General features: G+C 61.7%; 198 protein-coding genes, 5 tRNA genes and 1 pseudogene (2 of these 204 cut by a window edge). 119 read left to right on the top strand and 85 right to left on the bottom strand.

Translation table 11 applies throughout. The features are described from left to right. On the bottom strand, positions 1-1,796 hold the 5' portion of the coding sequence (locus ACZ6WW_RS02300) for an ABC transporter permease (RefSeq protein WP_465272788.1). The gene continues 691 nt to the left of window position 1, outside the view; 1,796 of the gene's 2,487 nt are visible here — the first part of the coding sequence; it begins with the start codon at positions 1,794-1,796; its stop codon lies beyond the left edge, outside the window. A 202-nt stretch (positions 1,797-1,998) separates the two neighbouring features. Next, positions 1,999-2,709: an ABC transporter ATP-binding protein gene (locus ACZ6WW_RS02295; RefSeq protein ID WP_281852254.1), complete on the bottom strand. Its 711-nt coding sequence runs from the start codon at positions 2,707-2,709 to the stop codon at positions 1,999-2,001. Between ACZ6WW_RS02295 and ACZ6WW_RS02290 the strand changes: the two genes are divergently transcribed. From ACZ6WW_RS02290 to ACZ6WW_RS02280, 3 genes are all read left to right on the top strand, one after another. Next, entirely contained in the window at positions 2,708-3,319 is a 612-nt protein-coding gene (locus ACZ6WW_RS02290) for an arylesterase (RefSeq protein ID WP_465272787.1), read from the top strand. The genes ACZ6WW_RS02295 and ACZ6WW_RS02290 overlap by 2 nt on opposite strands. Before the next feature lie 109 nt (positions 3,320-3,428). Beyond that, the gene (locus tag ACZ6WW_RS02285) at positions 3,429-4,151 is read left to right on the top strand and encodes a response regulator transcription factor (protein WP_281852256.1); all 723 of its coding nucleotides are present in this window, start codon (positions 3,429-3,431) and stop codon (positions 4,149-4,151) included. Between the two features lie 24 nt (positions 4,152-4,175). Continuing rightward, positions 4,176-5,159, top strand: a complete 984-nt coding sequence (locus ACZ6WW_RS02280) for a sensor histidine kinase (RefSeq protein ID WP_465272786.1) — start codon at positions 4,176-4,178, stop codon at positions 5,157-5,159. Positions 5,160-5,309: 150 nt separating this feature from the next. Here the strand turns inward: ACZ6WW_RS02280 and ACZ6WW_RS02275 are convergent, their stop codons facing one another. Then, entirely contained in the window at positions 5,310-5,933 is a 624-nt protein-coding gene (locus tag ACZ6WW_RS02275; protein ID WP_465273005.1) for a 3-oxoacid CoA-transferase subunit B, read from the bottom strand. A gap of 93 nt (positions 5,934-6,026) precedes the next feature. Beyond that, positions 6,027-6,662: pseudogene (locus ACZ6WW_RS02270) on the bottom strand (CoA transferase subunit A); the annotation flags it as partial. Positions 6,663-6,825: 163 nt separating this feature from the next. Between ACZ6WW_RS02270 and ACZ6WW_RS02265 the strand changes: the two are divergent. From ACZ6WW_RS02265 to ACZ6WW_RS02250, 4 genes are all read left to right on the top strand, one after another. Next, entirely contained in the window at positions 6,826-7,197 is a 372-nt protein-coding gene (locus tag ACZ6WW_RS02265; protein ID WP_465272785.1) for a BlaI/MecI/CopY family transcriptional regulator, read from the top strand. Beyond that, positions 7,184-8,476, top strand: coding sequence for a M56 family metallopeptidase (locus tag ACZ6WW_RS02260; protein ID WP_465272784.1), 1,293 nt, complete (start codon positions 7,184-7,186; stop codon positions 8,474-8,476). Before ACZ6WW_RS02265 ends, ACZ6WW_RS02260 begins: the two co-directional genes overlap by 14 nt. A gap of 18 nt (positions 8,477-8,494) precedes the next feature. Continuing rightward, the gene (locus ACZ6WW_RS02255) at positions 8,495-9,790 is read left to right on the top strand and encodes a M56 family metallopeptidase (protein WP_465272783.1); all 1,296 of its coding nucleotides are present in this window, start codon (positions 8,495-8,497) and stop codon (positions 9,788-9,790) included. A 98-nt stretch (positions 9,791-9,888) separates the two neighbouring features. Continuing rightward, complete coding sequence (locus ACZ6WW_RS02250; RefSeq protein WP_465273004.1) at positions 9,889-10,911, top strand: isoaspartyl peptidase/L-asparaginase family protein; 1,023 nt, start codon at positions 9,889-9,891, stop codon at positions 10,909-10,911. A gap of 181 nt (positions 10,912-11,092) precedes the next feature. Here the strand turns inward: ACZ6WW_RS02250 and ACZ6WW_RS02245 are convergent, their stop codons facing one another. Genes ACZ6WW_RS02245 through ACZ6WW_RS02235 form a run of 3 tightly spaced genes read right to left on the bottom strand, consistent with a single transcriptional unit; the run spans position 11,093 to position 14,568 of the window. Further along, a complete protein-coding gene (locus ACZ6WW_RS02245) occupies positions 11,093-11,677 on the bottom strand; it encodes a response regulator transcription factor (protein ID WP_281852261.1) in 585 nt (194 codons plus the stop codon). Further along, positions 11,674-12,984, bottom strand: a complete 1,311-nt coding sequence (locus tag ACZ6WW_RS02240) for an ATP-binding protein (RefSeq protein ID WP_465272782.1) — start codon at positions 12,982-12,984, stop codon at positions 11,674-11,676. The genes ACZ6WW_RS02245 and ACZ6WW_RS02240 overlap by 4 nt, the downstream gene beginning before the upstream one ends. A 51-nt stretch (positions 12,985-13,035) precedes the next feature. Further along, complete coding sequence (locus tag ACZ6WW_RS02235) at positions 13,036-14,568, bottom strand: peptide MFS transporter (RefSeq protein ID WP_465272781.1); 1,533 nt, start codon at positions 14,566-14,568, stop codon at positions 13,036-13,038. A 293-nt stretch (positions 14,569-14,861) separates the two neighbouring features. On the opposite strand from ACZ6WW_RS02235, the gene ACZ6WW_RS02230 reads away from it, so the two are divergent. Beyond that, positions 14,862-15,233: a diacylglycerol kinase gene (locus tag ACZ6WW_RS02230; protein ID WP_281852264.1), complete on the top strand. Its 372-nt coding sequence runs from the start codon at positions 14,862-14,864 to the stop codon at positions 15,231-15,233. A 37-nt stretch (positions 15,234-15,270) separates the two neighbouring features. Here ACZ6WW_RS02230 and ACZ6WW_RS02225 read toward each other — a convergent pair whose 3' ends face one another. Continuing rightward, positions 15,271-16,041, bottom strand: coding sequence for a tetratricopeptide repeat protein (locus ACZ6WW_RS02225; protein WP_465272780.1), 771 nt, complete (start codon positions 16,039-16,041; stop codon positions 15,271-15,273). A 181-nt stretch (positions 16,042-16,222) separates the two neighbouring features. On the opposite strand from ACZ6WW_RS02225, the gene ACZ6WW_RS02220 reads away from it, so the two are divergent. The 3 genes from ACZ6WW_RS02220 (at position 16,223) to ACZ6WW_RS02210 (ending at position 18,343) form a co-directional block, all read left to right on the top strand. Continuing rightward, entirely contained in the window at positions 16,223-16,840 is a 618-nt protein-coding gene (locus ACZ6WW_RS02220; protein ID WP_465272779.1) for a LemA family protein, read from the top strand. A 71-nt stretch (positions 16,841-16,911) separates the two neighbouring features. Next, positions 16,912-17,838, top strand: a complete 927-nt coding sequence (locus ACZ6WW_RS02215; protein WP_465272778.1) for a TPM domain-containing protein — start codon at positions 16,912-16,914, stop codon at positions 17,836-17,838. Positions 17,839-17,851: 13 nt separating this feature from the next. Further along, positions 17,852-18,343, top strand: coding sequence for a TPM domain-containing protein (locus tag ACZ6WW_RS02210; protein WP_465272777.1), 492 nt, complete (start codon positions 17,852-17,854; stop codon positions 18,341-18,343). Between the two features lie 100 nt (positions 18,344-18,443). Here the strand turns inward: ACZ6WW_RS02210 and ACZ6WW_RS02205 are convergent, their stop codons facing one another. The 3 genes from ACZ6WW_RS02205 to ACZ6WW_RS02195 all read right to left on the bottom strand — a co-directional run bounded on the left by ACZ6WW_RS02205 (position 18,444) and on the right by ACZ6WW_RS02195 (position 26,930). After that, complete coding sequence (locus ACZ6WW_RS02205; protein ID WP_465272776.1) at positions 18,444-21,305, bottom strand: TonB-dependent receptor plug domain-containing protein; 2,862 nt, start codon at positions 21,303-21,305, stop codon at positions 18,444-18,446. A 518-nt stretch (positions 21,306-21,823) separates the two neighbouring features. Next, positions 21,824-24,676, bottom strand: coding sequence for a TonB-dependent receptor plug domain-containing protein (locus ACZ6WW_RS02200; protein WP_465272775.1), 2,853 nt, complete (start codon positions 24,674-24,676; stop codon positions 21,824-21,826). A gap of 289 nt (positions 24,677-24,965) precedes the next feature. Continuing rightward, on the bottom strand, positions 24,966-26,930 hold the full coding sequence (locus ACZ6WW_RS02195; protein WP_465272774.1) for an alpha/beta hydrolase family protein: 1,965 nt from the start codon (positions 26,928-26,930) through the stop codon (positions 24,966-24,968). A 195-nt stretch (positions 26,931-27,125) separates the two neighbouring features. On the opposite strand from ACZ6WW_RS02195, the gene lgt reads away from it, so the two are divergent. The 4 genes from lgt to ACZ6WW_RS02175 all read left to right on the top strand — a co-directional run bounded on the left by lgt (position 27,126) and on the right by ACZ6WW_RS02175 (position 30,373). Next, positions 27,126-28,010 carry a prolipoprotein diacylglyceryl transferase gene (gene lgt, locus ACZ6WW_RS02190; RefSeq protein ID WP_465272773.1) on the top strand — a complete coding sequence of 295 codons (885 nt, stop codon included), beginning with the start codon at positions 27,126-27,128 and terminating at the stop codon, positions 28,008-28,010. Positions 28,011-28,014: 4 nt separating this feature from the next. Then, a complete protein-coding gene (locus ACZ6WW_RS02185; RefSeq protein WP_465272772.1) occupies positions 28,015-28,809 on the top strand; it encodes a thymidylate synthase in 795 nt (264 codons plus the stop codon). Positions 28,810-28,931: 122 nt separating this feature from the next. Then, positions 28,932-29,420, top strand: a complete 489-nt coding sequence (locus tag ACZ6WW_RS02180) for a dihydrofolate reductase (RefSeq protein WP_281852276.1) — start codon at positions 28,932-28,934, stop codon at positions 29,418-29,420. Positions 29,421-29,446: 26 nt separating this feature from the next. Next, on the top strand, positions 29,447-30,373 hold the full coding sequence (locus tag ACZ6WW_RS02175) for a Nudix family hydrolase (RefSeq protein WP_465272771.1): 927 nt from the start codon (positions 29,447-29,449) through the stop codon (positions 30,371-30,373). A gap of 105 nt (positions 30,374-30,478) precedes the next feature. Here the strand turns inward: ACZ6WW_RS02175 and coaE are convergent, their stop codons facing one another. The 4 genes from coaE to pilB form a co-directional block, all read right to left on the bottom strand. Next, the gene (coaE, locus tag ACZ6WW_RS02170; RefSeq protein WP_465272770.1) at positions 30,479-31,117 is read right to left on the bottom strand and encodes a dephospho-CoA kinase; all 639 of its coding nucleotides are present in this window, start codon (positions 31,115-31,117) and stop codon (positions 30,479-30,481) included. Further along, positions 31,114-31,971, bottom strand: a complete 858-nt coding sequence (locus ACZ6WW_RS02165; protein WP_465272769.1) for a prepilin peptidase — start codon at positions 31,969-31,971, stop codon at positions 31,114-31,116. The genes coaE and ACZ6WW_RS02165 overlap by 4 nt, the downstream gene beginning before the upstream one ends. Before the next feature lie 70 nt (positions 31,972-32,041). Next, positions 32,042-33,310: a type II secretion system F family protein gene (locus tag ACZ6WW_RS02160; RefSeq protein WP_465272768.1), complete on the bottom strand. Its 1,269-nt coding sequence runs from the start codon at positions 33,308-33,310 to the stop codon at positions 32,042-32,044. A gap of 146 nt (positions 33,311-33,456) precedes the next feature. Then, positions 33,457-35,178 carry a type IV-A pilus assembly ATPase PilB gene (pilB, locus tag ACZ6WW_RS02155; protein WP_465272767.1) on the bottom strand — a complete coding sequence of 574 codons (1,722 nt, stop codon included), beginning with the start codon at positions 35,176-35,178 and terminating at the stop codon, positions 33,457-33,459. Between the two features lie 203 nt (positions 35,179-35,381). Between pilB and ACZ6WW_RS02150 the strand changes: the two genes are divergently transcribed. The 3 genes from ACZ6WW_RS02150 (at position 35,382) to ACZ6WW_RS02140 (ending at position 38,794) form a co-directional block, all read left to right on the top strand. Then, entirely contained in the window at positions 35,382-36,551 is a 1,170-nt protein-coding gene (locus ACZ6WW_RS02150; protein WP_465272766.1) for a DegT/DnrJ/EryC1/StrS family aminotransferase, read from the top strand. Positions 36,552-36,658: 107 nt separating this feature from the next. Beyond that, the gene (locus ACZ6WW_RS02145) at positions 36,659-37,513 is read left to right on the top strand and encodes a glycosyltransferase family 2 protein (RefSeq protein ID WP_465272765.1); all 855 of its coding nucleotides are present in this window, start codon (positions 36,659-36,661) and stop codon (positions 37,511-37,513) included. A 27-nt stretch (positions 37,514-37,540) separates the two neighbouring features. Continuing rightward, positions 37,541-38,794 (top strand): glycosyltransferase, encoded by a 1,254-nt coding sequence (locus tag ACZ6WW_RS02140; RefSeq protein ID WP_465272764.1) that lies wholly within the window; start codon positions 37,541-37,543, stop codon positions 38,792-38,794. A 23-nt stretch (positions 38,795-38,817) separates the two neighbouring features. On the opposite strand, the gene ACZ6WW_RS02135 is transcribed toward ACZ6WW_RS02140, so the two are convergent. The 12 genes from ACZ6WW_RS02135 to ACZ6WW_RS02080 all read right to left on the bottom strand — a co-directional run bounded on the left by ACZ6WW_RS02135 (position 38,818) and on the right by ACZ6WW_RS02080 (position 51,448). Beyond that, positions 38,818-39,903 carry a glycosyltransferase family 4 protein gene (locus ACZ6WW_RS02135; protein ID WP_465272763.1) on the bottom strand — a complete coding sequence of 362 codons (1,086 nt, stop codon included), beginning with the start codon at positions 39,901-39,903 and terminating at the stop codon, positions 38,818-38,820. A 38-nt stretch (positions 39,904-39,941) separates the two neighbouring features. After that, positions 39,942-41,045, bottom strand: coding sequence for a UDP-galactopyranose mutase (glf, locus tag ACZ6WW_RS02130; protein WP_465272762.1), 1,104 nt, complete (start codon positions 41,043-41,045; stop codon positions 39,942-39,944). A gap of 27 nt (positions 41,046-41,072) precedes the next feature. Continuing rightward, positions 41,073-41,993, bottom strand: a complete 921-nt coding sequence (locus tag ACZ6WW_RS02125; RefSeq protein WP_465272761.1) for a glycosyltransferase family 2 protein — start codon at positions 41,991-41,993, stop codon at positions 41,073-41,075. Then, positions 41,990-43,012 (bottom strand): hypothetical protein, encoded by a 1,023-nt coding sequence (locus ACZ6WW_RS02120; protein ID WP_465272760.1) that lies wholly within the window; start codon positions 43,010-43,012, stop codon positions 41,990-41,992. Before ACZ6WW_RS02120 ends, ACZ6WW_RS02125 begins: the two co-directional genes overlap by 4 nt. Positions 43,013-43,020: 8 nt before the next feature. Beyond that, positions 43,021-43,713 carry a class I SAM-dependent methyltransferase gene (locus ACZ6WW_RS02115; RefSeq protein WP_465272759.1) on the bottom strand — a complete coding sequence of 231 codons (693 nt, stop codon included), beginning with the start codon at positions 43,711-43,713 and terminating at the stop codon, positions 43,021-43,023. Beyond that, positions 43,703-44,941, bottom strand: a complete 1,239-nt coding sequence (locus ACZ6WW_RS02110) for an oligosaccharide flippase family protein (RefSeq protein WP_465272758.1) — start codon at positions 44,939-44,941, stop codon at positions 43,703-43,705. Before ACZ6WW_RS02110 ends, ACZ6WW_RS02115 begins: the two co-directional genes overlap by 11 nt. After that, positions 44,938-46,887, bottom strand: a complete 1,950-nt coding sequence (locus tag ACZ6WW_RS02105; RefSeq protein ID WP_465272757.1) for a hypothetical protein — start codon at positions 46,885-46,887, stop codon at positions 44,938-44,940. The genes ACZ6WW_RS02110 and ACZ6WW_RS02105 overlap by 4 nt, the downstream gene beginning before the upstream one ends. Positions 46,888-46,965: 78 nt before the next feature. Next, the gene (locus ACZ6WW_RS02100; RefSeq protein WP_465272756.1) at positions 46,966-47,478 is read right to left on the bottom strand and encodes a pilin; all 513 of its coding nucleotides are present in this window, start codon (positions 47,476-47,478) and stop codon (positions 46,966-46,968) included. Between the two features lie 117 nt (positions 47,479-47,595). After that, positions 47,596-48,084: a pilin gene (locus ACZ6WW_RS02095; RefSeq protein WP_465272755.1), complete on the bottom strand. Its 489-nt coding sequence runs from the start codon at positions 48,082-48,084 to the stop codon at positions 47,596-47,598. Between the two features lie 81 nt (positions 48,085-48,165). Continuing rightward, positions 48,166-50,124, bottom strand: a complete 1,959-nt coding sequence (locus ACZ6WW_RS02090) for a tetratricopeptide repeat protein (protein WP_465272754.1) — start codon at positions 50,122-50,124, stop codon at positions 48,166-48,168. A 97-nt stretch (positions 50,125-50,221) separates the two neighbouring features. Next, positions 50,222-50,671: a pilin gene (locus ACZ6WW_RS02085; protein WP_465272753.1), complete on the bottom strand. Its 450-nt coding sequence runs from the start codon at positions 50,669-50,671 to the stop codon at positions 50,222-50,224. A gap of 348 nt (positions 50,672-51,019) precedes the next feature. Further along, positions 51,020-51,448, bottom strand: coding sequence for a pilin (locus tag ACZ6WW_RS02080; RefSeq protein ID WP_465272752.1), 429 nt, complete (start codon positions 51,446-51,448; stop codon positions 51,020-51,022). Between the two features lie 490 nt (positions 51,449-51,938). Here ACZ6WW_RS02080 and ACZ6WW_RS02075 point away from each other — a divergent pair, with 490 nt between their 5' ends. Further along, positions 51,939-54,020, top strand: a complete 2,082-nt coding sequence (locus ACZ6WW_RS02075) for a S9 family peptidase (protein ID WP_465272751.1) — start codon at positions 51,939-51,941, stop codon at positions 54,018-54,020. A gap of 88 nt (positions 54,021-54,108) precedes the next feature. Here the strand turns inward: ACZ6WW_RS02075 and galE are convergent, their stop codons facing one another. The 8 genes from galE to miaB form a co-directional block, all read right to left on the bottom strand. Beyond that, positions 54,109-55,083 (bottom strand): UDP-glucose 4-epimerase GalE, encoded by a 975-nt coding sequence (galE, locus tag ACZ6WW_RS02070; RefSeq protein ID WP_465272750.1) that lies wholly within the window; start codon positions 55,081-55,083, stop codon positions 54,109-54,111. Between the two features lie 165 nt (positions 55,084-55,248). Next, positions 55,249-56,217, bottom strand: coding sequence for a magnesium and cobalt transport protein CorA (locus tag ACZ6WW_RS02065; protein WP_465272749.1), 969 nt, complete (start codon positions 56,215-56,217; stop codon positions 55,249-55,251). Positions 56,218-56,310: 93 nt separating this feature from the next. Then, the gene (locus ACZ6WW_RS02060) at positions 56,311-57,513 is read right to left on the bottom strand and encodes a lipoprotein N-acyltransferase Lnb domain-containing protein (RefSeq protein ID WP_465272748.1); all 1,203 of its coding nucleotides are present in this window, start codon (positions 57,511-57,513) and stop codon (positions 56,311-56,313) included. Between the two features lie 99 nt (positions 57,514-57,612). Continuing rightward, the gene (locus ACZ6WW_RS02055; protein ID WP_465272747.1) at positions 57,613-58,464 is read right to left on the bottom strand and encodes an HlyC/CorC family transporter; all 852 of its coding nucleotides are present in this window, start codon (positions 58,462-58,464) and stop codon (positions 57,613-57,615) included. Between the two features lie 226 nt (positions 58,465-58,690). Continuing rightward, positions 58,691-59,152 carry an rRNA maturation RNase YbeY gene (gene ybeY, locus ACZ6WW_RS02050; RefSeq protein WP_465272746.1) on the bottom strand — a complete coding sequence of 154 codons (462 nt, stop codon included), beginning with the start codon at positions 59,150-59,152 and terminating at the stop codon, positions 58,691-58,693. Further along, the gene (locus tag ACZ6WW_RS02045; protein ID WP_465272745.1) at positions 59,139-60,143 is read right to left on the bottom strand and encodes a PhoH family protein; all 1,005 of its coding nucleotides are present in this window, start codon (positions 60,141-60,143) and stop codon (positions 59,139-59,141) included. The genes ybeY and ACZ6WW_RS02045 overlap by 14 nt, the downstream gene beginning before the upstream one ends. After that, on the bottom strand, positions 60,140-60,634 hold the full coding sequence (locus ACZ6WW_RS02040; protein ID WP_465272744.1) for a GNAT family N-acetyltransferase: 495 nt from the start codon (positions 60,632-60,634) through the stop codon (positions 60,140-60,142). The genes ACZ6WW_RS02045 and ACZ6WW_RS02040 overlap by 4 nt, the downstream gene beginning before the upstream one ends. Continuing rightward, positions 60,631-61,995 (bottom strand): tRNA (N6-isopentenyl adenosine(37)-C2)-methylthiotransferase MiaB, encoded by a 1,365-nt coding sequence (gene miaB / locus ACZ6WW_RS02035; protein ID WP_465272743.1) that lies wholly within the window; start codon positions 61,993-61,995, stop codon positions 60,631-60,633. The genes ACZ6WW_RS02040 and miaB overlap by 4 nt, the downstream gene beginning before the upstream one ends. A 335-nt stretch (positions 61,996-62,330) precedes the next feature. Here miaB and ACZ6WW_RS02030 point away from each other — a divergent pair, with 335 nt between their 5' ends. Continuing rightward, complete coding sequence (locus ACZ6WW_RS02030) at positions 62,331-63,398, top strand: lytic transglycosylase domain-containing protein (protein ID WP_465272742.1); 1,068 nt, start codon at positions 62,331-62,333, stop codon at positions 63,396-63,398. A 6-nt stretch (positions 63,399-63,404) separates the two neighbouring features. On the opposite strand, the gene ACZ6WW_RS02025 is transcribed toward ACZ6WW_RS02030, so the two are convergent. Next, positions 63,405-64,604 (bottom strand): S1C family serine protease, encoded by a 1,200-nt coding sequence (locus ACZ6WW_RS02025; protein WP_465272741.1) that lies wholly within the window; start codon positions 64,602-64,604, stop codon positions 63,405-63,407. A 190-nt stretch (positions 64,605-64,794) separates the two neighbouring features. Here ACZ6WW_RS02025 and petA point away from each other — a divergent pair, with 190 nt between their 5' ends. The 5 genes from petA (at position 64,795) to ACZ6WW_RS02000 (ending at position 68,771) form a co-directional block, all read left to right on the top strand. Continuing rightward, positions 64,795-65,400: a ubiquinol-cytochrome c reductase iron-sulfur subunit gene (gene petA / locus ACZ6WW_RS02020; protein ID WP_281852304.1), complete on the top strand. Its 606-nt coding sequence runs from the start codon at positions 64,795-64,797 to the stop codon at positions 65,398-65,400. Beyond that, entirely contained in the window at positions 65,400-66,701 is a 1,302-nt protein-coding gene (locus tag ACZ6WW_RS02015) for a cytochrome b (protein ID WP_465272740.1), read from the top strand. The genes petA and ACZ6WW_RS02015 overlap by 1 nt, the downstream gene beginning before the upstream one ends. Beyond that, positions 66,694-67,425, top strand: coding sequence for a cytochrome c1 (locus ACZ6WW_RS02010; protein ID WP_281852306.1), 732 nt, complete (start codon positions 66,694-66,696; stop codon positions 67,423-67,425). The genes ACZ6WW_RS02015 and ACZ6WW_RS02010 overlap by 8 nt, the downstream gene beginning before the upstream one ends. A 67-nt stretch (positions 67,426-67,492) precedes the next feature. Beyond that, positions 67,493-68,119, top strand: a complete 627-nt coding sequence (locus ACZ6WW_RS02005; protein ID WP_465272739.1) for a glutathione S-transferase N-terminal domain-containing protein — start codon at positions 67,493-67,495, stop codon at positions 68,117-68,119. Between the two features lie 220 nt (positions 68,120-68,339). After that, complete coding sequence (locus ACZ6WW_RS02000; protein WP_465273003.1) at positions 68,340-68,771, top strand: ClpXP protease specificity-enhancing factor; 432 nt, start codon at positions 68,340-68,342, stop codon at positions 68,769-68,771. A 163-nt stretch (positions 68,772-68,934) separates the two neighbouring features. On the opposite strand, the gene ACZ6WW_RS01995 is transcribed toward ACZ6WW_RS02000, so the two are convergent. The 4 genes from ACZ6WW_RS01995 to ACZ6WW_RS01980 form a co-directional block, all read right to left on the bottom strand. Next, the gene (locus tag ACZ6WW_RS01995) at positions 68,935-69,333 is read right to left on the bottom strand and encodes a DUF3301 domain-containing protein (protein WP_465272738.1); all 399 of its coding nucleotides are present in this window, start codon (positions 69,331-69,333) and stop codon (positions 68,935-68,937) included. A gap of 235 nt (positions 69,334-69,568) precedes the next feature. Beyond that, a complete protein-coding gene (nadC, locus tag ACZ6WW_RS01990; RefSeq protein WP_465272737.1) occupies positions 69,569-70,426 on the bottom strand; it encodes a carboxylating nicotinate-nucleotide diphosphorylase in 858 nt (285 codons plus the stop codon). After that, positions 70,423-72,720, bottom strand: a complete 2,298-nt coding sequence (locus ACZ6WW_RS01985; RefSeq protein WP_465272736.1) for a DUF1631 domain-containing protein — start codon at positions 72,718-72,720, stop codon at positions 70,423-70,425. Before ACZ6WW_RS01985 ends, nadC begins: the two co-directional genes overlap by 4 nt. 153 nt (positions 72,721-72,873) lie before the next feature. Continuing rightward, positions 72,874-73,146 carry a Trm112 family protein gene (locus tag ACZ6WW_RS01980; protein WP_281852312.1) on the bottom strand — a complete coding sequence of 91 codons (273 nt, stop codon included), beginning with the start codon at positions 73,144-73,146 and terminating at the stop codon, positions 72,874-72,876. A 72-nt stretch (positions 73,147-73,218) separates the two neighbouring features. Here ACZ6WW_RS01980 and purE point away from each other — a divergent pair, with 72 nt between their 5' ends. Together purE and ACZ6WW_RS01970 are read left to right on the top strand one after the other, a co-directional pair. Next, positions 73,219-73,722 carry a 5-(carboxyamino)imidazole ribonucleotide mutase gene (purE, locus tag ACZ6WW_RS01975; RefSeq protein WP_281852313.1) on the top strand — a complete coding sequence of 168 codons (504 nt, stop codon included), beginning with the start codon at positions 73,219-73,221 and terminating at the stop codon, positions 73,720-73,722. Then, the gene (locus ACZ6WW_RS01970) at positions 73,719-74,879 is read left to right on the top strand and encodes a 5-(carboxyamino)imidazole ribonucleotide synthase (protein WP_465272735.1); all 1,161 of its coding nucleotides are present in this window, start codon (positions 73,719-73,721) and stop codon (positions 74,877-74,879) included. The genes purE and ACZ6WW_RS01970 overlap by 4 nt, the downstream gene beginning before the upstream one ends. A gap of 183 nt (positions 74,880-75,062) precedes the next feature. On the opposite strand, the gene sodB is transcribed toward ACZ6WW_RS01970, so the two are convergent. After that, positions 75,063-75,641 (bottom strand): superoxide dismutase [Fe], encoded by a 579-nt coding sequence (sodB, locus tag ACZ6WW_RS01965; protein ID WP_281852314.1) that lies wholly within the window; start codon positions 75,639-75,641, stop codon positions 75,063-75,065. A gap of 120 nt (positions 75,642-75,761) precedes the next feature. On the opposite strand from sodB, the gene grxD reads away from it, so the two are divergent. The 9 genes from grxD (at position 75,762) to ACZ6WW_RS01920 (ending at position 88,110) form a co-directional block, all read left to right on the top strand. Then, positions 75,762-76,088 carry a Grx4 family monothiol glutaredoxin gene (gene grxD, locus ACZ6WW_RS01960; RefSeq protein WP_281852315.1) on the top strand — a complete coding sequence of 109 codons (327 nt, stop codon included), beginning with the start codon at positions 75,762-75,764 and terminating at the stop codon, positions 76,086-76,088. Beyond that, positions 76,085-76,864: an SDR family NAD(P)-dependent oxidoreductase gene (locus ACZ6WW_RS01955; protein WP_465272734.1), complete on the top strand. Its 780-nt coding sequence runs from the start codon at positions 76,085-76,087 to the stop codon at positions 76,862-76,864. Before grxD ends, ACZ6WW_RS01955 begins: the two co-directional genes overlap by 4 nt. A gap of 37 nt (positions 76,865-76,901) precedes the next feature. Continuing rightward, complete coding sequence (locus ACZ6WW_RS01950) at positions 76,902-77,501, top strand: YhgN family NAAT transporter (protein WP_281852317.1); 600 nt, start codon at positions 76,902-76,904, stop codon at positions 77,499-77,501. Between the two features lie 131 nt (positions 77,502-77,632). Next, complete coding sequence (gene olsF / locus ACZ6WW_RS01945) at positions 77,633-79,351, top strand: bifunctional ornithine lipid synthase OlsF (RefSeq protein WP_281852318.1); 1,719 nt, start codon at positions 77,633-77,635, stop codon at positions 79,349-79,351. Between the two features lie 458 nt (positions 79,352-79,809). Further along, positions 79,810-82,236: a TonB-dependent receptor gene (locus ACZ6WW_RS01940; protein WP_465272733.1), complete on the top strand. Its 2,427-nt coding sequence runs from the start codon at positions 79,810-79,812 to the stop codon at positions 82,234-82,236. A gap of 323 nt (positions 82,237-82,559) precedes the next feature. Further along, positions 82,560-85,844: a TonB-dependent receptor gene (locus tag ACZ6WW_RS01935; protein WP_465272732.1), complete on the top strand. Its 3,285-nt coding sequence runs from the start codon at positions 82,560-82,562 to the stop codon at positions 85,842-85,844. Between the two features lie 161 nt (positions 85,845-86,005). Next, positions 86,006-87,406: a nucleotide 5'-monophosphate nucleosidase PpnN gene (gene ppnN, locus ACZ6WW_RS01930; protein WP_281852321.1), complete on the top strand. Its 1,401-nt coding sequence runs from the start codon at positions 86,006-86,008 to the stop codon at positions 87,404-87,406. 61 nt (positions 87,407-87,467) lie between these two features. Then, positions 87,468-87,544, top strand: a tRNA-Asn gene (locus ACZ6WW_RS01925). A gap of 113 nt (positions 87,545-87,657) precedes the next feature. After that, positions 87,658-88,110 carry a cupin domain-containing protein gene (locus tag ACZ6WW_RS01920; RefSeq protein ID WP_465272731.1) on the top strand — a complete coding sequence of 151 codons (453 nt, stop codon included), beginning with the start codon at positions 87,658-87,660 and terminating at the stop codon, positions 88,108-88,110. 25 nt (positions 88,111-88,135) lie between these two features. Here ACZ6WW_RS01920 and ACZ6WW_RS01915 read toward each other — a convergent pair whose 3' ends face one another. Further along, the gene (locus tag ACZ6WW_RS01915) at positions 88,136-88,696 is read right to left on the bottom strand and encodes a GspH/FimT family pseudopilin (protein ID WP_465272730.1); all 561 of its coding nucleotides are present in this window, start codon (positions 88,694-88,696) and stop codon (positions 88,136-88,138) included. Positions 88,697-88,828: 132 nt separating this feature from the next. Here ACZ6WW_RS01915 and uvrB point away from each other — a divergent pair, with 132 nt between their 5' ends. The 12 genes from uvrB to ACZ6WW_RS01855 all read left to right on the top strand — a co-directional run bounded on the left by uvrB (position 88,829) and on the right by ACZ6WW_RS01855 (position 99,702). Beyond that, on the top strand, positions 88,829-90,859 hold the full coding sequence (gene uvrB / locus ACZ6WW_RS01910) for an excinuclease ABC subunit UvrB (protein WP_465272729.1): 2,031 nt from the start codon (positions 88,829-88,831) through the stop codon (positions 90,857-90,859). Positions 90,860-91,172: 313 nt separating this feature from the next. Beyond that, positions 91,173-91,247, top strand: a tRNA-Val gene (locus ACZ6WW_RS01905). 61 nt (positions 91,248-91,308) lie between these two features. Beyond that, positions 91,309-91,731: a CopD family protein gene (locus ACZ6WW_RS01900; protein WP_465273002.1), complete on the top strand. Its 423-nt coding sequence runs from the start codon at positions 91,309-91,311 to the stop codon at positions 91,729-91,731. A gap of 283 nt (positions 91,732-92,014) precedes the next feature. Next, entirely contained in the window at positions 92,015-93,916 is a 1,902-nt protein-coding gene (gene thrS / locus ACZ6WW_RS01895) for a threonine--tRNA ligase (RefSeq protein WP_465272728.1), read from the top strand. A gap of 45 nt (positions 93,917-93,961) precedes the next feature. Then, on the top strand, positions 93,962-94,486 hold the full coding sequence (infC, locus tag ACZ6WW_RS01890; protein WP_345781800.1) for a translation initiation factor IF-3: 525 nt from the start codon (positions 93,962-93,964) through the stop codon (positions 94,484-94,486). Positions 94,487-94,758: 272 nt separating this feature from the next. Then, entirely contained in the window at positions 94,759-94,956 is a 198-nt protein-coding gene (rpmI, locus tag ACZ6WW_RS01885) for a 50S ribosomal protein L35 (protein WP_019467379.1), read from the top strand. A 15-nt stretch (positions 94,957-94,971) separates the two neighbouring features. Further along, a complete protein-coding gene (gene rplT, locus ACZ6WW_RS01880) occupies positions 94,972-95,331 on the top strand; it encodes a 50S ribosomal protein L20 (RefSeq protein WP_017463630.1) in 360 nt (119 codons plus the stop codon). A 105-nt stretch (positions 95,332-95,436) separates the two neighbouring features. Further along, positions 95,437-96,432 carry a phenylalanine--tRNA ligase subunit alpha gene (gene pheS, locus ACZ6WW_RS01875; protein WP_465272727.1) on the top strand — a complete coding sequence of 332 codons (996 nt, stop codon included), beginning with the start codon at positions 95,437-95,439 and terminating at the stop codon, positions 96,430-96,432. 25 nt (positions 96,433-96,457) lie between these two features. Next, entirely contained in the window at positions 96,458-98,836 is a 2,379-nt protein-coding gene (gene pheT / locus ACZ6WW_RS01870) for a phenylalanine--tRNA ligase subunit beta (protein ID WP_465272726.1), read from the top strand. A 1-nt stretch (position 98,837) separates the two neighbouring features. After that, positions 98,838-99,137 carry an integration host factor subunit alpha gene (ihfA, locus tag ACZ6WW_RS01865; RefSeq protein ID WP_281852333.1) on the top strand — a complete coding sequence of 100 codons (300 nt, stop codon included), beginning with the start codon at positions 98,838-98,840 and terminating at the stop codon, positions 99,135-99,137. Further along, the gene (locus ACZ6WW_RS01860) at positions 99,118-99,474 is read left to right on the top strand and encodes a MerR family transcriptional regulator (RefSeq protein ID WP_281852334.1); all 357 of its coding nucleotides are present in this window, start codon (positions 99,118-99,120) and stop codon (positions 99,472-99,474) included. The genes ihfA and ACZ6WW_RS01860 overlap by 20 nt, the downstream gene beginning before the upstream one ends. Before the next feature lie 151 nt (positions 99,475-99,625). Continuing rightward, positions 99,626-99,702, top strand: a tRNA-Pro gene (locus tag ACZ6WW_RS01855). Positions 99,703-99,763: 61 nt separating this feature from the next. On the opposite strand, the gene serA is transcribed toward ACZ6WW_RS01855, so the two are convergent. Next, on the bottom strand, positions 99,764-100,996 hold the full coding sequence (serA, locus tag ACZ6WW_RS01850; RefSeq protein WP_465272725.1) for a phosphoglycerate dehydrogenase: 1,233 nt from the start codon (positions 100,994-100,996) through the stop codon (positions 99,764-99,766). A 104-nt stretch (positions 100,997-101,100) separates the two neighbouring features. Here serA and ACZ6WW_RS01845 point away from each other — a divergent pair, with 104 nt between their 5' ends. After that, complete coding sequence (locus ACZ6WW_RS01845) at positions 101,101-102,507, top strand: FAD-binding oxidoreductase (RefSeq protein WP_465272724.1); 1,407 nt, start codon at positions 101,101-101,103, stop codon at positions 102,505-102,507. Positions 102,508-102,509: 2 nt separating this feature from the next. Here ACZ6WW_RS01845 and ACZ6WW_RS01840 read toward each other — a convergent pair whose 3' ends face one another. Further along, a complete protein-coding gene (locus tag ACZ6WW_RS01840; protein ID WP_465272723.1) occupies positions 102,510-103,922 on the bottom strand; it encodes a sugar porter family MFS transporter in 1,413 nt (470 codons plus the stop codon). A 161-nt stretch (positions 103,923-104,083) separates the two neighbouring features. On the opposite strand from ACZ6WW_RS01840, the gene pip reads away from it, so the two are divergent. Further along, on the top strand, positions 104,084-105,040 hold the full coding sequence (gene pip, locus ACZ6WW_RS01835; protein ID WP_465272722.1) for a prolyl aminopeptidase: 957 nt from the start codon (positions 104,084-104,086) through the stop codon (positions 105,038-105,040). 92 nt (positions 105,041-105,132) lie between these two features. Here the strand turns inward: pip and ACZ6WW_RS01830 are convergent, their stop codons facing one another. The 4 genes from ACZ6WW_RS01830 to ACZ6WW_RS01815 form a co-directional block, all read right to left on the bottom strand. Continuing rightward, complete coding sequence (locus ACZ6WW_RS01830; RefSeq protein ID WP_465272721.1) at positions 105,133-108,003, bottom strand: lamin tail domain-containing protein; 2,871 nt, start codon at positions 108,001-108,003, stop codon at positions 105,133-105,135. A gap of 380 nt (positions 108,004-108,383) precedes the next feature. Beyond that, on the bottom strand, positions 108,384-109,025 hold the full coding sequence (gene upp / locus ACZ6WW_RS01825; RefSeq protein ID WP_465272720.1) for a uracil phosphoribosyltransferase: 642 nt from the start codon (positions 109,023-109,025) through the stop codon (positions 108,384-108,386). A gap of 112 nt (positions 109,026-109,137) precedes the next feature. Further along, entirely contained in the window at positions 109,138-109,470 is a 333-nt protein-coding gene (locus ACZ6WW_RS01820) for a PsiF family protein (protein WP_465272719.1), read from the bottom strand. Positions 109,471-109,719: 249 nt separating this feature from the next. Beyond that, the gene (locus tag ACZ6WW_RS01815) at positions 109,720-111,219 is read right to left on the bottom strand and encodes an aminotransferase class III-fold pyridoxal phosphate-dependent enzyme (RefSeq protein WP_465272718.1); all 1,500 of its coding nucleotides are present in this window, start codon (positions 111,217-111,219) and stop codon (positions 109,720-109,722) included. Between the two features lie 302 nt (positions 111,220-111,521). Between ACZ6WW_RS01815 and ACZ6WW_RS01810 the strand changes: the two genes are divergently transcribed. The 12 genes from ACZ6WW_RS01810 (at position 111,522) to tgt (ending at position 124,753) form a co-directional block, all read left to right on the top strand. Then, a complete protein-coding gene (locus ACZ6WW_RS01810; protein WP_465272717.1) occupies positions 111,522-112,448 on the top strand; it encodes an ABC transporter ATP-binding protein in 927 nt (308 codons plus the stop codon). Continuing rightward, entirely contained in the window at positions 112,448-113,242 is a 795-nt protein-coding gene (locus ACZ6WW_RS01805; protein ID WP_465272716.1) for an ABC transporter permease, read from the top strand. Before ACZ6WW_RS01810 ends, ACZ6WW_RS01805 begins: the two co-directional genes overlap by 1 nt. Before the next feature lie 29 nt (positions 113,243-113,271). Further along, positions 113,272-114,486 (top strand): sensor histidine kinase, encoded by a 1,215-nt coding sequence (locus ACZ6WW_RS01800; protein ID WP_465272715.1) that lies wholly within the window; start codon positions 113,272-113,274, stop codon positions 114,484-114,486. Further along, entirely contained in the window at positions 114,483-115,085 is a 603-nt protein-coding gene (locus tag ACZ6WW_RS01795) for a response regulator transcription factor (protein ID WP_281852346.1), read from the top strand. Before ACZ6WW_RS01800 ends, ACZ6WW_RS01795 begins: the two co-directional genes overlap by 4 nt. 625 nt (positions 115,086-115,710) lie before the next feature. Next, a tRNA-OTHER gene (locus ACZ6WW_RS01790) sits at positions 115,711-115,776 on the top strand. A 7-nt stretch (positions 115,777-115,783) separates the two neighbouring features. Then, positions 115,784-115,850, top strand: a tRNA-Ile gene (locus ACZ6WW_RS01785). Positions 115,851-116,243: 393 nt separating this feature from the next. Continuing rightward, a complete protein-coding gene (locus tag ACZ6WW_RS01780) occupies positions 116,244-117,362 on the top strand; it encodes a slipin family protein (protein WP_465272714.1) in 1,119 nt (372 codons plus the stop codon). Positions 117,363-117,416: 54 nt separating this feature from the next. Then, positions 117,417-118,637 (top strand): RtcB family protein, encoded by a 1,221-nt coding sequence (locus tag ACZ6WW_RS01775; protein ID WP_465272713.1) that lies wholly within the window; start codon positions 117,417-117,419, stop codon positions 118,635-118,637. 91 nt (positions 118,638-118,728) lie between these two features. Then, positions 118,729-119,919: a DUF3142 domain-containing protein gene (locus tag ACZ6WW_RS01770; RefSeq protein ID WP_465272712.1), complete on the top strand. Its 1,191-nt coding sequence runs from the start codon at positions 118,729-118,731 to the stop codon at positions 119,917-119,919. Between the two features lie 37 nt (positions 119,920-119,956). After that, positions 119,957-122,437, top strand: coding sequence for a hypothetical protein (locus ACZ6WW_RS01765; protein ID WP_465272711.1), 2,481 nt, complete (start codon positions 119,957-119,959; stop codon positions 122,435-122,437). A 101-nt stretch (positions 122,438-122,538) separates the two neighbouring features. Then, positions 122,539-123,561, top strand: coding sequence for a tRNA preQ1(34) S-adenosylmethionine ribosyltransferase-isomerase QueA (gene queA, locus ACZ6WW_RS01760; RefSeq protein ID WP_465272710.1), 1,023 nt, complete (start codon positions 122,539-122,541; stop codon positions 123,559-123,561). 58 nt (positions 123,562-123,619) lie between these two features. Continuing rightward, the gene (gene tgt / locus ACZ6WW_RS01755) at positions 123,620-124,753 is read left to right on the top strand and encodes a tRNA guanosine(34) transglycosylase Tgt (RefSeq protein ID WP_465272709.1); all 1,134 of its coding nucleotides are present in this window, start codon (positions 123,620-123,622) and stop codon (positions 124,751-124,753) included. A 156-nt stretch (positions 124,754-124,909) separates the two neighbouring features. On the opposite strand, the gene ACZ6WW_RS01750 is transcribed toward tgt, so the two are convergent. After that, a complete protein-coding gene (locus tag ACZ6WW_RS01750; protein ID WP_465272708.1) occupies positions 124,910-126,349 on the bottom strand; it encodes a porin in 1,440 nt (479 codons plus the stop codon). A gap of 276 nt (positions 126,350-126,625) precedes the next feature. Between ACZ6WW_RS01750 and yajC the strand changes: the two genes are divergently transcribed. The 4 genes from yajC (at position 126,626) to ACZ6WW_RS01730 (ending at position 130,552) form a co-directional block, all read left to right on the top strand. Further along, positions 126,626-126,970 carry a preprotein translocase subunit YajC gene (gene yajC / locus ACZ6WW_RS01745; RefSeq protein WP_281852353.1) on the top strand — a complete coding sequence of 115 codons (345 nt, stop codon included), beginning with the start codon at positions 126,626-126,628 and terminating at the stop codon, positions 126,968-126,970. Between the two features lie 86 nt (positions 126,971-127,056). Next, complete coding sequence (secD, locus tag ACZ6WW_RS01740) at positions 127,057-128,937, top strand: protein translocase subunit SecD (RefSeq protein ID WP_465272707.1); 1,881 nt, start codon at positions 127,057-127,059, stop codon at positions 128,935-128,937. A gap of 15 nt (positions 128,938-128,952) precedes the next feature. After that, positions 128,953-129,909, top strand: a complete 957-nt coding sequence (secF, locus tag ACZ6WW_RS01735; protein ID WP_281852355.1) for a protein translocase subunit SecF — start codon at positions 128,953-128,955, stop codon at positions 129,907-129,909. 73 nt (positions 129,910-129,982) lie between these two features. Then, positions 129,983-130,552: a DUF4339 domain-containing protein gene (locus ACZ6WW_RS01730; RefSeq protein WP_465272706.1), complete on the top strand. Its 570-nt coding sequence runs from the start codon at positions 129,983-129,985 to the stop codon at positions 130,550-130,552. 149 nt (positions 130,553-130,701) lie between these two features. Here the strand turns inward: ACZ6WW_RS01730 and ACZ6WW_RS01725 are convergent, their stop codons facing one another. From ACZ6WW_RS01725 to ACZ6WW_RS01710, 4 genes are all read right to left on the bottom strand, one after another. Further along, on the bottom strand, positions 130,702-131,817 hold the full coding sequence (locus ACZ6WW_RS01725; RefSeq protein ID WP_465272705.1) for a sterol desaturase family protein: 1,116 nt from the start codon (positions 131,815-131,817) through the stop codon (positions 130,702-130,704). Positions 131,818-131,883: 66 nt separating this feature from the next. Then, positions 131,884-132,600 (bottom strand): N-acetylmuramate alpha-1-phosphate uridylyltransferase MurU, encoded by a 717-nt coding sequence (gene murU / locus ACZ6WW_RS01720; RefSeq protein WP_465272704.1) that lies wholly within the window; start codon positions 132,598-132,600, stop codon positions 131,884-131,886. Continuing rightward, positions 132,597-133,610 (bottom strand): aminoglycoside phosphotransferase family protein, encoded by a 1,014-nt coding sequence (locus ACZ6WW_RS01715; protein WP_465272703.1) that lies wholly within the window; start codon positions 133,608-133,610, stop codon positions 132,597-132,599. Before ACZ6WW_RS01715 ends, murU begins: the two co-directional genes overlap by 4 nt. Before the next feature lie 64 nt (positions 133,611-133,674). Then, entirely contained in the window at positions 133,675-134,025 is a 351-nt protein-coding gene (locus tag ACZ6WW_RS01710) for a DUF3147 family protein (RefSeq protein WP_465272702.1), read from the bottom strand. A gap of 111 nt (positions 134,026-134,136) precedes the next feature. On the opposite strand from ACZ6WW_RS01710, the gene ACZ6WW_RS01705 reads away from it, so the two are divergent. From ACZ6WW_RS01705 to ACZ6WW_RS01690, 4 genes are all read left to right on the top strand, one after another. After that, complete coding sequence (locus tag ACZ6WW_RS01705; protein ID WP_465272701.1) at positions 134,137-134,526, top strand: hypothetical protein; 390 nt, start codon at positions 134,137-134,139, stop codon at positions 134,524-134,526. Between the two features lie 67 nt (positions 134,527-134,593). Continuing rightward, entirely contained in the window at positions 134,594-135,835 is a 1,242-nt protein-coding gene (locus tag ACZ6WW_RS01700; RefSeq protein WP_465272700.1) for a TolC family protein, read from the top strand. Next, on the top strand, positions 135,828-136,919 hold the full coding sequence (locus tag ACZ6WW_RS01695; RefSeq protein WP_465272699.1) for an efflux RND transporter periplasmic adaptor subunit: 1,092 nt from the start codon (positions 135,828-135,830) through the stop codon (positions 136,917-136,919). Before ACZ6WW_RS01700 ends, ACZ6WW_RS01695 begins: the two co-directional genes overlap by 8 nt. Beyond that, a complete protein-coding gene (locus ACZ6WW_RS01690; RefSeq protein ID WP_465272698.1) occupies positions 136,919-140,017 on the top strand; it encodes an efflux RND transporter permease subunit in 3,099 nt (1,032 codons plus the stop codon). Before ACZ6WW_RS01695 ends, ACZ6WW_RS01690 begins: the two co-directional genes overlap by 1 nt. A 202-nt stretch (positions 140,018-140,219) precedes the next feature. On the opposite strand, the gene ACZ6WW_RS01685 is transcribed toward ACZ6WW_RS01690, so the two are convergent. Together ACZ6WW_RS01685 and ACZ6WW_RS01680 are read right to left on the bottom strand one after the other, a co-directional pair. Further along, the gene (locus ACZ6WW_RS01685; protein ID WP_465272697.1) at positions 140,220-141,515 is read right to left on the bottom strand and encodes an ammonium transporter; all 1,296 of its coding nucleotides are present in this window, start codon (positions 141,513-141,515) and stop codon (positions 140,220-140,222) included. A gap of 43 nt (positions 141,516-141,558) precedes the next feature. Further along, positions 141,559-141,897, bottom strand: coding sequence for a P-II family nitrogen regulator (locus ACZ6WW_RS01680; protein ID WP_281852364.1), 339 nt, complete (start codon positions 141,895-141,897; stop codon positions 141,559-141,561). A gap of 235 nt (positions 141,898-142,132) precedes the next feature. Between ACZ6WW_RS01680 and ACZ6WW_RS01675 the strand changes: the two genes are divergently transcribed. The 6 genes from ACZ6WW_RS01675 to ACZ6WW_RS01650 all read left to right on the top strand — a co-directional run bounded on the left by ACZ6WW_RS01675 (position 142,133) and on the right by ACZ6WW_RS01650 (position 148,729). Further along, positions 142,133-142,609: an SUF system Fe-S cluster assembly regulator gene (locus tag ACZ6WW_RS01675; protein WP_281852365.1), complete on the top strand. Its 477-nt coding sequence runs from the start codon at positions 142,133-142,135 to the stop codon at positions 142,607-142,609. After that, positions 142,606-144,072: a Fe-S cluster assembly protein SufB gene (gene sufB, locus ACZ6WW_RS01670; protein WP_465272696.1), complete on the top strand. Its 1,467-nt coding sequence runs from the start codon at positions 142,606-142,608 to the stop codon at positions 144,070-144,072. Before ACZ6WW_RS01675 ends, sufB begins: the two co-directional genes overlap by 4 nt. Positions 144,073-144,114: 42 nt before the next feature. Further along, complete coding sequence (gene sufC / locus ACZ6WW_RS01665; RefSeq protein WP_465272695.1) at positions 144,115-144,879, top strand: Fe-S cluster assembly ATPase SufC; 765 nt, start codon at positions 144,115-144,117, stop codon at positions 144,877-144,879. 26 nt (positions 144,880-144,905) lie between these two features. Then, complete coding sequence (sufD, locus tag ACZ6WW_RS01660) at positions 144,906-146,189, top strand: Fe-S cluster assembly protein SufD (RefSeq protein ID WP_465273001.1); 1,284 nt, start codon at positions 144,906-144,908, stop codon at positions 146,187-146,189. A gap of 19 nt (positions 146,190-146,208) precedes the next feature. Next, positions 146,209-147,453 carry a cysteine desulfurase gene (locus ACZ6WW_RS01655; protein ID WP_465272694.1) on the top strand — a complete coding sequence of 415 codons (1,245 nt, stop codon included), beginning with the start codon at positions 146,209-146,211 and terminating at the stop codon, positions 147,451-147,453. 265 nt (positions 147,454-147,718) lie between these two features. Then, positions 147,719-148,729, top strand: a complete 1,011-nt coding sequence (locus tag ACZ6WW_RS01650) for a TPM domain-containing protein (RefSeq protein WP_465272693.1) — start codon at positions 147,719-147,721, stop codon at positions 148,727-148,729. Positions 148,730-148,764: 35 nt separating this feature from the next. Here ACZ6WW_RS01650 and ACZ6WW_RS01645 read toward each other — a convergent pair whose 3' ends face one another. Further along, entirely contained in the window at positions 148,765-150,798 is a 2,034-nt protein-coding gene (locus ACZ6WW_RS01645) for a M13 family metallopeptidase (RefSeq protein ID WP_465272692.1), read from the bottom strand. Between the two features lie 139 nt (positions 150,799-150,937). Between ACZ6WW_RS01645 and ACZ6WW_RS01640 the strand changes: the two genes are divergently transcribed. Together ACZ6WW_RS01640 and ACZ6WW_RS01635 are read left to right on the top strand one after the other, a co-directional pair. Next, a complete protein-coding gene (locus ACZ6WW_RS01640) occupies positions 150,938-151,483 on the top strand; it encodes a GNAT family N-acetyltransferase (RefSeq protein WP_465272691.1) in 546 nt (181 codons plus the stop codon). After that, a complete protein-coding gene (locus ACZ6WW_RS01635; protein ID WP_281852373.1) occupies positions 151,480-151,797 on the top strand; it encodes a non-heme iron oxygenase ferredoxin subunit in 318 nt (105 codons plus the stop codon). Before ACZ6WW_RS01640 ends, ACZ6WW_RS01635 begins: the two co-directional genes overlap by 4 nt. 176 nt (positions 151,798-151,973) lie before the next feature. Here the strand turns inward: ACZ6WW_RS01635 and ACZ6WW_RS01630 are convergent, their stop codons facing one another. The 6 genes from ACZ6WW_RS01630 to ACZ6WW_RS01605 are packed head-to-tail and all read right to left on the bottom strand — an operon-like array spanning position 151,974 to position 158,116. Next, positions 151,974-153,083, bottom strand: a complete 1,110-nt coding sequence (locus tag ACZ6WW_RS01630) for an acyltransferase family protein (RefSeq protein WP_465272690.1) — start codon at positions 153,081-153,083, stop codon at positions 151,974-151,976. Positions 153,084-153,130: 47 nt separating this feature from the next. Further along, entirely contained in the window at positions 153,131-153,928 is a 798-nt protein-coding gene (locus ACZ6WW_RS01625; protein WP_465272689.1) for a MipA/OmpV family protein, read from the bottom strand. Continuing rightward, the gene (locus ACZ6WW_RS01620) at positions 153,925-154,854 is read right to left on the bottom strand and encodes an efflux RND transporter periplasmic adaptor subunit (protein WP_465272688.1); all 930 of its coding nucleotides are present in this window, start codon (positions 154,852-154,854) and stop codon (positions 153,925-153,927) included. The genes ACZ6WW_RS01625 and ACZ6WW_RS01620 overlap by 4 nt, the downstream gene beginning before the upstream one ends. Next, positions 154,851-155,606, bottom strand: a complete 756-nt coding sequence (locus ACZ6WW_RS01615) for an ABC transporter ATP-binding protein (protein ID WP_465272687.1) — start codon at positions 155,604-155,606, stop codon at positions 154,851-154,853. Before ACZ6WW_RS01615 ends, ACZ6WW_RS01620 begins: the two co-directional genes overlap by 4 nt. 3 nt (positions 155,607-155,609) lie before the next feature. Next, a complete protein-coding gene (locus ACZ6WW_RS01610) occupies positions 155,610-156,743 on the bottom strand; it encodes an ABC transporter permease (protein ID WP_281852378.1) in 1,134 nt (377 codons plus the stop codon). After that, the gene (locus ACZ6WW_RS01605; protein ID WP_465272686.1) at positions 156,743-158,116 is read right to left on the bottom strand and encodes a TolC family protein; all 1,374 of its coding nucleotides are present in this window, start codon (positions 158,114-158,116) and stop codon (positions 156,743-156,745) included. Before ACZ6WW_RS01605 ends, ACZ6WW_RS01610 begins: the two co-directional genes overlap by 1 nt. Before the next feature lie 381 nt (positions 158,117-158,497). On the opposite strand from ACZ6WW_RS01605, the gene ACZ6WW_RS01600 reads away from it, so the two are divergent. The 7 genes from ACZ6WW_RS01600 (at position 158,498) to ACZ6WW_RS01570 (ending at position 168,526) form a co-directional block, all read left to right on the top strand. After that, on the top strand, positions 158,498-159,196 hold the full coding sequence (locus ACZ6WW_RS01600) for an MtnX-like HAD-IB family phosphatase (RefSeq protein WP_465272685.1): 699 nt from the start codon (positions 158,498-158,500) through the stop codon (positions 159,194-159,196). Between the two features lie 42 nt (positions 159,197-159,238). Further along, positions 159,239-160,645 (top strand): aspartate aminotransferase family protein, encoded by a 1,407-nt coding sequence (locus ACZ6WW_RS01595; RefSeq protein ID WP_281852382.1) that lies wholly within the window; start codon positions 159,239-159,241, stop codon positions 160,643-160,645. Positions 160,646-160,841: 196 nt separating this feature from the next. Continuing rightward, a complete protein-coding gene (locus ACZ6WW_RS01590; protein WP_281852383.1) occupies positions 160,842-161,507 on the top strand; it encodes a response regulator in 666 nt (221 codons plus the stop codon). Continuing rightward, complete coding sequence (locus ACZ6WW_RS01585; RefSeq protein ID WP_465272684.1) at positions 161,504-162,916, top strand: sensor histidine kinase; 1,413 nt, start codon at positions 161,504-161,506, stop codon at positions 162,914-162,916. Before ACZ6WW_RS01590 ends, ACZ6WW_RS01585 begins: the two co-directional genes overlap by 4 nt. Before the next feature lie 197 nt (positions 162,917-163,113). Further along, the gene (locus tag ACZ6WW_RS01580) at positions 163,114-164,454 is read left to right on the top strand and encodes a TolC family protein (protein WP_465272683.1); all 1,341 of its coding nucleotides are present in this window, start codon (positions 163,114-163,116) and stop codon (positions 164,452-164,454) included. After that, positions 164,451-165,491 (top strand): efflux RND transporter periplasmic adaptor subunit, encoded by a 1,041-nt coding sequence (locus ACZ6WW_RS01575; RefSeq protein WP_465272682.1) that lies wholly within the window; start codon positions 164,451-164,453, stop codon positions 165,489-165,491. The genes ACZ6WW_RS01580 and ACZ6WW_RS01575 overlap by 4 nt, the downstream gene beginning before the upstream one ends. Beyond that, entirely contained in the window at positions 165,488-168,526 is a 3,039-nt protein-coding gene (locus ACZ6WW_RS01570; protein ID WP_465272681.1) for an efflux RND transporter permease subunit, read from the top strand. Before ACZ6WW_RS01575 ends, ACZ6WW_RS01570 begins: the two co-directional genes overlap by 4 nt. Positions 168,527-168,820: 294 nt before the next feature. On the opposite strand, the gene ACZ6WW_RS01565 is transcribed toward ACZ6WW_RS01570, so the two are convergent. Then, positions 168,821-170,263: a sensor histidine kinase N-terminal domain-containing protein gene (locus ACZ6WW_RS01565; RefSeq protein ID WP_465272680.1), complete on the bottom strand. Its 1,443-nt coding sequence runs from the start codon at positions 170,261-170,263 to the stop codon at positions 168,821-168,823. After that, positions 170,260-170,952, bottom strand: a complete 693-nt coding sequence (locus tag ACZ6WW_RS01560; RefSeq protein ID WP_465272679.1) for a response regulator — start codon at positions 170,950-170,952, stop codon at positions 170,260-170,262. Before ACZ6WW_RS01560 ends, ACZ6WW_RS01565 begins: the two co-directional genes overlap by 4 nt. Before the next feature lie 241 nt (positions 170,953-171,193). Here ACZ6WW_RS01560 and ACZ6WW_RS01555 point away from each other — a divergent pair, with 241 nt between their 5' ends. The 9 genes from ACZ6WW_RS01555 to ACZ6WW_RS01515 all read left to right on the top strand — a co-directional run bounded on the left by ACZ6WW_RS01555 (position 171,194) and on the right by ACZ6WW_RS01515 (position 180,816). Further along, entirely contained in the window at positions 171,194-171,826 is a 633-nt protein-coding gene (locus tag ACZ6WW_RS01555; protein WP_465272678.1) for a PepSY-associated TM helix domain-containing protein, read from the top strand. A gap of 11 nt (positions 171,827-171,837) precedes the next feature. Next, positions 171,838-172,353 carry a DUF2271 domain-containing protein gene (locus ACZ6WW_RS01550; RefSeq protein ID WP_465272677.1) on the top strand — a complete coding sequence of 172 codons (516 nt, stop codon included), beginning with the start codon at positions 171,838-171,840 and terminating at the stop codon, positions 172,351-172,353. 26 nt (positions 172,354-172,379) lie between these two features. Then, the gene (locus ACZ6WW_RS01545) at positions 172,380-173,189 is read left to right on the top strand and encodes a DUF4198 domain-containing protein (RefSeq protein WP_465273000.1); all 810 of its coding nucleotides are present in this window, start codon (positions 172,380-172,382) and stop codon (positions 173,187-173,189) included. Positions 173,190-173,199: 10 nt separating this feature from the next. Further along, on the top strand, positions 173,200-174,162 hold the full coding sequence (locus tag ACZ6WW_RS01540; protein WP_465272676.1) for an FAD:protein FMN transferase: 963 nt from the start codon (positions 173,200-173,202) through the stop codon (positions 174,160-174,162). Then, positions 174,159-175,793, top strand: coding sequence for a sulfite reductase subunit alpha (locus ACZ6WW_RS01535; protein ID WP_465272675.1), 1,635 nt, complete (start codon positions 174,159-174,161; stop codon positions 175,791-175,793). Before ACZ6WW_RS01540 ends, ACZ6WW_RS01535 begins: the two co-directional genes overlap by 4 nt. Positions 175,794-175,885: 92 nt before the next feature. Next, a complete protein-coding gene (locus ACZ6WW_RS01530; RefSeq protein ID WP_465272674.1) occupies positions 175,886-178,123 on the top strand; it encodes a M1 family metallopeptidase in 2,238 nt (745 codons plus the stop codon). Next, the gene (locus ACZ6WW_RS01525) at positions 178,123-179,016 is read left to right on the top strand and encodes a hypothetical protein (protein WP_465272673.1); all 894 of its coding nucleotides are present in this window, start codon (positions 178,123-178,125) and stop codon (positions 179,014-179,016) included. Before ACZ6WW_RS01530 ends, ACZ6WW_RS01525 begins: the two co-directional genes overlap by 1 nt. Before the next feature lie 11 nt (positions 179,017-179,027). After that, complete coding sequence (locus ACZ6WW_RS01520) at positions 179,028-179,555, top strand: DUF6985 domain-containing protein (RefSeq protein ID WP_465272672.1); 528 nt, start codon at positions 179,028-179,030, stop codon at positions 179,553-179,555. A gap of 100 nt (positions 179,556-179,655) precedes the next feature. Continuing rightward, positions 179,656-180,816 carry a M23 family metallopeptidase gene (locus tag ACZ6WW_RS01515; protein ID WP_465272999.1) on the top strand — a complete coding sequence of 387 codons (1,161 nt, stop codon included), beginning with the start codon at positions 179,656-179,658 and terminating at the stop codon, positions 180,814-180,816. Between the two features lie 30 nt (positions 180,817-180,846). On the opposite strand, the gene ACZ6WW_RS01510 is transcribed toward ACZ6WW_RS01515, so the two are convergent. From ACZ6WW_RS01510 to ACZ6WW_RS01495, 4 genes are all read right to left on the bottom strand, one after another. After that, complete coding sequence (locus ACZ6WW_RS01510; RefSeq protein WP_465272671.1) at positions 180,847-181,410, bottom strand: HutD/Ves family protein; 564 nt, start codon at positions 181,408-181,410, stop codon at positions 180,847-180,849. Beyond that, the gene (locus ACZ6WW_RS01505) at positions 181,407-181,946 is read right to left on the bottom strand and encodes a GNAT family N-acetyltransferase (RefSeq protein WP_281852399.1); all 540 of its coding nucleotides are present in this window, start codon (positions 181,944-181,946) and stop codon (positions 181,407-181,409) included. The genes ACZ6WW_RS01510 and ACZ6WW_RS01505 overlap by 4 nt, the downstream gene beginning before the upstream one ends. A gap of 6 nt (positions 181,947-181,952) precedes the next feature. After that, positions 181,953-182,429 (bottom strand): SET domain-containing protein-lysine N-methyltransferase, encoded by a 477-nt coding sequence (locus ACZ6WW_RS01500; protein ID WP_465272670.1) that lies wholly within the window; start codon positions 182,427-182,429, stop codon positions 181,953-181,955. 115 nt (positions 182,430-182,544) lie between these two features. Continuing rightward, positions 182,545-182,877, bottom strand: a complete 333-nt coding sequence (locus ACZ6WW_RS01495; protein WP_465272669.1) for a ComEA family DNA-binding protein — start codon at positions 182,875-182,877, stop codon at positions 182,545-182,547. A gap of 184 nt (positions 182,878-183,061) precedes the next feature. Here ACZ6WW_RS01495 and ACZ6WW_RS01490 point away from each other — a divergent pair, with 184 nt between their 5' ends. The 3 genes from ACZ6WW_RS01490 to ACZ6WW_RS01480 all read left to right on the top strand — a co-directional run bounded on the left by ACZ6WW_RS01490 (position 183,062) and on the right by ACZ6WW_RS01480 (position 186,212). Continuing rightward, positions 183,062-184,483: a M20 family metallopeptidase gene (locus ACZ6WW_RS01490; protein WP_465272668.1), complete on the top strand. Its 1,422-nt coding sequence runs from the start codon at positions 183,062-183,064 to the stop codon at positions 184,481-184,483. A 52-nt stretch (positions 184,484-184,535) separates the two neighbouring features. Continuing rightward, positions 184,536-185,243, top strand: coding sequence for a YggS family pyridoxal phosphate-dependent enzyme (locus tag ACZ6WW_RS01485; RefSeq protein ID WP_465272667.1), 708 nt, complete (start codon positions 184,536-184,538; stop codon positions 185,241-185,243). A gap of 258 nt (positions 185,244-185,501) precedes the next feature. Next, positions 185,502-186,212 carry a C40 family peptidase gene (locus tag ACZ6WW_RS01480; RefSeq protein ID WP_465272666.1) on the top strand — a complete coding sequence of 237 codons (711 nt, stop codon included), beginning with the start codon at positions 185,502-185,504 and terminating at the stop codon, positions 186,210-186,212. Positions 186,213-186,432: 220 nt separating this feature from the next. On the opposite strand, the gene ACZ6WW_RS01475 is transcribed toward ACZ6WW_RS01480, so the two are convergent. Continuing rightward, positions 186,433-188,007, bottom strand: a complete 1,575-nt coding sequence (locus ACZ6WW_RS01475) for a M28 family peptidase (RefSeq protein WP_465272665.1) — start codon at positions 188,005-188,007, stop codon at positions 186,433-186,435. Positions 188,008-188,152: 145 nt separating this feature from the next. After that, entirely contained in the window at positions 188,153-188,869 is a 717-nt protein-coding gene (locus ACZ6WW_RS01470) for a response regulator transcription factor (RefSeq protein WP_465272664.1), read from the bottom strand. A 171-nt stretch (positions 188,870-189,040) separates the two neighbouring features. On the opposite strand from ACZ6WW_RS01470, the gene ACZ6WW_RS01465 reads away from it, so the two are divergent. Next, positions 189,041-189,679: a rhomboid family intramembrane serine protease gene (locus tag ACZ6WW_RS01465; protein WP_465272663.1), complete on the top strand. Its 639-nt coding sequence runs from the start codon at positions 189,041-189,043 to the stop codon at positions 189,677-189,679. A gap of 17 nt (positions 189,680-189,696) precedes the next feature. Continuing rightward, positions 189,697-191,043, top strand: coding sequence for an amino acid permease (locus ACZ6WW_RS01460; protein WP_465272662.1), 1,347 nt, complete (start codon positions 189,697-189,699; stop codon positions 191,041-191,043). A 162-nt stretch (positions 191,044-191,205) separates the two neighbouring features. Here the strand turns inward: ACZ6WW_RS01460 and rapA are convergent, their stop codons facing one another. From rapA to ACZ6WW_RS01430, 6 genes are all read right to left on the bottom strand, one after another. Further along, positions 191,206-194,046: an RNA polymerase-associated protein RapA gene (gene rapA, locus ACZ6WW_RS01455; protein WP_465272998.1), complete on the bottom strand. Its 2,841-nt coding sequence runs from the start codon at positions 194,044-194,046 to the stop codon at positions 191,206-191,208. An 86-nt stretch (positions 194,047-194,132) separates the two neighbouring features. Continuing rightward, positions 194,133-194,810 carry a Fe2+-dependent dioxygenase gene (locus ACZ6WW_RS01450; RefSeq protein ID WP_465272661.1) on the bottom strand — a complete coding sequence of 226 codons (678 nt, stop codon included), beginning with the start codon at positions 194,808-194,810 and terminating at the stop codon, positions 194,133-194,135. Between the two features lie 97 nt (positions 194,811-194,907). After that, entirely contained in the window at positions 194,908-197,247 is a 2,340-nt protein-coding gene (locus ACZ6WW_RS01445) for a catecholate siderophore receptor Fiu (protein WP_465272660.1), read from the bottom strand. A 215-nt stretch (positions 197,248-197,462) separates the two neighbouring features. Further along, a complete protein-coding gene (locus ACZ6WW_RS01440) occupies positions 197,463-197,717 on the bottom strand; it encodes a hypothetical protein (protein ID WP_465272659.1) in 255 nt (84 codons plus the stop codon). 146 nt (positions 197,718-197,863) lie between these two features. Further along, the gene (locus ACZ6WW_RS01435) at positions 197,864-199,999 is read right to left on the bottom strand and encodes a M13 family metallopeptidase (RefSeq protein WP_465272658.1); all 2,136 of its coding nucleotides are present in this window, start codon (positions 199,997-199,999) and stop codon (positions 197,864-197,866) included. Positions 200,000-200,198: 199 nt separating this feature from the next. Beyond that, positions 200,199-202,340 (bottom strand): M13 family metallopeptidase, encoded by a 2,142-nt coding sequence (locus tag ACZ6WW_RS01430; RefSeq protein ID WP_465272657.1) that lies wholly within the window; start codon positions 202,338-202,340, stop codon positions 200,199-200,201. Positions 202,341-202,607: 267 nt separating this feature from the next. Here ACZ6WW_RS01430 and ACZ6WW_RS01425 point away from each other — a divergent pair, with 267 nt between their 5' ends. Beyond that, entirely contained in the window at positions 202,608-204,314 is a 1,707-nt protein-coding gene (locus ACZ6WW_RS01425; RefSeq protein ID WP_465272656.1) for a phospholipase C, read from the top strand. Between the two features lie 50 nt (positions 204,315-204,364). After that, the gene (locus ACZ6WW_RS01420; protein WP_465272655.1) at positions 204,365-205,984 is read left to right on the top strand and encodes a multicopper oxidase family protein; all 1,620 of its coding nucleotides are present in this window, start codon (positions 204,365-204,367) and stop codon (positions 205,982-205,984) included. Between the two features lie 637 nt (positions 205,985-206,621). Here ACZ6WW_RS01420 and ACZ6WW_RS01415 read toward each other — a convergent pair. From ACZ6WW_RS01415 to ACZ6WW_RS01400, 4 genes are all read right to left on the bottom strand, one after another. Then, positions 206,622-207,221, bottom strand: a complete 600-nt coding sequence (locus tag ACZ6WW_RS01415) for a histidine phosphatase family protein (RefSeq protein WP_465272654.1) — start codon at positions 207,219-207,221, stop codon at positions 206,622-206,624. A 7-nt stretch (positions 207,222-207,228) separates the two neighbouring features. Further along, on the bottom strand, positions 207,229-209,025 hold the full coding sequence (locus tag ACZ6WW_RS01410) for a M14 family metallopeptidase (protein ID WP_465272653.1): 1,797 nt from the start codon (positions 209,023-209,025) through the stop codon (positions 207,229-207,231). Next, positions 209,022-209,684 (bottom strand): DUF502 domain-containing protein, encoded by a 663-nt coding sequence (locus tag ACZ6WW_RS01405; RefSeq protein WP_465272652.1) that lies wholly within the window; start codon positions 209,682-209,684, stop codon positions 209,022-209,024. The genes ACZ6WW_RS01410 and ACZ6WW_RS01405 overlap by 4 nt, the downstream gene beginning before the upstream one ends. Positions 209,685-209,760: 76 nt before the next feature. Beyond that, a complete protein-coding gene (locus ACZ6WW_RS01400; RefSeq protein ID WP_465272651.1) occupies positions 209,761-211,002 on the bottom strand; it encodes a Dol-P-Glc:Glc(2)Man(9)GlcNAc(2)-PP-Dol alpha-1,2-glucosyltransferase in 1,242 nt (413 codons plus the stop codon). A 153-nt stretch (positions 211,003-211,155) separates the two neighbouring features. On the opposite strand from ACZ6WW_RS01400, the gene ACZ6WW_RS01395 reads away from it, so the two are divergent. Together ACZ6WW_RS01395 and ACZ6WW_RS01390 are read left to right on the top strand one after the other, a co-directional pair. Then, complete coding sequence (locus ACZ6WW_RS01395) at positions 211,156-211,671, top strand: RNA polymerase sigma factor (protein WP_465272650.1); 516 nt, start codon at positions 211,156-211,158, stop codon at positions 211,669-211,671. A 2-nt stretch (positions 211,672-211,673) separates the two neighbouring features. Next, positions 211,674-212,351, top strand: coding sequence for a hypothetical protein (locus tag ACZ6WW_RS01390; protein ID WP_465272649.1), 678 nt, complete (start codon positions 211,674-211,676; stop codon positions 212,349-212,351). Here ACZ6WW_RS01390 and ACZ6WW_RS01385 read toward each other — a convergent pair whose 3' ends face one another. Together ACZ6WW_RS01385 and trxA are read right to left on the bottom strand one after the other, a co-directional pair. Continuing rightward, entirely contained in the window at positions 212,352-212,804 is a 453-nt protein-coding gene (locus tag ACZ6WW_RS01385) for a DUF4442 domain-containing protein (RefSeq protein ID WP_465272648.1), read from the bottom strand. A gap of 212 nt (positions 212,805-213,016) precedes the next feature. Continuing rightward, the gene (gene trxA / locus ACZ6WW_RS01380; protein WP_465272647.1) at positions 213,017-213,883 is read right to left on the bottom strand and encodes a thioredoxin; all 867 of its coding nucleotides are present in this window, start codon (positions 213,881-213,883) and stop codon (positions 213,017-213,019) included. 106 nt (positions 213,884-213,989) lie between these two features. Here trxA and ACZ6WW_RS01375 point away from each other — a divergent pair, with 106 nt between their 5' ends. From ACZ6WW_RS01375 to nadD, 8 genes are all read left to right on the top strand, one after another. Further along, positions 213,990-214,628 (top strand): paraquat-inducible protein A, encoded by a 639-nt coding sequence (locus tag ACZ6WW_RS01375; protein ID WP_465272646.1) that lies wholly within the window; start codon positions 213,990-213,992, stop codon positions 214,626-214,628. Beyond that, entirely contained in the window at positions 214,625-215,251 is a 627-nt protein-coding gene (locus tag ACZ6WW_RS01370) for a paraquat-inducible protein A (RefSeq protein ID WP_465272645.1), read from the top strand. Before ACZ6WW_RS01375 ends, ACZ6WW_RS01370 begins: the two co-directional genes overlap by 4 nt. Then, a complete protein-coding gene (locus ACZ6WW_RS01365; protein ID WP_465272644.1) occupies positions 215,244-216,950 on the top strand; it encodes a PqiB family protein in 1,707 nt (568 codons plus the stop codon). Before ACZ6WW_RS01370 ends, ACZ6WW_RS01365 begins: the two co-directional genes overlap by 8 nt. Further along, the gene (locus tag ACZ6WW_RS01360; protein ID WP_465272643.1) at positions 216,947-217,576 is read left to right on the top strand and encodes a PqiC family protein; all 630 of its coding nucleotides are present in this window, start codon (positions 216,947-216,949) and stop codon (positions 217,574-217,576) included. The genes ACZ6WW_RS01365 and ACZ6WW_RS01360 overlap by 4 nt, the downstream gene beginning before the upstream one ends. Before the next feature lie 244 nt (positions 217,577-217,820). Next, a complete protein-coding gene (leuS, locus tag ACZ6WW_RS01355; protein ID WP_465272642.1) occupies positions 217,821-220,469 on the top strand; it encodes a leucine--tRNA ligase in 2,649 nt (882 codons plus the stop codon). A gap of 14 nt (positions 220,470-220,483) precedes the next feature. Beyond that, a complete protein-coding gene (locus ACZ6WW_RS01350; protein ID WP_465272641.1) occupies positions 220,484-221,014 on the top strand; it encodes an LPS-assembly lipoprotein LptE in 531 nt (176 codons plus the stop codon). A gap of 22 nt (positions 221,015-221,036) precedes the next feature. Further along, complete coding sequence (gene holA / locus ACZ6WW_RS01345) at positions 221,037-222,050, top strand: DNA polymerase III subunit delta (RefSeq protein WP_465272640.1); 1,014 nt, start codon at positions 221,037-221,039, stop codon at positions 222,048-222,050. Positions 222,051-222,054: 4 nt separating this feature from the next. After that, a complete protein-coding gene (nadD, locus tag ACZ6WW_RS01340) occupies positions 222,055-222,687 on the top strand; it encodes a nicotinate-nucleotide adenylyltransferase (protein WP_465272639.1) in 633 nt (210 codons plus the stop codon). A 66-nt stretch (positions 222,688-222,753) separates the two neighbouring features. Here the strand turns inward: nadD and msrB are convergent, their stop codons facing one another. The 3 genes from msrB to ACZ6WW_RS01325 are packed head-to-tail and all read right to left on the bottom strand — an operon-like array spanning position 222,754 to position 225,626. Next, positions 222,754-223,371 carry a peptide-methionine (R)-S-oxide reductase MsrB gene (gene msrB, locus ACZ6WW_RS01335; RefSeq protein ID WP_465272638.1) on the bottom strand — a complete coding sequence of 206 codons (618 nt, stop codon included), beginning with the start codon at positions 223,369-223,371 and terminating at the stop codon, positions 222,754-222,756. 14 nt (positions 223,372-223,385) lie between these two features. Beyond that, on the bottom strand, positions 223,386-223,874 hold the full coding sequence (locus ACZ6WW_RS01330) for a DUF417 family protein (RefSeq protein ID WP_465272637.1): 489 nt from the start codon (positions 223,872-223,874) through the stop codon (positions 223,386-223,388). Positions 223,875-223,910: 36 nt separating this feature from the next. Next, the gene (locus ACZ6WW_RS01325) at positions 223,911-225,626 is read right to left on the bottom strand and encodes a cytochrome c biogenesis protein DipZ (RefSeq protein ID WP_465272636.1); all 1,716 of its coding nucleotides are present in this window, start codon (positions 225,624-225,626) and stop codon (positions 223,911-223,913) included. A 279-nt stretch (positions 225,627-225,905) separates the two neighbouring features. On the opposite strand from ACZ6WW_RS01325, the gene ACZ6WW_RS01320 reads away from it, so the two are divergent. The 8 genes from ACZ6WW_RS01320 to ACZ6WW_RS01285 form a co-directional block, all read left to right on the top strand. Beyond that, positions 225,906-226,487 (top strand): RNA polymerase sigma factor, encoded by a 582-nt coding sequence (locus tag ACZ6WW_RS01320; protein WP_465272635.1) that lies wholly within the window; start codon positions 225,906-225,908, stop codon positions 226,485-226,487. Between the two features lie 5 nt (positions 226,488-226,492). Continuing rightward, positions 226,493-227,146: an NrsF family protein gene (locus ACZ6WW_RS01315; protein WP_465272634.1), complete on the top strand. Its 654-nt coding sequence runs from the start codon at positions 226,493-226,495 to the stop codon at positions 227,144-227,146. A gap of 319 nt (positions 227,147-227,465) precedes the next feature. Then, complete coding sequence (locus ACZ6WW_RS01310; RefSeq protein WP_281852433.1) at positions 227,466-227,684, top strand: hypothetical protein; 219 nt, start codon at positions 227,466-227,468, stop codon at positions 227,682-227,684. Positions 227,685-227,909: 225 nt separating this feature from the next. After that, positions 227,910-228,980, top strand: a complete 1,071-nt coding sequence (locus ACZ6WW_RS01305) for an NAD(P)H-dependent flavin oxidoreductase (protein ID WP_465272633.1) — start codon at positions 227,910-227,912, stop codon at positions 228,978-228,980. A gap of 117 nt (positions 228,981-229,097) precedes the next feature. Then, complete coding sequence (gene rsfS / locus ACZ6WW_RS01300) at positions 229,098-229,466, top strand: ribosome silencing factor (RefSeq protein ID WP_281852435.1); 369 nt, start codon at positions 229,098-229,100, stop codon at positions 229,464-229,466. Positions 229,467-229,535: 69 nt separating this feature from the next. Continuing rightward, a complete protein-coding gene (rlmH, locus tag ACZ6WW_RS01295) occupies positions 229,536-230,006 on the top strand; it encodes a 23S rRNA (pseudouridine(1915)-N(3))-methyltransferase RlmH (protein ID WP_465272632.1) in 471 nt (156 codons plus the stop codon). 63 nt (positions 230,007-230,069) lie between these two features. Further along, entirely contained in the window at positions 230,070-230,525 is a 456-nt protein-coding gene (locus ACZ6WW_RS01290) for a GNAT family N-acetyltransferase (RefSeq protein ID WP_465272631.1), read from the top strand. Continuing rightward, positions 230,526-230,686, top strand: the 5' portion of a protein-coding gene (locus tag ACZ6WW_RS01285) for a Maf family protein (RefSeq protein ID WP_465272630.1). Its footprint extends 406 nt past the window's final position; 161 of the gene's 567 nt are visible here — the first part of the coding sequence; the start codon lies at positions 230,526-230,528; its stop codon lies off the right edge, out of view. It abuts the gene before it with no gap.

Raw genomic sequence — 230,686 nt, 5'->3', positions numbered from 1 at the left:
GTATCGATCGACACCTCGGCCTGCGCAGGGCTGGCTCCGGACCATTGGCCGGCAATTACCTGATTGCTCGGTGGCAACTCGCTGGACCAGGACAGGCGCAACTGGCGGTCGGCCCAATCTTTCGCGCGTTCGTCCTGGAAGTGGAGGCTATCGATCGGCTTGCCGTTGATCTTGGTGAGCTTGCCCACGGCAAGCGGCAACATGTTGAGTTTTTGACCGCCGATGGACGTGAGCGTTTGCTCGAAACTCGCGCGCTGGTCGTCCTGCAGATTGAGTACGAACCAATTGGGTGTGTCGACAGGGAGTTCGCGACGCCAGCCTTCAAGCAGCGCGGGCGCGACAATGGCAAGCAGCAGCAAGGCGACCAACCCCAGGCTGAGCGCGGTGGCCTGGATCAGGCTCATGCCGCGCCTGCGCGCCAACGCCGCCAGCCCTAGCCGCAACGCCGGGTGCGCGCCCGGCGCAACGCGGCGTGCCGTCCACAGCAAGGCGGCCGCCAACAACGCTGCGACGATGGCTACACCGATCAGGCTGGCCGCCAGGATGCCGGCGAGCTTGGCCGAGCCGCTTTGCGTCCAGATCAGCAGCAACGCGACGACAGCAGGCACCAGATACAGCGCGTCGAAACGGCGTACTTGCCGCGTTACGCTCTCGCGAAACACCGCGACGGGCGGCACATCGGCAAGACGTGCCAGCGGCGGCAGCGCGAAGCCCGCCAGCACCGCAATACCCATCGCGGCGGAGGCGAACACCGGACCGAGCGGCAGTTGCGTCGGCACGGCGGAAAACAACTGGCTCGCGAAGGCCCACGCACCCTGGGCAAGGGCAAGCGCGATGACGATGCCCAACGCCGCGGCGGGAATCGCCAATGCGGTGAGCGTGCCGATCAGCAGGCCAAGTACGCGTCGGCGCGGTGTGCCGATAGCTCGCAGCAGCGCGACCTCGTGGGTCTTGCGGCGCGCATAACGCTGCGCCGCAAGCGCGATGGCCACACCGGCCAGCAAGGCCGACAGCAGGGCCGTCAGTCGCAGGAACGATCCGGCGCGGTCGAATGCGCTGCGCATCCGTTCCTGGGTCTGCTCCGGCGTCATCAATTCCGCGCCCTGCGGCAGCTTGCTGTCCTGCGCATAGCTGCGCCACTGGCGCACCGGTGCGGGGTCGCCCGCGATCAGCAGGCGGTGGCGTGCGCGGCTGCCGGTGCCGAGCAGGCCGGCCTGGGTGGCGTCGTCCAGGCTCATCAGCGCGCGTGGCGCGAGCGCAAACAGTTCGCCGCCATCGGGCTGGCGTACCAGTTCGGCGGCAATGCGCAAATTGCGCCCGCCCAACTGCAGCGGGTCGCCCACCTTCAGGCCGAGTGCGACCAGCGCACGGTGATCGAGGTAGACGTCGCCGCTTGTCGGTGCGTGGGCATCCGTACGGTCACGGCCCTGCGTATCGATGACTTCCAGCGTGCCGCGCAGCGGATAGGCCGTGTCGCTGGCCTGTACGTCGAGCAGTTGGCTGTGTCCGTTGGCGAAGGCAACGCTGGGGAAGCTGGCGCCCCGGCTGGTTTTCAGGCCGAGCTTTGCGGCCTGGTCCGCATAATCGGCCGGCAACGATTGCGGTGCCGTCATGCCGAGATCGCCGCCGATCAACTCGGCGGCGCTGGCGAGCATGCCGCGCTCGATACGTGCGGTCAGCGTGGCAACGACACCGAGAGCGACCACGGCCAACACCAGCGATGCGGCCAGCGTGCGCAGCTCGGGCAGGTGCCATTCGCGGCGCAGGCTGCGCAGGGCGAGGCGGAAGAGTTTCATGCGCGCGCTCCGCTGCAGGTCTTTGTAAGGGCGACCTCACAGCCTCGGTTTTTCAGCGTCATCCCGGCGCAGGCCGGGATCCAGTGGCTTCTGTTGTCGATTTTCGCGAACGGCTTCAGGCTCTTCCGCGACAACCGAGCAATAACGCCACTGGGTCCCGGCCTGCGCCGGGATGACGAGCTGATGGCGGTGTGCGTGCCGCTCATGAAGCCACCTTGGCGGCAGGCTCGGTGCTGGTAACCACCCGCCCGTTATCCAGCTCGACATGACGCGAACAACGCGCGGCAAGCTTGGGATCATGGGTGACCAGCACCAGAGTGGTGTGGTGATCCTGGTTCAAGGCAAACAGCAGGTCGGTGACATGGTGGCCGGTACGCTGGTCGAGGTTGCCGGTGGGCTCGTCGGCAAACAGCAGGCGCGGGCTGTGCACGAAAGCGCGGGCAATCGCCACGCGCTGTTGCTCGCCGCCGGAAAGCTGTGCGGGATAGTGCTTGCGTCGCGGCGTCAGCCCGACCGCTTCGAGTGCTTCGCGGGCGCGGCTGCGCGCTTCGTTGCTGCCTTCCAGCTCCAGCGGCAGCATCACATTTTCTTCGGCGGTCAGCGCGGGCAGCAGGTGAAACGACTGAAAGACGAAGCCGACCAGCCGGCGGCGCAGGTCCGCGCGCTTTTCCTCATCGAGTTTTTCCAGCGCGTTGCCATCGAGCAAAATGCTGCCGCTGGTGGGCGTGTCTAGGCCAGCCAACAGGCCGAGCAAGGTGGTCTTGCCGGAGCCAGAGGCACCGACGATGGCGAAGCTCTCCCCTGAATGCACCTGAAGGCTTACACCCCGAAGAATGTCCAGCTGCCCCTCGGGACCTCGTACCGACTTGCTAACATCGCGGGCATCGAGAAGAACACGGGATGTACCACTCATGCTTCGTTTCCTTTCAGTGCTACTGCTGTCGTTGTGTATCGGCGTGGCCCAGGCGGCAACGCCTCGGACCGTGCTGGTCCTTGGAGATTCCCTGTCCGCGGCGCACAACATCCCGGTGGAGGCGGGCTGGGTGCATTTGCTGGGCGACCGTCTCTCGAACATGGAGACGGGTTGGTCCGTGGTCAATGCCAGCATCAGCGGCGAAACCTCATTGAGCGGCCGCAACCGCCTGCCGGCCTTGCTGGCCAAGTACAAGCCCTCGGTCGTGGTGCTGGAGCTGGGGGCCAACGACGGCCTGCGCGGCCTGCCGCTGGACGCCCTGCGCGCGAATCTGGCCGTCATGATCGATCAGTCCGCAGCGGCCAAGGCCAAGGTGCTGTTGCTGGGGATCGAGCTGCCGGTCAACTACGGGCCACAGTATCGCGACGGGCTGCGCGCCATCTATAGCGACCTATCGACTCAGAAGCACACGGCGCTAGTGCCGTTCCTGCTCGATGGCGTGGCGCTCGATCCGAAGCTGATGCAGGACGACGGCCTGCATCCGGTGGCTGCGGGCGAGCCGAAAGTGCTCGATACCGTCTGGAAGGGGCTGCAACCGTTACTTAAGTAATGCAACGGTATCTGAATCGTTGCCGCGCGCTTTCACGCATCTGTCACCGGCCGAATCGTTAGCTGTTCACCTTTGTGAAATTCCAAACGTCCGCGGATGGGAGGCAAGCATGAGTTCACGTGACGAGCAAGCAGGTCTGGTGCTGTTGGTAGAAGATAATCGGCAAATTGCCGAGATGGTCGGCGAATTTCTGGAACGCCGGGGTTACTCGGTCGACTATGCCGCCGATGGTGTCAGTGGCCTGCATCTGGCCGTTTCCAACAGTTACGACGTAGTGGTACTCGACCTGATGCTGCCAGGCATGGATGGCCTGGATGTATGTCGCAAGCTGCGTAAGGACGCCAAGAAATCCACGCCGGTACTGATGCTGACGGCTCGCGACACGCTGGAAGACAAGCTGGTGGGCCTCGAGGCCGGTGCCGACGATTACCTGGTCAAGCCGTTCGAAGTGCGCGAGCTGGAAGCACGTCTGCGCGCCCTGATCCGTCGCGATCGCCGCCAGGTATCGACCGAGGTGCTCACCGTCGGCGACATGACGCTGGATACGGCGACGCTGCGCCTTACGCGTGGCGGTCAGGAACTGACCGTGTCGCCGATCGGCCTGAAGCTGCTGGCGATCCTGATGCGCGAATCGCCCCGTGTGGTCAGCCGTCGCGATATCGAGCGCGAAATCTGGGGCGACACCTTGCCCGATTCGGACACCTTGCGTTCGCACCTCTACAACCTGCGTCGGGTGATCGACAAACCGTTCGAGCGCCCGCTGCTGCATACCATCCACTCGGCCGGCTATCGACTTGCCGATCTCGAGTCGGAGGTCGCATCGGCCATGTAACCGGCTCGCGGCCGGCGGCTTCTTATGGAGACCAGGGGTAGTTCGCAAACATCGAAGGGTTCGCAGGGCGGAACGTACTATCGGCGTATTGCGCTGATATTCGGTTTGCAGCTGCTTGCACTGATCATCGTCTCGCTCATGGGCGCGTTCAACGTGGCTCCCTTGGGAGCCGTGTTGGCGCTTGTCGTGATCATCAGCGTGCTTGGCTGGTTGGCCGCGCGACGCGAATGGTCGCCGGTCGATCATCTGGTCAGCGTCCTGCGCGGATGGGACGAGCGCAAGCCGGATCTTGGGAGCTGGGAGCAGGACAAGATGCCGCGTCGTTCGACGTCGGATATGCGCGAACTGGCCAAGGGCATGGGCCAGTTCGCCACGCGCATCGCCGGTTACAACCAGCGCGAGCGCGAGTTCACGCGTGATGCCAGCCACGAACTGCGCAGCCCGTTGACGGTGATCAAGATGTCGGCGGACATGCTGTCGGACGAGCAGGCGCTCGGTGAATTCGGGCAACGTTCGGTCCAGCGCATCAAGCGAGCCAGTCGCGAAATGGGCGCGCTGGTGGAGGCCTTGCTGATTCTTGCGCGCGAGTCGGATAACGGCCTGAGCATGGAAGAATTCGTGGTCAACGAAGTCATCCGCCGCGAGCTGGAAGACGCACGCGATCTGCTGCACGGGCGGCCGATCGAACTGCAGCTGGAAGAACCTGCGCGCTTTGCTCTGCATGGCTCGCCACAGGTGTTTTCGGTGCTTTGCTGGCAGTTGATCCGCAATGCATGCCAGCAGGCGGAGCAGGGCACGATCGTGGTGACAGTGTTGCCTGGTGCCGTATCCGTGCTGAGCCGGTCATCGATCGATCAAGCCCATGCGGTCGACCGGCATGGCTTTGAATTGGCAATCGCCCGGCGCATCAGCGAGCGCTTTGCGTGGGAGCTGGAGCTGCAGACGCGCGAGGGCAGGCAGCATATTGCGCGGGTGAAGTTTCCGCAGACGTTGCCGGTTCGTTCTTGAGCTGGAGCGAAGAGCGCCCCCTCACCCTAACCCTCTCCCCCGGCGAAGCCAGGGGAGAGGGGACTGACTGAGGCAAGTTTTCGAAGTTACGTGCTTTTGCTCTCTCTCCCCTGGCTTTGCGGGGGGAGAGGGCTGGGGTGAGGGGGGCTCTTAAAGCCCCGCAGCCACCTTGAACTCACACCCCGTCTTAGCCTTCACCTCATCCACCGTCACCCCTTCCTGCAGTTCGATCAGCGTCAGGCCCTGGCCCTTCGCCACTTCGAACACGCAAAGATCGGTGATGATCAGGTCGACGACTTCCTTGCCGGTCAGCGGCAGGTCGCATTCGTTCTTGATCTTCGGCGAGCCGTCTTTGGCGGTGTGCTCCATCAGCACGACGACGCGCTTGACGCCGCTGACCAGGTCCATCGCGCCGCCCGGACCCTTGACCATCTTGCCCGGCACCATCCAGTTGGCCAGGTCGCCGTTGCAGGAGACTTCGAGGCCGCCGAGGATCGACAGGTCGATGTGTCCGCCGCGGATCATCGCGAATGACTCGGCGCTGGAGAAATAGCTCGAACCGGGCAGGCTGGTGATGGTCTGCTTGCCGGCGTTGATCAGATCCGGATCGACATGTGCGTCATCCGGGAACGGACCGATACCGAGCAAGCCGTTCTCGGACTGCAGGGTGACGTCGATGTTTTCCGGGATGTAGTTGGCCACCAGGGTCGGAATGCCGATGCCAAGGTTGACGTAGAAACCGTCGCGCAATTCCTTGGCGGCGCGCTGTGCCATCGCGATACGAATCGGGCTTTCCTTGCCGGTGTTGGCGCCGGCAACCGTGCGGAATTCGATGCGCTTTTCGTACTTCTCGCCTTGGATGATGCGGTCGACGTAGATACCCGGTACATGGATTTCATCGGCCGCCAGTTCACCCACGTCGACCAGTTGCTCCACTTCGGCGACGCAGATCTTGCCGCAGGTGGCGATCATCGGGTTGAAATTGCGCGCGGTCTTGCGGAAGACCAGGTTGCCCAGCTTGTCGCCCTTCCACGCCTTGACGATGGAAAGGTCGGCATGGATGGCCTCTTCGAGCACGTATTCCTTGTCGCCGAAGGTCTTGGTTTCCTTGCCCTCGGCCAGCTTGGTGCCGAACGCGGTGCGAGTGTAGAAACCTGGAATGCCCGCGCCGCCGGCCCGCAGTTTTTCGGCCAGGGTGCCTTGCGGCACGAGATGGAGTTCGAGCTCGCCGGCCAGTACCTGGCGCTCGAATTCCTTGTTCTCGCCCACGTAGGACGCGTATACACGCTTGACCTGGCGGGTCTTCAGCAGCGGACCCATGCCGAAATCATCCACGCCGGCGTTGTTACCGACGATGGTCAGTCCCTTGGTGCCCGCGGCGAGCAGGGCGCCGATCAGGTTCTCCGGGATGCCACACAGGCCGAAGCCGCCGGCGGCGATGGTCATGTCGTCGATCAGCAACCCGTCCAGGGCCTGCTTCGCGTTTGCGAAAACCTTATCCATAGCGATGCCTTCTACCTAACTGGGGGAGAGTCAGCTGCCTAGGATACGACGGATTGGTGTCAGCCCATGCTGTACGAAGGTCCAAGTGAGGCCGGCAGGCTATTGACGGCCAGCGTTTACGTGTGTAATTGTTCGTCACGCTTACACATGTAAACGGTGACTCATGTCGATCAGCGAAGCCGAATCGGTAGTCATGGAGGTGTTGTGGCGGCAGGCGCCGCGCAGCGCCGAGGAGATCCTGGCCGAGGTCGGTCCGCAGCAGGGCTGGCAGGAAGGCACGGTCAAATCGCTGCTCAACCGCCTGTTGAAGAAAAAGGCGGTCCGCGCCGAACGGGACGGGCGCCGTTATCTCTACTCGCCCAAGCTGACGCGGGAGCAGTACGTATCCCAGGAAAGCAAAGGCCTGCTCGACCGCCTGTTCGATGGACGTATCGCACCACTGGTGGCGCACTTCTCCGAGCAGCGCAAGCTGAGCCGCAAGGACGTCGCCGAGCTGAAAAAGCTGCTCGAGGAGCTCGATGATGAGCAGCCTTGAGCCCTGGCTCCCTTCGTTGTGGCTGGCGGTTCTTGCGTCGACTTTGTCGCTGCTACTGGTCTTTCTGATGCGTCGTCCCATGCGCCGCTGGCTTGGCGCGGAAACGGCGTTTTTATTATGGGCATTGCCGCCGGTTGCCGTTGTGGTGACGCAGCTGCCACACCCGACAGGTGTTGCCTTGCCGCCGTTGCCGCCATTGATTGTCAACGTGACGCAGGCGTCGGCGATACCCGCGGCGCATGGTGTGTCCGGCGCACTTCATGCGAGCAGTTTGCTCGTGCTGACATGGTTGATTGGCGTGGCGATTTGCGCGGTCACCGCTGTTGCGCGGCAGCGCCGCTATGAGCGCCATTTGCACACTGCGGTTCGTTGGACTGCGGCCGAACTGGTGTGGCCCGTATGGCAGGCGCGGGACACTCGCACCGGGCCGGCCATGGTGGGCGCATGGTGTCCACGTATCGTATTGCCCGGGGATTTCGAACAACGTTACGACGCAACCGAGCAGGCGCTGATTCTTGCGCATGAAGCCAGTCATGCGCGCCGTCGCGACGGCTGGTGGTGCCTCGTGGCGCAAGCGATGGCATGCCTGTTCTGGTTTCACCCGCTGGTCTGGTGGGCGCTGCCTGCGTTCCGTCACGACCAGGAGCTCGCCTGCGATGCCGCCGTCATGCGAAAGCAACCGGGACAGCGTCGCCGTTATGCCCTTGCCATGCTCAAGACCCAGGGGGCGACCGATGCCTTGCCCGTGGGGTGTGCATGGTCCCCTCGTCATCCCGTTATGGAGCGTGTTGCCATGTTGAAGCGTTCGCAGGTCGGTCGTGTTCGTCGCTGGGTCGGAAAGGTGACTGTAGTCAGTCTCGTATGCGCTTTGAGCGGTGTCGTGTATGCGAGCGCTGCGGATATGCCGCGCTCCACATCGCCTGCCGCGGAGCGCTTTACCTTGAAACTGGAAGTCGCCACCAAAGGGCAACCGGCGCATCTGCATTCGACGAGCTGCCTAGCTCCTGGGCGTGAGCATTACGAGCTGACCGATACAAGCATGGAGGGCTTGCCGCCTTGGCATGCTCTCATCAGCGTATCGCCGGCTGAGAAGGGTCAACTCATGGTCAACGTGGAAATGTCCGGTGGGACGCTCGACAAGACTATTTATCCCAGGGTTCTGGTGCTGGCGGGACAGCAGGGCACGATCCAGGTCGGTCAAAAAATCGAGGGCGGCGCAGGCAAGCCGCAGGAAGATCGCACCATCTCGATCAAGGCGACGCCAAGCGTGGGTTGCTGACTTTTCGGAGCGCGGCTGATGAGCAGTTTTGAACCCTGGTTGATTTCGTTCTGGCCGGCCCTGCTGGCGCTGTCGTGTTCGCTGCTGCTGGTGTTGTCGTTGCGATGGCCGACGCGGCGTTGGCTAGGCGCGGAATCGGCGTTCTACGTGTGGTTGCTTCCGCCATTGGCCTTGCTGGTGAGCGCGCTGCCTCATCCTGTGATGGGGCCGTTACCGTCGCCGCCGCAGTTGATCGTTCAGATAACCGGTGCGGTTGCCCCGTCCCCCGGATACGTCGCCGCGCCGGCAGTGGCGTGGAAGAACCTGCTGTCACTGGCATGGATCACGGGCTTCATCGTGGTCGCATCGACCTTGATCGAGCGGCAGCGTGGTTACCGGCGTCGCTTGCGCACGGCGACGCGATGGCCGGGCGCTGCCGGCGCATGGCCGGTCGTGCAGGCGGGAGACAACGACACGGGACCGGCCATGATGGGAGCGATCCGTCCGCGCATCGTGCTTCCCCGGGATTTTGCCGGGCGCTACGACGCCGATGAGCGCGCGTTGATCCTGGCGCATGAAATCATGCATGCGCGTCGTGGCGATGGCTGGTGGTGCCTGCTTGCCAGCGTGTGCCTGTGTCTGTTCTGGTTTCATCCCCTGGCCTGGTGGGCGTGGCTTGCCATGCGACACGACCAGGAACTCGCCTGCGATGCTGCCGTGATGCGCGAGCACGCGGGGCAGCGTCGGCGTTATGCCCTGGCGATGCTCAAGACTCAGCATGCAACGGCGGTGTTGCCGGTGGGCTGCGCATGGTCATCCCGTCACCCGGTGGTGGAGCGTATTGCGATGTTGAAGCAGCCTGTTGTTTCCCGCCGCCTCGGCAAGGCCGGTGTCGTGGCGATAGCTGTTGTCCTGACTGGCGCGGTCTACGCCGGTGAGCAGCCTGGACCGCTCAGTGCCGACGCAAGGGCCATTGCCGAGGCCACGCATTTCAGCGTGGATCTCACCATTCGTCGGGACCATGAGCCGGTTCCCATGCATCAGACAGTCTGTCTTGCCCGTGGCGAGCACTACACCCTGGATATACCCGCCATCGGCGACAAGCCGGCATGGCATGGCTCGTTCGTGGTGGAACCGGTCGAGCAAACGTACCTGGCCTTCCGCGGCACGCTGTCGGGAGGGCCATGGCTTGGGACATTTACACCCAAGCTTCAGGGGGCGCCGGGGCAGTCCTCGACCGTACTGATCGAGAATCACCGGCCACCGAGTCCATCACATGGACCGGGCTTCGATCACAGCTTTGGCATGGGAGTAATCATGAAGCTGGGATGTTGAGTCCGTACGGCTGAGCACGGCGTCGGCGCTGGCTATACTCGGCTCACGCCGCCAGTCCGGGAGAACGTCGCGTGAAGTTGCAGTACCTGTTCGCCGCCATGACCGCCCTTGGCATGGCCAGCCTCGTGCATGCCACGACACCCGTGCTGGTGATTCATGGCGGTTCGGGGGTGATCAAGCGCGACATGAACCCGGCGAAGGAAAAAGCCGTGCGGGCCGCGCTGACCCAGGCATTGCAGGTGGGCTACGCTCAGCTGAAGAACGGCAAGGCGGCGATGGATGCGGTGACCGCCGCCATCACCGTGCTCGAGGACGATCCGAACTTCAACGCCGGCAAGGGATCGGTATTCACCCACGACGGCAAGAACGAACTCGATGCCGCGGTGATGGACGGCTATTCGCTCAAGGCCGGCTCGATTGCTGCCGTGCATCGCGTGAAGAATCCGATCCTGCTGGCGCGGGCGGTGATGGATAAATCACCGCATGTCATGCTGATCGGCGATGGTGCCGAACAGTTCGCCAAGGAGGCCGGTATCACGCTGGTCGATCCGAGTTACTTTCGCACTGAAGAGCGCTGGCAGCAGTTGCAAAGAGCGCTCAAGGAAGACAAGGCGGCCAAGCCGCATGCCGATGAAGAAACCGCCAAGCATTTCGGCACGGTGGGCGCTGTTGCGCTCGATACGTTCGGTCACCTTGCCGCAGGCACGTCGACGGGCGGCATGAACGACAAGCGTTACGGCCGCGTCGGCGATTCACCGCTGATCGGCGCCGGCACGTATGCCAATTCCGGTTGTGCGGTATCGGGCACGGGATGGGGCGAGTTTTATATCCGCACCGTTGCTGCGCACGAGATCTGCATGCGCGTTACGCAGATGCGCGTGCCGCTGCGTCGCGCCGCGGCCGAGGTGATCAATCAGGAAATCCCGTCGATGGGCGGCAACGGCGGTGCCATTGCGCTCGATGCGGACGGAAATGTAGCGATGCCGTTCAATACAGATGGGATGTATCGCGGTTGGATTGGCGCTGACGGTACGCCACATGTGGCGATCTATGGGGATGAGGATGATGGGGCGGGCGATCCGTTGCCGGCGGTGGGTAGTAGCTCGTCAGAAGAGCCGTAAGCTTTTCGGGCCATCCAAAAACCATCCCTACTCGTCATCCCGGCGCAGGCCGGGATCCAGTGGCTTTGTGAGCGGTTGTCGCGAGAGCCGTCAATAATTGCTCTATCGCGAAAATCGGAAACCGAAGCCACTGGATCCCGGCCTGCGCCGGGATGACGAGTTGGGGATGCTTTTTTAGACGTCAGCCCTCACCCTCCGGCCGCTCCCGCACCGGATGCTTGCTCAACTTCCGCTGCAACGTCCGCCGATGCATCCCCAGGCGCCGTGCCGTCTCCGAAATATTGCCATCGCATTCGGTCAACACGCGCTGGATGTGTTCCCACTCTAGCCGGCGTAGCGCCAGCGGCGCTTCCGGCGCATCGACAACATCGTCTTCGCCTGCCGACGAATCGCCATCGAGCAGCGCACGCACCACGGCGTCGGCATCGACCGGCTTGGAAAGATAATCGTGCGCGCCGCGCTTGATCGCCTCGACCGCTGTGGCAATCGACGCGTATCCGGTCAACAGCAGGACACGGATCTCCGGCACCAGGGCCTTGAGCTCCGGAATCAATCGCAACCCGTTTTCGTCGCCGAGTTTCAGGTCGAGCACGCAATAACGCGGATGATGGCGGCGCGCCAGCGCGCGCGCCTCGTCGGCGTTGCCGGCGGTGATGACTTCGAAACCGCGAGAGCTCAGCGCACGCGCCAGCACGCGAGCGAAGGTCGGGTCGTCGTCGATGATCAGCAGCGGTTGTGCCGGTGTCGGGCGAGGCGAGTCAGTCATCGAAAGGCTCCAGGTGTCACGGTATCGCGGGCCTCCACAACGGCCAGCGGGAGGCGCAGGCACATCTGCGCGCCATCGTCGTAATTATCCGCTATCAGCTCGCCGTCCAGGCGTTCGGCGGTCGCTTCGGCCAACGCCAGGCCGATCCCCAGGCCGGTCAGCTTTTGTGACAGACCCAGCGCGATGTCGGCGTCTTCGTCAAAGCCGGGGCCGTGATCGCGCACGACCAGCTCCAGCCAGCCGGCTTGCTGGCGCACGGTCAGGCTGACCGCGTTGGACTGTTTCAGCGACGAGGCATCGACGGCGTTGTTGAGCAGGTTGATCAGCGCATGGCGCAAGCCCGGCGGTGTGCGCAGCACGATCAGGCTGGTGTCCTCATGGATATCCAGCGTCAGTTCGGCCTCGGGCCGGAGCAGCTGAAAGCGCTCCAGGCAGCCGTGGATAAACCGCAGCACGGTAAAGCGCTCGGGCTCCTGCGACAGCTGGGCTTTGCCGAACGCCACCATCTCGCGCAGGATGGTGCGGCAACGATCGACCTGGTCCTGCAACAGGGTCAGGTCTTCGCCGAGTGCCTGATCCTGCGCATGATCGCGGCGCAGTTCCGGCAGCAGGGTACGCATGGTCGACAAGGGCGTATTGAGTTCATGCGCGGCGCCGGCGGCCTGGGTCGCAATGGCGAGGATGCCCTCGTCGCGCAACGCGCGCTCACGAATACGCTGCACTTCCATCTGTTGAACGCGCAAAGTGCGCGCAAGCGTATTGATAAAGAAGCCGAGCAGCAGGGCGCTGATAACGAAGTTGACGCCCATGCCGGCGATATACAGTGCAATGCCGCCGATAAACGCGTCCTGCGGCGGCTCCGGCAGCGGCACGTACCAGACCAGCAAAGTCAGATATGCCACGCCCGCCAGGGTGGCGATCGTAAGCACGGCCGTTACGGACAATGCCGCCGCACTTAGTGCGATCGGCACCAGCAGCAACATGATGAAGGGATTGCTGGCGCCGCCGGTGAAATACAGCAGGTACCCGAGCACCAGCGTGTCGGCTGCCACGTGCACGATGGTTTCCCACTCGCGCATCGGTGCAGGTTGGGTCAGCCGCCATGCGGCAAAGACGGAGAAGATTGCCAATGCGCCGATGCCGATCAGCAGCGGCAGCAAGGGGATGGCCAGGTGCATCCACAGCGCGCAGAAAAACACTGCAAGGCTCTGGCCGGAGATGGCGCAGAGCCGCAGCCAGGCCAGTGTCCGGGCAAGAGCGGCCGGGCCGGTGCGTTGCAGTTGCGCTTGGCGCGAGCGGTATTCCATACGGTTCAAACGCAGGCCGGCAGCTGATCGCTACCGGCCTATGGTGCTTGATCAGGCCAGCTCTTCGCTATGCACGGCGGGCAGTGGCGTGTGTTCGGCGTGCGTATTGGAAAGCTTCTTCATCACCGGCAGCACCGCCAGCGCAACCACGGTGCAGGCAATACCGACCAGGCCGAGCTTGTTGAACAGGCTGATATAGATCGGCAGGGACTGCACCGGGTCGCTGACATCCTGCGGAATGCTGGCGTAGTTGGCGACGATGCTGCCCAGGTACTGCGAGATGCCGACGGCGACGTAGTACGCGCCCATCATGAAGCCGCCCATGCGTGCCGGCACGTAGCGGGCGATCATGGCCAGCCCCAAGCCGCTGACCAGCAGCTCGCCGAGCGAATACAGGCCGTAGCCCCAGACCATGGTCCAGGAAGACACCTGGCCGGCGACGGCGCTCATTGCGCCGATGCCGTACATGAAGAAACCCACCGCAACGGCGGCAAAGCCCAAGGCGAACTTGGCGGCGACGGACGGATCCTTGCCGATGCGACCGAGCGAGTTATAGAAAAACACCAGCACCGGACTCAGGATCACGATCCAGATCGCGTTGAGGTTCTGGTACTGCTCGGGGATCCAGGTGAACAGATGGAAGCCGAACACGTTGAAGGCGAGGTCGACGTTCTTCTGTGCGAACAGGTTCAGCGACGTTGCCATCTGCGCGTAGAAGATGAAGAAGAAAATCGTCTGCACGGTCAGCACCAGCGCCACGATCAGGCCAGAACGCTCGCTTTTCTGACTGTTCGAAATCAGGTAGGCAAAGATGCACAGAATAATGATGCCGGCCAGGATTACCGCGCCTTTGGCGATCAGCAGGCTCTGCAGGATGCTGGCGGCGACGAACACCATCACCAGCGAGGCGGCAACCAGGGCGAGAATGCGCTTGATGCCCACGGGTCTTTCGTCGGCCGGCGAACCGACGTGCGACAACGTGCGAAACATCAGCGTGTAGTTGCCCAGGCCGAGGATCAGGCCAACGGCGCAAGCACCGAACGCGGTATGCCAGCCCAGCGAATCGCCGTAGTTTTCGCCGACGTAGTTGCGAATCCACGGCGTGGCGGTCATCGAAATCATCGAGCCGACATTCACCGCCATGTAGTAGATGGTGAACGCGCTATCGATGCGCGTGTCGTCGCCTTCGTAGATCTTGCGCACCAGGTTGCCGGCATTGGGCTTGAAGAAACCGTTGCCGACCACGATGACGCCGAGCGCGGTGTAGAGCAGCGTCGGGTTGCTGGAAGGGATCCACAGCATGGCGTAGCCGAGCATCAAGACGACGGCGCCGGTCAGCATGGTGCGGCGGGTACCGATCAGCTTGTCGCCGACCCAGCCGCCGATCGCCGGCGTGGCGTAGATCAACGCCGCCGCCGCGCCCCAGACGAGGTTGGCCTTGGTATCGACGAAGCCGAGCTTCTTCATCATGTAGGTGACCATCAACACCTGCATGCCGTAGAAGCCAAAACGCTCCCACATCTCGATCAGAAAAACGGTGGTGAACGATCGAGTCTGCGAGACCGGTAGGTTCTGAGTTGCCATAGTTGTTCCGTACACGATTCATACAACGGCCGCATGGCGACCGGCGGATGGCCCCTGAGTGGCGGCCATAATCGGTCAAGGTTACCCGATTCGTTCGGCCGGTCGCGCTGCGGCGCGTCAGACAAGACCTTGCGCCAGCTTGGCCGGAGTGTGGCCCGGAGCGGCCAGCAAAGGAGCGCTTGTGGCATCATGCCGCGCTTATCGCCTGAGAATTCCGTCAGATCATGCCGATTTTCCCGCTTTACAGCCTGTCGACGCCTACCCGCCTTCGGGCCGGAAAGGGCGGCTGATCGATGGCCGCGCAGGGTTTTCGTGGCCCCCGGCAGGTCTGGGCAGCCTTCAAATGGTCGATGAAGGGCCTGCGCGCAGGCTGGGATTTCGAGGCCTCGTTCCGACTCGAGGTGGTGCTGGCCGTCATATTGGTGCCGGCAGGCCTGTGGCTGGGCCAGGGCGGCCTGGAAAAGATGGCGCTGATCACCCCGATCATCCTGGTGCTCAGCGCCGAGCTGTTGAATTCCGCGGTCGAGGCGGTGGTGGACAAGGTCAGCCCGGAGTTTCACGAGCTGGCCGGCCGCGCCAAGGACATGGGCTCGGCGGCGGTGTTTCTGCTGCTATTGCTGACCTTCCTGAGCTGGGCGCTGATCCTGGGGCCGCGCTGGTTCTAGACACGGCCTGAGATAAGCATATCCAGACGCGGGGCGGCTATTTGCCTGCCGAAGTCTCTGCAGGTGTGGTTTTCGTATTGTTTTGCACCTCGCCGACGGTGACGGTCCCGGTCCATGTTCCGTCGCGCAGCTTCATGTATTCCTTCGGATCCCAGCGCGATTTGTCCTGGAGATTCTCGCCGCAGCCGCTGACAGGCGCACCGTTGATGGTCGTGTCGGTGCATCGTTTCTTGTACAGGTCCGGCACGATCATTACGACATCGTTCCCGGTGGCATAGCTCAAGCCCGTGCCGGTCATATCGGCCAATGACTGATGCATGGCATGTTCAAGTCGTGGCTTGGCGACCAAATCGCCGTATTGCCCGTACAACTGTTCCACCAATGCCTTGCCTTGTTCGCGCTGTTGCGCATCGAGGCCCGCCCAGATGCGGTCGCGCGTGTCCAGGAAACGGGGATATTTGCGTTCGGCGGCGATGGCTACCCAGGCAAACGCGGTCACCGGATCTTTATCGACACCTTGGCCGTTGAGATACATGAGTCCAATGCTCAATTGCGAGAGCTTGTCGCCGTATCGAGCGCCTTGTTCGAAACCCTTGAGCGCGGCGGCGAAATCGCCGCGGGCGAAAGCCTGCATGCCGGAAAATTCACCGGCAAGGTCGGGGTGTCCGGTGGTAGAGGTGCGGCTCATGGCGGCGAGCACTTCCTTCGTTCCACTGTCGTCCGCTCCCGCTGGCGGTACATTCTGTGCGGAGGCCGCCAGCGGCAGGAAGAAAAACAGGGCCGAGAGGGGCGAGGGTATCGATTTCATCGCAGTCTCCTTGGCGTCTGATCGTCGACCCAGGGTCTGAGGCCCTGCGTTTCGTTTCACGAGATGAGCATAGCGTTAGGCCAAAAGGTGGAGGTGTGCCGAAAGGCAGGCCATTGCGATTGCGCCCAGGCGCCCCGAGGTGCTGCAATGGGGCGTATCCATCGGAGCGGAGATCGACCTTATGAAACTTTTACGCATCATTGCACTGTTGGTGATGATCGTCGGTCTTTCCGGCTGCGGCTATAACGCCATGCAGCGGCAGGACGAAGCGGTGAAGGCAGCCTGGTCCGAAGTGATCAACCAATACCAGCGGCGCGCCGATCTGGTACCGAACCTGGTCAATACCGTCAAAGGCTACGCCCAGCACGAGGAAAGCGTGCTGACCCAGGTGACCAATGCCCGCGCAAAGGTCGGCACCATGCAGCTTTCGCCGGAGGCCTTGAACGATCCGCAGAAGCTGCAGCAGTTCCAGCAGGCGCAGGGTGAGCTTTCCAGTGCGCTGTCGCGCTTGATGGTGGTCACCGAAAATTATCCGCAACTCAAGGCGGATGGTTTGTTCCAGAACCTGCAGGCGCAGCTGGAAGGCACGGAAAACCGTATTACCGTGGCACGCAACCGCTACGTCAAATCGGTCGAGGAATATAACTCGATGGTCCGCACCTTCCCGAACAACCTCACCGCGAAGATCTTCGGCTATCAGATCAAGCCGAATTTCACGGTCGACAACGAAAAGGCGATCTCCACGGCGCCGACGGTGGACTTCGGTACGCATCCGGCGCCAGCCGCCAGCGCGCACTGAGCATGTTTCACCTGGCTACGAAGCGTTGCGCGGCATGCTCGCCCGCAACGCTTCGGGCAACGCGAGGTCATATGCCGACACATGATGGGGCAGGGCATCCAATAGCGGCCGCGGCGCGCTGGCTTGTCAGCCTCGCGCTGGCATGGGCGCTGGCCGCTGGTGTGGCATATGCCGATGATGCGGCCATTCCGCATCTGACCCGGCACGCCACCGACCTCACCGGTACGCTCACGCCGCAGCAGGTCGATCAACTCGACGCACGTCTGGTCGAGCTGGAAAAGCGCAAGGGTGCGCAACTGGTCGTGCTGATGGTCGGGACGACCTCGCCGGAGGACCTGGAAAGCTATTCGCTGAGCGTGGCCGAGACGAACAAGATCGGCCGCAAAGGCAGCGATGATGGCTTGTTGCTGTTAGTGGCCAAGAACGATCGCCGTGTTCGCATGGAAGTCGGCTACGGTCTGGAAGGCGCCATACCGGACGCGGCAACGGCACGCATCACGCGCGAGTACATCGCGCCCAAATTCCGCAATAACGACTACTACGGCGGCATCAGCGATGCGGTCGGTGCCTTGACCCAGTTGATCGATGGCGAGGCATTGCCGCCACCGGTCGAGCCGGTGGTGCGACAGCATCGCGGCGTCGATTTGCAGTCCGGGTTGATGATCGGCTTGTTTGCCGCGTTTTTTATTCGCGGCATTTTCGGACGTGTGCCTGCCGGTCTGCGTTTCGTGCTGGGCGGCGTGTTGGTCGGCGGCCTTCTGTGGTTAGTAGTTTCGATGTTCGCCGGCATCGCCGGCGCCGTACTTGGTGGCCTGTTCATGCTGTTGCCCTCAGGCGGCGGCCGCTCGATCGGTGGCGGTGGCTGGGGTGGTTGGGGTGGTGGCCTTGGCGGCGGTGGCGGCTGGGGCGGAGGCGGTGGTTTGGGTGGCGGCGGTGGTGGTGGTTTCAGCGGCGGCGGCGGCAGTTTCGGCGGCGGCGGTTCGTCGGGGAGTTGGTGAGATGGCGCTGACCATGCGACTGCTGCAAAACGCCTTCGACGGCTGGTTCCAGCTCTCCAAGCGCTTTCCGGCGCCATTGCTCGACGAAGTTGCCAAGCTGGTCGGGCAAGGCGAACAGACGCACGATGGCGAAGTGCGTGTGGCGATCGAGGCGCGTCTGCCGCTATCGGCCGTGCTGAGCGGCGTGACCGCAAACCGGCGCGCGCATGAAGTGTTCGCGCATTTGCGGGTATGGGACACCGAACGCAATAGCGGCGTGTTGCTTTACGTGTTGCTGGCCGAGCATCGGATTGAAATCGTTGCCGACCGGGGTATTGCCCGGCGCGTCGCGGCTGAGGAATGGAAGGCCATTTGCGAGCAGATGCGCGAAGGATTTGCGCGCGAGGATTGGCGCGGTGGTTTGTTGCGTGGCGTCGAGCAGGCCAATGCGTTGCTGCGGGAGCATTTTCCGAGCGATGGTTCGCATCGTGGCGGTGAACTGCCGGATCATCCGATTATTCTTTAAGAAGGTTGCGGCAAGTCTGGTTCTTGCTTCTGACAGCCTCAAATAAAAAAAGGCGAGCCCGAAGGCTCGCCTTTCCCAAAAAAGTCCGGCTCGTTCGAGCTTAGAACTTCTGGTTGTAACGCAGGAAGAAGAAGCGACCGATGTCGTACGACGGGTTCGCCACAAAGCCACTGTTGCCGATCGAGTTGCTCGAAGCGGTGTAGAACAGCGGGGTCTTGCGGTTGAACACGTTGTTGGCACCGACCGAGAACGTACCGTTCCACGGAGCCGTCCAGCGCAGCGACAGATCGTTGAACGCGATCGCACCGACCTGGCGCTTCGGCGTAATGCCGACGCCCGGGGTGAAGTAGTTCGGCAGGTTGCACTCCGGACCGCCGGTCAGATCGAACGAGCAATCTTCCTTCAGGCTCGAGTAGTAACGAATGCCCCAGGTCGCGCCGAAGTCACCGTAGCTCCAATCCAGGTTGGCATTGGAACGCACGCGCCACGTCGAGTACTGACCGACGCTGTACACGGTCGGCTTGTCGCCGCCCAGCTCCTGGTTGTACTTGCTGACGTAGTTCGTATCGAGGTTGATACGGAACTCGCCGAACGAGAACTTCGGCAGGCGGTAGGTTACGTTGAAATCGTAGCCTTCCGTTTCCAGGCGACCGCGATTGGTCAGCGTATGGACCAGATTGACGACCTGGCCAGTGGCCGGATCACGACTGAACGCACCGCAAGCCGAGCTGATGCTGCGCAGGTAGCAGTCGTCCAGCACGTCGTTGGAGCTCACCGCGCTGATCACGTTGCTGATACGGATGTTGTACCAATCCAACGACACGTTCAGGCCATCGACGTAGCTCGGGCTGTAGACCAGGCCCAGCGTCTTGCTGAGCGAGGTTTCCGGCTTCAGCTGGTCGTTCGAGCCGGACAGGAACGGCGTGATCGATGCACCCGAGCCGCCGTCGATGGGCTTGCCCGCCGCGTCGGTCTGGCGGAAGGTCGGCGCCAGGCCTGCCGCACGGCAGTTGGCGATCGCGTTGGGGTTGCCGGTACCGACAGCACCCACGGCCGAGTCGCACGGATCGGTGTAGACGTCGAACGTCTGCGCCTGGCCACCGTACAGATCGCTGATGGTCGGCGAACGGAAGCCCTCGGAGATGCTGCCGCGAACGAGCAGGTCGTCGAATGGCTTCCACTGCAGGCCGAACTTGCTGTTGGTGGTGCTGCCGAAGGTGTTGTACTTCGAGTAGCGGCTGGCCAGATCGACCGACACCAGCTTGGCGAACGGCAGGTCGGCCAACACCGGGATATTCAACTCGGCGTAGGCTTCCTTGGTGTTGTACTTGCCCGAGGTCGACTCTGACGACGGGTTCGTCGAGAAGCCGGTCTGCGAGAAAGTGTCGGGGTGGTTGAAGCCCGCATTGCGGCGATATTCCAGGCCACCGGCGAATTGCATCATGCCGGCCGGCAGCTGCACGACGTCACCGGAGATATTGGCGGAAAGGCCAGTCTCCTGCGTGCCGTAGGTGCCGTTGGTCGGCGCGCCGATGTAGTTCAGCATCTGCGAGGTCAAACCGCCCTGCGCGCTGAGAATATTGACCGGCGTGCAACCGGCAATCACTGCACCCGGACGGCCGCACTTGATCGTGCCGTCGGTGTCCTTGAAGGACGGGCCGAGCGCGTTCTGCAGGTTGATCAGGTTGTAGTTGCCGGTACCGAAGACGTCGCCGTGGTTCTTGTTGAAGTAACCGCTGACATCCCAGTTGAAGTTACGCTCGCCGACCTGGAACGCACCTTCGAAACCTGCGCCGACGCGGTAGGTCTTCAGCGTGTTCTTGGTGATGCGCGGATCTTCAACGCCGCGACGCAGGAAGTTGACGTCCTGCGGATCCGCGTAGCCCTGCTGGCTGCCCAGCGGGTTGTAGTAGCTGTCCTTGTCGAGCAGCACGCCGGTGTTGCTGGTGCCCAGCGGGTAGCCAGCCACCTGGATGATCGAAGTGCGCTCGCTATAAGCGGCGTCAGCGCGGAAGCTGACGTTATCGGTGATGGCGTAGGTGGCCTTACCGAAGAGCGATTTACGCTTGGTTTCGGGCTCCAGCATCATCTGCTGGTCCGCGTTGTAGTTGTCGGCCGCACCGCGATAGCCGTGGTAATCGGCCAGATTGGTCGGATCGCCGCCCGGGTTCAGCTTGAGCGCGCCACCGGGAGCGTTGAGGATCAGGCCGCTCGGGCCGAAGCTCGACAGGCCGCTGTTCGGATGCAGCGGACCCTGCGGGTAGCGCGAGAAGTCGCGGTCGCGTGCCCAGACCGGATCTTCCTTGTTATAGGTGCCGCTGAACACGTAGGACAGCTTGCCGATCTTGTTGCCCCAGGTGAAGTCGTACTGCTGCTGGGTACCGTCAGTCTGGCCGTACTTGCCGTAGTAGACGTTGGCTTCGCCACCCTGGATATCCGAGCGGGTGATGATGTTGATCACGCCGGCGATCGCATCGGAGCCGTATACAGCCGAGGCGCCGTCCTTGAGGACGTCGATGCGCTCGATGATCGAGGACGGAATGGTGTCCAGATCGGTATAGCCGTCGGCGGTGGTGCCCCAGCGACGACCGTCGACCAGCACCAGCGTGCGCGAGAAGCCCAGGCCGCGCAGTTCGACATACGAACCGCCTGCATAGGTGTTGGAGGTCAGGACCGCCGACTTGCTGTAACCGGGCGCACCGGCTGCGGTGATGTGCGACAGGATGTCGCCGACGTTCACGTAGCCCTGCTTCTGGATTTCCTGGCGGGTCATCGTGAAGACCGGCTGCGCGGTCTCGACGTCCACGCTGCGGATGCGCGAGCCGGTGACCGTGATGGTCTCCAGGTTCTGCGTCTTGGCCTGGTCAGGGGCGGTGGGGGCGGCGTCTTGTGCCGAGGCAGCCCAAACGGGCATCACGAGAGCCGCTGCAATGGCAGCGGCCAACAAGGTCTTTTGCTTCATTAGTTATGCAACTCCGAAAAATCCCCAGACGCCCGCACTCCTTGCCGGCTGGTCTGGTTCCCTAGATTTGCACGCTGCCCTCGGGGTTGAGATCGCGTGCCTCGGCATCGCTGATGCTGTGGGGCATGCGATGTGAGCCCGACGTTAAGGCAAGAAGATGCGTTAACGCAATATGTAGCGCGCAAAAAGAAGCGAAAGTCGCGATAAATTGTTGTAACACAAGAAATTTTATGTCGGCGAACGCCGTTTGGCGTGTCAATTTCGATGATAAATACTTTTGATTCAAGTATTTATAATGATTCTGTCATGTTGGTTTGGTATGCAGAGGCATGATTTCCTTCATGGAACTGACACCCGTACCATTTACGTTTTCTTGCGCATAAATTTGCGCTTTTGTCTAGTTTTGGTGAAGACGGTCGGTGATTTTGGGTGCCGTGGTCGCGGCCGGCCACCACGTAACCTCACAAAAAAGCGGACCCGAAGGCCCGCCTTTTCCAGAAAGTGCAGCTCGGACGAGCTTAGAACTTCTGGTTGTAGCGCAGATAGAAGAAGCGGCCGTAGTCGTACGACGGGTTGTAGACGAACCCGCTGTTGCCGATCACGTTGCTCGATGCGGTATAGAAGAACGGCCCCTTGCGGTTGAACACGTTGTTTGCGCCTACCGAGAACGTACCGTTCCACGGTGCCGTCCAGCGCAGCGACAGATCGTTGAACGCGATCGCACCGACCTGACGCTTCGGCGTCACGCCGATACCCGGCGTCACATAGTTCGGCAGGTTGCATTCCGAACCGCCGGTGAAGTCGAACACGCAGTCTTCCTTCAGGCCGGAGAAGTAACGGATGCCCCAGGTCGCGCCGAAGTTGCCGTACGTCCAATCCAGGTTGGCGTTGGAGCGCACACGCCAGGTGGCGTACTGGCCCACGTTGTACGACGTCGGCGTGTCGCCACCGAAGATCTGGTTGTACTTGCTGACGTAGTTGGTATCGAGGCTGACCCGGAAGCTGCCGAACGAGAACTTCGGCAGACGATAAGTGATGTTGAAGTCGTAGCCTTCCGTTTCCAGCCGGCCACGGTTTTCAAGCGTGTACGACAGTTTGGTTACCTGGCCATTGTCGTCGCGCTTGAACTGGCCGCACGCCGATTGCACGCCACGCAGGTAGCAATCGTTGAGCACGTCGTTGGGCGAGACCGCGCTGATGATGTTGTTGATGCGGATGTTGTACCAGTCCAGCGACATGTTCAGGCCGTCGACGTAGCTGGGGCTGTAGACCAGGCCCAGCGTCTTGCTGAGCGAGGTTTCCGGGCGCAGTTTGTCGTTCGAGCCGGAGGTGAACGCTGTGGTCGATTGGGCCGGCACGGAGCCGACATCCTTGCCCGCGCCGTCCTTCTGACGGAAGGTCGGCGACACACCAGCGGCGGCACAATTGGCGATCGCATTGGCATTGCCGGTTCCCACGGCGCCGAACGCGGAGTCACACGGGTCCGTATAGACGTCGAAGGTCTGCGTCTGGCCGCCGTACAGATCGTTGATGGTCGGCGAACGGAAGCCCTGCGAGATGCTGCCGCGAACGAGCAGATCGTCGAACGGCTTCCACTGCAGGCCGAACTTGCTGTTGGTGGTGCTGCCGAAGGTGCTGTATTTCGAATAGCGGCTGGCCAGATCGACCGACAGCAGCTTGGCGCCGGGCAGGTCGGCCAATACCGGAATGTTCAACTCGGCGTAGGCTTCCTTGGTGTTGTACTTGCCCGAGGTGGCCTGCGACGAAGGATCCGTCGAGTTGCCGGTGGCGGAGAAGGCGTCCGGACGGTTGTAGCCTGCTTCGCGGCGGTATTCCACACCCGCGGCAAACTGCATCATGCCGGCCGGCAATTGCACGACGTCGCCGGTGATGTTGGCGGCGAGACCTGTGGTCTGAGTGCCGTAGGTGCCGTTGGTGTTGACACCGATGTAATCGAGCATCTCGGGCGTCAAGCCGCCCTGACCCGACAGAATGTTTACTGGCGTGCAGCCGGCAATCACGGCGCCCGGACGGCCGCAGCGAATGACACCGTCGCCATCGCGGAAAGATGGGCCGAGTCCGTTCTGCAGGTTGATCAGGTTGTAGTTGCCGGTACCGAACACGCTGCCGTGGTTCTTGTTGAAGAACCCGCTGACGTCCCAGTTGAAGTTGCGATCGGCCGCCTGGAACGCACCTTCGAAACCCGCGCCGACGCGATAGGTCTTGACGGTGTTCTTGGTGACGCGCGGCACTTCCACGGCGCGACGCAGGAATTGGACGTCCTGCGGGTTGGCGTAGCCCTGCTGGCTCCCCAGCGGGTTGTAGTAGCTGTCCTTGTCCAACACCACGCCCGTATTGCCCGAACCGAGCGGATAGCCGGCGATCTGGATGTTGGCGGTGCGCTCGGTATAGGCGCCATCCAGGCGGAAGCTGACGTCGTCGTTGATGGCGTAGTTGAGCTTGCCGAAGAGCGACTTACGCTCCGAACCGCTCAGCAGCATCATCTGCTGATCGGCGTTGTAGTTATCGGCGGTGGTCTGGGGATGGTAGTCACCGATCTTGGTCGGATCGCCGCCGGGATTGAGCACCAGGCTGCCGCCCGGAGCGTTGTTGATCCAGCCGTTGGGGCCATAAGGCGACAGATTGCCATTCGGATGCAGCGGGCCTTGCGGGTAACGCGAGAAGTCGCGATCGCGCGCCCACACCGGGCTTTCCTTGGTGTACGTGCCATTGAACACGTACGACAACTTGCCGATCTTGTTACCCCAGGTGAAATCGTACTGCTGCTGAGTGCCGTCGCCCTGGCCGTACTTGCCGTAGTACACGTTGGCTTCGCCACCCTGGATGTCCGAACGGGTGATGATGTTGATCACGCCGGCGATTGCGTCGGAGCCGTAGATGGCCGACGCACCGTCTTTCAACACGTCGACGCGCTCGATGATCGATGAAGGAATCGAGTCGAGATCGGTAAAGCCGTCGGCATTGGTGCCCCAGCGACGGCCATCGACCAGCACCAGCGTGCGCGCAAAGCCCAGGCCGCGCAGCGCGACATACGAACCGCCGGCATAGTTGTTGGACGTCAAGACGGCCGACTTGCTATAGCTGGGTGCGCCACTTGCCGTGAGGTTGGACAGAATGTCGCCGACATTCACGAAGCCCTGCTTCTGAATGTCCTGACGGCTCAGCGAGAACACCGGCTGCGCGGTCTCGACGTCGACGCTGCGAATGCGCGAGCCGGTGACAGTGATGGTTTCGAGGTTCTGCGTCTTGGCCTGGTCGGCGCTTGCAGAGGAGGCATCCTGCGCGAATGCAGTGAAGGGCAGCACGAGAGCCGCTGCAATGGCCGTAGCCAGCAGTGTCTTTTGCTTCATGTTGTAAAAGCTCCAGTTTTGACTTTGAACAACCAGCAGCCCTCCGCCAGCATTTCCTCGCCGGTCGTAAGGGGTTCCTTGGTTGGCGTGCCGTACCCGGGGTTGGGTCGGCATACCGCGGCATCGCTGGCCGTGGGGGGCAGACGATGTAAGGCGGACGTTAAGCCAAAACGGCGCGCAGGCGCAACTTCTTACGGGCCAAAGGGTGGCCCGATGACTTGCAAGCCATTGTTATTTATGAGCTATAAAATTCGTGGCCGGCAGGCGCCGCCGGCCACGAGGTCCCCGCTTAGTGGCTTGCCGCTGCGTCCGGGCCGATATTCTTGGCCAGGAAAGCTGCCAGGCGGTTGTAGAACTCGACGTTGTTTTTCTCGTCGTAGAAACCGTGGCCCTCACCCGATTTGGTGAGCGACTCGTAAGGCTTGTGGGCGGCGTCGAGCGCTGCACGCATCGCCTTGAACTGGGCGAACGGAGCAACCTGATCGTCTTCGCCGTGAACCAGGAACACGGGGATGTCGATCTTGTCGGCGAGCTTGTCGGGCGAGTTGGCGGCGAGTTCGGCCGGGTCCTTGCCGAGCGTCTTGTCAAAGAAGCTGCGATCGAATTTGCTTGAGCTGACGTCGTGGTCGTACATCATCTTCAGATCGTAGACGCCCGCGTAACCGACGGCGCATTTGAACAGGCCCGGTGCGCGAAGGGGGGCCATCATGGCCGAGTAGCCACCGAAGCTGGCGCCGAACACGCAGATGCGCTTGGGATCGGCGTAGTTCTCGCTGATCGCCCACTTCACGCCATCGATCAGATCCTGCTGGATACGGCCGCCCCATTGCTTGTAGCCGGCATGTTCGAAGTTGACGCCACGCCCGCCGGAACCGCGAAAGTTGACTTGCAGCACGAGGTAGCCGCGGCTGGCGACGAACTGTGCGAGATCGTCATAAAACCAATCATCCTTGATGCCGAAGGGGCCGCCATGGGGTAGCAGTACCATCGGCAGGTTGGCTTCGTTGACATCGCGCGGGATGGTCAGGATCGCTTCAAGCTCCTTGCCGTCATTGGCCTTGAAGTGCACCGGGCGGCGCGACGCCATCTTGTTCGGATCGATCCACGGTGCTGACGCGAAAAGCTTGCGCACTTTGTAAGTGGTGGTATCGATCAGCATATAGCTGCCCGGATCGCGGTCACTGGAGACCGAGAACAACAGCTGTTTTCCGTCCTGGCTGTAATTGATGAAGTTAACCAGTTCGCCCGGAAATTTCTGGCTCAGCGCCATGTGAAGCTTGGCGGCGGGCAGATCCGGGTTGGTATAGACCGGTTTTGGAATGCCCGTGCCGTAGGTCACCGCAAAAGGCTCGTAAGGATGCGGCGTATATTGAACGTCGTCGACTTCACCGAACGCGTCTTGCGCCAATACACGTCGATCGCCGCCGCTTTCGTCCTGCACGATCAGGCTGGTGGGGCCGCCGTCGGCGCTGTAGAACGCATAGACATGCTTGTGATCGGGCGTCAGTGCCTTGGGTTCGAAATAACTGCCGACCAGTTTGCTGTCGAGGTTGGCCCAGCCGCTGGCTTCGCGATGGTAGACCACGTAATTGAAGTCGTTGTTGTTGCCGAATGCGTAGTGGGCGACACCGTCATCACCGACGAAAAACTGCATGTTGCCAACGCTGATATCGCCGGCCAGCCTGCGTGATCCCTTGATCCCGTCGATCTCGTAAACCGAGCTGACGTTGTCGTTATCCCAGAGGTTCTCGCTTGCATAAAAATGGCCGTCGTTCTTTTCCGGGATGGCAGTTACAAAAGCGGAGCCACGGTCCCGGCCACGCGTGCTGCCGCGCTTGCTGGCGCCCACGTCGTAACCGTAAAGATAGTCCTGGTTTTTGCCGTCGAGATCGGTCGCGATAATTTCGCCGGTACGCTTGGGTACGTCGATGGAGCCGAATACGCGCCCTTTTTCGACGACCAGGCGCGTGGGGCTTACCCAGTAGATATCGGCGGGTAGCTCGTATTTAGGCATCCGCAGCACGCTGACCGGCTGGGTCATGTCGTCGACGCGAAACACCATAAGCGAATGACTGCCGGCGGAGTTGTCGTCCATGCGCAGTGCCAGATATTGCCCGTCCGGCGACAGGCGCGGGGTGGACAGCTCGGCGTGGCGGGCGAAATCTTCGACCGGAATCAGGTCTGCTGCGAGCGCAGCGACAGGCAATGACAGGCACAACGCGGACAGCGCAGTCCGCGCAACTCGAAACAGCATACGTTTTCCCCCATTCGCTCCTTCGACAATGCCTTGGACGCCAAGGAGCCTGGCGGCCGGCACCCGGAGGTCTCAAGTCCCGTACTCCCCAGTAGCCGGGCCTGACTTCCGTCCTGCGAGTATAGCGACGGCTCGGCGACAGTCGAGCGTGCCTCCGGCGCGTTACACTTGGCCTTTGCCATTGCTCCGAGTCCCATGAGCCAGCCTTATACCGTCGCCATCGATCCTGTCGCCTTTCACCTGGGGCCGGTCCAGATTCACTGGTATGGCCTGATGTATCTGTTGAGCTTTCTGGGTGCATGGATGCTGGGCGAGCACCGCCGCAAGCAGGGCCGCTTGCCGGTAAGCCGCGATGCGCTGGGCGACCTGGCCTTTTACGCGATGATGGGCGTGATCGTCGGCGGCCGCGTCGGCTACATGTTGTTCTATACCAATATCCACTGGATATGGACCGACCCGCTGGCCCTGTTCAAGGTGTGGGACGGCGGGATGAGCTTCCACGGCGGCCTGCTCGGCGTGCTAGTGGCGGGCTTGTGGTGGTCGCGCGGGCACAAGCTGCATTTCATGGACACGGTGGACTTTGTCGCGCCGCTGGTGCCGATCGGCCTGGGGCTGGGCCGCCTGGGCAATTTCATCAATGGCGAGCTTTGGGGCAAGCCCAGCAACCTGCCGTGGGCGATGATCTTCCCGAACGCAGGCGAGCAGGATACCCAGCTGGCGGCCGGCGACCCCGCCTTGGCCAAGATCTTCGAGCAGTTCCACGGCTTGCCGCGCCAGCCCTCGCAGCTGTACGAAATGCTGCTGGAGGGTGTGGTGATGTTTTGCGTGCTGTGGGTGGTGTCGATGAAGCCACGCCCGCGCTATCTCGTATCCGGCCTGTTCGCCCTGATGTACGGCTGTTTCCGCTTCCTGGTGGAGTTTGTCCGGCTGCCTGACGTGCAGCTGGGCTACCTTGCCTTCGGTTGGCTGACCATGGGCCAGATTTTGTCTCTGCCGCTGATTGCCATCGGGCTTATATTGCTGGCCATGTCGCGGCGGGCGCCCATCCTGTCGCCAGCGACCGAATCGGCCAAGGTCTAGTCTTATGCGCGCCTATCTTGATCTCCTGCAGCACGTACTCGACCACGGGGCCGAGAAGTCCGATCGCACCGGCACCGGCACGCGCAGCGTATTTGGCTGGCAGATGCGCTTCGATCTGGCCAAGGGCTTTCCGCTGGTCACGACCAAGAAGCTGCACCTGAAATCGATCATCCACGAGCTGATCTGGTTTCTGCGCGGCGACACCAATATTGCCTACCTCAAGGAAAACGGCGTCAGCATCTGGGACGAATGGGCCGATGCCGACGGCGAGCTGGGCCCGGTCTATGGCAAGCAGTGGCGTGCGTGGCCCAAGGCCGATGGCGGCGCTGTCGACCAGATCAGCTGGGTGGTGGACGAGATCCGCCGTAACCCGGATTCGCGCCGCCTGATCGTCAATGCGTGGAACGTGGGCGAGCTGCCGAAGATGGCGCTGATGCCGTGCCATGCATTGTTTCAGTTCTATGTGGCGAACGGTCGTTTGAGTTGCCAGCTGTATCAGCGCTCGGGCGATATTTTTCTGGGTGTGCCGTTCAATATCGCCAGTTACGCGCTGCTTACGCACATGATCGCGCAGGTCTGCGGCCTGCAGCCGGGCGATTTCGTCTACACGCTGGGCGATGCGCATCTGTACAACAATCACGTCGAGCAGGCTCGGCAGCAGCTTGCGCGCGAGCCCAAGCCATTGCCCAGGCTGGTGCTCAATCCGGACGTGCACTCGGTGTTCGATTTCCGCTTCGAAGACATCGCCGTGCAGGACTACGCGCCGCATCCGGCCATCAAGGCGCCGGTCGCCGTCTGAGGGCAAGAGTTTGCGCCACGCCTGTCGAGCCCCCTTGGCGCGATCCTGCTAATATTCGATGCGCTGGGCCGGGCGATTTGTTCGGCGCAGGGTGTTCTTTAGGCTGCTGAACTAGGATTTCCATGGCTATTTCGTTGATCGCCGCGCTGGATGAAAACTCTGCCATTGGCCGCAAAGGCCAGCTTCCTTGGCATTTGCCGGACGATCTGCGCTGGTTCAAGCAGCTCACCCTCGGCAAGCATGTGCTGATGGGTTACAACACGGCCATCTCGGTGGGACGTGCGTTGCCCGATCGCGTCAACCTGGTTCTGAGCCGCAAGCACGAAGCCCCGTTTCCGGGGCAGATCACCGTTCGCACGGTGCAGGAAGCGCAGGCCCGCTGCGGCGATACCGGCCTGATGGTCATCGGTGGCGCGCAGGTATACGCCGAAGCCTTGCCGATGGTGCGCCGCATGTACCTGACCTGGGTCAATGCAGCGACCGAAGGCGCGGACACGTTCTTCCCCGGTGTCCATTTCAGCGACTGGACCGAAGTCTCGCGCGTGCATCACAAGAAGGATGCCGAGCATAAGTACGACTTCGACATGGTCGAATACATCCGCAGCGCCTGAGTTTTCCCGCCCATCCCATGCATGTAATGGCCGGCATCCTTCGCGATACCGCCGGCCGTGTATTGCTCGCGCAAAGGCCGCCCGGCAAGCATCTGGCGGGGCTATGGGAATTTCCTGGTGGCAAGATCGAGCCAGGCGAAAGCCCGTGGCATGCCCTGGTGCGTGAGCTGCGCGAAGAACTCGGGATCGATGTCGAGGACGGCACCCCGCTGATTCGCATTCCCTGGCGTTACGACAAGGGCGAGCTATGCCTCGACGCATGGCTGGTCGAGCGTTGGGATGGTGAGCCGGCATCGCTGGAAGGGCAGGCCTTGCAATGGGCTTTGCCGGAGGCGGTGGATCTTTCCATGCTCGCGCCTGCCGATCGTCCTATTCTCCAGGCGCTTCGACTGCCTTCTGTCTATGCGATTACGCCAGCGGATGCGCAGCAGGCGGATGGGGACGTGTGGCGGGAGCGTGTCGCTGACGCGATCGAGCAAGGTGCCCGATTGATCCAGTTGCGGCTGCCCTTGTGGAGCCGGAAGGCCGTGCGCGAGCTGGCTGCTGCGCTGCTTCCGTCGGCGCGATTGCATGGTGCCTGGCTGATGCTCAACGAGGATATCGAGGGTGCGCGGCAGTTGGGTGATGGGGTAGGGGTGCAGCTCAAGAGTGCGCAACTAAGTACGTGTGCCGAGCGACCCTTACCGTTGCATCAGCTGGTGGGCGCCAGCTGCCATGATGCAGCGGAGCTGGCCATCGCGGCATCTCTATCCGTCGACTTTGCGACCTTGTCGCCGGTGATGCCTACCGCGTCGCATCCGGGTGCTTTGGCGCTTGGATGGGAGCGTTTTGAGACTTTGGTTGAGGCGGCTTCGTTGCCGGTTTTTGCGCTCGGCGGAATGTCGCCTGCCGATCTTGATCAAGCGCGTCGTTGTGGCGGTCAGGGTGTGGCCGGGATTCGCGGGTTTTGGTGAAGGGGCTGCCGTGACGGAGGGGAGCCTTGAACAACCTCAGTTTGTCCTATCGTCATCCCGGCGCAGGCCGGGATGACGAGTAGGAAGGGTTTTTAGAGGCGCGTTTCAGTCGCGACGAGCCTGCTTCTCAATCAGAGCAAGCCCCAGATACTTCTCATGCAACCGCGCAACAGCCGGCCCGAGCGCAGCCTCATCCCCGCTGTTATCAATCACATCATCAGCAATCGCCAGCCGCTGCTCCCGACTCGCCTGTCGATCCAGCATGCGCTGCGCCAGCTCGGCATCGATACGGTCGCGCTGCATCAGCCGACCTAGCCGCACATCGTCCGGCGCATCAACGACCAGCACACGATCGACCCAGCGATAGTGATCGATATTCTCCGCCAGCAGCGGAATGGCCAGCAGGCAATAAGGGTCGCGATCGGCCAACGCGTGCTCACGCAGCCACTGACGTACGCGCGGATGGGTGATGCTCTCAAGAGTCAGCCTGGCTCGATCATCCGCAAAGACCCGACGGCGCATGGCGGCGCGGTCCAGCCTGCCTTCGGCATCCAAGGCCTCAGGCCCGAACGCGGACACGATCGCCTGCAGCCCCTCGCTTCCCGGCGCAACGACCTCGCGCGCAGCGATATCGGCGTCATACACCGCAACACCCAGGGACTCAAAGCATCGCGTCACCGCGCTCTTGCCGGAGGCAATGCCACCGGTCAGCGCGATGACGTAGGGGTGTTGCGCAGAGCTCATCGCATGCCGCTAAGGTTCAAATAGGCCTGCAGCAGTGTATCGCCCGCCATAAACCAGACCCACCCGGCTGCTGCGATAAACGGCCCAAACGGCATCGGCACCTCGCGCCCGAGCTTGCGGGTTGCGATCAGTACTACGCCGAACAAGGCGCCGATCAGCGAAGACAGCAGGATGATCGGGAGCAGGGCGGATGGCCCCATCCAGGCGCCCATCGCGGCCAGCAGCTTGAAGTCGCCATAGCCCATGCCTTCCTTGCCGGTCAGCAGCTTGAACAGCCAGTACACGCTCCAAAGGCTGAGGTAGCCGACGACGGCGCCAATGATCGACAGGTTCGGCGTAGTGAACATCGTCCACAGGCTGAGCAACAAGCCCAGCCACAGCAGCGGGTAGTTCAACGAATCGGGTAGCAACTGGGTACGGAAATCGATGCCGGAGAGGGCGATCAGCAGCCAGGTAAAAGCGAGCCCAGCCAGGGTGGCCCAGCTAACGCCGAGCTTCCACACGATCAGCGCGCTCAGCACCCCCGTCAGCAGTTCCACCAGCGGGTACTGGATCGAAATGGGTGCCTTGCAGTACCGGCAGCGACCGCCCAGGAACAGCCAGCCGAACAACGGAATATTGTCGCGAATCGCCAGCTTGTGCTTGCAGTGCGGGCAGTGCGACGACTCCACCACGATGCCAGGCGGCAGTGGGCTTTCGTCGGCCGGTAGCTCCAGGATCTCGCGTGCCTCATTGCGCCACATCGCATCGATGCGCGCCGGCAGCCGCAGGATCACCACATTGAGAAAACTGCCCACCAGCAAGCCGAAGACGGCAGCGATGACGATCCAGATCCAAAGGTCGAGCTCGGGCATACGGGCGTTTCCGAAACGTAGATAAGACAAAGCCCCCCTCCCGACGGGAGAGGGGCTTCACGCAGCAAGCTTACACGGTGCCGGCGATTTTGAAGATGGGCAGGTACAGCGCGATCACCATGCCGCCGACCAAGCCACCGAGGATGACCATGATCATCGGTTCGAGCAGGGTGGACAGCGTGTCGACAGCGTTGTTGACCTCTTCCTCGTAGAACTCGGCCACTTTGAACAGCATATTGTCCAGGGCGCCCGATTCCTCACCGATGGCCGTCATCTGTACCACCATGTTCGGGAACAGGCCGGTCTGACGCATCGACAATTGCAGCTGGTGGCCGACGGCTATGTCATCGCGCATCTGCAGGATGGCTTCGCCGTAGACGATGCTGCCAGTGGCGCCAGCGACTGCTTCCAGGGCTTCGACTAAGGGGACACCGGCGCGGAACGTTACGCCCAGTGTGCGCGCGAAGCGGGCAATGGCCGATTGGCGCAAGATATTGCCGATAACCGGAATCTTTAGTGAGAGGCGATCAAGAAAGTGCGCAAACTTGACTGAGCGCTTCTTGGCAAAAATGAGTGCCGCAATGCTTCCTATGATGCCTATCAATAAAGCCCACCAGTAGGACTGCATGAACTTAGATGCCGCAACCACAACCAGGGTGGGTACAGGCAATTCGGCACCGGCATCTTTGAAGGTCTGCTCGAACACCGGTACCACGAAGAGGAGCATGATGACGCAGACCAACAACGCGACCGCCAGCACCATGACAGGATAGAACAAGGCTTTCTTGATCTTTGCCTTGATTCCTTCCATGCGCTCTTTATAGGTCGCGACAGTATCGAGCACCGTATCAAGCACACCTGCCGATTCGCCTGCATGCACCAGGTTGCGATATAGCTCGTCGAACTGAACCGGATACCGCGCCAGCGCTTCGTGCAGCGCCTGACCGCCCTCGATGCCCTGTTTGACGTCGGTGAGGATGTTTTTGAAGCGAATGTTCTTCTGACCATCGGCAATGATGTCGAAGGACTGCACCATCGGCACGCCCGAGGCCATCATGGTGGCGATCTGGCGGCTGAAAATCGCCACATCGCGCGGCTTGACCGTGCTACCCGTGGAACCAAATAAAGGTTTGGGCCGCTCGCGCACTGTCTGAGGGTTCATGCCCTGACGCCGTAGCTCCGCCTTGACCAGCGAGGCGTTCTTGGCGGGCATGTCGCCCTTCATGCGCTTGCCGCGCTTGTCCAGCGCGACCCACTCGTAAGTGGTTAGCGCACTTACTGCGGCTCGTTGGGCGCCAACTGAGCGTGCCTTGTTTGCGGTTGCGGTAGCCGTCGCCATGCGCTTGATTCCCCCGATGATTCGTTCCGGCCCGAAATTCCCATCCTACGGGCACGATTTTTCAGAGCTTATGTCATTTCTACCGGTCAATCCGTGGTGCCGAACGCAAGTTAAGCGTTACGGGCATCGCAAAATCGCCGGTCGGATCAGTCCTTGGTAACGCGATCGATCTCGGCAAGACTGGTAACCCCTTGTTTTACCTTCTCCAGGGCCGAGGCACGCAGGTCGTTCACCCCGGCTTTGCGCGAGGCCTCCGCAATCAGCAGGGCGTTGCCGCCTTGCAGGATGATTTTCTGGATGTCTTCGAGCATCGGCATGACCTGATAGATACCCACGCGGCCTTTATAACCCTCGTTGCAGGCATCGCAGCCGACCGCCTCATACACCTTCAGGCCAGCGTCGATATCGGCCTGGCTGAAACCCGCGGCGAGCAGCAGCTGCGGCGAGATGTCCATCTCTTTCTTGCAGTCATGCAGGCGGCGAGCCAGGCGCTGGGCAATGACCAGGGTGACTGACGAAGTGATGTTATAGGGTGCGATACCCATGTTCATCAGACGCGCGATGGTCTGCGGGGCATCGTTGGTATGCAGGGTGGACAGGACCATATGGCCCGTCTGCGCCGCCTTGATGGCAATCTCGGCAGTTTCCAGGTCGCGAATTTCGCCGACCATGATCACATCCGGATCCTGGCGCAGGAACGAGCGCAGTGCGGCAGCGAAGGTCATGCCGCGCTTGACGTTCTGCTGGACCTGATTGATGCCTTCGACGCGGATTTCGACCGGGTCTTCGACGGTGGAGATATTGCGCTCGGCCGTGTTCAGGATATTGAGCGCCGTGTACAACGACACCGTCTTGCCCGAGCCGGTCGGGCCGGTGACTAGCACCATGCCATAGGGCTTGTGGATGGCGTCGACGTATAGGTCTTTCTGAGCCTGGTCGTAACCGAGTTTGTCGATACCCAGCTTGGCCGAGGAGCCGTCCAGAATACGCAACACGATCTTTTCGCCAAACAGTGTCGGCAACGTGCTGACACGGAAGTCGACCGCACGGCTCTTGGACAGGTTCAACTTTATGCGGCCGTCTTGCGGCACGCGGCGCTCGGCAATGTCCAGGCCGGACATCACCTTCAGGCGCGAGGAGATACGTGCCGCCAGTTTCATCGGCGGGCTGGCCACGGCGCGCAGCATGCCGTCCATGCGCAGGCGCACACGGTACTGCGTCTCGAAGGGTTCGAAGTGGATATCCGAGGCGCCGCGGCGGATGGCGTCCACCAGGATCTTGTTGACGAACTTCACCACCGGCGCGTCGTCGTTAGCGTTGGCGTCGATACCGGTCTGCTCGGCATCTTCGTCGCCGCCCTCCAGCGCCAGCTCGTCCAGATCACCGCCGCCCATATCGGGAACGGCGTTACTCATCGTGTTGAGCAGGTTCTCAATGACCCGGATCAACTGGCCACGCTCGACCAGAATCGGCTCGACCATGCAATTGGAGTTGAACTTGATTTCGTCCAGTGCATGCGACTGCATAGGGTCGGCGATACCGACGAACAAGCGCTTGCCACGCTTGAACAATGGCAGCGCCTGATGCTTGTTGATCAGCGCCTCGCTGATCATGTTGTGCGGCATGGTGGCGGGGTTCAACGCCGAGACGTCCATCATCGGCATGCCGAATTCGGCAGACGCCACTTGGGTCAGCTTGGCGCTGTCGACCAGGCCTTTATCGAGTAGCCATGCGGCCAGGCTGGCCTTTTGCTGGGTGGAGTCCGCCATTGCCTTGCGCACGTCGGCCTCAGGCAGGACGCCTTCCGAGACCAGCCGCCGAGCCATGCCCGAGAGGCCAGCCAACGATGGTTGCAATTGCGATGACATGAGTTTGGTCCAGCCCCCTGATTGGAGAGGAATTTACAGTAGTTGAGGCGGCGGGTCATCTATTGCTCGAAGCGGTGTCCCTGACAGTGATTGAGCGCACATCGGCGATGCCCGGTCGTAGATTTTTGCCCTCCCAGGGACGGGCCCGGCATGGACGAGGCCCCGGCTTTCGGATAGAACGGCGGTCTTTGCATGAAGTTCCCATGTCCGAAGCCTCTCTAGCCCCCTTCCTGGTCTTTGGTGCGCCCCTGATCGGCGAGGAGGAGATCGCCGAGGTCGAGGCCGTTCTTCGTTCAGGTTGGCTGGGAACCGGTCCTCGGGTGGCGCGTTTCGAGCAGGATTTCGCTGCCTGGCGCGGCGTGGCCCCCGCCCAGGTCGCGGCCGTAAACTCCTGTACCGCCGCCTTGCATGTGAGCATGGTCGCGGCCAGCCTGGAGCCGGGCAGCGAGGTCATCACCACGCCGCTGACCTTCTGCGCCACGGTGAACGCGATCCTGCATGCGGGGCTGAAGCCGGTACTGGCCGACGTCGATCCGATCACCCAGAACATCGACCCAGAGGCGATCGAGGCGGCGATCACGCCACGTACGCGAGCCATCCTGCCGGTGCATTTTGCAGGGCGGCCATGTGCGATGGACCGCATCATGGCGATTGCCCGCAAGCACGACCTAGTCGTCATCGAAGATTGCGCACATGCTGTCGAGAGCGAGTTCCAGGGCCAGGCGGTCGGCACCTTTGGCGATTTTGGCTGTTATAGCTTCTATGCCACCAAGAACGTCGTCACCGGCGAAGGCGGCATGATTGTCGGCCGCGACGAGGAGCATATCGCCCGGGCCCGCATGCTCGCCCTGCATGGCATGAGTCGCGACGCCTGGCACCGCTTCAGCGACAAGGGCTACAAGCACTATCAAGTGGTGGAGTGCGGTTTCAAGTACAACATGATGGATTTGCAGGCAGCGATCGGGATCCATCAACTGGCGCGGGTCGAGGCCAATTGGAAGCGTCGCAAGGATTTATGGGCCCGCTATGACGCCGCCTTCGCTGATTTGCCGATCGGGTTGCCAGCCGCGCCAGAAGCAGATATCCGACACGGGTACCATCTTTATACGATCATGCTCGACGAGGCCGAGTCGGGGATCGATCGCGACGGCTTTCTCGAGGCGATGAATCGCCTGCGTATCGGTACCGGCGTGCATTACCTGTCGATTCCCGAGCATCCCTATTACCAGCAAACTCTGGGGTGGCAGCCGGAGCAATGGCCGGTGGCGCAGCGCATCGGGCGTCGCACCGTTAGCTTGCCGCTATCGCCGGCGTTGACCGATGGCGACGCGTTGCGCGTCATCGACGCCGTAAGGGGCATCGTCGCCGGTTAGCTCAACGTTCTGAATACCCGCATCCGCGTTTCCGCGGGTGCGGGGCCGGGAACTGCTGTCGTCCGGCTCCCGAGTTATGATGCATCGCCAACATGTGGGGAGCTGTCTTGAATCGCTTAAGCATCATTTTGCCCGCCAAGAATGAGGGGCCGGCACTGAAAGAGCTATTGCCTCGCCTTCGAGGCATACAAGCGGGCGCCGAAATCATCGTGGTGGATGATGGTTCCACCGACGATACGCCTGCCATCTGCCAAGCCAATGATGTTCTTTGCCTGTCGTCGCCTTACTCCATGGGTAACGGCGCGGCAATCAAGCGCGGTGCGCGTGCGGCCAGCGGCGATGTTCTCGTGTTTATGGATGGCGATGGGCAGCATGATCCGGACGATATTGCGCGATTGTTGGAGATGCTCGATCGGGGCTACGACATGGTCGTAGGCGCACGCGACTGGGAGAGTCAGGCTGGGGTCGGTCGCGGCATCGCAAATACGGTTTACAACTGGTTGGCTACCCGAATGACGGGACACCGCATAGCGGACCTGACTTCAGGATTTCGTGCAGTAAGAGCCGCCAAGTTTCGTGAGTTCCTTTATCTGCTCCCGAATGGATTTTCCTATCCGACCACAAGCACCATGGCGTTCTTTCGCAGCGCCTACCCGGTGGCGTATGTTCCTATCAAGGCGGCGCAGCGTGTCGGTAAGAGTCATATCAAGCCCATACGCGATGGCATACGTTTCTTGTTGATCATTTTCAAGATCGCGACGTTGTACTCGCCGCTGAAACTGTTTGTCCCAGCCAGCGTGCTTTTTTTTATTCTGGGCTGTATCAATTATGCGGTGACCTTCATTCGCGAAGGGCGGCTCACCAATATGAGTACGCTCATGTGGAGTGCGGCTGTTATCGTTTTCCTGATCGGTTTGGTTTCCGAGCAGATTACCTCGTTGACTTACCGCCGGAACGACTGATACGTGCCAACTGCGCGGATATCGCCCTTGACGAATCTCGAGCATAACGAGCCGGTTGCGGGCATGCCGCATGCGAAACCCAGGCTGTTGGTACTGGCGTCCACCTATCCTCGGTGGCGCGGGGACCACGAGCCTGGCTTCATTCATGAGTTGTGCCGCCGAATGCTTCGGGATTTCTCCGTGACGGTGTTGACCTCGCATGTCGATGGAGCCGCGAGTGAGGAGAACATGGATGGTATTGAGGTTGTTAGATACCGCTACGCACCGAGATTTCTTGAGACGCTGGTTTATGGCGGCGGCATTGCTGCCAACCTGCGTCGTTCGAAATGGAAGTACCTGCTTGTACCGACCTTCGTCCTGATGCAATACCTTCGTGCCAGAAGAATTGCGAGAAAGCAGGGCATTGATATCCTTCATGCACACTGGCTGATCCCTCAGGGCGTTGTCGCTAGCCGATTGCGGAGTTCGCTCGGTATTCCATTTGTAGTGACTTCGCATGGCGGCGATCTATTTGGATTGCGTGGCCGATGGTTGGCCAAGCTCAAGCGCGCGGTGGCAACCGACGCGGCGGCGGTAACGGTTGTCAGTGGGGCTATGCTTGAAGAGATCGAGCGACTGGGATTGTCTGCCGAGTCAGTCCAGGTCATACCCATGGGCGTGGATATCAAAGAGAGATTCACCCCGGCGTTGGAGCAGCCCCGGATGCCTGACGAGCTGCTCTTTGTTGGACGCTTGGTTCCGAAAAAAGGTCTGGTGTATTTGATCGACGCGTTAGCACTGGTCATACGCGAGCGGCCTCATTGTCGCCTTACCATTGCCGGTTTTGGGCCGGAGGACGGGGCCATTCGGCAGAAGGTTGCCGAACGCGGTTTGACCGAAAAGGTAGCTTTTCTTGGCCCAGTGATACAGCAGGACTTGCCAGAGCTATATCGGCGTGCGGCCGTCCTGGTGGCGCCGTTCGTTCGTGATACAAGCGGAAATCAGGAGGGGTTGCCAGTCGTGTTGATGGAGGCTATTGCATGCGGGTGTCCCGTGGTGGTCGGACGAGTCGCGGGTATTGCCGATCTATTAGGTGCTGAAGACTCGCTCTATTGCGTAGATCCAAGAAATATTCGCCAGTTGGCTGATGCCATCATTCAGGTACTGGACAATCCGGATGAGGCGCAGGCATGGGTGCAAAGCGTTCGCGCAAAAATGCTCGACCAGTTGGACTGGGATGTCGTTGCTGCTCGCTACAGCGGTTTGTTGGCGGGTGTTTGCAAATCAGGTGTTGGCACTTAAGTTTTCGCTAGCCAGAATTGTCATCAGTTTCGTGATGCCGCCAAGGCGATCAATTCCGGCTCAAGGCGTTTGATGATGGTCGCCCAATCGTCGATATTTGTGTCGACCTTTTGAGGCAAGGCGCACTGTGCATTCACGGCGCGGACGAGATCGGCAACATCGTCTGCCCGATAAAGGCTGTCTGGATTGCTATGGAGTAGCGCCTTCATCGCGCCAACAGATGCCGATACCAAAGGGAGCCCGCAGGCAATCATCTCGTAGGCCTTTTGCGGGAAGCAGTAGCGACCAAATAGCGTGTCGCGCATGTACACAACGCCCAGATCGAGGGCCGAAAAAAGTTCTGCTGTGCGGGCATGCGCGAGTTGTCCGAGATAGTGAACACGCGGGCCTTTCGGTGGAGCTGCGCCATCTTTGTAAGGGCCAGCAAGGACAAGATGCAATGCCGGGTGGCTGGCGGCAAGGATGGGCCAGGCCGTATAAAGAGCGTCTAGACCCTTGTCCAGGTGTAAACCTCCAGCCGTTCCGATCAGAAAGGCATCCTCCGGCAATCCCAAGCTTCGCCGACTTTCCAGCTTGTCGCGAACTCGAAACAAGGACAGGTCTACCGTGCTGGGCATCGCGATAACCTTTCCGCGAGCACGATAAGTATCGACAACCAGCTCACGTAGTGGTTCGCTCGTTGTCGTGACAATGCCCGCTCCACGTGTGGCGCGACGCAGCCAAGTCTTCATGCCTGGAAAGCGTGCTTGTCCGAAGCTCTCAAAGTTATCGTACAAGTCGACTGCATAAGGCACTCCGAGTTTCCGCGACAACCAAGCTGTCAAACCAACCTGCGGAATATCCGACGCGCCGATCAATAAGTCAGGCTCAAGATTTCGAAGGCTGTGCAACAACTGGCGTGGATATAGCAGCGACCGCAGGGGATGCCTTGGCGAAAATGGGTATGCCTCCCATCGCAGCGTGCCGGGCGCCGCGGAATGTTCAACCTGGGTTTCTGCCTGGCCTTGGTAGCCAAGGCAGTACCCGTGAACGTGATGGCCAAGCCGTGCCAGTTGATACGGGTACTCGTACAGTCGTGCGTAGCGGTCATCGATGACGTCCTTGCCCATGTACCGGCGTTTACATAGAAAGGCGATTCGCACGAGTATCAGCCCAACAGTCGCTTTGCAGCGGTCAATGCGGCGCCGACTACTTGGTCCATGTTGTAGTAACGATATTGCGCAAGGCGACCGACGAACGTCGTGTTTGCTTCCTGCTTGGCAAGCTCTTCGTATCGTTTGAATAGTGCTTCGTTTTCCGTGCGCGGAATGGGGTAATAAGGGTCGCCGTCGTCTTGCGGATATTCGCGCACGATGGATGTTCCGGAGCGTTCTTGCCCGGTTAGATGCTTGAACTCGGTAATGCGAGTGTAGGCATGGTCGTTCGGATAGTTCACCGTTCCTGTTTCCTGAAACTGAGGAGTGTCGGGAAGGTGCTCGTGTTCGAACCGAAGCGATCGATAGGGCAGATGCCCGTAGCAAAATGAGAAATAAGCGTCTATCGGGCCGGTGTAAACAATATGCGCGGCCGGTTGATTGCCTTTTATGGAGTCGAAATCGACTCCTAACTCAATCGTGATATTTTCATGATCGAGCATGGCTTCGAACATCTTCGTGTAGCCATGAGCGGGCATGGCCTGAAAGGTGTCCGTGAAGTATCGGTCGTCGGTATTGGTACGTACGGGAATCCGCGCCGCTACACCGGCTTTGAGTTGTGAAGGATCTAACCCCCATTGCTTACGCGTATAGTGCAAGAAGAACTTCTCGTACAAATCGCGGCCGACGGAGTTAAGGACGACATCCTCGCTGGTCGCAATCGTGTCGCGCGGCTCTCGAACTTTTTCGAAGAATGCCTCTGCTCCGACCTCGTCGAGGTCGATATGATACAGCCTGTTAAGCGTGTCGCGGTTGATGGGGAATGGGTAGGACTCGCCGTCGACGATACTGCGGACTCGATGTTCGTACGGGCGCCATTCCGTGAAGCGCGAAAGGTACTCGAAGATTCTCTCGCCATTGGTATGAAAGATATGCGGGCCGTAACGATGCACAAGAATGCCGTGCTCGTCATATTCATCATAGGCGTTGCCGCCGATATGCGGCCGCTTGTCGATAAGCAGTACCTTGCGCCCAGCGTCGGCGAGTTCGCGTGCTATGACACTGCCTGCAAATCCGGCACCCACGACCAGGTAGTCGAAGTTGGATGAAGTTTTCATATCAGTATGAGTTCAATATGGGTCACGTTATTGACCTATGCCCCAGTTGCGATGTCGATTGCCCTTTCGACCCCGGAGCCCGTCAATAAAGCCCGCAAGAAAGGCCCACGTCTGGCGCCCTCGATTTTTTTCATGACCAAGGCAGGCGAAGAGGCGCATGAATGAGCCGGGTATGGTTTGAGTGAACAATCGCGCACCGTAGTATTTCCGCGCAATAAGCAATCTGTTGCGGGTGTCGTAGTACCTTTTCCACGGTGGCAGGCGCAGACAGACGAGGTCCCGCCCCGGGATGTGGGCAAGGTACCGATCTGATTTGGGATGATCGATCAGGCTTTTTCCCGCGATGAAGATGTTCGCGCCGGCGCGTTCCGCGCGGAGGCAATATTCGACGTCATCGGCAGCTATGAAGTAGCCTGCGTCTGGTAGGCCGATCCGCGCGACGAGGTCGCGGTGAATCAGAAAGCCTAAAAAGGGCAATGACATGACCTGCGCCTTTGCGGGAACTTCTGAGCGCAGATTGGCGACGCGCGACTCAGGCGATAGCAGAGTGGTAGGCCAGGACGTATCTTCGCCACGCACGGCTAGCGAGCCATAGATGTGCGTGTGTTCTTCGGCGACGCGCATGAGTTCATCGAGAGCGTCGGGAAAAGGCATGGCATCGTCGTCCATCAGCCAAGCCCAGTCGCAGCCATGTTCACAGGCGATTTTCAGCCCTTCGGCGAAGCCGCCGGCACCGCCCACGTTGATCGGTAGCCGTCTATATTCGATTAATCCAGCATGCTGTTCCGCGAACTGCGGCATGAACGCGCCGGTATCGTCAGTGGACGCGTTGTCGATGACCCAGATTTTATCCGGGCGCTCGCTTTGAGTCGCAAGTGCCTGAAGGCAGCGTTCCAGTAAGCCGCGACGGTTGTAAGTGACGACGACGGCGTGAACTGATCGATTCATGGTGTGTCACCCGCTGCGGAAAATGTTGCCGGATCCGCGGCGGCAAGCTCGGGAAGTGCCTCGATCATGGCACGCTCCTGTGGATAAAAAGAGAAATGCCCAGCAAGCACATTATCTAGATAGAACATGGGTCTCGAACTTTCGATACACGCATAGCAAAGTTCGGATTCATCTACGCCTAGTATTCCCTGTCGCCAGGTTGAGCGAAAACCGCCAATCTGGTCCAGGAAATCGCGTCGTAAAAGAATGGCTCCAATGCTGAATCGCGTTCCAATCAGATGTGCGTTGGTGCCGACAGCTGCGGTGTTTTCTGAGAACATCTTCGCAGTCTTGTCAAACGGCAGGCTGTGGCGCCACAGCCACAATGCGGCTTGCGGGTCATAGTGCGCATGTACCCCGCTGCAAGCGGCCCTTTCTTCCTGGAAGGCGTCGTGATAGCCCGATCTCAGGCCGAGCCGCTCTACAAAGGTGAGGTAGCTGATGCCGTTAACGTTGAGCGTTGGTGAACAAAATCCTGGGTTGTAGGTGCCTTGCTGGGCTATTTTTAGATAGCCGGCCTGGAGATCCTCAAAAAAACTCTCCGACACAAAGATGTCTTCATCTATCTTGAAGACCCATTCTGCGGATGGATGCGCTGAAATAACCTTGTTGAGCGCCAGGCCGGTTTTGTTCAGGGTGGTGCTCGCGTAGCTCCAGCCGAACTGCTGGCAGAGTGTGGCTAGCGAGGTGACGTGCTTGCCAGCCGTGACCACACAAATGTCGGCATCGGATGGGGCGAAGGACCTTATCCTGCGCAGGGTCAGCGGCCAGATCGCAGGTTTGTAGCCTGCAAGAATAACTATCAATACGCGCGATTCTTTGGGCGCTGCAGAAATCTGAAATTGACCGCGATGATCCCTGACGCGAGCCAGCCATCTGTTGAATGATACGCTCATGTCGAGCATGGCATGGCCGAGCACGCCATGCACGCCGCGTTTACGGTAGCTCGTGATCAGCCTCGAGAACAGGTTGCTCCCCATGTCGCTTCTCAGGACTTTCTTGAAACAGCCATGACTTGCTCTCCCTGGCTGTTGTAGGCCAGGTAGGACGTGTTAAGCAGGCCCGATTGATTAGCTTCCGTTAACGCAAGATGTTCGTGCTTTTGCCAGCCCGGATAGTTGAAATATTCGTCGAATACCAAAATCGCGCCATCCGCAAGATAGGGAGCAGTCAGGGACAGTACGCACTGTGTCGACGTATATAGATCACAGTCGACGTGGAGGAGTCCGATCGGTTCCTTCAACGCGCTCAGGAACGCTGGCAGTGTCTGGTCGAACCAGCCTTTGTGAAGTTGCACATTGCGTTGCGAAAATTTCGGTACGGGCGTGTTGAACGTGCCCTTGCCGAAACCTTCGCGCCAATCTTCCGGAAGGCCTTCAAACGAATCAAATCCATGGATGGCTCGGCCGGGCGCCGCATCTGCAATAAGGCGAAGTGAACCACCCGAATAGACGCCGAATTCGCAGATACAGCCTCCAATCGCTTCACTGCGCCTTACTGCGTCGAGCAACAGGCTATCCCTGTCGCGAAAGCGAAGCGCGTCGGACATATATTCGCGAGCGTACCCTGCGCTGCTGTCGCGTGCTTCAACCTGGAACGCCAGATCCATGTCTGTAGCTATGCGATGCGCGGTATGCCGCGCAATATTGGCATATATGCGACTTATCAGTTTAAGTTTCATGTTTGCTTTTTTCAGTCGATGCGATGAAATAAAAAGCCAGGGTAACTGCCGCCTCGGTCAAGGTGTATGCCGCCGCGGCGCCGTTCGCGCCAAACGTCTTTCCGGCCCAAAGGAAGCTGACCACATGGACTGGTGCGGCGGCTATTGTTACATACAGGACCGGGCGGTCTTTACCCTTGGCAATCAGTTGTTGGACGCCAAAAAGGTTGCCTGCGGTCACTATGGCTATGCTGGCGGACAATATCTGGGTGACGGTGATGCCCGCCGAGTACATCGGGCCAAACAGTCCGGGGACCAGCCAGGGTGCGCATACACATAATGTGATCGATATCACGGCCGAGGTAAGCAGCACCAGGCGCGAGGTACGGGTAACCCACGGATGTTTTTCTGCGTAGGCGCCATGCGTCACTGAGTATGGAAACAGGGCGGCCATGAGCGGCGATAGTGCTCCGCGAGCCGCTCGCGCGAGTCGTTCCCCCAAAGAAAAGTAGGCTACGTGTGCCGATGAGGCCACCAGTCCGAGGAGGAATGGGTTGAGTGTTGAGTAAATGCCTGCTGCGGCACTGGTGAAGAAAAGTGGGGCGCCCACGCGTAGCGCTGCCCACACTTCCTTTCGGTCGATTTTTCCACTGGGTACGGGCGCGTAGCGACGGACCATGCCCAGCGCTACCAACGCCGTCAGTAGAGGCGCCAGGAACTGAATCGCTGCTGCGATATGCAAGGCCTGTGGGCCGTGCACCGTCAGCCAGGTCAAGAGCACGATAACGCCCATAGCGATTGCGCTGGCATACGCCAATGGTGAATTACGCTTCAGCCCGGTCAGGTACCAGGCGGGAGAAAGGGCAACTCCCAGTAGCATCAATAGGCCCAGCCATGGCATGACTGGATCACGCATGGAAACGACCCAATACGGAATGCCAAACAACAGCGCCGAAGCTGGTAAAAGGAGTGTCAGGCGGGCAAGGAGGGTCGACCGATAGATCCTGCCCAAGGTATCTGGTTGTTGCTCGGCAGCGCTTATGGCCCTCACGGCACTGTAGTTGAAGCCGTATTCGATGATCAGACTCAGTGTGCCGACTAACGACTGCCAGTACGCCAGGTTGCCGAATTCATGCGAGCCCAGCCTGCGTGTAAGTATGGGTAGTACGAGTAGCGGGGATAGATATTGCAGTCCCTGTATCGCATAGAGCGATAAGGCATTTCGTGCAAAGCTCGGGGTCTGTGTCATTGAAGCTTGGACCGAGCGATGAGGTTTCTGAGTTGCTCAAGCGATGAATCCAGGTGGCCGCCCAGATTCATCGTTTCGAGTTGGTTGAAGCATTGCAATGCCTCGGTCAAGCGCCCCTCTGCGACCAGCATGCGCACGAGCGTGATGCGATACGCAGCTTCATTGGGAGCGGCGCGTACGGCTTCTGCCGTCATTTCCTCTCCGAGTGAGTGATCGCCAAGTACGTTCCAGGCGTAGTCGCCATAGGTCGACAGAAGCCTGGCGCTGGGATCGCGATGTGATAACGCAGCATTGAACGCCGCGATCATGCGTGGCTTAGGGAGTTCACAATCCTGATCCCGAGCGCATTGGGTCAGCGCGGCGAGAGAACTTTCATCCTGGACGCCTGGTCGTTGGGCAGCGAGCTTTGCGGTCATGGAGTCCCACCACGTGTCTTTTAGAGGTTCGCGCATACGCGAGTTCATGAAGATCAGGGCTTGCTGTGGGAGGATCGATGATTTAGGTAACGCCGCAGCCCGCTCCAACGGCGCGTACGCCAGTTGAGTGTATGGGGAGTCCACGTTGTAGTTGGAGTAAATGATATAGGTGCGGCCCAATTCATATTGGGCACGCGGTGACTCCGGTCCGCGCTCGGCGAGCGCTTTGGCGAGCCGCAATGGATCGCCCCAGGCATATGCGCTGATAGCGGTTTGTATCAACCACCATGCAAGTAATCCAGACAGCACTAGCCAGCGGCTGCCCGGGAGAAGTCGCAATGAAGTGTTGGTGGCAAGGTCTGGCGTCGCTTTCGGTGCTAACCATGACGCAAGGGCAATCAGCAGTCCCATGCTGGCGAAGTAGTTGCGATGCTCGTAGACCAGCTCAAGCGGCAGAATGGTTCCGGTCAATACGTGGCAGCCAAGAAACAGGGCAAGCCCCAATGCGATCAGCGGGCGTCGCGATCGTAGATAAAACACGCCTATGAGCATGCCGATGAGAGTTACAAGGCTCGGTAGCGTGGTCCAGGGAGAGAGCAGATTTGTCGAGACGATATAGTCGTCGTGATAGAACGATAGGGAGTGTGGTAACGGAATAACGGTCCAGGCCACGTAGTCGAGCAGGATTCGCGCTTCGGTGAGCAACCGGGTACTCATGGTGAAGTCGCGCGTTGCCCAGGCTTCTGGACGTAGCAGGCCGGGAATCAGCCAATACAGCCCGGCAAGTAGCGGCAAGACCAGTAGCACCAGAAACAGCGATACGATGCGTTTATCCCTGATGCCTGGGGACGTGCGAAAGCCAAACATGATCCATTCGATCAATAAGGCGTAGAGCGGAAGCAGGACGGCGGTTTCCTTGGCTAGAACGCCCAGAGCGGTGCACGCCATGAGACTGACTATGCAAAGACATGGTGCAAGTCTGTTGCCTGGCTCCGCACGCATTTTAAGCCGGCCGAACAGGTAGCCAAACAGGCCCATCAGGACAAACAGATTGGCCATGCTCTCCATGCGCTGCACGACATATAAAACGGCGGTCAGGTTAATGGGGAGCAATAGCCAACTCGCAGCAACCCAGGCCGCCAGCCAACCGGGAGATTGGGTTGAACCTCGCGGGTCAGCGCGGAACAAGGTGCGGACAAGCATGAACACCATCAGGCCGTTCAAGAGATGAAGCACCAGGTTGGTCAGCTTCATTTGAAACGGATCGAGGCCGCCAATGAGATAGTTCGCAGCGAAACTGAGCGACGCGAGGGGGCGTTTGAGGTCGCTGGCGGGCGAGGAGAGGGCTGCGCCGACAAGCGAGGGCAGGCTGGCGTCATGGGGCTGTACGCCATGGTTGTCGACGATATTGGGATAGTCGTCGAACAGCCAGCCGCCATACAGACCTGGCCAGTAGACAAGGATGGATGCGACCAGGGCGAGCGCCAATAAACGCCAGCCGTTTCGCGGCAGCAGAGATTCAAACGTCACGTTGTAGGTTAGACCGGTTGAGCGATGTACGAGCTTAACCGCGATGCATCCCGCAATCGATACGTGCCGCCGCCCGGCTTATCGAGAACCGGCGGGGGGAGGCTGTGTCGATGATGTGGGTACAGGTACAGCACTTGCCGCGGGGAGGTTGTCCGGGCGTGTGCAGCTATCTGGCATTCTTTGAGTATCACCAGCCACGATATCGCAGCTCCAGGAAAGCGATTGCCCGCCTTTTGGAGATGCCGCTTCGATAGGAGTGAGCAGGAATGTAGGGGCGGGCGAGGCACCGGTATCTTTCGTAACGATGGTTATGCGGCCGCTCTCGGCAACCTGGACGTTGGCGGCATAGGGAGAGCCAGTCGAGGACGGGCTATAGAGCAGATCCTGCTGCCTTATGTTCGCGAGGCCGCCCCTTACCGTCGCAGCCTCCATGACCACCAGCTTGGCCGCATCTCCAGCCTTGAGGGCTTCGCCGAGGTGCTCTTTGATCACATGTCCCTGCCATAGAGGCATGGCGATAACCGCGATAACGACGAGAACAGCTAACGCCACCAGGGTCCTGACCAGGGATATGCCTCGATGGATACGCATCTGTGAACCTCCGTCGCGAACATGGCTTTCAATGTGAGCAATGATGCATGACGAAAGCGTAAATTCCGACTGGCGGCATCTAGCGGTATGTCATTATAAGCTAATGATTTATATGCCTTAGTTTTCCGATGGGCAGTTGGAAGGGGCGTATTTTGGATTTAGCGAGCTATCGATTTTGCACGTCCAGTTGCCCTCCGGATCACGGGTCATGGTGATCTCCACACCTTTGATCTTTGCAGATGCGTGATTGCCCAGATGCGCCTGAATCGTACCGTTGCCGGTGGCGCTTTGCGGTAACTGGATCTGCGGTACACCGGTGCCTGCCGGAATCTGGTTACCTCCTTGCGGAGCATCCTGGAGCAGGTCCGACCCGGTCAGTATGCTGGGGTCGCATTGTCCCCTGCTGGTTCCAAGCTGAACTTTGCCGCTGGTGATGCAATCCTCGATCACCGTTTTCCCTTGGCTGGCTTCGGCTACTGCTCTGGTCACCTGCGAGCGAATCACATAGGTCTCATAGGCCGGAATCGCGATCGCCGCCAGAATGGCAATGATGGCGACTACGATCATCAGTTCGATCAAAGTAAAGCCTTGCTGTTGGCGTTTCATCGCGATCCCCTGCATTCACATGGAAAAAGATGGTCGTGGTTGATCTGATCGTTCAAGTGCACACGTCTAACGTCGATTGGCTCACTGGGCAGCGGTGGTCTTCGCCGGAGAGGGCGCTTCTTGTTGGAGTCCGTGGCTCGCCGTTTCTTTCAGGGCTAGTAAGGCTGGACTGCCTTCTGCGCGGGGAGACAACTCGAATGTCTTCTCGATGACGCCCATGGCTTCTTTGTAGCGCTTCTGCTCTACAAGGTAGCTTGCAAGCCGCGGACTATAATCCACGATGTTGCTATCGAGCTTCAGGGCGATACTCCAGTGAGCGATGGCCAAATCTGGGTCACGAAGTGCTGCACCGGCGAGTTCGGCGTAATCAACTTGTAGCGATTGTCGATTCGGATTTCGCGCCGCCGCAATGGCGTATAGCCGGGCGAGACGTTGCGCATCGATCGTTGTCGTTCCATTGACTCGATAGTTCATCAGGGTATGCAGTACCTGATAGGTATCTGGAACCATGGGGCGATTTTGTAATTTCTGCTCAAAGCTATCCCACAGGGGTTTAGTGGGCATGTCGGTATGTTCGGCTGCAATGAGAAGCAACGCCTCTTCCGGTAAAGGCGAATCCATCGGTAACTTCGTTGCGCGCTCAAGCTCTTTGATGCACAAGGAATAAAGTGGCGAATCTGTGTTTCCTCCGGACATCGCCATAAATCGCCGGGCGAGATCCATGGCGGCACGTAGCGATCCTGGATTATAGTCAGTAAGTGTTATCGCCAATTGGAACGGGCTACTCCAAACTAGTGAGCGCAAAGTGGTTAGAAAGCATAGATTTGCGATCAATGCGAGTCCAATCAGCGCGGGAACATTTGACTTGGCGCGTTGCGATAGCCAGTACAGCAGATCCGCGAATGCCAGCAATAAGCCTAGTAAGGCGGGGTAGTTTCGGTGTTCAAATACGAGTTCTAGTGGTAGCGGGCCACTGGTTAACGCATGGGCTACAAAAAACCAGCCTATCCCGAAAGCCAGCAGTGGACGGCGATGGCGCACACATATTGCGAAGAATGTGAGCACAAGAAGAAACGTGCCTCCGAGTAGCGTGCTTACTGGGTGCAGTAAATCCTTGGATGGGGCGTAGTTGTCGTAATAAAACATCAGGTGACTAGGTAGCGGCGCCAGAGACCAGCCGATATACATCGGTATCGCGCGTAGCTGCGTCAGTTCACGCTGCCAAGCGTCATAGTCGCGACCTGCAAATGCATAGGAGTTGGAGTAGTGAGGGACGAGATAGAATATGAATACGGGTATAGCGACAACAGAGCCTGACGCAAAAAGTACTCGCCAAGTTTGCCCAATCCACGGCTTCGACGCGGCGAAGCGCAGCACGACGAGTTCAAGCAGAAGCATGTAGCAGGGCACGAGTAGGACGGTCTCTTTGGCCGCATACCCTAAGATGGTCAATAGGCAACTCAGTAGTAGCCAGGGCCAACCCAGGCCTCCTGCTATCTGTTGTTTGCGGGCATGCCAGTAGGTGAGCAGGGCTAGCAGCGTAAAGGTGAAGCCCAGCAGCTCCATGCGCTGGACCACATACATCACCGTCGAAACATGCAGCGGATGCGTCGCCCATGCGGCAGTGATACCTATCGCCCAATATCCTATCCCGCGATCAGTCGTGCCGACTTTCGGTGCCTTCTCAAGCCAAATGAATTTCAATAGCCGCTGCACTAACAACAGAACCAACAAAGCGTTCAGTAGGTGTATGCAGAGGTTGGTAAACTTGAAGCCGAACGTTCCATTGCCTAGCGCATAGTTAAATGCGTAGCTGAGCATGGCCAATGGGCGCTGGATATTGATATTTGCCCAATTCCAGACGCGCTGCCACTCGAGCCAATGCCATCCGCTAACATGTATCGCCTGATTTTCGACGAAGATCGGGTAGTCATCAAAAATAAATCCCCCAGAGAGAGCCGGCCAGAAGACGGCCGCTATCAAACCCAGCATCAATGGCATAGCAAGGTAGTGGGGTAGACGTTTGAGCAGGCTCGGCATAGCACCAGATTCGATTGAGCAAATATTGAGCAAGTAAAAACAAAGGGCCGCTAGCGCGGCCCTTTGAGTACATAGAGTTCAGCTCGGACGAATGCTATTAGCCGTTCGGGCAGCTTACCGGAGCATACTTGGAAATAGCGGTCGTCTTGCAGGTCCACGAGCCGCTGCCGTCACGCGTCCAAGTCAGCTTGCTTCCCGCAAGGGTCGTGCTGGCGTGCTTGCCGAAGTCAGCTTCGATCGTCGAGGTGCCGGTTCCGATCGTTACGGTGGGCAGACCACCCGTGACGAGATCGGAAGACGAGGCAGTCAGCACGCAGCTCGCTGCGGTTGCATTCGGCGTAGCGGTGACGGTGCCAGCAGTGGCGCCATTGTTAAGGCAATCTTCGACAACAACCTTCATGTCGCCCGCTTCGCCCATCACGCGGCTAACCTGCGAGCGGATGACGTAGGTCTGGTACTGCGGGATAGCGATAGCGGCCAAGATCGCGATGATTGCAACGACGATCATCAATTCGATCAGGGTAAAACCCTTTTGAGCGTTCTTCATGGTGATTCCTCTGTTTTCTGGTTAGCTAACCAAGATTTTGGTGATGCCCCCTGAGCCCCGGTCCCGTACCCCCTAGGCGGATCCGGCCCCCCACAACTCACGTAGTCAGGAACGACCAGGAAGCTCGTGGCAGTAGCAGCATGTTATATGCCACTACTGCCATGGCAGGTGCCTGCATACGGTGCAGACACTTGAGATTGTGCAAAGGTTGGCAGTCAGAGGACAAGGCGCTTGCCGCCTCTTTGTTTCCGGACTGTGGAGCGGTTCGCGTAGGTAAAGAAAACTTCGCAATCGTACTGACAATTAATGTCACAGCCTGACCTTGCGGGTCACCTTGCGACGACGAAATTAACCGGCACTGCAGCTTGACGGCATATATTTAGGGTCGAGATCGGATGCACAGGACCATTGGCCGCTGACATTTCGATTCCATTTGATCTGATGTCCCTGGATGACCGTGCTGCCTTTGAGGACGCATTGAACATAGCCTTCGCCAGCGATCGGAACACTCGCCGAGATGCTGCAACGAGGGGTGTCCGTCTGGAGGCCAAGGTTGCCGACGTTGGCATAGGTAGCCCCGTCGGCTGTGCCCTGGTTGACCAAAGTCTCATAGGCAGTGCGACCAGGAGTGATCTCGTCGAGACCGGCGGTCGCCTGTGACTTGGCCACATACGTCTGATATTGCGGAATAGCAATCGCAGCTAGTACGGCGATGATCGCTACTACAATCATCAATTCGATAAGCGTGAAGCCTGCGGCGGTTCGCTGGCGTGACATGGCAGACTCCCCCTATTTTGTCAGGGGGAGCGGAGGCAGGTTTTATACCAAGCTCAGACGACCGCTGTCGGTTCGATGGTTCAAGTAGCAACGTCGTAAGATTTTGTGACTTGCATCACATTGTGGTATTCGTTGGGTTAGCTTATTCCATGCATCCACCGCCCTCAGGGGGCTGCGCGGCGACTGTGGAAACCAACCCAGTAGATCACGTGCCGGAGCAGTTCCCCTTATTTGTCCTTGGCTAGCGGCCAACCTTGCCGTCGGCTGGCAAGCGGTTACCGATCAGGCCACAAACCTGTAAAACCGATAGACGAGCTACGGTCGGCCAATGGGGCGGCGATGAGATTGAGATTTTTAGAATCCTCCCTGAAGTCGCTCCTTACAAAAAATCGGGAGGCCGTGCTGGGCTGAGACAGATCGCAAGCTTGCACGAACCTCTCATGCCTCTTACCGTCATGACCTTTCGCAGCACCCAAAGGGAACCGAATCCATGAAACCCCTGTTTGTCGCGCTGGCGCTTGCGCTGGCGTCCACCTCTGCCGTGGCGGCCGAGGTCGAGAGTCATACGCCGCATCCGTTCGGGATCCGAGATCTGGTGATGATGGATCGCGTCGGCGATCCGCAGCTGTCGCCAGATGGCCGGTATGCGCTCTATACCGTTCGGGCCACCGACTATGCCGCGAACAAGGGGGTTACCGCGATCTATCTGCTCGATCTGGGCAAGGGCGGTCAACCGGTCAAGCTGGTCGACAAGGCCTCGACGCCGCGCTGGTCGCCGCAGGGCGACACGTTCTATTACACCGCGGCGAAGGATGGCGTGTCGCAGCTTTGGCGCCGAGGTTTTGCCAACGGCAAGGCCGTCGATAGCGCCACTCAGGTGACGCATGTCGCGCTGGATGTCGATGGCTACAAGATCTCGCCGGATGGCAAGAAAGCCTTGTTGAGCTACGAGGTCTACACCGACTGTGCCGACCTGGCCTGCACCAAGGAGCGCCTCGATGGCCGCGCCGCGGACAAGTCCAGTGGGACGGTCTACAACAAGCTGTTCGTGCGCCACTGGGATACCTGGGAGGACGGTCGTCGCTCGCAGCTCTACATCGCCGATATCAATGGTGGTGAAAGCGCCCAGCCGGTATTGCTGAGCCGCGGCATCGATGGCGATGTGCCAAGCAAGCCGTTCGGTGGCGATGACGAATTCTCGTTCTCGCCCGATGGCCAGACGGTGTATTTCGACGCGCGTATCGCCGGCAACAGCGAGCCTTGGTCGACCAACTTCGACATATACAGCGTGCCGGCCGATGGCTCGGCAGCACCGAAGAATCTCACCGCCGACAATCTCGCCTGGGATGCCAACCCCGTGGCTTCGCCGGACGGCAAGACGCTTTACTACCTGGCGATGAAGGAGCCGGGTTCCGAAGCGGATCGTTTTGCGATCATGGCGCTGGACTTGTCCAGTGGTCAGAAGCATGAAGTCGATCCGAGCTGGGATCGCTCCGCCGGCAGTCTGCAGATTTCCGAAGACGGCAAGACGCTTTACGCCACCACTGACGACAATGGCCAGCACCCGTTGTTTGCGATCGACGCGGCGACCGGCAAGGTCACCAAACTGGTCACGGACGGTTCGGTAGGGGCCTATTCGTTGGGTAAGTCACGCGTGCTGCTGTCGCGCGATGATCTGAAGCGCCCAGCCGATCTCTACACCGCCACGCTTGCGGGCAAGGATCTCAAGCAGGTCACGCATTACAACGCACAGCGCCTGAAGAATGTGCGCATGGGCGATCCGGAATTCTTCACCTTCAAGGGTTGGAACAACGAGACGGTGCAGGGCTATGTGGTCAAGCCGGCCGACTATAAGCGTGGCAAGAAGTATCCGGTGGCCTTCATCATCCACGGCGGTCCGCAGGGCGCGATGACCAATAGCTGGAGCTATCGCTGGAACGCGCAGACGTACGCGGGCCAGGGTTTTGCGGTGGTAACGATCAACTTCCATGGTTCGACGGGTTACGGTCAGGCGTTTACCGAATCCATCTCGGGCGACTGGGGTGGCAAGCCGCTTGAGGATTTGAAGCTGGGCTGGAAGTCGGCACTGGGCAAGTACAGCTTCCTCGATGGCGACCGCGCCTGCGCGCTCGGAGCCAGCTATGGCGGCTACATGGTCTACTGGATGGCCGGTGTATGGAACGAGCCGTGGAAGTGCCTCGTCGACCATGACGGCGTATTCGACGCGCGTGCGATGTACTACGACACCGAAGAGCTGTGGTTCGAAGAGAAGGAGAATGGCGGCACGCAGTTCGAGCATCCGGAGAACTACGAGAAGTTCAACCCGATCAATCATGTGAAGGATTGGCGCGTACCGATGTTGGTCGTGCATAGCGGCAAGGACTTCCGCATCCCCGATACGCAGGGGCTGGGGGCATTCACGGCTTTACAGCGTCGCGGCATTCCGAGCCAGCTGTTGCACTTCCCGGATGAGAACCATTGGGTGCTCAAGCCGCAGAACAGTGTGCAGTGGCATGAGACGGTCAATGCGTGGTTGAAGAAGTGGACGGCGCCAGGCAATAGCGCGAATTGACGCTGGCTTTTCATGGGCGGCCACTGATCTGTGGCCGCCTTCATGTATGTGCGGCTGTTCGGTGCGCGCTAAAGTGCGGTGAAGCTGATCAATAGCGGGGATTGCTATGCCAACGCCAGGCTGTTTCGATGATGCTTTCGATATCGATAAACTCGGGCTGCCAGTTCAACTGCTCCCGTGCTTTGGCGCTCGATGCCACCAATGTAGTTGAGTCGCCCGCACGACGCGGTGCCAGCTCGTAAGGGATTTCCTTTCCTGTGACGCGAACGGCCGCAGTAATGACTTCGTTTACGGAGAATCCGTAACCATTGCCCAGGTTGAAGATCTCGGCACCTTCATGAGTTGCCATATAACCAATCGCTTGAGCATGTGCGATAGCCAGATCGTTTACGTGCACGTAGTCGCGCACGCAGGTTCCATCGCGAGTAGCGTAGTCGTTGCCAAAAATCTTGAGTTTTCCGCCGTTGCCTAATGCTGCGCGAAGCACATTGGGAATCAGGTGGGTTTCCGGATGATGGGATTCCCCAATCTGCCCAGATGGATCGGCTCCCGCAGCGTTGAAATAGCGAAGCGCGATCGATCGCAAGCCATAAGCGTTAGCTGCATCGGCAAGCACACGCTCTATCATGAGCTTGCTTGCGCCGTATGGATTCATGGGGTGGGTTGCATGGGACTCGTCGATGCGTTCGGCATCGGTATGACCGTACACCGCAGCAGTTGACGAAAAGACCAACTTTCCGACGTCAGCCTCTCGCATGGCAGCTAGAAGATTCAAGGTGCCCGTTACATTGTTTTGATAGTAGCGATATGGATCGATAACGGATGTGCCGACTTCAGACAGGGCGCATAAATGTGCCACTGCGTCGAACCGGTGAACTCCAAAGATGGCCCGCAACGCGGAGGGGTCGAGCAGGTCGCCTTCGATCAAGGGCGACGCTCCGACGGCTAGTTTGTGCCCAGTGAGCAGATTGTCGAATACGACAACTTCGTATCCTTGAGCGGCTAGCAACCGGACCAAATGCGATCCGATATACCCGGCGCCACCGCAAACAAGAACTTTCATCCATCGCTCCACAATTGGCGGCAGTCTGGCCCGTTACTTCTCTTTTGTGACTCGCGGCATCTACGCCGATCCGGGCGCCCTATTCGCGTTCATGATAGTGCGCATGGCTACAAATAGTGCCTTTCCCTCTTGCTGGTCCTATTGGAATGGACCCGTTGTCCGGGGTCAAAGCCACTTATTTCGCTTCAATCCAAGGAAAATGCCACCTACGACACAGACGACGACGCTGATGATGATCGGATAGGCCCAGGGCGAAGCCAGCTCGGGCATGTGGGTGAAGTTCATGCCATACCAACTGGTGATCAAGGTCGGTGCGGCAAGCATGGCGGCCCAGCCGGCCAGCTTTTTCATCACTTCGTTCTGGCCGAACGTGACCAGCGACAGGTTGACGTTGATTGCCGCTGCCAGCATTTCGCGCATGGCGCTGATCGATTCGTTGACGCGAAAAACATGGTCGTAGACATCGCGGAAATATGCGCGCAGCTCGTCCTGAATCAGGTGCGGATGCATACGCACAAGCTGGCTGATGATGTCCTGCAGCGGTGCGACGGCGAGGCGTAGCGTCATCAGGTCGCGCTGCATGTCGTAAAGACGACGCACCGTCTGCCGTTTGAACGTTTCGGCAAAGATGTCTTTTTCCAGATCCTGCAACTCTTCGCGGAAGTCGCGCACGATCGGCAGCAGGTTGTCGACGATGAAGTCGAGCACGCCGTAGAGCCCGTAGCTCGGCCCTAACGCAAGCAACTCGGGTGAGTGCTCGCAGCTGCGTCGTGCAGGCGCGTAGGAGAGCGAGGCACCGTGGCGCACGGTCACCAGATAACGCGGCCCCAGGAAGATATGCGTTTCGCCGAAGGCGATATGGCCACCGACCAGCTGTGCGGTCTGCACGACGATAAAAAGCGAGTCGCCATAGGCTTCGATCTTGGTGCGTTGATGCGCCTGCTGCGCGTCTTCGATCGCAAGATCATGCAGGTCGAATTCTTCCTGCAGCTTCAACAGCAGCTTTTCGTCGGGCTCGTGCAGGCCGACCCATACGAAGGTATCGGGCTCCTTCAGCACGTCACTGATGTGGTCGAGGCTGATGTCGCCGATGCGCTTCCCGTCGTTACGGTAGGCAACGCAATTGACCACCATGGAGGGCGCGAGTGCGGGTTCTAAGCTGGGCGTTGGGCTGGGTAGCGACATGCGCGCATGATGCCGCCCCACAAGAGACAGGGCAATGACGGCCTAGACTGGGCGATTTCTGCGCAACGTGAAAGCCAAGGCCAGCCAGCAGGGCAGGGCAAACAGGAGCCAGGGCTGGTTCTGCTGCACGATGCCTGGCAGCAGGTGCAAGCCGATGGCAAGCAGCGCCGCCACGAGCTGCACGACAAGTGCGCCATTGGCAAAGCGCGATGCCGGCACGCCACGGCGGGCTCGCCACACGCTGGCCAATAGCAGCCATGCCAGCGGATTGAACAGCAGCAGGTTGGCGTTGGCCCAGGCGGAGTGATGGGCGGTGCCTAGCCAGAGGATCAGCAAGATGACGCCGACGACACCGGCCAGCAGCAGATAGAGGCTGGCGAGGAGGGCGTAGCCGATCGGCCAGACCCTTTGCAGTGCGATCAACAGAGCCGCGAACACCAGGCCGGCAATGGCCAACGGCAGGCGCAGGTCCGGCGCGTTATCTGGCGGTGACTGCAGACGGTTGGGCGAGAGGACTTGTTCGTCGACGACCAGTGAGTGGGTGTCGCCGGTCTTGATCCCGGCCAGTTCGCGCTGCAGCACCATCGGCAGGAAGCTTTCCTGCCAGGCGTTGAGTGGTTGGTCGGCGTAGGGGCCCAGGCCGAGGTCGAGGATCAGCATCAGCCATGACTGGTTGCTCATCAGGCGTGCGGTTTGCTGGCGATAGGTCATGCCGCCGGGCTTCGCCTGCAAGGCCGTTTTCAGAATGCCGCCCAGCGCCTTGTCCAGCGCATCGCGTACGCGGGTACTGCAATTGGTGACGTAGTAGTCGTAGTCGTAGCGCACGTTTTCCGGGCGCAGGTTCCATAGCAGGTAGTCGCGCAGGGCGGTGGCTTGTTCGGGCGTAAAGGCCAGGCGCTGCCGTGTGACTGAGCGGCCGGTTTCGACGTAGTAGCGCTCGTCGTCTTCGCTGTGTGCGGCGTCCATCAGGTAGTGCATGCGGCCGCGGGCAAAGTTGAACAGGAATCCGCTTTCGTCGAAGTCGAACACGCCGTAGTTGAAGTTCACCGCTTCGCCGCTGACGGTGTCGCGAATCTCGATGGCGTCGTGGCCGAAGCGCTCCCAGTAGGTTTCGCCAGGACCATAGGTGATCAGGGAGACTTCGAGGTTGGCGCCGGGGGCGTTGGCGACGTCGGCGTGGGCCGGGAGGATGGCCAGGCAGAGGAGCAGGAAAAACGCGGCGCAGCGAGAGAGGGTAGTGTTCAAGCGAGAGTCCGCGTTGGATGGAGAGCGCCCCCTCACCCTAACCCTCTCCCCCGGCGGAGCCAGGGGAGAGGGGACTGACTGAGGCTCGTATTGGGTGGTCTATTCGCCGTTGGTGTGGCGAGTGACTCTGAACTGTTGAACACGACGATCATCGGCTTCGGTGACGTGGAACAGGTAGCCGCTGATGGCGATTTCCTCGCCCACCTCCGGCAGGTGGCCGAACTCGGACGTGGTCATGCCGCCGACGGTGTCGAATTCTTCGTCGGAGAAGTCCGCGCCGGTCTGCTCGTTGAAGTCGGCGATCGGGGTCAGCGCGCTGACCAGCCAGCTACCGTTGGCCTGCGGGTGCATCAGCTGCGGCTCTTCCTCGTCGTCGTGCTCGTCGTCGATTTCGCCGACGATCTGTTCGAGCACGTCTTCGATGGTGATCAGCCCGGCGACACCGCCGTATTCGTCGACCACCAGCGCCATGTGGTTGCGCGTGTGGCGAAACTCGGCCAGCAGCACATTCAGGCGCATCGATTCGGGGATCAATACGGCCGGGCGCAGGATCGTGTGGATGTCGAAGGCGTGGCCGTCGCCGACATACTTCAGCAGGTCCTTGGCCAGCAGGATGCCGACGATCTCGTCCTTGTCCTCGCCGTGTACCGGGAAACGCGAGTGTCCCGATTCGACCGCGGTGGCAAGAATGTCCGTGAGCGGGGCTTCGGCCGAGAGCATGACGATCTGGGTGCGCGGCACCATCACGTCGTCGACGCTCAGTTCGGTCACCTTGATCGCACCCTCGACCATGGTCAGGGTGTCGTTCGAGAGCAGGCCCTTGGCCTGGGCGGCGCGCAGCTCCTCGATGAGCTCTTGGCGATTACGCGGCTCGCCGGAAAACATGTGGCCCAGTCGATCCCACCAGGAGCGGTGGGCCGGGCCGCTGGTACTGCCAGGGTCCTCGTTCATTACTCTTGCGAATGCAGCCCATATGCGGGCGGAAATTGGAGTCTATCGGAAAAAGCGTTTCGATTCAGGGACAAGGGCGGCTCTGGTGCGTTCCTGGGGAACCTCTCCTATTCGTCATCCCGGCGAACGCCGGGATCCAGCGTCTTCAACATATTGAAGCGTAAGGCACTGGGTCCCGGCGTTCGCCGGGACGACGATGGAAACCGAGGTAATTCCCGTTTCCCGATCAGTAGGGATCGGCAATGCCAAGCTTGGCCAGAATCCGTGTCTCCAGGGCCTCCATCGCCTCTGCCTCAGCGTCGACCATATGGTCATAGCCAAGCAGATGCAGCACGCCGTGGACGGTCATATGGGCCCAGTGATGGCGCGGCGGTTTGCCTTGTTCGGCGGCTTCACGGGCGACTACCGGGGCGCAGATCGCCAGGTCGCCGATCAGGGGTAACTGGACGCCTGGCGGGAGTTCGGCGGGGAAGGACAGCACGTTGGTGGCGTAGTCCTTGCCGCGGTAGTCGCGGTTGAGCTCCCGGCCTTCGGTGGCATCGACGATGCGGATCGAAAGCTCGGCCTGCCGGCGCCGTTTGGCGCCGACCAGGGCGGCGTTTACCCACTCACGAAAGCTGGCAGCCGAAGGCACTCCGGACCGGGCGACGCCGTAGCTCACATGAACCTGATGCTCAACGGGGGGCATTGTCCGGCCTGGCGTTGGATTTGTCGGCGTCTTCGAAGGCTTCATAGGCGCGCACGATCTTGGCCACCAGCGGGTGGCGCACCACGTCGCGCGAGGTGAAGAAGGTAAAGCTGATGCCGTCGACGCCGCGCAGTACTTCGATGGCGTGGCGCAGGCCCGAGCGCACGTGGCGGGGCAGGTCGATCTGGCTGACGTCGCCAGTGATCACCGCCACCGAGCCAAAGCCGATGCGGGTCAGAAACATCTTCATCTGTTCGACCGTGGTGTTCTGCGCTTCGTCGAGGATCACGTACGAATCATTGAGGGTACGCCCGCGCATATACGCCAACGGAGCGATTTCGATCACGTTGCGCTCGATCAGCTTGGCGACCTTCTCAAAGCCGAGCATCTCGTACAGCGCGTCGTATAGCGGGCGCAGGTAAGGGTCGACTTTTTGCGACAGGTCGCCGGGCAGGAAGCCGAGCTTTTCGCCGGCTTCGACAGCGGGGCGCACCAGCAGCAGGCGCTGTACGCGGTTGGCTTCCAACGCTTCGACCGCACTGGCCACAGCCAGATAGGTCTTGCCGGTGCCCGCCGGGCCGACACCGAAGTTGATGTCGTGCGTGGTGATCGCGTGCAGGTAGCGCGCCTGGTTCGGGCCGCGGCCCTTGATCACGCCGCGCTTCACCCGGATGGTGACTTCCTGTGCGCCTTCGGCGGCTTCATCAACCATGGCATCGATGCCCGACTCGGCCAGATGCAGGTTGATGCGCGCGCCGGTGAGCGCGTCTTTGGCCGTTTCGGCATAGAGCGCGCGCAGCACTTTTTCGGCAGCGCGGGCGGCGCCTTCTTCGCCGATCACCTGGAACAGCTCACCGCGGTGATCGATCTCCACGCCCAGGCGCAGTTCGACCTGGCGCAGGTGTTCGTCGAACGGGCCGCACAGGTTGGCCAGTCGCGCGTTGTCGGCCGGCTCCAGGGTGAAATCGCGTTGGTTGAGTCCGTCGCTCATAGCGTTCGATGCATCACATAAATGTCGGTCGGCCCCAACTCGGCATGGCGAAAGGCGCCGGGGACCTGGCCTACGATCTGGAAGCCATGGCGCTGCCACAAGCGCACGGCGGTGGTATTGGTCGAAACCACAAAATTGAACTGCATCGCGCTGAACCCGCTACGACGCGCTTCGCCCATGGAGTGTTCGCACAACATGGACGCGATACCTTGCCCGCGCGCTGCCGGCGACACCATGTAGCCAGCATTGGCCACATGATCGCCCAGGCCCGGCTGATTGGGCTTGAGCATGTAGCAGCCAAGAACCTTGTCATTGCGTTCGGCGACGAAGCAGCGGCAGGGCGGTGTCGTCCACCATGCGCGCGCCTGCTCGATGTCGAGATCGGGCGGATAGCTATAAGTATCGCCACCGGCGATGACAGTTTGAAACAACGGCCAAACGCGTTCGAACTCGTCGGCCTCGATCTGTCGAACGCGTAGCGGCTCCGTCACGAGGCGAGGGCGACCGGGTTATCGGTGGTTTCGTCCTGCATCCTGAGTCGTCCGCGCAGCGAATTGCTCATCGCCTCGGTGATCACCACGTCGACGAATTGGCCAATCAGGCGGGTGTGGCCGGGGAAGTTCACGTAGCGCATGTTTTCGGTGCGGCCGGTGAGCTCGTTGGCGTTCTTGCGGCTGGTCTTTTCGACCAGCACGCGCTGCACGCTGCCGACCATGGCGTCGTTGATCTTCTTCGCATTGGCGTTGAGCACGGCCTGCAGTCGGGTCAGGCGTTCGTGCTTGACGGCCATCGGCGTGTCGTCGGCGATGTTGGCTGCCGGTGTGCCCGGGCGCGAAGAGAAAATAAAGGAGAAGCTCTGGTCGAAGCCGACATCGTCGATCAGCTTCATGGTCTTTTCGAAATCTTCATCGGTCTCGCCGGGGAAGCCGACGATGAAATCCGAGGACACGCAGATGTCCGGGCGCACGGCGCGCAGCTTGCGGATCTTCTGTTTGAATTCGAGCGCGGTGTAGCCGCGCTTCATGGCGCTTAGGATGCGGTCCGAGCCTGCCTGCACTGGCAAGTGCAGGTAGTTCGCCAACTGCGGCACGCTGGCATAGGCCTCGATCAGCGAGTCGGAAAACTCCAGCGGATGCGAGGTGGTGAAGCGGATGCGGCCGATGCCTTCGATCTGCGCGATCGCGTGAATCAGCACGGCCAGATCGGCCACGCCGCCGTCGTGTGTCGGACCACGATACGCATTGACGTTCTGGCCGAGCAGGTTCACCTCGCGCACGCCCTGGCTGGCGAGCTGGGCGACCTCCACGATCACGTCATCGAACGGGCGGCTGATTTCCTCGCCGCGCGTATAGGGCACCACGCAATACGAGCAGTACTTCGAGCAACCTTCCATGATCGACACGAAGGCGGTCGGGCCCTCGGCGCGAGGCTCGGGCAGGCTGTCGAACTTTTCGATTTCCGGAAAGCTGATGTCCACCTGCGACTTGCCGGTGGCGCGCTTGGCTTCGATCAGCTCGGGCAGGCGGTGCAGGGTCTGCGGACCAAAGACCAGGTCGACATAGGGCGCGCGCTTGAGGATCGCGTCGCCTTCTTGCGAAGCCACGCAGCCGCCGACACCGATGAGTACCTGCTTTTCGCCCTGCTTGTGCTCCTTCCAGCGGCCGAGCTGGCTGAAGACCTTTTCCTGGGCCTTTTCGCGGATCGAGCAGGTGTTGATCAGGATAACGTCCGCTTCGGACTCGTCCTGGGTCAACTCCAGGCCGTGCGATGCCTTGAGCACGTCGGCCATCTTGGCCGAGTCGTACTCGTTCATCTGGCAGCCGTGGGTCTTGATGAAAAGCTTGCCGCTCATGGCGTTGGGTACCGATCGGGGAGGCAGAAGCGCTTTGCGCCGAACCGCGTAGTTTACGCCGACCCGGGGCGAGCTGCCAGTCGGGCGGGGCTGGCGGATCAAGGACTTAAAGAGGATGGAAGCCCTCTCACCCCAACCCTCTCCCCCGGCAAAGCCAGGGAAGATGGCAGGCTACGCAAGTGCCAGACAATGAGGCTGTCTCAGTTAGGCTCCCTCTCCCCTGGCTCAGCCGGGGGAGAGGGTTGGGGTGAGGGGGCGCTCTAGTTCCTGCCAAAGCGCACGCTTTCAAAGTTCGACTATTGAGCGCCATCCCGCAGACCTGCACACTCCGCAGCATGTTTTCAGCCGTATTCCCGCCGATAGCTCGTTTCGGAGCGACCAGCCTGCTGCTCGTCTGCGTCGCACTGTGCCCGGCGTTGGCCAAGGCAAGCGGCCTTTATCGCTGCACAGGTTCCAGCGGCGAGACGGTTTTCAGCAACAGCACGGCAGGCTATAGCGATTGCCACAAGCTGCCGGGAACGTCGGCACCGGCGCCGCGCCCGGCGCGAGCCGCGTCGGCACCGATCGCTTCGGTGCTCGGCGTGCGTGGCTCGGTCGAGACGACAGCCCGTCCAGTTGCCGGCTCGTTCGAGCCTTCACTGGCTCAGGTGCAGGGCGATACCGAAACATCGGCGCGCGTGCCGGTGCCGCCGGCACCAGCGGGCAAGCCCGGCCAATGGACGTACTCGGAATCGAAAAAAGCACTGGACGATACCGCCGCCGCGATCGCCGCACCGGGCGAGCGTGTGCTGCGCGGTTCGGTGTATCGCGTGGTGCATGCCGATGGCTCGGTGGAGTACACCAACGTCGCGCCTGCGGGAGAAAAGGGGCGCGCGGTCACCATGCTTTTCAGCTACATCTCCACCTGCGCGGCCTGCAATCTGCGCTCGCCGATCCATTGGGATAGCGTCGCGCTCCATCTTACGGAGTACGCGGAGACCATTCGTGCAGCCAGTGTCGAGTTTGGCGTCGACGAAGCATTCCTGCGCGCGATCATCCACGCCGAAAGCGCGTACAACCCGCGCGCCTTGTCGATCAAGGGCGCGCAGGGCCTGATGCAGTTGATGCCGGCGACGGCCAACGACATGGGTGTGCGCGATGCCTTCGACGCGGATCAGAACATTCGCGGCGGCGCGCGTTATCTTGCGTTGCTATTGCGCAACTTCAACGGCGACGAGCGCCTGGCTGCTGCTGCCTATAACGCAGGTGCCACGGCGGTGCTGCGCTATAACGGCGTGCCGCCGTACGCGGAAACCCAGGTTTACGTCGAACGTGTGGGCACGTTGCGCAAGCGCTATGGGACAGCGACGCCACGGTTGCCGCCGGTGGCGGCGATGGGGATGACGGGGCCTGGCAAAGGCTGAGCGGCGTTATCCGTCCAGCGAGGCCGTCGGCGTCATTGGCGGCCTTTGCGCCAAGGTCACCTCCGCACTGAACGGCGCGCCATTGCGCAAGCCCGATACCTTCACCTTGCTACCCGGCTTGAGTGCCGCCTCGTGGCGGCGTAGATCGGCCGGGTCGACGATATCTTCCGAACCGATGCGCAACAGGATGTCGTGCGCCTGGATGCCGGCCTGGGCGGCGGGGCCGCCGGGATAGACATCCGTTACCTGGGCGCCGCGTGCGGCTGCAGGGAGGCCGCTGTCGGCGGAGATCGCGACGAAGCCGTAGTCGGCGCCCATCCAGCCGCGCACTACGTGGCCGGTATCGATCAATTGTTCCAGCACGCGCTTGGCCGTACCTACGGGAATGGCAAAGCCGATGCCTTCGGCATTGGCCGCCTTGCCGATCAGCGAGGTGTTGATGCCGACCAGTTCGCCTTCCGTATTAATGAGTGCGCCGCCGGAATTGCCCAGGTTGATGGCGGCATCGGTCTGCACGAAGTCCTCGGGGCTGGTGCTGCTGAGCTGGCGGCCGATCGCGCTGATGATGCCCATGGTCACGGTCTGGGTCAGGCCGAACGGGTTGCCGATCGCCAGTACCACGTCGCCGGTACGGATATGTTTTTCGTCGGCGATCTGGATCACCGGCGGGTTGGCCACGTCGATCTTGAGCACGGCCAGATCCGTTTCGTCGTCCGCGCCCACGACCTTGGCCTTGGCGACACGGCCGTCGTAGAGCAACACCTGGATGTCGTCCGCGTTGGAAATGACGTGGTTGTTGGTCAGCACATAGCCCTGGTTGTTGACGATCACGCCCGAGCCCAGGCTTTGTTCGCGCTTCTGGTAGGCCGGCCCGGTGGGAATGCCACCGAACAGCCGGCGCAACACCGGGTCGGAGTACATCTGCATGGCGCGTGCGGTGACGATCTTGTTTGCGTAAATATTGACCACCGACGGCGCCGCCTTGGCGACGGCGTCGGCGTACGAGACCGGCCCGGCCTGGCGCGGGAGTGCCGGTGCCTGACTCATGCTCGTGCTGGGCGCAGCATTGTGCGCGCCGGTCAAGCCGATGCCCGAGCGCAGCCGCTCGCCGACGCCGGGCCACAGCAGACTGATCACGAACGCAGCCGCCAGCCCCAGGACGACGAAGCGGGCAATAAAGGCGAGCGTGCCGGCGGCATGTTTCATGTCGTGAAAAGTTTCGCTGCGTTGCTTACGTGATGGGCCAAGGTCGTCAGGGCTTTAGCCCATTGTTCGCTTTGATTGTACGAGTCAGGGGCTGACGCTACACTAACGCGATTTTTGGGGATAACAGATTCTGGTTCGAGTGGGTCGGTAGTCCCTGCACCTCAATGGCATGCAAGTACCGGAGAGCCTGATGGCGAACGAAGTCGTCGATCATGGCCGCCGCCGTTTCCTCACAGCAACCACCGCGGTGGTTGGTGGTGTGGGAGTCGTCGCGGCGGTTGTGCCCTTTGTCAAATCCTGGGAACCCAGTGCGCGCGCGAAAGCTGCGGGTGCTCCGGTTACCGCCGATATCGGTAAGATCGAATCGGGCCAGATGGTCACCTTCGCGTGGCGTAGTCTTCCTGTATTTGTAGTCAACCGTTCCAAGGCGCAGCTCGATGCGCTGCCGAGCCAGAACAGCCGAGTCGTCGACCCCAAGTCCGACGCGATCTCGGCTGAGCAGCAGCCGAAGTACGCGCAGAACGAAAGCCGCTCGATCAAGCCCGAGTGGCTGGTCCTGGTTGGCCTGTGCACGCACTTGGGCTGCGTGCCCGACTTCGTCCCGGTGATGAAGCCCGAGCCGTTCGATCCGAACTGGCAGGGTGGCTTCTACTGCCCGTGCCACAAGTCGCGTTACGACATGGCCGGTCGCGTCTATCAGGGCGTGCCCGCACCGAAGAACCTGTTGGTGCCGGACTATCACTTCATCGACGACACGCACATCCAGATCGGTGTCGCCCCTGGGGAGAAAGGCTGATGGCTAACGTGTTCACGCGGCTTGGCGATTGGGTCAACGAGCGCGCACCGAACCTGGTGCCGACCTATCGCAAGCACATGACCGAGTACTACGCACCGAAGAATTTCAATCTTTGGTACTACTTCGGCTCGCTCGCCCTGTTGGTGCTGGTCAACCAGATCGTCACCGGCATCTTCCTCACCATGAACTACAAGACGAGTGCGGCGGAAGCCTTCAACTCGGTCGAGTACATCATGCGCGACGTGGAGTGGGGCTGGCTGATCCGCTACATGCACTCCACCGGCGCATCGCTGTTCTTCATCGTGGTGTTCCTGCATATGTTCCGCGGCCTGCTGTACGGCTCGTACAAGAAGCCGCGCGAACTGGTGTGGCTGCTGGGCATGCTGATCTTCCTGTCGCTGATGGCTGAGGCCTTCATGGGCTACGTGCTGCCTTGGGGCAACATGTCGTTCTGGGGCGCCAAGGTGATCATCTCGCTGTTTGGCACCGTCCCGGTCATCGGCAGCGGGTTGCAGCAGTGGATCATGGGTGACTTCCTGCCCGCCGACGCCACCTTGAACCGCTTCTTCGCGTTGCACGTCATTGCCTTGCCGCTGGTGTTGTTGTTGCTGGTGGTGTTGCATCTGGCCGCGCTGCATGAGGTGGGTTCGAACAACCCCGATGGTGTGGACACCAAGCATGGTCCCAAGGGCAACCGCTGGGATGCGAACAAGCCTGCCGATGCCATTCCCTTCCACCCGTACTACACGGTGAAGGATCTGGTCGGCGTGGGCTTCTTCCTGCTGATCGCCGCGTTCATCATCTTCTTCGCGCCGACCTTCGGTGGCTGGTTCCTCGAGCACGACAACTTCATCCCGGCCAACAACCTGGTCACGCCGACGCACATCAAGCCGGTGTGGTACTTCACCCCGTTCTACGCGATCTTGCGCATGATCCCGTCGTTCTTCGGTACGGCGTTCTGGGGTGTGTTGGCGATGTTCGGCGCTATCGCGGTGCTGTTCGTGCTGCCGTGGATCGATGCCGGTCAGGTACGTTCGATCCGCTATCGCGGCGCGGGCTACAAGTGGGCGTTGGGTCTGTTCGCGGTGTCCTTCATCTCGCTCGGTGCCGTCGGTGCCGGTGTGGTGGCTGAAGTGATCCCCGAGTGGTTCGGCAACGTCGACGTAACGGTCTGGGAAAACACCTTCGGTCGCGTGATGACGCTGATCTACTTCGGCTATTTCGTGTTCCTGTGGCTGTACACGCATCTAGGCTGGGAAAAGACCAAGCCGGTTCCGGAACGGGTGACCACGCATGACTAAGCGTTATTTTTCTTCGATTGCGCTGGCGCTCGGTTTGCTGGTCGGCGCGAGTTCCGCGATGGCCGCCGAAGAGGGTGGTCTGCCGTCCGCTGGCACCAATGTGGGCGACCAGGCGTCGCTGCAGCGCGGCGCCAAGATGTTCTTCAACTACTGCGTGGGCTGTCACTCGCTCAAGTACGTGCGCTATTCGCGTCTGGCCGAAGACCTGGGTCTGTCGGAAAAGGACGTGATGGGCAACCTCAACATGACCGGTGCCAAGTTTGGCGATCCGGTGATCTCGCACATGCCTGAGGCCAATGCGCAGCAGTATTTCGGCAAGGCACCGCCGGATCTGTCGCTGGAAGTGCGCGCCAAGGGTGCGGACTGGGTGTTCGGTTACCTCAACTCCTTCTACCTGGACCCGAGTCGTCCGGTGGGCTGGAACAACGAGGTATTCCCGAACGCATCCATGCCCAACCCGCTGTGGGAACTGCAGGGCCTGCAGACCGCGGTGAAGAAGCCGGGCGAAGACACGGTCGAGAAGCTGGAGCTGTCGCATCCGGGCAAGTTGACCCCGGTGCAGTACCAGCAGGCCACCCGCGACCTGACCAACTTCCTCGAATATGCCGCCGAGCCGGCGGCCTTGCAGCGCCAGCATTACGGTATCTGGGTGCTGTTGTTCCTTGCCGGTTTCACGTTCTTGGCTTATATGCTCAAGAAGGAATTCTGGAAGGACGTGCACTGAGGCGTCCGGTCGTCATAGGCAGGCGGCGCACACACGCGCCGCCTGCTCTTGAAGGGGAGAATAGTGCATGGTCCAAAGCGCACGTTCGCGTACCGTACTTACCCTCTACACCACCGCCGATGACGTCCAATGTCACCGTGTCCGGCTGGTCCTGGCGGCCAAGGGCGTCAGCTACGAACGGGTAGAAGTCGACCCGAGCAAGCCGCCTCCGGAAGACCTGATCGACCTCAACCCCTACGGCACCACGCCGACCCTGGTTGATCGTGACCTCACCCTCTACGACACCGCCGTCGTCTGCGAATACCTGGACGAACGCTATCCCCATCCCCCGCTGATGCCGATCGATCCGCTGTCCCGTGCGCGTTTGCGCCTGGCCTCGGTACGGATCGAGCTGGACTGGCTGAGCCAGATCGCCGCCATCCGCGAAGGCGGCAAGGTCGCCGATACCGGCCGCAAGCATCTGCGCGAACAGCTGTTGACCTCGCTGCCGCTGTTCAAGGCCTCCAAGTTCTTCCTGAACCCCGAAATGAGCCTGGTCGACTGCCTGGTCGCCCCGGTGATCTGGCGCCTGCCCTGGCTGGGGGTAGACCTTGGACGGGAGGGTAAGCCGATCCTGGACTACGGCGAACGCCTGTTTCACAGCCAGGGCTTTGCCCGCAGCATGACCGCCGAAGAAAAGGCGATGCGGCCCTGACGTTGGCCTGTGGCAAAGCCGCCTATCGTCGGGAAGGCGATCTGGCCGTAAACTTGTGGGTTATTCCAAAGATCCGGCAGCCATAGCCGGACTGTCTGCCTGAACTGGCTTTCAGCCGGTCTGGCGTTGCACTATGCGTATGCCGCCGGAGGGCCGGCCTCGATCGAGGCGGCCTTGGCGGCCTTGACAGGCTCTATCGATGACCGACGAAAACATTCCGATGACTTCCAATCGTCCGTACCTGTTGCGGGCCATCTACGACTGGATCACCGACAACAACCTCACCCCGTATGTGCTGGTCGACGCTGCCCGCGAAGGCGTGCGGGTGCCGCCGCAGGTGATCAAGAACGGGCAGGTGGTATTGAACCTGGCCATGCGTGCGGTTGCGAACCTCGATCTGGGCAACGATTGGATTACTTTTCAGGCGCGCTTTTCCGGCGTGAGCCAGCAGATTTACATTCCGATCCAGGCGGTCCTCGCGCTTTATGCGCAGGAAAACGGCCAGGGCATGATGTTCCCGGCCGAAGAGGGCGGCGATGTGCCGCCGCCGTCCGGTCCGGAAGACGATACGCCGCCACCGACCAGCGAAAGTGACATGGGCAGCAGCGAGAAGCCCAAGCGTTCGGCTTCGCATTTGCGCATCGTCAAATAAGGACAAGCAAACCTCAGTTCCCATCGTCATCCCGGCGAAGGCCGGGATCCAGTGACGTTATCGCCAGGTTGTCGCGTCAGAGCCTGGACGCATCTGCGAACCGACAACCGAAGCCACTGGGTCCCGGCCTGCGCCGGGATGACGAATAGGTGGGGTTTTCTCTTCAGTGCAGGTTGCGATCGCGCGGACGTATCGGCACGACATTGTCGCCGCTTTCGCCCAGCCGCGGCTTGGGTGATGTCTCAGGCAGATACAGCTCGATAGTGGGCAGACTCAGACCGGTCATGACCGTTCCGATCAACCAGAGCCGCCCCGGCTCCCGATCGTCGCCATCGATGCTGACGTCGAAGCTGTAGCAGCGCTCGACACCGAGCTGCCCACCGACGCGGCGCAACCGCAGGCTGCGCAACCCGACCGTCTCATCGAGCAACTGCAAGCCATGCCGCAGGCATTGCTGGCGAGCTTCGGCGGTTGCCTGCTCGCGCGCGCGATTGAGCTTCAGCCACAGCCCGACGATGGCCAGCAAGGCCAATAGCAGGAACAGGTCGGAGAGTTTGCCCATGCCGCCAGTGTGGGGATGGGGTGGGGCGGTTGCAAGGAGCGGTAGCGAGAAGCTGCACTCATAAAAACCACCTCCTAATCCGTTATCCCGGCGAAGGCCGGGATCCATTCCTCAGCGTAGACGCTCGCCGTCTGTCATCTGACAAGCTAGGACTGAGGAATAGATCCCGGCCTTCGCCGGGATGACGATGGAGGGCGAGGTTTTTCGAAGTTCGTGAATATCTTCGTGCGGTGCGCTAGTCGAACTGCAACCGCAGCGACAGATCGATCGCCCGCACGTGCTTGGTCAACGCGCCAACCGAGACGAAATCCACGCCGGTGCCGGCGATATCGCCAATGGTGGTCAGGTCTACATTGCCCGACACTTCGAGCGGAATGCGGCCGGCAGTGATACGCACTGCTTCGTGCATATCCGCCAACGTGAAGTTGTCCAGCATGATGCGGTCCACGCCAGCGTCGATCGCCTGCGCCAGTTCGTCGAAGTTCTCCACTTCCACTTCGAGCAGAAGACCGGGATGCAGGCGTCGGCCGGCTTCCACGGCCGCCTTGATGCTGCCAGCGGCGATGATGTGGTTTTCCTTGACCAGGATCGCATCGAACAGGCCGATGCGATGGTTGTGGCCGCCGCCGCAACGCACGGCATATTTTTGCGCCAGACGCAGACCCGGTACGGTTTTGCGCGTATCGAGCACCCGCGTGCGGCTGCCGGCCACCTTGGCGACATGTTCGGCGGTGGCGGTTGCCGTGCCGGAAAGCAACTGCAGGAAATTGAGCGCGGAACGCTCGGCGCTGAGCAGCGCGCGCGCCGAACCGTTCAGATGACAGATGACGTCGCCGGCCGCGACATGGTCGCCGTCCTGCACCTTCCACTCGATCGCAACCTGCGGGTCGAGCTTGCGGAAGCAGGCGTTGAACCAGTCGATGCCTGCCATCACCGCGTTTTCGCGGCAAGTCAGGGCGGCACGCGCCTGTGCATCGGCAGGAATCAGTTGGGCGGTAGCGTCGCCGTTGCGGATATCTTCGGCAAAGGCGCGCGTTACATCGGCCTCGATCGTTTCGGACGAGGGCGGGTCAAGAGGGAGCTTGGAAGTCATTCTCGAGTAGCGGAGGCCGCAGCTGTTTGGCTAAGACGGCCAACGATAGCATCGAGCGCGCGATCGAACAGTGCCGACGAATCGAGAATGCGCGCCATACCGCCCGATATCGCGGTGGCCAGCTCGTACGGCGAGTAGTCGCCCACTTTCAGGCCGCGCCGATTGACGAACAGATAGCGTCCGCTCATCGGGCTGATCCACGACAGCTTGGCGCGTTCGGTGGTGTCTTCGCCAGTGTTGAATTCGAGCCAGCTGCCCGGCTTCAATTCGCGCACGCTGGCCAGCTCGGGGCTTTCCTCGAACGGCTCTTCGGTGTCGATTTCCGGCTCGGCATCGAGCGAGGTGGTATCGACCACCGGCTGGATGCTTTCGGGAATCGGTAGCGTGGTGGCTTCTTCGATTGCGCGGACTTCAGCCTCGGGTACCGCTTCGCCCAGCTGATGACGGTAATAGGTATGCAACTGCGCCAGCAGTCGTTCGATATCGCTTTCCTGGAAGGCGACGTTGGCCAGGCCGCGGCGCAATGCGCGCTCGATGCCCGGCAACATCTGCCGCAGGACGCGGCGGTCGTCCGCTTCGCGCACCGGGCGCGTGCTGGCGATGAACTCGTTGACGAAACGCAGCGCTTCGCGGAATTCGTTGGAATCTTCGCCCTGGCGCAGCAAGGTAAGCACCAGGTAGTTCGCCCAGGCGCGCGTCAGCACGCCATGCACCAGCGGTGGCAGGGTGTGATCGCCGATGCGGGTGAGGATTTCGCGGGCGGCGCGACGACGCGCCTGTTCCAGCTTTTCGCGGCCGCGGGTGGATTCGGCGACGCGCTGCTCGGCCAGGTCGGCACGGCGGCGGCTGGTGTCCTGGAACTCCTGCAACTCAAGGTTCAGGCGATCGAAGATGCCGATATCGTCGTCGAAATCCTGCAGCAGTCGATCGACGACGGATTTGATCTTGTCGTGCAGGCGATGGTCGCGGTCCGACTCGGCCGACCAGCCCTTGGCCGCATCGGCCAGCCCGTCGAGCAGACGGCGCGCCGGATGCTGGCGGTGTGCGAACAGCTTGCGATCGATGATCGCCGCCTTGAGATACGGAATCTGCAGGCGCGCGAGCATGGCCTGCATCTCGGTCGGCAGGTTGCGATCTTCGAGAATGAACTCGAACAGCATGCCGACCAGATCGATGGTGTCTTCGTCCATCGTGGCGACATGACCGGGCTTTTCGCCGCGCAGCGAACCCAGCTGCACCAGCAGCTGTTCTTTCAGCTGTTGTACTTCGAGCGCCAGCTCGGTCGAACCGAGCGTAGTAGCCACGCCCGAACTGACCGCAACGCCCGAGGCGGCCTGGCTTTGCAGAACGCTCAAGGCGCCAAGCAATTCATTGGCCGTGGGCACCTGCACCGGACCGCCCAACGGAGCGGCGCGGCTGTCGATCGGCCCGCGGCGTGCGCTGAACAAGGTGCGCAGGGTTTGCAGCAACTCGGCGCTCGAATCTTCGGCCAGGAAACTTTCGGCCGTTTCGTTGGCTTGGGCGGCGTCGACAGCGTTGCCGCTGGCGGCTGCCGTGCCGGTCCCGCGCTGGGCTGCATTGCGCGGCAGTTCGTGGCGGAGCTGCGGCAGAACGCCGGCGCGTACCAGTTCGTTGTTGACCTCCTGGTAGAGCTCATCCAGCGAAGCCATGACGTAACGGTCGAACAGCTTGTAGATGATCAGCTTGACGCGCATGTCCGCGGCCAACTCGCGCATCGCATGGCGGAACGCCTGGGCGAGTGCGGCGGGGCCGATCGGATTGTTGGTGTCGTCGATCTTGATGCCGCCGTAGATCACCGACAGACGCTGGTTCACGGCGAACAGTTCGCGCGTCAGGCGCGTCTCGTTCTTGCCGATCATGCTGGTGATGGCCAGCGATTCTTCCAGTTCGTTGTCGGCCACCAGCGACAGCTCCACCGAACCGATCGGCAGCGAAGCGGCTACCGGGTTGCTCGATGGGTTGCGGTAACTGGTAGCGAAGTCGGCCAGCTCGCGAGCGACCTGGGCGAGAAAAGTGCGCTCGACACTGGGACGGCGCTTGCGCACTTCGCGCATGCCGTCGAAGTAGTGCATCTGCGCGGCGTTGTTCTCGGCCTTTTCGGCCAGATCGAACAGCGCATCGTCGACATGCTCGAACATGCCGTTGATCAGCAACTGCAAACGCTTGCCGGCGATGTCCCGAACGTTATGCAACAGCGCGCCTCCGCGCTCACTGGACGGATCCAGACGCTGGCTCAAACTGACTATGTTTGATGGCTCACTGGCGTCTTTCATCGCCACACCCCTGAAGTGTTGTCGCCGCGATGGCGGCCGTCCGTTGCCGCAAGCATGTAGAAGACTAAGCGAAATCGCATGGCCGCGCCACGTCCCAGTTGGTGTCCCAGTTGGCATTCCCTCGCGGGAACGCCGGTTCCGGCCTGGCCTGGCTTAGGCCGCGGCGGGAAAATCCCGGAACTGGACGGTGCCGATGCCCTCTTCGGGCAGCATGACCGGGATACCGTCGTCGACGCGGTAGATCACCTTGCCGTCGACCGTGATCAGCGCCTCGCCAATCTTGTCCTTGAGCGCCACGCCCGCCACGGTCTGGGCCTGGCCCTCGGCGATGGCGGTATTTAATGCCTCCAGCTCGGCCTTGCCGGTCGGGCGGAGCGGGGTCTTGCTGACGGGGCAGCAAAGGATGTCGAGCAGACGCTTGTCCATGGAAACGGGTATCGAAAAAGCGCGCCGAAACGCGGAAAGTCCGTACAATATCCCCTTTTGGGTGACCGAGTCATGACCTCACCAGCCAAGCCGCCACGCGTCGGCGTCGTTATGGGTTCCCGTTCGGACTGGGAAACCATGGAGCATGCGGCCCAGGTGCTGACGGAGCTGGGTGTGCCGCATGAGGTCCAGGTGGTATCGGCTCACCGTACGCCCGATCTGCTGTTCCGCTACGCCGAAGAGGCGGTTGGGCGTGGGATCGACGTGATTATCGCCGGCGCCGGTGGCGCGGCCCATTTGCCGGGCATGCTGGCGGCCAAGACCCGGCTCCCGGTGCTGGGCGTGCCGGTGCAGTCCAAGGCCTTGAATGGTATGGATTCCCTGCTTTCCATCGCGCAGATGCCGGCTGGTATTCCCGTCGGCACGTTGGCGATCGGCCGCGCCGGTGCGGTCAATGCCGGCCTGTACGCCGCCGCCATCCTGGCCCTGCACGATCCGGAACTGGCCACGGCGCTCGATGCCTATCGCGCCCGCCAGACCCAGACCGTCCTGGACAACCCGGACCCGCGCGCGTGAGTACGTCGCGTCGCCAGCCCGTACTGGGCATTTTGGGAGGCGGTCAGCTGGCCCGCATGTTGGCCATCGCGGCCGCGCCGCTGGGTGTAAAGACTCTCGTGGTCGATAGCGCGCCCGATGCCTGTGCCGGCCAGGTGGCTCCGCTGATTGCCGCCGACTGGACCGACTACGACGCGCTCGAGCGCTTTGCGGCCCAGGTCGATGTAGTGACCTTCGATTTCGAGAACGTGCCGGCCGAAACCGCGCACCGGCTTGCCGAAAAGGTCGATGTGTTTCCGGCGCCGCGTGCCTTGGCGGTGGCGCAGGACCGGTTGGCCGAGAAGACGCTGTTTCGCGAGTGCGGGCTGGGTACGCCCGAATTCATGGCTATCGATACGCGCGACGATCTGGATCGCGCACTCGCATCGATCGGCGCGCCGGCGATCCTCAAGACGCGCCGGCTCGGCTACGACGGCAAGGGACAGTTCCGCATTCGCGCTTTGGCCGATGCCGATGCGGCGTGGGAAGCACTGGGTGCACAGGCCTCGGCGCATGGCCTGATCCTCGAAGCCTTCGTGCCGTTCGAGCGCGAGCTTTCGGTGATTGCCGTACGCAGCCGCGATGGCGATTTCCGCACCTGGCCGCTGACACAGAACTGGCACACCGATGGTGTGTTGTCGCTCAGTCTTGCGCCGGCGGCCGATATCGACGCGTTGCAAGCGCGCGCTACCGACCTAGCGCGCACGCTTGCCGAGCGTCTCGAGTATGTCGGTGTATTTGCGTTGGAGTTGTTCGTCAAGGACGGTCAATTGCTCGGCAACGAAATGGCGCCGCGTGTGCATAACTCCGGGCACTGGACGATCGAAGGTGCGGTGACCAGTCAGTTTGAAAATCATGTGCGCGCGGTGTTGGGTTTGCCGTTGGGCGATACGTCGGCGCGCGGGTTTTCGGTGATGTTCAACTGGATTGGCGAGCTGCCGGATCCGAGCCCCGTGTTGTCCATGGCCGATGCGCATTGGCATGACTATGGAAAGCAGTCGCGCGTTGGCCGCAAGGTGGGGCATGCGACGGTGTGTGCGGTGGATGCCGGGACGCTGGTCAAACGTGCCGGTGATATTGCGCGTGTGTTGAAGCGTGATGAGCAGGTGCAGCCGCTGATTGCTTTTGCTTCGTTGTAGAAACGATTTCAGCCAGTTCCTAAAAAACCCCTCCCTGCTCGTCATCCCGGCCTGCGCCGGGATGACGATAGGGAAGGCTGAGGTTGTTTGAGGTCCCCTGAAGTCGCTCCTGCAGAGCGTAGGTGGCCTTTCGGGCACAAAAAAACGGGACCGTCGCCGGCCCCGTTTCTCATCACCCGGCGCTTACGCCAGATTCTTCGCCGCAAAGTCCCAGTTCACGAGGTTCCAGAAAGCCTCGACATACTTCGGACGCGCGTTGCGATAGTCGATGTAGTACGCGTGCTCCCACACATCGCAGGTCAGCAGCGGCTTGTCGCTGCCGGTGATCGGCGTGGCGGCATTGCTGGTGTTGACGATGCCCAGCGAACCGTCCGGACGCTGCACCAGCCAGGTCCAGCCCGAGCCGAAGTTGCCGACGGCGGACTTGGTGAACTCTTCCTTGAACTTCTCCAGCGAACCGAATGCCTTGTTGATGGCATCGGCCAGCTTGCCGGTCGGCTCGCCGCCGCCGTTGGGCTTGAGCGAGTGCCAATAGAAGGTGTGGTTCCAGATCTGGGCGGAGTTATTGAACACGCCGCCGGACGACTTCTTGATGATGTCGACCAGGTCCGCGTTCTCGAACTCGGTACCCTTGATCAGGTTGTTGAGGTTGGTGACGTAAGCCTGGTGATGCTTGCCGTAGTGGTATTCCAGGGTTTCCGCAGAGATATGCGGTTCCAGGGCGTTCTTTTCGTAGGGCAGGGCGGGGAGTTCAATCGCCATGTCTGATGGCTCCTTGGCTTATGGGCTAGAGGGGAGTCGGACCGGCGCGGCCGAACGGCCGCCGTGGTTCGACTGATACACTACCGATCTTCGTGCATTGTAATGATGAAATCCGAAGCTATGGACGTTAACGAACGAATCAAGGCTGTCCTCTCCGAGCACGCGATCGTGCTCTTCATGAAGGGCACGCCGCAATTCCCGATGTGCGGCTTTTCCAGCCGCGCCGCGCAGGCGTTGAAGGCGGCGGGGGCGGATTTCCATGCGGTCAATGTATTGGCCGACCCGGAAATGCGCGCGGCGCTGCCGCACTACGCCAACTGGCCGACCTTTCCGCAGCTCTTTATCCAGGGCGAGCTGATCGGTGGTTGCGACATTGTCGAAGATCTGAAAAACGCGGGCGAACTCGAGCGCATGGTCGCCGATGTAAGTGGAGCGTCGCCCGGATGAGTCTGGCCAGCGTGCAGTTTCCCGCCGACTGGCAACAACTGGCGCCGGCCAGCCTGGCCGGTCGCGTCATTGTGGTCACCGGTGCTTACGGCGGGCTCGGCAGTGCCGTCGCGCGCGCCGCGGCACGTGCAGGCGCGACCGTGGTCATCACTGGCAAGCGCAAGCGTCAGCTCGAACAACTCTACGACGCGATGATTGCCGAGCAATTGCCCGAGCCGATCATCCATCCGCTGGATATGGAAGTGGCTACGCCGCGCGATTACACCGCCATGGCCGAAGGCCTGGAGCGCGATTTCGGACGTCTGGACGGCATCGTGCACACGGCGGCGAGCTTCGCCGGCCTCACCCCTCTGGCGATGCACAAGCCCGACGACTGGCTGCGCGCGCTGCACGTCAATGTATCGGCGCCGTTTGCGCTGACCCAGGCGTGCATGCCGCTGCTGCAGGAAGCCAAGGACGCCGCGGTGGTGTTCGTGCTGGACGATCCCGAGCTGCTCGGCCGCGCGCACTGGGGCGGCTATGGCGTATCCAAGGCGGCATTGGAGCGGCTGGTGGAAATCCTGCATCAGGAAACCGACCAGAGTACGCTGCGTACGCACGCGATACTGCCGGCGCCGATGCGCACGGCGATCCGGCGGCAGGCGTATTTTGGCGAGGACACGACGATCCAGCCGTTGCCCGACGCGACCGCGGAGGCCGTGGTGTACCTGCTCAGCGCCGCCGGCATGCCGGCACGCGGCAAGGTGCTGGATCTGCGGCGGGAAACATCGTCTTGATCGCTACTGCAGGGGGACGCTGATCGTGGAAACGCAGATGACGACCTTGTCGGCAGCGATCCTGCTGTTCCTGATCATGGACCCGCTCGGCAATATTCCGATCTTCCTCAGCCTGCTCAAGGACGTCGCGCCCAAGCGTCGTCGCTGGGTGCTGGTGCGCGAGCTGCTGATCGCGCTCGGCGTGCTGCTGGTGTTCCTGATCGGCGGCACGCATATTCTCCGGCTGCTGCAGCTGCGGCAGGAGTCGATCAGTATCGCCGGCGGTATCGTGTTGTTCCTGATCGGTATTCGCATGGTCTTTCCGCCGGCCGATGGTGGCGGCATCTTCGGCAAGCCCGGTGAGGGCGAGCCTTTCATCGTGCCGATGGCGATTCCGGGCGTGGCCGGCCCCTCGGCGATGGCTGCGCTGTTGCTGTTGACCAATACCCAGCCGGGCCGTACGGCCGACTGGGCCATCGCCTTGCTCGGCGCCTGGCTGGCGACCTCGGTCATCCTGCTGTGTTCGACCTATCTGTTCCGTTACCTTGGCGAAAGCGTGCTCACCGCGCTGGAGCGCGTGATGGGTATGTTATTGATTGCACTGTCTGTGCAGATGTTCCTGGGCGGTATCGCCGCTTACCTGCATCTAACGGTCTAGCCGGGGTTTGTGCGAAAGGCGGAACGTTTCAAACATGACCTTTTACGCGATCGCAAAATCTTAGTCCCACCAACATCACCATGCTGTCATAATCCGCCCCCAGGATCGTTATAGTCCTTAAGGAGGCGGTCATGCTCAGCATTGAACAGACACTTACAGAACGTCTGCCCTGGCTGGCCCAGCATCCCAAAATCCGTCGCCCCATGGCAGGCATGTTGGGTCGCTTGGCTGACGAGGCCGGTTTTAACCGGACCATGGAACACTGCGCGGCGTTCGAGGGCTTCGACTATGTCGAGCGCGCCCTGGACGTGCTCGGCACCAGTTACCGGATCAATCCGCGCGAGCGCGAGAACATCCCGCTCGAAGGCGGCGTGCTTATCGTTGCCAATCACCCGCTGGGCATGCTCGATGCCCTGGCGCTGTTGCAGATGGTCGGCTCGGTACGCAGTGATGTGCGCATCCTGGCCAACGACTGGCTGACCATGATTCCGCAGCTGAACAAGCTGCTGTTGCCGGTCGACGTGTTCGGCAAGGGCGCCACGTCGCGCCTGCGGGACGTCTATCGCGCCCTGGACCGCGGCGAAGCCTTGATCGTGTTCCCGGCCGGCGAAGTGTCGCGCATGGGGCCGGCGGGTGTGCGTGACGGACGTTGGTCCGATGGATTCGCGCGTCTGGCGCTGCGCACCAAGGTACCGGTGTTGCCGGTCCATGTGGCCGCGCGCAATTCGGCCATGTTCTATGGCGTGTCGATGCTGGCCAAGCCGCTCAGCACAGCGATGTTGCCGCGCGAAGCGGTGTCGCGCATGAAGCGCCGTATCGCCTTCAGTGTGGGCAAGTTGATCGACGCGGAAGAGTTGAACGAGCGCAGCGGCGGTTCGCCCGAACAAGCCGCCAAGCTGATGCGTCGCCATGTGTATCGCATCGGTCGCCGCCGTGGCCTGATCTTCGGTGGCCAGGCGCCGCTGGCGCATCCGGAGCCTACGGAGCGCATCGTCGCCGAGCTAGCGGCTCAGGCTGAAAAGCTGGCCGATCTCAACGACGGTAAGCAGATCCTGCTATTCAAGGGCGCAGCCGACAGCGCCGTGCTGCGCGAGATTGGCCGCCTGCGCGAGCTGACCTTCCGCAAGGTGGGCGAGGGTACCGGCGCACGCCGCGACCTCGACGCGTACGATCCGCATTACGAGCACCTGGTGCTGTGGGACCCGAAGGCCCTGCACGTCGTGGGTTCGTATCGTTTCGGTCACGGTGGTCGCCTGATTGGCGAACGCGGCATGGCAGGGCTTTATACGTCCAGCCTGTTCCATTACTCGCCGGCACTGGAATCGCGCCTGGCGCAGGGCCTGGAGCTGGGGCGCAGCTTCATCGCGCCGGCCTATTGGCGCTCGCGTGCGCTCGACCAGCTGTGGCAGGGCATCGGCCTGTATCTGCAACGCCATCCGGAGCTGCGCTACCTGTTCGGTCCGGTCAGCATGTCGGTCAACCTGCCGCGCGAGGCGCGCGAGTGGATTGCCGCGGCCTATCAGCATTACTTCGGCGTATCCGGGCTGGCTTCGGCGCGCCAGCCGTTCGTGGTATCGCAGGACGTCATCGACCTGGTGCGCCACGCGCTCGAGGGCCTGGACTCCACCGCTGGCCTGGGCAAGCTCAAGCATCATCTGGATGCGCTGGGTGTGAGCCTGCCGGTGCTGTATCGCCAGTATGTCGACCTGGTCGAACCCGAAGGCGTGCAGTTCCTTGGCTTCGGTGAAGACCCTGGCTTCTCGGGCTGCGTGGACGGCCTGGTCATGCTGGACCTGGACAACCTCAAGCCGGCCAAGCGCGCACGTTATCTCGGCAAGGCCGCGGAATAAGCGTTAGCTTTCGCGATATGGGGGTAGGTTCCTGCCCCCTGTGACGCGTGACGCAGTAGTAAAGATACTGTCAAATTTGTATGTGACCATGGTAGTGTAATTGCAAAGCGCGGCCGTGATTTCCGATTTATAGGGAATTGGAATTACGGAGTGGGAAGCTAAATTCGTAAGTTCATGCCTGATCGTCACTGATCGGGTTTTTTTACGCCCGGAATAAACGTTTAAAATTACGTTAAACGGCATGAAATTACGTTTACTTGCAAATACTTGCGAGGCTTTGTAGGGCGGCCTTTGGGCGCTTTGAGGTCTGCAATAGGTTTGGGCTTGCATGAATGCGACAGGGTTCCCTTCTGGCGAGGGGCATCAGCTCATTCCGCGCATTCGGCCGAGAGTTGCGGCCGGCTAATTCAACCACCTTGGAATGTCGGACTTAAAAAATGAAACGAACCCATCTTTCTATGGCAATCGCCGTTGTCTTCGCTATGTCCGCCAGCATGGCGGTGGCTCAGGATGCTGCCGATCAAAATACGCAGAGCGGTCGCAAGCCGGCTGTCGGCACGGTTGCCGCTCAGCGTGGCAACGCCAATGCGTCGAGCACCTCCAACACCACCAACGACAATGCGACGCTGCGTAGCGTGCAGCAGCTCAGTGCGGTGCAGGTCAGTGCTGATTCGCTGTCGCTCGGCGGTGGCCTGATGTCGGTGCAGACGGCGCCCAAGGCGGTGTCGACGATTACCCGCGATGCCATCGTCAAGGCGGGCCCCGGCAGCAACTTCACTCAGCTGATCTCGACCATCCCGGGCGTGAACTCGTCGACCGACGACGTCACCGGCCTGTCGGACGGCAACTACTCGATCCGCGGCTTCCAGTCGAACGAAATCGGCGTGACGGTCAACGGCGCGCCCATCAACGACTCCGGCAGCTACGCCGTGTTCGCCAGCGAATACGGCGACTCGGAAAACGTCGGCGACATCACCGTGCTGCAGGGCACGCCGGACCTGGACATGCCCGATGCGGGCGCCGCCGGTGGCCACATCGCCTGGGCAACGATCGATCCGTCGCACAAGGCCGGCGTGGACATCACCGAGTCCTACGGCTCGCATGATTACCACCGCACGTTTGTTCGCCTGAACACCGGCGACCTCGGTCCGGTCCGTTCGTGGATCTCGTTCTCGGACAACAAGGTCGACAAGTGGCGCGGTGAGGGCGACCTGGAAATCCGCAAGGTCGACGGCAAGGCGCTGTGGACGATCGACGACAACAACTCGGTCAGCGCCTCGCTGCAGTACAACCGCGAAACCCGCGACCAGTACCGTTTCCTGACCAAGGCCCAGGAGCAGAGTAATTACTTCCTGGACTGGGACGACACCTACAAGCCCAAGTCGGCCGACACGAACTACTACGGTCTGCACCTCAACAATTTCACCAACTACATGTTCAGCCTGGACGGCGAGTTCAAGCTGGCTGACAACCTGCGTCTGTCGGTGGTCCCGTACTTCCAGTACGGCGATGGCGGTTCGGGCGGCGGCAGCAGCTTCTTTGCCGAAACCACCAACGTCAAGCAGAACCAGAACGAGAACGCGAACCAGGATTTGAACCAGGACGGCGCGATCGTCACCGGCCCGAACGGCAAGAAGGCTCTGGTTTACTCCTTCAGCAAGAGCACCACGTACCGTCCGGGCATCCTGTTCAAGTTCAATCAGGACTTGAGCATGAACAACAGCCTCGAGTACGGCCTGTGGTATGAGCGCACGCGTCAGGAGCAGGGCGAACCGTACAGCACGGCCAGTTACCTGACCGGCACGCCGGACAACGTCTGGGGCGATTCGAACTACGTCTACTACCCCAACGGCCAGATTCAGTCGTTGTACAACGAGTTCACCAAGACCGAAAACGAAAAGGTCTTCGTCACCGACACCTGGACCCCGACCGACCAGTGGACCTTCCAGCTGGGCGCGGCATACCTGCACGCCGAGCGTTCGGGTTTTGCGTATGAGTACCCGGGCAACCAGGGTGGCTTCAATCCGCCGGGCTTCGGCGGCAACTTCGACCGCGATTACCACAAGGTCACGCCGGCGCTGGGCATCAAGTACCAGATCGACGAGAACAACCAGCTGTTCTACGGCGTGGGCGAAACCTACCGCGCCCCGCAGAACACCTCGGTGTCGCTGAACCTGGTTACCGGTCGCCCGTCGAACAAGCCCGAGCAGTCGTGGAACAACGACCTGGGCTGGCGCTTCTATAACGACACGTTCTCGGCCAGCGCCGAGATCTACCGCGCCAACTTCAGCAACCGCGTGGTCAACGGCTTCGACCAGGATACCGGCGAGAGCTACTCGACCCAGATCGGCCGCGTGAAGCAGCAGGGTTTCGATGCCGAAGCCAGCATCAAGTTCCTCACGAACTTCAAGCTGTACGGTTCGTACACCTACACGCAGTCCAAGCTCGAGAGCAACTTCAACGCGGGTGACGACGGTGTCTATCCGACCATCGGCAAGGACATGATCAATGCGCCGCGCAACATCGGCCACCTGGTCCTGAGCTACGACAATGGTCCGTTCTGGGCCAGCCTCGGCGCGAGCTTCCACGGTTCGTTCTACGGCGACTTCATGAACACGGAGAAGAACGGTGGCTACACCACCTTCAACTTCAACACCGGTTACCACTTCGACGACTTCTCGACCTGGTTCCGCAGCCCGTACATCAAGCTCAACTTCGCCAACATCACCGACAAGCATGCGCTGACGTATGCGACCAACTCGGCGACGCTGGCCTCGGGCACGATCCGCGATGCCAATGGCGACAAGCTGTTCACCACGTTGCCGACGTACTCGTTGCTTGAGCCGCGCACGTTCATGATCACCGTGGGCGCTTCGTTCTTCTAAGCACCATCTGCGACAAGGGCGGGGCGTCAAAGCCTCGCCCAGCTCCGACACCAAAGCCGGTCCCGCGAGGGGCCGGTTTTTTTTTCTTTTGACAGCAAGAACTTGAGGTGTCGATGTGAGAATTGCGTCAAAAAGTTACGAAACTGTAATATGCTACGACTACAGTTGCCCGGACGTTCTTGCGCCGGCTGCGGTGTGTGGCTGCGGTAAGCGTCAAATAAAATTAGGGGAATCAGCCACTTAAGCTTTATGGCGAGGAGACACGGGATCTCCGGAGCTGGCCCCACGGTTTTTTGTTGCGAATCTTAAGGGGTTATCTCTCAATGAATCTTCGTCTCCGCACGAAAGTGCTGCCGTTAGCTATTACCGCGCTTCTGGCCTCGTCGCCGGTGCTTGCGCAGGACACTTCCTCTTCCGTGAGCGGCCGCGTCCTCGACGCGAGCGGCCAGCCGGTCGTCGGCGCCAATGTCCAGATCGTGCACGCCCCGTCGGGCACGACCAAGACCACCCAGACCGATGCCAGCGGCCGCTACTCCGCGCAAGGTCTGCGCGTGGGCGGTCCGTTCGACATCAAGGTCGACAAGGATGGTCAGCAGAGCGAACAGGATGGCGTCTACCTGCAGCTGGCTGCCGATACTGCCGTCAACATCACGCTGAGCGGCGCGCACGCGGAAGCGGCGAAGGAATTGCAGGGCATCACCGTCTCGGCCAATTCGCTGTCGCAGACCTTCACGCCGGACAACAAGGGTCTGGCGACCAACGTCTCGCGTCGTGAACTCGAAGCCACACCGACGCCGGGCCGCTCGATCCAGAACATCGTGCGCCTCGATCCGCGCATTACCATTACCGATCGCGCGCGTGGCGAAATTTCGCTCGCCGGCCAGAACAGCCGCTACAACAACATCACTGTCGACTCGGTCAGCGCGAACGATCCGTTCGGCCTGAACGCCAACGGCCTGCCGACGCTCGGCACGCCGATCTCGCAGGACGCCATCGAGGAATACAACATCTCGCCGGCGAACTACGACGTGGGCACCCGTCGCGGCGTGGGCGCGAACATCAACGCGGTCACCAAGAGCGGCACCAACGATTTCCACGGTTCTGTGTACTACGCGTTCCAGAACCAGAACATGATCGGCAAGAACGAGAACGACGTTAAGTACCAGGGCTTCGACCGCACCTGGACGGGCGGCGCAACGTTCGGTGGTCCGATCATCAAGGACAAGCTGTTCTTCTTCGGTTTGGTCGAAAAGAGCACCCAGATCGGCGCGGGTAGCCCGTTCGGTCCGGAAGATTCCAATGCCGGCACCAAGATCAAGGGCCTGACCACCGCGCAGGTGGATCAGATCCGTCAGATCGCCAGGCAGGTCGGCATTACCCAGGACCTGGGTTCGATCGGCGGCGGTAATTCCAACCTGACCGACAAGCGCTACCTCGGCAAGATCGACTGGAACATCGCCGACAACCATCGCGCCAGCTTTACCTATAGCCAGACCAAGGAAAACAAGCCGATCATCACCGGCAGCACGACCAAGCTGGTGCTGTCGAGCGGCTGGTACAAGACTTCGGTCAACAACAAGAGCTACGCGCTGCATTTCTACGACGATTGGAACGATGCGTTCTCGTCCGACACCACGGTCTCGTATGCGGACTTCAAGCAGAATCGCGACCCGTACAACGGCGTGGACATGCCTGACATCACCGTCTATCCGGTGAGCTTCAGCGGTCCGGCGGTGGAGTTCGGTACCGAGTTTTCCACGCAGGCCAACGTGCTCCAGGTGAAAACCCTGAATGCGGCTTGGGCCGGTACGCTGTTCCTCGGCGAACACAACCTGAAGTTCGGCGTCGACTTCGAGAAGGACAAGTACTACAACCTGTTCCTGCAAGGTGCCTTCGGTAGCTACACCTTCGAAGACCTCAACAACGGCGCCACCACCGGCTTGCAGAACTTTGCCTCCGGCAACTACTGGCGATACACCTATAACCGTCCCGCCAACGGCCTGTCGCTTGGCGATGTCGCCGCGCGTTACAGCCTGAACCAGTGGGGCGTGTTCCTGCAGGACACCTGGCAGGTCACCAACAACCTGTCGTTGCAGTACGGCGTGCGTGTCGATATCCCGCTGATGGACGACAAGCCGTTGTACAACGCCAAGTACGCCAGCACGTTCGGCGGCACGAATCAGACCACGATCAATGGCAACCGCGTCATTCAGCCGCGTCTGTCGTTCAACTACAACTTCGACACCGAGCACATGACTCAGCTGCGCGGCGGCGCGGGCCTGTTCGTGACGAACCAGCCGGGCGTGTGGCTGGGCAATATCTTCTCCAACTCCGGTGTGACGCAGACGCAGTTCACCTGCGGCCCGACACAGGCGGCGCCTTGCAACACGGCGGCGGCGATGCCGCCGTTCAGTCCGGATGCGCATAACCAGCCGGATGGCCGCACCAATGGCGGTCAGATGACCGTCAACACGATCTCGCCGGGCTGGCGTATCCCGACCGCGTGGAAGGTGAGCCTGGGTATCGACAAGGAACTGCCGTGGTGGGGTCTGGTCGCCACCGCCGACTGGCTGCATATCGATGCACGCGATGCCGTATGGTTCCAGAACTTCAATCTCGGTGCGCCCACGCGCCTGACGCCGGACGGTCGCGCTTCGTACTACGCGCTCACCGGTGATCCGAACGCGAAGAATCAGAAGGTTCGCGCCAACGCCAATCCGGCGTTCTCCGGTTCAAACATCAACCTGGACAACACCGGCAAGGGCAAGTCGGACAGCATCTCGCTGTCGTTGAAGAAGGCCTTCTCGAACGACTGGTCGGGCATGGTCGGCTTCACCTGGAGCCATGCGACGGAAGTGAATCCGGGTACGTCCTCGGTGGCGAACTCGAACTACTCCAACAACTACGTCTACAACTCCAACGAGAACGTCGCCAGCCCGTCCAACTACTCGATCCCGCGTCGCGTGATCGCCTCGTTGAACTGGCAGCATGCGTTCTTCGGCGACTACGTCACCTCGGCCAGCCTGTTCTACGACGGCCACTCGGCCGCGCCGTACAGCTGGGCCTTCGGTAACGATGCCAACGGCGACGGCTATAGCAACGATCTGGTCTATATCCCGCGTCCGGGTGAGGTCGAGTTCCGTCCGGGTACCTCCCAAGCGCTGGTTGATCAGTTCTATCAGTACATTCAGAAGAACGACTACCTGCGCGACCACCAGGGCCAGGTAGCCCAGCGTAATGGCGACCGCGCCGGCTGGATCAACCAGATCGACCTGAGCTTCAGCCAGGAGATCCCGGGCCTGTTCAAGGGCAACAAGGGCGTGATCAAGCTGGACGTCTACAACTTCACGAACCTGCTGAACAAGAAGTGGGGCATCGAGAAGCGCGTGACGTTCCCGGGTGGTCGCTTCCTGGCCGACTACTACGGCATCGATCCGGTCACCGGCAAGTACATCTACAACATCGATTGCACCGGCAAGCCGGCGACCTGCGCCAACTACAACCAGGGTGGCAAGTACTCGCCCAAGGAAGTCCCGACCTACATCAACAACAACGACGACCTGGCCCAGCGCTGGTCCGTCCTGTTGACGGTGAAGTACACCTTCTAAGCAAAAGCTTGCGAAGAAGCTTCGACAGGCCGGTACCCGCAAGGGTGCCGGCCTTTTTTTTGGCTTGACCGTGCCGCCCCTGGCGCGAGAAGCTAAGCGGTCCGCCAAGAAAAAGTTTACGGACGAGAAAGCCGCGAGGGCGCGGCCTAGGAGATGAAGTGATGAATGCAGTACAAGCCGGCAAGGCCGGTCGGGCCGGTACCGTCAGCGCGCGCATTTCGCCCGCCGGTGGCCTGGATATTCTTTCCCGCAACGAAGTGGCGCGCCTGCGCAATGCCAGCGGTTCGGGCATGCACATGCTGCTGCGCCGCTGCGCGCTGGCGGTGTTGACCTCGGGCAGCATGAGCGACGACCCGCGTGGCATTCTCGAGCAGTTCCCGGATTTCGACATCCAGGTGCTGCAGCAGGACCGTGGTATCAAGATCGAGCTGTCGAATGCGCCGGCACAGGCGTTTGTCGACGGGCAGATCATTCGGGGTATCAACGAGCTGCTGGTGGCCGTGGTACGCGATATTGTCTACGTGTCGACACAGCTGGAGCAGGGCGGTTTCGATCTCGACGATACCGTGGGCCTGACCCATGCCGTGTTCGAGATTCTGCGCAATGCGCGCATTCTCAAGCCGCAGATCGATCCGAACCTGGTGGTGTGCTGGGGCGGTCATTCGATCTCGCGCGACGAATACGAATACACCAAGCAGGTGGGCTATCAGCTCGGCCTGCGCGGCGCCGACATCTGCACGGGTTGCGGCCCGGGCGCGATGAAGGGGCCGATGAAGGGCGCGACGATCGCGCACGCCAAGCAGCGCCGCAAGCACAATCGCTATATCGGCATCACCGAACCGGGCATCATTGCTGCCGAGTCGCCGAACCCGATCGTCAACAACCTGGTGATCATGCCGGACATCGAGAAGCGCCTCGAAGCCTTCGTGCGCATCTCCCACGGCATCATCGTGTTCCCAGGCGGCGTGGGCACGGCGGAAGAAATCCTCTATCTGCTCGGCATCCTGTTGCACCCGGACAACGCCGGCATTCCGTTCCCGCTGATCTTTACCGGCCCGAAGCAGTCCGCCGCGTATTTCGAGCAGATCGACCGCTTCCTGCGCCTGACCCTTGGCGACGAAGTGGCGCAGCACTACCAGATCATCGTCGACGACCCGGCCGCGGTGGCGCGGGCGATGGTGCGTGGTATCGAGAAGGTGCGTAACTACCGCCTCGACAACAAGGACGCGTTCTTCTTCAACTGGTCCTTGAGTATTCCGTTCGCCTTCCAGGTGCCGTTCAGGCCGACCCACGAAGCCATGCGTTCGCTGGCGATCCGCCGCGACCGCCCGCGTCACGAGCTGGCCGCGGACCTGCGGCGTGCCTTTTCCGGCATCGTGGCCGGCAATGTGAAGGAAGAGGGCATCCGCGCCATCGAGCAGGAAGGCCCGTTCCAGATCGACGGCGAGGCCGACATCATGCGCGCGCTGGACGAGCTGCTGAAGGCTTTCGTGGTTCAGCACCGCATGAAGCTTCCTGGTGGCACGGCCTACGTGCCTTGCTACAAGGTGCTGGCCAGCTGAAAAAGTTAGGGTCGGTCGGCTTGACAGCCCCGACCCCTTTTCGCAGAATACGCAGCTCCCCGCCCGAATAGCTCAGCTGGTTAGAGCACTTGACTGTTAATCAGGGGGTCGTTGGTTCGAGTCCAACTTCGGGCGCCATATTCAGCAAAAGGCCGCGAGCGATCGCGGCCTTTTGCTTTGTCTGTCTGCGTTCAATGCACAGGGTGACAGCTAGAGTCTGCGCATCGTGTGATTCAACAAAGGGGCAGGGCATGACACAGGCAGGGGCGATCGGGCGTCGAATCCGGATGAGTGCAGGGCTGGTCGCGGGACTGATGCTTGTTCAGCCGAGCGGGGCAGCAGATGCCGTATCGGAAACGCTGCTGAAAACGACGAAATCCTGGGATGGAACGCTCTACAAGGCCTATCCCTCGGGGCAGCCGGAGGTCACCGTGCTGCGGATCTATATTCCGCCGCATAGCACCTTGGCCTGGCACTACCACCCGGTGATCAACGCGGCCTATGTGCTGAGCGGCGAGTTGACGGTTCAGCGCCGTGACAACGGTCAGCAGCAGGCGATTCGCGCGGGCCAGGTCCTGCCCGAAATGGTCGACAACGCGCACCGCGGCTTTACCGGCGACCAATCGGCCACCTTGATCGTTTTTTATGCGGGTGCCTCGGGCACAAGTATCACGGTGCCGGTCACGGTGACATCGACGCATTGATGGGCCACGTGGTTTGATGCCGGGCTCATTCGTCATGGCGGCAGGTCTCCGTCGCTTCGGCCGTAGCCCGGGCCCCGCGAATGCGGCCGGAGTTCGAGACAAAGATCTGTAACGCCGGTTCGGCTCGCTTCCGATCGCAAATCAGGACACCGATATTGCTGCCGCTTGCATGGCCTCGGGCCCTGAAAACCACGGACCGGCGCCCTTGTGAGCCGGTCATGCGCAGATCGGGATGGCCTGCGCGTACATGCCACGGATCTCCCTGAATGCGGCCGGGGTTGGCGTGCCGCTCGGCGTAGCCGGCAATCCAGCCACGTTCCCATCGGGAGGTGTGTTCGCAGTGCTGTCCGTCCAGGCTGGGACATACGATCGTTCGCCGGCCGCTGCGATTGGCTTGCTCCCGTGCATAGTGCAGGCTTGCCATCAGGTCGGTTTGTGCGGCAGTCAGCCGCTCGCGCGCCAGCAGCTGGGCAAAGGAAGGTATAGCGGCGCAGGTCAGGACAGCCAGCAAGGCCAGCGCCAGAACCATTTCGACGAAGGTCACGCCATGGCTACGACTTCGATGGGATAAGCGTTGCTTCGCCATGGGCGGACATACTAGGTGCCCGGAACGATGGTGGCTGCCGTCTGCTGCGTGAGCGAGTCCTCATCCTCTGCTGACAAGGGTTGTCAGCAGGGGGAATTTAAAATGCATGTATCTGACCGCATATGGGCTGCCATGACTGACCGTTTCCAGCTCGTTTCTCCGTATAAGCCCGCCGGCGACCAGCCGCAGGCGATCAAACGCCTGGTCGAAGGCTTCCAGGCCGGCCTGGCGGCGCAGACGCTGCTGGGCGTGACCGGCTCAGGCAAGACCTTCACCATTGCCAACATGATCGAGCAGGTGCAGCGGCCGACCATTGTGCTGGCGCCAAACAAGACGCTGGCCGCGCAGCTGTATGGCGAGTTCAAGGAGTTCTTTCCGCACAATGCGGTGGAGTACTTCGTCAGCTACTACGACTACTACCAGCCCGAAGCCTACGTGGTCGCGTCCGACACGTTTATCGAGAAGGACGCCTCGATCAACGAGCACATCGAGCAGATGCGATTGGCGGCGACCAAGGCGCTGTTGTCGCGCAAGGACTCATTGATCGTCGCGACCGTATCGGCTATTTATGGTCTCGGTGATCCGGAAGATTATCTGTCGCTGCGCCTGATCCTGGCCAAGGGCGAGCGCATCGACCAGCGGGCGTTGATCCGTCAGCTGACTGAATTGCAGTACAGCCGCAATGAGATGGAATTGCGTCGCGGTACCTATCGCGTGCGCGGCGAGGTGATCGACGTGTTTCCGGCCGAATCGGAAACCGAAGCGCTGCGCATCGAATTGTTCGATGGTGAAGTGGAAAACATGGCGCTGTTCGATCCACTGACTGGTGAGACGATTCGCAAGGTGCCGCGTTACACGGTGTATCCGCGTACGCACTACGCGAGCACGCGCGAAAGCGTGCTCAACGCGATCGAGACGATCAAGGTCGAGCTGAAGGATCGGTTGGAGCAGCTCTACAAGGACAACAAGCTGGTCGAGGCGCAGCGCCTGGATCAGCGCACGCGTTTCGACGTGGAGATGATGGCCGAGGTCGGTTACTGCCAGGGCATCGAGAATTACTCTCGACATCTGACGCGCCGCGCGCCGGGCGAGCCGCCGCCGACCCTGTTCGATTATCTGCCGGCCGATGCCTTGCTGGTGGTGGACGAGTCGCATGTCACCATTCCGCAGCTGGGTGCGATGTACAAGGGCGACCGCTCGCGCAAGGAGACGCTGGTGGAGTTCGGTTTTCGCCTGCCGTCGGCGATGGATAACCGGCCTTTGCGTTTCGAGGAATGGGAGCGTCGCGCACCGCGTTCGATCTACGTCTCCGCGACGCCGCGCGATTACGAGTTGCAGCATTCCGGCGATGCCGTGGTCGAACTGGTGGTGCGCCCGACGGGCCTGATCGATCCGGAAGTCGAAGTACGGCCGGTGCGCACGCAGGTCGACGATTTGCTCAGCGAAGTGCACAAGCGCGTGGCGATGGGCGATCGTGTGCTGGTCACTACGCTGACCAAGCGCATGGCCGAGAATCTCACCGAGTACCTCGGCGAGCACAACATCAAGGTGCGTTATCTGCACTCGGATATCGAGACGGTCGAGCGCGTGGAAATTATCCGCGACCTGCGCCTGGGCGAGTTCGACGTGCTGGTCGGCATCAACCTGCTGCGCGAAGGCCTGGACATGCCCGAGGTGTCGCTGGTGGCGATTCTGGACGCGGACAAGGAAGGCTTTCTGCGTTCGACCGGTTCGCTGATTCAGACCATCGGCCGTGCGGCGCGCAATGTACGTGGCAAGGCGATTCTCTATGCCGACAACATCACCCGTTCGATGCAGGCGGCGATGGACGAAACCGCGCGCCGCCGCGAAAAGCAGGTGACGTATAACGAAGAACATGGCATCACGCCGCAGTCGGTGGTGCGGCGTATCGCCGACATCATGGAAGGTGCGCGCAGCGAAGGCGCGAACAGTCGCGGGCGTGGCAAGTCGGGCCGCGGGCGGATGGCGGTGGCGGAAGAGGGCGCCGAGTACGCTGCGCTCAGTTCCAGCGAGGCATCCAACATGATCAAGAAGCTCGAGGCGCAGATGTACAAGCACGCCGAGAATCTGGAGTTCGAGGATGCAGCGCGTCTGCGAGACAAGATCGGCAAGTTGCGGGAGCACGCGTTGCGAGGGAGCTGACCCGCTTTTCTGTGGGAGCGACGTCAGAGAACCCCGAATACCCTCAGTTCTCATCGTCGTCCCGGCGAAGGCCGGGACCCATTCCTCAGCCTTCGCTCGTCAGGCAATGCGTGGCGAGCGTCTGCGCCGAGGAATGGGTCCCGGCCTTCGCCGGGATGACGAGTAGGAAGGGTTTCTTCAATCGCGACAACTGTGCCTCAGTGGCAACTTCTTGTCGCGATTGAAGTCGCTCTCGAGGTGAAGGCGGCGGCGTTGCTGGAGCCAAAAAAAGCTTGAATGCCCCCAGACCCCTTTGCTATATTGCGCGGCTCACGGGCGGTTAGCTCAGCGGTAGAGCACTACCTTGACATGGTAGGGGTCACAAGTTCGATCCTTGTACCGCCCACCAATACCGACGAAACGGCGCGGCCCCAGGGTTCGCGCCGTTTTTGTTTCCACCGAGGGAGCGTCTGATGGCTTATTTCATCGTCAAGAGCTTGCACGTGCTGTTCGTGATGTCCTGGGTCGCTGCGGTGTTCTATCTACCGCGCATCCTGGTCAATCTGGCCGAGGCCGGTCAGGAACCCTCGGTAAGGGCGCGCCTGGAGTTGATGGGGCGCCGGCTCTACAAGTTCGGCCACATGATGTTCGGGTTGGCTTTCATCTTCGGCCTGACGCTGTGGCTGTACTTCCACATCGCCGGCGGTTGGCTGCACGCCAAGCTGGGCCTGGTCGTTGTGCTGTTCATCTACTACATCTGGACCGGACGCATGCTCAAGCGCAGTGCGGCTGGCGGCCCGCTGCCGACGGCGCGTTCGCTGCGCTGGTTCAACGAGCTGCCGATCCTGCTGGTGCTGGTCATTATTTACCTGGTGCTGGCCAAGCCATTTTGACTGTCGCCGGATTGACAGAAAAACCGCGCTAAACTAGTTTTTCATCACTTTCACCATCAGGACCCAAGGGTGGCCCGCGCCAACGCGCCGGCCGAGTGTGCGACATGGCAACTACCAACTTCCAATAAGAGCTTGCCCGCCACGCCTTGTGTACGACAAAGGGCGCCGTGGCGCCTTTTTTTGTGGCTGTGTTTTGTGCATTCCGCATGCGGCGCAGCCTTTCCAGAAACTGTAAGACTCGCCCTTTACAAAGGGCCATCGCGCTACATATCAGGTCATACCGATGATTGAGATCACGCTACCCGACGGCAGCAAACGCCCCTTCGATCACCCCGTCTCCGTGCAGGACGTCGCCGCCTCGATTGGCGCGGGCCTGGCCAAGGCGACCCTGGCCGGCAAGGTCGACGGCAAGCTGGTGGACGCCAGTTTCCCGATCGATCACGACGCCAGCCTGGAAATCGTTACCGAGAAGAGCCCCGAGGCGCTGGATATCCTGCGCCACTCCACCGCGCATCTGCTGGCGCAGGCCGTGCAGCGCCTGTACCCGGGCGCGCAGGTGACCATCGGTCCGGTGATCGACAATGGCTTCTACTACGACTTTGCCTACGAGCGCCCGTTCACGCCTGACGATCTGGTCAAGATCGAGGCGGAGATGGAAAAGATCGTCAAGGAACAAATCCCCGTGACGCGCAGCGTGAAATCGCGCGACGAGGCGGTGGCGTTCTTCCGCGGGCTGGGCGAAAACTACAAGGCCGAGATCATCGAGAGCATTCCCTCGAACGAGGAGCTTTCGCTGTACACGCAGGGCGAGTTCACCGATCTGTGCCGAGGCCCGCATGTACCCAATACGGGCAAGTTGCGCGCCTTCAAGTTGATGAAGGTAGCCGGCGCCTATTGGCGCGGCGATTCCAACAACGCAATGCTGACGCGCATCTACGGTACGTCGTGGCTGAGTGACAAGGATCTGAAGGCGTATCTGCATCAGCTCGAAGAGGCCGAGAAGCGCGATCACCGCAAGATCGGCAAGGCGCTCGATCTCTTCCATCAGCAGGAAGAATCGCCGGGCATGGTGTTCTGGCATCCGAACGGCTGGGCGATCTGGCAGGCGGTGGAGCAGTACGTGCGTGGCGTGTACCGCGCCAGCGGTTACCAGGAAGTGCGCGGCCCGCAGATCATGGACGTGAGCCTGTGGAAGAAGTCCGGTCACTGGGACAACTACAAGGAAAACATGTTCTTTACCGAGTCGGAAAAGCGCACCTATGCGCTCAAGCCGATGAACTGCCCCGGTCACGTGCAGATCTACAACACGAACCTGCACAGCTACCGCGACCTGCCGATCCGCTACGGCGAATTCGGCGGCTGCCATCGCAATGAGCCCTCGGGTGCGCTGCACGGCATCATGCGCGTGCGCGCCTTCACGCAGGACGACGGTCACATCTTCTGCACGGAAGAACAGATCGAATCGGAGGTCACGGCCTTCCACGCCCAGGCGATGAAGGTCTATGCCGACTTCGGCTTCGAGGACATTGCACTGAAGATCGCCCTGCGCCCCGACAAGCGCATCGGCAGCGACGAGGTCTGGGATCGCGCCGAGGACGCCCTGCGCGCCGCGCTGGGCGCCGCTGGCGTGAGCTGGGAGGAACTGCCGGGCGAGGGTGCCTTCTACGGCCCCAAGATCGAGTACCACATGAAGGACTCGATCGGCCGTGCCTGGCAGGTTGGCACCATGCAGGTCGATTTCATGATGCCCGAGCGCCTGGGCGCCGAGTACGTGGACGAGCACAGCCAGCGCAAGCACCCGGTCATGCTGCACCGGGCTATCGTGGGCTCGATGGAGCGTTTTATCGGCATTCTGATCGAGCACCATGCCGGAAACCTGCCTGCATGGCTGGCTCCGGTGCAGGCCCAGGTGTTCTCAATTACCGACGCCCAGGCCGATTATGTCCGGGAAGTGGCGCAAACCCTTGTCGGTAAAGGTTTCCGGGTTCACGCCGATTTGCGCAATGAGAAGGTCGGCTATAAAATCCGGGAGCATACGTTGCAGAAAGTCCCCTACTTGCTTGTGGTCGGTGATCGCGAGAAGGAAGCAGGGGCGGTTTCTGTGCGTACCCGTTCGGGCGAGGATCTCGGCAGCATGCCGCTAGCCGCCTTTATCGAACGCCTGGAGACCGAAGGACGGCGCTAAGCGTCGTCCGGGTCACGAAATTTCATTCCTCTGGAGGATAGTGGTATCGCTACCACCGACAATAAGGGCAACCGCCGTAACCATGAGATTCGCGTGCCGCGCGTGCGCGTCATCGGTCCGGAAATGGAGCAGCTTGGCATTCTCACCCGTGACGAGGCGCTTCGTGCGGCCGAGGAAGCGGGCATGGATCTCGTGGAGATCCAGCCGAACGGCGATCCGCCGGTCTGCCGCATCATGGACTACGGCAAGTTTAAGTTCGAAGCCCAGAAGAAGGCCCAGGCTGCCAAGAAGAAGCAGAAGCAGGTCGAGATCAAGGAAGTTAAGTTCCGCCCGGTAACGGACGTGGGCGACTACCAGATCAAGCTGCGCAACATGCTGCGCTTCCTGGAAGAGGGCGATAAGGTCAAGGTCACCATCCGCTTCCGCGGCCGCGAAATGTCCCACCAGGACCTCGGTCAGAACCTGGCCAAGAAGATCCAGGAAGACGTCGGCGAGAACGGACAGATCGAGTCCTTCCCGCGGTTGGAAGGGCGTCAGATGGTGATGATGATCGGGCCCAAGAAGAAGTAACGGGTTCGGTAAGTGGTTGATGTGCGGCGCCTTTTGGGGCGCCGTTCGTCGTTTTGGTAAAGCCGGCCGCATGCGGCCTGAAAAGGGTAAAGGGGAGAAAGCCTCCAGGCTTTTCCTCTTTACTCTTAACTCTTTCCCCTTTACTGCTGTTCCCGTATAATCGCCGGTTCGGCCCACATGGAAGGGCCGTGAACCGATTGTGGCAGGACGGAAAGAGTGGCTCGCAAGGCCACCGCCAGATCAGTCAGAAACTTTGAATACGGAGCATTCCCATGCCCAAGATCAAGACCAACCGGGCGGCGGCGAAGCGTTTTCGCAAGACCGCATCCGGCAAGTTCAAGGCCGGTCACGCCTTCAAGTCACACATCCTGACGAAGAAGTCGACCAAGCGTAAGCGCAATCTGCGCGCTACCAACCACGTCAAAGCTTGCGACACCAAGGGTGTAGCACGCATGTTGCCGTACTTGTAAGGCGAGGAGGAAACCATGGCTCGTGTAAAGCGTGGCGTTACCGCCCGTCGTCGTCATAAGAAAATCATCGGTCGTGCCAAGGGCTACTACAACGCCCGCCGCAAGGTCTTCCGCGTTGCCAACCAGGCCGTCATCAAGGCTGGTCAGTACGCCTACATCGGCCGCAAGCAGCGCAAGCGTCAGTTCCGCGCGCTGTGGATCGTCCGTATCAACGCTGCTGCGCGTCAGTTCGGTCTGTCGTACAGCCGCCTGATCAACGGTCTGGCCAAGGCTGGTATCACCGTCGACCGCAAGGTGCTGGCCGATATCGCCGTGCACGACATCAAGGCGTTTGGCGCCATCGCAGAAAAGGCGAAGGCCAGTCTGGCCGCTTGATCGTCGTAAGCGTGTAAGCGCCTGACGATATGATGTGAATCAAGCGGGGAGGAGGCCAAACGCCTCCTCCCCGTTTTCGTTTCTGACACCTGTGGGATCGCATCGATGGACGATCTGGATAGCCGCGCCGCGCAGGCGCTGGCGGAAATCGACAAGGCCGAATCGCTCGACGCGCTCGACGCGCTGCGTGTGGGGCTGCTGGGCAAGAGCGGTATCGTCACCGCGGCCCTGAAGGCGCTGGGCGCGTTGCCGCCGGAAGAGAAAAAGAGCCGCGGCGCCGAGGTCAATCGCGTCAAGGAAAAGCTCGCCGATGCCCTGGCCGCGCGCAAGGCTACGCTGGAACAGGCCGAGCTCGACCGTCGCCTGGCTTCCGAGCGCCTGGATATTTCGCTGCCGGGTCGCGATGGCGAACGTGGCGGCATTCATCCGATCACGCGTGCGCTGGAGCGCATTGCCGCGATCTTTGCGCGCCTGGGTTACCAGCGTGCCGACGGTCCGGAGATCGAAGACGACTGGCACAATTTCGAGGCGCTGAACTTCCCGCCGCATCATCCGGCGCGCGCCATGCACGACACCTTCTATTTCGGTGACGGCCGACTGTTGCGCACGCATACCTCGCCGGTGCAGATCCGCTCGATGCAGGGACGGCAGCCGCCGATCCGTATCATCGCGCCGGGCAAGGTCTATCGCAGCGATTCGGATCAGACCCATTCGCCGATGTTCCACCAGATCGAAGGCCTGCTGGTCGACGAGACCTCCAGCTTTGCCGATCTGAAAGGCACGCTGGCCGAATTCATCCGCGCGTTTTTCGAGCGCGATTTCGAGATGCGTTTCCGTCCGAGCTACTTCCCGTTCACCGAACCGTCGGCCGAGGTGGATATCCGCTGGGATGCCGAAGACGGCTCGACGCGCTGGCTCGAAGTGCTTGGCTGCGGCATGGTGCATCCGAACGTGCTGAAGAATTGCGGTATCGATCCGGAGCGTTACACCGGGTTTGCCTTCGGCCTGGGTGTCGAGCGCTTCGCCATGCTGCGTTATGGCGTGTCCGATCTGCGCGCGTTCTTCGAGAACGACCTGCGCTTCCTCAAGCAGTTCGCTTAACGCCCGCCGCTAGGAATCGATAGACATGAAATTCTCCGAAAACTGGCTGCGCGAGCTGGTCGAGATCAAGGCGGACCGCGCCGCATTGGCGCACGCCCTGACCATGGCTGGCCTGGAAGTCGAAGAGCTGACCGTGCTGGGCGAGCAATTGTCCGGTGTGGTCGTGGGCGAGATCGTCGCGGCGGAAAAACATCCCGAAGCCGACCGGTTGCAGGTGTGCAAGGTCGATGCGGGGCAGGGCGAGTTGCTGCAGATCGTTTGCGGTGCGCCAAACGCCCGCGTTGGCATCAAGGTGCCACTGGCGACCGTTGGCGCAAACCTGCCCGGCGGGATCGCGATCAAGGCGGCGAAGCTGCGTGGCGTGGAATCGTTCGGCATGCTGTGCTCGGCCAAGGAACTGGGCATCGATGCCGATGCGTCGGGCTTGTTGGAACTGCCGCTCGATGCGCCTGTAGGCAAGCCGTTGGCCGACTACCTTGGCCTGCCGGACGCTGCGTTCGAATTGAAGCTGACGCCGAACCGCCCCGATTGCCTGGGTCTGGTTGGCCTCGCGCACGATGTTGCCGCGCTGTTCGGCAGTGCAGTGAAGGTGCCCGAGCAAAAGGCCGCGCCGGTAACCGGTACCGCCACGCGCGGCATTCGACTGGAAGCCGGTGCCGATGCGCCGCGCTATCTCGGTCGTGTCATCGAGGGCATCGACATGGCCGCGCGTTCGCCGCTGTGGCTGGTCGAGCGCCTGCGCCGTTCCGGTCTGCGTTCGATCAGCCCGGTGGTCGACATCACCAACTATGTGATGCTCGAACTTGGCCAGCCCTTGCACGCGTTCGATAACGACAAGCTCGACGGCGATATCGTGGTGCGCCATGCGCGTGCCGGCGAAGCTGTCAAGCTGCTCGACGGCAGCGAGGCGAAGGTCGATCCTAGCTTCGTGCTGATTGCCGACGGAAAGAAAGCGTTGGCGGTGGCCGGCGTGATGGGTGGCTACGATTCGCGCGTCACCGACGATACGCACAACATCTTTTTCGAGGCCGCGCATTTCGCGCCAGCCGCGATCATGGGGCGTGCCCGCAAGCTCGGCATGCATACCGATGCTTCGCACCGCTTCGAGCGTGGTGTCGACCCCGAGCTGCCGCGCCGTGCGCTGGAACGCGCCACCGAACTGCTGCTCGCCATCGCCGGCGGCAAGGCCGGTCCGGTGTCGGTGGCCGAGAACCTGGCCGATCTGCCCAAACCCGCCACGGTTGCTTTGCGTCGTGCGCGTTTGCGCCGCGTGCTGGGTGTCGAGGTGGCCGATGCGGAAGTGCTGCGTATCTTCACCGCGCTCGGCATGCGCATCGAGCCGGCCGGCGAAGGCTGGCAGGTCACCGCGCCGAGCAGTCGTTTCGATATCGAGCGCGAGGAGGATCTGATCGAAGAGGTCGCGCGCATCTTCGGCTACGACAACATCCCCACGCATACCCCGGCTGGCGCGCTGACCCTGGCGATCGACCCGGAAGCGCGTATCGGCGAACTGGCCCTGCGTGAGCAGTTGGCAGCGCGTGGCTACTTCGAGGCGGTGACCCTGGCCTTCGTCGGCGCCGACCTGCTTGGTCGCTGGGGTTTCGACAAGAACCTGGTGCCGCTGGCCAATCCCTTGTCGGCTGACCTGGCGGTCATGCGGCCCTCGCTGCTGCCGGCGCTGATCGAGGCGCTGTCGCACAACCGTGCGCGTCAGCAGGACCGGGTACGCCTGTTCGAGCTGGGCCGTACCTTCGCGGCCGGCGACCCGCCGTTGGAGACACCCTCCCTGGCCATGGTCGCCTGCGGTTCGGCGCGTGCCGAGCAGTGGGGCGAGCCGGCCCGTGTGCTGGACTTCTACGATCTCAAGGGCGAGCTCGATGCCATCGTCGCCTGGGGCGGCGAGCCGCAGCGCTGGTCGGTGCACGCCGATGGCCTGCCGGGCTGGCTGCATCCGGGCCGGGCCGCACGCGTGAGCTTTGACGGTACGACCGTCGGTTATCTTGGGGCCGTGCATCCCCAGTTGGCCAAGGCGCTGGATCTGGCTCCGGACGTCCATGTGCTGGAGCTGGCGCTGGAGCCGCTGCTGACCCGTCGCCTGCCTGCGGCCACACCGGTGCCGCGTTTCCCTTCGGTGCGTCGCGATATTGCGGTGGATCTGCCGGAGGAGGTCAGCTGGGCGCAGGTCGAGCACGCTGTACGTACCAGCCTGGGCGAGCGTCTGAAATCCCTGACCCTGTTCGACCGCTATAGCGGCAAGGGGGTCGAGGCAGGCCGAAAGAGTCTCGCTATGGGCTTGATTTTGCAGGACGCTTCACGCACCCTTACCGACATTGATGCCGACCAATGCGTAGGGGACGCGGTGTCTGCATTGGAGAAAGCATGCAAGGCAAAGTTGCGAGGATGACATGGCGCTGACCAAGGCGGAGATGGCCGAGCGCCTTTTCCTCGAAGTGGGCCTCAACAAACGTGAGGCGAAAGAATTCGTGGATGCCTATTTCGAGGTTATCCGCGAGGCGTTGGAAGGCGGCGAGCAGGTGAAGCTGTCCGGGTTCGGCAATTTCGACCTCCGGCAGAAGAACCAGCGGCCGGGTCGCAACCCGAAGACCGGCGAAGAGATTCCGATCTCCGCCCGTCGGGTGGTAACGTTCCGTCCGGGGCAGAAACTCAAGGTGCGAGTCGAGGGCTATGCTGGACCAAGGGAATAACACCGAACTGCCCGCCATCCCGGCCAAGCGCTACTTCACCATCGGTGAGGTGAGTGACTTGTGCGGAGTGAAACCCCATGTGCTGCGCTACTGGGAGCAGGAGTTTCCTGCGCTCAACCCGGTCAAGCGCCGTGGCAATCGCCGCTACTACCAGCGTCATGACGTGCTGATGATCCGTCAGATTCGTTCGCTGCTGTACGACGAAGGCTTCACCATCACCGGCGCCCGTGCCCGGCTGGAAGGCCCGCAGGCGCGGATGGAAGCGAGCATGTCGCACCAGATCGTGCGCCAGGTGCGCATGGAGCTGGAAGAAGTCCTCACGCTGCTGCGCCGCTGATCGCTATTTGTAGGAGCGACTTCAGTCGCGACCTGCCGTGATGTAACCGTAGGTGGCGACTGAAGTCGCTCCTACAAGGGCAGGTCAGGTTGCGTTGGCCAGGGTTTCCCAGCCATCACCCAACTGCTAGACTTGTTCACTTGCCGTAAGTCGGGGCGTAGCGCAGCCTGGTAGCGCATTTGCCTGGGGGGCAAAGGGTCGTCGGTTCGAATCCGGCCGCCCCGACCAATTCGGCAACACATAAGAAAAAACGGCGCCATTGGCGCCGTTTTTTTGCTCCGAATCTGGCTCAGTAGAGCACTCGACTGCGCAGCGTCCCCGAAATCGTCGCCAGGCGATCTTTCAGCTCGCCAGCCTGCGCCTCGTCCGCCGAGACATCGATCACCACGTAACCCACCTGCGAATCGGTCTGCAGGAACTGGGCATCGATATTGATGTTCCCGGCCGAGAACACTTCGTTGATGCGCGAAAGCACGCCGGGCACGTTGCGATGGATATGCAGCAGGCGGCGGCTGCGCGAATGTTCGGGCAGCGACACCTCGGGGAAGTTGACCGCCGAGAGCGTCGAGCCGTTATCGCTGTAGCGCACCAGCTTGGCGGCCACTTCGATGCCGATATTGTCCTGTGCTTCCAGCGTGCTGCCGCCGATGTGCGGAGTCAGGATCACGTTGTCCATGCCGATCAGCGGCGAGACGAAGGCATCGTCATTACCCTTGGGCTCGACCGGGAACACGTCGACCGCGGCACCCGCCAGATGTTGGCTGCGCAGGGCGTGGGCCAGTGCGTCGATGTCGACGACAGTGCCGCGCGAGGCGTTGATCAGCATCGCGCCCTTGCGCATCTTGGCCAGTTCGGTGGCGCCGATCATGAGTTTGGTCGACGGCGTTTCCGGCACGTGCAGGGTGACCACATCGGCGCGTTCGAGCAGATCGTCCAGCCCTGCTGCAGCGCGGGCGTTGCCCAGCGACAGCTTCGACTCGATATCGTGGAAGATCACTCGCATGCCCAGCCCTTCGGCAAGCACGCCGACCTGGGTGCCGATGTGGCCGTAGCCGACGATGCCGAGCACCTTGTCGCGGGTTTCGAAACTGCCGGCGGCGGACTTGGTCCAGCCGCCGCGGTGGCATAGCGCGTTCTTTTGCGGAATGCCGCGCAGGAGCATGATTGCTTCGGCGATGACCAACTCGGCGACGCTGCGCGTGTTCGAGTACGGCGCGTTGAACACCGGCACGCCCTGCACCTTGGCCGTTTCCAGGTCGACCTGGTTGGTGCCGATGCAGAAGCAGCCGACGGCGAGCAGTCGCTTGGCATGCGCCAGCACATCGCCGGACAGGTGGGTGCGGGAGCGGATGCCGACGATATGCGCGTCGGCGATACGGCGTTTCAGCTCGTCTTCCGGCAGTGATTTCTCGTGATACTCGATCTGGCTGTAGCCGGCTTGGCGAAAGCTTTCCACGGCGCTGCGGCTGACGCCTTCGAGCAGCAGCACCTTGATGTCTTGTTTGGGAAAGGATGTCTTCATGACCTGGAGATGACAGAAAAGGGCCGGCCCACTATGCCAGATGTCGCTGCATTTGCGGCGGCGCAACACTGGACCTCGGCGCCACTCGCTGGCAGGCTGCGAGGATGTCGACACAAGCCACCCCCCTCACCGATCCCCGCCTGGCCGAGCTGGCCGCCGAATGTCCCGCGCTGCGCCTGCTGACCGAACCAGGCGACCTGGAGCATTACGGCCGCGACTGGACGCGTCGCTGGACGCCCGCCCCGTTGGCCATTGCGCTGCCGGCCGCCGCCGAGGAGGTGCAGGCCATCGTGCGCTGGGCCAACCGGCAGCGGATTGCCATCGTGCCCTCGGGCGGGCGTACCGGGCTTTCCGGCGGCGCCGTGGCGGCGCAGGGCGAATTGGTAGTGAGCCTGGAGCGGATGAACCGTGTACTCGGCTTCGACCCGGTCGACCGCACGCTCACCGTGCAGCCGGGCATGACGCTGCAAGCGGTACATGATGCAGCCCGGGAGCACGGCCTGATCTATCCGGTGGATTTCGCAGCGCGCGGTTCATGCTCGATCGGCGGCAATATCGCCACTAACGCAGGCGGCATTCGTGTCATCCGTTACGGCAATACGCGCGAGTGGATTGCCGGGCTCAAGGCGGTCTCCGGCGCGGGCGAGTGGCTGGAACTCAATCGCGGTTTGATCAAGAACTCCAGTGGCTACGATTTCCGCCATCTGCTGATCGGCTCGGAAGGGACGCTCGGCATCGTGGTGGAAGCGACGCTCAAGCTGACCGATCCGCCGCCGCCATCGCAGACCATGTTGCTGGCGTTGCCGGACATGGATGCGCTGATGCAGGTGTTCGCCTTGTTTCGTGCGCGTCTTTCGTTGCAGGCGTTCGAGTTTTTTACCGATATCGCGCAGAAGCACGTGCTGGCACATGGCGCGCAGCGGGCAATCGACGGCGACTATCCCTATTACGTGGTGACCGAGTTCGACGCTGTCGACGCGACGGCGATGGATGTCGCACTGGCCGCCTTCGAACACGGCATGGAGCAGGGTTGGATCGTCGACGGCGTGATCGCGCAGAGCGAAGCGCAGGCCGCGGCATTGTGGCGCTTGCGCGAAGGCATCACCGAAAGCCTGGCGCCGCATCGTCCCTACAAGAACGACATCTCGGTACGCATCGGTGCCGTGCCTGCCTTCCTGCACGAGATGCAGACGCTACTGTCGCACGAGTACCCGGATATCGAAGTGGTGTGGTTCGGCCATATCGGCGATGGCAACCTGCACATCAATGTGCTCAAGCCGGCTGCGCTCGACGATGCCGCCTTCATCGCCCAATGCGAACACGTCACCAAGCTCCTCGCGGCCACCTTGCAACGCCATGGCGGCAGCATCTCGGCCGAACACGGTATCGGGCTGGTCAAGAAGCCTTACCTGGAGTCGACCCGTGGCGAAGCGGAGATCGCGTTGATGCGTCAGGTTCGCCACGTGTTCGACCCCAGGGGCATTCTCAATCCGGGCAAGCTGTTCGACTGAGTTTACTGCCGACCGATATCGCGCAACTTTTCACCGGCCATCAGTCGCGTTTCGATGTGCTCCAGCGTGACGCCCTTGGTCTCCGGGATGAGCAGGAAGGTCAGCAACAGGAACAGCACGTTGAACCCGCCGTAGAGCCAGAACGTCTGCGCGGTGCCGATCCCGTTGAGCAGGCTCAGGAAGGTGAGGCCGACGATCATATTGGTGATCCAGTTGGTGAAGGTGGATGCGGCGATACCGAAGTCGCGGCCCTTCAGTGGCTGAATCTCCGAGCATAAGGTCCAGATCAACGGGCCGGCCGACATGGCAAAGCCGACGATAAAGACCAGCAGCATGATGACGGTAAACAACTGCATGCCGTGCGAGCTCGGTGCGCCACCCATCATCATGGTGCCCACCACGCCAAGGCCGATCGCCATCACGGCAAAGCCGGTATAAAGCGTTGGCTTGCGGCCCCAATGATCGATCACCGCCATGGCGATCAGCGTGGCCAGCACATTGATCAGGCCAACGAGTGCGGTGAACCACATCTGCGCTTCGGTCGCGTAGCCCATGGCCTGGAAGATCCGCGGGGCGTAGTACATCACCACGTTCATGCCGGTAAATTGCTGCATCGCCTGCAGCAATACGCCAAGCCATACCGAACGACGGAAGTTGGCGTTCTGGCGAAACAGCGCGAAGCCCATCTGCGGCTGCTTCAATTGTTCTTCGATATCGGCCATTTCCTTGTCGACCTGATCGCGCTCGCCGCCACGCAGGCGCATCAGTACATTCGTGGCTTCCTTCTTTTCGCCGCGCATCAGCAACCAGCGTGGGCTGTCAGGCAGTACGAAAAGGCCCAGCAGGAACAAGATGCCGGGCACCGCGATCACGCCCAGCATCCAGCGCCAGGAGCCGCTGTAACTGAAGGCGGTGTCGGAGAGAAACGCCACGAGGATGCCGCTGGTGATCATCAGCTGATAGGTGGAAATCATGCGACCACGGATGGCTTCGGGTGCGATCTCGGCGATGTAGAGCGGCGCCGTATAACTGGCAATGCCAATGGCGACGCCAAGCACGATGCGCCCCATGATCAGGATGGATGGCGACGGCGCCAGAGCGCATCCCAGCGAGCCGATCACGAACAGGAAGCCGCCGAGGATCAGCGAACGCTTGCGGCCCAAGGATGACGATAGCCAGCCGCATCCCAGCGCGCCTGCGGCCGCGCCAAGCATCATGGAACTCACGACCCATTCCAGGGCGTGATCGCTGATATGAAAATCTTTCTGGATAAAGCTCTGGGCGCCGGAAATGACACCGATATCAAGTCCGAACATCAGGCCGGCCAGCGAGGCCAGCAGGCCAATGATGAAGACGCTGGAGGCGCCGTTGGCTGGTGCGGCCGCCATGGGAGACGCGCCGGAGACGGAGGACATGATCGGGCCTTCCTTTAGACATGCCGTGGCGGAGACGGCGATAAAAGCGAGCCTAGACAGCTATCCGTGCATGGCCTGTAAAAGGCATGTCCTTCCCTCGTTGCGGCCGCCGCCGTGTTAAGGTTTGCGGCTAGCCTTGCCACTTAAGCCGGAGTGCTTTCATGTCGCAGCAACGCCGTAGCCTGTACCCCGAAATCGAGCCCTTTGATCAGGGCATGCTCAAGGTCTCAGCGTTGCATACGCTCTACTACGAGCAGAGCGGCAACCCGAATGGCAAGCCGGTGGTGTTTCTGCACGGCGGTCCGGGTGGCGGCACCAACAGCAAGTGCCGGCGTTTCTTCGATCCGAAGGTTTATCGCATCGTCTTGTTCGACCAACGCGGTTGCGGGCGTTCGACGCCGCATGCGGAGCTGGAAGGCAATACGACCTGGGATCTGGTCGCCGATATCGAGCGCCTGCGCGAACACCTTGGCGTGTCGGCCTGGCAGGTGTTCGGCGGCTCCTGGGGATCGACGCTGGCACTGGCGTATGCGCAGACGCATCCGGAGAAAGTCACCGAGCTGGTCCTGCGCGGTATTTTCATGTTGCGTCGCTGGGAACTGGAATGGTTCTACCAGAAGGGTTGCGATGCGCTGTATCCGGATGCGTGGGAAACCTATCTCAGCGTGATTCCGGAAGCCGAGCGCGGCGACTTGATGAGTGCTTACCATCGCCGCCTCACCAGCACTGATGCGACCGTCCGCACCGAAGCCGCGCGCGCATGGTCGGTGTGGGAAGGCGCGACGAGCTTCCTGTACCAGGACACCACGCATATCGCTTCCAGCGGCGAAGACGAATTCGCGTTGGCGTTTGCACGGATCGAATGCCATTACTTCGTGCATGGCGGTTTCTTCGAACACGACGATCAGCTACTGCGCAACGTCGATCGTATCCGGCATATTCCGACGACGATCGTGCAGGGGCGCTATGACGTGGTGTGTCCGATGCGCAGCGCGTGGGATTTGCATCGTGCGTGGCCGGAGGCGGATCTTCGGATTGTGCAGGACGCGGGACATTCGGCGTTTGAGCCGGGCATTACGCATGAGTTGCTTGAGGCTACGGATCGGTTTCGCGGTTAAGTCGATTCCTTTGCAGCAGGCTCGCTCACCCCGGCATTAAAAAAGGCCACGCCCAAGAGCGTGGCCTTCTTTTTCATCGCAGTGCCAGCGGATCAGTAGCCCCAGCCATGCCCGTCGTCGTGACCGTGGTCATGCTCGTCACCATGGTCGTTGTGACCATCATGATCGCCGTGGCCGTCATGGCCGTCATGGCCGTCATGCCCACCGTGCTCATCATGGCCGCCCTGGCCAAACAGACCCGGCGCGAACAGATCGACCACAAAACCATCGTGATCGGACACGCCGATCGCCTTGGTCACATCGGTGGCGGTGGTAGCGTCATCCTCGGTCTGCACCGGTGCATCCAGGTCGGCGCGACCGTACTGCATCTTCAGGAAGCGCGCTTTGGCAACGCGATTGAGCAGCGCGTTGTCGAGCACCTGCACGGTCGGCACCTGGCGGCCCGTATTGCCCGAGCCCGCGGCGGTATAACCCTGGATCGGACCGAAGCTCTCGGTAAACAGATACGAGTAGCGGTCGTTGGCAGGCACCGAGTCCACGGCGTTCCATAGCGTCGGGCTGACGATGTTCTTGCCGAGCTTGAGCTGGTTCTCGCTGTCCTTGTACTTGCCCGAGACCAGGCCGACCACGTCTACGAAGCCATCGCTGAACTGGTAGGAGTTGAAATCACCCACCACCAACAAGGGCTGCCACGGCGCGGTGGTCTGCAGTTGCTGTACCTGGCGAGCCAGCGAGCTGGCTTGCAGGAAACGCTTCTGCCGGTCGCGCACTGCCGCGGCGGTATCGTCGTCGACATTCTGGCGGGCCTTGGCGTGCACCGAGATCACCTGGAAGCGCATGCCGCGCGCATCGGCGGTGAGCAGGAGCGGCGGGTGGTCGTGCACGAACTCGGTGGCGCCGTTGTCGTTCCAGGTTTCGTCGGCGGCAAGCTGTTGCACCGACAACGCATGCACGCGATCGCTGCGCACCAGGAAGCCGACGTTGATGCCGCTAGGGTCGTGACCCGGGAGCAGATACGCCTGGTACTTCACGTGGTAGTCGTCACCCAGTTGCTGGGCCAGGCCTTGCAGGATCGGCAAGGTCTCGACTTCTTCCACCGACAGCACGTCGGGCAATTTCAGCACGCTACCGATATAGGCGGACAGACGCTGCGTCTTTACCGTGACCTGATCCGGCGTGGGCTCGGTGCTGTCGCCGCTGCAGGTAAAGACAGTGTCGAACGTGCTGTCGCAGAAGCGCTCGGTATTGAACGCACCGATGCGCAGCGCATACGGCGGCGTCGGCGATACCGGGCCGGGCATCGGCGCGGTGTGCGTGATCTTGATCGAGGTCGGAATAAACGTGTACGCACCGAAGTCGTACGAGATGATGCCTTCGGCGCGGAACGTGCTGCCGCCGACAAACGGCGTGTTCTCCGGCACGGCACCGAAGTCGGCGGTGTTCATCTTGAACACTTCCGGGTTGCCGCTCCAGTTGGGCAGATCCACGCCATCGGGAATCGGCGTGCCAAAACGCACACCCGGCAGGCGCAGCGAGCGCTTGCCGTTGGCGGTGATGCTGACCTCCGCAAAAGGCTGATCGCTGAAACGCTTGTTGCCGGTATTGATCATGCCGTTCTCGATCACTACACGCATGCCGACAAAGCACTGGAAGTTGGTCGCGCCGCAGGACAGCTTGTTGGGATCGGAGGAGGGCGTATTGGCGCCGAACACGACCGGGGCCGGCAACCGTGCACGATGCGCGGTAACGGTCACGGTCGGGTTCTCCAGCTCGGTGAGGTTGAAGAAGTTGCCGACCGACGCATCCACGTTCACCACGTCACCGACAGCCACCGTCGGTGCGCTGGTGGTGAACACATAGACGCCGTTGGAGGTCAGCGGATCGGCATCGGCGCGGGCGTCCGGCGTCTGCATGGTGAAGCCGGCCGGGCCAACCGCGGTGACGATGTTGCCGGTGGTGATGACCGACTTGCCGGCGAGCGGCGACAACTGGTTGCGCCCCTGGATCTGCCAGATTTCGGCGGCGACCGGGATGTCGTAACGGATAGTGCCGGTGGCGGTATCGCGCGCCAGCGGGAGGTTGCCGCTGGGCTGGCTGAGCTTGACCTGGAACGCCTTGTTGTCGCTGCCGGTGGTGCGGCCGTGCACGACGACGTTGAAGCTGGCCTGGGTCTGGCCTTCGGCGAAGTTCAGCGTGGTGTCGAGGGCATCGTAGTCGCCATTGGCGACGGTCGCCGTGCCGTCCACGGTGGTCGCCTGTACGGTCACGCCGCCGGCCGGTGCCGGCTGGCTCAGCGTCACGGTGAACGGCATGTTGACGTTGGCCGCGCCATGCACGGTGGCGCTGGAGTCGGCGATCGACAGCGATTCGCCCAGAAGTGCGCAGGCGCTGGCGCTGTTGTGCGGCACGGTGGGCGAGACCACCACGAAATCTGCCTGGTTGTTGCCGGTGTTCTGCGGCAGGCCTGCGGCGTTGGTAGTGCGACCGTAGCCCTTGTCGGCATTGGTCGTGCCCAACGAAGTCAGCGGCGTACCGGCCTTGTAGGCCGAGCCGGTGGACAGGCCCACCTGGTCGACGATCTGGCCGGAGGCATCGAGCACGGCCAGGCCACCGTCGTCGGTGATGCCGGTGTTGTATTTGAAGTCACCCGTGACGCTGCCGGAATAACCGCCGCTGGCGCCATTGGTCAGCAGCAGGTAGCAGCCCGGCGCGATCGAGGTGCCGCTGGGCAGCGTCAGGCGCGTGCCCGTGGTACCCGCATTGTTGGAGCCATTTAGCTTGAACCCGGATACATCCTGGGCGGTGGCGCCGGCGTTGAACAACTCGACGAACTCGTCGTTACCGCCGGACGGGCCGCGCACCCGAAATTGACTGATACTCAGGTCGGCCGCCTGCGCGGAGGCCACCGACACGACTGCCATCAGCGCCGCCGCAAGGGCGCGCCGCACGTGCTTTGCTTCCATTGACTACTCCCTAGTAGGGTCCAGACAGGAGGACCCAGCAGGGCGAGGCTAGCGAGTTATTACGACAGGTTTGCGAAACATTTCGCGTCGTCGACAGCTTTGCGAAACATTTCTCGTTTTGGCGGGGGGCTTCGCGGCCAAACCCGAAAGCCATCCTGATTTTGTAGGAGCGACTTCAGGGAACCTCGAAAAACCTCAGTTTTCATCGTCGCCCCGGCGAACGCCGGGGCCCAGCGTCTTCAGCACGTGTGACGTGAGGCGCTGGGTCCCGGCGTTCGCCGGGACGACGAATAGGAAAGGTTTTTCGAGGCTCCCTTCAGGCGTTACCAATGGCTGGTCGCAACTGAAGTCGCTCCTACAAGCTAGGGAGGCGGCGGTTCTCAGCTTGCGGAAAGCTGCTTGGTACCGAAGATCTTGTCTCCGGCATCGCCCAGCCCCGGCAGGATATAGCCCTGTTCGTTGAGGCGCTGGTCGATCGACGCGGTGTAGATCTCGATATCCGGATGGGCCGCCACGATGCGTTCCAGTCCTTCGGGGGCCGCTACCAGGAAGAGTCCCTTGATGCGCTTGCAGCCAGCGGCCTTGAGCATGTCCACGGTGGCGACCAGGGTGCCCGCTGTGGCGAGCATGGGGTCGACGATCAGCGCGATGCGTTCGTCCATGCGGCCGCTGAGCTTTTCATAGTAGGTCACCGGCTTGAGCGTTTCCTCGTCGCGCTGCAGGCCGACCACGCTGACCTTGGCCGATGGGATCATGTCGAGCACGCCAGGCAGCATGCCCAGGCCAGCGCGAAGGATCGGCACCACGGTGATCTTCTTGCCCTTGATCTGCTGCACCTGCACGGGGCCGGCCCAGCCTTCGATCTCCTGGCTCAGCGTTTCCAGGTCCTTGGTGGCTTCGTAGGTCAGCAACGCGGCCACTTCGGAGGCCAGCTCGCGAAATTCCTTGGTGCTGATGCCCGCGCGGCGCATCAGGCCCAGTTTGTGCTGAATCAGGGGGTGGCGTACTTCGACGATTTTCATGGCTGACCCTGGCAAGAGTGGCCGGCATTGTCGCCCAGCTAGGGTCTTGAGCAAAAGAAAAGCGGGGCGCTGCCCAGGCTGCAGCCACCCCGCTGGAGTGCACGCTGGCCGCTTACGGCGTTGCGGGTGCACCCTTGAGGCAGTTGCTCATAAAGGCCTTGTGAGCATCGCCGGTCGGCGCCTTGGTCTTGGCTTCGGCGTTACAGCTCTTCATTTTTTCCTGCTGGGTCTGTTTGGCCGGAGCTGGCGCAGGGGCGGCCGTGCCCGAGAGGCAGGCTTTGACGGAGTTCTTGTAGTCGTCGCCTTTCTTGCCTTTGTTTTGCTTGCTGCAGTCGCTCATCTTCTGCTGCTGAGCAGTCAACGGCTTGGTGTCGGCGGCGTGAACAGTGGCGACTGCGAATACCAGTGCGGCGCTGGCAACGATCAGACTCAAACGCTTCGACATGACGGAAACCTTCCCTATGAGTACCGGCGGGCGCCGGCGGGACAGTCTATGCCTGTTATGTAGGGGTTTGGCTACAGGGGAGTGGGGTGGTTGTTCAGCGGCCGGAGAGCGTAAAGCCGGCGGCCGTCCCGCCTGAAAAGAGTAAAGGGTAAAGAGGAAAGCCTCATCCTGCAGGCTTTTCCCCCTTTACCCTTTTCAGCGCCGCAGGTGCGACTTCTCAGCTCGTGCAGCGAGCGGCTTTACTCAACCCTACGCCGCGTCGGCTTCCTTCATCTTCCGCGGCCCATGCAGCAAGGCATGCCGCACCGCACCCACGACCAGGTCCACCTCGGCGCCGGTCACGTTGAAATGCGGGGTGAAGCGCAGCGAATTGACGCCGCCGTGGATCACGCCGATGCCGCGTTCGCGCATGTATTCCTCGATCGAGTGCGCGCCATAGCATTTGAACTCCGGCGCCAGTTCGCAGGAGAACAGCAGGCCGGTGCCCTGGACCTTGGTGATCAACCCGCCAAGCTCGTTCTTGAGCGCGTTGAGCTTGTCGACGAATTCCTTGCCGCGTTCGCGGATATTGCTGCGTACTTCGTCGGTGAGCTGATTCAATGTCGCCAACGCCACATCGAGCGCACGCGGGTTGCCGGTCATGGTGTTGCCGTAGATGCCCTTGCGATACAGACCCGCCGCACGTTCGCCCACAGCCAGCACCGACAGCGGGTATTGACCGGCGTTCAGCGCCTTGGAGAAGGTTTCCATATCGGGCGCGGGCAACTGCTCGAAGCCTGGATAGTCGGTGATCGACAGCACGCCATGCGCACGCAGGCCAGCCTGGATCGAATCGACCAGCAGGAGCGTTCCGTGTGCCTCGGTCAGTGCGCGCGCCGCCTTGTAGAACTCGGGCGTCAGGGCGCGGCCGGGATCGCCTTCGCCCATTACCGGTTCGAGGAACATCGCCTCGATAAACCAGCCATGGCGATCGGCATCGGCGAAGGCGGCTTCGAGCTGGGCAATGTCGTAAGGCGCGACGGTGAGCAGGGTGTCTTCGTGGCGATAGCTCGCCAGATGCTGCATATACGTCTTGCGCGTGGAGTCCGAATACAGCGCGGGCCGCTCGGTGCGGCCGTGGAAAGCACCTTTCACGGCCAGGCGCTTGATCGTGCGGCCGGCGTAGCGACCGCCGACATCCGTCATGGTCTTGGCGTTGACGTCGGCGATGCGGCATGCAAGCGACACCGACTCGGAACCCGAGTTGAGGCACAGGTAGCGCGTGTACGGATTGCTGCCGCGGTTGCGACCCAGCTCGCGATCCATCGCCTTTGCAAAGCGCATCTGCGAGATGTTCGGCGTCATCACGTTCGCCATCACCTGCGGTGCGCTCATGGCCGCGCGAATCGCTTCGTCGTTATGGCCGAAGCCCAGCATGCCGTAGCCGCCGTTGTCGTGGATCACCGCGCCCTTGAGCGTGACCACCCAGGGGCCGCGCGCAGCGGCCGGAACGTACGGGTTGATGCCATCGTCCGGATAGAAATTGACGAAACTCGCCTGCGCCGTTTCCAGTTGTTCGACTTCGTCGAGCTTGAGGAAATCGGACAGGTCGTTACGCAGTTCGCGATGACGCGCAACCGCTTCTTCAATCGCCTGCGACAGCGCCGGGTGGCTGCTGGCAAAACGCTCGATGGTGGCGTCGTCCAGGCCGGACGTACGCGGCTTGCCACCGAATTCGCGCATTTCGCGCAACTGATCGATCACACCCATGATGTTTCTCCTCGATCCGCATCGGCTGCTTTCTTTCTGCTGAGCCGAAACGGGTATTGTGAATACATGACGGAAGGCCGAAGACGGGGATTCTCCAGGGGTTTCCGTAGCCTGCTTTTGCACAAAACCAGCGGAGCAGGCGCGCCGGCATCAAAAGTTACAGATGCGACGAATGCCCAGCATAACCTGCCGCCAAGCCGCCCGTAACCCCCAGGTGACGGCTGTCATGCCCGTACGCTGACGTTGAGGACTGCCGGAAAAGGCCGTTTTTCCCCAGTATTTCAGCCACTGGAGGAGGGGCTATGTCGAATCTGCAAATACCTGTCGCAAGGCTTGTTGGAACGATCAAAACCTACGGCGCGCTACGTGCGCTCGATGGCGTCGATCTCATGTTGCAGCGCGGCGAACTGCTGGCGCTGCTGGGTCCTAACGGTGCCGGCAAAAGTACGGCCATCAGTCTGCTGCTTGGCCTGATCCGCGCCGATAAAGGCACCGTGGAGCTGTTCGGCCAGGACCCGCAGAACATCGACGCGCGCCGGCGCATCGGCGTGATGCTGCAGTCGGCATCGTTGCCGCCGGTGCTGCGTGTCGGTGAATTATTGCGGTTGACCGCGAGCTACTACCCGTCGCCGCGTTCCGTGCAAGAAAGTGCGGAGATGGCGGGCATCGCCGATTTGCTGAAGCGACCTTACGCGAAGTTGTCGGGCGGTCAGCAACGCCGCGTGCAATTTGCGATGGCGTTATGCGGCCGCCCCGAACTGCTGTTTCTGGACGAGCCGACGGTCGGCATGGACATCGAGGCGCGACAGAAATTGTGGGCGGCGATTCGTCAGCTGGTCGCCGAAGGCTGCGCCGTGGTGTTGACGACGCATTATCTCGAAGAGGCCGAAGCGCTTGCCGATCGCGTCTGCGTGATGGCACAGGGGCGCGTGATCAGTGAAGGCAGCGTTGACGATCTGCGCGCTCGCGTTGCCCTGAAACGTGTCCGCTGCATGACGCATATCGATCCGCAACAGCTAGCCGCATGGCCTGAAGTGGTGGAGGCCCGCCGCGATGGCACAAAAGTATGGATGTCGACCGCAAACGCGGAAGCGCTGGTGCGCCGGTTGCTGGATGCCGACAGCTCGCTGAGTGAGCTGGAAGTACAACGCGCCGGACTTGCCGAGGCATTTACCGAGTTGACGCGCGACGCTGACACCACCACCACCATTGATCGCGAGGCTGCCTGATGAACGCCGTGACGCATAAGTTCTCCGTTGCGCAAGCCGGCGCGACCATGTCGCCGCAGCGCGTGGTGGCCGCCTATCTCGAAGAAATTCGCAGCGAGTGTCTGCGATATCTGCGAACGCCCAGTTTCCTTTTGCCGACGCTGCTGTTTCCGACGGTCTTCTATCTCATGTTCGGCATCTTTCTCGGGCATGCGAACGGCCCGGATGCACCGCGCTTCTTTCTGGCGGCCTACGGCACCTTCGGTGTCATGGCGCCTGGCTTGTTCGGCTTCGGTGTGTCGCTGGCGATGGAGCGCGATAACGGCCTCATGACACTCAAGCGAGCTTTGCCGATGCCGCCGGCGGCTTACCTTCTAGGCAAGATGGTGATGGCCTTGATGGTGGCGGCGGTCGTCATTGTGTTGCTGTTGGTCATGGCGATTGTGCTGGCACATGTCCCGCTGAGCCCTGGTCAGGTCGTCACGACATTTTTCACCTGTGTGTTCGGCGTGCTGCCGTTCTGCGCGATGGGCCTGTTCGTTGGCAGCCTGATCAAGGGACAAGGCGCCCCCGGTGTCATCAATCTGATCTACCTGCCGATGGCGTTCCTCTCGGGCCTGTGGTTTCCCTTGTCGATCCTGCCGAAGTTCCTGCAGCAGCTTGGACCGGTCTGGCCGAGCTATCATTTGAACCAGTTGGCCCTCGAAGCAGTGGGCCTGGAGCACGGGGAAGCTTTGACGCACGTGGCCGTACTGGCGATCTACACGGTGTTCTTCACGGTGGTAGCCGCGCGGCGACTGCGCAGGTACGGGTGAGCTGCAGTGATGAGGATGGGGAGTTCGGCATGAATCTAGAAAGTCTGCGCGTCTGGTTGAAGCCGGCTCCCGACTCGTCCATGACGGAGAATATGCGCAACGGCAAGTCGCCATGGACGGATTTCGTCCATCTGCTGTGGTCGTGCTGGATCTTCGTTACGCCACTGTTCGGAACCGGCTTCGATTGGCGTTGGGCGGCGTTTACCGCTGGCAGCTTTCCGATATTCGTCGCGCTGTATCTGTTCTATATGGCGGCCTCGCGCCGTGCCGCGCAGCGGTACGCGCTCGCTATCGCAGCGTTGGGCCTGGCATTGCTTCCCTGGTACCCGAGTTCGACCAGCTATTTCATTTTCGGTTGCGTGCTGCTGCGCAGCCGTGGCATCGGTGTCATCAGGCACATGTTTGGCGTGGCCGCCTTGAGTGCCTGCTATGCAGCGGTGGCCTATTTCTCGGGTTATCCCTGGCAGCTGATGGTGTCGATGCCGATGGTGGCATTCATCATCACCACCATCATCAATGTCGAGACGTTGAACGAAGTGCACAACGCACAGCTGCGCCTGTCGCACGATGAAGTGCGCCGTCTTGCGGCAACGGCGGAGCGTGAGCGGATCGGGCGCGACCTGCACGACCTGCTCGGGCATACGCTGTCGTTGATCACGCTTAAACTGGAGCTATCGCGCAAGCTGTTCGACCGCGATCCGGAAGCGGCCCGTCGTGAAATAACCGACGCAGAAAATGTCGCTCGCCATGCACTGGCCGAAGTGCGCTCGGCGGTCACCGGCATCCGTGCCACCGATCTGGCGGCCGAGTTGGCGTCGGCAAGATTGTTGCTCGAGTCGACCGGTGTGCACCTGGATTATGTGCTGCCAGCATTGACCCTGCCGCTGGATATGGAGCGCGCATTGGCGTTGATCTTGCGCGAAGCGGCGACCAATATCGCCAGGCACGCGCAGGCGACGCGTGCACTGGTCTCGCTCGAAGCGGCCGATCAATGGGTACGCGTGGTGATCTCGGACGACGGTCGCGGCGGGGTTGGCGAGGATGGCAACGGCTTGTGCGGCATGCGAGAGCGCGTGCGTGCGCTGGGTGGGCGTATGGAGATTCAGTCTGCGAAGGGACAAGGTACGACGGTGCGTATCGATCTGCCCATGCCTGTCCACCGACCGTTCGATGTCACTGCTCCCGCCTGTTCGCAAGCCGATACCGCGCTTGCTCCCCATCATGAAAACCGAGGTCTTGCATGATCCGTGTGTTGCTCGCTGAAGACCAGGCCATGGTGCGTGGTGCGTTGTCGGCCCTGCTCAAGCTCGAGTCCGACATCGAGGTGGTCGGCTCGGCCTCCGAAGGCGAGGGCGCGTGGCGCGAGCTGCAGCGGCTCAAGCCCGACGTATTGGTCACCGATATCGAGATGCCGGGCCTGACCGGCCTGGAGCTGGCGCAGCGCATTCAGCGGCACGAGCTGCCGATCAAGGTGATCATCGTGACCACCTTTGCGCGCCCGGGTTTTCTGCGGCGCGCGCTGGATGCCGGCGTGTCGGGCTATCTGCTCAAGGACGCGCCCGCGGAAAATCTCGCCGAAGCGTTGCGCACGGTGCATCGCGGTGGCCGTGCGATCGATCCGCAATTGGCGCTCGAAGCCTGGTCCGACGCCGATCCGCTCAACGACCGTGAGCGGCATGTGTTGCGTTTGGCTGGCGAAGGACTCTCGGCGACCGACATTGCCGCGCAGTTGAATCTGTCCCACGGTACGGTGCGAAATTATTTGTCCGAGGCGATTGGAAAGTTGGGAGTTACCAATCGTATCGAGGCATACCGCATGGCACGGCAAAAAGGCTGGTTATAAATAAACTCAAAAAACATTAAAAAAGTGCTTGCGTATTCTCGCAGGCCATCGTAATGTTCGCGCCCATCGCCGGTGTTCGGCGACATTCAATCATTGGAAAACATCTGCCGTCATGAACGTGTTTATCGTCCACAACCTGAAGCTACGCGATCGGCGCCATCATGGCGACGCATGCTTCGTTGTGCCGCGTAAACCACAGGCAGTCGTTTTCTAGTCCAGACCGGATTCCGCTCGCGGAGATCGGTCACCCCGATCTCCCGAGGCCAAGCGAACGCCCTCGGGTCGCCATACCCGGGGGCGTTTTTGTTTTTGGCGTTTGCGGAGGATGCGCATGCATCGAACAGTTTTGCTGAATAGGTCCCGAGACAATATCTCGCTCTGAAGCATCCGGTTGCAGGACGCAGCCGTGGCAGGGGCGCGGCTGCAACAGGCGCATGTGCGCTGCACCTTGATGCTTCGGTGCGAGTGGCGCGGGGACGATTCAAGCCAAAGAATTGCCGATTGGCGACAGTCGGCAATAAGAGGGCATAACACGACGAATCGCTATGGCCTGGGCTTGTTGCCCAGCCGGTGCGCGCGGCTCTGCCGTCAGCGTATGCCGCGGTTTGCACGAGATGTTCTCGCCAAGACGTTAGCTCAGTTGGATAGAGCGGCGGGAAACCGCAGGAGGCCGGTTCGAGTCCGGCACGTCATCACTGGAAAGCTCAAATGGTTAGAGCATCGAACTGATAATTCGAGTGTCGTGGGTTCGATTCCCACTCCGGAACATGACCTTTCACGTCATGACAAAGGGGCGAAAGCCCCATACCAGGAAACGCCTCGTGCGAGGTGGTGGTTCGATGCCAGGAAGGCGTTGCACCGTTTCGCAGCGAGGGTAATGCCGGGCAGCTGCCCTTGCGTCGCTCCGGTGAGGGGGCGACGTCGCCAGCGATTCATAAGCGACGCCAACTCTTTCACCGCATCGATAAAAGCGCAGCCGCTCCGCGATATTCACGTCTAGAGGCGTTTCCACCTTATTTTAAAACACGGCGATAGACGCTTTTTATTGTGGCGCATCGCATGGATTTTTATTGCCTTGAATAAATGGTGCGCCATGGCCCGGGCGCGCCACGGATTAAATCTGCGGGCCTTATCCACCAGAATAAAAAGGAGATAACCATGTTCTGGACCAAGCAAATCGTGATCGGCGACGGCGAGCGCGGTTTGCTGTATCGCAACCGTCGTGCCGAGCGCGGCCTTTCACCGGGCGTGTACCGCTTTTTTGACCCGTTCAAGCGGATCGAGGTGGTGACCCACAACGTGACCCGTGCCGAGTACACAGGCACGGACGCCGAGACCCTGATGGCAAGCGGCCTGTTTGCCAGTGCCTTTCTTGTCGCGGATATCGGGACCGACGAGGTCGGCCTGGTGTTCAAGCACGGCAAGCTCGAAGACATCCTCGCACCGGGCACGCGCAAGCTGTACTGGAAGGCGCTGGTGCCGGTGACGGTCGAGGCGGTGTCGATGGCCCAGAGCCTGGACATTCGCGCCGACGTGGCCAATCGCTTGCGCCAGCTTGGTGTCTTGAGCAAGGTCGCGGTGGTGGTAGAGGTGCCGGAGGAGTCGGCTGGCCTGTTGTTTATCGACGGCAAGCTGCAGAACGTGCTCGCGCCGGGTGCGTACGCATTCTGGAACTTTCGCAAGAACGTCGCTACGGAGGTCATCGACTTGCGCGTGCAGTCGCTGGAGGTATCGGGTCAGGAGCTGTTGACGCGCGACAAGGTCAGCCTGCGCGTCAACCTGGCCGCGAGCATGCGCGTGACCGACCCGATTGCAGCGCGTACGCGGGTGGCGAAGTATCTGGACTACCTGTACCGCGAGTTGCAGTACGGCTTGCGTAAGGCGATATCGGCCAAGTCGCTGGATGAATTGCTCGGCGACAAGGCTTCGCTGGACGCGGATATCTTCGCGTACGTGCGTGGCCGCGTGACCGAGCTGGGCCTGGAAGTGTTGGGTGTCGGCGTCAAGGACGTGATCCTGCCGGGCGAGATGAAGGACATCCTGAACAGCGTGGTGCAGGCGGAGAAGGCGGCGCAAGCCAACGTGATCCGCCGTCGCGAGGAGGCCAACGCCACGCGTTCGTTGCTCAACACCGCCAAGCTGATCGAGGGTAGCCCGGTGTTGATGCGCCTGAAGGAGTTGGAGGCCTTGGAGAAGGCCACCGAAAAGATCGACAAGTTCACCGTGTTCGGCGGCCTCGACGGCGTATTGAACCAGGTGATCGGGTTGAAGTCGTAACAAGCCGTCGTTGCCGAAGGGAGTCGGCAGCACGGTCCTTTCAAGGAACGATGTATGAGCGAACAGAACTATCAACTGCTGCACGCCGAAGGCGGCCGTATCCCGATCAAGGGTTGGGTGAACGGCGTGCCGCTCGAAGAGCAGGCACAACGACAATTGCAGAACCTGTCCGGGTTGCCGTTCGTGGGGCCGTGGATTGCCGCGATGCCTGACGTGCATCTGGGCAAGGGCGCGACCGTGGGGTCGGTGCTGCCGACGCGCGGAGCGATCATTCCGGCCGCGGTCGGCGTCGATATCGGCTGCGGCATGGCCGCGGTGCGTACCACGTTGAAGGCGAGCGACTTGCCCGATAGTCTGGCGCAGTTGCGTTCGTCGATCGAGCGTGGCGTGCCGGTCGGCAACGGGCGCGGCGGCGAGCATGGGCGCATGCCCGACAGCATCACCACGCGACTGGTGCAGTCTGGCCTCGGTGATCGCCTGGCGGCGATCAAGGCCAAGCATCGCCGCATCCGTGCCGACAAGATCGAGCGTCAGCTTGGCACACTCGGCGGCGGCAATCACTTCATCGAAATCTGCCTCGACGAGTCGGATGCGGTGTGGGTGATGCTTCACTCGGGCTCGCGCGGCACCGGCAACCTGATGGGCACCTACTTTATCGAACGTGCCAGACAGGAACTGGCGCATCGTGTGCTGGGCTTTCATCTGCCGGACCAGGACCTCGCCTTCTTCATGGAGGGAGAGGAACTGTTCGACGACTATGTCGAAGCGGTCTCCTGGGCGCAGGACTATGCGCGGCACAATCGTGAGGCGATGCTGGAGCGCGTGCTGGGCGAAATGCGTCACCGCCTGCCCAAGTTCCAGTTGGCGAAGATGGCGGTCAACTGCCATCACAACTATGTGCAGCGTGAAACGCACTATGACGAGTCCTTGCTGGTAACGCGCAAGGGCGCGGTCAGCGCACGCGAAGGCGAGCTGGGGATCATTCCGGGCAGCATGGGCACGCGCAGTTACATCGTGCGTGGCAAGGGCAACCCGGAAAGCTTCCATAGCTGCAGTCACGGTGCTGGCCGTGTGATGAGCCGTACCGCGGCGCGTCAGAACATCACCCTGGCGCAGCACCGCGAAGCCACGGCGCACGTCGAATGCCGCAAGGACGCGGCGGTGATCGATGAATCGCCGGCCGCCTATAAGTCGATCGATGCCGTCATGGCGGCGCAGAGCGACCTGGTGGAGGTCGTGCATACCTTGCGTCAGGTGTTGTGCGTCAAGGGATGAAGATCCCACTGCGCCGTCTCGTTCGAGGCGGCGCTTTTTTTTGCTTTACCATGCCGCCTTCAGCGCCTGACCGGCGCGTTGCGGGATTGCCATGTTGCACCGTTCGATGCGGGCTCTGCTGTGCGCATGCTGGGTAGCCCTTGCGGCTTGCGGCCGTGCACCTGCCGTGCTCGAAAACGATGCCTATATCTGGCAGCGACAATGGACGCCACAGTTAGTCGATGCGATGCGGCAGTCGGCGGCGGATGTGCGCGACTGGCGCGTGCTGGCGGCACAGACCGATGCACAAGGCCGGCTGCGCAGCTTCTCGGCCGATCGTGCTGCGTTGGCGGCGTCGGGGCGGCCAGTCATCCTGGTCGTTCGCATCGACGGCCAACTGGCGCAATGGGACGAGAATGCCTTGCTGGCGCAGATCCTGGCGTTGCGCCAAAGCTGGCAAGGCAGCCCGATCGCGGGTATCGAGATCGATCACGACTGCGGCACGGCAAGACTGCCGGCGTATGCCCATTTCCTTGGCCGTCTGAAGGCTGGCCTCGGCGACTTGCCGTTGTCCATGACGGCGCTCCCGGCGTGGCTGGAGTCGCCGGCGCTGGACGGCTTGCTGGCGCAGGTCGACGAAGCCGTGCTGCAAGTTCATGCGGTGCAGTCTCCGCATGCCGGCCTGTTCGATGCCGCCTTGGCTACCGACTGGGCCCAGCGTTTTTCCACGCGCACCCACAAGCCCTTCCGGATCGCCTTGCCCACCTATGCCAGCCGCGTCAGCTTCGATGCGGACGGGCGTCAGCTGGGGGTGGAAAGCGAGGTGCCGAATCTGGCCGGCGGCGTGTCCTTCAGCGAACTTGCCGCCTCGCCCGAGGCCGTGGCCGGGTTCGTCATGGCGATGAAAAAGCGGCCGCCGGAACATCTGGTCGGACTGGTCTGGTTTCGTCTGCCGACTGGCGACGATACGCGGGCCTGGAGCCTGTCGACCTGGCATGCCGTCATGCGTGGTTTGCCGCTATCCTCACGCTTGTCGGTGCGGGCACGGCCAGCGGCGACGGCAGGGGCGGTAGATATCCTATTGAGCAATGACGGCGACGTGGATGTGTCGTTGCCATCCGCGCTCAGCCTCCCGGCCGACTGCAAGCTGGCCGATGGCATCAACGGCTACGTATTGGTTTCTGATCGAAACGGATTGCGTCTGCAGCGCCGGCAAGACGGCTGGCTGCATGCACATCGCGAACGCGCCGTGGGCTGGGCGCGTTGCGCGGGTCCCGATCCCAGGATCGACATCCAGGCGTGAGTTTCTTCCATTGAGTTGCATGACAGGGTAGTTATCCATGTTCAAACGTAAAGCGATCGTGGCCTGCGGTATCGTTGGCCTGGCAGGCGCCGTGGCCTGGGCCTGCGGTCCGATGTTTCCCAACCAGCTACTGGACAATCGCACCGCGACGCTCAAGGCGGCGCCCGTTAACAGCTTCGCTTTCGAAGCGGCACGGCTGCTGCCGGCCACCGACCAGCTCAAGCCGGTCGAGGCCGATACGTCCATCTATGCCGACAACAAGAAGGTCGCGCCCGACCTGGGCCTGACGGCTGCGCAGCAGGCCGATGTCGAGGCGATGAAAAAGCTCGACGACGATGATTCGGCCTATGCCGTGGGCAAGGATCTGCCCGAGGACGTGCGCCTGTACACCCTCGGCGCCAAACAGTTCGGCAAGGCCATGGATAGCTGCAATGCGCCGCAGGACAAGGACGCGAACGCCGAGACAGATCCGTATGGCGCCAGCAGCGAAGACCCCAATGATCAGCCGCGTCGCTGCATCGGTGCCGATCCGGCCTTGCTGGACAAAGCCGTGGCGAGTTTTGAAAAGGTCGTTGCCTTGCCGCCCGAGCAAGCCAGGCTGCGCTCGGTGTGGGCGGCCTACATGCTCGGCCGCATTCATGCCTTGCGCGCGCTATCGCAAGCGGGCGACGCGGCCGCATTCAAGCGCGAGCGCGATGCGGCGGCAAAGGCCTTCGAGCTGGCGCGTACGCGCGCCGTTGCGGGCGCATCCGATACGCAGGGATTGGGCGTAGCCAGTTTTGGCGAACAGGGGCAGCTCTATCTCTACAGCGGCAAGACCTTGTGCAGCTGGGGCGATTTCTACAATGCCAACGATTGTGCCAAGAGCGTCGCACCGGCGGATCTAAAGCATGCCATCGCCCTGTATGCGGCACAGGCCGGACACGGTTCGGACAATGCCGTGCGCTCGCTGCAGCAGATCGCCTTTACCGTCCTGCAAAGTGGCGACCTGACCGGGGGTATCGTCGACGGTCCGCTGTCGCAACGGTTGATGGTGGTCTACGCGCTGTCGAGCGGCGGGTCGAGTTCGTCCTACGATCCGGCTGCCGACAAGGCGGATGCCAAGCCCGATAACGCCCTGACGAATCTGGTCGATGCGATCGTGGCAAAAGGTGGCGAGCCCGCCGCCGGCGCCGACCGTCTTGCAGTGCTGTGCTACAGCGCGGGACGGTACGACCTAGCCGAGAAACTGGTGGCCAAAACCAGTGGCCCGCTGAGCAGTTGGTTGCGCGCCAAGCTGGCGTTGCAGAAGGGCGATCTGGCCGCCGCAGCGGCTGCATATGCCGATGCCGCCAAGGCTTTCCCGAAAGCCGATGATCCGCAGGCCACCATCGAAACCGCCAACACGCAGTTGATCCTGGGTGAGCAAGGTGTGCTTGCCCTGGCACGCGGCGAGTATCTCGAAGCGATGAACCATCTCTACGATGCCGCCAATCGCGTCGGCGGCGACGGCAACGAGGTTGGCGATGAGATGAATCCCGACGACCCGGGCATCGGTTATGGCAACGACATGCACTACGTCGCCGAGCGCGTGCTTACTGTCGACGAACTGAAAGCCTTTGTCGATGCACATGCGCCGGCCTCGCCCGCACCCGTCAAGGACAAGGATAAAAAGCCGGACGAGGGCGGCTACAGCCCCGCACCGGTTGCCGATCATCTCCGCTGGTTGCTGGCGCGTCGCCTGATGCGCGCCGGACGTTACGACGAAGCATTCAACTATTTTCCCGCCAGCGGCGATTCGCGTTTCGGTGAGGTGGATCTGCGCGCCAAGGCACAGGAATACGCCAAGGATCTGCACGACGCCGAGCACAACTGGACCGATATCGGCAAGGCCGAAGCCGGTTACGCCGCCGCGGCGATTGCGCGTGAAAACGGCATGGAAATCCTCGGCTTCGAGCAGAATCCCGACTTTACCGACAACGGCGGTTCCTTCCCCGGCGGCAGCGGTCAGGAGCCCAAGAGCATGGAACAGAAGTTCGTCACCGACGGCGAACGCCAGCGCTACAAGGATTCCATGGCCAAGCCCGATCTGCGTTTCCACTATCGGTACGCAGCGGTCGACCAGGCATCTAAAGCCGCCGACTTGCTGCCGCCGCGTTCGCAGGCCTTCGCCGCCGTCCTGTGCAAGGCCACCGGTTGGATGATGGATGGTCCGGGTGACGGTTACGCGGACTATAGCGATCAGCCTTCGCCGGAAAAGCAGGAAGACGAGCGCAGCAAACGTATCAAGGCGTTGTACGCGCGCTACGTGAAGCAGGGGCCGTATGTGGATTGGGCGGACGACTTCGGTCAGAGCTGCCCGGCCCCGGATTTCGATGCTGCGCGCAAGCTCAAGCGGGCCCAACAGATTCGTGCAGTCAGACACGCTATCCGCCGCCACCTGCCGCTCGAGATCGGTGGTTTGCTCCTGGTGTCGGGCGCCGTGGCATTCCTGGTCGCGCGCCGCCGCAAGAAGAAAAACGCGGCCAAGGCCGGGTAAAACGCGGGTCCGGTGGGGACGGTGAAGCCGTTCCTGCCGGGCCATGCCGGTGTCCGGCACGCTTTGCGCGATAATGCGTGTTCAATGACGCAGATATCACCGTGAAAAAGTCCGATTTCGATTTCGAATTACCGCCCGAACTGATCGCCCAGTCGCCGCTGCCTGAACGCTCGGCCAGCCGCCTGCTATGCCTCGATCCCAAGGCCGGTTCACGGCAGGACCGCATGTTCCGGGAGCTGCCGCAGTTCGTGCGCCCCGGCGATTTGCTGGTTTTCAACGACACCCGCGTGCTGCCCGCGCGCCTTTACGGCCGCAAGGACACCGGTGGGGCGGTCGAAATCCTGATCGAACGCGTGACCGGTGCACATGAAGCTACGGTGCAGTTGGGCGTCAGCAAAAAGCCAAGAGAAGGCGGCAAGATCGAGCTGGCCGATGGCAGCCATGCCACCGTGCTGGGCCGTGACGGCGCGTTCTTCAAGTTACGCTTCGAGTCGCCGGAGCCGCTGGAAAAGCTCCTGTTGAAGCTGGGCGAAATGCCGCTGCCGCCGTATATCGAGCGACATGCCGATGCCAGCGATATGGAGCGCTACCAGACGGTCTTTGCCCGTGAGCCCGGTGCGGTCGCTGCGCCGACCGCGGGGCTGCATTTCGACGAAGCGATGCTGGCGAGCCTGCGCGAACAGGGCGTGGATTTCGGTTACGTCACCCTGCATGTCGGCGCAGGTACGTTTCAGCCGGTGCGTGCGGACGACATCAAAGATCACCATATGCACCGCGAGTGGCTCAATGTCGGGGCGAGTCTGGTCGAACAGATTCGTCGTACCCGTGCCGCCGGCGGGCGTGTCATCGCGGTGGGTACGACGGTCGTGCGAGCGCTGGAAAGCGCGACTCGCGACGGCGAACTGCATCCCTTTGCCGGCGAAACGCAGATTTTTATTTTCCCCGGCTATTGCATTACGAGCATCGACGGCTTGCTGACCAACTTTCATTTACCGCAGTCGACCTTGCTGATGCTGGTATCGGCGCTGGCAGGACGGGAATTTGTGCTGGATTCGTATCGGCATGCGGTGGAGCGGGGGTATCGGTTTTTTTCGTATGGGGATGCGATGTTGATTTTGGGGTAAAGGCCTGGGTTGCAGGGCCAGGAGGCAAAAGTCCCTCAAACGCGCGATAATTACCTTTATGACCCCCCTGCAATTCGACATCTCCGCCACCGACGGCGCGGCGCGCCGCGGCCGTGTCACCCTCAATCACGGTACCGTGGAAACCCCGGCTTTCATGCCGGTGGGTACCTATGGTTCGGTCAAAGCCATGACGCCGCGCGATATCCGCGATATCGGCGCCGAGATCATCCTGGGCAATACCTTCCACCTGTTTTTGCGCCCCGGCCTGGAGGTCGTGGAGCAATTCGGCGGGCTGCACCGCTTTATCGGCTGGGACAAGCCGATCCTCACCGATTCGGGCGGCTTTCAGGTGTTTTCGCTGGCGCACAAGCGAAAAATCACCGAAGAGGGCGTGACGTTCGCTTCGCCGGTCGACGGCTCGAAGGTGTTCCTGTCGCCCGAAGTGTCGATGAAGATTCAGACGGTGCTCAACTCCGATATCGCGATGATCTTCGACGAGTGCACTCCTTATCCGGCGACGGAGCAGGTGGCGCAAACGTCGATGGAGCTGAGTCTGCGCTGGGCCGAGCGTTCGCGTCGCAGCTTCAATGAACTGCACAATCCCAATGCGCTGTTCGGCATCGTGCAAGGCAGCGTGTATGAAGACCTGCGCCGTCGTTCCGCCGAAGGTCTGGTGCAGATCGGTTTCGACGGTTACGCCGTCGGTGGCCTCGCGGTGGGCGAAACCGAGGCAGAGCGTAACCACACGTTGGATTTCACCGTGCCGCTGCTACCGCAGGATCGGCCGCGTTATCTGATGGGCGTGGGGCGGCCCGAAGACATCGTCGAAGCCGTGCGACGCGGTATCGATATGTTCGATTGCGTGATGCCCACGCGCAATGCACGCAACGGCTTCCTGTTTACCGCTGAAGGGACGCTGCGCATTCGCAATGCCAAGTTCATCGCCGATACGCGGGTGATCGAAGAAGGTTGCGATTGCTACGCCTGCGCAAACGGCTTCTCGCGCGCCTATCTGCGTCATCTGGACCGCTGCAACGAAATCCTTGCCAGCCAGTTGGCGACGATGCATAACCTGCGGCATTACCAACGGCTGATGGCGGGCTTGCGTGATGCGATTGCCAATGCCCGGCTGGAGAGCTTTGTCGCTGAGTTCTATGCACAGCGCCAACGCACCGACTCGAGCGTCGCGTAAGTTCCGCTTCGAATAACCTCAGTCCTCATCGTCGCCCCGGCGAAGGCCGGGGCCCAGTGTCTTCAGCAAGTTTGAGCGTAAGTCGCTGGGTCCCGGCCTTCGCCGGGACGACGGATAGGGGGTACAGATTCCGTCCCTGCAAAAGCTCAACGATCCTCAATAACTGATCTGCAATTGCATCCGCAACAAATCTCCCTTCACGCGCCCATACGGTGCAGCCGTGAGATTGCTCCGACGCATATTCGCGTAAGCAACGGCAATCTCCAGCGCCGATGACGGCCGCCATTCCATGCCAACCTCGGTTTCGTCGAGCAGGAAGTTCGGCGAGTTGGTGTCGAATTTCGACGCACCCCGAAAGGTCTGCCATTTCACGTAGGGAATCAGCGAGCCATACGAACCATCCATCTTGTACATGGCCTGCACATACCCGCCGCGCAACGATCGCGTGCGAATCTTGCGTTGACTCAGATCCAGCTCCGGTCCACGTCCTACCGTCCATTCCGCCTGGAAACCGAACGGCTGCGGGTAATAGATGACGTGCGCGGCAACACGCTGATCGAGTGCGCCGTTGGATGGCGCAGTGTCCTTGGGCGTGAAGGTCTGGTTGTTGACCGTGATGGAGGTGGGTGTGGCGACCTTGAAACGGCCCGAATAAGCGTCCGCACCGACTTCCAGGTACTGCCCGTTATCGAACTTGAATGGGTAGGTCAGGTGCAGCACGGTGTGCAGGCTATTGTTCTGCTCCGCACGATTGGCGCCCTGGCCGTTATAAAGGCCAAGGCCGACGATGCCATAGTCACCCGAGCCCTTCAGGCCCGACTGCACCAGATATTTGAAGCGTTCGGCGATCGGCTTGGGCGTGTAGTAGAAGAACAGCCCGATATCGCGCTCGTCGCGCACGCCGGTGTTCAGGGCGTCGGCCCGGTCCGGGGCGATGCGGTTCTGGCTCGACTGCAGGTTTTCCCAGCCATAGGGGACTTTGGACTGGCCCGCGCGCACGCGCCATTCCTTGCTCGCGTCGAAGTAGATATCGGCATAGGCGTCGCGCAGTTGGGCAAAGTTGGACGTGCTCGACCCGGTCGGCGTGCTGCCGAAATCCGGTTGAAGGTACAGCGAGACGTAGTCGTTCAGGTCGCCGCTCAGCACGACGCGCGCGCGGCGGATGCCGAAGCCCTGGTTGCTGCCGATAAAGCGGTCGCCGGGTGAGCGCAGCAGACCCGCATCGCCGCTGAGCTCATGGTTGTAACGCATCTGGACGTAACCGCGCAGGCTGATCCGGTCGTACCACTTCTTGTCCGCGCTGGCGGGCTTGGCCGATGCGATGGCCGGTTTGGCCGGGGCGACGTCCTCGGTTGTCGCCGGCTTCCTGCCGTCTGCTGGGGAAGCGTTTTGAGCTGTCTGGGGAACCGCGGCGGCCGACTGCTTGTCTTCAACCCGGACGAAGGTGCCGAGCTTGTCGCGGCCGGGGCCCGGCTCGGCGAAGATCTGTTGGGTCTTGCGATCGACGTAGAACTCGATCGCCGCGGTCGGGGCCGTTTCCGCCATGGCATTGGCGCCCATGGTCCAAAGAATCGAGGCGAGGGCTTTTTTCTTCACAAGGTTTCCTGGCGGCGGGCCGCAAAGCAGGTCGGCTGCGGGGTCTTTGGGTGTGGGGTAGGGGGAATCGCAATATCTTGCGATTCGGTCGCCAACCTTAGATTCCGCCTATGTCCGCTTTATGACAGGACTGAACCGCGTCACAGGCCCGCTCCGAGCGCGGGCCGGTGCCGATAACCAGCCATGCAAGCGTTCAGGTCGCATGGCATAATCGGCGATCTTTTTCATGGTGGCGGCAAAAAATCGCGCCGACACCGCAACTTGCGAGACATAACGATGAATTTGCCGATCTCTTTCATGCTGGCCCAGGCTGCCGCTCCGGCTGCCGGCGCGCAGAGCCCGGGTGGCCTGCTCAGCTTCCCGATCCTGATGATCCTGATGTTCGGCGTCATGTACTTCATCATGATCCGCCCGCAGATGAAGCGGCAGAAAGAGCATCGCGCGCTGTTGTCGGCCCTTTCCAAGGGTGACGAAGTGGTGACGAACGGTGGCATCGCCGGCCGCATCGACGAGGTGGGGGAGACGTTTGTTACCGTCGAGATCGCGTCGAATGTGAAGGTCAAGGTGCAGAAGGGGGCCGTGTCGCAGGTGTTGCCCAAGGGCGCACTCAAGGCCGACTAAGCAGCGGCTTAGCTTATCGCCACCGACTACGGTGCAATGACGCTTCCGCCGCAGCCTGAGTGCTGCGGCTTTTATGGATTCAAGGCATGAGTGATTTTCCACGCTGGAAATATGCGCTGGTTGTGATCGTACTGATACTCGGCATCGTCTATGCGTTGCCGAACGTATTCCTGCCGATTCAGGCCGTGCAGATCACCGCGAACCACAACGCGCCGGTCGATCAGGCGTTGCAGCAGAAAGTCGCTGCCGCGCTGACGCAGCAGAAGGTGGCCTATAAGGACATCAGCATCACCGGCGACCACCTGACGGTGGGCTTCGTCAACGGCGATATGCAAAAGGCCGGTGCCGATGTGATTCGTCCGGTGCTGGGCGACGACTACACCATCGCCTTCAACCTGGAGTCGAGCGCGCCCAAGTGGTTCCGCTCGATCGGCGCGAACGCCATGCCGCTGGGCCTGGACTTGCAGGGCGGCGTGCACTTTCTGATGGAAGTGGACCAGGACGGCGTGCTGGACAAGAAAGAAACCAGCTACGCCGACGACATCCGTTCGCTGCTGCGCCAGAAGAACATCCGTTACGACTCGGTAGCCCGCAGCGCAACGCGCGGCCAGGGCATCAATATCGTGCTGCGTTCGGCTGACGACCGCACCACGGCATCGAATGCGATCGCTGCGGAGTATCCGGACCTCAACGTCAAGGATGGCCCTTCGACCGGCGACCGCTTCGTGGTCAACGCCAGCATGAAGCCGGAAAAGCTGCGCGATCTCTCGCAGAACACCATTCGCCAGAACCTGGGCACGCTGCGCAACCGTATCAATGCGCTGGGCGTATCCGAGCCGATCATCCAGCAGCAGGGCGACAGCCGCATCGTGGTCGAGCTGGCCGGCGTGCAGGATACCGCCGAGGCGAAGAAGCTGATCGGTGCGGTCGCTACGCTGGAATATCGCGCCAGTATCGGTTTCCCGGGCGATCCGCGTGCGGTAGATGCGGCCAAGACCGGCAATGTGCCGCCGGATGCCAACCTGTACTACATGCGCGACAGCAAGCTGCCGGTGCTGGTAGCCAAGCGCGCGATCGTCACCGGTGACGAGCTGGTCGATGCCTCGTCGTCTTTCGATTCGCAATCGGGTTCGGCGGCCGTATCGGTGACGCTCAACTCCGCCGGCGCAAAGAAAATGCTGGACTTCACCACCAACAACATCAATCAACCGATGGCGGTGGTGTATATCGAGCGTGTGGTCGATACCAAGATGGTCGACGGCAAGGAAGTGCGTACGCCGACGATCACCTATTCGGTGATCAACGACGCCAAGATCAACGGCGCGTTCGGCAAGAACTTCCAGACCACCGGCCTCAACGGCGCCAAGGAAGCCTCCGGTCTCGCCCTGCTGCTGAAGGGCGGTTCGCTGGCCGCGCCGGTCGACATCGTCGAAGAGCGCGTGATCGGCCCGAGCCTGGGTGCGGACAACATCGACAAGGGCCTCAAGGCCGTGTTGATCGGTCTGGGCCTGGTGCTGCTTGCCGCTGCGATCTACTACAAGCTTTTCGGTCTAGTCGCCGATATCGCGCTGTTCTTCAACCTGGTGATCCTGATCGCGGTGATGTCGATGATCGGCGTGACCCTGACCATGCCGGGTATCGCAGGTATCGTGCTGACACTGGGTATGGCGATCGACGCCAACGTGCTGATCTGCGAACGCATCCGCGAAGAACTGCGCAACGGTTCGACGCCGCTGGCCTCGATTCGTGCCGGTTACGACAAGGCGTGGGCAACGATTCTCGATGCCAACGTTACTCACCTTATCGCCGCGCTTGCGCTGACGACGATGGGTTCGGGTCCGATCAAGGGCTTCGGCGTGACGCTGCTGATCGGTATCCTGACCTCGATGTTCACCTCGGTAACCCTGACCCACGCGATCACTGCGCTGATTCACGGTAACCGTAAGCTCAAGACCTTGTCGGTCTAAGGGGCATAGGGACTCATGGAAATTTTCAATCCCCATAGCAACATCAACTTCCTCGGCATCCGCAAGCTCTCGATCGGGATTGCCGTCCTGTTGATGATCGCCTCCGTCGCGCTGATCGGCGTGCGCGGCCTCAACTACGGCCTGGATTTCACCGGCGGTATTTCGATCGTTGCCGACTATCAGCAGCCCGTGGCGATCAGCGACGTGCGTCTGGCCCTGAACAAGATCGGGGTAGAAAACCCGACGGTCACCAGCCTGGGCGGCACGCGCGAAGTGTCGATCCGCTTGCAGCCGACTGCTGGCATGCTCGACGAAAAGGGCAAGGTCAACCTGGACAAGGTGGTGTCGGTCGTAGCGCCCGCGCTGCAGGCCTCGCGTCAGGATGCCTCGATCAAGAGCCGCGACTATGTCGGTTCGCAGGTCGGCGACGAGTTGCGCAGCGACGGCATCATCGCGGTGATCATGGTGATCACCGGCATCATGATTTACCTGTGGATCCGCTTCGAATGGCGCTTCGCCGTCGCGGCGCTGATCACCGAGGTGCATGACGCCCTGGTCACGGTCGGTATTTTCGCGCTGACCCAACGCGAGTTTGACCTGACCGTGTTGGCCTCGGTGCTGGCGGTGGTCGGTTACTCGATCAACGACAAGGTGGTGGTGTTCGACCGTATCCGCGAACTGTTCCGCCTGGCGCGCAAGGCCGAGCCGGAAGAAGTGCTGAATCGTTCGATCAACAGCACCCTGTCGCGAACCATCATCACTTCGCTGTTCACCGGTATCACGATGGCCGCGCTGTATTTCTTCGGCGGCCCGGTGGTGCACGGCTTCGCGATCACCATGTTGATCGGTATCGTGGTCGGTACCTTGTCCTCGATCTTCGTTGCCAGCCCGATCCTGTTGTGGCTCGGCGTATCGAAGAAGGACCTGATGCCCAAGACCCGCGAGAACCCAGAGTTGGCGCGTCGCCCCTAAGCGTCGCACCGATAGTTACGCAGAGCCCGGTTATGCCGGGCTCTTTTTTTTCTAAGACAAGGAGCACAGAGGGATGAGTGAAGCGTCTTGGCACTACCAGGATGGCGACAGGCCTGCCGGTCCGGTGAGTGCGGCAGTGATTCGCGAAAAGATTCGCGAGGGCCATATTCGCCGTGGCACATTGTTGTGGAAAGAGGGTTCGCCCGACTGGGTATCGGCCGAACAGACGGAGTTTGCGCAGGACGCGGACTCGGCCTTGAATAACCCGTATGCGTCGAGCACCTCGGCCAGCGAATACGCGCCTGAACTACAGCGGACGTTGAAGCCGGTCAGCGCGGCACCCGCCTGGGCGATCGCGTTAGCGCCACTGTTCCTGATTCCGCTGGCCTTCGTTTCCTATACCGGTTTCATAGGCTTCGCGATCTATGTGAGCCTGTCGATCTGGGATCGCAACCAGATCAAGGAGTCGGGGCGCGAACCGTCGATGGCTTTCCTTTGGACGATCCTGCTGGGTGCTCTAGGCGCGCCGGTCTATCTGTTCCTGCGGGCGGCACGTATCGATCGTCAATGGGCTTATGCGATCGTTAGTATCGTTACGGTGCTGATTTTCTTTGCGGCTGTTTTCTACAAGACGATGCCGTAAGGACTCCGAAAAGCCTTTCCTACTCGTCATCCCGGCGGAGGCCGGGATCCATCCCTCAGTCCTCGCCTGTCAGACAGCATGTAGCAAGCGTCCACGTTGAGGAATGGATTCCGGCCTACGCCGGAATGACGAGTAGGAGATGCAGTGGTTTATCCCACCGTCGAGGCCGACTCCGCATTCCCCATCGGCAACTCTTCTTCCGCATCTTGCCGGTGCGCCTCTTGCGGATGGTGCCCCACCCCATGCGCTTCCCACTCCGCGATAGGAATCGGCCGATAGCTTTCGCCAAAGGCCACCTCGCCAAGCTTCCAACCGGCCGGGCGGCGCACCGCGCCCCAGAAACGCTTGAGCGCATTCCAGTGCAGGCCGATCAGGCCGTGTTCGTTATCGTTGTCCACCAGCGGATCGCCCACGCCGGTCGGACGCGGCGCAAGGCCGTAGAGCGCGGTGCCGAAGATCACGTCCCAGATCGAGAACACCTGGCCGTAATTGCAGTTGTGCAGGGTGGGGCGCTCCGGATCGACCAGCATGTGATGCAGGCGATGGAACTTCGGATCGACGAAGATGCGGCCGAAGACCCTGCCGAAACCGATGCGTACGTTGGCATGCGAGAAATTCTGCACCAGCTCGCCAAACAGCATCAGCCAGGCGAACTGGTCGGGCTCCACGCCCATGACGATGCCGACCACGGCCAGAATGATCGACTGAATAAAACCGTCGACCGGGCTGCCGCGATCGTTGGTCCAGCAGCTCATCTGCCGTGTGCTGTGATGCATGCTGTGCAGCGCCCACCACCACGGCAGCGCGTGCTGCAGGCGGTGCATCCAGTAGTACACCAGGTCGTAGATGATGTAGTAGACGAAGAACAGCATCAGCGCATGCTGGTTCAGTACCGGGAACCAGTGCGTGATCGCCAACGGCGAACTGCTCGCATCGCTCGGGCCGGTGTCGGGGCCGCCGAAGTAATTGGCGATCGGTGTGAGCACCAGAAAACTGAAGAGCGGGAAGATGCCCACCAGCATCATCACGGTGTACTGGAAGTCCACGCGGGTGAGTTTGCGGTCGGCCCATTGCTCGGCCGGCACGATGCTTTCCAGCGGGCGGAAAATAAAGCCGATGATGCATAGCTGCAGCGTCGCGATCAGCAGCGAAGCGGCAATGTCATGGGGGTCGCCGGCCAAGCCTGCCAGGTGCAGGAAGTTCAGTACCGGGATAACCCCGTGCACGCTCAGCCAGGTAACCAGGTGGGACCACAACTCGGACATCGGAACACCATCAAAAAAAGAGGCTGCCAACCCCTCGCGAGCATACCGCCGCCATGGCGCTAACGATCACTCGCGAGATGTTGCGTTCAGTGCCGCGTCGAGCGTCGCCAGGCGTTCAGGCGTCCCGGCATCGGTCCAGGCGCCGGTATGGAGGCTGCCAGAGACTGCGTGCTCGGTCATCGCGGCGCTGAGCACCGGCCTAAGCTTGAAGCGGGGCGGTTTCGCGGCGCTTTCAGCGGTCTCACCGACCGCTGATCTCCAGTTGGCCAGCAGCTCGGGCCGATAGACCCCCACCCCGCTGAAGGTGAGGCGTGGCGAGCCACTGTCGACGAGTTGCCCATCGGGGCCGATCGCGAAGTCGCCCCCGGGATGGTGCGCCGGATTGTCGACCATCAGCAGATGGGCCAGCCCGGCAGGCTCGGCCGGTAGCGTCGCGAAATCGGCGTCGGTCCAGATATCACCGTTGATCGCCAGAAAGGGCTCCGGTCCAAGCAAGGGCAGGGCGTTCAACATGCCGCCGCCGGTTTCCAGCGGGATGGCACCTTCATAGGCATAGCGAATGCGTACCCCCCACTGCGAGCCGTCGCCGAGAAGGTCGGGAAACTGATCGGCCAGATGCGAGGTATTGATCACCACATAGCGCACGTCGATAGCCGCGAGTTTTTCCAGATGCCACACGATCAGCGGTTTGCCGCCGGCCATCAACAACGGCTTGGGCGTGCGATTAGTGAGCGGACGCATGCGTTCGCCCAGTCCCGCGGCAAAGATCAGCGCGTGTCTCATGCGATCGGCTCGCGCAGATCGCGCCCGCTCGCATGACGCTGCAGCAGTGCTGCGAAATCCGCGAGCTCGTGATAACGGCTGGCAACACCGACGATGTAGTCGTAAACGCGCGGCAGGTCATTGAGGTAACCGCGTTTCCCGTCGCGATACCACAGCCGGCAAAACAGCCCGAGCACCTTGATATGACGTTGCAGCCCGATCAGGTCGAACCAACGCTGGAAATGGTCGGTGTCGATGTCATCGCCGATCAGGCGTGCTTCGCGCAGACGCATGCGATAGTTCTCGACCCAGCCTTCGACACGCTCGCGGTCCCACACGATGTAGCAATCGCGCAGCAGCGAGGCGAGGTCGTAGGTGATCGGGCCGACCAGTGCGCCCTGAAAATCGATCACGCCTGGATTGCCGCCTTGCTCGACGATCAGCAGATTGCGGCTGTGGAAGTCGCGGTGCACGAAACAGCGCGGCTGATCGAGTGCATTGCGCAATAGCACGGCGAACGCGTTTTCCAGCACATCCCAGTCGGCGCCTGCGGGCGGGTGACCAAGATGCTTGCCTAGAAACCATTCCGGCATGATCTCCAGTTCGCGACTCAGGAAGGCGTAGTCGTAGGGCTGCATGCCGCTGACGTCGGCGTGCAATTGCATGCGCAGCATGGCATCCATGGCATCGCCATAGAGCCTTTCCACGCTGGCACCGTCCAGTGCAGGCAGGTACAGCCTGTTACCCAGGTCTTCGATCAGCAGCAGGCCAAGGTCGAGATCGTGTGCGTAGACCTCGGGAACGTGCAAACCCGCCGCTGCCAGCTTTGCGCCGATTTCCAGCCACGGACGCGGGTCTTCCTGCGCCGGTGGCGAGTCCATCACGATCCAGCTCTTGCCCTGGTGCTCGGTGCGCCAATAGCTGCGAAAGCTCGCATCGGCCGATGCCGATTCCAGTTGCAAACTCGGATCGTTCAGTGCACTGCGTACCCAGGCCAGGCGAACATCGGCGCGGTCGGTGAGGTGATTCATAAAAACCCGCAAGATCAAGTGTGTCGAGCTTAACGCCGAACCGGCGCGGTGCAAACGCAACCGATCAAAGCAACTTGATGCCAAAGGGACGGACCACAAGCGCGAAGGCCCCGAAGCACGCGATGGTGAGCAATGCGCTGAAGCCCAGTGCAGGCCAGAAGCCGAAACGCGCCAACAGGCGTGGAAACGCCAGAAACATGGGGAGCGTCGGCACCACATACCAGAAGGTATACCAGGCGTGATTGGCGATTTTCTCCGTCGGCTGTTTTTCGACGTAAAGCCAGGTCAATGCCAGCAGGGTCACCAGCGGCAGCGACGCGAGCAGGGCGCCCAGACGATCGCTACGTTTGGCCAGTTCGGAAACGGCCACGACAAGAGCGGCCGTAATCAGGTACTTGGTGATGATCCAGGGCATGGGGATACCGCCAGCAAGCGTGCAGTGGAGGATGGCATGACGGCTGGTACGCGGACGTCATGCGACGATGCAATTGTCTAACACACGGGCCGGCATTTAGCATGCGTGCCCATGTCCCGCGCATCACTGCCCCTGCTAGCTCGCCTGCGCCGCCATCGCGGCCTGTGGCTGTTGGCGATGGCGGTGCTGATGATCAAGCTTGCCAGCGGCACCTTGTGCCTCGCCGATGGTCCGAATGCCCGGCTTGCCGCGGATATGGCCGCGACGGGGACGACAGCGCTGGTGCTGGATAATGCTTCGGCTGCTGTCTCCGGCAGCCTCGACGATTGTTTGTTGGGCGAAGGCGCCGGTTGCCATTGCTCCTGCGCTCATTCGATCGCGCTACCGATGAGCGTGGCGCTGTCGGTGCAGGCGATGCCTGCTTCTTTTCATGTGCCGGTGACATCGCCCGGCTTTGTGCCCGCCATGACGGGCACCGAACTGCGCCCGCCTATCGCCTGAGAACGTCCGCCCCTGCGCGCCCTTCATGCAAGGGCGTGCTTTCGACCGTTTCTCAGGAGAAAGTTTCATGTCCATCTGTCGAGCGACCCTTATCGGGGTCGCCTGCTTGCTGCATGCCATGGCAGCGAGCGCTACTACGCCGTCCTTGCGGGACGCCATCCATTCGCTATGGGACAGCAACCCCGAAGTACAGGCAGCACGTGCCGATCTCGAGGCAGCCAGCGCACGTGCACGGGCTGCGGCTCAACCGCTCTATAACCCTTCCGTGGCTTTCGAGGCGGAGAACGCCGACGTCAATCGGCGTACCGCCGGTATCAGCCTGAGCCTGGATATTTCGGGCAAGCGCAAAGCGCGCACCGAACAAGGGCTGGCAGAACTGACAGTGAGCCAGGCGAGCTATGACCTCTTGCGCAGGGATGTGGCAGCGCGCTGGTTGAAAGCCTGGTCAGCGGCCACGCTTGCCGAGCAACAACGTGAACTGGGTCAACGGCGCGTCGCATTGATGCAGCGTTTCGATACTCTGGCCGCACAACGCCTGAAGATCGGCGACATCAGCAGCCCGGAGCGGGATTTGGCCGCGCTTGCGCTCGGCGAAGCGCAAATCCAGCTGGCGACGTTACAAGCCAACGAGGCTTCAGCGCGTGCTGCATTGCTGGCGCTTATTGGCGAAACGCCCACGCAACCGGTCGCTCTCGATCAGAACCTGCCGCCCACATCCGCGGCGGTAACGCCGCTGCCGCTCGATCGCCGGCCGGAGTTGCTGCAGGCCCGGGCGATGCAGGCGAGTGCCGAAGCAGGCATCCAGGTGGCGCAGCGCGCACGCCGGCCCGATCCGACGCTCAGTCTTACCGGCGGTCAGGTGCGCGCGGGGCCGATGAACGATCGGGTGATTGGCATCAGCGTGTCGATTCCCTTGCCGATTCTCAATACGGGACGCGCCGAGATCGATGCTGCCCGTGCACAGGCCGATGCGGCTACGGCGGGCGTGCGTGCAAGACAGTGGGCAACTCGCGCCTCCTTACAGGAAAGCCAGGCTCGTTACGACGCGCTGCGCGGTGCGGCAAATGCCTTCGGGCAAGGGCGTGCCGCCGCATTCACCGATCGCGTCGCGTTGCTGGAGAAGCTCTGGCGCGCCGGCGAAATCGGTACTTCCGACTATCTCGTGCAGCTCAAGCAGAGCATCGATACCGCGTTGTCGGCGCTCGAATTGCAAAGCCAGGTCTGGCAGGCCTGGTTCGACTATCTCTCCGCCGCCGGTCGTCTCACCGATTGGGTTGACGGCCGTGCCGAGGAACCGGGCAATGAATAATTTTCTAAAGAAGAGCCGGCTGGCCTGGCTGGTCATGGTGCTGCTCGGCATCACGCCCTTGATAGCGCAAGAGGCCGATCATCCGCTCAGTCTCGATGCGCGAGCCATCAGCGATGCCGGCATCGTCGTCGATCGGGCCGCCGTGCGTGAACTGACCGAAGAGCTCAAGGCTCCCGGCGAAGTCAAAGCCGATGCGTACTCGACCGAGCTGGTATCGCCACGCATCGATTCGATGGTGCTGGCGCGCAAGGTCCGGCTGGGCGATGTCGTCAAGGCGGGGCAACCACTGGTGATGTTGTCGAGCGTGCAGGTGGCCGAGACGCAGGGGGCACTGATCGTCGCCGAGCAGGATTGGCAGCGTGTCGCCTCGTTGGGGGCTCAGGCGGTATCCGGGCGGCGTTATACCGAAGTCAAGGTTCAGCGCGATCAGGCGCGCGCCAAGCTGCGTGCGTACGGTCTCTCCGATGCGCAGATCGCCGGCGTATTGCGCGCCGGCTCTGCGCGTGCGGATGGCAGCTATGCCTTGCTTGCGCCGACCGATGGCCGCATCACCACCGATCAGTTTCTGGTGGGCGAGCGGGTCGAGCCCGGCCGAACCTTGTTCACCCTGGTGAAGGAGGACTCGGTCTGGGTCGAGGCGCAGTTGTCGCCGGCCGATGCCGGTAGCGTCAGTGCGGGTGGAAGTGCGCGGATTCTTGTGCACGGCACGAGCTTGCCCGGCAAGGTGGTGCAGCGAGCGCATCAGACCGACGAGCGCACGCGTACCGTGCCTGTTCGGATCCAGGTCGACAATAGCCGCGACCTTCTGCATCCCGGCGAATTGGTGGATGCACGGCTTTCGACCGGTTCGCCAAGCAGGGCTGTTGCGGTGCCTGCCGATGCCATCGTGATGGTGCAAAACCAGGCAACGATCTTCGTCATGAAAGGCGAAGGTCGGTTCGAACCCGCGCCTGTTGCCGTCGGCGAAAGCCGTGACGGCTGGGTGGAGATCAAGCAGGGTCTGAAGCCTGGTGTGGCCTACGTGAGCAAAGGCGCCTTCGTACTCAAGGCGCGCATGTTGCGTTCGCAGCTGGGAGAAGAGTGATGCTGCAGCGACTTGTCGACGTATCCCTTCGCTACAAGGTGCTGGTGCTGATCCTTTTCCTGGTAGTCGGCTTTCTGGGTTATCGCGCGCTTGGACGGTTGCCCATCGATGCTTTTCCTGACGTTACGCCGGTGCAGGTCAACATCTACACGGAAGCGGCCGGTCTGGCCGCCGAAGATGTGGAATCGCTGTTGACGACGCCGGTGGAGTCGGCGCTCGCCGGCTTGCCCAAGGTGCAGGAAATTCGCTCCGTGAGTCTGTTCGGCCTGTCGTATGTCGCGGTGTACTTCGACGACGATATGGACATCTATTTCGCGCGTCAGTTGGTCAACGAGCGTCTGCAACAAGTCGGCGATCGCCTGCCTGCCGGTTACGGCAAGCCCGAGATGGGGCCCAATACGTCCGGGCTTGGACAGGTGTTCTGGTACACCGTGGAGCGCGCCGACGACGCGCTGGCGCAAGCGCCCAGCGATATGGATCTGCGTACGCTGCAGGACTGGTCGATCCGGTTGATGCTTCGCACCGCACCGGGCGTCGACGATGTCACATCGTGGGGTGGGCAGGAGAAGCAGTACCAGGTGCGGATCGATCCAATGAAATTGATCGCGCACAAGCTGGGCTTCAAGGACGTGATCGATGCGCTGCAGGCAAACAATGCCCAGGTCGGCGGCAACTTTGTCGATGTCGGACGTGAGCAGTATCTGGTGCGGGGACTCGGGCTGGTCAGGAATGCAGCAGACCTCGGCCAGATCGTCCTCAAGACTGAGGACGGCACGCCGGTCTACGTGCGCGATGTGGCGACGATTGTCGAAGCCGGTGCGCCCCGTACGGGGGCGGTAACCCGCGACGGCAAGGAGGTTGTCATGGGGCAGGCGCTGGCGCGGATCGGCGAAAACGCCAAGAGCGTCGTCGACGCGGTCAAGGCCAAGCTGGACACGGTCAAGCAGGCTTTGCCCGACGGTGTACGGATCAAGCCGGTCTACGAACGCACCGAGCTGGTGAACCAGGCCGTGGGCACCGCGGTGCGTGCACTGATCGAGGGCTCGATCCTTGTGGCGCTGGTGCTTTTCCTGTTTCTGGGCGAATGGCGCAGCGCGCTGGTGGTGGTCGTCGCGTTGCCGTTGGCGATGTTGATCGCGTTCATCTGCATGGACATGGCGGGACTGTCGGCCAATCTGATGTCGTTGGCAGGCCTGGCGATCGGTATCGGCATGATGGTCGACGGTGCGGTGGTCATGGTGGAGAACGCCTTCCGCATCATGGCCGAGCAAAAGTCTCGCGGCATGCCGGTCAACCGTAGCGCTGCGGTATTGGAGGCCGCGCGGGAAGTAGCCAACCCGATCGCCTTCGCGATCATGATCATCATCGTGGTGTTCCTGCCGCTGTTCGGCCTGCAGGGGCTGGAAGGCAAGATGTTCAAGCCGATGGCCTTCAATATCAGCTTCGCGATGGCCGGCTCGCTCTTATTGGCGCTGACGTTGATCCCAGTGCTGGCGGCTCTGGTGCTCAAGCCCAAGGAGGAAAAGGACACACGCTTGGTGGCTTTCCTGAAGCGCCGCTACGAGGCGGTGTTGTCCTGGTCCTTACGCAGACGTACCTGGGTGCTGGCCATGGCGGGTGCAGCTCTGCTCGGCAGCGTGGCGTTGTTTCCCTTCCTCGGCAAGGAGTTCATGCCGAACTTGAAGGAGGGCGCGATCATGTGGCGCATCACGTCGATTCCATCGGCATCGCTCGATGAGTCGATCGATATTTCGAAGCGTGTCGCTGAACGCATCCGGCAAAAGTTTCCCGAGGTGGAAACTACCCTGGCGATGATCGGCCGGGCGGAAAAGGGTGAAACCGCCGACGTGAACTACATGGAGGTCTACACGCCGCTCAAGCCCAAGGCGCAATGGCGAAAGGGCCAGACGCTCGAAAGCATCGAGGCGGACATGCAGAAGACGTTGAGCGATGCCTTGCCCACGGCGGTGGTCGGCTATACCCAGCCGATTCAGATGCGTATCGAGGAGCTTATCTCCGGTGTACGTGCCACGCTGGCGCTGAAGCTTTACGGCGACGACCTTGGCGAGCTCGATCGGCTGAGTGCGCAGCTCAAGGACGTGCTGGCCGGTATTCCCGGTGTCGCGGATCTGGCGCTGGAGGCCAATATCGGCAAGCCGCAGATCCGCATTCGTGTCGACCGCGACGCCTTGGCGCGCTACGGCCTGAACGCCGACGACGTGCTCACGGTAGTCAAGAACGGTATCGGCGGCGAGCCGATCAGCAGTCTGATCGACGGCGTGAAGCGTTTCGATATCGCCGTACGCCTCGATGATGCGGACAAGGCGTCGTTGCGTGCGATCGAGCGTATTCCGATTCGCTCGGCCAGCGGTGCGATCGTGCAGCTCTCGCAAGTGGCGGAGGTCGACGATGCCGAGGGTTACTCGTTTATTCGACGTGAGCAGTTGCAGCGCTATGCGGTGATTCAGATGGACGTGCGCGGTCGCGATATCGACGGCTTCGTGCGGGATGCGAACGCGGCGATCGCGCAGAAGATAAAACTTCCCACCGGCTACTACACGGAGTGGGGTGGTGCGTTCGAAAATCAGCAGCGCGCCTTGAAGCGACTCGCCTTGATCGTGCCGGCGACGATCCTCTTTATCTTTATCCTGCTGTACACCGCGTTCAACTCGGTGAAGTATGCGGCCTTGATTCTGGCCAATGTACCCTTTGCCACGATCGGCGGTATCGTCGCACTGGCCATGACTGGGCAGTATCTGTCCGTACCCTCGGCGATCGGTTTTATCGCCGTATTCGGCGTGGCGATGTTGAACGGCATCGTGCTGATCAGTTTCTTGAACGAACAGCGTGCGAAAGGCCTGTCCGTGCGCGATGCGGTGATGCGCGGTACGGCGTTACGCTTGCGCCCCGTGCTGATGACGGCCAGCGTGGCGATTCTCGGCCTGGTACCGATGTTGTTGTCCAGCGGAGTAGGCGCGGAAACTCAGCGACCACTGGCCACGGTAGTGGTGGGTGGCTTGATCACGTCGACCTTGCTGACGCTGGTGCTGTTGCCGGTGTTGTATGACTGGATTGAGCAGCGTCGCTCGCGACGCTAAAAAGAAAGGCCGATAGGGAGGGCTTAGAATCGCCTCAGTTTTTATGATCGTCATCCCGGCGCAGGCCGGGACCCAGTGGCTTCGGTTTCTGGTTGTCGCGATAGAGCGGAATCTTGTTGGCTTTCGCAACAATCAATCACAAAGTCACTGGGTCCCGGCCTGCGCCGGGATGACGACTAGGGGAGGCTTCCCGAGGCACCCATCAGGAAAGGTTGTACGCCTTCTCCTCATGCAGCGAGAGATCCAGGCCAACCTGTTCCTGTTCGTCATCGACACGCAGGCCGAGCGTGAGGTCGAGCAGCTTCAGGATCACATAGCTCAGTACCGCACTCCACGCGATGGTGAACATGACGCCCTTGGTCTGAATCCATAGCTGCGTGCCCAACTCGGTGACCGTGCCGAAGCCGCCAAGCACGGGTGCGGCCAGTGGGCCGGTGAGAATGCCACCGAGAATGCCCGCCACCGCATGCACACCGAAGACATCGAGCGAGTCGTCATAGCCAAGCTTGTGCTTGAGCCGGGTCGCGGTGAAAAAGCACAGCACGCCAGCCGCACCGCCCAGCACGAGCGCGCCGCCAGGACCTGCCGTGCCCGCCGCAGGCGTTACCGCCACCAGGCCGGCAACGGCGCCCGATACGATGCCCAGCACGCTTGGACGTCCATGCATGATCCATTCGGCGGCGAGCCAGCCAAGGGCGGCGGCGGCGGTCGCGATCTGTGTCACCAGCATCGTCATACCGGCGCTGCCGTTGGCGGCTACCGCCGAACCGGCATTGAAGCCAAACCAGCCAAGCCACAGCAGGCTCGCGCCTACCACCGTATAGCCGAGGTTGTGCGGCGGCATCGGCGTATGCGGATAACCCCGGCGCTTGCCGATCACCAGACAGGCCACCAGGCCCGCGATACCGGCGTTGATATGCACCACCGTGCCGCCGGCGAAATCGAGCACGCCCAGATCGCCGAGCAGCGAGCCCGGGCCGCTCCACACCATGTGCGCCATCGGCAGATACACGATGGTCAGCCACAAGCCACTGAACCACAGCAGCGCACTGAACTTCATGCGTTCGGCGAACGCACCGATGATCAGCGCCGGCGTGATGATCGCGAAGGTGAGCTGGAACATCACGAAGACCGCTTCGGGCACGGTCTGGTAAAGCGTGTCCGGTTTCAGGCCAGCCAGCATGATCCGGTCGAAGCCGCCGATGATCGAATGCACATTGGTCACATGCGCCTGCATGCCCTGCGTGCTGAAGGCCACCGAGTAACCGTAAACCAGCCACAACACGGTCACCAGCGCCGTGATGGCGAAACACTGCATCAATACCGACAACAGATTCTTCGCCCGCACCATGCCGCCATAAAATAGCGCCAACCCCGGAATCGTCATCAACAACACCAGCATGGTCGCCGTAAGCATCCACGCCGTATCTCCCGCATTGAGCACGGGCGTTGGCGTTCCTTGCGCAAGCGCCGGTGTCGCTAAAGCACCAATCGTCATCAGCGCGATGGCCCCTAACGCCTTACCCCTCACCCCCAACGACTCAAAGCGCATCGACGTCGACCTCCTGCGTGCGGATACGGATGGCCTGCTCCAGCTCGCTCACGAAGATCTTGCCGTCGCCTATCTTGCCGGTACGTGCCGCCGTAGTGATCGCTTCGATGGCGTGCTCGAGCTGTTCGTCGGCGACAGCGATTTCCACTTTCAGTTTGGGCAGAAAATCGACGACGTACTCGGCCCCGCGGTAGAGCTCGGTATGGCCATGCTGGCGGCCAAAGCCCTTGACCTCGGTCACTGTCATGCCGGAGATGCCGACCTCGGTCAGTGCCTGGCGCACGTCATCGAGGGTGAATGGTTTGATGATCGCTGTGATCCACTTCATCCCGCATCCTCTCAAGGGAACTCTGTCGCAGCGCAGCAGGATGCGTGCCAGGACAAGGTACGCCTCTGGTCTTAATTGGTTCAATGACTTAGGGATGCGCTGTTCAGCGCTTTGCGCGGTTTTGGGGCAAGCTGGCGACTCGGCCGAGCGCTTGCGGTGCAATGCGGCACATTGACCCTGGGGGTTTAAATCAGTACCATTTTAGTCCCGATTCAACAGGTGCTCCCCAGCCGCCATGCTCCGCGTCAGCCGCCTAACCGATTACGCCACGGTGGTGATGACCTGCATGGCCGCACACCCGGACGACGTACTCAGCACCGCGCAGATCGCCGACGAAGCACGGCTGGAACTGCCGACGGTGAGCAAGCTGCTCAAGGCGCTTGGGCATGCCGGGCTGGTGGAGTCCTTTCGTGGCGTCAACGGCGGCTATCGCCTGGCGCGACCGGCCGGAGAGATTTCCCTCGCGCAGATCGTCGAGGCGATGGAAGGACCCATCGGCATGACCGAATGCAGCATGGCCGAAGGCCAATGCGAACGCGCGCCGCAATGTTCCGTGCGCGGTAGCTGGCAACAGGTCAACCATGTGGTCGAGCGCGCGCTCAAGGCGATGAGCCTTGCCGACATGCTGACGCCACCGCAACCCATCGCGCTTTCCATCGGCCATGCCGATGCACAGCATGCCAATGAACGAAAGGGCACCACTGCATCATGAGCATCGAAACCAGCGAAAACACCTTGCTACGCGATAACGCCGAAGTCGCTTCGGCGCTCGGTCGCCGCTATGAGGCCGGTTTCGTCACGGATATCGAAACCGACAGCCTGCCGCCCGGCCTGTCCGAAGACATCGTGCGCCAGTTGTCCGCGCTCAAGCAGGAGCCGGAGTGGATGACCGAGTGGCGCCTCAAGGCATACCGCCATTGGTTGACCATGCCGGAGCCGCATTGGGCCAAGCTGAAGATCGGTGCGATCGACTTCCAGGCGATCAGCTATTACGCCTCGCCGAAGAATCGCCCGAAGTCGCTCGCCGACGTCGACCCCAAACTGCTCGAAGCCTATGACAAGCTCGGCGTACCGCTGCACGAGCGCGCCAAACTCGCCGGTGTTGCCGTCGATGCGGTGTTCGACTCGGTGTCCGTGGGCACGACGTTCCGCAAGGAGCTGGCCGAGGTCGGCGTGATCTTCTGCTCGATGAGCGAGGCGATCCGCGAGCATCCCGAGCTAGTGCGGCAGTACCTCGGCAGCGTGGTGCCGGTGGGCGACAACTATTTCGCCGCGTTGAACTCGGCCGTGTTCTCCGATGGCTCCTTCGTATTCATTCCCAAGGGCGTGCGTTGCCCGATGGAGCTGTCGACCTATTTCCGTATCAACGCCGGCCACACCGGGCAGTTCGAGCGCACGCTGATCATTGCCGAGGACGCCGCTTACGTGTCCTACCTTGAAGGCTGCACCGCGCCGATGCGCGACGAGAATCAGCTGCACGCGGCAGTGGTCGAACTGGTCGCGCTGGAAAAGGCGCAGATCAAATATTCCACCGTGCAGAACTGGTATCCGGGCGACGAAGAAGGTCGCGGCGGCATCTACAACTTTGTCACCAAGCGCGGCGATTGTCGCGGCGACGATTCCAAGATCTCCTGGACCCAGGTCGAAACCGGTTCGGCGATCACCTGGAAATACCCCAGCTGCGTACTGCGCGGCGATCGCTCGGTGGGCGAGTTCTATTCGGTGGCGCTGACGCATCACCGCCAGCAGGCCGATACCGGCACCAAGATGATCCACATCGGCAAGAACACCAAGTCGAAGATCGTCTCCAAGGGCATCAGCGCGGGCCGCAGTTCCAATGCGTATCGCGGGCTGGTGAAAGTGGAGAAGGGTGCGGAAGGTGCGCGCAACTACACGCAGTGCGATTCGCTGTTGATCGGCAAGCGCTGCGGTGCCCACACCTTCCCGTATATGGAAGTGAAGAACCCGACCGCGATCGTCGAGCACGAGGCCACCACCTCGAAGATCTCCGACGATCAGCTGTTCTACTGCCGCGCGCGCGGCATCGGCGAAGAAGACGCCGTGTCGATGATCGTCGACGGCTTCTGCAAACAGGTGTTCCGCGAACTGCCGATGGAGTTCGCCGTGGAAGCCAAGAAGCTGCTGGAAATTTCGCTGGAAGGTGCGGTCGGCTAAGCCGCCGTTCGCCCTCCACACATTCATTGCGGATTTGAAGACATGTTGAAGATCGAAAACCTGCACGCCCGTGTCGAGGGCAAGGACATCCTCAAGGGCCTGAGCCTTACCGTGAACCCGGGCGAGGTGCACGCCATCATGGGTCCGAACGGCGCCGGCAAGTCGACCCTGGGTAATGTATTGTCCGGCCGCGACGGCTATGAAGTGACGCAGGGTTCGGTGACGTTCGAAGGTCGCGATCTGTTGGCGCTCGATCCGGAAGACCGTGCGGCCGCGGGTGTGTTTCTCGCGTTCCAGTACCCGGTGGAAATTCCCGGCGTCAACAATACCTATTTCCTGCGCGCGGCCCTGAACGCACAGCGCAAGCAGCGTGGCGAGCAAGAGCTCGACTCCATGCAGTTTCTCAAGCTGGTGCGCGAGAAACTGAAAGTGATGCAGATTTCCGACGAGCTATTGCATCGCGCCGTGAATGAAGGCTTCTCCGGCGGCGAGAAAAAGCGCAACGAGATTTTCCAGATGGCCGTGCTCGAGCCGAAGCTGGCGATTCTCGACGAAACCGACTCGGGTCTGGATATCGACGCGCTCAAGCAAGTATCGCAAGGCGTCAACGCGCTGCGTTCGCCGGACCGCGCCTTCCTGATGATTACCCATTACCAGCGTCTGCTCGATTACGTGCAGCCGGACTTCGTGCATGTGCTGGCCGATGGCCGCATTATCGAAAGCGGCGACAAGTCACTGGCGCTAAAGCTGGAAGAGCACGGCTATGCCTGGATTGCCGAGCGTGAGCCGGCCGGAGCGCAGGCATGAGCCAGCAGCCGGCCCGCCCGCCGTTGCTGGAATCGCTGCTCGATGCGCCGCTACCGCAAGGTGCGGCGTGGCTCGATGCCATCCGGCGCGAAAATCTCGACGCCTTGAGTGCCACCGGGTTGCCCGATAGCCGTAACGAAGCCTGGAAATACACGGCACTGCGCGCGCTGGGGCAGCGCCGCTTTGTACAGGGCGATGCGCAGGCCTCGACACGTGATATCGATGTCGCGGCGCTCTCGCTGCCGGGTGTTGCCGGGCCGCGCCTGGTCTTCGTCAATGGTGTGTTTCGCGAAGACCTGTCGCAACTCGATAGCCTGCCCGACGGCCTCGAAGTATTGCCGCTGTCGCGCGCACTGGCGCAGGACGACGAGCCGTTGCGTTTTGCGCTCGGTCATCGCTATCGCGAGACGGCCGACGCCTTTGCGCAGCTCAACGCGGCGTACGCGCAGGAAGGCGTGGTGCTGCGTGTCGCTGCCGGTGCCGTTATCGAACAGCCTGTCCATTTCAGTTTCATAGGTGCTTTCGCCGAGCAAGCGGCCTGGCATCTACGCCATGTCATTGCGTTAGGTGACGGTGCCGAGCTCAGCCTTGTCGAGCACCACCTGGGCTTCGGTGACGCACAGCAACTGGCTACCTCGGTCGCCGATATCGTGTTGGGCGAACGGGCCAAGCTCGATATGACGCTGTTGCAGCAGGCAGCCACCGATGCCTCCCTGATCCGCCGTACCAGCGTGCAGTTGGGTGTGGCCGCTCATGCGATGCTTAATGTCGTGGAGTTGGGCGGCGCCTTGGTGCGCCATGATCTGCATGCGACCATCAAGGGCGATAACGCGCGCCTGGACACACGTGGCGTGTTCGCTCTGCGTGGCCGGCAACATGTGGATACGCAGCTGTCGATCCGACACGATGCCTTGAACTCGGCGTCGGAATCGATCTGGCGCGGCGTGGCCGACGAGCGTTCGCGCGGTGTGTTTCGTGGCGCGATCCTGGTTGCCGAGGGCGCCGATGGTAGCGATGCCAGCCTGAGCAACAAGAATCTCCTGCTGTCTTCGCAAGCCGAAATCGATACCAAGCCGGAGCTGGAAATCTACGCCGACGAAGTCAAGGCCGCGCACGGCGCCACAGTCGGCCAGCTCGACGAGCGTTCGCTGTTTTACCTGCGTTCGCGCGGTATTCCCTTGGCCGAGGCGCGTGGTCTGCTGACGGCTGCCTTTTGCCGTGCGGTGTTCGCATCGATGCCGAACGAAACCCTGCGCGATCATATTTCACAGCTGCTGCTCCTGCAGTTGCCAGTCGATCAGGTCGCCTGAGCGGCCAGCGAGTCCCTTCATGAATGCTCAAGCCCAGCTAGCCACCGCTTTCGACGTCGAACGTATTCGCGCGGACTTTCCGCTGCTCAAGCGCACCGTGCACGGCAAGCCGTTGGTGTATTTCGACAATGCCAATACCAGCCAGAAGCCGGTGTCGGTGATCGAGGCGGTGGACCGGCACTATCGCGAGCACAATGCCAACGTGGCGCGCGCCGTGCATCAGCTTGGCGAAGAGGCAACGGCAGCGTATGAGAGCGCTCGCGACGGCCTGGCGCGTTTTATCAACGCCGGCTCACGCAACGATATCGTGCTGACCTCCGGTACGACGCAGTCGATCAATCTGGTGGCCTATAGTTTCGCGTTGCCGCGGCTGAAGCCGGGCGACGTGATCCTCACCACGGTAATGGAGCATCACGCCAATATCGTCCCCTGGCAGCTGGTCGCCGCGCGTAGCGGGGCCACCGTCAAGGCGGCCCCGATCGACCAGCATGGCGAGCTGATCCTCGAAGAATTCATCAAGCTGCTGACGCCGGACGTAAAGCTGGCCTGCGTCGCGCACGTGTCCAATGTGCTCGGTACGGTCAACCCGGTGCGCGAGATCGCACGCGAGTGCAAAAAGCGCGGCATTCCGCTGCTGGTCGACGGTTCGCAGGCCGTGCCGCATCGCCCGGTCGACGTGCAGGCGCTCGGCTGCGATTTCTATTCGATTACCGGCCACAAGATGCTTGGGCCTACCGGCACGGGCGCACTGTGGGCCAAGCGTGAACACCTGCAGGCGATGCCCCCGTTTTTCGGCGGTGGCGAGATGATTCGCGAGGTGAGTTTCAACGGCACCACGTTTGCCGAGCCGCCGCACAAGTTCGAAGCGGGCACACCCAATATCGCGGGCTTCGCGGGATTGTCGGCCGCAATGGATTACTACCAGTCCATTGGGTTCGACGCGATTCATGCCTGGGAAGAGCGCCTGCTTTCGTATGCGACGGAGCGTCTGCGCGACATCCCCGGCTTGCGCATCATTGGCGAAGCCAAGGACAAGGAGCCGGTGATCTCGTTCCTGATCGAGGGTGCCCAGGCGACCGACCTAGCAACCCTGCTGGATCTGGAGGGCGTCGCCGTACGTTCGGGTCATCACTGCGCCCATCCGTTGATGCAGTTCTACGGCGTTCCCGCGACTTTGCGTGCATCGCTGGCGTTCTACAACACGCGTGAAGAAATCGATGCGTTCATCACGGCCTTGCTGAAGGTGCGCAAGCTGTTGCTTTGAGTGGTACAGAGTTGTGAGGCCGTGGTCATGATTTTATGGGACCTCGAATAACCTCCTACTCGTCATTCCGGCCTACGCCGGGATGACGATAGGAAAAGCGAGGTCATTCGAGGTTCCCCGGAATCGCGGCAAGGACTTGTCTCGGGGCGAGATCATCGCGACTGAAATCGCTCCCACAGAAAAGCCGGTGTCCGAGGTTACCCAATGGAAAAATTGGGCTAAAGTCGAACCAGCCACGACAGGGATGGCGTCTGGGGAGGTCTTTATGCGGCAAGCTTTCGGCCGGGCCGGGTTGGCCCGATGGCTGGCATTGTTGGTTTTTTGCGCATGGATGCTTCCGGCTTCCGCTGGGGCGCAGGACGTCCCGGAGTTGCGTGGACGCGTCAATGACTACGCTGGCGTGCTGGGCAATACGTCCGCACTAGAAGCCAAGCTCGCCGCGGAAGAACAACGCGCCGGCAACCAGGTCGTCGTGCTGACCGTGGCTGATCTCGCTGGCCAGGATATCGAGAGTTACGCCAACGCGGCGTTTCATCAATGGCGGCTCGGGCACAAGGGTGTCGATAACGGTGTGTTGATCGTTCTTGCGGTCAAGGATCGGCGTGCACGCATCGAAGTAGGTTATGGCCTCGAAGGCGATCTGACCGATGTGACCAGCTCGCTGATTCTTCGTGAGCAGATGCATCCATTGTTTGCAAAGGGCGATTACGCGGGCGGCATCCATGCCGGCGTCGATGCCGTGCTGGGCGTGCTTGCCGGTGCAACGGTCACGGGTACGCCCGAAAGCACGCCACACAAGGACAGCGTGCCGATATGGGTATCTATTTTCTTGATGGTGCTTACGGTGGTTTTCAGCCTGATGGCCGCCAGCGGCGGCGGCCTGGCCACGCTGTGGGTCACGCCGTTGTGCAGTATTTTTCTGTTCGTGCTTTGGCCGTGGTATTGGGCTCTGGCAGCCTTATTGGCTTGCCTGATGGGCGTCTATGCGATGCGCCGGCAAAACATGCGCAAGGCTTTTACGCGCAAGGGCATGGTAAGGAAGGCGTTTGCATCGAATCACCTCACCGATTGGCCGCCTTCGCTCTGGCAGGTCATGCTTTGGGTCGGTGCGTGGACGTCCACGGGCTCGAGATCGTCATCTGGTAGCGACAGTTCGAGTTGGAGCAGTTCGAGTTCGTCCAGCGACGGGTCGTCGTCATCGGATTCATCGTCGGATTCGAGTTTCTCCGGCGATGGCGGCGATTCGGGTGGCGGCGGTTCGTCCGATAGCTGGTAATACGCAGGCGGCACGCGCCGCCTGCGTATCGGGCATTACCAGATCTTTACCTGTTTATCGCTGGCGCGGACCATGTTCGAGCCGGCTTTGCACTGGAACGCCTGCGCGAAAGCAGCCATGTTCGACGGCGCACCGATAGCGCGGAACTGCGCCGGTGCGTGCGGATCGGTGTTGAGCGAGGTGAGCTGCGCTTCGGGGCGGATATTGCCGCGCCATACGCGCGCCCAGTTGAGAAAGAAGCGCTGGTCCTGCGTGTAGCCGTCGATCTTCTCGTTTGCTTCCTTCGGGTTGTTCTTCAACGCCATCTGCAAGGCATCGTAGGCTGCGTTGAGACCGCCCAGATCGCCGATGTTCTCGCCCATGGTCAGCTGGCCGTTGACGAACTTGCCGGGCAGTGCCTCATAACCGTTGAACTGTGCGGCCAGCTTGGCGGTGCGTTCCTCGAACGCCTTGCGATCGGCATCGGTCCACCAGTTGACGTTATTGCCCTTGGCGTCGAACTTGCTGCCCTGGTCGTCATAGCCATGGCCCATTTCATGGCCGATCACCGCACCGATGCCGCCGTAGTTGAGCGCGTCGTCGGCGGTCGCCGAGAAGAACGGGGGCTGCAGGATGGCGGCAGGGAAGACGATCTCGTTCTTCTGCGAGTTGTAATAGGCGTTGACGGTTTGCGGCGTCATGCCCCATTCGGTGCGGTCGACCGGCTTGCCGATCTTGCTGACCATATAGTCGTAGTTGAACTTGTCGGCGGCGTGGACGTTGGCGAAGTAGTTGTTCGGCGTCAGCTGCAGGCCGCTCCAGTCGCGCCACTTGTCCGGGTAGCCGATCTTGGGCACGAAGGTCGCCCATTTTTCAAGCGCCTTCTGCTTGGTTGCCGCGCTCATCCATTCCAGGTTCTCGATGCGCGACTTATAGGCGGCGCGCAGGTTGTTCACCAGCTGCTCGGCGCGCTGCTTGGAATCGGGTGAGAAGTTCTTCGCGACATAGAGCTCGCCGAGCGCCATGCCCATGCTCTCGTTGACCGTGGCCAGGGAAATTTTCCAGCGCACTTCCATTTCCTTCTGGCCATTCAAGGTGCTCTTGTTGAAGGCGAAGTCTTCCTGCTGGAACGGTTTGGACAGATACGCCGCAGCGTTATTGATCGCATGGAAGCGCAGATAGGCCTGCCATTGCGCCGCCGGTACATCGGTAAGCATCTTGTCCACTTCGCCGAAGAACGCCGGCTGCGACAGCGAGAAGCCGTCGGTAACCTCTGCATGCTGCGTCTTGAAGAACGCGGCCCAGTCGAAATGCGGCGTCACCTTGTCGGCATCGGCGATGCTGATGAAGTGATAGCGGTTTTCCGGCTTGCGCATCTCGGTCGGCGGCAACGAGACGGCTGCCAGGCGGGTTTCGAACTTCATGGCCGCATCGGCCTGCGCCTTTGCGTCGGCAGCCGACACGCCGGTCAATTGCAGCAACTTGGCGATATGTGCGACATAGGCGACACGAATCTTTTCGTAGTCGGGCTTGGTGTAGTAATCGGGCGTGGGTAAGCCCAGGCCGCCCTGGCCGGCATAGGCGATCTGCTTGTCCGAATCCTTGAAGTCGGCGTTGCCGCCGAAGCGGAACAGCACCGGCGTGCCTTGGGCGTAGGTATCGCTGATATAGGCGGCGATATCCGCCGGGGTTTTCAGCGAGGCGATGCGCGCCAGCTGCGGCTTGATCGGATCGAAGCCGGCTTTGTCGATGGCCGCTTCGTTCATGCCGGTGGCGTAGAGATAGCCGATCTTCTGTTCGATCGAACCGGCCTTGGCATCCGCGGCGCTCTTGGCCGCAGCTTCCACAATGATCCGCTGCGCCTTGAGGCTGTCTTCGCGCAGGGCGTCAAACGAGCCCCAGCGCGTGCGATCGGCAGGGATCGGGTTGGCGGCGACCCACTTGGCGTTGACGAAACCGTTGAAGTCGGAGCAGGGATCGATCTTGCTGTTCAGATCCTGGATGTTGAACGTGTCCGTGGCGGCCGCGGCGGCGCCGCAAAGGCTTAAAGTCACCGCGAAGGCCAGCGGCTTGAGAAGGCTCTTTTTCATGTGTGCTCCCACTTTGAGATCTGTCCGGATTGCCCGAGCCCCACGCGCAGGCAAATCAAGGCAGGCTAGGCAGCGGGGGACCATGGCCGACAGTGTCGAAGGTCATTGCTGCGTTGCGCTACGCGGTTATCATGTGGCCATGTCACACGCCATTAAACTCAGCTTCCGACCGGCCGTCGTGGCCGATGTCCCTGCCATCGTGCCCCTGGTCGAATCCGCCTATCGCGGCGAATCGGGCCTGCGCGGCTGGACCACCGAATCGCATCTGCTCGACGGTCAGCGCACCGATCCGCCGGCAGTGGCGGCCATTATCGAGGCGCCCGGCAGCATGGTGCTGCTTGCCGAAAGTAACGGCACGTTACAGGCTTGCTGCCAGCTGGAGCGGCAAGAGCGGGCCGGCTACTTCGGCATGTTCGCTGTGGTTCCGACGCTGCAAGGTGCCGGTATCGGCAAGGCTGTACTGGCTGAGGCCGAGCGATTCGCACGTGAGGTCTGGGGTTGCGAAGCGATGCGCATGACGGTGATCGAACAGCGCGATGAATTGATTCAATGGTATGAGCGGCGCGGCTATCGACTGACCGGCGAGCATCAGCCGTTTCCCTATGGCCAGGAGCGTTTCGGCATACCGCGCCGCGACGACCTGCGTTTTGTCGTGCTGTCCAAGTCGTTGACGGTGGCTGCGTGAACGACTGGATCTATGTCGGTACGCGCAGCGAATTGCTGCCGGGCGAGTTCAAGGTGGTGTGGGACGGCGATGTCGCTATCGCGGTCTACAATATCGATGGCGATCTCTATGCTATCGAAGATGTCTGTACCCACGATGGTGGGGAGCTTGCCGGTGGTCCGTTGCAAGGTTTCGAGGTCGAATGCCCGCGGCACGGGGCGCGTTTCGATTTGCGTAATGGCGAGGTGACCTGTCCGCCTGCGTATGAACCGGTGGCGTGTTTTCCGGTGCGCGAGGAGCACGGCGGGATCTGGACCAAGGATGATCGCGGCTGAAGATGCCTCGAATAACCTCCTACTCGTCATCCCGGCGTAGGCCGGGATCCAGTGGCTTCGGTTGTCGGTTTTCGCATAGGTATTCAGGGCTTTTCGCGAGAACCCCATGATGACGCCACTGGATTCCGGCCTACGCCGGAATGACGATAGGAAAAGCTGAGGTTATGCGAGGGCTCCTACAAAGTTTCGAGCGCCACGGTTCTACGAAAGTCCGACACTTTCTTGCCGAATGCATTGACGGGGACTTCGACATATCGATGCACAAGGAAGGCGACGAGCACGGCCAGGCCAACGCCGCTCACCCATGCGAACGTATAGGACATACCCTTGTCGATCAGGATCGGCATGGCGACATACCCGATCATCGAGTGAACCAGGTAGAGCGGAAAGCTGATGTCGGCCAGGAAGTCGAGGACCTTGTTGTCCCTGAAGTTATCTCTTAGCAGATAACAGGCCCAGAACAGAACCAACGCATAGCTGTAGTTCTTCACCAACGGGCCGAAGAATGCATTCTCATAGAACGCATTGATCGTGACGAACAGGGCGTAGATGATGACGCCATAACCCAGCGCAGCCCTTGCGCTCAGCTCGCCATAGAGCACGTAGTAGAACAGGCAGCCGAGGAACATGAGCGTCATATACCTCATGTCCGATACCAGGTACGAAAAGAAAACCTCCTGGCCGGGACCGTGCGTAGCGAAATAGGCGCCGATACAACACAAGGCAAGAAAGGCCGTCGAGGTCATCATGACCTGGTGCGCTTGCCTGCCTATGAAGAAGATCAGGGCAACGATCGCGTAGAACTTGATTTCCACGGCCAGCGACCAGCAGACGAAATCCAGCGATGGGATGCCCGTTGCGCTATGGAGAAGTGTCAGGTTCTTCAGCAGAAACGGCCAACTGATGCGATCGGATAATGGCGTCGACCAGTACCATGAGCAAAGGACGTACATGCCGATGCTTATCAACAGGCAAAACCAGTAGACGGGATAGATGCGGAAGAATCGCCGTATCAGGAACTTGCCTGTCGACAGGTTTCTCAAGCTGATCGGGATGACAAACCCGCTGATCAGGAAAAAGACGGCGACGCCGAAAACGCCGTAGAAGAATTCGCCGAATGGGGGCGACAGCACATGTCGTGTATACCCAGGTGGTACCGGGACAAAGCTCGCAGGCGTTCCCACGATCGAACGTATGACAGGGGAGAAGAAAATGCCCCAATAGTGATAGATAACGACCGATAGAGCGGCAACGGCGCGTAGTTGATGAGCAAATCTAAGCTTCATGTCGTGCCGGCTGCCCTAGCTCGTTACATGCTTGCGTTCACCTGCCATCAAAAGCGATAGACGAAACCCAGAGACGTCGTCACCTGGTTGGTCGAGCCGAAGCGCTTCACCAGGGGGCTATCCGCGGCATTACCAAGCAGGCGCGCGTAATCCACCGATAGCAATACAGCCGTGCGCCGGCTTACCGGGATCAATGCATCGTATTCCAGCTCGATCTGTTGGCTGCCGGCACTCGGGTTCCAGGCGTAAGTGCCCAATTGTGCCGCCTGGGTTGCCGTGACGCCGAAGAAACGGCGCATGGCCGGCGCATTCATCGCCTGCCATTGCAACTGTATGGACTCCTCGATCCCCCACAACGGCGGCAATCCGCTGTCGATATAGAGGTTGAGATATGCACCGGCACCTTCGGTATCGTGACTGAGCGTGGCGCCGAAATTCACGATGTCGTTCGGGTGATATTCGATATAGCCACCCGCATTGAGCCGCGGTGACAGCGAGTCGACGATGCCGGCCAGGCGCGGGCCGAGATCTTCGTGGCTGCGGCCCCACATGTAGTTGCCGTAAAAACCGCCTTGCCAGCCGTCACTATGGATGAAATCGACGGTGAGCCCATCGGAGGTGGACAAGGTGATGTTCTTGTCCACCGTCACCTGGACAAACGGCGCCAATTGATCGCGGTGGTTGTCCGAGCCTATCCACCCCGGCATGCGCATCACACCGGCGCCGACGTAATTGGTGAATTCACCGGTCGGCTCGTTATCGGCGTGTGCGAGCGATGGCGTGCCGGTCAATCCGAGCATGCAAAGCGCCAGCAACGCGAGCGCCGGCCGATGTTGCGGTATCACGATGCGGGCGTTCCTGCCTTGCTGTTGGCGGGGAAGCGCACGAGCACGCGTTGTCCGATGCGCAACGACGCCGGCGGGGCCTGGTCGAACACCAGTACGCATTCCACCGAGCGCGTGGTCGAGCGAACCATGGGGTCCTCTTCCAGGGTGCTGGCGCCGAACACGGCACCGATGCGAAGCACGCGCGCATGCAGTGGCGTGCCACTGCTGCCGCCGTCTTCAATGACCTCGGCCTGCATGCCTTCATGGACGACGCCGACGAAGGACTCGTTGAGTTCGGCGCGCACGATCCGCGGGGCATCGGGAAGCAGCACGAAGGCGGGGCCCGAGGATGTAGATACGGTCGCGCCGGGCTGGATCGTACGGCTGACGATCTGGCCGTCCACCGGCGCGTTGAGGCTGCGCTGGGTCAGCTCATAGCGTGCGGCTGCGAGTTTCTGTGCTGCCAGCGTGGCTGCAGCGTGGGTATTTTCCAACTCACCCTGCAACTGATCGGCGGCCTGGCGCGCGTCGTCCGCACTCTGGCCATCGGCCGCCCCGGCCGCCGCGGCACTGGCCAGGCGTTGCGCGCGCTGTTGCGCTGCTTTGATGCGTGTCTGCAGCAAGGTCGCCTGAGCTTGTGCCTGTTGTTGCTCAGCCTGGGCGGCATCGATGGCCAGCTGCGCCGGCTGCGTGTCCAGTCGCGCGAGCAACTGGCCTTTGTGTACGTTGTCGCCTTCGTGCACCTTGATCTCGGCCACCACGCCATCGCGCGGCATGGCCAGGCGCAGCAGACCGCCCTCGATGTCGACACGACCGCGTGCAACGGCCTGATACGCCGGCGCGGCGGCCTGTGCCGTGGTCTGGTTCGAGTCCCTGCCCGAGCAGGCCGCCAGGCTGGCGGCCGCGATCAACAGCAGCGACGGGTAAAGCAAGCGCGAACTCATGTAGAAGGTTCCTCGATATCGTCGCCGGCGGTGCCGGTCGCGATGGCTGGCCGATGATCGCTCAATATGCGGCCATCCTCCATGGTCAGAACGCGGTCAGCGTGGCCGACCAGGCGTGGATCATGCGTGACGCATAGCACCGTGGTGCCGTGCGTGCGGGCGATGCGGTGCAGGATGTCGATGACGATCTGGCCGTTGGCGGCATCCAGCGCGCTGGTCGGCTCATCGGCAAACAGCAGCTCAGGCTCCTTGGCCAGCGCGCGCGCGATCGCCACGCGTTGTTTCTCGCCACCGGAGAGCTCGGACGGGCGCAGCTCCATGCGCGGGCCCAGGCCGACCTCTTCGAGCGAGCCGGCCGCCCGGCGGCGTGCCTCGGCATCGGACAGGCCCAGGTAGCTCAGCGGTAGCGCGACCTGTTCCAACGCATTCAGGGCTGGGAACAGATTGAAGCCCTGAAACACGAAGCCGGTGTGATGCAGACGGAAGCGTTCCAGCTCGCGAGTATTCAATTCGCCCAGGTCCTGACCGAGCGCGCTGACGCCGCCCTGGTCGGGCCGTTGCAGGCCGCTCAGGATCGAGAGCAGGGTGCTCTTGCCGCAACCGGATGGGCCGGAAATCAGGGTCAGCTCGCCTGCGCCTACATCGAGGCTGAGGTCCTGCAGCACGGCCGAACGGAGCTTCCCATTGGTGAAAGCCTTGCTCACGCTGCGCGCTTGCAGCGATGTCGACGGAATGGATGGCTGGCTCGACATCGCTTATCTCAACAAGGTGGCCGGGTCGGCACGGCGCAGGCTGCGCATCGCGGCGAGACCCGAAACGATGGCCAGGCCAAGAATCAGCACGACGCAGGCGATGATCGCGGCAAACGAAAAGGCCACCGGCACGCTGTAGCTGCGCGCCAGCAGAAACAGCACGCCACCCAATATGAGGCTGCCAAGCAGGCCCAGCGCACCGACCCAGAACGCCTGTTCGAGTACGACCTTGCGCAATGCGCCCACACCCACGCCCAATGCATTGAGCGTGGCGTATTCGCGCACGGAGCCGACCACGGCCGCGACCAGTGTCTGGCTGGTGATCACCGCGCCGACCAGGAACACGATGCCGGCCAGAAACAGCACGGCCGCGCCGGCGCCGGTGTCCAGCATCCAGTACATCTTCGAGCGGCGTGCGAAATTCTTGGCCGTCCATACTTCGTACGGGCCAAAACTGGTAGCGCCGCGCAAGCGTTTGGCCACCACGCGCGCATCGGCCGGGTTATGCAGCTTGGCGACGAAGTAGGTCATGCGACCGACATTGGCCGAATCGGTGTCCAGGTCACGTGCGGTAGCGAGCGAAGCCACCACATTGACGCCGCCGAGTGCGCGCAAGCCGGAGCCCACGCCAACGACCTGCACGCGGCGACCGTTGATGATGGCGCTGTCGCCGACGTTGACGCCCAGGCTGCTCAGATCGGCGCGATCGACGACCACCGCATTGGGTTCGTTCAAGCGCTGCCGTAGCTCGGGCGATAGTGCTTGCGAAAACATCAGGCCGTCCGGGCGCGGATCGATGCCCGATACGAATACCGATACGCCGCCGTTGTCGCTGGGGCCGCGCCAGTCGGCATCGACCCAATGGAACGGCTCAACGCGGCTTATCGCCGGATCCATCAGCAAGCGCATTTCCACGTCGGTATCGATCGAGCGGCCCAGGTTGACGCTCTGCGTACCCGGATAACCGGCCCACAGGTCGGCCGACGATCCGGTGATATAGACGCTGGCGCTGCCGAAAATGCCCAGCACCAGGGCGGCCTGCAGCAACTGCAGCAACCCGGCGAAGCACACGGCGAGGATGGCGGGCAGAAAGCGGCGCCATTCGTAGACCAGTGTCTTGCGCGCGAGAGCGACCATCAGTTCTTTCCCGCCGCGTGCTTGTCGTGTGGTTTGTCGGCGGCGATCGGCGCTCCACCGAGCGCTTTATAAAGCGAGACATAGGCAAGATCGCGTGCGGCCCGGGCACTGATCAGATCGAGCTGGGCACGCTGTTGTTCGAGCACGCTGTCCTGCAGATCGAGTGTGCTGCCCAGTTGCAGTTCGGTACGTTTATGCGCGGCGGCGGTGCTCTGATCCAGGGAATCGAGCGCCGACTGTGAGAACTGTTCGCGACCGCGCAACTGTTCCAGATCGCCCATCGCCATTTCCACTTCGGCCACGCCCTGCAACACCGCCTGGCGATAGGCCAGCACGGCTGCCTGCAGCTGATGATCCTTGGCGTGGGCGGTAGCCAACCGTTGGCCCCAATCGAACAGCGGCATGTCGATCACCGGGCCAACCGAAAAAATGCCTTCGCCGGTATGCACGCGATGGTTGCGTGCGATGTTGGTGGACCATTGCAGCGACGTGCCGATGCCGATATGCGGCAGGACGTCGGCATGGCTCAGGCCCGCCTCGCCCGCCGTGCGCAGCACTTCGGCTTCGGCGGCGGCGATTTCTGGCCGGGTGCGCAGCAGATCGCCGGGCGCCTTGGTGACTTGCCAGTCGCCCAGTTGCGGCTGCGGTCCCGGTTGCAGCCACGCGTCGTCGGGTTCGTTCTGGCCAAGCAACACCGCCAGCTGTTGCGCGCTGTTGTTGATGGCTTGCTGCGGTTCGGCCAGGGCCGCCTGGGCGCGTGCCAGTTCGGCTTGGGCGCGCGCCACCTCGGCCGGAGGGCTCAGCTTCAACTGTTCACGTACGCCAAGCAGGCGCACTTTTTCCTGTTGCGCGTCGCGCATCGCGGTCAGTGTGCGCATCTGCTGTTGGGCTGAGCGCAGTTCGACCCAACGTCGCGTGACCTCGGCCACCAGGGAAACGCGCGCGCCACGCATGGCGGCGGCGGCCTGGTTTTCCTGGCTCTGGGCAACGCGACCGGCGTTTTTCCAGGTCCCGAAAAGCGGGAGTTCCCATAGCGCATCGAAACCGACCACGAAGAACGACGCGCTGGTATCCGGGTCGATCACGTCATTGGTGCGCAGGCTCAGCGACGGCAGGTAGCTGTCATGACTATGGCCGTTCAAGATTCGCGCGGCGCGCAGGCGCTCCGCTGCCTGAGCCAGATCCAGGTTGTTCTGCAAGGCGCGATCGATCAGGGCATCCAGGTCCGGATCGCCCAGCGCTTTCCACCATTCGCGCAGGTCGGCCTGCGCGGGGCGGGCATCGGCCGGCATATTGCGCCAGGCATCGGGTACGGACGGTTTCAGCGCGGGCAGGGGGGCGGCGGAGCAGCCGGCCAGCAGCACCAGGCCCATGCACAGCAACCATGGCGATCCGCCAAGCGGGAGCCATCGCCGGGGGGCGGCGCCGAACAATGAGTGCAGCTTGAACGGAAACAGGGCGAAACTCCCGAGGCCTGCGACGAGGAAAGCCATCAGATGACGAGGGTTGCCGTGAGTTTCCAGCCGGTATCCGTCGCCCGAGGCGAGGTCGGCCGGACCCAACCGGCATCTGCCGCCAGCCCCTGAGGGCTTCAGGCAGAGGAGAAGCATAACCGCTGAACCTTGACGGCGTCCTTAGTGCGGCCGGGATTATCGCAATCATTTATGAATAAAAAAGGCAGCGACGGCAAAAGAAAGGGGGCCGAAAGGGGGGTACACCCAAGATGCGCCAACCTTAACGTTGGAGTGGCGTGCGTGACTGCGTGGAAAATCCTCTGCGATTTCGATGGCACCATCTCCGTCGAAGACGTGATCGACTCGCTGCTGGATCGTTTCGGCCGTCCCGGTTGGGAGACGCTGGAGCGAGATTGGCGTGCGGGCAAGATCGGTTCGCGTGAGTGCATGACCGGGCAGGTTGACTTGCTCGACATGACCCAGTCCGAGCTGGACAAGCATCTGTCCACGTTGTGGATCGATCATGCCTTCCCGGATTTCGTCGCCAAGGCGCGCGAATTGGACACGCCGATCCGCGTGGTCAGCGACGGTCTCGATTACGCCATTCACCAGATCCTGGGACGTTACGGTCTGGACGATCTGCCGCTGGCCGCCAATCACCTGGCGCCCGCCACGCCGCCGCGCCAATGGCAGCTGACCTCGCCCTTCCAGGCCGAAGGTTGCCGCAGCGGTACCTGCAAGTGCGCCTGTGTCGAGCAGGCCCGCCAGGGTGGCCACAAGACCCTGCTGATCGGTGACGGTGCGTCCGACTTCTGCGCCGCCGATCGCGTCGATTTTGTTTTTGCCAAGCATCGCCTGATCGAGCATTGCCGCCACGCCGGCATTCCCTACGTGCCGATCACCGGTTTCGAAGATGCCTTGGAGCTGTTGCCCAAGTTGCTCGATGGCAGCCTCACCGAATACGTCGTCCCCGCGGTCGCCACGGCTGCGATCCGCTAAGTCCCCCTTTCGCCTGAACCTGAAAAATCCGGATTTCTCTCGATGAATGTTTACGACAAGAACGCGGACGTCGTGATCGACGACGCGCAGCTGCTTGCTGACGAAGCCCAGTACAGCTCGTTCGGCGACACCGTGCATTATGTGGACCCGCCCAAGATTTTCCGCCACGGCGAGGGCAGCTACATGTACGACACGGCAGGCGTGCCGTTCCTCGACCTGCAGATGTGGTATTCGGCAGTCAACTTCGGCTACGGCAACAAGCGCCTGAACGACACGCTCAAGCGCCAGATCGACGTACTGCCGCAGGTCGCCAGCCAGTACCTGCATCAGACCCGTATTCAGCTCGCCAAGACGATCGCCGTCGACGCCCAGGAAAAGTTCGGCCTGAAGGGTCGCGTGCATTTCAATGTGGGCGGTGCGCAGGCGGTCGAAGACTCGCTCAAGCTGGTGCGTAACTATTCCAACGGCAAGAGCCTGATGTTCGCCTTCGAAGGCGGTTATCACGGCCGCACGCTGGGTGCTTCGTCGATCACCTCGAGCTACCGCTACCGTCGTCGCTTCGGCCACTTCGGCGAGCGCGCCATGTTCATCCCGTTCCCGTATCCGTTCCGCCGCCCGAAGGGCATGACGCCGGAAGAGTATTCGGACGCCTGCGTGCGCCAGTTCGAGCGTCTGTTCGAAACCGAATACAACGGCGTGTGGGACCCCAAGGTCAATCAGGCCGAATACGCCGCGTTCTACGTCGAGCCGATCCAGGGCACCGGCGGTTACGTGATCCCGCCGAAGAACTTCTTCAAGGACCTGAAGAAGGTGCTGGACAAGTACGGCATCCTGATGGTCGTCGACGAAATCCAGATGGGTTTCTGGCGTACCGGCAAGCTGTGGTCGATCGAGCATTTCGGTGTGACGCCGGATGCGATCGTCTTCGGCAAGGCGCTGACCAACGGTCTCAACCCGCTGTCGGGTCTGTGGGCGCGCGAAGAACTGATCAACCCGACCATCTTCCCGCCGGGTTCGACCCATTCGACCTTCAACTCCAACCCGCTGGGTACCTCGCTGGGTCTGGAAGTGATCAAGATGGGTTACGAGCTGAACTACGAGAAGACCGTGGCCGAGAAGGGCGCGCACTTCCTCGATGGCCTGAAGGACCTGCAGAAGCGCCACAAGGAAATCGGCGACGTCGATGGCCTGGGTCTGGCGCTGCGTGCGGAAATCTGCACCGACGACGGCTTCACGCCGAACAAGGCGCTGCTCGACAAGATGGTCGACATCGGCCTGGCCGGCGACCTGCAGCACAACGGCAAGAAGATCGGCCTGGTGCTCGATGTCGGCGGTTGGTACAAGAACGTGATCACCTTTGCCCCGTCGCTGGATATCAGCCACGAGGAAATCGACCTGGCCATGGCGCTGCTCGATCAGCTGCTGACCAAGGCGAAGAAGGCCATGTAAGTTTCCGGAGCGAGTGCGCTGCTTGCCTCGCTCCGTCTTTTTATGTCCGTAATTTCCCGTGCAGGGGAAGTGTGACAGCGGCGGCGCCTTCGGGGCGTCGCCGTTTTTTTATGTCTTTTTTTTGAGGGCAGGCCTTTTAAGGTTTTTATAAGCGACACCCGGGATAATTCCCGCGTGGCTCACGAAGGCGCCGGGCATGCATATCTTGGTAGTAGAGGACGACGTGCCGCTGGGAACCGCGATCCAGCGCGCCTTGACGCGCTTGAGCTATACGGTCAGCTGGTTCCGCGACGGCAAGGAAGCCAGCCTGGCCTTGCGCGACCAGACCGCCGATCTGGTGCTGCTGGACCTTGGTCTGCCCGGCAAGGACGGCTTTGACCTGCTGGTCGAGGCGCGCCGCATGCATGTGAAAACCCCGATCATCGTGATGACGGCACGCGATGGCCTGGATGCGCGCGTTCGCGGCCTGGATGCCGGCGCCGACGATTACCTGATCAAGCCATTCCATCTGGACGAGCTGGCGGCGCGTATCCGTTCGCTTGCACGGCGAGCGCAGGGCCTGGCGGCCAACACCATCGAGGTGGGGGCGATCGGCATGGATATGGGCACGCTGCAGGTGACGTTTCGTGGCGAACCGGTGGAACTGACCAAGCGCGAATTTTCGCTGTTGCAGATACTGATGGAGCGCGCCGGCCGCATCGTGCGCCGCGAAAGCCTCGAAAACTCGCTCTATGGCCTGGATACCGAAGTGGGCACCGGCGCACTGGACGTGCTGATCCACGCGCTGCGCCGCAAGCTCAGCTTTGACACGATCAAGACCGTCCGTGGCTTCGGCTACATGATTCCGCTGGAGCCCAAATGACCGCGCCGAGCCTGAGCTCCCGGCTGCGTTGGCTGATCATTGCCGTGCTGGCGGCGGTACTGGTGCCGTTGGCCGTTCTCAGTTTCAAGCGCACGCTATCGGAAGTGGACGAGCTTTCCGACGGGCGTCTTGCGCAATCGGCGCGTACGCTCGATGTGTTGATCGAGCATGCAGGCGTGAATGTGCTGCGCAGCAAGGACGGCGAGATGGTGCAGGTGCCGATCAAGCCGGCCGACACCAACACGGTCACGCTCTATGGGCGGACCTACGAATCGGAAGTAGGATTCCAGGTATTCGATGCCCATGGCCAGATGATGCTGGCCACGGCGAATCTTGCGACGATGCCGCCGCCCGCGCCGCATGAGGTCGGCTTTCAGGATGTGCGTCATGCCGGTTATCGGTGGCGGGTATTTACGCTGGCGAGCAATCCCGATGGCGTCACCATTCGCGCGGCTGAGCGATACGACAGCCGGCACGACATCACGCAAGCTCTGCTGATCGAGCATGGCGTGCCCTTGATCATCGGCCTTCCGCTGCTGGCGCTATTGGTAGGGCTGGCCATACGTCGCGGGCTGCGACCGCTGTCGCGGCTGGCTCAACTGTTGTCGACGCGCGAAGTCGGCAGCCATGCGCCGGTGCTCTTGCCGCGCGCGCCGCAAGAGCTGCAGCCCGTACTGACCGCGTTGAACGACCAGCTTTCGCGACTCGATGATGCGCTCGAACGCGAACGTCGCTTCAGTGCCGATGTCGCTCATGAGCTGCGTACGCCGCTGGCGTCGACCATGATCAATCTGGAAAACGCCATGGCGAGCAGCGACCCTGGCGAGGCAGGTGCTGCCTTGCAGGGTGCACAGGAGTGCCTGGTATCGCTGGCGCGTCGCACCGAACAATTGCTGGCACTGGCGCGATTGGAATCGAGCCTGCGCGCAACGCAGCGGACAAGTATCGATCTGGCTGCGGTCGCCAGCGCTGTGATCGAAGAAATGGCGCCCTTGATCGCCGACAGTGGTGTGGAGCTCAGCGTCTTGCCGTTGCCGGACGACCTGATCGTGCAGGGCGACGAAACCGCGCTGCGTGCACTGCTGCGCAACCTGATCGAGAACGCGCTACGACATGTGCCCGCCGGCGGCCAGGTGCAGCTGTCGATGGAGAAGACCGCGCTGGATGTCTGGATCGATGTGATCGACGACGGTCCGGGTATTCCGCCCGAGCGTCGAGAGGAAGTCTTTGCCCGTTTTCATCGCGAATCCAGCAGCCGTGGCGAGGGTTACGGGCTGGGGCTGTCGATCGTGCAGCGCGCCGCCCAGTTGCATGGGGCGACGATCCAGTTGCTTGATTCGCCGTTTGGCCGTGGTTTGCGTGTTCGCGTCGCTATCCCCCGAGAAGCCGCAGCTTCGGGAAGTCCCTAGAACCTCCCCTATCCGTCATCCCGGCGAAGGCCGGGATCTAGTGCCTTACGCTTCGACGTGCAAAGACGCTGGGCCCCGGCGTTCGCCGGGGCGACGATGAAAATTGAGGTTTTAGCAGGGTTCCTTCGGTTGCAAAGTCGGCGCTAAGACGCGGTCGCTATCGTGACCTCCTTAGTTTCCACTGGAGGCGGCCCGCCTTGTTGGTATCGACCGGATCAAGAGCAGCTTGGCGAAGCGCCTCACGCGCATGGCAATGGGGCGTGCTGGCGTTTCTATCGGGCTGCGCCACGTATCGGCCCTTGCCTCTGCCCGAACAGGCAGCTCCCAGTGCCGACCTCGGGCAACTGACGGCTGGCCCATTGAGCATGGCCGACGTCGAGCGGCAGGTCCTCCTGAACAACCCGGATCTGCGCACGGCACGTGCACAGCACGCCGTGGCCCAGGCGCAGATGCTGCAAGCCTCGTTGCTGCCCAACCCCTCGTTGAACGGCAGCGCTGGATACCTCATTTCCGGGGTAGGTGACGCCACCGCCTGGACGGCAGGCATCAGCGAAAACATCCAATCCTTGATCACCTTGCGGCCGCGCCGCGAAGCCGCACGCGCCCAGGCTGCCGAGGTCGACGCGACCTTGCTATGGGAAGAATGGCAGGTGATCGGCAAGGCGCGCCTGCTGGTGGTGGATATCGTCGAGGATCAACGCCTGCTGGAGGTTCAGCAAGCTGCCCTGCAACGGCTCGAGCAGCGCAGCGAACGACTGCGCCACAGCATCGAGCAGGGCAATAGCGAGAACGTCACGGCCACACCCGATCTGGCCGCGGCTGCCGATGCGCGTGCCGCGCTGGACGATCTGCAACGCCAGTTGTTGTCGCAGCGCCACGCGTTGGCCGCGCTGATGGGGGTGGCGCCGGATACCGTCGTTCCCTTGCAGCCGCATATCGACCTGGGTCCGCTGGATCCGGATCAAGTGCGCCAGCAAGCGGTGACGTTGGCACAGCGACGTCCCGATCTGATCGCCCTGCAACTGGGTTATCGCGCACAGGAAGCCCAGGTGCGTGCGGCGATCCTGGCGCAGTTTCCGCCGCTGTCGTTTGGCTACAGCGCGTCGCAGGACAATAGTCGTGTGCGTAACGGCGGTCCGGCGATCACCTTCGACTTGCCGATCTTCGACCGCAACCAGGGCAACATCGCGATCGAGCGCGCCACACGGCAGCAACTGCACGATGAATATGCCATTCGCCTGCAGACCTCGCGCGACGAAGTACTGGCTTTGCTGGCCGAGCATGCGCAACTCGATGCACAGCGAACGGCATTGGTCCCGCTGAATATCGATGCCGAGCATCGCATGACGCAGGCCGATAGCGCCTGGCACGCCGGGCTGATCGATATTCGCAATTACGTGGACGTTGCGACGGCCGTTTCCAGCCGACAGGCCGCGATGATCACGTTGGAAAAGAACCAATACGAAGGGCAGGTGGCGTTGGCCACCCTGCTTGGCGCGGGCATGCCCGACGCGCTGCCACATGAGGTGACCGAGTGAACCGTCGTAGCTGTTATTTCTTGCCCTGGGTGCTGATCCTGGCCGGTTGCGGACAGCAGGCCGATACCGCGCCCGAACCTGCGCGCGCCGAGGTGCAGGCGGTGCCGGTCGCGCAGGCGAGTCTGCCCGACAGCGTGCCTGCGTACGGCATGGCGATACCGGCACCCGACGCCAAAACCACACTCAACGTACAGGCGGCAGGTGTGGTGACGCGTTTGGATGTTTCTCAGGGACTGGCGGTCAAGCGTGGCCAGCGTCTGCTCACGCTGAGCCTGACCCCGGCGGCGGTGGCGGCCTATCGGCAAGCGCAAAGTGCGGTACGCGTAGCCGACGATGCACGGGTACACACGGAGCAACTGCTGGCTCAGCAATTAGCGACGCGCGACCAGCTCAACCTGGCAAACAAGGCAGCCAGCGATGCGCGCACGAATCTCGACGCCTTGCGCCAGCAGCAGGGCGACGGCCCGACGATAAACATCACCGCACCGTTCGACGGCGTTGTCGAAAGCGTGTCGGTCGCCCAAGGCGACGCTCTGCAAGCGGGCGCTGCGTTGCTCGCGTTGACTCAGCCGGAACGGGTCATCGTACGCGTGGGTGTCGAACTCGACACCTTGGGCAAGGTCGCGGCTGGCGAGAGCGCGACACTGACCCCGTTGGGGGGCGGGCAGCCGATCACCGGCAAGGTCACGCGTGTGGCGACAGCACTCGATCCGCATACCCATCAGCTCGACGTGGATATCGCAGCGGACCAGCCGATCGTCGGTGGTGCGGGTTTTCGCGCCGAGATCGTCACTGGCCGGCAACAAGGCTGGCTGGTACCACGCGATGCGCTCGTCGGCGACGACCAGGACTGGCAGGTCTATCAGGTCGATGGCGATAAGGCAGTACGGGTGCCGATCAAGGTGTTGGGCGAGCAGGGCGACAAAAGCGTGGTCGCCGGAGCGCTCGATGCCAAACGTCCCTTGATAACGGTGGGCGCGACGCAACTCGATGACGGCATGGCCGTGCACGTTGCAGCGGCGGGAGCTGCGCAATGAATCCTGCGTCATGGTTGTCACGCCATGCGCGCACGCTGGTCATCGTCACGCTTGCCTTGGCGATCGCGGGTCTGATCGCCGCGATCGGTCTGCCGGTTGGCTTGTTTCCGCAGGTATCGTTTCCGCGCGTGGTGGTCGATCTGGATGCGGGCGATCGCCCGGCCGACCAGACCGCGCTGCTGTTGACGCGGCCGGTGGAAGAAGCCATCCGCACGGTGCCTGGCGTGGCCGGGCTGCGTTCGGAGACCACGCGCGGTTCGGCGCAGATCTCCATCGACTTCGGTTGGGGGCGCGATATGACGGCGTCGACCCTGTTGGTCGATGCGGCCATTGCAAAGGTGTTGCCGACGCTGCCCAGTGGTAGTTCGTATGGTGTCCGGCGGATGGATCCCACCGTTTTTCCGATCATCTCCTATGCGCTGCAGGCGGACAGGATGTCGCCCGTCGCGCTGCGCGACCTGGCGCAGTACCAGATCGTGCCGTTGCTCGCGTCGGTGCCCGGGCTGGCGCGCGTCGACGTGCAAGGCGGCGAAACCGCGGAGATCCAGGTCGAGTCCGATCCGCACCGCCTGGCCAGTTACGATCTTGGTCTTGCCGATCTGGTGAGCGCCTTGAACAAGGCCAATGTGCTGCAGGCCGTTGGGCGCGTGCAGGATCACAACAAACTCTATCTCGTTGTCGCTGATCATTCGTTGCATGGTGTGGAGGCGATCGGCAATGTCGTGGTCAAGAGCGAGGCCGGTCGGCAAGTGAAACTGTCCGACGTCGCTACCGTGCGCAACGGCTATGTACCGCAGTGGATCAAGGTGGCCGAGGACGGCAAGCCGGCGGTGTTGTTCAACGTCTATGAGCAGCCGGACGGCAACGCGGTGCAGGTCGCGGCGCAGGTGCGCCAGCGTCTGACGCAGTTGCATCTGCCACCCGGCGTGCGCTTGGTGAACTGGTACGACCAGAGCGAACTGGTGGTGGAGTCGGCCGACGGCGTGCGCGACGCGATCGTCATTGGCCTCGTTCTGGCCGCTGTCGTGCTGCTGGTGTTCTTGCGCAACTTGCGTATCACCGTGATTGCGTTGCTGGTGGTGCCAGCCACCTTGGCCATTACCGTGTTGTTGCTGCATGTCATGGGCATGAGTTTCAACATCATGACACTGGGCGGCATGGCTGCAGCGGTCGGGTTGGTGATCGACGACGCGATCGTGATGATCGAGCATATTGCGCGACGTGCGGGTGCCAGGGAAGGTGGCGGCGTCGACGCGGTGCTTCCGGCGGCAAGGGAATTTATCCGACCCTTGTCCGGCTCCAGCCTGGCGACCTTGATCGTATTCGTGCCGCTGGGTTTTCTCGATGGCGTGACCGGTGCGTTTTCCAAGGCCTTGTCGATCACCATGGCGTGCGCGCTGATCGTCTCCTGGTCGATCACCGTCCTGATCGTGCCGGTGCTGGCGCGGCGAATGGTGGATTTCACGCGCTGGCACGATCCCGGCCTGCACGGACGTCATCCCTTGCTGCGTACGCACGGATGGATCTACCGGAAGCTGTCGGCATCGCCGCTGTGGCTGGCGCTTGTTCTGTCGCTGTTGCTGGTGTTCGGCTATCTCGGCTACACGCATGTGGCGACCGGCTTCATGCCGTCGGTGGACGAGAGCGGCTTTGTGATGGATTACTACACCAAGCCCGGCACTTCTTTGCCGGAGAGTTCGCGGCAGATCGCGCAGATCGAAAGCATCCTGCGCGATACGCCCGAGGTCGCGACGTTTTCGCGCCGCCTGGGCACCGGCCTGGGTGGCGATCTGGGGCAGTCCTATCACGGCGATTTCTTTGTGCGCCTGAAGCCGGATCATGACCGCGCTACCGATGAAGTGATGAGCGATGTGCGTCAGCGCATCGAGCGCGGCGTGCCTGGCGTGGATATCGAACTGGCGCAGTTGATGGAGGATCTGATCGGCGATCTGACGGCGGTGCCGCAGCCGATCGAAATCAAGCTCTATGCGGTCGATCCCAGCGGTCTCGGCGACCAGGCCGACAAGGTCGCCAAGGCGATCGCCGATATCCCCGGCGTGGTCGATATCAAGAATGGCCTGCAGTTGGCTGGCGATGCATTGAACGTCAATATCGATGCCGCCAAGGCCGCCTTCGAAGGTGTTACCGCGGACGACATTACCCAGGCGGTCGATCAGGCGTTGAGCGGTGTGGTGGCGACCCAGCTACCTGCCGCGAACAAGAGCATCGGCGTTCGCGTGCGCATGCCCGACGCGGAGCGCTGGCGTATCCCCGATTTGGCCGAGCTGCCGATCCGTGCGCCCGATGGCCATATCTTTCCGCTCAAACGCGTTGCGTCGATCGTGCCGGTCAGTGGCCAGCCGCAGATAGCTCGCGAAAACCTGCAGCCGATGGTGGCCGTCACCGCACGCATCGAAGGGCGTGGCATCAGCGCGGCGGTGGCCGATGTGCAGCAGCGTCTGGCGCGGCCTGGGTTGCTCGCCAATGGTGTGCGCTATGAACTGGGTGGTCTCTATCAACAACAGCAGATCGCCTTTGTCGGTCTGAGCAAGGTGTTTGCGCTGGCGTTGGTGGCGGAGTTCGTGCTGCTGCTGTTTCTCTACCAGCGCATCGTGCTGGCCGCGCTGGTGATCGGCTGTTCGCTGCTTTCCTCCACGGCGGTGTTCATCGCCCTGTGGATCAGTCAGGTCGATCTCAACATCACGGCGATGATGGGCATGACGATGATCATCGGCATGGGCACGGAAATGGCGATTTTCTATGTGTCCGAATATGTCTGGCTCGAACAGCGGATGGATTCGGCGCAGGCCTTGCAGTTGGCCAGCCAGGATCGTTTGCGTCCGATCACCATGACCACTCTGGCGGCGGTGCTGACGCTGTTGCCGCTGGCGTTTGCGATCGGTCCGGGTTCCGGTATCCAGCAGCCGCTGGCGATCGCGATCATCGCTGGGCTGCTGCTGCAGTATCCGATGGTATTGCTGGTATTGCCGATTCTGATCAAGCTGGTGCTTGGGCGATCGGCCAAGGTGTCGTGAGGGAACGGTCGCGATTTCAGGAAATCTCGCATGACCTCAGATTTTCCTATCGTCATCCCGGCGCAGGCCGGGACCCAGTGGCATCAGTTTTCAGTTTTCGCGATACAGCTGACTTGTGCGAACTCTCGCGACAACCGATCACAAAGCCACTGGGTTACTCACTTCGCTCGCCCCTTCGGGGCCGCCCTCCGGGCGTTCTACGCGCGAGCGCTTGTCCGGCCTGCGCCGGAATGACGAGTAGGGAGAGTCTTTCGAGGTTCCCTGATGTCGCGATCACACCGCAACAAGCTAGCTCTAGCTATTCCTCCGAGCCGTCCGCGCAGGCGGAAACACCACCTCCACACGCAAACCGCCTTCATTCCCGCGCAAGAACAACACCTGCGCACGGTGCCGCTCCGCAATACGCTGCACGATCGCCAGCCCAAGCCCCGTGCCTTCTTCACAGCTACCCGGGACGCGGAAGAACCGTTCACCCAGGCGTGCGAGAAATTCCGGCGGCACGCCCGGCCCATTGTCTTCGATGCTCAGCGACGGACGTCCGTTCGACAGGCTGACCGCAACGGTCACGATGCTGCGCCGGCCGGCATAGCGCAGGGAATTGTCGAGCAGGTTGTCGAGCAGCTCCTGCAAGGTGGTGCGATCGCCATCGATCCACACCGGTTCATTGGCGCTGTCATAACCCAGATCGACGCCTGCGGCGAGCGCTTCGTGCACGCGCAGGCTGAGCAGGTCGGGGATCAGGCGATTGAGGTCGATGAGATCCAGCGGATGGGTTTCGTGTTCAGGCGACTGCGCACGCGTCAACGCCAGCAATTGGGTCGACGTGCGGCTGGCGCGATGCGTCAGGCGCTGGATATGTTCCAGCGCGTCGCGCACGGTGGCGGGACTGGGGTCGCCTTGCGCACGCTCCACATGTACACGCAGGCCCGCCAGCGGCGTACGCAATTGATGTGCGGCATCGGCGATAAAGCGGTCCTGCAAGGCAAGCGTGCCGCGCAGGCGTGCGAACAGGCCGTCGATGGTGCGCGTCAACGGCAGGATCTCCACCGGCACATCGATATCGCCGATCGGTGCCAGATCGTGCTCGCGTGCCGCCAGACGTTCGGTCAACGGATCGAGCACACGCAGGCCGATACGCACGCCGTACCACACCAGGGCGAAGACGCCGGCGATCAACATCGCTTGCGCCGGGATGCTGAGCAGCAGGATTTCCTTGGCGCGCTGGTGGCGGTCGTGCAGTGTTTCGGCGATGGTCAGGGTGAGCTGATCCCCCGGATCATGGCTGCTGGGGATGCGTACGGTGGCCGCGCGTACCGCGTGACGGTCGATAGCCAGATCGTAAAGCCGCGGTTCGCTGTCGACAGTCAGCGTCATGTCGGCAGGCGGTTGCAACGTCTCGGTGCCGGCCAGCAGGCCGTGCTTCTGGCTGCTGACGTTGAAATAGTTATGGCCTTCCGGATCGTACTCGAGCAGAAATCGCGCCTGCGACGAGATCTGGTCGTTCATGTCCTGCTTGCTGAGCATTTCCGCCAACGTCGCGACGCTATCGGCCAGATCGCTGTCGTGCACATGATTGGAATAGATCAACGCGCCGCTATAGGTGACCAGGCTTTCCACCAGCAGCATCAACATCAACGGCACCAGCAGAAACGACAGCAAGCGCCGATGCAGGCTCTGCCGACCATCGGGAGTCAGCTTGCGGTAAAGCCATGGCTGCGATGGCCGTGCGCGGTTCATGAGGCGTCTTCGTCGGCGCCGTCCTTGGCTTGTTCGAGCAAATAGCCAAGACCACGAATCGTGCGTACTTGCGTGCCGGAGTCGGTGAGCTTGCGACGCAGGCGGTAGATGGCGATATCCAGGCCGTTATCGGTCAGTTCCTCGTCCCAGCTGCACAGCGCTTCGACCAGCTGGGCACGGCTGGTGACGCGATCGGGACGGGCGGCAAGGGCCTCCAGCAGGCCGAACTCGCGTGCGGTGAGTTCCAGCGGAATATTGTCGACCCAGGCGCGATGGCCGGGCAGGTCCAGGCGCAGGCGCCCGATCGTCAGCTCGGGTGCGCCTTGCGAGGTGTAGCGACGCAGCAGCGCCCGTACACGTGCCTCGAACTCGGCCAGCGCGAAGGGTTTGACCAGGTAGTCGTCGGCACCCAGGTCCAGTACCCGCACGCGTTCGCGCAGGCCCTCGCGCGCGGTGATGACCAGGACCGGCAACCCGGTGCCGCGCCGGCGCAAACGCTGAAGTACTTCGCTGCCGTCCAGGGCGGGCAGGCCCAGGTCGAGCACCAGCAGGTCGTATGGGGTGTCACGTAGGGCGCTGTCGGCGCGGGCGCCATCGGCGACATGGTCGACGGCATGGCCGCCCTGACGCAGCGAGGCACAGACACCGGCAGCAATCGCCGGGTCGTCCTCGGCTATCAGAATGCGCATGCTTCCTCCTTAATGACTGAGGTGGCGTGCGACGTCCTGGCGCACGGGGCAGAATTGCGAGTGATTCTCATTTGTGACAACATGCTGCCGGATATCGCCGGCCGAATCCAGGCGGGCGAGGCGTCGTCCAGCTTAAGGGGAACGGCGAACACGGCATAGATGATCAGGGCGGTTGCGATTGTTTTCACCCCCGCAGTCGTTTTCCTTTCGGTTGGCGTTTCGTATTCATAGAGGATTCCCGTTGTCGACGCCGTCCATCCAGCGCACTCCTGGCCGGGCCTTCTGGCTCAAGCATCTGCATCAATGGCACTGGATCAGCTCGGCGCTCTGCCTGATCGGCATGCTGTTGTTCGCCATCACGGGGTTCACCTTGAATCACGCGGGCCAGATCGAAGCCAGCCCCCGGACCGTGCATCGTCAGGCGCAGCTGCCGGCGCCGCTGTTGCACGCCATCGCCGGCGATGACGAACGCAAGGGCGTGGCGGTGCCTGCAGTCATTGCCGACTGGGTGCATGGCGCGCTGGACGTCGATCTTGGCGGTCGCAGTGGTGATCTGTCCGAAGACGAATTCTATGTGTCGATGCCGCGGCCGGGCGGCGACGCCTGGCTCAGCATCGATCGCGAAAGCGGCAAGGTGGAATACGAGCGTACCGATCGCGGTTGGATTTCCTATTTGAACGACCTGCACAAGGGCCGCAATGCCGGCCCGGCGTGGGGCTGGTTCATCGATGTCTTCGCGCTGGCCTGCGTGATCTTTTCGGTGACTGGCCTGCTGCTTCTGAAAATGCACGCCGCACAACGCGGTGCCACCTGGCCGCTGGTGGCGTTTGGCCTGTTGCTGCCGTTGCTGCTTGCCCTGATCTTTATCCATTGACGAGGTTATCGATGCGCCGTCTGCTGATTTCCGTTCCCGCCGTGATGCTTGCCGCGCCTGCGATGGCCGCCGACATGAACGTCACCGTGACCGTTCCGCAACTCACTGTGGCCGAGTATCACCGGCCGTATGTGTCGGTATGGATCGAGCGCACCGACAAGACCATCGCTTCGCAGCTTGCCGTCTGGTACGCACAAAAAGAAAGCAAGGAGGGCGCCGGCACCAAGTGGCTGCCCGAATTGCGCCTGTGGTGGCGTCACGGCGGCCGCGACCAGCAGATGCCGGTCGATGGCGTATCGGGCGCGACCCGTCCGGCGGGCGATCAGACACTGAAATTCCAGAGCGGCAAGGCACCGTTGGGCGACCTGCCTGCCGGCAAATACGATCTCGTCGTGGAAGCGGCGCGCGAAACCGGTGGCCGCGAAGTGGTGCACGTGCCGTTCGAATGGCCGGTGACCACCGCACAGCATCTGGACAAATCGGGCAGCGTCGAGCTGGGTACGGTCAAGCTCGATCTGGCGCCCTGAGCATCGAGATACGGAGAACAAGCATGTTGAAGCGTCCCTTGAAATGCCTCGCCATCGTGACGGCCTTGTCGCTGCCGTTGGCCGCGCACGCACACAAGATGTGGCTGCTGCCCTCGGCCACCAACGTGGCGGGTGACGATCCGTGGGTAACAGTCGATGCGGCAGTATCGAACGATCTTTTCTTTGCCGACCATATGCCGGGTTCGCTCGATCGCCTGGTCATTACCGCACCGGACGGTCAGGTCGCCAAACCCGAGAACGCATCCACCGGCAAGTACCGCAGCGTCTTCGATGTGCATCTGACCCAGCCTGGTACTTACAAGATCGCCTTGATCAACAGCGGCGCCTTCGCCACGTACGAATTGAACGGCGAGAAAAAACGCTGGCGCGGTAGCGCGGCCGATATGGCCAAGGAAATGCCGGTCGGTGCGAAAAATATCGACGTGACCGAATCGAGCAATCGTGTCGAGACGTTCGTGAGCAATGGCAAGCCGAACGACGCCGCGCTCAAGCCGACCGGCGACGGTATCGAGCTGGTGCCGGTGACCCAGGTGAACGATCTGGTCTCGGGCGAGGCAGCTACGTTCCAACTGTTGCTCGATGGCAAGCCCGCGTCGGACCTGAAAGTGACGGCGATCGCCGGTGCCACGCGTTATCGCAATGCGCCGGAAGAGATCAATACGAATACCGACAAGAATGGCAAGTTCACCGTCACCTGGCCGCATGCGGGGATGTACTGGATCAACGCCAGCGCCCAGGACGGAAACACGCAGATCAAGCAGGCCAGGCAGCGTCGCGTGTCCTATTCGGCAACGCTGGAAGTGCTGCCCGAGTAAACGCCGCGCCATGTCCACGATCGATGCATCGGTGCAGGTGCACAGCCTGCGCGGTCAAACCATGGGTACGTTCTGGTCGCTGCGCTTTGTTGCAGCGGCCGGCTTTCCCATAGACGCCATACAGTCTGGCATGCAGGCCGAACTCGATCGCGTCGATGCATCGATGAGCACCTATAAACGTGATTCGGAGCTGTCGCGTTTCAATGCGGCGGCCGCCGGCAGTTGGCATACCTTGTCGAACGCGTGCTTCGATGTCGTCGAGCACGCACTGCAGCTCGCTCGCGATACGGACGGTGCGTACGACCCTACGGTCGGTCCTCTGGTCAACGCCTGGGGGTTCGGTCCCGAGGCTGCACAGCACAGTGCGCCAGCGGACGACATTATCGCCGCGGCGCGCGAGCGCATCGGTTGGTGGCGCATCGAGCGCGATGCAACAGCACGTCGTATCAGGCAACCGGGTGGCGCTTATATCGACCTGTCCTCGATCGCCAAGGGCTATGCCGTGGATGTCGTCGGCGACTGGCTGACCGCGCAGGGCGTGACCGCCTGGTTGGTCGAGGTCGGCGGCGAGATGAAGGCACACGGTTCCAAGCCGGATGGTTCGAGCTGGCGTGTCGGGATCGAAATGCCCGATGCGCCGGATCGATATTTCTGCACGCTGGCATTGAAGGACATGGCGATCGCGACCTCCGGCGATTACCGGCGCCGTTTTGCCGAGGGCGATGGCCGGTATTCGCATCACGTCGATGCACGCAGCGGCCGACCGGTGCCGCATGTCGTGGCGTCCGTCAGCGTGCTCGCGCCGAGCGCCTTGCAGGCTGATCCGCTGGGTACGGCGATGACCTTGCTCGGCCCGGATCGGGGTCTCGCCTATGCGCAAGCCCGCGATCTCGCCGTGCTGTTCGTGCTGCGTACGCAGGACGGTTTGGAGCCGCGCCTGACACCGGCTTTTGCCGCAGCCTTGCAGGCATGAGTACCTCGGCCATCAGGCGAGAGCGTGTCGCCGTCGGTAATCTGATTCTGCTGACGGCGCTGGCGATGTTGATCGTTGTGCTGTGGATCTGGCATGCGCGCGAGCTGATCTGGACATGGCCGGGTGAACGTCGAGTGTTTGCTGCATCGCTGTGTGCAGTTGCGTGGTGCGGATTCGTTGCGCTCGTTGCTTGGCGCCGCCGTGCGATATCGGCCGAAAGCCACGCAGATGCCGTCGGGCAGGCAGGGGCTGTGACGCTTCTTGCTTATGCGAGCCAGACCGGTTTCGCCGCGGAACTGGCTCGACAGACTGCGCAGAGTCTGCAATCGGCATCCGCGCGCGTCCGGTTGTGCGAGCTGGGGCAGCTTGATGCATCCATGCTCGCCACCGCCGAACGCGTGCTGTTTATTGTCAGCACGACGGGCGAAGGCGACGCGCCCGATGCTGCGGCAGGTTTCGTGCGGCAGACGATGGCTCGGTCCGTGGATTTGTCGAAGCTGCATTTTGGCCTGCTGGCGCTGGGTGACAGCGACTATGCCGATTTCTGCGGTTTCGGTCGGCGCCTGGAACATTGGTTGCGTGCCTGTGGAGCGCAGGCATGGTTCGATCCGGTGCACGTGGACAACGGCGACCCGTCCGCACTGCGTCATTGGCAGCATCATCTTTCGCTGTTGACCGGCACGCTGGACATGCCCGATTGGCAGCGCCCGCACTATCGACGCTGGCAACTGGTCGAACGCCGGCACCTGAATCGGGGCAGCCTGGGCGAGGGCTGCTTCCACCTCGCATTGCATTCGCTCGAGGGTGAGGTGAGCTGGCAGGCGGGCGATCTGGTCGAGATCGGTCCGCAGCACGCAGCCGATGATGTCACGCGTTGGCTGGAGCAGGCCGGTCTGGATGGCCAGGCGTTGGTCGCCAGCGATGATGGCGAGGGTCGCTTTGCCGACTTGCTTGCGCGAAGCCGTCTGCCTGATATGGCCGAGGTGGTGGGAGTCCCGATGCAACGCGTGGCCGATGGCTTGCAGCGGTTGCCGCATCGTGAGTACTCGATCGCGTCGGTGCCCGAGGACGGCGCCATCCATCTGCTGGTGCGCCAGATGCGGCGCGAGGAGGGCCAGCTCGGCCTGGGCTCGGCGTGGCTGACGGTTCATGCGGCGCTGGGTGCCGACATGGCCGTGCGCATCCGCAGCAATCCCCAATTCCATGCTCCTGATGACGATCGGCCGATGATCCTGATCGGCAATGGCACGGGCATGGCCGGACTGCGTGCGCTGCTCAAGGCACGCATCGCGGCAGGACATCGGCGCAATTGGCTGTTGTTCGGCGAACGCCAGCCCGAACACGACAACTACTACCGGGACGAGATAGAGCGCTGGCAGGCCGAGGGCATGATCGAACGGCTCGATCTGGCCTGGTCGCGTGCGGTGCCTGAGCGTGTCTACGTTCAAGACCGCCTGCGCGAGAACGCGTCGTCGTTGCGCGCGTGGGTCGATGCGAACGCCGCCATCTATGTATGTGGCAGCCTGGCTGGCATGGCTCCCGGAGTTGAAGCGGTACTAGTCGATGTGCTCGGCGCCGATACCGTGGAGCGACTGCGCACCGAAGGCCGATATCGCCGCGACGTCTACTAGTCCGCAGTAAGTTTCGACGCTATCCGTGACCTTTGGCCTATGCCACGCGTATGCGCTTGTCGCACGCTGGCTTGTCACGTGGGGAGGCACAGATGGTCATTGGGAAAGGCAGGGCGCGTTGTCTGATTGCAGCGTGGGTTTGTGGTGTCGGTCTCGGCCCGATGGCCTGGGCGCAGCAGGCTGGTCCTGCGCCGGCAGCGTCGCTGCCCGCCGCAGCGAGCACCGCGGCCTCGGTACCCGCGGAGATTCCGCTGGTGCATGGCAATGCGGCCGCTGTTGCCGTACCGAGCGCGCCCAATGCCTGGGGCGGCGAGCGTAGCGGTACCGAAGCGACCTTGTCCGATCGGGTGGTCGCGTATCGCATCGATGCGGAACTGGATGCAGCCAAGCATGCCGTCACCGGCAGGGAACAGCTGACCTGGCGCAATCGCAGCGACCGCGAAGTGCGCAGCGTCTATGTGCATCTCTATCTCAATGCCTTCCAGAACGCACAAAGCACGTTCTTCACCGAACGCGACCTGTTGACCGCGCATGGCAGTTCGCGCGGCGTAGCCCAGGTGAAGAAAGGCGAGTGGGGCTGGATCGAGCTGAAGCAGGTGCAGCAGGGCAACGACATGCTGAAGTGGTCGTTCGTCCATCCCGATGGCGGTCCCGAGACCGACCAGACCGTTGCGCGTATCGATCTGGCGCAGCCGGTGCCGGCCGGCGGTACGCTGACCCTGGACATTGGTTTTCTCAGCCAGTTGCCACGCGTGATCGAGCGCACCGGTTACTTCGGCGACTTCAATCTGGTCGGCCAGTGGTTTCCCAAGATCGGCGTGCTTGAATTGCCGGGCGAGCGTGGTGCCACCGAGGTTCGCTGGAACGTGCACGAGTTCCACTTCAACAGCGAGTTCTACGCCGACTTCGGCAGCTATGACGTGCAACTGACCGTGCCCTCCGATTACACGGTCGGCGCGGTCGGGCAACAGCAGGGCGAGCCGCTGCAGCAGGGCGGCAAGTCGACCTATCACTTCAAGCAGGACGATGTGCACGACTTTGCCTGGGTGGCGGCCAAGGGCTACAAGACCCTCGACGGCAGCTATGAAGGGCCGGGCAGTCCGAAGGTGGCGGTGCGGGTGATCTATCCACCCGAGTACGTCGCCAGTGCGCAGCCGGTGCTGAAGGCGTCGATCGATTCGCTGGGCTTCTTCTCGCGTACCTTGGGGCCGTATCCGTATCACACGGTCACCGCGGTGGTGCCGCCGTACAACGCTACCGAAGCGGGCGGCATGGAGTACCCGACGTTCTTTACTGCCGAGGGCTACGACAAGGTCAATCCGGAAACCTCCGATACCTACGAGCTCGACTTCGTCACGATCCATGAGTTCGGCCACGGCTATTTCTATGGCTTGCTCGCATCGAACGAATTCGAAGAGCCCCTGCTCGACGAAGGCCTGAACGAGTATTGGGACCAGCGCATGCTGCGCGAGCGCAAGCAGCGCGTGTTGACCCTGGTCGACTGGATGCATTGGCTGGGCATGGACTATTCGTCCGATGTCTTTGTGCTGGAGCGCATCATGGCGGGGCTGGACCAGCCGGTCGATCCGCTGGGCGAAAACAGCTGGAATCGCCTGTCCAGCACCAGCTACGGCACGGTGTATTCGCGTACGGCCACGGCGATGCACGACCTCGAAGAGCGGCTCGGTCACGATGTGATGGAGCGTGGCTTTCGCGAGTACTACAAGCGTTGGCACTTCCGCCATCCGTCGGCGGCGGATCTTCGCCAGGCGCTGATCGATACCTCGGGTGACGCAAAGACGGTCAACCAGGTATTCGACCAGTATGTCTACGGCACGGCGCGCATCGACGACCGTGTCGATGCGATCGACAACGAGGAAGTGTTGCCGCAGCCGGGGACCTACGTGAAAGGCAGTCAGCGGACCGAAGCCGATCAGGCGACGCTGGACAAGCAGGTGGACAAGCAGCGTGACGACTGGAGCAACGCGCATCCGAAGGCAAAGGACAGCGCCGGGCCATTCTCATGGCGTGGCATCGTGACCGTGGTGCGCGATGGTGCGCCCGTGCCGCAGCTGCTGCGCGTGAAATTTGCCGATGGCAGCAGCGAAGACGTGCATTGGACCGACAATCGACGGTGGGCGCGCTTTACCTTTATCAAGCCTTCGAAGGTGGTTTCGGCCGAGCTCGATCCCGAGCAGAAGATCTACCTGGACGACAACAAGCTCAACGACAGCCGCACGGATGACAGCCATGGCGCCGCGTCGCGACGCTGGAGTGCCGATGCGAGTGCATTGGTGCAGGCCTTCTACTCTTTCCTGGTGACGATGTAATGGCCTACAACAATGCACGTCGTGTCGATATGGGTGCGGTGTTCCGCGCTTTGTTTACCGCCATCCAGTGGCGCCTGCTGCTGGTCTGGCTGCTGCTCCTGCTGATTCCGACGCTGGTCGTTGCGTTGCCAGTGTGGGGAACATTGAGCGAGCTGCTCGATCACTCCGTACATGCCGATGCCTGGGCCAAACAATTCGATGCCATGATGGCCGGCGATGTCGTGCGCATCGTTGCCGACCAGAGCGGTGGACTGAAGGCGGCTGCGATCGCGGGCACGCTCGTAACGCTGCTGCTGTCGCCCTGGCTCAACGGCATGATCGTCGGGGCAGGGCGCTCCGGCCGTACGCCGAGCATGGGCGAGCATCTGCACAATGGCTTGAGCATGTACGGAAAAATGTTCCGCCTGCTGCTGTGGTCGGTGCTGCTGTATGCCGGCGCGGCGTGGCTGGTAAGCCATGGCGCGGATTTCGCCGATAAGCACGACGAGAAAGCGGTGCTGAAATCGCAGGGCGACCAATGGGAGCACAGCGTCTATTGGCTGATCGGCGTGTTGTTCGTGCTGGTTCACGCGATCGTCGATTCGGCGCGCTCGGCCTATATCGCCGATCCGTCGTTGCGCTCGGCAACGATCGCGTTGGCCCGGGGCGTGATGCAGCTGTTGCGGCGCCCGCTGACGACGTTGTTCACCTATGTGCTGATCAGCGCCATTGGTTACGGTCTGATTCTGTTGCTCGGGATGCTGCGCATCCAGTGGAGCGCGGCGAGCTGGATCGGGCTGATTGGTGGCGTGCTGCTGGTGCAATTGCTGTCCGCGGTGACGGGTTGGACCCAGGCAGCGCGTGTGTTCGCGCTGGCGGAAGTCGCCCGCTCGTTGGGTCGGCGTTCGTTCTAGGAGGCGGCATCATGGAGATCCCCGGGCTTGGTGTCATCGAGGAAGACGAAGGTACGGGTTGGTGGCTGAGCAGCGAGCGCCCGGTCACGGTGCTCGGCGGTGCGTTGTGCCGCATTGTGCTCGAAGGCTATCTCGAAGATGACAACAAGCAGGATTTTCATCGCACCATCGCCAACTTTCTCGCCGCCGACGAGGCTGTCCTGAAGGCAGCCTCGTTGGACGTGTTCGCCTACTACCAGGACATGGTCGCGTATACATCACCCGACGATGAGGCTCATGTGCAGATCGCCTCGCCGGATGATGTGTGGTCGTATGTGCAGCTCGGTGACGAGCCGATAGTCAGTCGGCAGGCCTATGGTGACAAGCAGGTTTATGTGTCGCTGGAATGCAACTGCGATTGGGAGCCCGAGCACGGCTTGCAGATCGTATTCCGTGATGGCAGCCGTGTGAGCAAGGTCGGCCCGTACGATGGTCACCTGACCAACGGCAGTGCCTTTGACGATGCGTCGTTGCAGGACGTGATCTACCGTCGTTTATAGCGCGGGTCATCGCCCGGCACTGGTCACTGTCCGGGGAGCTGTGATCAGCTGCGTGCCTGGGGCACCATGCGTGTGCCTTTTAGGGGATGCGGGTGTGACGATGCGCAAGATGGCGTTGGGATGGTTTTGGGTTCTGGGCGCGGTATTTTCTTTGGCGCATGCTCAGGAAGCGTTGGCACCGGTCGAGGCGCGCGTGCCGTTCGCGCCGACCGCGTTTGTCGGCAGCGACGGCGCAACGCATCTGGCGTACGAGCTGCACATCACCAACTTCTATGGCGATACCGGTCCGCTCAAGCCTGAGGGGCTGGAAGTCTTCGGCGACCAGGCCGGCACACCGTTGCTTAGCCTTTCCGCCGAGCAACTGGCGTCCTGGGTGCGGCCGGCTCCGGAAGAGCACGCGCCTGTTTCGATCGCGCCGGGCAAGCGCGCGGTGGTCTTTGTGTGGATCACCTTGCCTGCAGGCGCTGTCGTACCGCATACCCTGCATCACCGCATGATGTTCGAGACGGACAAGAAGACTCCGGTATTGCTCGACGGCGCATCGGTAGAGGTGAATTCGGCCAAGGCGATGGTGCTCGGGCCGCCCTTGCGCAGCGGTCGTTGGCTGGCGCATGAAGGTCCCGGCGCATCGCAATCGCATCACTGGGGGAGCCTGGTGGCTGTCAACGGACAGCTGACCATCCCGCAGCGATACGCCATCGATCTGGTTGGTGTCGATGTGCGAGGGCGAGCGATGAGCGACAAGGTCACTGACATCCATCAGAGTCGTCACGCCGACTGGTTGGGTTATGGTGCCGAAGTGATTGCCGTCGCCGATGGTGTGGTGGTCAGTACGCGCAGCGATCAGCCCGAACACAAACCGCTCGAGGCGCAGCCCGAGCCGGTTGCGCTGACCACCGATGGTTTGTTCGGCAACTATGTCGTGTTGAAGATTGCGCCGGGTGTCTTTGCCGGCTATGCCCATTTGCAACGCGGTAGCGTCGCGGTCAAGCCCGGCGATCATGTACATCGGGGCCAGCTGTTGGGGCGTCTTGGCCAGTCCGGGAATTCGGCTGCGCCGCATCTGCATTTTCAGCTGGCGAATGCCGCGACGTTCGAGGGCTCCGAAGGCGTCCCGTATGTGTTCGATCGTTTCGATCTGCTCGGTCCGGAAACGGAAGGGCAACTGTTCGGGATGGGGGATGCCTGGAAGGCTGCCGGCAGTGAGGCGCGGCGTTCGCAGTTGCCGTTGAACGATGTTGTTGTTGAGTTTGGGAAGTGAGTTTGCGGCTTGATGGTTAAGAGCGCCCCCTCACCCCAACTCGACCAGTATTACTTCGCCGCCACCTTCCAACTGCGTTCGCGTTCCCGTCTTCGACGATACCCACACATGATCGCCGCTATCCAGTGCATGGGTTTCACCCGCGACATGCAACTGCGCGCGCCCGGAAAGCAGATGCACATACCAGCGTGAGTTCGCGCGCGCTGGCAACAACATCGAACCGTTCAACGGCCGCGCGATCAGCTGAGCCTGAGCATCGCCACGCAGCATCAGGTTGAACGCACGCGTCGTACCGTCGACAAGCTCGGCATGGGGCGCATCGCCCCCATCGAATGTCATCAGGTTCAATCGAAGCAGCTCGCGCTCGCGACCGTCCTGAAAGCGCAAGCGAATCGGGGCATCGAGCGGAACGAACGCACGTCGCGTATCGGGCAGCGTCGAAAAAGGACCATCGTGCTCGATGCGCGCGATGCTCAGGCGCCATTGCCACCGATCCGAATCCGGGCCGCTGTCGATCAGCAGCGTACTACCCGTGCCGTTGGCCCAAGGCTGCTCGCGCAGCGCATCGGTGTCCAGACGGCGGACAAAACTCATGCGTAGGAAACGCGCCGTGTCTGACAGGGGGTGTAGTAAGCGAAGACGTGATTGGAGTTGCCGTGGAAATCCATATCCTCGATATGTTCGCCACCCAGGCGTTCGGCGACACGGTCGGAGGCTTCGTTGCCGATGCGTACCAGGCTGATGACGCGCTGCAGTCGCAGGTGGTTCCAGGCGTAATCGAGAATCGCCTGGCCCGCTTCCGTTGCGTAACCATGGTGACGATGATCGGGCTTGAGCATCCAGCCGAGCTCGGTATCGGGCCAACCTTCCGGGTGCATCAGGCCGGCGCGGCCGATGAATTCGTTCGTGCCTTTGAGCTCGATCGCCCACATGCCGAAACCGCGTAGCTGCCAGTGACCCAGCAGCATCGCCAGCGAGCGCCAGGCGGTCGTGCGGTCGAGCGGCTCGCCATCGCCGAGCCAGCGCGTATTGGCCGGGTCCGCCAGCATGGCGGCGTAGTCGTCGAAGTGGCGCTCAGTGAGTGCCGTGAGACGCAGACGCGGAGTTTCGAGGGTGGGTATATCGGACATCGCAGATCAACGAGGGTGGGCGGAGTCCAGCAGCGCACTAAGCGCCCGGGTGCTCGAGGACAAGCTTTCGTGCCAGGACAAGCCGATGATTTTCTCACCAGTAGCCGTGTCGATAAAGTCTTCTTCCTGCCCCGGCGGCAGTAGATGGCGGTAGTCGACCGTTACTTCGGCACCGACAGGCAAATCCTTGAGCGCAAAGATAAAACCCAGGTGCCACAGGCCGGTAGGCGTAAAACTGTGGTTGATATAGCACTCGTCAGGCCAATCGGGCGACAAGGTATAGCGGTCCTCGAACCAGCGTGCCGCAGCGTACATCTGGGCTTTCAGCTCGGGGTCGCTGTCCAGCTCGTCGTGGCGCCAGGTCCGATCGATCTCGTCGGGTGCGGTAATGATTCGTCCGGCGACCACTTTTTCTTCTAGAAACAAGCCCTTGCCTGCGCCGCTTATGGTGGAGGCGGCAATGCTGTAACGCGGCAATATCATGGCGGCAGGGGTGGTTGAAGTGCGGCGAGTGTAATGCAACTGCACCGCTTCGCCAGGGCCGCAGCGGACAGAGCGAGGGATTTCCCGTGCCGGTGCCGGCACGGGAAGGTCGGGCTTATTCCTTGGCCTTGGCGGATCTCGCCGCGGCCTTGCTGGCCGACGCCGGGGCCGCGTCGGCCAGCCGGAGAGCGTCGCGGTTGCGCTCGACCAGGCTGGTGCTGATGCCTTTCACCTGGGCCAGCTCGTCCACGTTTTTGTAAGGTCCATGGGCCTCGCGTTGCGCAACGATCGCCTGTGCCTTGGTCAAGCCGATCCCGTCCAGCGAATCGGCAAGGGTTTGGGCATCGGCCGTGTTGATATTGACCGGGGTCGCAGCATGGACGGATTGAACGAACATCAGCGACGACATCATCAATGGTGCGATGAAGACGAGAAACGGACGGAACATGCGAAATCCTCTTGATGGGTGTCTTCGCACTTTGGCTTTTTCGCCTAGGGGTTTCAGCCGGCCTGAACGCCGTTGATGCGCGTTTCTGGCGGCAAGCAGCTGTCAGCGAGGACTGGCGTGGGCGTCGTCGTTCAGCTTGGCGGTCGCGTTACAATGCCCGCTTTTCCGCTTTCGAGGACCCGCCATGGATACCGCTCGCCTTTCCAGCTTTATCAGCGGATTGTGGGATGAGGAAATTGTTCCGCAATTGGTGGAGTACATCCGTATTCCGAACAAGTCGCCGATGTTCGACAGCAAGTGGGTCGAGCACGGTTACATGGATGCGGCGGTCAAGCTGATGGAAACCTGGGCGCGCTCGAAGCTGTCGTCGCTGCCCGGTGCCACGCTGGAAGTCGTACGGCTGGAAGGGCGCACGCCGCTGATCTATATCGAAGTGCCCGGGCAGAACGACGACACCGTCGTGTTGTACGGCCATCTCGACAAGCAGCCGGAAATGACCGGTTGGGCCGAAGGCCTGGGACCGTGGACGCCGGTGATCAAGGGCGACAAGCTCTACGGTCGCGGCGGCGCGGACGATGGTTACGCGATCTTCGGTTCGCTCGCCGCCTTGTTGGCGCTGCATGAACAAGGCATTCCGCATGCGCGTTGCGTGGTGTTGATCGAGGCCTGCGAGGAATCGGGTAGCTACGACTTGCCGTATTACGTCGATCACCTGGCATCGCGCATCGGCAACCCCTCGCTGGTGGTGTGTCTGGATTCCGGTTGCGGCAACTACGATCAGTTGTGGTTGACCACGTCACTGCGCGGCATGACCGGTGGCGAGTTGACCGTGCAGGTATTGGAAGAAGGGGTGCATTCGGGTGACGCGTCGGGCGTGGTTCCGTCGAGTTTCCGCATCCTGCGCGAACTGCTCAGCCGCCTGGAAGACCAGGAAACCGGCAAGATCAAGCCACAGGAGCTGTACGTCGATATCCCGGCTCAACGTATCGAACAAGCCAGGCGTTCGGCCGACGTGCTGGGTACGGCGGTGTACGACAAGTTCCCGTTTGTTGAAGGCATGAAGCCGGTCACCGAAGATCTCACCGAGCTGGTGCTCAACCGCACCTGGCGCCCGCAATTGGCGGTGACCGGTGTCGACGGCATGCCGCCGCTGGAAAGCGCCGGTAATGTGTTGCGCCCGAAGACCTCGGTGAAACTCAGCTTGCGCGTACCGCCGACCTTGTCGGGCGCGAAGGCCGGCCAGTTCGTCAAGGCGTTGCTCGAAAAAGATCCGCCGTACGGTGCGAAAGTCAGCTTCAAGCTGGAGAAGGACGGCAGCGGTTGGAACGCGCCGCAGCTCTCGCCGTGGTTGGAAAAGGCGGTGGCCGACGCATCCGAGCACTATTTCGGTACGCCTGCCGCTTACATGGGCGAAGGTGGCAGCATTCCGTTCATGGGCATGCTGGGCGAGAAATTTCCGCAGGCGCAGTTCTTGATCACCGGCGTGCTGGGTCCACACTCGAACGCGCATGGGCCGAACGAGTTCCTGCACATTCCGACCGGCAAGAAGGTCAGCATGGTGGTGGCTGAAGTGGTGGCGCGCCATTTCGCGCAGCGCGCAGGCTGATGGATGACATGAAGCCGGCGGCACTACCGCCGTCGGCTTATGCTCGATAGCCATGTCCGATAACCAGCACAACGATTTTTCCTATCTGGCCGCGAACTGGGCGGCCATGCGCGAGCGCGTCGACGCGGCGTGCGTGGCGGCGGGGCGCGCCCCTGCCGAAGTGTCGATCCTGCCGGTCAGCAAGACCTTTCCCGCCGAGGCGGTACGCGCTGCCGTCGCGCTTGGACTGCATCGCTTCGGCGAGAACAAGGTGCAGGAGATTCGCGAGAAAGCCGGCCCCTTGAGCGATTGCGCCATCGACTGGGTAGTGATCGGGCATCTGCAGACCAACAAGGCCAAGGATGTGGCGCGGCTGGCCACCGAAGTGCAGTCGCTGGACCGGTGGGAGCTGGCCGACGCCCTGCACAAGCGATTGCAGATCGAAGGTCGCACACTGGACGTGCTGGTCCAGGTGAAGACCTCGTCGGAGGAAAGCAAGTCGGGACTGGACCCGGCTGAGCTACCGGCTTTTCTGGACACGCTCGATGGCCTGCCGACGTTGCGTGTTGGCGGGCTGATGACCATGGCGGTGAACTCCGATGACGCCGATGCCGTACGCGCCTGCTTTCGTCAGCTGCGCGACTTGCGGGATCAGGCCGTGGCCCGAGGCAGGGTATTGCCACGACTGTCCATGGGCATGAGCGGCGATTTCGCACAGGCCATCGCTGAGGGTGCGACCGAGGTGCGCATCGGTACCGCCATTTTCGGGCGTAGGACTTAAGTTCTAGGTATGAATTGGCGTACTGGCAGGGTTATCAGGTTCATTTATTCCGTCTCCACGCCGCGATAACAATAGAAAATTGTTATTTTTCATTGAGTTGACATGGAATTGGGCGCGCCAATGAGTTTTGGAACGATCGAGTTCAGTTAACCGCGATCGAACAAACGGGCTATGTCTCTTTGCTAACTTCACTCCCTTGTCACGGTCGCCAGCCATGCAGGCGGCCAATCTTTGAATAGCAACAGGGGAAAGTCCCGCATGCCGCTCAAGCGATTGTCCGTAGCTACCGCCCTGGCTGCCGCTTTCTTCATCTCCGCTCCGCTTCTCGCTCAAACCGCTCCCGAAGCTTCCGCAGACGTCTCCGCATCGCAGTTCGCGACCGCTGCGCCGTTGCTGATGACCCAGTTGCCGGTGTTTGCTCCGGCCCCGGGCCTGGCCCAGTCGGTGGTGCCGAGCAACCTGACTGCCGAGTTGCCGGCGTCGACCAACGATGCCAAGAGCAATTCGGTCGACGCAATGGCCGATGCCGACGATGACGGCGAGCTGGACAACGCCAACGGGATGGATCTGCGCCACGCGCTGATCGGTCTGGCGATGAAGCTGCGTGACATCCGCTATGTGCGCGGCGGTCATGATCCGTCCACCGGTTTCGATTGCAGCGGCTTTGTTCGCTACGTGTTCGCCCATGCGGTCGGCCTGGAACTGCCCACCAACTCGGCATCCCAGTTTGTCGCCGGTCTCGCCGTGAAGCGCGCGGATATGCGCCCGGGTGATCTGGTGTTCTTCCGCACCGCCGGTCGTGGCGGCCGCGGTCGCATCTCCCACGTCGGTATCTATATCGACAACGGACAGTTCATTCATTCGCCTTCGCGCGGCAAGACTGTGCGCGTGGACAATCTGCAGGAGGCCTACTGGGCCAAGCGCTTCGCCGGCGCCAAGCGCCCGGAAGGCATCTTGCAGAACGGCTAAGGTCTCAAGTTGTGTTCCACAGTTCAAAGCCGCCCTCTGGGCGGCTTTTTTTGTGGGCGGAGCTAATGGCGTGACGGATTTCGGGATGCCTCAAAAAAAAACCTCTCCGTCGCCCCGGCGAAAGCCGGGGCCCAGCGTCTTACGTCTGAACATGTTGAAGACTCTGGACCCCGGCCTTCGCCGGGGCGACGATGAAAACCGAGTTTTCTGAGGCTCTACGTCAACGCCCCGAGATCGTTGCCGGCCGCTTGAAGTCGCTATGCGGCTTCCACTGCGGGTAGCTCGTTTCCATCGAGAGCTTGTCGCCGACCGTATAGAGCATGCGCAGATCTTCTATCGCGCCATGCATATCGAAGCTCTGCTCGCCGGCATCGGCGGTTCGCTGTGCCGACGAACTGGCGTAAAGCACAGGAACGCCCGCATTGGCGAAATTGATCTGATCGGAGCGGAAGAAAAAGCCGCGTTCGGGCGCCTGATCGGGCGTCACGCTGCGATGGTGCATCTTTGCCGCCGCTTCCAGGTAATCATCGAGCTGCGACTGGCCGTAGCCGATCAGCGCAATGGTGCGGTCGGGGCCAGCGATCGGTAACGTGTCCAGATTGATGGCCGCGACGGTCTGCTGCAGCGGAATCGGCGGATGCTCGATATAAAAACGTGAACCCAGCATGCCCGAATCGCCCATCGCGGTGGCAAGGAACAGCACGCTGCGATGCGGCTTGGGTGCGCTGTGCACGAACGCCTCGGCAATCTCCAGCATGCCGGCCATGCCCGAGCTGCTGTCGACCATACGGCGGATCGGATTGCCGTCGTGACTGATCTTGTCCCAATGCGCGGAATAGACGATCGCCTCATTGGGCTGACGCGTCCCTGTCAGTCTGCCGACGATGTTGGACGTGTGTTTCTGCACGATGTCGCTATCGATGGTGATGCTGGCTTGCAGCGTCATCGGCATGGCTTTGAAACCGCGTTGCGACGCTTGTTGACGCAGTGTCGCGAAATCCAGTCCGGCCTGGGCGAAAAGGGCTTGTGCAGCCGCGGTGCTCAGCCAGCCGGCGACGGGCAGGCGCGCCTCGTTCTCGCGTTGCGGCAGGCTGCGCTGCGGTCGCTTCCAGCCATTCTGGATAGCGCTCCAGGACGATCCGGTGGCCGCCTGGTCGTAAACGATAAAGGCTGCCTTGGCGCCTTGCCTGGCAGCTTCTTCCAGCTTGTAGGCCCACAGGCCGTAGTGAGTAAAGTTGCGGCCTTTGAAGAAGTTGGGGTCTTGGCCGCTCCAACCGGGATCGTTGCTGAGCACGATCACGGTCTTGCCGCGCACATCGATGCCCGCGTAGTCGTTCCATTGTTGATCGGGCGCATCGACACCGTAACCCACGAACACCAGCGGCGACTGCGTCAATGCGACATGCGCGAGGTTGGCCGGCGAGCTGGCGAGCATATCGGTGCCGTAGGCAAGACGTGTCGTGCCGTTGCTGCCTTCAAGGCTCAGCTGCGTATCTTGCGGTGCGTGCACGGATGCTTCGAGATAAGGCACGTCCTGCAGCCAGCTACCGTTATTGCCCGGCTCCAGACCCATGCGCTGAAATTGCGCGACAACATAATCGACGACCTGCTGATTGTCGTCGCCATGGCCATTGCGTTCGGCGAGTGCACGAAGGTGCTGGGCGAGGTCGGGTGCGACGATACCCGGAGAGAAGAGTGCCTCCGGTGATGACGTGGCAGCCTTCTCGTTGTTCGGATGATGATGGCAACCGCAGACCAGCAATGCGGTCACGACGGCTACTGATAAACGGCGCATGCGCGCCTCTCCTCATTGTCCCCAACAGACAATGTAGCGAGGTCAGGATCGACTGAAAACGCGCAAGATCATGCGACTATTCCGGCGATTTTCGCCATGCTTTATCTTGCAACGCAACAGAAAGTTACGCGCAAGCTATCGTGCATCATGTGCCCGGTTCGACCTGTGCCGTCAGCATATAACCGACATGACGCACCGTGCGGATCAGCTGCGGGTGCGTGGAATGGTTATCCAGATGCCGTCGTAGTCGACTGATGCTCATGTCTATCGCGCGATCGCTTGGCAGGTAGTTCTTCTGAAAAATATGTTCGACCAGGTACTCGCGGCTGACTTCGCAATTGGCGTGATCGAGCAAGGCACACAACACCTGGTGATCGGTTCGGCCCAGGGCGATGGCCTGACCTCGCGGCGAGATCAGTCGGGCCCGCCGCCGGTCGAGCTGCCAGCCGTCGAAGCTCAACAGGCCGAGATTGTCGGCGCCATCGTTCTGCGCCTGCATGCGGCGCAGGAGCGCCCTGATCCTGGCCAACAGTTGGCGCGGGTCGACGGGCTTGGCAACGTAGTCGTCCGCACCCGTTTCCAATGTAGTGATGCGCTCGGCCGGCGCATCGAGCGCTCCCAGCACGATCACGGCGGGGTGGCCGTGCGCTTGCAGGCGGCGACACAGGGCAAGACCGTCTTCGCCGGGCAGCGTCATGTCCAGCACGATCAAGGTGGGCTGCGAGCGGGCAATCAATTGCCACATGGCGGCGGCGTCCTGGGCCGTATCGACCTGGTAGCCCGCCTGGGCCAGGTGGTCGCTGAGCATCGAGCGGACGTCGGGGTCATCGTCCACCACCAGGATGCGTTGCGGTTGGGTCATGAATTAAGCCCTGGATGGGAAGTAAAGATGGATGCGTGGCGTTGATGCCGCTTTCTCGTGCCAAGGTTCATGAACGGTGGTGACCCGCCAAAGCTGCGGCACGATGCCGCGACATGACGGGAGGGGCGGCAACCGTTAGTCTTGGCTGGCTGATTTGAATGGATTTTTCGCATGCCGCTGGACCTCCCTCCCGTTACCCGTAACCTGCTGATCGTCAATATCGCGGTCTATCTGCTGCAGCAGTTCATGGGGACGACCCTGTTGCTCCATTTCGCGCTCTGGCCATTGGGGCCGGACCGGATCGGCGACGACTTCTCGGTGGGCTTTCGCGTCTGGCAGCTGGTGAGTTACGCCTTCATGCATGGCGGCATCACGCACCTGCTGTTCAACATGCTTGCCTTGTTCATGTTCGGCGGCACCATCGAGCGCACCTTGGGTGCTCGCGACTACACGATTTACTATTTTGTTTGCCTGATCGTTGCCGCTCTGGCGCAGTTGATGGTCATGTACTGGTTTCCGAACGGCTTCTATCCGACGTTGGGTGCGAGCGGCGCGATCTTCGGGTTATTGCTGGCGTTCGGCATGATGTATCCGCATGAGAAAATGATGCTGATCCTGTTGCCGATTCCGATGCCCGCATGGTTGTTCGTAACAGGCTACGCGGCGATCGAGTTGTTTCTCGGCGTCACCGGCACCCAATCGGGCGTGGCCCACTTCGCGCATCTGGGCGGTATGGTGGGCGGCTACGTGCTCATCCAGTACTGGCGCGGCAAATTTCCGATCAAACCCAAGCGCCGTCTGATGCGCTGACCCCGGCTGGATTTTTCATGAGCAACCATCTTCAGCGCAGGCTGCGGCCGCGTCATATCGCCTTCATGGCCTTGGGTATGGCGATTGGCGCGGGCCTGTTCCTCGGTTCGGCCAGCGCCATCAACCTGGCCGGTCCTTCGGTCTTGTTCGCCTACATGATCGGCGGCGTGATGATCTTCATTATCATGCGCGCGCTGGGCGAAATGGCCGTGCACGATCCAGTGGCCGGTTCGTTCGGCACCTATGCGCATCGGTATCTGGGCCCGTTTGCCGGCTATCTCACCGGCTGGAACTACTGGATCCTGATGGTCGGCGTAGGCATTGCCGAAAGCACGGCCGTGGGCATCTATATGAAGCCGTGGTTTCCCGATCTGCCGCAGTGGATCTGGGTATTGGGCTCGGTCGTCATGATCGGCGGCCTGAACCTGATGACGGTGAGGGTCTACGGCGAGCTCGAATTCTGGTTCACCGCGATCAAGGTCGTTACCGTGATCCTGATGATCATCGGTGGCGCCACCATGATCTGGCTGGGCTGGGGCAATGGCGGCAAGCCGGTGGGCCTGGGGAACCTTTGGCAACACGGCGGCTGGTTTCCGCATGGGATCACCGGCATGGTGCTGGCGCTACCCGTGGTGGTGTTCGCCTTCGGCGGTATCGAAACCATCGGCATGGCCGCGGCCGAAGCCGCCGAGCCGCAACGCACGATTCCGCGCGCAGTCAATTCGGTGTTGTGGCGTATTCTGATTTTTTACATCGGCGCGCTGTTCGTGATCATGGCGCTGTACCCGTGGAATCAGCTGGGTACCACCGGCAGTCCGTTCGTTACCACGTTCGCGAAGCTGGGCATCCCGCAAGCCGCCGGCCTGATCAATTTCGTGGTGATCACGGCAGCACTATCGGGTTTCAACAGCACCACATTCAGCGCCAGCCGCATGCTGCAAAGCCTGTCGAGCAAGCGTCAGGCACCTCAATGGTTGGCGCATGTAGGCGACCATGGCGTACCGGTGCGTAGCATCCTGGTGACACTCGTCTGCCTGATCCTTGGCGTGCTGCTCAATTTCCTGCTGCCCGAACGCATCTTCGCCATGATGATGTCGATCCTCGCCTTCAACACCGTATGGACATGGTCGATGGTGCTGATCGCGCATTTCAGCTTTCGGCGCAAGCAAGTCACGCCCACCGCATTCCCGTTGCGTCTATGGCCGTTAAGCAGCGTGGTGTGCCTGGCCTTCTTCGCCTTCGTGGTATTCATGCTCGGCTACAGCCCTGATACGCGCGTTGCGCTGTATGTGGGTGTCGCGTGGGTGTTGTTGCTGTCGGTGGCTTATGTGGGTTTGGGTGTGAAGAGGCGGATGGTGGTTTAGAAGGTTCCCGCGAGCAGCCGGCCCCCTCACCCCAGCCCTCTCCCCCGGCAAAGCCAGAGGAGAGGGGGCACAGTGAGGCAAGTTTGAATCTTGCGCGCTTTTAGCTCCCTCTCCCCTGGCTTTGCCGGGGGAGAGGGTTGGGGTGAGGGGAGCTTTAGGCCCTCAACGCAATGCCAAAAAATCCGCGCTGACCACAAACCTCACCGCATCCAACCGCAACCGCGACAACGGCAACGCCGCCAGCAACGCACTGCGTTCCTCCGACACCGCGGCAATCTCCGCCTCGCTGATCGACGGATTCACCGCCCGTAGCGACAGCAGTCGCGAAAGATCGGCATCCAGCGTATCGGTAGCCAACGCAATGGCATCGTCGATCAGCGCCTGCCCACGTTGCCCGGCGACAACCTCCGCCTTCTCCAGCATCGGCGGTACAAGCTTGGTGAGAAACTTGCGATAACGTGCCACCTCGATATTGCGATCTGCCGCCTTGCGCAGCGCGATATCGCTGGGCTCGAAATCCGCCCGTTCGGCCAGGCGCGTATCGATCGTCACGACGATCGGCGACGTCGGCAGGAAACGCTCCGGATCGAGCTTGCGATCGGCGACGCATTCGAGCAGGAACACAGCCTGCAGCAGCGCACTGCGTGGCGGCAATACATCGTCCACCATGAAGGCAGCATTGCCCTGCTCGCCGGACAGCGCCAGATCGAGCGCAGCGGCAACCATCGGATGATCGAAACGCAACAACGGCAATTCTTCACGTGCCAGGGCAACGTCGCGATCGAAGGTTACCGATTGCGGGCCTTCGGCAAAGCCGGGCAGGGCATCGGTGGAAAGGTACTGCGGATCGAGCAATACCACTTTCGAGCCCAGGTCTTCGGCGTGGATGCCGTACTGTTCGAGCAGGCGCTGCACGAAAGCATCGCGAGCCGGATCGTTGTCTTCGCGGGTAAAAGCCGAGTGCAGGTCGTCGGCATGCGGATCGCGACTGGAGGCCAGCTCCAGCAAATGGTCGCGGCCGGCGCGGATCAACTCGGCCATTTCTTCATGGCTGGCGCGCGTCTCGGCGATCAGCGCATCCAGTTCCTGATCACGGCCATCGCTGCCGCGTGCATGTTCGTCTGCCAGTCTTGCCAGCGACTCGCCATAGCGGCGCAACAGCTCGCGTCCATCGGAAGGACTGGAACGGAATGCATCGATACCCTGGTCGTACCAGCGTGCCAGCACGTGCTGCGCACTGTCAGTCACGGCCAGGATGTGGATGCTGATGTCGTGTTTCTGACCGATACGGTCGAGACGACCGATACGTTGCTCGAGCAGGTCGGGATCGAGCGGCAAGTCCCACAGCACCAGGCGATGCGCAAACTGGAAGTTGCGGCCTTCCGAGCCGATTTCCGAGCACAGCAATAGACGCGCGCCATCGGGTTGCGCGAAATACGCGGCATTGCGATCGCGCTGCACGATCCCCAGGCCCTCGTGGAAACGAGCCACGCCGACACCGCTCTTGGTGCGCAGCGCTTCTTCCAGTGCAAGCACCTTGGCCTGACTGCGGCAGATCAGCAGGAACTTGTCCTGTGCATGTTCCTGCAGCAGTTCGACCAAAGCGTCCACACGCGCATCGTTGGCGTAATCGAGTTCCAGCACCGGTGACGGTTGCTGGATATCGGCATGGAATTCGGCCAGCAGCATCTGGCGCGTGTTGTCATCGATGCTATCGGCGTCGAGCAGATGCCATACCGGCAGGCGTTTGGGAAAACCACCGATACCGGCGCGGCGATTGCGGAACATCGAGCGGCCCGTGCCGTGGCGATCGATCAGCGCCGCAAGAATTTCGCGGGCGTTTTCCGGCTTGGTCGTATCGGCCAGGCGAGCGGTGAGCGCATCGTCGTTGCGGAAGGCGTCGGCAAGCATGGCGCGCTGTTCGGCGTCGAGCGGCTCGCCGTCGAGCAAGGCATCGGTCATGCGCGACAGGCTCTGAAAACTGTCGGCTTCGGCAAGATAGCCGTCGAGGTCGTGGTAACGCTGCGGATCGAGCAGGCGCAAGCGCGCGAAATGACCGCTGCGGCCCAATTGTTCCGGTGTCGCAGTGAGCAGGATGACGCCGGGCGTTACCGCTGCAAGCTTTTCTACCAGCGTATAGCGCGGGCTGGCGGCATCGGGCGACCATGCCAGATGGTGGGCTTCGTCGACCACCAGCAGATCCCATGGCGCCTGCAGCAACTGCTCCGCACGCTTGGGCGACTGCTCGAGAAAACTGAAGTCGGCGATGACGAGTTGTTCGTCCTCGAACGGATTGCTGGCGCTATCGGATTGCTCCAGTGCCTCGCAACGCTCTTCGTCGTAGATGGCGAAGCTGAGGTTGAAGCGGCGAAACAGTTCGACGAACCACTGATAGACCAGCGTGTCGGGCAGCAGGATCAGCACGCGCTGCGCACGCCCGGTGGCCAGCTGGCGGGCCAGGATCATGCCCGCTTCGATGGTTTTGCCCAGGCCAACCTCGTCAGCAAGCAGGATGCGCGGCGGTCGGCGCGACGCGGCGATGCCCGCCACGCGCAGCTGGTGCGGCACCAGGCCGATGCGTGCCGCGCCCAGGCCCCAGGAGGGTGAGCGTCGCGCCGCAGCACGTCGGCGCAGACCTTCCAGGCGCAGTTCGAATTGCGAAATCGGATCGGTACGGCCGCCGACCAGGCGGTCGTCGGCCTGGCTGACGCTCTGCTCGTCGTCAAGCTGGCCTTCGTGCAGTTCGCGGCCTTCGCCGCGATAGATCAGCAGCTCTTCCTTGATCTCCACGCGCTCGACCAGGAAGGCGATGCCTTTGCCCGCGACACGCTGGCCGGCGCGAAACTCCGCGCGGACCAGTGGCGCCGAATCGACCGCATAAGGGCGAAGTACACCTGCTTTGGCGAAAAGGACCTGTACGCCGCGTCCTTCGACGCGCAGTACGGTACCGAGGCCGAGCTCGGGCTCGGCAGTGGAAATCCAACGTTGACCGGGGACAAACATCAAGGGGAGGGCTACCGACCTGCAAGGGTCGTCGATTATCCGCTGATGGGAGCCGGGTGGGAACCCGAACGTCCAGCTTGGCCTTTTTAGCTCTCAGCCCATTGCCGGAGCAGGTTGTGATAGATCCCGGTCAACTGGAGCACTGCGGCGGCATCCGCCCCGGTGTGGGTAAGGGTCTGGATCGAGGTGTCCAGCTCGAACAGCATGCGCCGCCTGGCGTCGTCGCGGATCAGGCTCTGCACCCAGAAAAATGCCGCCACGCGTGCGCCGCGGGTCACCGGCAGCACGCGATGCAGACTGCTGGAGGGGTAGACGATCAGGTCGCCGGCCGGGAGCTTGATCTCGTGTTCGCCGTAGGTGTCGCTGACGATCAGCTCGCCGCCGTCATACGTCTCCGGATCGGCCAGGAACAGCGTGCAGGAGATATCACTGCGGAGCTGCTCGCCGTTGGGCAGCGCCATGACCGCGCCATCGACGTGAAAACCATACTCGCCGCCGCCCTCATAGCGGTTGAAGCGCGGAGGCAGGGTACGCAGCGGAAGCGTGGCAGCGTGGTAGAGCGGGTTTGCGGCCAGCGCCTTGAGTACTTCGCGGGCCAGTTCTTCTCGTAGCGGCGAGGCATCGGGCAGCTGCAGGTTGCGTTTGACCTTGGCGCCTTGCGCGCCGACGGTTTCGCGCCCGTCGGTCCAGTCGGCCGCGTCCAGGCGCTGGCGGATGTGCGCCACCTGGTCGGCAGTGAGGACGTCGGGGATGTGTAGCAGCATGGGGTTATCTTGGGGCAATCGAGACGTTGCGAGAAGCCCACAAAAGTTCGTCATCCCGGCTGCGCCGGGATGACGACTTAGGAAGAGTCGCGCAGCTTCAGAACCGAATATTCGCTGTCAACATCGCCGAACGCGGCGAACCCGGGGTGTAGCGGTAGCCGCTCTTGTTGATCGCCGCGACGTAGTTCTTGTCGAACAGGTTGTAGAGATTCAACTGCAGGTCGAAGTGCTTGGTCACCGGATACATCGCCACCGCATCGAACACCCAGTACGAGCTGACGAAAGCGGGCGTGCCGACTGCACCATCGGTGCCGCGCTTCAACTCGCCGTTGTAGCGCGCGCCGCCGCCGATGCTCAGTCCGAACGGCAGATGGTAGGTGGTCCAGGCCGTGAAGGCGCTCTTGGGCGTATAGGCCAGATCGTCGGTGCCGTCCTGGGACACGTTGGTGCCGTTGATCACCTTGGCGTTCATGGTGGTGAAGCCGGCGGTCACGGCCCAGTTGTCGGTGATCTTGCCGACCGCGCTCAGCTCGATACCTTCCACGCGCTTCTTGCCGATCTGGTAGTACAGCAGGTCGACCGGATCCTGCACGAGGTCGTTGGTGACCACGGTGCGATAGATCGCGCCGGTCAGCAGCAGCTTGCTGTCGGCCACCTCCCACTTGGTGCCCACCTCGACGGTGTGTGCGCGCTGCGGATCGAAGTTGGGATTGTCGGCGCTGTTGACCGAGCTGCTGAGGGTCAGCGTGCTGCCACCCGGCGGCTGCTCGGACACGGCGTAATTGAAGTAGATGCTGCCGTTGGGCGCCGGCTTGTACAGCACGCCGACCTTCCAGTTCGGCAGGTTGCCGCTCTTCTTGGCATCCAGGCCCGGGACCACCGAGCCGGTCGGCAGCGTGCCGCAGACCGGACCATTCTTGGCGCCGCAGGCGACCATGCTGGAGAAGTCGGTGCTGTAGTGATCCAGGCGCACGCCGCCATTCACTTCCCAGGCTGTACCGAACTTCAGCGTGTCGAATACATAGGCCGAGGCCGTGTCGGTCTGACCGTTGGTGTAGGCACCATTACGACCATAAATCAGGCCGGTGACGTTCTCGTTCGGGTCGTACAGATTGGCCGCGGGCCACGTGGTGCCATTGAGCGGCACGATACCGATGGTGGTGGCTTTCTCCTGGGTCAGCTCGATGCCGGTGCTCAGGTTGTGCGTGATCGCGCCGGTCTCGAAGTTGGCCGTGATGTTGGCCTGATCGGTGATGATGCGATTGCTCTGATGCTTGAAGGTCGGCAGGCTGCGCGTGATCGTCCAGGTCGACGGATCGTTGATATGGGGCGTGGCCAGCGTGGTGGCCGACAGCTGATACGAAGTCAGCAGGTAGTCTTCGGTGGTGCGGCCCCAGCGCAGCGTGTTGTGCAGGACCACGTCCGGATTGAAGTCGTGGTCGAGGCGCACGGTGAACATGTCCGCCTTGACGTGATCGTGGTCGGCGGTGGTGCCGTAGAAATTCGACGGGTCGACCGGGCGTGCGCTACCCAGTTGCGGGCGCAGTGGATCGGGCGTGCTGAAACCGGGCAGGCCGATCGTCGGCACGCCGCCATCGGGTACGTTGGCCTGCTTCACGTGCAGAAAGTCGACGTACACGCGCGTCGGCGAGCCCAGGCCGAAGGCGAAGGTCGGCGCGACACCCCAGCGGTTGTTCTGGATGGCATCGCGGCCCGGCACGCCGCTGTCCTGGGCCATGACGTTGAGGCGGAAGGCGGAGGTATCGCCGGTGACCTGGTTCCAGTCGGCGGTGACGCGGCGACGGTTGGCACTGCCGTACGACAACGAGGCCGAGGTGGCGTTGTCCAGTTCCGGCTGCTTGCTGACCAGGTTGACCGCGCCGGTCGGGGCGGTGCGACCGTTGTCGGTGCCTGCCGGGCCCTTGGTGACTTCGACCTGTTCGATGTTGAACACATCGCGCGAGATCGTGCCGAGGTCGCGCACGCCATCGACAAAGATGCTGCTCGAGGTATCGAAGCCGCGCATGTAGATGCCGTCGCCGGTCGTCGTGCTGCCGTTCTCGCCGACAAAATAGGTGCCCACGCCCGGGCTGTTGCGCAGCGCTTCGGTCAGGGTGCTGGCGCCTTGCTCCTGGATCAGCTCCTTGCTGATCACCTGGATGGTCTGCGTGGTATCGAGCAGCGGCTGGGTGAATTTGGGCGAAGAAACCTTATCGACCTTGTAGTTGCTGGTGGTCGAGGCATCGACCTGCAGGCCCGGCAGGTTCTTGGTGGTCTTGGTGTCGGTCGTCGTTGCCGGCGTCGTATCGGCATCGTTGGCGATCGCCGGGGCGCTCAGGGCCAGGCCCGTCATCAGGGTGGCGGCGGTCGCGATGCTCAGCGCGGTCTGCGGCAGGCGGCGGGCAACAGGATGCTTACGACTAGTGATGTGGGCCATGGTTTCTTCGCTGAATTGGAAAACGTCGGATCGACGGCTGGCCCGCTGGGCGAAAACCGTTACTCGCCGCGCATCTGCGCGGCGATCCATAGTTCGGGTGGCATCCGGGCGTTCTCCCTATCCAGATGCCAATGATTCAGCGAATGTTATTTTTAATGAGAATGATTTGCAATATGCATTGCGCTGGACGAACGCCACATCCACCAGGTCCCGGATCAAGGTGCGTCAGCGCGGTCCTTTGAGGCATCCGCTGGCGTGTTCGGCATTTCCATGAGCCAGCGCGACAGCCAGCCGAAGATCATGAACAGCCAGAAGGGTGCCCAGAGGTACATCAAGACGAACGCGCCGTATTCCAGTCCACGAAAAACGATCGTTGCCAGCGTCGGATAGCGGCCCAGCAGCCAGAGGGCCAACAAGCAGGCTCCGAACAACCAGGCGAAAGGCTGCAGCTGCCTCAGCTCGCGGCGCATGGATGGCGACATGGTGATTTGCCCCTCCCCCAGGGCATCAGGTCGCCAGCACTGAACTGGCGACGGTTGTCATGATGATCGATGCCCGGGATAAAAAAAACGCCCCCGCGAGCGGGGGCGTTTCTGACGATCGGAAGGTTTGGGCCTTACCAAATCTTCACTTGCTTATCGCCCGAACGGACCATGGCATCGCCTGGCTTGCACTGGAACGCCGATGCGAAGGCTTCCATGTTCGACGGGGCGCCGATCGCACGCAGCGAGGACGGTGCATGCGGATCGGTGTTGAGATACAGGACGGCCTGCTTCTCACGCACGCTGCCGCGCCACACGCGAGCCCAGTTCAGGAAGAAGCGCTGGTCCGGGGTGTAGCCGTCGACCTTCTGGGCTGCATCGTCCGGATGGGCCTTCAGCGCTGCCTGCAGTGCGTCATAGGCCACATTCAGGCCGCCCAGGTCGGCGATGTTCTCGCCCAGGGTCAGCTTGCCGTTGACGTGCAGATCGGGCTTGTCCTTGAGCGGGGCGTAGTCGTTGAACTGCTGCACCAGCTTGTCGGTACGGGCCTCGAACTTGGCCTTGTCGTCCTTGGTCCACCAGTCCTTGTTGTTGCCGTCGCCGTCGAACTGGGCACCTTCGTCGTCGAAGCCATGGCTGGCTTCGTGACCGATCACCGCGCCGATACCGCCGTAGTTGATCGCGTCGTCCGCGCTGGCATCGAAGAACGGCGGCTGCAGGATCGCGGCCGGGAAGTTGATCGTGTTGTCGGTCGGGTTGTAGTACGCATTGACCGTCTGCGGGGTCATGCCCCAATCCTTGCGGTCGGTTGGCTTGCCGATCTTGGCGATGTCGTAGTCGTAGTTGAACTTGGCCGCGGCCTGCGCGTTGGCGTAGTAGTTATCCGGGGTGATCTTCAGGTCGGCCCAATCGCGCCAATGATCCGGATAGCCGATCTTCGGCAGGAAGGTGTTCCACTTGGCGATCGCCTTTTCCTTGGTCTCGGCGCTCATCCAGTCGAGGTTCTCGATGCGGGCCTTCAACGCGTTACGCACGTTGGTGACCAGCTCTTCGGCGCGCTGCTTGGCTTCGGGCTTGAATACCTTGTTCACGTACAACTGGCCCAGTGCTTCGCCCATTTCGCCGTTGACGGCGCCGAGCACGCGCTTCCAGCGGGGCTTCTGCTTCGGCTGACCAGCGAGGGTCTGGCCGTAGAAGCCGAACTTGGCATCCTGGAAATCCTGCGACAGGTAGTTGGCCGAATCGTCGATCGCATGGAAGCGCAGGTAAGCCTGCCACTGGGCGATCGGTGCGGTGGCGAGCAGCTTGTCGAACTCGGCGAAGAACTTCGGCTGCGACAGCGAGAAGCCCTTCTCGACCTTCACGCCCTGGTCGGAGAAGAAGGTGTCCCAGTTGAAATGCGGGGTCACCTTGTTCGCTTCCTTGACGGTCACGAAGTGGTACTGGTTCTTCGGGTCACGCTCTTCGACCGGTGCCAGCGAGGCGGCGGCCAATTGCGTTTCGAACTTCAGCACCTGGTCGGCCTGGGCCTTGGCATCGGCTTCGGACACGCCGGTCAGCTGCAGCAGCTTGGCAATATAGGCCACGTACGCGGTGCGGATTTCGGCGTACTTCGGATCGGTGTAGTAATCCTTGGTCGGCAGACCCAGGCCCGCCTGGTTGGCGTAGCCGATCTGCATCTTGGCGTCCTGGAAATCCGGGCTCGAGCCGAAGCCGAACACGTAGCCGTTGCCCTCGGCGTAGTCCTTGCTGATGAAGCTGGCGACGTCGCCGCCATTCTTCAGCGCGGCAATCTTGTCCAGTTCCGGCTTCAACGGCTCGAAACCGGCCTTGTTGATCGCGTCTTCGTTCATGCCCGAGCGATACAGCCAGCCGATCTTCTGCTCGATCGAGCCGGCCTGGGCCTGTTCGGCACCCTTGTCGGCGGCGTCGACGATCTCGTGCTGGGTGTTGAGGCTGTTTTCGGCCAGTTGGTCGAAGGCGCCCCAGCGGGTGCGGTCATCGGGGATCGGGTTGGCGGCAACCCACTTGGAATTGACGAAGCCGTTCAGGTCGTTACACGCGTTGAGATTGGTGTCCAGCTCGCTGATGTCGAAGACGCTCTTCTTGGCGCCAGCGGCGGCAGCAGTGGTGCCGGCGGCGGCCGGAGCGGCTGCGGTGGTGGACTTGGCAGGTGCGGCCTGGTCGGCTTGCTCCTGCTTGCCGCAGGCCGTCAGGGCCAGGGCAACGCTAACCGCAAAGGCGAGCGGTTTCAGAAACGGCTTGGTCATAGATGTCCCTCTAAGTAAAACGCCCCCGCGGGCGGTTATGTCGTGTCGATCAAGCCGCGCCGGGTGATCCCGGTCACGGTCATGACCCTCCAAGCTAGGTCAATAGTCATGGAGCGGACAGTGTCAAAGGTCAGGGGCCAAACGGCAACAGCAAAACGGCCTTGTACACAGGCACAGGGCCGTTTTTGATGCGGTCGGGCTACCAGATCTTGACCTGTTTGTCGGCCGGGCGAACCATCGCGTCGCCCGGCTTGCACTGGAAGGCCTTGGCGAAGGCTTCCATGTTCGACGGCGGGCCGATGGTGCGCAGTGCGGCAGGCGAGTGCGGGTCGGAGTTGATCAAGACGATCAGCAGCTTCTCCCGCACGTTGTCGCGCCACACACGTGCCCAGTTCAGAAAGAAGCGCTGGTCGGGCGTATAGCCGTCGATCGACTGGGCGGCTTCTTCCGGATGCTGCTTCAGAACGTTCTGTAACGCATCGTAGGAAACGTTCAAGCCACCAAGATCGGCAATGTTCTCGCCCAGGGTCAGCTTGCCATTGACGTGCAGATCGGGCTTGTCCTTGAGCGGGGTGTAGTCGTTGAACTGCTGCACAAGCTTGGCGGTGCGTGCCTCGAACTGCGCGCGATCCTGTTTGGTCCACCAGTTCTTGTTGTTGCCGTCGCCGTCGAACTGGCTGCCCTCGTCGTCGAAGCCATGGCTGGATTCGTGGCCGATCACTGCGCCGATGCCACCGTAGTTGATCGCATCGTCGGCGCTGGCGTCGAAGAATGGCGGTTGCAGGATCGCGGCGGGGAAATTGATCGTGTTGTCCTGCGAGCTGTAATACGCGTTGACCGTCTGCGGGGTCATGCCCCAGTCCTTGCGATCGGTCGGCTTGCCGATCTTGGCCAGGTCGTAGTGATAGTTGAATTTCTGCGTGGCCAGCATGTTGCCGTAATAGTCGTCCGGCTTGATCTGAAGGCCCGACCAGTCGCGCCACTTGTCCGGATAACCGATCTTGGGCAGGAAGGTCTGCCACTTGGCGATCGCCTTGGCCTTGGTTTCGGCGCTCATCCAGTCGACGTTTTCGATGCGCGTTTTCAGCGCGTTGTGGATGTTCTCGACCAGTTCCTCGGCACGCTGTTTCGCCTCGGGCTTGAAGACCTTGGCCACGTACAACTGGCCCAGTGCTTCGCCCATGCCGCCGTTGACCGCATCGAGCGTACGTTTCCAGCGGGGCTTCTGCTTGGGTTGCCCCGACAGCGTCTGGCCATAGAACGCGAAGCGCGCATCCTGGAAATCCTGCGACAGCAGGTTGGCCGAGCCATCGATGGCGTGGAAACGCAGATACGCCTGCCACTGTGCGATCGGCGCGCTCGCCAGGAGCTTGTCGAACTCGGCGAAGAACTTCGGCTGCGACAACGAGAAGCCCTTGTCGATGGTGATGCCCTGCGCGGCAAAGAACTTGTCCCAGCTGAAATGCGGGGTGATCTTGTCGGCTTCTTTCACCGTGGCAAAGTGATATTGGTTTTTCGGATCGCGCTCGTCCACCGGCGACAGCGACGCAGCAGCCAGCTGCGTTTCGAACTTCAGCACGTCGTTGGCCTGGCTTTTTGCATCGGCTTCGCTGACGCCGGTCAACTGCAGCAGCCTGGCAATGTAGGCAACGTAGGCCGCGCGAATATCGGCGTACTTGGGATCGTTGTAGTAATCCTTGGTCGGCAGGGTCAGGCCGCCTTCATTCGCATAGCCGATCTGGATTTTTGCGTTCTGGAAATCCGGGCCCGAGCCGAAGTTGAAGATGTAGCTATCACCTTCGTTGTAACGCTGGGCGATAAAGTCGGCGACATCGTTGCCGTTCTTCAACGCGGCGATCTGGTCGAGCTCGGGTTTCAACGGCGCGGCGCCGGCTTTGTTGATCGTCGCCTCGTCCATGCCTGAGCGATACAGCCAGCCGATCTTCTGTTCGATCGATCCGGCTTGCGCGCTGTCCGCGCCCTTGTTCATCGCATCGACGATGTCGTGCTGGGTCGCGAGGCTGTTTTCTTCCAGCTCGGAGAAGGCGCCCCAACTGGAGAAGTCGTCGGGAATCGGGTGCGCCGCGGCCCATTTCGCGTTGACGAATCCGTTGAAGTCCTGGCAGGCGCTGATGTTCGGATCGAGTTCGCTGATATCGAACGGATTCTTCTTCATCGCCGGCGCGGCGGCTGTCGTCGTGGCCGTGGCCGGTACGGAAGCGCTGGTGGCCGGTTTGGCCGGCGCGGCCGGTGCTGTCGCCTGTTCGGATGGGCCGCAGGCGCTCAGCATCAAGGTAGCGCCGATTGCCAGGCAAAGCGGCTTAAGGTACGGCTTGTTCATTGATTTCCCCTGTCGTGAAGCCCGAACGGGCAGCCCGCGCGATGCGGCGAGATGTTATTAAGTAACGAAAATTAGGCGGAAGTGCGGGCGCGGGTGAGTGTCGGAAGTCAGGGTAGGGTGCGTAAGAAATTACGATGCAAGCGGGCGTATGGACGTCCGAATGCATGTCTTGCCGCTGTTACTGGCGTGTCATCTGTGCTGTCTAAGCTGCGGGAGTTTCGTGCGTAGGGGGCGTGCGCAAACCCACCCATCCGGAGACTCACAGCCATGCGCAATCGTCTTGCCGCTTGCCTAGCCGCCTGCATCCTTACCGCGTCAGCCGCCTCGTTCGGGCAGTCGCAACAAACCGTCGATGCTTCGCTGCACCGCGGCCCCCAGGCACCGAAGACCGCCACCCCGATCAAACATCTCGTGGTGATCTTCCAGGAAAACGTTTCCTTCGATCATTACTTCGGCAGCTATCCCCTCGCCGCCAACGGCAAGGGCGAGCCGACGTTCTATGCGAAGCCTTTCACGCCCGACGTCAACGGCTTCACCGCGAAGCTGCTGACCAAGAATCCGAACAAGCTCAATAGCGATAACGGCGACGGTGCGATCAACCCGTTCCGCCTGAGCCGCGCCCAGGCCGCCACGGCCGACCAGGACCACGACTACGCTGCCGAACAGCTCGCCTTCGATGGCGGCAAGATGGACCTGTTCCCGAAGAACACCGGTTCGGGCGAAACCCTGCCGGGCGGATCGGCCGCCGAAAACGGCGTCGGCCAGGTGATGGGCTACTACGACGGCAATACCGTCACGGCCTACTGGAACTACGCCCAGAACTTCGCCATGAGCGACAATAGCTATGGCACCACGTTCGGTCCATCCACGCCTGGCGCGATCAATCTGGTTTCCGGCCAGACCAATGGTGTCGACCAGACACTCAACGGTACGGGTGCCGTGGCCGACGACGGCCATGGCGGCCTGACCCTGATCAGCGACGCTGATCCGATCGACGACGTGTGTTCCTCGCCCAGCGGCAACCAGGTGCATCTCACGGGCAAGAACGTTGGCGACCTGCTCAACGACAAGAACATCACCTGGGGCTTCTTCGAAGGCGGCTTCGACCTGACCAAGACCAATGCCGATGGCAGCACCGGCTGTGGCCGCCAGACTCGCTCGGCGGTGACCAATACCAACAAGGCCGACTACATCCCGCATCACCAGCCGTTCCAGTACTACACCTCCACTGCCAACCCGACCCACGCGCGTCCCAGCTCGGTCGCCAAGATCGGCAGCACCGACCAGGCCAATCATCAGTACGACATCGATGATTTCTACGCTGCGGTGGACAACGGCAACATGCCGTCAGTGAGCTTCCTGAAGGCGCCGGGTTTCCAGGACGGTCATGCCGGTTATTCCGATCCGCTGGACGAGCAGCAGTTCGTCGTGCACGTGATCAATTTCCTGCAGCAGCACGACGAGTGGAACGACACCGCGGTGGTCATCGCCTATGACGACTCCGACGGCTGGTACGACCACCAGGCCGCGCCGCGCGTCAATGCGTCCAGCACCAGCGACGACGCGCTCGATGGCGCCGGCGCCTGCAACGCCCGCGATACGCTGCCGGGCGTTGCCCAGGGTAACGGTCACGCACAGGGCCGCTGCGGTTACGGCCCGCGCCTGCCGTTACTGGTGGTCTCGCCGTGGGCCCGCCAGAACTTCGTCGACCACAACGTCAGCGACCAGAGTTCGATCACCCGCTTCATCGAAGACAACTGGCTGGGCAGCAAGCGCCTGGGCGGCGGTTCGTTCGATGCGATCGCCGGCAAGATCGACAGCATGTTCGATTTCCACCAGCCGTTCATTTTTGAGCGTAAGCTGATCCTGGACGAACAGACCGGTCAGCCGAAGAAGCCGTGGTGGTGGCCGTTCTCGTTCAATGCACCCGAAGCATGGAATCATCGCTCGCACCACACCACCAAGCTGGGTTGATGCATGGCCAAATGTAGTAACGGAATTCATACGACAGGGAAAGCCGCGTCTTGGATCTGACACGGCGTCGATTGCTCAAGTGGACCGCGTTCGGCCTGACGGCCGGCGCGGTTCCTGCACGTCTGCTGGCCCATTCGATGAGCATGCCGGCGGGAAAGATGGCCGGCAATGCACTATGCAAGCACGCGGCAACCGAGCCGGTGACCTTGCCGCCCATGCTCGACCCGACCCGGCTCAAGGCGTTTGTCGATCCACTGCCGATTCCCTCGGTGATGCGCGCGAGCCATGGCGAGACGCTCAAAATCGCCATGCGCGAAACCGAACAGCGCCTGCATCGCGATCTCAAGCCGACGCGTGTGTGGACCTATGGTGGCTGCATGCCCGGCCCGACGCTGGAAATGACCAGCGGCCAGCGATTGCGCGTGGAGTTTCCCAACGATTTGCCGGGTAAACATTTCCTGCCGATCGACCACAATATTCACGGCGCCGAGAAAGATCAGCCTGAAGTGCGCGCTATCGTGCATCTGCATGGCGGACGTACGCCGACATCCAGCGACGGTTATCCGGACGACTGGTATGTGCCGGGCAAATCGCGCGTCTACGAGTATCCGAATAAACAGGATGCAGCGACGCTGTGGTATCACGACCATGCGATGGGCATTAACCGGCTCAACATCTATGCCGGCATGTTCGGTCTGGCGCTGCTGCGCGACAAGCACGAAGCGTCATTGAACCTGCCGCAAGGCGAGCAGGAAATTCCGCTGGTGCTGTGCGACCGCCTGCTCACCCAGGATGCCCAGCTTTATTACCCGGTCTCCGGCCAGCCCGATGCACCGTGGGTGCCCGAAGTGTTCGGCAATGCCGTGCTGGTCAACGGTGCCTTGTTGCCTTACCTCGACGTGCAACCACGTCGCTATCGCTTTCGCGTGCTCAATACCGCGAACGGGCGCTTCTTTCATCTGAGTTTGCGCGGCCGCCGTCCGTTTTTGCAGATCGGCAGCGACCAGGGGCTGCTTGCCGCGCCAGTCACGCAAACGAATCTGTTGCTGGCGCCGGGTGAGCGGGCCGACCTGGTGATCGATTTTGCCGAGCTTGCCGGTCAGAGCATCGAGCTGATGAACGATGCATTGCCGGTCATGCAGTTTCATATCGGTAGCCCAAAGGCGAACGACACCAGTCAGGTACCGGCCAAGCTGCGCGATGTTCCGCGCACGGCCGAATCATCGGCAGTGAAGACGCGGCTGCTCACCCTGGACGAGTACGCCGATTGCGTTGCCGAGCCGATGCTGATGTTGCTCGACGGCAAGCGTTGGCATGAACCGGTGACGGAACGGCCGAAGCTTGGCAGCACGGAAATCTGGAGCTTCGTGAATCTCACTGAAGATACGCATCCGATTCATTTGCATCTGGTGCGGTTTCAGGTGCTCGATCGGCGGCCCTTCGATATCAATACCTGGATGGATTCCAAGACCGTTCGCTACAAGGGGCCGGCGCAAGTGCCGCCGGCGCACGAGCAAGGCTGGAAGGATGTGGTGCAGGTTTATCCAGGGATGGTGACGCGCATTATTGCGACGTTCGATGGGTATGCCGGGCGGTATGCGTGGCATTGTCATCTGCTTGAGCATGAGGCCAATGAGATGATGCGGCCGTTTGAGGTGGTTGCTGGGTAGGTCGTTGCTTCAGTCCCACAACATCGTCATCCCTGCGTAGGCTGGAGGCGCTTTACAACAGCGAAGCTGGTCATCCAGTGGCTTCGGTTGTCTGTTGTCGCGAAAGCATGCATCGCTCTGGCTTATCATTCGTGCCAGAAAGTCGCCTGCGGCGTGTTTCGCCGACCTGCCGGTCGCCGAGTTACTTTCTTTGCTTGTCCAAAGAAAGCTAACCAAAGAAAGGACACCCCTAGTCCGCCGTCCTTCGGACCGTGAGGTCTGGCCGGGCTTTAGGACGGGACATCCGTGTCCCGTCCTAAAGGCATCGACGTCCTGTCGATGCCCCCTTCGGGGCCTTATCGTCCAAACCTCACTCGGCTCCCGAGGGGGCCCGAAGAGCTGACCGCTCGCTACGCATCGCTTGCCAGGAGCGAAGAGCAAAATCCAACCTCGCTCTAATTTCCCCTATTCGTCATTCCGGCGTAGGCCGGAATGACGAAGTAGGAGAGGCTGCGTAAGCGGCCAGGTCGCGAAAGCACACAGGCAAGAACCAAACACTGACGCCACTGGGTTCCGGCCTACGCCGGAATGACGAAGTACGAGGGGCTGCATAAGCGGCCAGGTCGCCCAAACACAACAAGGCCACCAAGAAACCAAATCAATCCCCCCGCGAGTTCCACCGCCGCAACGCCCGCGTCTCCCTCTCAAACCCAAGCACACTCACCGTAGCCGTATCCAACAACAAGTGCGAACCCGTCAAAGCAAGCCCATTCATCCAACACCCACCCAGCACCCGCAAAAAATGCCCATGCGAAAACAACGCAACACGCCCCCGCATGGTCAACAATCGCTCGATCAGGGCATTCGCCCGCAACTGAATCTGCTCAATGCTCTCGCCTTCGGGCACCGGCGAATTCCACACCGTCCACCCCGGCACGCTTGCGCGTATCTCCGTCGTAGTACGGCCTTCATAGATGCCGTAGTTCCACTCGCTGAGATCGGGTTCGACCCGCGAGCCAGCCCCAAGCCCCGCCTCGCGACACGTATCGATCGCACGCGACATCGGACTGGTCAGCACGACATCGAACGATTGTTTCGCCAATAACGGTGCAAGCGACCGCGCCTGCTCGCGACCGTGCTCGGTCAGCGGCACATCGGTGCGGCCCGTATGTTGTCCCGACAAGCTCCACTCGGTTTCGCCATGACGGATCAGCCAGATTTCCAGCGTGGGATGTTCATTCGATGCGGTGATGTTCATGCGATACCTAGTGCTGTAGCGTGCGGAGCAATTCATTGGTTTGCGCGGAGTCCAGGCGAAGTACCGGATACGCACCCACATCCTGCGTGGTGTACCAGGGCGAGCGCTGGTAGAAGAAACTCAGGCGTGCATTGCTGTCCTTGGCGAAGGCAGGATCGTCCTTGAGCTTCTGCTCGAACTGCGCTTTCAACGCGGGATCCTTGCTCATCATGTCGCGCGCCAGCTTCTCCAGGACTCGCGATTCGCCATATTCCTTCTGCTCGAAGATGGCATTGAGATAACCCCAACGCAACAACGAATCAGGTGCCTGCGGTTCAAGCAGCTCGATCGCAACGTTCGCCGTACGCTGGTCCATCGGCACGATCACCGAGCCGGGGGGCAGTTCGACCTTGCGTGTCATGGGCACCATCGTAAAGTCGCGCAGCATCAGGTGATCTTCGAACGGCTTGCTGGCCCACTGTGGATGGTCGATCTGATAACTGCCGGCAGTTACGTCCTGCGCGATTTTCAGGCGGCGATAGGCGATGCCATGTGCGTCGAGCTTCTCGATGATCTGCGTCCATTGCGCAGGTATGACGTACGCTGCGGGTGGATCGATCGAGATATCCGGCAACAGGCCGTTTCGGTTGTCGATGGTGTATGTTTGAGGCTTGCTAGGGTCGTACTGGATCCAGTTCGTGTCCGATACATCGCTATGTGTGGTCGAGAAGGCATAGCCCTTTAGCTGGAACGGTTCGGCGCTGGGGTCGGGCTTGAACGTCAATGGCACGGACGCCTTGGCGTCGGTGGCGCGTGCAATGACCTGTTCGTCGGCGTGCTTGTTCACGGCCAGTAATGACTTCGGATCGCGGCCGATATTTTCCAGCAGCAGTTCGACCAGATCGTAGGTGCCGCGCACGCGTACCTCGTATGGCTTGAGCATATGCGTTTCGATCAACAGTGCAGGCCGATTCTGCAGGGCCACATAGCCGGTGGAGAAACGCGGCCCGGAACCGAAGTTCTCGATGCCCTTGCGCGGATCGCGGCCATCGACGAATTCGAGATAGATCGACGCCAGATGCCCACGTTTCTCGTAGGCAGGTATCGCCTGGTCGACCATTAGATGCCGTTGCCATTTCGCCACGCCAGGATCGAGCTTGTGCGGGTCTTCGGTGTACCAGGTCAGGTCGTATTGGTAATCGGCGCCATCGGTGGTGTGCACGTCGACGAAGAAGTCAGGCAACCATTGCTGCCAGAGTTTCAGCCATGCCTGTATTTCGGGCGCATCGGCCTTGACGTAATCGCGGTTGAGATTCAGGTACTGCGCCTGACCGCGGAAACCCATGCTGTTCGGGCCGTTTTGATTGATGCGGTTGTACGGACTGGCATGCTCGTGGCCGTCGACGCTGAAGACGGGAATGTAGATCAGCACGACGTGATCGAGCAGATGCGGCAGCTTGCCGGTCACGGCGAAGTCGCGTAGCAACATGAGCCCGGCGTCCTTGCCTTCGATCTCGCCCGGGTGAATGCCCGCCTGCACCAACACGATGGGCTTGCCCGTGCGGCGCGCCGCATCCGGCGTAAACGTGCCGTCACCGCTGGCGACCACGGCCATCATCGGCCGGTCTTGCGGTGTCGTGCCGAAACGTACGAGTTTGAGTTTGTCCGGCGCCGCAGCGACGAGTCGCTCCAGGTAGTCGAGTGTCGTGGCGTAGTCGGGCGTGGTGCGGAAATGAGCGGCTTCGGCTGGCGTGGTCCAGTCGGTCGCATGTGTGATCGGGGCAAGTCCCAGCAGGCCGAGCAAGGCAAGTTGATGCAGCTTCATTCGCGGTTCTCTGACAAGGCAGGTGAAGCGGGCAGGGTATCGGGTGCCACTGCGCCGCCGGAAATGATGAAAGCCATAGCCTGGTCCATGGTCCAGTCGGTCGGTGTCAATTCGTCGACTGGAACCAGCTCCAGATAGCCGCCCGTGGGGTTGGGCGTGGTCGGGATATAGACGGCGGCCATCTCGCGGCCAGTACCTTCTTCGATCATCAGGCGCGTGACGAAGCCGACCACCTTCATGCCGGGGCGTGGAAAGTCGACCAGCACGACGCGCTGCAGGCCCGAAGGTTTTTGCTGTAGCACCGCCATCAACTTCTTGGTGCCGCCATAGATCGTCTGCACCAGCGGAATCCGTGCCAGCAGCCCGTCGAATGCCAACAGCAGCCGCTGGCCGATCACACGGGTCGCCAGCCAGCCGAGCAGGTAAAGCGCAAGCACGGTAATCAGCAGGGCCAACAGCGAGGTTGCCCAGGAGTTTTGCAAGGCCGCAGCCGCATCCGGCGAGTGGGTCGACGCCGCACCCAGCAAGGCGTCGACCAGCGGCGTGCCGATGCCGGCGAGCAGACCGAACACGAACTTGAATACCGCCCAGGTCACCCAGAGCGGGATAAACGTCAGCAGGCCGGTAATGAGATAGCGTTTGATGCGCAGGTGCGTCATGGGAATGGCCGGGGCGGAGCTTGGGGAGTGGCCATTGTAGTGCCCGAGCTGCGCCAGCTACGCACTTTCCACCCGGTTAGAGCATGAATCGGTTGCTGAAGATGCCCCAGCCAAGGAACAGACAGACGGCTATCCAGCCGACCAGGGTAAACCGCTCCGCTTTTTGGTTATCGACCTTTCTCAATGCCATCCAGAGGGCGAACGGGATGATGGCGTAGCGATTTTCGATAAGCCACGACGACGACAGATAGAACGCCGCAAAGGGATAGATGAGCACACCTGACGGATGTTCGAACCGGGTGAGTGCGATGCTGCACGCGGCCAGTCCTACCAGCGCGGCAAAGAGCCGCCGCGGGAGGTCATGTTGCACCATGGCGATAAAGTGGTTGCGAACAGAGTAGTAATCCGGCGTGACGACATTGTCGTAGCTGCCTTTGAGCTTAGCGAAACAGACAAACAGCACAACGATCGCCAGAACCCAGAGTGCGGTTTTCCGCTGGGAAAGAAGGCGCTTTGCTCCGGACAACATCGGGTAAGGGAAAAACAGCGCGAAGAGAAACAGCGCGAAGTAGATATTGCCAGCGTGCAAGCTGGCATCCGGGTGGTAAGTCGTCAACGCGCTGGACAGAGAAATGCTGCCGTTCCAGATCCAATAGGCAATGAACACCGCGACTGGCAACAGGTAGGGTGCGCCAATGCGGATGGCACCGCGCCAGTACCGTGAAGGTGTCCAAAGTTGGGACTGTATGCTTGGCCAGAGTGAAACGAGGGGGAGAAAACCGGCCCAGACGACATTGTTTTGGCGCACCATGATCGATGTGGTAATCGTGATGGCGGCCAACAGGTGCCGTTGTTTCAATGAGGCCAGTGTCGCGCCGAGCACAAGCGCCAGCGACAGCACGTCGGTATAGACGAGGAAATAATAAGGAAATAGAAAAGGCAGGAAGAAGAGCGCCGCGGTCGATTGCAGGGCGTCAGGATCTCCCTGGGATCGCCGGATGGCGAAAAAGAGGCTTGCGCCTGCGAGGCTGAACAGCGCGCTGGCGATTCGCATCGCGGCGACGGAACTGCTGGAAGATAGCTTCAGTAGTATCGCTACGAGCCCGTGATAGCCGGGAATCGTTGTCAGATACGGGTGGACGGTGAATTGTCCACGTAGAAAATACTGGATTTGCGGAATGTGGACGCCTTCGTCGCAGCACGGTTGAAAGGCCCATATGGCGTAAATCAACCCGCAGGCCCACAGCAATGCGATCAGGCACGGCCATAAGGCCTGTTGCGTCCAGGTTTTCGTCGAAATCATTGATTTCATTTCCATGATGCGGCTCGCAATCCCCCTTGGATGGCTATGTCTGATGCCGTTTTGCGAGCTTGGGGAGTGTGGCAGATGTCGGGTATCGGACCAAGGTCAGGTGTGATTTTTTTCGCGCGCCTGCGAATCATGGTTTGAACGGGGAACGGCGAAGGACACATGGCAAGACGCATCGATCAACGGGATTTCGAAACGCGCTTACGCGACCATCGTGGCCTGATCGCCAAGGTAGCCAGTGTCTACGCGTTCTCGCGCGAGGACCGGCTGGACCTCGAGCAGGAGATCAGCGTCCAGCTATGGCGTGCCTTTGGCAGTTACGACGAGCGGCGCGCGAAGTTCTCCACCTGGTTGTACCGGATTGCCTTGAACGTGGCGATTTCGCAGGCGCGTCGTCGTCGCGACGATGGGCGGCTGGAGCCGTTGGAGGCGCATCACATGGAAAGCGTGGCAGGCGAAGAGCGGCCCGAACCGGACGAACGGCTGCAGGTGCTGTACGGGTTTATCGGTGAACTGGACGCGCTCAATCGCGCCTTGATCCTGCTGTATCTGGAAGATCGCAATTACGGAGAGATTGCCGAGATCCTCGGTATCAGCGAGACCAATGTGGCGACCAAGATCAACCGCATCAAACAAAAGCTGCGCGGGCAGATGGTTGCGCAACCTATCGGAGCATGACAATGGAACTGGACGAGATGAAGCTTGCCTGGAACGAACTCAATCGGCGCATCGAGCAGAGCGACGCGCTGAATGCTAATTTGCGCCGCGAGATCAAAGTCGACAAGGCGCAGTCGGCGTTACGCCGCTGGCTGTGGCTGCCTGCGGGAGAATTGGTCCTCGCATTAATCGGATGCGTCTGGTCAGCTGGCTTTCTTGCCGATAATTACAGCCTTGTATTGCAGGATCCGTGGGGTGCGGCGCCCGCATCGGTATTTTTTCTGTTGTCGGTATTTAGTGTGATTGCTGCCATCAGGCAACTGGTTACGATCGGCTCGATCGACTACGCCGCACCGGTGCTTGCGATTCAAAGGCAACTGCTTCTGGCGCGCAGGCTCCGCATTCGCCTCACACAATGGGGTTTGCTGGCATGGCTGCCACTGTGGCCACTGTTCATGATTTTCGTCGTGCAAATGCTGATGGAGTTCGGCATATACCGGCAGTTCGGCGTAGCGTGGCTGACCATCAATGTCGCCTTTGGCCTTGTTGTCGGTGCAGGAGTGGCGTGGGTGGCTTATCGTCATGCAGGATGGCTAAAGCGCTGGCCTGCGTTTGCGTGGCTGGGTGACGAGATCGCCGGCCGCAGCCTCGTCAAGGCGATGCGACAGTTGGACGAAGTGGCACAGTTCGAACGGGTTTGATCAGCGGGCGCGCGGCTTCAAGCGTACATAGAGTTGCTTGCGCACCCGCGCCACCAGCTCGCCCGCCGCGGTCCTGATCTCGGTTTCGAACCATTGCAGCACTTTCTCGCCACTCGCCGCGGCCGTACGCAATTGCTCTATGGCCGCATCGTCCATGCTGAAGTGCGCGTAGACATGGGTCTTGCCGGGAGCGACGAATTCGATCTCGCCCGCCTTGTCCCAGACGTAGTAGTCAGGCCCCAGCCGATGCATCGCCAGCAACATGTACATCGGATCGGCCATCGCAAACAGATTGCCGCCGAACTGCGAACGCACGTAATTGCGGTTCCACGGACGCAGCTTCAGCACCACCTTGGCTTCGCGCCAGTCCTCGCTCAGCCGCAATACGCGGATGCTGTTGAAGAGGTAGGGTGGCCACAGGTTCATGAGGTGGCGAAGGGTGGATGCGCGCATGAGGACGGGTTCGGGTATGGGGACCGAAAGGCTACCATACGCACGAGTATGTTGCGCGGTGGAGTGATGCTTTGTACGAGCGACGTCAGGGAACCTCGGAAAACCTCAGTTCTTCCTATCGTCATCCCGGCCTGCGCCGGAATGACGGGTAGGAAAGGTTTTTTAGAGGTTCCCTAAAGTCGCTCCTACAGGCACTTAGCGGTTTTCGCCGCTCAGAACAGCAGCGATGCCATCCGACGGCGATAACGCCCGACCAGTTCGGCGTCGTCCAGCGTGCTGAACGCGGCCAGCAGTCGTTTCTTGGCCTGGCCATCGTTCCAGTCGCGGGCTTTTTGCAGAATGGCGAGGAACTGATCCAGACCCGCGGCAGCGTCGTCTTCCAGTAACAGGCGTACACCGAGCAGATCGCGTGCCTCCCAATCGTTGCCGTCGGCCTCGACGCGCTGGCGCAACACGCCCAGCGATGGCGCGCCTTGCAGGGCCCGCGACAACTCCAACTGATTGCGCAGACGCACCGCGCGCGCATCGGTCGCGAGATTGGCCGGCAGCGCCTTGAGCTCGGCATCGGCGGCATCGGTCTGGCCGGCGCGCATCAAGGCCAGGGCCAGATCGAGCTTCAGTTCCGCGCGATCGGGCTCATGGGCAATGTCCTGCCGCAGCCGCGCAACGATCTCTTCAGGGCTTTCTTCCGGCGTCTCGGCCACGTCGTTTGCGGCTTCGCCGTCGAGCGGCTGGACATGACGGGAGAGAAATTCACGCAGTTGACCTTCGGGCAATGCACCGGCAAAGCCGTCCGCAATCTGCCCATCCTTCACCAGCATCACTGTAGGAATGGAGCGAATACCGAACATCGCCGCCAGCTGCTGGTGCTTGTCCACGTCCACCTTGCCCAGGCGGAAAGCACCGTTGTATTCGGCGGTGAGCTTTTCCAGCATCGGGCCCAGCGTCTTGCAGGGGCCGCACCATTCCGCCCAGAAATCGATCAGGACGGGGGTGTCGAGCGAAGCCTGCAGCACGTCGGTTTCGAAATTGTCCTGGCCGACATCGAAGACATGGGGATTGGCGGTGGTGCTGGTCACTTAGGGAGACTCCTGTGCGATCCGGGAGAAAATCAGGGCGGGGCGCAGCATATCAAGAGCGCGCCCGTTTCCCCGCCGGTCATCAAGATTTGCGAGAATCCGCGCCATGAACGCGCCCCAGCAGGCCTTGGACGGCAAGGAAGCAAACAATCTGATGATCTGCGAGCACTGCGATACCGTCTATCGCAGGCGTGAACTCGCGCGTGGCGAAACCGCGCGCTGCCTGCGCTGCGACGCTGTGCTGGAGCGCCATCAGCGCATCGGCACCAACGGCATGCTCGCCCTGGTGCTGACCGCGATGGTGGTGTTTATCCAGGCCAATATCTGGCCGATTGTCACCCTGGGGCTCAACGGCCAGGAGATCAGCACCACCTTGTGGGGCACGATCATCATGATGTGGAACGATCATTCGCAGGTGGTCTCCATCCTTGCTGCCGCCACCCTGTTCTTTTTCCCGCTGGCCAAGATGCTGACCCTGGGGTGGGTGCTGTTTTTCGCCCGGCGTGGCGAGCGCGCTCCCGGCTTTGCCACCGCCATGACGATCCTGCACTACGTAGGCCCCTGGACCATGAACGAGGTTTTCGTGCTCGGCGCCTTGGTGGCCATCGTCAAAGCGCATGTGTATTTCGACGTGCTGCCTAATCCGGGCATCTTTGCGTACGCGGTCCTGATGCTGCTGATCACCATCTTCGCCAGTGTCGACATGCGCCGCCTGTGGGACCTGACCGAGGCGCCGCCGGCATGAGCAACTTGCCGCGTGCGCATGAGCTGGGATTGATCGGCTGCCATGTCTGCGGGCTGGTCTGCCGCGACGTACCGGATTTGCATGACGCCACCTGTCCCCGCTGCGGGGCTGCGTTGCATCGGCGCAAGCTGGGCAGTTTCGCGCGTACCTGGGCGCTGCTGATCGCGGCCTTCTTTTTCTACATTCCGGCTAATGTGCTGCCGATCATGCGCACGGTCAGCCTGGGCGACGTGGACGACAACACCATTCTCAGCGGCGTGCTGGAACTGTGGGTCAAGGGCTCGCCGGACCTGGCGATCATCGTCTTCACGGCGTCCATCGTGGTGCCGATGCTGAAGTTCCTGGCGATGAGCCTGTTGCTGATCAGCGCTCACCGCCGTACCGCCTGGGCGCAGCGGCAACGTGCCAAGCTGTACCGCCTAGTGGAGTTCATCGGCTACTGGTCGATGCTGGACGTTTTCGTGGTCGCTTTGCTGACGGCCCTGGTGCAGTTTGGAATACTGAGCCTGGTCGAGCCCTTGCCGGGCGTCGTGTTCTTCGGTTTGACCGTGGTGCTGACGATGCTGGCGTCGATGAGTTTTGACCCCCGTTTGATCTGGGATAGCAAGGAAACCCATGACTGACCAACCCAAGCCGCCGCAAGGCCACAACGACCTGCCCGAGCCGGTCGTACGACAGCGGCGACGCTTCAGCGCCTCGGCGATCTGGCTGGTGCCGGTGCTGGCGGCGCTCGTGGGTCTTTCGCTGGTCATCAATGCCTGGGTGCAGGCCGGGCCGACCATCTCGGTGAGTTTTCAGACCGCTTCGGGCTTGGAGGCCGGCAAGACGCCGGTGAAGTACAAGAACGTGGTGATCGGCAAGGTCACCTCGATCCGGTTGAGCAAGGACCGCAGCCATGTGATCACCCGGATCTCGCTGGAAAAGAACGCCGAGAGCTTCGCCACCAAGGACACCCGCTTCTGGGTAGTACGGCCGCGTATCGGCCTGGGTGGCGTGTCGGGTATCGATACTCTGCTTTCTGGTGCCTTTATCGGCGCGGACGTGGGTGAATCGAAAGACCCCGAGGACGAATTTACCGGTCTGGAGACGCCGCCGGCCATTACCCATGGCGCGCCGGGCAAGAGCTTCGCCCTCCACTCGGACGACCTGGGCTCGCTGGATATCGGCTCGCCGGTTTACTTTCGCCGTATCCAGGTGGGTCGCGTGGCGTCCTATCAGCTCGATCGCGACGGCAAGGGCGTATCGGTGCAGATCTTCATCGACAGCCCGAACGACGGGTTCGTGACCAAGTCCAGCCGCTTCTGGAATGCCAGTGGCGTCGACGTGCAATTGGGCGCGAACGGCTTGAAGCTCAATACGCAATCGCTGGCGACCGTGCTCGCCGGCGGCGTCGCGTTCCAGGACCCAGCCGGTCCTCACGACGCCACTCCGGCGGCCGAGGATGCGCAATTCCAGTTGTTCAACGATCAGGCCACGGCGATGGCACCGCCCGATGGCGAGCCGCGTTATATCCGCATGCGTTTCGACCACTCGCTGCGCGGCCTGGCGATCGACGCGCCGGTGGAATTCCAGGGCATCAATATCGGCCGGGTGGTTTCGATCAATCTCGACTACGACGAAAAGGCGCAGCGCTTCCCGCTGGTCGTCGGCGCCGTGGTCTATCCGCAGCGACTTGGCCGCGTGCACGACAAGCTGGTAGCCATCGCGCAGGCGCGCGGTGAGGACGCCGATCTGGCGCAGATGATGGGCAAGCTGGTCGAACATGGTCTGCGTGCGCAGGCGCGCTCGGGCAACCTGCTGACCGGCCAGTTGTATATCGCGCTCGATTTCATCCCGAATGCGCCGAAGGTCGACTTCGACATCAACGCCAGGCCGATGCAGATTCCCACCGCGCCGGGCAGCTTCGACAAGCTGCAGGAGCAGTTGGGCGTGATTGTCGACAAGGTGCAGAAGATTCCGTTCGACAGCATCGGCAAGCATCTGGATCAGACGCTGGCGGATCTGGACGGTACGCTCAAGCAGGTCAATGGGAAGGTGTTGCCGGAGTTCCATAACACCTTGAAGGGAGCGCAGCAGACGCTGGGCACGGCCAACAACGCGTTGTCGTCGGACTCGCCGTTGCAGCAGAACCTGGGCGCGACCCTGCAGGAGTTGCAGCGCGCCGCGCGTTCGCTGCGCGTGCTTACCGATTACCTGGGCGGTCATCCAGAAGCCCTGATCCGTGGCCGCAAGGCCGACCCGGCGCCGCCCAAGCCGACACCGGTCGATACGCCCACGCCGCCGCCATCGGGCCCGTCGCAGCCCAAAGGGAGCAAGCCATGATTCGCCTCGGATATCGCGCACTGACGCTGGGTGCGGCCGTGACCCTGGGCGCCTGCGCCTCGGCGCCGCTGCATTACTACACGTTGATCCAGCCCGCGGGCGGCTACGTACCCACCGCCACCCGGGCGGCGATTCCCGTGCAGCCGGCGGCATTCAAGTTCGAGCTGTTGCCGGTGGCCGTGCCACCCCAGGTGGATCAGCCACAACTGGTCGTGCGCAGTGGCGACCAGGGCATGCAGATGCTCGAGGGCGAGCGCTGGATCGCCCCCCTGGCCGACGAAGTGCGCGGCGCCTTGTCGGCCGATCTGGCGCGCGCGCTCGATACCCAGGATGTCACCGGCTTGCCGGTCGGCAACCAGCCGATATTGCGGATCAAGGTCGATATCCGTCGTTTCGACTCCGCGCCGGGCAACTATGCCCTGATCGACGCCGCCTGGAGCCTGCGAGCGCTGAAGGGCGAGGGCACGTTGGCATGCACCACCCAGGTCACCACCCAGGTCGGTGCCGGCTATGACGCCCTGGTCCAGGGTCACCAGCAGTTGCTGGCGCAACTGGCCGACCAGATCGCCAGCGCCGCACGGCCGTTTGCCGACGGGCAGGGCGCGCAGTGCCCGACGGCACACTAAGAGCGACATACCCCTCACGTCGCCCCGGCGAAGGCTGGGGCTAGTGTCTTAACTTCAAGGAAGTCGCTGGGCCCCGGCCTTCGCCGGGGCGACCTGAGGAACCTGGAAATTGTCCGAAACACACGCCGCACAGACACGCCAGACTTGGCGCTGAGCCGGCGCTCGGCTAGTCTGCTGCGTTCCCCGCGGCGCGTCGGCCATTGAGTCCGGCGTGGGCCGCGCAAGCACATTGGCGCCCGGAATCATGCAGGACATTCAAGACCCCAACACCCAGGACGACAGCCGGGAAACGGCCGGCGGCTACGATCCGCAGGCTGTGGAAACAGGCGCGCAGCAGTATTGGGCGGCCAGCCACGCCTATGAAGTGAACGAGTCGTCGGACAAGCCCAAGTACTACTGTCTTTCTATGCTGCCGTACCCCTCGGGGGCGCTGCATATGGGCCACGTGCGCAACTACACCATTGGCGACGTGATCAGCCGCTTCCAGCGCATGAACGGCCGCAACGTGTTGCAACCGATGGGCTGGGACGCGTTCGGCCTGCCGGCGGAAAACGCCGCGATCAAGAACAACACCGCGCCTGCCAAGTGGACCTATCAGAACATCGAACACATGCGCGAGCAGCTCAAGCGCCTGGGGTTCGCCTACGACTGGACCCGCGAGTTCGCCACCTGCCGCCCGGAGTACTACCGCTGGGAACAGTTGATGTTCACGCGGTTGATGAAAAAGGGCATCGCCTATCGCAAGAACGCGGTGGTGAACTGGGATCCGGTCGACCAGACCGTGCTGGCCAACGAACAGGTCATCGACGGCCGCGGCTGGCGCTCCGGTGCGCTGGTGGAAAAGCGCGAGATCCCGCAGTGGTTCCTGAAGATCACCGCCTACGCGCAAGAATTGCTCGACGGCCTGGATACGCTCAGCGGCTGGCCCGATGCGGTCAAGACCATGCAGCGCAACTGGATCGGCCGTTCCGAGGGCTTGGAAATCCAGTTCGCGGTACCCAACGAAGCCGAGCCGCTGACCGTGTTCACCACGCGTCCGGACACGCTGATGGGCGTGACGTTCGTGTCCATCGCCGGCGAGCACCCACTGGCGCTCAAGGCGGCCGAGAACAATCCGCAACTGGCTGCTTTCCTGGCCGAGCTCAAGCACGGCGGCGTGTCCGAGGCCGAGCTGGAAACCCAGGAAAAGCGCGGCATGGCTACCGGCCTGTTTGCCACGCATCCGATCAGTGGCGAGCAGGTGCCGATCTGGGTCGCCAACTTCGTGCTGATGGGCTACGGCACCGGCGCGGTGATGGCTGTGCCCGGCCACGACGAGCGCGATTTCGAATTCGCCACCAAGTACGGCCTGCCGATCAAGCAGGTGATCGCGGTCGAGGGCGAAACCTTCGATGCCGGCACCTGGCACGACTGGTATACCGACAAGACGCGCGCCGATATGCGCGTGGTCAACTCCGGTGAGATGGACGGCAAGAACTATCGCCAGGCGTTCGATTACCTTGCCGACAAGCTGGCCGCCGCCAACAAGGGCGAACGCCGCGTCAACTGGCGCTTGCGCGACTGGGGCGTCAGCCGCCAGCGTTACTGGGGTTGTCCGATCCCGGTGATCTATTGCGCGAGCTGCGGTGCACTGCCGGTGCCGGAAGACCAGCTTCCCGTCGTGCTGCCCGAAGACGTCGCTTTCTCCGGCGTGGTTTCGCCGATCAAGGCCGATCCCGAGTGGCGCAAGACGACCTGCCCGCAATGCGGCGGTGCGGCTGAGCGCGAAACCGACACCTTCGATACCTTCATGGAATCGAGCTGGTACGTCGCGCGTTATACCAGCCCGGGCGCGCAGTCGATGGTCGATGAGCGCGCCAATTACTGGATGCCGGCCGACCAATACATCGGCGGTATCGAGCATGCCATCCTGCATCTGTTGTACTTCCGCTTCTATCACAAGCTGATGCGCGATGAGGGCATGGTTGCCAGCGATGAGCCGGTGAAGAACCTGCTCACCCAGGGCATGGTGATTGCCGAAACCTACTATCGCGAAGAAGCCAACGGCGCCAAGCACTGGTACAACCCGGCCGACGTCGATGTGCAGCGTGACGAGCGTGGCCGCGTTACCGGTGCGAGCTTGCGCGCGGACGGCCAGCCGGTGCTGATCGGCGGCATCGAGAAGATGTCCAAGTCGAAGAACAACGGCGTCGATCCGCAGTCGATGGTCGAAAAGTTCGGTGCCGACACGGTGCGCCTGTTTTCGATGTTCGCTTCGCCGCCGGAGCAGTCGCTGGAATGGAGCGAAGCCGGTGTCGAGGGCATGGCGCGCTTCCTGCGCCGTTTCTGGCGCGAAGTGACCACGCATGCGGCCGGCCCCGATCACGTTGACGTCGATTCGTCGGCATTGAACGCCGGCCAAAAGACGCTGCGTCGCCAGGTGCATGAAACCATCCAGAAGGTCGGCGACGATTTTGGCCGCCGCCACTCCTTCAACACCGCCATCGCGGCGCTGATGGAATTGCTCAATGCGTTGAACAAGTTCAACGACGACAGCGAGCAGGGCCGCGCCGTGCGTCACGAAGCGCTCGAGGCGATGGTGCTGTTGCTCAACCCGGTCGTGCCGCATGTCAGCCATGCGTTGTGGCAGGTGCTGGGCCATCCGGCGGGTGTTTTGGAAGACCAGTCCTGGCCACAGGTGGACACGGCTGCGCTGGTACGCGACTCGCTGACGCTTGCGGTTCAGGTGAACGGCAAATTGCGCGGTACCATCGAGGTCGCGGCCAACGCTTCGAAGGAAGAGGCCGAGGCTCTGGCCCGTGCGCACCCGCAGGTCGCGGCCTTCCTGGAAGGACAGACCGTGCGCAAGGTCATCGTGGTACCCGGCAAGATCGTCAACATCGTCGCAGGATGAACTCAATGAGCCGCATGTCCAAAGCTTTGCTGTTGCTGTCGCTACTCGCACTGACGGCGTGCGGCTTCCATCTGCGTGGCAGCGCGGCGCTGCCGCCGTCGATGCAACGTGTACACATTGCCGGCAATGGTGACTTGCAGCGCAGCCTGAGCCGCACCCTGGCCAGTTCCGGTGTCACGGTCGAGGACCATGCGGGTAACGGCATCGCCGAGCTGAATATCCCGGCCGCGGCGTTCACCACCGATACGCTCACTGTCGGTGGCGATGCGCGCGTGACGGAATACGCGGTGCACTACCACGTGCAGTTCAGCGTCAATGACATGAACGCCATTCCGCTGATTCCGCCGCAGACGATCAATATGTCGCGCGAGTTCAGCTACGACGCCTTCAACACCATCGGTAACCAGTCGCAGATCGACCAGATTCAGCGCAGCCTGATCGACGACATGGTGCAGGCAATCCTGTTCCGCCTGCAGGCCGCCGGCAAGCACCAGGTCGCCCAGGACGTGGCGCCCGGCCCGGCGCCGGCAAGCAGCACGCACTGAAACCCAGGCTGTCCTGACGGCCATGCCGCTCAATCCCGCTCAATGGCACAAGGCGCTGGCCGCCGATAGCTTGCAGCCCGTCTATCTTCTGGCGGGCGAGGAACTGCTGGTTCTCGAAGCGGCCGATGCATTGCGCGCGCAGGCCCGCAAGCTAGGCTATGCCGAGCGCGAGGTGCTCGAAGTAGGCAACCACTTCGACTGGAACGATCTGGCTCGCGCCGCTGCCGGCATGTCGTTGTTCGCGACGCGCCGTCTGCTGGACCTGCGCCTGCCTACCGGTCGCCCCGGCACCGAAGGCGCCAAGGCGATCAACGAGTTCTGCGCCAACCCGCCGCCGGATGTGACCTTGCTGATCACGGCGGTGGAGTGGAGCAACAAGCACGAAGGCGCCTGGACCAAAAACCTCGATGCCGCAGGCGCCTTGGTGATATTCAACGCGCCACGCCAGAACGAGTGGGCCTCCTGGATCAGCGCGCGGCTCTCCTCGCGTGGGCTTTCCGCCACGCCCGATGCCGCCGCGTTACTGGCCGAGCGCGTGGAAGGCAACTTGCTCGCCGCGGCGCAGGAAATCGACAAGCTGGTCGTGCTGCACACGCAGGGCGGCCGTATTGATGCGACCGAGATGGAGCATCTCGTCGCCGACAGTGCCCGCTACGACGCGTTCAAGCTCACCGATGCGGCGTTTGCGGGTGAGGGCGGGCGAGCCCTGCATATTCTTGCCGGCCTGCATGCCGAAGGCGACGAACTAATCGCCCTGATGGGGTGGCTGGTCAATCAGTTGCAACTGGCCCTGCGTCTGGCCAATGCGCGTGATTTTTCCGCGCAGGCACGCGCCGAGCGTCTGTGGCCAGCGCGCGAACAGCTGTTTCGCAAGGCGCTGCGCCGCGCGCCGCGCGAGCATTGGCTGCAATGCCTGGCGCGTGCGGCGCGTATCGATCGCATGGCCAAGGGCCGCGAAGGCGGCGATCCGTGGCTGGAGGCGGAGCGGCTGATTGCCGCGATAGCCGAGCCGCGTGCCGCACTCACCATGGGATAACGGCGTGAAGCCTCTGGCCTTGTTCGGTGGCACATTCGATCCGGTGCATCTGGGTCACCTGAGTGTTTCCTGGGAAGCGGCCGAGTTGCTCGATGCCGAAGTGCGGTTGATGCCGGCCCATGTGCCGCCGCATCGCCATGCTCCGACTGCGTCGCCGGCACAACGCGTTGCGATGCTGCGTGCTGCGTTACAGGGACAGTCGCGGTTGACGCTCGATACGCGCGAGCTGGAGCGCGAGGGCCCGTCGTATACGATCGATACCTTGCGGCAGTTGCGTGCGGAGCAGGGCGATCGGCCACTGATACTGCTGCTCGGCGCCGATGCCTTCGCCGGATTGCCGAGCTGGCATGGTTGGCGCGATTTGTTCGACTACGCGCATATCGGCGTGCTCAACCGTCCGGGGATCGATGCGGCGTGGTCGGTCGAGCTGGCGTTCGAAATTGCGCCGCGTCGCGTGTCTGATCCCGAGCTGTTGCACGACACGCCTGCCGGCAAGGTTGTCGAGCTGGAGGTGACGCCGTTGGAAATTTCGGCCACTCGTATCCGCGAGCTGCTTGCCGAAGGGCGCGACCCACGCTACCTGCTGCCGGCGGGCCTGTTCGACGAACCGTCTTTGCTGGCGCCGTATCGGCATTAGACCGGGGGCCCCCTCACCCCTGCCATCTCTCCCGGCAAAGCCAGGGGAGAGGGGGGCTCCAGACCATCAACTAACCCGTCGCGGCACAAACCGCAATGCCACCGAATTCATGCAATAACGCAAACCCGTCGGCTCCGGACCGTCGTCGAACACATGCCCCAGGTGGCTGTCGCAACCCGCGCAGCGAATTTCGGTGCGTTCCCAGCCAAAGCTGTTGTCTCGCTTCTCGACGACGTTTTCCTTCGCGATCGGCTGCCAGAAGCTGGGCCAGCCGGTGCCCGAATCAAATTGCGTGGCCGCGTCGTACAACGCGGTATCGCAACCGGGGCACCGATAGAGGCCAGGCACCTTGGGCTTGTCGTGCACGCCGCTAAACGCACGCTCGGTTCCGTCACGGCGCATGACGTAGTACGCAGCGTCGGAAAGGCGCTCATGCCATTGCGCATCGTTGAGTACGAGTTTCTGTACGTGACACGGTCCGAGATGACGCCCATCGTCGTCGGCAAAACACTGCAGCAGAATGTCCTGCGCGGAAGCCGGCTTTTCTGTGGTCGGGGTGACGGTTTTCTTGTCGTCGGCCAGCAGGCGCATGGACCAGGCGCCGCCGACGGCTAGCGCACTGCCGCCGGCCAGCACACTCCAGAGAAAACGACGACGACTCGATTGAGATGTTTTGTCGCTCATGAGCTACCTTTGCTTTAAGCCATGTCAGGGAGAGGCGTTGAACCCGTCGCGCGATGGCCACGGGTCGTAGGGCGAGAGTTCCAGGCAAGTCCGGCGCTCCATAGCGCGCCGCCCAACAGCACGACGTCCTTGATGATGAATCCATCGGCGCCGATTCCGGGCGTAGTGATCAGAAACGACAGCGTACTCATCAGCGCTAGCGCTATACCCGCGCTGCCGACCAGGCCAATGCGCCAGTTCCAGGGGCGAGCGGCCATCATCAGCGCCAACACGATTTCCGCAACGCCCACCAGGTTGGAAACACCTTGCTTGGACAGGATTTCATAGAGCCAGGAAAACATCGGACTGTTGCTGGTCAGTGGATATATTTCTTCAGCTTCGACCGCGGTGAACTTGTAAAGACCGTAACCGACAAATACGCCCACGACGCTGCAGAACACCAGCGCTCTGCCAAGCACTTCCATGTCAAAGAACGAGCGCTTGTTGTTTACCGTGTTGTCCATAAAAAGTTCTCCTTGTTGTGATGACCTGGCATCGAATCAGCCGAAAGTGAAGGCGTAGGCCTTGACGTTCGGGTCGAGAAATTCGATCTCGAACAGTCGCTCGCCACTGCCGTTGCTCTGGCGAATCAGTTGATAAAGGCGCTGCTCGGTTACCGTGCCGTTGCCATCGGCGTCGATATCCGAGCCGTGATCGAGTGCGGGCGCCTTGCCGTCGATGCGCACGCGGAAGCGCACGGGCTTGTTATCGCTGCCGGGACCAAGCACCAGATGAAGGTCGCGGCCGCGGAAGCGATACACAATGCGACCGCCGGCCTTGTCCAGTTGCGCATCTTCTTCGTTCACGGTCCAGCGGCCGTCCAGTGTCCACTGTCCGCTTTGCAGCTCGGCCGGCGCGTGATAGTTCCAGCTGTCGTCGTGCGCGATCTTGCCGGCAAAATTGGCGGTACGCGCATAGCCGACATAGGTCTCGGGCGAGCGGCTGTAGTCACCCGAACCGGCGGCTTCGGCGCCCTTGGCATTCGGTTGCACGTAACCGCCGGGCAGGTCCTTGTAACCGGCCTCGGTGAGCAACTGGCGGATCACGTCTTCGCTTTGCTGATATTCGCCTTCGCCGAAATGGTGATGGCGAATCTGTCCCTTCGCATCGATGAAGTAATGCGCCGGCCAGTATTCGTTGCTGAATGCTTTCCAGATCGCGTAATTGCTGTCCACGGCGACGGGATAGTGAATATCGAAGTTCTTCACCGCATCGCGCACGTTGTCCGCATCTTTCTCGAAGGCGAATTCGGGCGAGTGCACGCCGATCACCACCAAGCCGTGATCCTTGTACTTGTCCGCCCAGGCGCGGGTGTACGGCAGGGCGCGGATGCAGTTGATGCAGGAGTAGGTCCAGAAATCGACCACCACGACCTTGCCGCGCAGCGCCGCGGCGGTCAGCGGCGGACTGTTGAGCCATTGCGTGGCCCCGTCGATGGAGGGCATCTCGCCTTCCACCGGCAATGGCTCGCCTTGCTTGCGCACAGGTTGTGGCGCCGGTGCCGGGCGTGCCGCATCCACCAGCTTCTGTTCGATACCGCCGGTGCTGGCCAACGAAAGGCGCGTCAGCAAACCGGTATCCAGGCCCATGGCGATGGCAGCTACACCCGCGAGTACGAGCACGCCCAGCACACGGCGTACCCACTCGCCCGCACCGAGCGACCGCTTCATCACCGAAAACACCTTGCCGCCGATCGCCAGCGCCAGCGCCAGCGAGGTGGCGGCGCCTGCCGCGTAGGTGAGCAGCAATAGCGTGGTTTGTACGCTGGCGCCGTTGAGGGCCGCGCCGGTCAGCAGCAGGCCGAGGATAGGACCCGCGCAAGGCGCCCATAAAAGACCCGTCGCCACACCGAGTCCAGCGGCCGAGAGCACCGAGTCTTTTTCTTCCGAGCGTTGCGAAAGCTTGTTGCCGAGCGCGACGAACGGACGCGCGATCCATTCGGCGACATGCGAAGAAATCAGGGTCAGGCCAAGCAGCCCCAGAATCACCAGCGCCACGATGCGCCCGTATTGATTGGCCCGAATCGCCCAGCCACCGCCGACCGCCGCCAGTGTTGCCACTAGCGCGAAGGTCACCGCCATACCAATCAGCATCGGCAGACCGCTGCGCATGAACGGGCGGTCGGCGCGTGCGAACACGAACGGCAGCACCGGCAGGATGCACGGGCTGAGGATGGTCAGCGCACCACCAAGATAAGCGAGGAACAGGATGAGCATGGGTGAATCCTTGAGGGTTACGGTGACTATTTCGCTGGTCGTGGGACGAGAGTTACCGGGCCCGGTAGAAATGAGCGTCCAGGAGCGAGAAACGAGTAAAAGCCGTCGGCTCTCATTCACTCGTCACGCTTTTTTTCGCCCCCCTGTAACCCTGGCGCAACCCGTGACGAATACCCGATCGAACTTCAAACGCAAAGGACAGCAATGCCCGGCTTGACGACAGCCGGCACGATGGGTCTATATATCGACTTTCCCCGCCAGGCGAGTCCCATTTCCCACGTGTCCGACAACATCCAAAGCTCTCAGGAGCAAGCATCGCAGCGACGCTCTGCGTGGATGGCTGCTGCCCAGGATGGCGACCGTCGGGCGTATGAGAAGGTGCTGGCCGATTCGGTCGGGCTGATTCGCGCGGTGGCGCGGCGGCAGGGCGTGGCGATCGACTCGCTCGACGATGTGGTGCAGGAGACGTTGTTGACTGTGCATCGCGTCCGCCATACCTACGATCCGGCGCGTTCCTACGATGCGTGGCTGGCGGCGATCGCGGCCCGGCGCGCGATCGATCTCCTGCGCAGCCATGGCCGCCATGGGGCGCGCGAGGTCAGCGATGAGTTTGCGCTGGACATGCACCCGGATGTTGGCGACGCCACCACGCAGACCGAGCGCTCCCAGGAGGCGGCACGCCTGCGCCAGGCGGTATCGGAGTTGCCGCCGGGACAGCGTGAAGCCGTCGAGCAACTGGGTTTGAAGGAACAATCGCTGGCCGAAGCTGCCGAGTCCACCGGTCGCAATACCGGTGCGCTGAAGGTCAATTTGCATCGCGCGTTGAAGACGCTGCGGCAACGTTTGCACGGAGATTCCTGAAGTCCATGGCCGAACCGTTTCCCATCGACAGCTTGATCAAGTCGCTAGGCGCCCAGGCGGCACCGGTGCGGCGGCTGCTGTCTCCCGGACGGCGTACCGTCGGCTGGACGCTGGCTGTCCTCACGATCGCCGCTTATCTGCTGTGGCGTCATGGCATGGGCAGCATGCTGCAGCGTTGGGAGAGCGCGCCGCTGGTCTGCTGTGCCGATGTAAGCGCGTTCTTCACCTGTATCGCCGCAGGTTGGGCTGCCTTTGCGCTATCGGTTCCCGGTCGCAGCAACGCCTGGGTGTGGTTGCCGCTGCCGACGCTGCTGGTATGGATGGCGGCCAGCGGTTGGGGTTGCCTGCGTGCGCTGATCGCACCCAACGCCGATGCGGTCAGTTTCCCGGAGTCCGCCGATTGCCTGGTGTTTATCGTTGCCTTGTCCGTGCCGCTTTCGGTGTTGTTGGTTCTGCTGGTGCGCCGTGCCTACCCGCTGCGCCCAGTACAGGCAGCCATCATGATCGGCCTGGCCAGCGCGTCGGCATCGGCAGCACTATTGGGCATCTTCCATCCGATCGACTCGGCGGCCAGCGATCTGGCCATGCACGCCATCGCCGTGTTGATCGTGATCGGCGTCAATGCCGCCATGGGCGGCCGTCTGCTGCAACCTCGTTAAATCGTTGCTAAGCAAAATCTTGCAGTCGTCTTGAACCTGAACGGCGGTTCCGTCGTGCGGTTGCCAAGCCATGCCCGAGGTATACCCTGTCCCACACATCGAGCAGGTCAGGTCAGGGGCAGGGCCTGGAATCGGAGTTTGTGGGCCTAAGGACGGTCCGCACGTATAGGGCGAAGTTGAGGGTGATCTCATATCGGGTTTCGCATCGAAAGCTTCGTTCGGCCATGCCGAGGTGGCCTCAGGAAGGGCAACTCCGGCGATCCATGGAAGTGCGGCCGATGCCGCACGCACTACCTCACCGTCTCAGGAGAAAGTACCCATGAAAGTTTCTCGCTACGCCGTGCTCGCCGCTTCGACCGCTCTGCTCCTTGGCCTCGCCGTTTCCCCCGTGATGGCGCAGAGCGCCGCAGGCTCGAGTGCGACGCCGCCGAGCAGCAGCTCGACTGACGGCACCAAGAAGACCCACAAAGCCAAGCATCACAAGAAGGCTGCTTCGTCGTCCTCCGCTCCGGCCTCGACCTCGTCGTCGGGCGGCTAAGCCTCTCAAGTTAGTCGAACGCATCGACCCTTCTCCCGCGATGGCGGGGGAGGGGTTTTTTATGGGTTGATAGTGAAGAGGCGGGAGAAAAGAGTAAGAGCGGTCAGTGTGATGTGTGGCATGCCTGGACTCTTTTCTCGCTACTCTTCACTCTTTCCTCGCTTTTGCCGCGATGCCGCATGATTTAATGCGCCGGTCCCTGATCCCCCACGGAAAGGACCTCTCGTGCGCCATCTGTTGACCGAACGACTCGGTATTTCCCATCCATTGATCCAGGCCCCGATGGCCGGCTCGACGACGCCTGAATTGGTATCGGCGGTCAGTCAGGCGGGCGGCCTTGGTTCGCTTGGCGCGGGTTATCTCAGCCCGCAGGCGATCCTTGATCAGGCAGCGCAGGTGCGCGCGCAAACCGATAAGCCCTACGCGATCAACCTGTTCGTGATGGCGGACGAGTTCACCGCCGATGCCGGTCTGGTCACCCGCGCACGCGAGCGACTGGATGCGTTGATGGTCAAGGAGGGGCTGGCCATACGCACCAGCCTGCCCGAGCGCTGGGCGTTCCGATTCAGCGATCAGCTGGCGGCCTTGCGCGAGGCGCGACCGCCGGTAGCGAGCTTTGCGTTCGACCTGATCACGCCGGCGCAGTTGCGCGAACTCAAGCAGCTCGATATTTACGTCATCGGCACTGCGACGACGGTGGCCGAGGCCAGGGCCTGGGCCGAACTGGGAGCCGATGCCGTCGGTTTGCAGGGGGCCGAGGCTGGTGGCCATCGAGGCACGTTCCTGCATGAGCCGGAGGACGCCTTGATCGGCTTGTTCGCCTTGCTGCCCCTGGCCGCCAGGGCGGTCGATATTCCGCTGATTGCCGCCGGCGGCATCATGGATGGGCGCGCCATGCTGGCAGCCGAGGTGCTGGGTGCCGCCGCCAGCCAGCTCGGCACGGCATTCCTGGCGTGTCCGGAAAGCTCCGCCGCGCCAGCCTGGAAGCAGGATCTGCAACAGGCACAGGACCATCAGATCACCACCATTCGCAGCTTTTCCGGCCGCGCTGCACGCGGGCTGCGCAATCGCTATGTCGAGGCCATGTCCAAGCGGGCCGAGGAGCTGCCGCCGTATCCCATCCTCAATGCCCTGACCTCGCCGTTGCGTAAGGCTGCGGCCGCTGCCGGGCGGGGCGATCTGATCTCGGAATGGTGCGGCCAGGCGGCCAGCCTTGTCCGTCCGATGCCCGCCGCGGCCCTGGTTGCCGAGCTCATGCGTGAATATGCCCAGGCCCGCGCCGGGCTTTCGGCGTGAAGACCTAGGCCGCATGGCTTGACGTGGCCCACAGAGCGGAGCGTTATACTGCGCTCGCGCCAATCGGGCGCTCCGATCTGCATGAGGCCAGCACTCTTGAGTCCGACCGCACAACGCATGAAACCGGCTAACGCCACCTCCCTCCGCCAGCATGTCATCGACGCGCTGGAAGAACTGAAAGCCAAAGACATTCGTGAAATCGATGTCCGCGGCAAAACCTCCATTGCCGACTTGCTCGTGATTGCCTCCGGCACCTCGGCTCGCCATGTCAAATCCATTGCCGACGAAGTCGTCAAGTTCGCCAAGAAGGCGGGCGTGATGCCGATCGGTGTGGAAGGCGAGCAAGAAGCCGAATGGGTCCTCGTCGACCTGGGCGACGTCATCGTGCACGTCATGCTGCCGCGCATCCGCGAATTCTATGGCCTGGAAAGGCTGTGGACCGTGGGCGATCGCGGCGCCGACAACGAAGCCATCAGCGCAGTTTGATCGCGCCGGCTTTCTCCGCGCGCTACCGAAACGGTGGCGCAGATGTCTTGTTCTCTCTCGATTCGACTCATGCGCGCACGTCTGATCGCCGTCGGTGAACGCATGCCCGCATGGGTGGCCGAAGGCTTTGCCGAATATCGCAAGCGGTTGTCGCACGAATTACCGCTGGAACTGATCGAACTGAAGCCCGGCACGCGCGGCAAGGGCCGAGACGATGCGCGCGCGATTCAGGACGAAGGCGCCGCGATCCTCGCCGCACTTCCGCGCGATATTCATGTGGTCGCGCTCGATGGGCGCGGCAAGACGTGGTCGAGCGAGGATCTCGCACAGCAACTGGCGAAGTGGCGCATGTCCGGCCGCGATCTCGCGTTCCTGATCGGCGGACCCGATGGCCACGCGCCAGAGGTGATTGCGCGCGCGGATCAGAGCTGGTCGCTCGGGCCGCTGACGTTGCCGCACATGCTGGTACGTCTGGTGCTGGCCGAACAGCTTTATCGCGCAACGACCTTGTTGGCAGGGCATCCATATCATCGGGCCTGAAGGGCGCAGGAATGAGTCGGGCTGTGCCAGGATGACCCTAGCAATCGATACGGATCACTACGGATGAATACCCGCATTCGCCAGGCCACGGTCGACGATCTCGACAAGATCGTCCCTTTGTTTGACGCCTATCGGCAGTTCTACGGCCAGCCGATGGATCTACCTCGTGCGCATGCCTTTCTCTCCGAGAGATTCACGCGGAACGAGTCGTTGATATTAGTCGCGATGGACGGCTCGCGTTTCGTCGGGTTCGCCCAGCTCTATCCGCTGTTTTCTTCCGTGCGTACCGTGCGGACCTATCTGCTCAACGACTTGTTTGTCGCCGCCGATGCGCGACGGCATGGTGTCGCGGCAGCCTTGTTGCATGCGGCGGCCGAGCACGCTCGTGCGATCGGCGCTGCCAGCCTTTCCCTGTCGACGGCGCATGACAACGTGCCCGCACAACGGCTCTACGAATCCTTGGGCTGGAAGCGCGACGAACATTTCCGCGAATACAGCCTGAGCCTTGAGGAACCCTAGATGCTCTATCTCGCCTCACAGTCACCGCGCCGCCGTCAGCTGCTGGAACAACTGGATGTGCCGTTTACGGTGGTGGACGTCGACGTTCCCGAAGTGCGCGGCACGAACGAATCGCCGCGCGATTATGTCAGCCGCGTGGCGCGCGACAAGGCAACCGCCGG

Source organism: Dyella sp. NPDC103356 (genome assembly GCF_055584465.1).
The sequence above is the reverse complement of the archived record's forward strand: the minus strand, read 5'-3'. Positions and strand labels throughout refer to the sequence as shown.

Coding starts and splice junctions, on each gene's coding strand:
- ACZ6WW_RS01675 (WP_281852365.1), top strand. CDS start 142,133: ATGCTCCGCGTCAGCCGCCTAACCGATTACGCCACGGTGGTGATGACC.
- ACZ6WW_RS01400 (WP_465272651.1), bottom strand. CDS start 211,002: ATGGAAATGAAATCAATGATTTCGACGAAAACCTGGACGCAACAGGCC.
- sufB (WP_465272696.1), top strand. CDS start 142,606: ATGAGCATCGAAACCAGCGAAAACACCTTGCTACGCGATAACGCCGAA.
- ACZ6WW_RS01485 (WP_465272667.1), top strand. CDS start 184,536: ATGTCCGATAACCAGCACAACGATTTTTCCTATCTGGCCGCGAACTGG.
- ACZ6WW_RS01415 (WP_465272654.1), bottom strand. CDS start 207,221: ATGAACATCACCGCATCGAATGAACATCCCACGCTGGAAATCTGGCTG.
- ACZ6WW_RS01940 (WP_465272733.1), top strand. CDS start 79,810: ATGGCAATCGCCGTTGTCTTCGCTATGTCCGCCAGCATGGCGGTGGCT.
- ACZ6WW_RS01330 (WP_465272637.1), bottom strand. CDS start 223,874: ATGGACAACACGGTAAACAACAAGCGCTCGTTCTTTGACATGGAAGTG.
- ACZ6WW_RS01860 (WP_281852334.1), top strand. CDS start 99,118: ATGCTGGACCAAGGGAATAACACCGAACTGCCCGCCATCCCGGCCAAG.
- ACZ6WW_RS01615 (WP_465272687.1), bottom strand. CDS start 155,606: ATGTCGAGCCAGCCATCCATTCCGTCGACATCGCTGCAAGCGCGCAGC.
- ACZ6WW_RS01315 (WP_465272634.1), top strand. CDS start 226,493: ATGGCCGAACCGTTTCCCATCGACAGCTTGATCAAGTCGCTAGGCGCC.
- ACZ6WW_RS02100 (WP_465272756.1), bottom strand. CDS start 47,478: ATGCGTATCCATCGAGGCATATCCCTGGTCAGGACCCTGGTGGCGTTA.
- ACZ6WW_RS01810 (WP_465272717.1), top strand. CDS start 111,522: ATGTCGAATCTGCAAATACCTGTCGCAAGGCTTGTTGGAACGATCAAA.
- ACZ6WW_RS01405 (WP_465272652.1), bottom strand. CDS start 209,684: ATGACGCACCTGCGCATCAAACGCTATCTCATTACCGGCCTGCTGACG.
- ACZ6WW_RS01460 (WP_465272662.1), top strand. CDS start 189,697: ATGAGCAACCATCTTCAGCGCAGGCTGCGGCCGCGTCATATCGCCTTC.
- ACZ6WW_RS02175 (WP_465272771.1), top strand. CDS start 29,447: ATGGCCGGCATCCTTCGCGATACCGCCGGCCGTGTATTGCTCGCGCAA.
- ACZ6WW_RS01310 (WP_281852433.1), top strand. CDS start 227,466: ATGAAAGTTTCTCGCTACGCCGTGCTCGCCGCTTCGACCGCTCTGCTC.
- ACZ6WW_RS01510 (WP_465272671.1), bottom strand. CDS start 181,410: ATGAGTTTTGTCCGCCGTCTGGACACCGATGCGCTGCGCGAGCAGCCT.
- ACZ6WW_RS01770 (WP_465272712.1), top strand. CDS start 118,729: ATGTTGCACCGTTCGATGCGGGCTCTGCTGTGCGCATGCTGGGTAGCC.
- ACZ6WW_RS01560 (WP_465272679.1), bottom strand. CDS start 170,952: ATGCGCATTCTGATAGCCGAGGACGACCCGGCGATTGCTGCCGGTGTC.
- ACZ6WW_RS02030 (WP_465272742.1), top strand. CDS start 62,331: ATGTTTTCAGCCGTATTCCCGCCGATAGCTCGTTTCGGAGCGACCAGC.
- ACZ6WW_RS01710 (WP_465272702.1), bottom strand. CDS start 134,025: ATGCCCTGGATCATCACCAAGTACCTGATTACGGCCGCTCTTGTCGTG.
- ACZ6WW_RS01470 (WP_465272664.1), bottom strand. CDS start 188,869: ATGACCCAACCGCAACGCATCCTGGTGGTGGACGATGACCCCGACGTC.
- ACZ6WW_RS01845 (WP_465272724.1), top strand. CDS start 101,101: ATGTCGACACAAGCCACCCCCCTCACCGATCCCCGCCTGGCCGAGCTG.
- secF (WP_281852355.1), top strand. CDS start 128,953: ATGGAAATTTTCAATCCCCATAGCAACATCAACTTCCTCGGCATCCGC.
- pheT (WP_465272726.1), top strand. CDS start 96,458: ATGAAATTCTCCGAAAACTGGCTGCGCGAGCTGGTCGAGATCAAGGCG.
- ACZ6WW_RS01620 (WP_465272688.1), bottom strand. CDS start 154,854: ATGAGTTCGCGCTTGCTTTACCCGTCGCTGCTGTTGATCGCGGCCGCC.
- thrS (WP_465272728.1), top strand. CDS start 92,015: ATGATTGAGATCACGCTACCCGACGGCAGCAAACGCCCCTTCGATCAC.
- ACZ6WW_RS02220 (WP_465272779.1), top strand. CDS start 16,223: ATGAAACTTTTACGCATCATTGCACTGTTGGTGATGATCGTCGGTCTT.
- ACZ6WW_RS01390 (WP_465272649.1), top strand. CDS start 211,674: ATGGAACTGGACGAGATGAAGCTTGCCTGGAACGAACTCAATCGGCGC.
- holA (WP_465272640.1), top strand. CDS start 221,037: ATGCCGCTCAATCCCGCTCAATGGCACAAGGCGCTGGCCGCCGATAGC.
- ACZ6WW_RS01685 (WP_465272697.1), bottom strand. CDS start 141,515: ATGACGATTGGTGCTTTAGCGACACCGGCGCTTGCGCAAGGAACGCCA.
- ACZ6WW_RS01425 (WP_465272656.1), top strand. CDS start 202,608: ATGCGCAATCGTCTTGCCGCTTGCCTAGCCGCCTGCATCCTTACCGCG.
- ACZ6WW_RS01815 (WP_465272718.1), bottom strand. CDS start 111,219: ATGGGTGTGATCGATCAGTTGCGCGAAATGCGCGAATTCGGTGGCAAG.
- ACZ6WW_RS01605 (WP_465272686.1), bottom strand. CDS start 158,116: ATGGGCCTGGTGCTGCTGGCCGGCTGCTCCGCCGCCCCCCTGCCCGCG.
- ACZ6WW_RS01565 (WP_465272680.1), bottom strand. CDS start 170,263: ATGAACCGCGCACGGCCATCGCAGCCATGGCTTTACCGCAAGCTGACT.
- ACZ6WW_RS01915 (WP_465272730.1), bottom strand. CDS start 88,696: ATGGCGAAGCAACGCTTATCCCATCGAAGTCGTAGCCATGGCGTGACC.
- yajC (WP_281852353.1), top strand. CDS start 126,626: ATGAATTTGCCGATCTCTTTCATGCTGGCCCAGGCTGCCGCTCCGGCT.
- ACZ6WW_RS02010 (WP_281852306.1), top strand. CDS start 66,694: ATGACTAAGCGTTATTTTTCTTCGATTGCGCTGGCGCTCGGTTTGCTG.
- ACZ6WW_RS01820 (WP_465272719.1), bottom strand. CDS start 109,470: ATGTCGAAGCGTTTGAGTCTGATCGTTGCCAGCGCCGCACTGGTATTC.
- ACZ6WW_RS02230 (WP_281852264.1), top strand. CDS start 14,862: ATGGCCGCGCAGGGTTTTCGTGGCCCCCGGCAGGTCTGGGCAGCCTTC.
- ACZ6WW_RS02000 (WP_465273003.1), top strand. CDS start 68,340: ATGACTTCCAATCGTCCGTACCTGTTGCGGGCCATCTACGACTGGATC.
- ACZ6WW_RS01640 (WP_465272691.1), top strand. CDS start 150,938: ATGTCACACGCCATTAAACTCAGCTTCCGACCGGCCGTCGTGGCCGAT.
- ACZ6WW_RS01515 (WP_465272999.1), top strand. CDS start 179,656: ATGCGCAAGATGGCGTTGGGATGGTTTTGGGTTCTGGGCGCGGTATTT.
- ACZ6WW_RS01450 (WP_465272661.1), bottom strand. CDS start 194,810: ATGCTGCTACACATCCCCGACGTCCTCACTGCCGACCAGGTGGCGCAC.
- ACZ6WW_RS01500 (WP_465272670.1), bottom strand. CDS start 182,429: ATGATATTGCCGCGTTACAGCATTGCCGCCTCCACCATAAGCGGCGCA.
- secD (WP_465272707.1), top strand. CDS start 127,057: ATGAGTGATTTTCCACGCTGGAAATATGCGCTGGTTGTGATCGTACTG.
- leuS (WP_465272642.1), top strand. CDS start 217,821: ATGCAGGACATTCAAGACCCCAACACCCAGGACGACAGCCGGGAAACG.
- ACZ6WW_RS02120 (WP_465272760.1), bottom strand. CDS start 43,012: ATGGGGAGCAACCTGTTCTCGAGGCTGATCACGAGCTACCGTAAACGC.
- ACZ6WW_RS01490 (WP_465272668.1), top strand. CDS start 183,062: ATGGATACCGCTCGCCTTTCCAGCTTTATCAGCGGATTGTGGGATGAG.
- uvrB (WP_465272729.1), top strand. CDS start 88,829: ATGACTGACCGTTTCCAGCTCGTTTCTCCGTATAAGCCCGCCGGCGAC.
- nadC (WP_465272737.1), bottom strand. CDS start 70,426: ATGACTTCCAAGCTCCCTCTTGACCCGCCCTCGTCCGAAACGATCGAG.
- ACZ6WW_RS01410 (WP_465272653.1), bottom strand. CDS start 209,025: ATGAAGCTGCATCAACTTGCCTTGCTCGGCCTGCTGGGACTTGCCCCG.
- ACZ6WW_RS02245 (WP_281852261.1), bottom strand. CDS start 11,677: ATGACTGACTCGCCTCGCCCGACACCGGCACAACCGCTGCTGATCATC.
- ACZ6WW_RS01495 (WP_465272669.1), bottom strand. CDS start 182,877: ATGTTCCGTCCGTTTCTCGTCTTCATCGCACCATTGATGATGTCGTCG.
- ACZ6WW_RS01630 (WP_465272690.1), bottom strand. CDS start 153,083: ATGAAGCTTAGATTTGCTCATCAACTACGCGCCGTTGCCGCTCTATCG.
- ACZ6WW_RS01680 (WP_281852364.1), bottom strand. CDS start 141,897: ATGAAGTGGATCACAGCGATCATCAAACCATTCACCCTCGATGACGTG.
- ACZ6WW_RS01525 (WP_465272673.1), top strand. CDS start 178,123: ATGGCCTACAACAATGCACGTCGTGTCGATATGGGTGCGGTGTTCCGC.
- ACZ6WW_RS02055 (WP_465272747.1), bottom strand. CDS start 58,464: ATGAACGAGGACCCTGGCAGTACCAGCGGCCCGGCCCACCGCTCCTGG.
- ACZ6WW_RS01800 (WP_465272715.1), top strand. CDS start 113,272: ATGAATCTAGAAAGTCTGCGCGTCTGGTTGAAGCCGGCTCCCGACTCG.
- ACZ6WW_RS01385 (WP_465272648.1), bottom strand. CDS start 212,804: ATGCGCGCATCCACCCTTCGCCACCTCATGAACCTGTGGCCACCCTAC.
- ACZ6WW_RS02075 (WP_465272751.1), top strand. CDS start 51,939: ATGAAACCCCTGTTTGTCGCGCTGGCGCTTGCGCTGGCGTCCACCTCT.
- ACZ6WW_RS01595 (WP_281852382.1), top strand. CDS start 159,239: ATGAATGTTTACGACAAGAACGCGGACGTCGTGATCGACGACGCGCAG.
- ACZ6WW_RS02005 (WP_465272739.1), top strand. CDS start 67,493: ATGGTCCAAAGCGCACGTTCGCGTACCGTACTTACCCTCTACACCACC.
- pheS (WP_465272727.1), top strand. CDS start 95,437: ATGGACGATCTGGATAGCCGCGCCGCGCAGGCGCTGGCGGAAATCGAC.
- ACZ6WW_RS02125 (WP_465272761.1), bottom strand. CDS start 41,993: ATGAATCGATCAGTTCACGCCGTCGTCGTCACTTACAACCGTCGCGGC.
- murU (WP_465272704.1), bottom strand. CDS start 132,600: ATGAGACACGCGCTGATCTTTGCCGCGGGACTGGGCGAACGCATGCGT.
- glf (WP_465272762.1), bottom strand. CDS start 41,045: ATGAAAACTTCATCCAACTTCGACTACCTGGTCGTGGGTGCCGGATTT.
- pip (WP_465272722.1), top strand. CDS start 104,084: ATGTCGCAGCAACGCCGTAGCCTGTACCCCGAAATCGAGCCCTTTGAT.
- galE (WP_465272750.1), bottom strand. CDS start 55,083: ATGAAAGTTCTTGTTTGCGGTGGCGCCGGGTATATCGGATCGCATTTG.
- ACZ6WW_RS02185 (WP_465272772.1), top strand. CDS start 28,015: ATGCGCGCCTATCTTGATCTCCTGCAGCACGTACTCGACCACGGGGCC.
- serA (WP_465272725.1), bottom strand. CDS start 100,996: ATGAAGACATCCTTTCCCAAACAAGACATCAAGGTGCTGCTGCTCGAA.
- ACZ6WW_RS01480 (WP_465272666.1), top strand. CDS start 185,502: ATGCCGCTCAAGCGATTGTCCGTAGCTACCGCCCTGGCTGCCGCTTTC.
- ACZ6WW_RS01570 (WP_465272681.1), top strand. CDS start 165,488: ATGAATCCTGCGTCATGGTTGTCACGCCATGCGCGCACGCTGGTCATC.
- ACZ6WW_RS01395 (WP_465272650.1), top strand. CDS start 211,156: ATGGCAAGACGCATCGATCAACGGGATTTCGAAACGCGCTTACGCGAC.
- ACZ6WW_RS02095 (WP_465272755.1), bottom strand. CDS start 48,084: ATGAAACGCCAACAGCAAGGCTTTACTTTGATCGAACTGATGATCGTA.
- ACZ6WW_RS02085 (WP_465272753.1), bottom strand. CDS start 50,671: ATGAAGAACGCTCAAAAGGGTTTTACCCTGATCGAATTGATGATCGTC.
- ACZ6WW_RS01520 (WP_465272672.1), top strand. CDS start 179,028: ATGGAGATCCCCGGGCTTGGTGTCATCGAGGAAGACGAAGGTACGGGT.
- sufC (WP_465272695.1), top strand. CDS start 144,115: ATGTTGAAGATCGAAAACCTGCACGCCCGTGTCGAGGGCAAGGACATC.
- ACZ6WW_RS01765 (WP_465272711.1), top strand. CDS start 119,957: ATGTTCAAACGTAAAGCGATCGTGGCCTGCGGTATCGTTGGCCTGGCA.
- ACZ6WW_RS01435 (WP_465272658.1), bottom strand. CDS start 199,999: ATGACCAAGCCGTTTCTGAAACCGCTCGCCTTTGCGGTTAGCGTTGCC.
- rapA (WP_465272998.1), bottom strand. CDS start 194,046: ATGTTTGTCCCCGGTCAACGTTGGATTTCCACTGCCGAGCCCGAGCTC.
- ACZ6WW_RS01445 (WP_465272660.1), bottom strand. CDS start 197,247: ATGGCCCACATCACTAGTCGTAAGCATCCTGTTGCCCGCCGCCTGCCG.
- ACZ6WW_RS01695 (WP_465272699.1), top strand. CDS start 135,828: ATGAATAATTTTCTAAAGAAGAGCCGGCTGGCCTGGCTGGTCATGGTG.
- ppnN (WP_281852321.1), top strand. CDS start 86,006: ATGAATGCAGTACAAGCCGGCAAGGCCGGTCGGGCCGGTACCGTCAGC.
- ACZ6WW_RS02250 (WP_465273004.1), top strand. CDS start 9,889: ATGACCGCCCTTGGCATGGCCAGCCTCGTGCATGCCACGACACCCGTG.
- ACZ6WW_RS02110 (WP_465272758.1), bottom strand. CDS start 44,941: ATGACACAGACCCCGAGCTTTGCACGAAATGCCTTATCGCTCTATGCG.
- olsF (WP_281852318.1), top strand. CDS start 77,633: ATGCTCAGCATTGAACAGACACTTACAGAACGTCTGCCCTGGCTGGCC.
- ACZ6WW_RS02280 (WP_465272786.1), top strand. CDS start 4,176: ATGGAGACCAGGGGTAGTTCGCAAACATCGAAGGGTTCGCAGGGCGGA.
- ACZ6WW_RS02200 (WP_465272775.1), bottom strand. CDS start 24,676: ATGAAGCAAAAGACACTGCTGGCTACGGCCATTGCAGCGGCTCTCGTG.
- ACZ6WW_RS02115 (WP_465272759.1), bottom strand. CDS start 43,713: ATGAAACTTAAACTGATAAGTCGCATATATGCCAATATTGCGCGGCAT.
- purE (WP_281852313.1), top strand. CDS start 73,219: ATGACCTCACCAGCCAAGCCGCCACGCGTCGGCGTCGTTATGGGTTCC.
- ACZ6WW_RS01655 (WP_465272694.1), top strand. CDS start 146,209: ATGAATGCTCAAGCCCAGCTAGCCACCGCTTTCGACGTCGAACGTATT.
- ybeY (WP_465272746.1), bottom strand. CDS start 59,152: ATGCCCCCCGTTGAGCATCAGGTTCATGTGAGCTACGGCGTCGCCCGG.
- ACZ6WW_RS02235 (WP_465272781.1), bottom strand. CDS start 14,568: ATGGCAACTCAGAACCTACCGGTCTCGCAGACTCGATCGTTCACCACC.
- rlmH (WP_465272632.1), top strand. CDS start 229,536: ATGCGCGCACGTCTGATCGCCGTCGGTGAACGCATGCCCGCATGGGTG.
- ACZ6WW_RS01475 (WP_465272665.1), bottom strand. CDS start 188,007: ATGCGCCGTTTATCAGTAGCCGTCGTGACCGCATTGCTGGTCTGCGGT.
- ACZ6WW_RS01375 (WP_465272646.1), top strand. CDS start 213,990: ATGAACGCGCCCCAGCAGGCCTTGGACGGCAAGGAAGCAAACAATCTG.
- ACZ6WW_RS02180 (WP_281852276.1), top strand. CDS start 28,932: ATGGCTATTTCGTTGATCGCCGCGCTGGATGAAAACTCTGCCATTGGC.
- ACZ6WW_RS02295 (WP_281852254.1), bottom strand. CDS start 2,709: ATGAGTGGTACATCCCGTGTTCTTCTCGATGCCCGCGATGTTAGCAAG.
- ACZ6WW_RS01350 (WP_465272641.1), top strand. CDS start 220,484: ATGTCCAAAGCTTTGCTGTTGCTGTCGCTACTCGCACTGACGGCGTGC.
- ACZ6WW_RS01935 (WP_465272732.1), top strand. CDS start 82,560: ATGAATCTTCGTCTCCGCACGAAAGTGCTGCCGTTAGCTATTACCGCG.
- ACZ6WW_RS02045 (WP_465272745.1), bottom strand. CDS start 60,143: ATGAGCGACGGACTCAACCAACGCGATTTCACCCTGGAGCCGGCCGAC.
- ACZ6WW_RS01535 (WP_465272675.1), top strand. CDS start 174,159: ATGAGTACCTCGGCCATCAGGCGAGAGCGTGTCGCCGTCGGTAATCTG.
- ACZ6WW_RS02265 (WP_465272785.1), top strand. CDS start 6,826: ATGTCGATCAGCGAAGCCGAATCGGTAGTCATGGAGGTGTTGTGGCGG.
- ACZ6WW_RS01725 (WP_465272705.1), bottom strand. CDS start 131,817: ATGTCCGAGTTGTGGTCCCACCTGGTTACCTGGCTGAGCGTGCACGGG.
- ACZ6WW_RS02210 (WP_465272777.1), top strand. CDS start 17,852: ATGCGACTGCTGCAAAACGCCTTCGACGGCTGGTTCCAGCTCTCCAAG.
- ACZ6WW_RS01715 (WP_465272703.1), bottom strand. CDS start 133,610: ATGAATCACCTCACCGACCGCGCCGATGTTCGCCTGGCCTGGGTACGC.
- ACZ6WW_RS01730 (WP_465272706.1), top strand. CDS start 129,983: ATGAGTGAAGCGTCTTGGCACTACCAGGATGGCGACAGGCCTGCCGGT.
- ACZ6WW_RS01585 (WP_465272684.1), top strand. CDS start 161,504: ATGACCGCGCCGAGCCTGAGCTCCCGGCTGCGTTGGCTGATCATTGCC.
- ACZ6WW_RS01955 (WP_465272734.1), top strand. CDS start 76,085: ATGAGTCTGGCCAGCGTGCAGTTTCCCGCCGACTGGCAACAACTGGCG.
- ACZ6WW_RS01365 (WP_465272644.1), top strand. CDS start 215,244: ATGACTGACCAACCCAAGCCGCCGCAAGGCCACAACGACCTGCCCGAG.
- ACZ6WW_RS01985 (WP_465272736.1), bottom strand. CDS start 72,720: ATGAAAGACGCCAGTGAGCCATCAAACATAGTCAGTTTGAGCCAGCGT.
- ACZ6WW_RS02260 (WP_465272784.1), top strand. CDS start 7,184: ATGAGCAGCCTTGAGCCCTGGCTCCCTTCGTTGTGGCTGGCGGTTCTT.
- ACZ6WW_RS01775 (WP_465272713.1), top strand. CDS start 117,417: ATGAGCGAACAGAACTATCAACTGCTGCACGCCGAAGGCGGCCGTATC.
- ACZ6WW_RS01830 (WP_465272721.1), bottom strand. CDS start 108,003: ATGGAAGCAAAGCACGTGCGGCGCGCCCTTGCGGCGGCGCTGATGGCA.
- msrB (WP_465272638.1), bottom strand. CDS start 223,371: ATGAGCGACAAAACATCTCAATCGAGTCGTCGTCGTTTTCTCTGGAGT.
- ACZ6WW_RS01780 (WP_465272714.1), top strand. CDS start 116,244: ATGTTCTGGACCAAGCAAATCGTGATCGGCGACGGCGAGCGCGGTTTG.
- ACZ6WW_RS01705 (WP_465272701.1), top strand. CDS start 134,137: ATGTCCCGCGCATCACTGCCCCTGCTAGCTCGCCTGCGCCGCCATCGC.
- ACZ6WW_RS01920 (WP_465272731.1), top strand. CDS start 87,658: ATGACACAGGCAGGGGCGATCGGGCGTCGAATCCGGATGAGTGCAGGG.
- ACZ6WW_RS01690 (WP_465272698.1), top strand. CDS start 136,919: ATGCTGCAGCGACTTGTCGACGTATCCCTTCGCTACAAGGTGCTGGTG.
- miaB (WP_465272743.1), bottom strand. CDS start 61,995: ATGAGCGGCAAGCTTTTCATCAAGACCCACGGCTGCCAGATGAACGAG.
- ACZ6WW_RS01980 (WP_281852312.1), bottom strand. CDS start 73,146: ATGGACAAGCGTCTGCTCGACATCCTTTGCTGCCCCGTCAGCAAGACC.
- tgt (WP_465272709.1), top strand. CDS start 123,620: ATGACCCCCCTGCAATTCGACATCTCCGCCACCGACGGCGCGGCGCGC.
- ACZ6WW_RS01840 (WP_465272723.1), bottom strand. CDS start 103,922: ATGTCCTCCGTCTCCGGCGCGTCTCCCATGGCGGCCGCACCAGCCAAC.
- ACZ6WW_RS02195 (WP_465272774.1), bottom strand. CDS start 26,930: ATGCTGTTTCGAGTTGCGCGGACTGCGCTGTCCGCGTTGTGCCTGTCA.
- ACZ6WW_RS01650 (WP_465272693.1), top strand. CDS start 147,719: ATGCGGCAAGCTTTCGGCCGGGCCGGGTTGGCCCGATGGCTGGCATTG.
- ACZ6WW_RS02225 (WP_465272780.1), bottom strand. CDS start 16,041: ATGAAATCGATACCCTCGCCCCTCTCGGCCCTGTTTTTCTTCCTGCCG.
- ACZ6WW_RS01540 (WP_465272676.1), top strand. CDS start 173,200: ATGTCCACGATCGATGCATCGGTGCAGGTGCACAGCCTGCGCGGTCAA.
- ACZ6WW_RS01645 (WP_465272692.1), bottom strand. CDS start 150,798: ATGAAAAAGAGCCTTCTCAAGCCGCTGGCCTTCGCGGTGACTTTAAGC.
- rplT (WP_017463630.1), top strand. CDS start 94,972: ATGGCTCGTGTAAAGCGTGGCGTTACCGCCCGTCGTCGTCATAAGAAA.
- ACZ6WW_RS01610 (WP_281852378.1), bottom strand. CDS start 156,743: ATGGTCGCTCTCGCGCGCAAGACACTGGTCTACGAATGGCGCCGCTTT.
- ACZ6WW_RS01505 (WP_281852399.1), bottom strand. CDS start 181,946: ATGTCCGATATACCCACCCTCGAAACTCCGCGTCTGCGTCTCACGGCA.
- pilB (WP_465272767.1), bottom strand. CDS start 35,178: ATGTCATCGCAATTGCAACCATCGTTGGCTGGCCTCTCGGGCATGGCT.
- ACZ6WW_RS01590 (WP_281852383.1), top strand. CDS start 160,842: ATGCATATCTTGGTAGTAGAGGACGACGTGCCGCTGGGAACCGCGATC.
- ACZ6WW_RS02205 (WP_465272776.1), bottom strand. CDS start 21,305: ATGAAGCAAAAGACCTTGTTGGCCGCTGCCATTGCAGCGGCTCTCGTG.
- upp (WP_465272720.1), bottom strand. CDS start 109,025: ATGAAAATCGTCGAAGTACGCCACCCCCTGATTCAGCACAAACTGGGC.
- ACZ6WW_RS02165 (WP_465272769.1), bottom strand. CDS start 31,971: ATGCCCGAGCTCGACCTTTGGATCTGGATCGTCATCGCTGCCGTCTTC.
- ACZ6WW_RS01360 (WP_465272643.1), top strand. CDS start 216,947: ATGATTCGCCTCGGATATCGCGCACTGACGCTGGGTGCGGCCGTGACC.
- ACZ6WW_RS02285 (WP_281852256.1), top strand. CDS start 3,429: ATGAGTTCACGTGACGAGCAAGCAGGTCTGGTGCTGTTGGTAGAAGAT.
- ACZ6WW_RS01290 (WP_465272631.1), top strand. CDS start 230,070: ATGAATACCCGCATTCGCCAGGCCACGGTCGACGATCTCGACAAGATC.
- ACZ6WW_RS01430 (WP_465272657.1), bottom strand. CDS start 202,340: ATGAACAAGCCGTACCTTAAGCCGCTTTGCCTGGCAATCGGCGCTACC.
- ACZ6WW_RS01995 (WP_465272738.1), bottom strand. CDS start 69,333: ATGGGCAAACTCTCCGACCTGTTCCTGCTATTGGCCTTGCTGGCCATC.
- ACZ6WW_RS02290 (WP_465272787.1), top strand. CDS start 2,708: ATGCTTCGTTTCCTTTCAGTGCTACTGCTGTCGTTGTGTATCGGCGTG.
- ACZ6WW_RS02255 (WP_465272783.1), top strand. CDS start 8,495: ATGAGCAGTTTTGAACCCTGGTTGATTTCGTTCTGGCCGGCCCTGCTG.
- ACZ6WW_RS01325 (WP_465272636.1), bottom strand. CDS start 225,626: ATGCTCATCCTGTTCCTCGCTTATCTTGGTGGTGCGCTGACCATCCTC.
- rsfS (WP_281852435.1), top strand. CDS start 229,098: ATGAAACCGGCTAACGCCACCTCCCTCCGCCAGCATGTCATCGACGCG.
- grxD (WP_281852315.1), top strand. CDS start 75,762: ATGGACGTTAACGAACGAATCAAGGCTGTCCTCTCCGAGCACGCGATC.
- ACZ6WW_RS02150 (WP_465272766.1), top strand. CDS start 35,382: ATGTCCGAAGCCTCTCTAGCCCCCTTCCTGGTCTTTGGTGCGCCCCTG.
- ACZ6WW_RS01440 (WP_465272659.1), bottom strand. CDS start 197,717: ATGCGCCGCGAGCTGAGGCAGCTGCAGCCTTTCGCCTGGTTGTTCGGA.
- ihfA (WP_281852333.1), top strand. CDS start 98,838: ATGGCGCTGACCAAGGCGGAGATGGCCGAGCGCCTTTTCCTCGAAGTG.
- ACZ6WW_RS02240 (WP_465272782.1), bottom strand. CDS start 12,984: ATGGAATACCGCTCGCGCCAAGCGCAACTGCAACGCACCGGCCCGGCC.
- ACZ6WW_RS01795 (WP_281852346.1), top strand. CDS start 114,483: ATGATCCGTGTGTTGCTCGCTGAAGACCAGGCCATGGTGCGTGGTGCG.
- ACZ6WW_RS02065 (WP_465272749.1), bottom strand. CDS start 56,217: ATGGTGGTCAATTGCGTTGCCTACCGTAACGACGGGAAGCGCATCGGC.
- ACZ6WW_RS02080 (WP_465272752.1), bottom strand. CDS start 51,448: ATGTCACGCCAGCGAACCGCCGCAGGCTTCACGCTTATCGAATTGATG.
- ACZ6WW_RS01530 (WP_465272674.1), top strand. CDS start 175,886: ATGGTCATTGGGAAAGGCAGGGCGCGTTGTCTGATTGCAGCGTGGGTT.
- ACZ6WW_RS01950 (WP_281852317.1), top strand. CDS start 76,902: ATGACGACCTTGTCGGCAGCGATCCTGCTGTTCCTGATCATGGACCCG.
- ACZ6WW_RS02275 (WP_465273005.1), bottom strand. CDS start 5,933: ATGGCACAGCGCGCCGCCAAGGAATTGCGCGACGGTTTCTACGTCAAC.
- ACZ6WW_RS02215 (WP_465272778.1), top strand. CDS start 16,912: ATGCCGACACATGATGGGGCAGGGCATCCAATAGCGGCCGCGGCGCGC.
- petA (WP_281852304.1), top strand. CDS start 64,795: ATGGCGAACGAAGTCGTCGATCATGGCCGCCGCCGTTTCCTCACAGCA.
- ACZ6WW_RS02090 (WP_465272754.1), bottom strand. CDS start 50,124: ATGCCGAGCCTGCTCAAACGTCTACCCCACTACCTTGCTATGCCATTG.
- rpmI (WP_019467379.1), top strand. CDS start 94,759: ATGCCCAAGATCAAGACCAACCGGGCGGCGGCGAAGCGTTTTCGCAAG.
- ACZ6WW_RS01700 (WP_465272700.1), top strand. CDS start 134,594: ATGTCCATCTGTCGAGCGACCCTTATCGGGGTCGCCTGCTTGCTGCAT.
- ACZ6WW_RS01550 (WP_465272677.1), top strand. CDS start 171,838: ATGCGCCGTCTGCTGATTTCCGTTCCCGCCGTGATGCTTGCCGCGCCT.
- ACZ6WW_RS02015 (WP_465272740.1), top strand. CDS start 65,400: ATGGCTAACGTGTTCACGCGGCTTGGCGATTGGGTCAACGAGCGCGCA.
- ACZ6WW_RS01805 (WP_465272716.1), top strand. CDS start 112,448: ATGAACGCCGTGACGCATAAGTTCTCCGTTGCGCAAGCCGGCGCGACC.
- ACZ6WW_RS02025 (WP_465272741.1), bottom strand. CDS start 64,604: ATGAAACATGCCGCCGGCACGCTCGCCTTTATTGCCCGCTTCGTCGTC.
- lgt (WP_465272773.1), top strand. CDS start 27,126: ATGAGCCAGCCTTATACCGTCGCCATCGATCCTGTCGCCTTTCACCTG.
- sodB (WP_281852314.1), bottom strand. CDS start 75,641: ATGGCGATTGAACTCCCCGCCCTGCCCTACGAAAAGAACGCCCTGGAA.
- ACZ6WW_RS01465 (WP_465272663.1), top strand. CDS start 189,041: ATGCCGCTGGACCTCCCTCCCGTTACCCGTAACCTGCTGATCGTCAAT.
- ACZ6WW_RS02135 (WP_465272763.1), bottom strand. CDS start 39,903: ATGGGCAAGGACGTCATCGATGACCGCTACGCACGACTGTACGAGTAC.
- coaE (WP_465272770.1), bottom strand. CDS start 31,117: ATGAGCTCTGCGCAACACCCCTACGTCATCGCGCTGACCGGTGGCATT.
- ACZ6WW_RS01370 (WP_465272645.1), top strand. CDS start 214,625: ATGAGCAACTTGCCGCGTGCGCATGAGCTGGGATTGATCGGCTGCCAT.
- ACZ6WW_RS02160 (WP_465272768.1), bottom strand. CDS start 33,310: ATGGCGACGGCTACCGCAACCGCAAACAAGGCACGCTCAGTTGGCGCC.